This is a genomic window from Nocardia panacis (genome assembly GCF_003598715.1).
GTDB lineage: Bacteria > Actinomycetota > Actinomycetes > Mycobacteriales > Mycobacteriaceae > Nocardia > Nocardia panacis.
Genome location: NZ_QZFU01000014.1, coordinates 56,813 through 228,830 on the forward strand (window position 1 = coordinate 56,813; position 172,018 = coordinate 228,830).

154 protein-coding genes, 2 tRNA genes, 1 other RNA gene and 2 pseudogenes (1 of these 159 only partly in view) are annotated in these 172,018 nt (G+C 66.8%); 72 read left to right on the plus strand and 87 right to left on the minus strand.

All coding sequences use genetic code 11. From position 1 onward, the window contains the following. Nucleotides 1–1,733 carry the 3' portion of a DEAD/DEAH box helicase gene (locus D5S18_RS06410; RefSeq protein ID WP_120038894.1) on the plus strand. 661 nt of this gene lie to the left of the window's left edge, so the window shows 1,733 of its 2,394 coding nt (coding positions 662–2,394); the start codon falls outside the window, past its left edge; its stop codon occupies nucleotides 1,731–1,733. Nucleotides 1,734–1,938: 205 nt separating this feature from the next. On the opposite strand, the gene D5S18_RS06415 is transcribed toward D5S18_RS06410, so the two are convergent. From D5S18_RS06415 to D5S18_RS06430, 4 genes are all read right to left on the minus strand, one after another. After that, complete coding sequence (locus D5S18_RS06415) at nucleotides 1,939–2,310, minus strand: Rv3654c family TadE-like protein (protein ID WP_345789700.1); 372 nt, start codon at nucleotides 2,308–2,310, stop codon at nucleotides 1,939–1,941. Between the two features lie 448 nt (nucleotides 2,311–2,758). Then, on the minus strand, nucleotides 2,759–3,067 hold the full coding sequence (locus tag D5S18_RS06420; RefSeq protein WP_239003581.1) for a TadE family type IV pilus minor pilin: 309 nt from the start codon (nucleotides 3,065–3,067) through the stop codon (nucleotides 2,759–2,761). A 56-nt stretch (nucleotides 3,068–3,123) separates the two neighbouring features. Then, nucleotides 3,124–3,363 carry a DUF4244 domain-containing protein gene (locus tag D5S18_RS36075; RefSeq protein WP_120038895.1) on the minus strand — a complete coding sequence of 80 codons (240 nt, stop codon included), beginning with the start codon at nucleotides 3,361–3,363 and terminating at the stop codon, nucleotides 3,124–3,126. 243 nt (nucleotides 3,364–3,606) lie between these two features. Next, on the minus strand, nucleotides 3,607–4,209 hold the full coding sequence (locus D5S18_RS06430) for a type II secretion system F family protein (protein WP_120038896.1): 603 nt from the start codon (nucleotides 4,207–4,209) through the stop codon (nucleotides 3,607–3,609). Nucleotides 4,210–4,486: 277 nt separating this feature from the next. On the opposite strand from D5S18_RS06430, the gene D5S18_RS34365 reads away from it, so the two are divergent. Continuing rightward, nucleotides 4,487–4,942 (plus strand): hypothetical protein, encoded by a 456-nt coding sequence (locus D5S18_RS34365; RefSeq protein ID WP_147403864.1) that lies wholly within the window; start codon nucleotides 4,487–4,489, stop codon nucleotides 4,940–4,942. Nucleotides 4,943–5,580: 638 nt separating this feature from the next. On the opposite strand, the gene D5S18_RS06440 is transcribed toward D5S18_RS34365, so the two are convergent. The 3 genes from D5S18_RS06440 to ssd form a co-directional block, all read right to left on the minus strand. Then, nucleotides 5,581–6,372, minus strand: a complete 792-nt coding sequence (locus D5S18_RS06440) for a type II secretion system F family protein (protein WP_120038898.1) — start codon at nucleotides 6,370–6,372, stop codon at nucleotides 5,581–5,583. 256 nt (nucleotides 6,373–6,628) lie between these two features. Next, the gene (locus D5S18_RS06445) at nucleotides 6,629–7,816 is read right to left on the minus strand and encodes a TadA family conjugal transfer-associated ATPase (protein WP_120038899.1); all 1,188 of its coding nucleotides are present in this window, start codon (nucleotides 7,814–7,816) and stop codon (nucleotides 6,629–6,631) included. Nucleotides 7,817–7,994: 178 nt separating this feature from the next. Further along, a complete protein-coding gene (ssd, locus tag D5S18_RS06450) occupies nucleotides 7,995–9,101 on the minus strand; it encodes a septum site-determining protein Ssd (protein ID WP_120038900.1) in 1,107 nt (368 codons plus the stop codon). 527 nt (nucleotides 9,102–9,628) lie between these two features. Here ssd and D5S18_RS06455 point away from each other — a divergent pair. Further along, on the plus strand, nucleotides 9,629–10,468 hold the full coding sequence (locus D5S18_RS06455; protein ID WP_439651088.1) for an HAD family hydrolase: 840 nt from the start codon (nucleotides 9,629–9,631) through the stop codon (nucleotides 10,466–10,468). A 491-nt stretch (nucleotides 10,469–10,959) separates the two neighbouring features. On the opposite strand, the gene D5S18_RS06460 is transcribed toward D5S18_RS06455, so the two are convergent. The 5 genes from D5S18_RS06460 to D5S18_RS06480 all read right to left on the minus strand — a co-directional run bounded on the left by D5S18_RS06460 (nucleotide 10,960) and on the right by D5S18_RS06480 (nucleotide 16,950). Further along, entirely contained in the window at nucleotides 10,960–11,703 is a 744-nt protein-coding gene (locus tag D5S18_RS06460) for a Fic family protein (RefSeq protein ID WP_120038901.1), read from the minus strand. Nucleotides 11,704–11,796: 93 nt separating this feature from the next. Beyond that, on the minus strand, nucleotides 11,797–13,497 hold the full coding sequence (locus tag D5S18_RS06465; RefSeq protein ID WP_120038902.1) for a dipeptide ABC transporter ATP-binding protein: 1,701 nt from the start codon (nucleotides 13,495–13,497) through the stop codon (nucleotides 11,797–11,799). An 8-nt stretch (nucleotides 13,498–13,505) separates the two neighbouring features. After that, nucleotides 13,506–14,453: an ABC transporter permease gene (locus D5S18_RS06470; protein WP_120038903.1), complete on the minus strand. Its 948-nt coding sequence runs from the start codon at nucleotides 14,451–14,453 to the stop codon at nucleotides 13,506–13,508. Next, on the minus strand, nucleotides 14,446–15,372 hold the full coding sequence (locus tag D5S18_RS06475) for an ABC transporter permease (RefSeq protein WP_120038904.1): 927 nt from the start codon (nucleotides 15,370–15,372) through the stop codon (nucleotides 14,446–14,448). Before D5S18_RS06475 ends, D5S18_RS06470 begins: the two co-directional genes overlap by 8 nt. 24 nt (nucleotides 15,373–15,396) lie before the next feature. Further along, nucleotides 15,397–16,950, minus strand: coding sequence for a peptide ABC transporter substrate-binding protein (locus D5S18_RS06480; RefSeq protein WP_120039035.1), 1,554 nt, complete (start codon nucleotides 16,948–16,950; stop codon nucleotides 15,397–15,399). A 461-nt stretch (nucleotides 16,951–17,411) separates the two neighbouring features. Here D5S18_RS06480 and acs point away from each other — a divergent pair, with 461 nt between their 5' ends. From acs to D5S18_RS06500, 4 genes are all read left to right on the plus strand, one after another. Continuing rightward, nucleotides 17,412–19,358 carry an acetate--CoA ligase gene (gene acs, locus D5S18_RS06485; RefSeq protein ID WP_120038905.1) on the plus strand — a complete coding sequence of 649 codons (1,947 nt, stop codon included), beginning with the start codon at nucleotides 17,412–17,414 and terminating at the stop codon, nucleotides 19,356–19,358. Between the two features lie 191 nt (nucleotides 19,359–19,549). Then, nucleotides 19,550–20,830 carry a Na+/H+ antiporter NhaA gene (gene nhaA / locus D5S18_RS06490; protein WP_120039036.1) on the plus strand — a complete coding sequence of 427 codons (1,281 nt, stop codon included), beginning with the start codon at nucleotides 19,550–19,552 and terminating at the stop codon, nucleotides 20,828–20,830. After that, nucleotides 20,827–21,333: a phage holin family protein gene (locus tag D5S18_RS06495; RefSeq protein WP_120038906.1), complete on the plus strand. Its 507-nt coding sequence runs from the start codon at nucleotides 20,827–20,829 to the stop codon at nucleotides 21,331–21,333. The genes nhaA and D5S18_RS06495 overlap by 4 nt, the downstream gene beginning before the upstream one ends. A gap of 71 nt (nucleotides 21,334–21,404) precedes the next feature. Next, nucleotides 21,405–22,355 (plus strand): alpha/beta fold hydrolase, encoded by a 951-nt coding sequence (locus tag D5S18_RS06500; protein ID WP_120038907.1) that lies wholly within the window; start codon nucleotides 21,405–21,407, stop codon nucleotides 22,353–22,355. A gap of 83 nt (nucleotides 22,356–22,438) precedes the next feature. On the opposite strand, the gene D5S18_RS06505 is transcribed toward D5S18_RS06500, so the two are convergent. From D5S18_RS06505 to nth, 4 genes are all read right to left on the minus strand, one after another. After that, complete coding sequence (locus D5S18_RS06505) at nucleotides 22,439–23,626, minus strand: MarP family serine protease (RefSeq protein ID WP_120038908.1); 1,188 nt, start codon at nucleotides 23,624–23,626, stop codon at nucleotides 22,439–22,441. 70 nt (nucleotides 23,627–23,696) lie between these two features. After that, a complete protein-coding gene (locus tag D5S18_RS06510) occupies nucleotides 23,697–24,416 on the minus strand; it encodes an NUDIX hydrolase (protein ID WP_120038909.1) in 720 nt (239 codons plus the stop codon). 47 nt (nucleotides 24,417–24,463) lie between these two features. Next, nucleotides 24,464–25,114 (minus strand): TlpA disulfide reductase family protein, encoded by a 651-nt coding sequence (locus D5S18_RS06515; protein ID WP_439651089.1) that lies wholly within the window; start codon nucleotides 25,112–25,114, stop codon nucleotides 24,464–24,466. Then, entirely contained in the window at nucleotides 25,111–25,917 is an 807-nt protein-coding gene (gene nth, locus D5S18_RS06520; protein ID WP_439651090.1) for an endonuclease III, read from the minus strand. Before nth ends, D5S18_RS06515 begins: the two co-directional genes overlap by 4 nt. Before the next feature lie 133 nt (nucleotides 25,918–26,050). On the opposite strand from nth, the gene D5S18_RS06525 reads away from it, so the two are divergent. Both D5S18_RS06525 and D5S18_RS06530 read left to right on the plus strand, forming a co-directional pair. Then, nucleotides 26,051–26,287, plus strand: a complete 237-nt coding sequence (locus tag D5S18_RS06525) for a hypothetical protein (protein ID WP_120039039.1) — start codon at nucleotides 26,051–26,053, stop codon at nucleotides 26,285–26,287. A 193-nt stretch (nucleotides 26,288–26,480) separates the two neighbouring features. Continuing rightward, nucleotides 26,481–27,155: a Crp/Fnr family transcriptional regulator gene (locus D5S18_RS06530; protein WP_011206875.1), complete on the plus strand. Its 675-nt coding sequence runs from the start codon at nucleotides 26,481–26,483 to the stop codon at nucleotides 27,153–27,155. A gap of 95 nt (nucleotides 27,156–27,250) precedes the next feature. On the opposite strand, the gene D5S18_RS06535 is transcribed toward D5S18_RS06530, so the two are convergent. The 3 genes from D5S18_RS06535 to sp36 form a co-directional block, all read right to left on the minus strand. Beyond that, the gene (locus D5S18_RS06535; RefSeq protein ID WP_120038910.1) at nucleotides 27,251–28,048 is read right to left on the minus strand and encodes an MBL fold metallo-hydrolase; all 798 of its coding nucleotides are present in this window, start codon (nucleotides 28,046–28,048) and stop codon (nucleotides 27,251–27,253) included. A gap of 275 nt (nucleotides 28,049–28,323) precedes the next feature. Then, nucleotides 28,324–28,782, minus strand: coding sequence for a RidA family protein (locus D5S18_RS06540; RefSeq protein WP_120038911.1), 459 nt, complete (start codon nucleotides 28,780–28,782; stop codon nucleotides 28,324–28,326). A 12-nt stretch (nucleotides 28,783–28,794) separates the two neighbouring features. After that, the gene (gene sp36 / locus D5S18_RS06545) at nucleotides 28,795–28,956 is read right to left on the minus strand and encodes a Sp36 family protein (RefSeq protein ID WP_120038912.1); all 162 of its coding nucleotides are present in this window, start codon (nucleotides 28,954–28,956) and stop codon (nucleotides 28,795–28,797) included. Nucleotides 28,957–29,078: 122 nt separating this feature from the next. Between sp36 and bagA the strand changes: the two genes are divergently transcribed. Beyond that, complete coding sequence (gene bagA / locus D5S18_RS06550) at nucleotides 29,079–30,116, plus strand: ATPase BagA (protein ID WP_239003583.1); 1,038 nt, start codon at nucleotides 29,079–29,081, stop codon at nucleotides 30,114–30,116. Beyond that, a complete protein-coding gene (gene bagB, locus D5S18_RS06555; RefSeq protein ID WP_239003584.1) occupies nucleotides 30,113–31,324 on the plus strand; it encodes an ATPase BagB in 1,212 nt (403 codons plus the stop codon). The genes bagA and bagB overlap by 4 nt, the downstream gene beginning before the upstream one ends. A 33-nt stretch (nucleotides 31,325–31,357) precedes the next feature. On the opposite strand, the gene D5S18_RS06560 is transcribed toward bagB, so the two are convergent. Then, on the minus strand, nucleotides 31,358–31,681 hold the full coding sequence (locus D5S18_RS06560) for a WhiB family transcriptional regulator (protein WP_014981178.1): 324 nt from the start codon (nucleotides 31,679–31,681) through the stop codon (nucleotides 31,358–31,360). Nucleotides 31,682–32,049: 368 nt separating this feature from the next. Between D5S18_RS06560 and D5S18_RS06565 the strand changes: the two genes are divergently transcribed. Next, nucleotides 32,050–34,407: a penicillin-binding protein gene (locus tag D5S18_RS06565; protein WP_120038914.1), complete on the plus strand. Its 2,358-nt coding sequence runs from the start codon at nucleotides 32,050–32,052 to the stop codon at nucleotides 34,405–34,407. A gap of 61 nt (nucleotides 34,408–34,468) precedes the next feature. Here the strand turns inward: D5S18_RS06565 and D5S18_RS06570 are convergent, their stop codons facing one another. Continuing rightward, nucleotides 34,469–34,933: a GatB/YqeY domain-containing protein gene (locus D5S18_RS06570; protein WP_120039041.1), complete on the minus strand. Its 465-nt coding sequence runs from the start codon at nucleotides 34,931–34,933 to the stop codon at nucleotides 34,469–34,471. Nucleotides 34,934–35,152: 219 nt separating this feature from the next. On the opposite strand from D5S18_RS06570, the gene D5S18_RS06575 reads away from it, so the two are divergent. The 3 genes from D5S18_RS06575 to D5S18_RS06585 all read left to right on the plus strand — a co-directional run bounded on the left by D5S18_RS06575 (nucleotide 35,153) and on the right by D5S18_RS06585 (nucleotide 38,369). Beyond that, entirely contained in the window at nucleotides 35,153–36,115 is a 963-nt protein-coding gene (locus D5S18_RS06575) for a metallophosphoesterase (protein ID WP_120038915.1), read from the plus strand. Nucleotides 36,116–36,155: 40 nt separating this feature from the next. After that, nucleotides 36,156–38,234 carry a DUF8017 domain-containing protein gene (locus D5S18_RS06580; protein WP_120038916.1) on the plus strand — a complete coding sequence of 693 codons (2,079 nt, stop codon included), beginning with the start codon at nucleotides 36,156–36,158 and terminating at the stop codon, nucleotides 38,232–38,234. 61 nt (nucleotides 38,235–38,295) lie between these two features. Next, a tRNA-Pro gene (locus tag D5S18_RS06585) sits at nucleotides 38,296–38,369 on the plus strand. Nucleotides 38,370–38,455: 86 nt separating this feature from the next. Here the strand turns inward: D5S18_RS06585 and D5S18_RS34765 are convergent. Then, on the minus strand, nucleotides 38,456–38,617 hold the full coding sequence (locus D5S18_RS34765) for a hypothetical protein (RefSeq protein ID WP_158607809.1): 162 nt from the start codon (nucleotides 38,615–38,617) through the stop codon (nucleotides 38,456–38,458). A gap of 472 nt (nucleotides 38,618–39,089) precedes the next feature. Between D5S18_RS34765 and D5S18_RS06590 the strand changes: the two genes are divergently transcribed. Then, nucleotides 39,090–40,271 (plus strand): helix-turn-helix domain-containing protein, encoded by a 1,182-nt coding sequence (locus D5S18_RS06590; RefSeq protein ID WP_147403865.1) that lies wholly within the window; start codon nucleotides 39,090–39,092, stop codon nucleotides 40,269–40,271. Here the strand turns inward: D5S18_RS06590 and D5S18_RS06595 are convergent. Further along, nucleotides 40,228–40,893, minus strand: a complete 666-nt coding sequence (locus D5S18_RS06595; protein ID WP_120038918.1) for an HAD family hydrolase — start codon at nucleotides 40,891–40,893, stop codon at nucleotides 40,228–40,230. The two genes, D5S18_RS06590 and D5S18_RS06595, sit on opposite strands and share 44 nt — an antisense overlap. A 700-nt stretch (nucleotides 40,894–41,593) precedes the next feature. Between D5S18_RS06595 and D5S18_RS06600 the strand changes: the two genes are divergently transcribed. Further along, complete coding sequence (locus D5S18_RS06600) at nucleotides 41,594–42,202, plus strand: hypothetical protein (protein ID WP_147403866.1); 609 nt, start codon at nucleotides 41,594–41,596, stop codon at nucleotides 42,200–42,202. Between the two features lie 191 nt (nucleotides 42,203–42,393). Here D5S18_RS06600 and D5S18_RS06605 read toward each other — a convergent pair whose 3' ends face one another. Further along, nucleotides 42,394–43,554, minus strand: a complete 1,161-nt coding sequence (locus D5S18_RS06605; RefSeq protein ID WP_120038920.1) for an MFS transporter — start codon at nucleotides 43,552–43,554, stop codon at nucleotides 42,394–42,396. Between the two features lie 70 nt (nucleotides 43,555–43,624). Here D5S18_RS06605 and D5S18_RS06610 point away from each other — a divergent pair, with 70 nt between their 5' ends. The 5 genes from D5S18_RS06610 (at nucleotide 43,625) to D5S18_RS06630 (ending at nucleotide 47,577) form a co-directional block, all read left to right on the plus strand. Continuing rightward, nucleotides 43,625–43,963: a MerR family transcriptional regulator gene (locus D5S18_RS06610; protein ID WP_120039042.1), complete on the plus strand. Its 339-nt coding sequence runs from the start codon at nucleotides 43,625–43,627 to the stop codon at nucleotides 43,961–43,963. Nucleotides 43,964–44,043: 80 nt separating this feature from the next. Further along, nucleotides 44,044–45,186: a Fic family protein gene (locus tag D5S18_RS06615; RefSeq protein ID WP_120038921.1), complete on the plus strand. Its 1,143-nt coding sequence runs from the start codon at nucleotides 44,044–44,046 to the stop codon at nucleotides 45,184–45,186. A 185-nt stretch (nucleotides 45,187–45,371) separates the two neighbouring features. Then, nucleotides 45,372–46,061: an SDR family NAD(P)-dependent oxidoreductase gene (locus tag D5S18_RS06620; protein ID WP_147403867.1), complete on the plus strand. Its 690-nt coding sequence runs from the start codon at nucleotides 45,372–45,374 to the stop codon at nucleotides 46,059–46,061. A 170-nt stretch (nucleotides 46,062–46,231) separates the two neighbouring features. Continuing rightward, nucleotides 46,232–46,702 (plus strand): GNAT family N-acetyltransferase, encoded by a 471-nt coding sequence (locus D5S18_RS06625; RefSeq protein WP_158607810.1) that lies wholly within the window; start codon nucleotides 46,232–46,234, stop codon nucleotides 46,700–46,702. A 29-nt stretch (nucleotides 46,703–46,731) separates the two neighbouring features. Further along, complete coding sequence (locus D5S18_RS06630) at nucleotides 46,732–47,577, plus strand: hypothetical protein (protein ID WP_120038924.1); 846 nt, start codon at nucleotides 46,732–46,734, stop codon at nucleotides 47,575–47,577. 6 nt (nucleotides 47,578–47,583) lie between these two features. Here the strand turns inward: D5S18_RS06630 and D5S18_RS06635 are convergent, their stop codons facing one another. From D5S18_RS06635 to D5S18_RS06650, 4 genes are read right to left on the minus strand one after another with little or no spacing between them, the layout of a single operon-like run. Further along, nucleotides 47,584–48,564 carry an SCO2521 family protein gene (locus tag D5S18_RS06635; protein WP_120038925.1) on the minus strand — a complete coding sequence of 327 codons (981 nt, stop codon included), beginning with the start codon at nucleotides 48,562–48,564 and terminating at the stop codon, nucleotides 47,584–47,586. Nucleotides 48,565–48,566: 2 nt separating this feature from the next. Continuing rightward, the gene (locus tag D5S18_RS06640) at nucleotides 48,567–49,610 is read right to left on the minus strand and encodes an SCO2522 family protein (protein WP_120038926.1); all 1,044 of its coding nucleotides are present in this window, start codon (nucleotides 49,608–49,610) and stop codon (nucleotides 48,567–48,569) included. Then, nucleotides 49,595–50,512, minus strand: coding sequence for an SCO2523 family variant P-loop protein (locus D5S18_RS06645; protein WP_120038927.1), 918 nt, complete (start codon nucleotides 50,510–50,512; stop codon nucleotides 49,595–49,597). The genes D5S18_RS06640 and D5S18_RS06645 overlap by 16 nt, the downstream gene beginning before the upstream one ends. 3 nt (nucleotides 50,513–50,515) lie before the next feature. Beyond that, a complete protein-coding gene (locus D5S18_RS06650; RefSeq protein ID WP_120038928.1) occupies nucleotides 50,516–52,378 on the minus strand; it encodes an SCO2524 family protein in 1,863 nt (620 codons plus the stop codon). 203 nt (nucleotides 52,379–52,581) lie between these two features. Between D5S18_RS06650 and D5S18_RS06655 the strand changes: the two genes are divergently transcribed. From D5S18_RS06655 to D5S18_RS06665, 3 genes and pseudogenes are all read left to right on the plus strand, one after another. Continuing rightward, nucleotides 52,582–53,289 carry a GntR family transcriptional regulator gene (locus tag D5S18_RS06655; RefSeq protein WP_120038929.1) on the plus strand — a complete coding sequence of 236 codons (708 nt, stop codon included), beginning with the start codon at nucleotides 52,582–52,584 and terminating at the stop codon, nucleotides 53,287–53,289. A 57-nt stretch (nucleotides 53,290–53,346) separates the two neighbouring features. After that, nucleotides 53,347–53,682 (plus strand): annotated as a pseudogene (locus tag D5S18_RS06660) (biotin carboxylase N-terminal domain-containing protein); the annotation flags it as partial. Further along, nucleotides 53,646–54,401, plus strand: a pseudogene (locus tag D5S18_RS06665) (allophanate hydrolase-related protein); the annotation flags it as partial. The pseudogenes D5S18_RS06660 and D5S18_RS06665, both read left to right, overlap by 37 nt. Before the next feature lie 774 nt (nucleotides 54,402–55,175). Here D5S18_RS06665 and bla read toward each other — a convergent pair. The 4 genes from bla to D5S18_RS06685 form a co-directional block, all read right to left on the minus strand. Further along, a complete protein-coding gene (gene bla, locus D5S18_RS06670) occupies nucleotides 55,176–55,841 on the minus strand; it encodes a class A beta-lactamase (protein WP_345789702.1) in 666 nt (221 codons plus the stop codon). Between the two features lie 26 nt (nucleotides 55,842–55,867). Then, entirely contained in the window at nucleotides 55,868–57,334 is a 1,467-nt protein-coding gene (locus D5S18_RS06675; protein ID WP_120038932.1) for a catalase, read from the minus strand. Nucleotides 57,335–57,388: 54 nt separating this feature from the next. After that, complete coding sequence (locus D5S18_RS06680) at nucleotides 57,389–57,856, minus strand: Fur family transcriptional regulator (RefSeq protein ID WP_120038933.1); 468 nt, start codon at nucleotides 57,854–57,856, stop codon at nucleotides 57,389–57,391. An 86-nt stretch (nucleotides 57,857–57,942) separates the two neighbouring features. Then, on the minus strand, nucleotides 57,943–59,310 hold the full coding sequence (locus D5S18_RS06685; protein ID WP_120038934.1) for an ATP-binding protein: 1,368 nt from the start codon (nucleotides 59,308–59,310) through the stop codon (nucleotides 57,943–57,945). A gap of 344 nt (nucleotides 59,311–59,654) precedes the next feature. Here D5S18_RS06685 and D5S18_RS06690 point away from each other — a divergent pair, with 344 nt between their 5' ends. The 3 genes from D5S18_RS06690 (at nucleotide 59,655) to D5S18_RS06700 (ending at nucleotide 62,050) form a co-directional block, all read left to right on the plus strand. After that, on the plus strand, nucleotides 59,655–60,197 hold the full coding sequence (locus D5S18_RS06690; protein WP_120038935.1) for a GNAT family N-acetyltransferase: 543 nt from the start codon (nucleotides 59,655–59,657) through the stop codon (nucleotides 60,195–60,197). Between the two features lie 14 nt (nucleotides 60,198–60,211). After that, the gene (locus D5S18_RS06695; RefSeq protein WP_120038936.1) at nucleotides 60,212–60,433 is read left to right on the plus strand and encodes a cold-shock protein; all 222 of its coding nucleotides are present in this window, start codon (nucleotides 60,212–60,214) and stop codon (nucleotides 60,431–60,433) included. A gap of 273 nt (nucleotides 60,434–60,706) precedes the next feature. Further along, nucleotides 60,707–62,050, plus strand: coding sequence for a serine hydrolase domain-containing protein (locus D5S18_RS06700; RefSeq protein ID WP_239003585.1), 1,344 nt, complete (start codon nucleotides 60,707–60,709; stop codon nucleotides 62,048–62,050). A gap of 8 nt (nucleotides 62,051–62,058) precedes the next feature. Here D5S18_RS06700 and D5S18_RS06705 read toward each other — a convergent pair whose 3' ends face one another. From D5S18_RS06705 to D5S18_RS06715, 3 genes are all read right to left on the minus strand, one after another. Further along, the gene (locus tag D5S18_RS06705; protein WP_120038937.1) at nucleotides 62,059–62,301 is read right to left on the minus strand and encodes a hypothetical protein; all 243 of its coding nucleotides are present in this window, start codon (nucleotides 62,299–62,301) and stop codon (nucleotides 62,059–62,061) included. Nucleotides 62,302–62,428: 127 nt separating this feature from the next. Then, nucleotides 62,429–63,463 (minus strand): aspartate-semialdehyde dehydrogenase, encoded by a 1,035-nt coding sequence (locus D5S18_RS06710; RefSeq protein WP_120038938.1) that lies wholly within the window; start codon nucleotides 63,461–63,463, stop codon nucleotides 62,429–62,431. Between the two features lie 2 nt (nucleotides 63,464–63,465). Continuing rightward, nucleotides 63,466–64,731 carry an aspartate kinase gene (locus D5S18_RS06715; RefSeq protein ID WP_120038939.1) on the minus strand — a complete coding sequence of 422 codons (1,266 nt, stop codon included), beginning with the start codon at nucleotides 64,729–64,731 and terminating at the stop codon, nucleotides 63,466–63,468. Nucleotides 64,732–64,910: 179 nt separating this feature from the next. Here D5S18_RS06715 and D5S18_RS06720 point away from each other — a divergent pair, with 179 nt between their 5' ends. Further along, the gene (locus D5S18_RS06720) at nucleotides 64,911–65,093 is read left to right on the plus strand and encodes a DUF1918 domain-containing protein (protein ID WP_120038940.1); all 183 of its coding nucleotides are present in this window, start codon (nucleotides 64,911–64,913) and stop codon (nucleotides 65,091–65,093) included. Between the two features lie 51 nt (nucleotides 65,094–65,144). On the opposite strand, the gene D5S18_RS06725 is transcribed toward D5S18_RS06720, so the two are convergent. Beyond that, a complete protein-coding gene (locus D5S18_RS06725) occupies nucleotides 65,145–65,486 on the minus strand; it encodes a sporulation protein (RefSeq protein WP_147403868.1) in 342 nt (113 codons plus the stop codon). A 165-nt stretch (nucleotides 65,487–65,651) separates the two neighbouring features. On the opposite strand from D5S18_RS06725, the gene D5S18_RS06730 reads away from it, so the two are divergent. Then, nucleotides 65,652–66,152 carry an SRPBCC family protein gene (locus D5S18_RS06730; RefSeq protein ID WP_120038942.1) on the plus strand — a complete coding sequence of 167 codons (501 nt, stop codon included), beginning with the start codon at nucleotides 65,652–65,654 and terminating at the stop codon, nucleotides 66,150–66,152. 74 nt (nucleotides 66,153–66,226) lie between these two features. Further along, nucleotides 66,227–67,432, plus strand: a complete 1,206-nt coding sequence (locus D5S18_RS06735; protein ID WP_120039044.1) for a low temperature requirement protein A — start codon at nucleotides 66,227–66,229, stop codon at nucleotides 67,430–67,432. Here the strand turns inward: D5S18_RS06735 and D5S18_RS06740 are convergent. The 3 genes from D5S18_RS06740 to D5S18_RS06750 all read right to left on the minus strand — a co-directional run bounded on the left by D5S18_RS06740 (nucleotide 67,429) and on the right by D5S18_RS06750 (nucleotide 71,659). Further along, entirely contained in the window at nucleotides 67,429–68,286 is an 858-nt protein-coding gene (locus D5S18_RS06740) for an ion transporter (RefSeq protein ID WP_239003586.1), read from the minus strand. The two genes, D5S18_RS06735 and D5S18_RS06740, sit on opposite strands and share 4 nt — an antisense overlap. A gap of 74 nt (nucleotides 68,287–68,360) precedes the next feature. Further along, complete coding sequence (locus tag D5S18_RS06745) at nucleotides 68,361–69,995, minus strand: GMC oxidoreductase (protein ID WP_120038943.1); 1,635 nt, start codon at nucleotides 69,993–69,995, stop codon at nucleotides 68,361–68,363. A 98-nt stretch (nucleotides 69,996–70,093) separates the two neighbouring features. Beyond that, nucleotides 70,094–71,659 carry an alpha/beta hydrolase gene (locus D5S18_RS06750; RefSeq protein ID WP_239003587.1) on the minus strand — a complete coding sequence of 522 codons (1,566 nt, stop codon included), beginning with the start codon at nucleotides 71,657–71,659 and terminating at the stop codon, nucleotides 70,094–70,096. Nucleotides 71,660–72,018: 359 nt separating this feature from the next. Here D5S18_RS06750 and leuA point away from each other — a divergent pair, with 359 nt between their 5' ends. After that, a complete protein-coding gene (leuA, locus tag D5S18_RS06755) occupies nucleotides 72,019–73,818 on the plus strand; it encodes a 2-isopropylmalate synthase (protein WP_120038944.1) in 1,800 nt (599 codons plus the stop codon). Between the two features lie 188 nt (nucleotides 73,819–74,006). After that, nucleotides 74,007–75,671, plus strand: a complete 1,665-nt coding sequence (locus D5S18_RS06760) for a nucleotide-binding protein (protein ID WP_239003588.1) — start codon at nucleotides 74,007–74,009, stop codon at nucleotides 75,669–75,671. Between the two features lie 18 nt (nucleotides 75,672–75,689). On the opposite strand, the gene D5S18_RS06765 is transcribed toward D5S18_RS06760, so the two are convergent. The 5 genes from D5S18_RS06765 to D5S18_RS06785 all read right to left on the minus strand — a co-directional run bounded on the left by D5S18_RS06765 (nucleotide 75,690) and on the right by D5S18_RS06785 (nucleotide 81,319). Further along, nucleotides 75,690–76,325, minus strand: coding sequence for a DUF5753 domain-containing protein (locus tag D5S18_RS06765; RefSeq protein ID WP_120038945.1), 636 nt, complete (start codon nucleotides 76,323–76,325; stop codon nucleotides 75,690–75,692). A gap of 36 nt (nucleotides 76,326–76,361) precedes the next feature. Beyond that, nucleotides 76,362–77,072 carry a type 1 glutamine amidotransferase gene (locus D5S18_RS06770; RefSeq protein WP_120038946.1) on the minus strand — a complete coding sequence of 237 codons (711 nt, stop codon included), beginning with the start codon at nucleotides 77,070–77,072 and terminating at the stop codon, nucleotides 76,362–76,364. Further along, on the minus strand, nucleotides 77,069–78,307 hold the full coding sequence (locus tag D5S18_RS06775) for a MurT ligase domain-containing protein (protein ID WP_120038947.1): 1,239 nt from the start codon (nucleotides 78,305–78,307) through the stop codon (nucleotides 77,069–77,071). Before D5S18_RS06775 ends, D5S18_RS06770 begins: the two co-directional genes overlap by 4 nt. A 55-nt stretch (nucleotides 78,308–78,362) precedes the next feature. Next, the gene (locus D5S18_RS06780) at nucleotides 78,363–80,120 is read right to left on the minus strand and encodes a hydroxysqualene dehydroxylase (protein WP_120038948.1); all 1,758 of its coding nucleotides are present in this window, start codon (nucleotides 80,118–80,120) and stop codon (nucleotides 78,363–78,365) included. Nucleotides 80,121–80,377: 257 nt separating this feature from the next. Further along, the gene (locus D5S18_RS06785) at nucleotides 80,378–81,319 is read right to left on the minus strand and encodes an EamA family transporter (RefSeq protein WP_120038949.1); all 942 of its coding nucleotides are present in this window, start codon (nucleotides 81,317–81,319) and stop codon (nucleotides 80,378–80,380) included. A 90-nt stretch (nucleotides 81,320–81,409) separates the two neighbouring features. Here D5S18_RS06785 and D5S18_RS06790 point away from each other — a divergent pair, with 90 nt between their 5' ends. Continuing rightward, complete coding sequence (locus tag D5S18_RS06790; RefSeq protein ID WP_120039048.1) at nucleotides 81,410–82,306, plus strand: LysR family transcriptional regulator; 897 nt, start codon at nucleotides 81,410–81,412, stop codon at nucleotides 82,304–82,306. A 99-nt stretch (nucleotides 82,307–82,405) separates the two neighbouring features. On the opposite strand, the gene D5S18_RS06795 is transcribed toward D5S18_RS06790, so the two are convergent. Genes D5S18_RS06795 through D5S18_RS06805 form a run of 3 tightly spaced genes read right to left on the minus strand, consistent with a single transcriptional unit; the run spans nucleotide 82,406 to nucleotide 89,440 of the window. After that, nucleotides 82,406–83,314, minus strand: coding sequence for a transglutaminase family protein (locus tag D5S18_RS06795; RefSeq protein ID WP_120038950.1), 909 nt, complete (start codon nucleotides 83,312–83,314; stop codon nucleotides 82,406–82,408). Continuing rightward, on the minus strand, nucleotides 83,311–85,986 hold the full coding sequence (locus D5S18_RS06800; RefSeq protein WP_162500970.1) for a circularly permuted type 2 ATP-grasp protein: 2,676 nt from the start codon (nucleotides 85,984–85,986) through the stop codon (nucleotides 83,311–83,313). The genes D5S18_RS06795 and D5S18_RS06800 overlap by 4 nt, the downstream gene beginning before the upstream one ends. Continuing rightward, nucleotides 85,946–89,440, minus strand: coding sequence for a transglutaminase family protein (locus tag D5S18_RS06805; protein WP_120038951.1), 3,495 nt, complete (start codon nucleotides 89,438–89,440; stop codon nucleotides 85,946–85,948). Before D5S18_RS06805 ends, D5S18_RS06800 begins: the two co-directional genes overlap by 41 nt. A 122-nt stretch (nucleotides 89,441–89,562) precedes the next feature. Here D5S18_RS06805 and D5S18_RS06810 point away from each other — a divergent pair, with 122 nt between their 5' ends. Beyond that, nucleotides 89,563–89,769, plus strand: coding sequence for a hypothetical protein (locus tag D5S18_RS06810; protein ID WP_120038952.1), 207 nt, complete (start codon nucleotides 89,563–89,565; stop codon nucleotides 89,767–89,769). 72 nt (nucleotides 89,770–89,841) lie between these two features. Continuing rightward, complete coding sequence (locus D5S18_RS06815; RefSeq protein WP_120038953.1) at nucleotides 89,842–90,486, plus strand: hypothetical protein; 645 nt, start codon at nucleotides 89,842–89,844, stop codon at nucleotides 90,484–90,486. A 2-nt stretch (nucleotides 90,487–90,488) separates the two neighbouring features. Here the strand turns inward: D5S18_RS06815 and D5S18_RS06820 are convergent, their stop codons facing one another. From D5S18_RS06820 to D5S18_RS06830, 3 genes are read right to left on the minus strand one after another with little or no spacing between them, the layout of a single operon-like run. After that, complete coding sequence (locus D5S18_RS06820; RefSeq protein WP_120038954.1) at nucleotides 90,489–91,109, minus strand: LysE family translocator; 621 nt, start codon at nucleotides 91,107–91,109, stop codon at nucleotides 90,489–90,491. A 56-nt stretch (nucleotides 91,110–91,165) separates the two neighbouring features. Next, on the minus strand, nucleotides 91,166–92,482 hold the full coding sequence (locus D5S18_RS06825; RefSeq protein WP_120038955.1) for a class I SAM-dependent methyltransferase: 1,317 nt from the start codon (nucleotides 92,480–92,482) through the stop codon (nucleotides 91,166–91,168). Then, a complete protein-coding gene (locus tag D5S18_RS06830) occupies nucleotides 92,479–93,918 on the minus strand; it encodes an FAD-binding oxidoreductase (protein WP_120038956.1) in 1,440 nt (479 codons plus the stop codon). Before D5S18_RS06830 ends, D5S18_RS06825 begins: the two co-directional genes overlap by 4 nt. A gap of 214 nt (nucleotides 93,919–94,132) precedes the next feature. Here D5S18_RS06830 and D5S18_RS06835 point away from each other — a divergent pair, with 214 nt between their 5' ends. Beyond that, complete coding sequence (locus D5S18_RS06835; protein ID WP_120038957.1) at nucleotides 94,133–94,567, plus strand: SRPBCC family protein; 435 nt, start codon at nucleotides 94,133–94,135, stop codon at nucleotides 94,565–94,567. 51 nt (nucleotides 94,568–94,618) lie between these two features. Here D5S18_RS06835 and D5S18_RS06840 read toward each other — a convergent pair whose 3' ends face one another. From D5S18_RS06840 to D5S18_RS06850, 3 genes are read right to left on the minus strand one after another with little or no spacing between them, the layout of a single operon-like run. After that, nucleotides 94,619–94,969: a VOC family protein gene (locus tag D5S18_RS06840; RefSeq protein ID WP_120038958.1), complete on the minus strand. Its 351-nt coding sequence runs from the start codon at nucleotides 94,967–94,969 to the stop codon at nucleotides 94,619–94,621. 11 nt (nucleotides 94,970–94,980) lie between these two features. Next, entirely contained in the window at nucleotides 94,981–95,796 is an 816-nt protein-coding gene (locus D5S18_RS06845; RefSeq protein WP_120038959.1) for a MerR family transcriptional regulator, read from the minus strand. A gap of 54 nt (nucleotides 95,797–95,850) precedes the next feature. Then, nucleotides 95,851–96,435 (minus strand): hypothetical protein, encoded by a 585-nt coding sequence (locus tag D5S18_RS06850; RefSeq protein WP_239003590.1) that lies wholly within the window; start codon nucleotides 96,433–96,435, stop codon nucleotides 95,851–95,853. Between the two features lie 389 nt (nucleotides 96,436–96,824). Here D5S18_RS06850 and D5S18_RS06855 point away from each other — a divergent pair, with 389 nt between their 5' ends. Together D5S18_RS06855 and recR are read left to right on the plus strand one after the other, a co-directional pair. After that, entirely contained in the window at nucleotides 96,825–97,169 is a 345-nt protein-coding gene (locus D5S18_RS06855; protein ID WP_120038960.1) for a YbaB/EbfC family nucleoid-associated protein, read from the plus strand. 12 nt (nucleotides 97,170–97,181) lie between these two features. Beyond that, nucleotides 97,182–97,790 (plus strand): recombination mediator RecR, encoded by a 609-nt coding sequence (recR, locus tag D5S18_RS06860; protein WP_120038961.1) that lies wholly within the window; start codon nucleotides 97,182–97,184, stop codon nucleotides 97,788–97,790. A 15-nt stretch (nucleotides 97,791–97,805) separates the two neighbouring features. Here the strand turns inward: recR and D5S18_RS06865 are convergent, their stop codons facing one another. The 4 genes from D5S18_RS06865 to D5S18_RS06880 form a co-directional block, all read right to left on the minus strand. After that, complete coding sequence (locus tag D5S18_RS06865) at nucleotides 97,806–101,558, minus strand: serine/threonine-protein kinase (RefSeq protein WP_239003591.1); 3,753 nt, start codon at nucleotides 101,556–101,558, stop codon at nucleotides 97,806–97,808. A 511-nt stretch (nucleotides 101,559–102,069) separates the two neighbouring features. Further along, nucleotides 102,070–104,220: a 3-hydroxyacyl-CoA dehydrogenase NAD-binding domain-containing protein gene (locus D5S18_RS06870; protein WP_120038962.1), complete on the minus strand. Its 2,151-nt coding sequence runs from the start codon at nucleotides 104,218–104,220 to the stop codon at nucleotides 102,070–102,072. A gap of 31 nt (nucleotides 104,221–104,251) precedes the next feature. Next, nucleotides 104,252–105,463 carry an acetyl-CoA C-acetyltransferase gene (locus D5S18_RS06875; RefSeq protein ID WP_120038963.1) on the minus strand — a complete coding sequence of 404 codons (1,212 nt, stop codon included), beginning with the start codon at nucleotides 105,461–105,463 and terminating at the stop codon, nucleotides 104,252–104,254. Between the two features lie 264 nt (nucleotides 105,464–105,727). Beyond that, entirely contained in the window at nucleotides 105,728–108,262 is a 2,535-nt protein-coding gene (locus D5S18_RS06880) for a DNA polymerase III subunit gamma and tau (RefSeq protein ID WP_120038964.1), read from the minus strand. A 481-nt stretch (nucleotides 108,263–108,743) separates the two neighbouring features. Here D5S18_RS06880 and D5S18_RS06885 point away from each other — a divergent pair, with 481 nt between their 5' ends. Beyond that, nucleotides 108,744–109,565, plus strand: a complete 822-nt coding sequence (locus tag D5S18_RS06885; RefSeq protein WP_120038965.1) for a hypothetical protein — start codon at nucleotides 108,744–108,746, stop codon at nucleotides 109,563–109,565. Between the two features lie 127 nt (nucleotides 109,566–109,692). Continuing rightward, complete coding sequence (locus tag D5S18_RS06890) at nucleotides 109,693–110,991, plus strand: ammonium transporter (protein ID WP_120038966.1); 1,299 nt, start codon at nucleotides 109,693–109,695, stop codon at nucleotides 110,989–110,991. Nucleotides 110,992–111,000: 9 nt separating this feature from the next. On the opposite strand, the gene D5S18_RS06895 is transcribed toward D5S18_RS06890, so the two are convergent. Beyond that, nucleotides 111,001–112,170, minus strand: a complete 1,170-nt coding sequence (locus D5S18_RS06895; RefSeq protein ID WP_239003592.1) for a neutral zinc metallopeptidase — start codon at nucleotides 112,168–112,170, stop codon at nucleotides 111,001–111,003. Nucleotides 112,171–112,377: 207 nt separating this feature from the next. Between D5S18_RS06895 and D5S18_RS06900 the strand changes: the two genes are divergently transcribed. Next, on the plus strand, nucleotides 112,378–113,988 hold the full coding sequence (locus tag D5S18_RS06900) for a DUF2207 family protein (RefSeq protein WP_120038967.1): 1,611 nt from the start codon (nucleotides 112,378–112,380) through the stop codon (nucleotides 113,986–113,988). A 55-nt stretch (nucleotides 113,989–114,043) separates the two neighbouring features. Here the strand turns inward: D5S18_RS06900 and D5S18_RS06905 are convergent, their stop codons facing one another. Together D5S18_RS06905 and D5S18_RS06910 are read right to left on the minus strand one after the other, a co-directional pair. Continuing rightward, nucleotides 114,044–115,309 carry an ROK family transcriptional regulator gene (locus D5S18_RS06905; protein ID WP_120038968.1) on the minus strand — a complete coding sequence of 422 codons (1,266 nt, stop codon included), beginning with the start codon at nucleotides 115,307–115,309 and terminating at the stop codon, nucleotides 114,044–114,046. 326 nt (nucleotides 115,310–115,635) lie between these two features. Then, entirely contained in the window at nucleotides 115,636–116,223 is a 588-nt protein-coding gene (locus D5S18_RS06910) for an HhH-GPD-type base excision DNA repair protein (protein WP_120038969.1), read from the minus strand. Between the two features lie 144 nt (nucleotides 116,224–116,367). On the opposite strand from D5S18_RS06910, the gene D5S18_RS06915 reads away from it, so the two are divergent. Beyond that, on the plus strand, nucleotides 116,368–117,180 hold the full coding sequence (locus D5S18_RS06915) for a methyltransferase domain-containing protein (protein WP_120038970.1): 813 nt from the start codon (nucleotides 116,368–116,370) through the stop codon (nucleotides 117,178–117,180). Between the two features lie 39 nt (nucleotides 117,181–117,219). Here D5S18_RS06915 and D5S18_RS06920 read toward each other — a convergent pair whose 3' ends face one another. Both D5S18_RS06920 and ffs read right to left on the minus strand, forming a co-directional pair. Continuing rightward, nucleotides 117,220–118,509, minus strand: coding sequence for an aspartate aminotransferase type Ic (locus D5S18_RS06920; RefSeq protein WP_120038971.1), 1,290 nt, complete (start codon nucleotides 118,507–118,509; stop codon nucleotides 117,220–117,222). Nucleotides 118,510–118,642: 133 nt separating this feature from the next. Continuing rightward, nucleotides 118,643–118,737, minus strand: an RNA gene (ffs, locus tag D5S18_RS06925) — signal recognition particle sRNA small type. 85 nt (nucleotides 118,738–118,822) lie between these two features. On the opposite strand from ffs, the gene D5S18_RS06930 reads away from it, so the two are divergent. After that, nucleotides 118,823–118,907, plus strand: a tRNA-Ser gene (locus D5S18_RS06930). Between the two features lie 429 nt (nucleotides 118,908–119,336). Here D5S18_RS06930 and D5S18_RS06935 read toward each other — a convergent pair. From D5S18_RS06935 to D5S18_RS06955, 5 genes are all read right to left on the minus strand, one after another. Further along, nucleotides 119,337–119,645, minus strand: coding sequence for a hypothetical protein (locus tag D5S18_RS06935; RefSeq protein ID WP_147403869.1), 309 nt, complete (start codon nucleotides 119,643–119,645; stop codon nucleotides 119,337–119,339). 233 nt (nucleotides 119,646–119,878) lie between these two features. Continuing rightward, the gene (locus D5S18_RS06940; protein ID WP_120038973.1) at nucleotides 119,879–120,805 is read right to left on the minus strand and encodes an NAD-dependent epimerase/dehydratase family protein; all 927 of its coding nucleotides are present in this window, start codon (nucleotides 120,803–120,805) and stop codon (nucleotides 119,879–119,881) included. Further along, on the minus strand, nucleotides 120,802–122,949 hold the full coding sequence (locus D5S18_RS06945) for an SUMF1/EgtB/PvdO family nonheme iron enzyme (RefSeq protein ID WP_158607811.1): 2,148 nt from the start codon (nucleotides 122,947–122,949) through the stop codon (nucleotides 120,802–120,804). Before D5S18_RS06945 ends, D5S18_RS06940 begins: the two co-directional genes overlap by 4 nt. A 41-nt stretch (nucleotides 122,950–122,990) precedes the next feature. Further along, complete coding sequence (locus D5S18_RS06950) at nucleotides 122,991–124,277, minus strand: nucleotide sugar dehydrogenase (protein ID WP_120038975.1); 1,287 nt, start codon at nucleotides 124,275–124,277, stop codon at nucleotides 122,991–122,993. Between the two features lie 45 nt (nucleotides 124,278–124,322). Further along, on the minus strand, nucleotides 124,323–124,772 hold the full coding sequence (locus D5S18_RS06955) for a PIG-L deacetylase family protein (protein ID WP_120038976.1): 450 nt from the start codon (nucleotides 124,770–124,772) through the stop codon (nucleotides 124,323–124,325). Between D5S18_RS06955 and D5S18_RS06960 the strand changes: the two genes are divergently transcribed. From D5S18_RS06960 to D5S18_RS06975, 4 genes are all read left to right on the plus strand, one after another. Beyond that, nucleotides 124,771–125,088: a hypothetical protein gene (locus D5S18_RS06960; RefSeq protein WP_120038977.1), complete on the plus strand. Its 318-nt coding sequence runs from the start codon at nucleotides 124,771–124,773 to the stop codon at nucleotides 125,086–125,088. The genes D5S18_RS06955 and D5S18_RS06960 overlap by 2 nt on opposite strands. Before the next feature lie 7 nt (nucleotides 125,089–125,095). Next, the gene (locus D5S18_RS06965; protein WP_203236635.1) at nucleotides 125,096–125,575 is read left to right on the plus strand and encodes a hypothetical protein; all 480 of its coding nucleotides are present in this window, start codon (nucleotides 125,096–125,098) and stop codon (nucleotides 125,573–125,575) included. 247 nt (nucleotides 125,576–125,822) lie between these two features. Beyond that, a complete protein-coding gene (locus D5S18_RS06970) occupies nucleotides 125,823–126,107 on the plus strand; it encodes a hypothetical protein (protein ID WP_147403870.1) in 285 nt (94 codons plus the stop codon). Next, complete coding sequence (locus D5S18_RS06975; RefSeq protein WP_120038979.1) at nucleotides 126,074–126,553, plus strand: hypothetical protein; 480 nt, start codon at nucleotides 126,074–126,076, stop codon at nucleotides 126,551–126,553. The genes D5S18_RS06970 and D5S18_RS06975 overlap by 34 nt, the downstream gene beginning before the upstream one ends. 525 nt (nucleotides 126,554–127,078) lie before the next feature. On the opposite strand, the gene D5S18_RS06980 is transcribed toward D5S18_RS06975, so the two are convergent. From D5S18_RS06980 to D5S18_RS06995, 4 genes are all read right to left on the minus strand, one after another. After that, entirely contained in the window at nucleotides 127,079–127,735 is a 657-nt protein-coding gene (locus D5S18_RS06980) for a response regulator (RefSeq protein WP_120038980.1), read from the minus strand. Next, on the minus strand, nucleotides 127,723–128,820 hold the full coding sequence (locus tag D5S18_RS06985) for a sensor histidine kinase (protein ID WP_239003593.1): 1,098 nt from the start codon (nucleotides 128,818–128,820) through the stop codon (nucleotides 127,723–127,725). The genes D5S18_RS06980 and D5S18_RS06985 overlap by 13 nt, the downstream gene beginning before the upstream one ends. Then, on the minus strand, nucleotides 128,817–129,464 hold the full coding sequence (locus tag D5S18_RS06990; protein ID WP_120038981.1) for a DedA family protein: 648 nt from the start codon (nucleotides 129,462–129,464) through the stop codon (nucleotides 128,817–128,819). The genes D5S18_RS06985 and D5S18_RS06990 overlap by 4 nt, the downstream gene beginning before the upstream one ends. A gap of 75 nt (nucleotides 129,465–129,539) precedes the next feature. Beyond that, complete coding sequence (locus tag D5S18_RS06995) at nucleotides 129,540–130,619, minus strand: serine hydrolase domain-containing protein (RefSeq protein ID WP_120038982.1); 1,080 nt, start codon at nucleotides 130,617–130,619, stop codon at nucleotides 129,540–129,542. A 272-nt stretch (nucleotides 130,620–130,891) separates the two neighbouring features. Between D5S18_RS06995 and D5S18_RS07000 the strand changes: the two genes are divergently transcribed. The 4 genes from D5S18_RS07000 to D5S18_RS07015 all read left to right on the plus strand — a co-directional run bounded on the left by D5S18_RS07000 (nucleotide 130,892) and on the right by D5S18_RS07015 (nucleotide 133,615). Continuing rightward, entirely contained in the window at nucleotides 130,892–132,109 is a 1,218-nt protein-coding gene (locus D5S18_RS07000; protein ID WP_120039055.1) for an MFS transporter, read from the plus strand. 54 nt (nucleotides 132,110–132,163) lie between these two features. Continuing rightward, the gene (locus D5S18_RS07005) at nucleotides 132,164–132,793 is read left to right on the plus strand and encodes a TetR/AcrR family transcriptional regulator (protein ID WP_147403871.1); all 630 of its coding nucleotides are present in this window, start codon (nucleotides 132,164–132,166) and stop codon (nucleotides 132,791–132,793) included. A 164-nt stretch (nucleotides 132,794–132,957) separates the two neighbouring features. Then, nucleotides 132,958–133,209: a type II toxin-antitoxin system Phd/YefM family antitoxin gene (locus D5S18_RS07010; protein WP_120038984.1), complete on the plus strand. Its 252-nt coding sequence runs from the start codon at nucleotides 132,958–132,960 to the stop codon at nucleotides 133,207–133,209. Next, nucleotides 133,202–133,615, plus strand: coding sequence for a type II toxin-antitoxin system VapC family toxin (locus D5S18_RS07015; RefSeq protein ID WP_120038985.1), 414 nt, complete (start codon nucleotides 133,202–133,204; stop codon nucleotides 133,613–133,615). Before D5S18_RS07010 ends, D5S18_RS07015 begins: the two co-directional genes overlap by 8 nt. Nucleotides 133,616–133,907: 292 nt before the next feature. Here the strand turns inward: D5S18_RS07015 and D5S18_RS34770 are convergent, their stop codons facing one another. Further along, on the minus strand, nucleotides 133,908–134,177 hold the full coding sequence (locus D5S18_RS34770; protein WP_158607812.1) for a hypothetical protein: 270 nt from the start codon (nucleotides 134,175–134,177) through the stop codon (nucleotides 133,908–133,910). Between the two features lie 714 nt (nucleotides 134,178–134,891). On the opposite strand from D5S18_RS34770, the gene D5S18_RS07025 reads away from it, so the two are divergent. Then, nucleotides 134,892–136,772 (plus strand): TOMM precursor leader peptide-binding protein, encoded by a 1,881-nt coding sequence (locus D5S18_RS07025; RefSeq protein WP_203236636.1) that lies wholly within the window; start codon nucleotides 134,892–134,894, stop codon nucleotides 136,770–136,772. An 82-nt stretch (nucleotides 136,773–136,854) separates the two neighbouring features. Here the strand turns inward: D5S18_RS07025 and D5S18_RS07030 are convergent, their stop codons facing one another. Beyond that, the gene (locus D5S18_RS07030; protein WP_120038987.1) at nucleotides 136,855–138,111 is read right to left on the minus strand and encodes an MFS transporter; all 1,257 of its coding nucleotides are present in this window, start codon (nucleotides 138,109–138,111) and stop codon (nucleotides 136,855–136,857) included. A 61-nt stretch (nucleotides 138,112–138,172) separates the two neighbouring features. Between D5S18_RS07030 and D5S18_RS07035 the strand changes: the two genes are divergently transcribed. The 5 genes from D5S18_RS07035 (at nucleotide 138,173) to D5S18_RS07055 (ending at nucleotide 141,838) form a co-directional block, all read left to right on the plus strand. Then, nucleotides 138,173–138,754, plus strand: coding sequence for a CGNR zinc finger domain-containing protein (locus D5S18_RS07035; RefSeq protein ID WP_158607813.1), 582 nt, complete (start codon nucleotides 138,173–138,175; stop codon nucleotides 138,752–138,754). Between the two features lie 476 nt (nucleotides 138,755–139,230). Next, nucleotides 139,231–139,383, plus strand: coding sequence for a lasso RiPP family leader peptide-containing protein (locus D5S18_RS34775; RefSeq protein ID WP_158607814.1), 153 nt, complete (start codon nucleotides 139,231–139,233; stop codon nucleotides 139,381–139,383). A gap of 3 nt (nucleotides 139,384–139,386) precedes the next feature. Then, entirely contained in the window at nucleotides 139,387–141,165 is a 1,779-nt protein-coding gene (locus D5S18_RS07045; RefSeq protein ID WP_120038990.1) for an asparagine synthase-related protein, read from the plus strand. Between the two features lie 8 nt (nucleotides 141,166–141,173). Then, nucleotides 141,174–141,434, plus strand: coding sequence for a lasso peptide biosynthesis PqqD family chaperone (locus tag D5S18_RS07050; RefSeq protein WP_120039056.1), 261 nt, complete (start codon nucleotides 141,174–141,176; stop codon nucleotides 141,432–141,434). Beyond that, the gene (locus D5S18_RS07055; protein ID WP_203236637.1) at nucleotides 141,431–141,838 is read left to right on the plus strand and encodes a lasso peptide biosynthesis B2 protein; all 408 of its coding nucleotides are present in this window, start codon (nucleotides 141,431–141,433) and stop codon (nucleotides 141,836–141,838) included. Before D5S18_RS07050 ends, D5S18_RS07055 begins: the two co-directional genes overlap by 4 nt. Before the next feature lie 691 nt (nucleotides 141,839–142,529). Here D5S18_RS07055 and D5S18_RS07065 read toward each other — a convergent pair. Both D5S18_RS07065 and speE read right to left on the minus strand, forming a co-directional pair. Further along, on the minus strand, nucleotides 142,530–143,909 hold the full coding sequence (locus D5S18_RS07065; protein ID WP_203236638.1) for a serine hydrolase domain-containing protein: 1,380 nt from the start codon (nucleotides 143,907–143,909) through the stop codon (nucleotides 142,530–142,532). A gap of 52 nt (nucleotides 143,910–143,961) precedes the next feature. Beyond that, nucleotides 143,962–144,831 carry a polyamine aminopropyltransferase gene (gene speE, locus D5S18_RS07070; protein WP_203236639.1) on the minus strand — a complete coding sequence of 290 codons (870 nt, stop codon included), beginning with the start codon at nucleotides 144,829–144,831 and terminating at the stop codon, nucleotides 143,962–143,964. Between the two features lie 529 nt (nucleotides 144,832–145,360). Between speE and D5S18_RS07080 the strand changes: the two genes are divergently transcribed. After that, a complete protein-coding gene (locus D5S18_RS07080; RefSeq protein WP_120038993.1) occupies nucleotides 145,361–146,458 on the plus strand; it encodes a YeiH family protein in 1,098 nt (365 codons plus the stop codon). Here D5S18_RS07080 and D5S18_RS34370 read toward each other — a convergent pair. Further along, nucleotides 146,421–147,056, minus strand: a complete 636-nt coding sequence (locus D5S18_RS34370) for a hypothetical protein (RefSeq protein ID WP_158607815.1) — start codon at nucleotides 147,054–147,056, stop codon at nucleotides 146,421–146,423. The genes D5S18_RS07080 and D5S18_RS34370 overlap by 38 nt on opposite strands. Before the next feature lie 1,227 nt (nucleotides 147,057–148,283). Here D5S18_RS34370 and qcrB point away from each other — a divergent pair. Further along, nucleotides 148,284–149,906: a cytochrome bc1 complex cytochrome b subunit gene (gene qcrB / locus D5S18_RS07090; protein ID WP_120038995.1), complete on the plus strand. Its 1,623-nt coding sequence runs from the start codon at nucleotides 148,284–148,286 to the stop codon at nucleotides 149,904–149,906. 105 nt (nucleotides 149,907–150,011) lie between these two features. On the opposite strand, the gene D5S18_RS07095 is transcribed toward qcrB, so the two are convergent. After that, a complete protein-coding gene (locus D5S18_RS07095; RefSeq protein WP_239003594.1) occupies nucleotides 150,012–150,266 on the minus strand; it encodes a DUF397 domain-containing protein in 255 nt (84 codons plus the stop codon). Between the two features lie 399 nt (nucleotides 150,267–150,665). Here D5S18_RS07095 and D5S18_RS07100 point away from each other — a divergent pair, with 399 nt between their 5' ends. The 3 genes from D5S18_RS07100 to D5S18_RS07110 all read left to right on the plus strand — a co-directional run bounded on the left by D5S18_RS07100 (nucleotide 150,666) and on the right by D5S18_RS07110 (nucleotide 153,013). Then, nucleotides 150,666–151,163: a DUF309 domain-containing protein gene (locus tag D5S18_RS07100; RefSeq protein WP_120038997.1), complete on the plus strand. Its 498-nt coding sequence runs from the start codon at nucleotides 150,666–150,668 to the stop codon at nucleotides 151,161–151,163. A 61-nt stretch (nucleotides 151,164–151,224) separates the two neighbouring features. Continuing rightward, complete coding sequence (gene gluQRS, locus D5S18_RS07105; RefSeq protein ID WP_120038998.1) at nucleotides 151,225–152,232, plus strand: tRNA glutamyl-Q(34) synthetase GluQRS; 1,008 nt, start codon at nucleotides 151,225–151,227, stop codon at nucleotides 152,230–152,232. A 46-nt stretch (nucleotides 152,233–152,278) separates the two neighbouring features. Then, on the plus strand, nucleotides 152,279–153,013 hold the full coding sequence (locus D5S18_RS07110) for an RDD family protein (protein WP_120038999.1): 735 nt from the start codon (nucleotides 152,279–152,281) through the stop codon (nucleotides 153,011–153,013). A 61-nt stretch (nucleotides 153,014–153,074) separates the two neighbouring features. Here D5S18_RS07110 and D5S18_RS07115 read toward each other — a convergent pair whose 3' ends face one another. Next, entirely contained in the window at nucleotides 153,075–153,599 is a 525-nt protein-coding gene (locus tag D5S18_RS07115) for a DUF4190 domain-containing protein (RefSeq protein WP_120039000.1), read from the minus strand. A 187-nt stretch (nucleotides 153,600–153,786) separates the two neighbouring features. Here D5S18_RS07115 and D5S18_RS07120 point away from each other — a divergent pair, with 187 nt between their 5' ends. Then, nucleotides 153,787–154,560: a queuosine precursor transporter gene (locus D5S18_RS07120; RefSeq protein WP_239003595.1), complete on the plus strand. Its 774-nt coding sequence runs from the start codon at nucleotides 153,787–153,789 to the stop codon at nucleotides 154,558–154,560. An 82-nt stretch (nucleotides 154,561–154,642) separates the two neighbouring features. On the opposite strand, the gene tgt is transcribed toward D5S18_RS07120, so the two are convergent. The 5 genes from tgt to D5S18_RS07145 all read right to left on the minus strand — a co-directional run bounded on the left by tgt (nucleotide 154,643) and on the right by D5S18_RS07145 (nucleotide 160,810). After that, entirely contained in the window at nucleotides 154,643–155,893 is a 1,251-nt protein-coding gene (gene tgt / locus D5S18_RS07125) for a tRNA guanosine(34) transglycosylase Tgt (protein ID WP_439651091.1), read from the minus strand. Between the two features lie 53 nt (nucleotides 155,894–155,946). Beyond that, nucleotides 155,947–157,872 carry an ABC transporter ATP-binding protein gene (locus D5S18_RS07130; RefSeq protein ID WP_120039002.1) on the minus strand — a complete coding sequence of 642 codons (1,926 nt, stop codon included), beginning with the start codon at nucleotides 157,870–157,872 and terminating at the stop codon, nucleotides 155,947–155,949. Continuing rightward, nucleotides 157,869–159,602 carry an ABC transporter ATP-binding protein gene (locus tag D5S18_RS07135; protein WP_120039003.1) on the minus strand — a complete coding sequence of 578 codons (1,734 nt, stop codon included), beginning with the start codon at nucleotides 159,600–159,602 and terminating at the stop codon, nucleotides 157,869–157,871. The genes D5S18_RS07130 and D5S18_RS07135 overlap by 4 nt, the downstream gene beginning before the upstream one ends. Nucleotides 159,603–159,666: 64 nt before the next feature. Continuing rightward, entirely contained in the window at nucleotides 159,667–160,173 is a 507-nt protein-coding gene (locus D5S18_RS07140) for an RrF2 family transcriptional regulator (protein WP_120039004.1), read from the minus strand. A 43-nt stretch (nucleotides 160,174–160,216) separates the two neighbouring features. Next, the gene (locus D5S18_RS07145) at nucleotides 160,217–160,810 is read right to left on the minus strand and encodes a TetR/AcrR family transcriptional regulator (RefSeq protein ID WP_120039005.1); all 594 of its coding nucleotides are present in this window, start codon (nucleotides 160,808–160,810) and stop codon (nucleotides 160,217–160,219) included. 204 nt (nucleotides 160,811–161,014) lie between these two features. On the opposite strand from D5S18_RS07145, the gene D5S18_RS07150 reads away from it, so the two are divergent. Both D5S18_RS07150 and D5S18_RS07155 read left to right on the plus strand, forming a co-directional pair. Next, nucleotides 161,015–163,327: an MMPL family transporter gene (locus tag D5S18_RS07150; protein WP_120039006.1), complete on the plus strand. Its 2,313-nt coding sequence runs from the start codon at nucleotides 161,015–161,017 to the stop codon at nucleotides 163,325–163,327. A 154-nt stretch (nucleotides 163,328–163,481) separates the two neighbouring features. After that, entirely contained in the window at nucleotides 163,482–165,773 is a 2,292-nt protein-coding gene (locus D5S18_RS07155; RefSeq protein ID WP_120039007.1) for an MMPL family transporter, read from the plus strand. Here D5S18_RS07155 and D5S18_RS34780 read toward each other — a convergent pair. Beyond that, nucleotides 165,770–166,027 carry a hypothetical protein gene (locus D5S18_RS34780; RefSeq protein WP_158607816.1) on the minus strand — a complete coding sequence of 86 codons (258 nt, stop codon included), beginning with the start codon at nucleotides 166,025–166,027 and terminating at the stop codon, nucleotides 165,770–165,772. The two genes, D5S18_RS07155 and D5S18_RS34780, sit on opposite strands and share 4 nt — an antisense overlap. Nucleotides 166,028–166,150: 123 nt before the next feature. Between D5S18_RS34780 and D5S18_RS07160 the strand changes: the two genes are divergently transcribed. Then, nucleotides 166,151–167,431 (plus strand): acyltransferase family protein, encoded by a 1,281-nt coding sequence (locus D5S18_RS07160; protein WP_158607817.1) that lies wholly within the window; start codon nucleotides 166,151–166,153, stop codon nucleotides 167,429–167,431. Here D5S18_RS07160 and D5S18_RS07165 read toward each other — a convergent pair. After that, nucleotides 167,397–167,606, minus strand: coding sequence for a hypothetical protein (locus D5S18_RS07165; RefSeq protein WP_120039009.1), 210 nt, complete (start codon nucleotides 167,604–167,606; stop codon nucleotides 167,397–167,399). The genes D5S18_RS07160 and D5S18_RS07165 overlap by 35 nt on opposite strands. Before the next feature lie 171 nt (nucleotides 167,607–167,777). Between D5S18_RS07165 and D5S18_RS07170 the strand changes: the two genes are divergently transcribed. From D5S18_RS07170 to D5S18_RS07180, 3 genes are all read left to right on the plus strand, one after another. After that, nucleotides 167,778–167,978, plus strand: coding sequence for a hypothetical protein (locus D5S18_RS07170; RefSeq protein WP_120039010.1), 201 nt, complete (start codon nucleotides 167,778–167,780; stop codon nucleotides 167,976–167,978). Then, a complete protein-coding gene (locus D5S18_RS07175) occupies nucleotides 167,979–168,299 on the plus strand; it encodes a type II toxin-antitoxin system PemK/MazF family toxin (protein ID WP_120039011.1) in 321 nt (106 codons plus the stop codon). 294 nt (nucleotides 168,300–168,593) lie between these two features. Continuing rightward, entirely contained in the window at nucleotides 168,594–169,454 is an 861-nt protein-coding gene (locus D5S18_RS07180; RefSeq protein WP_120039060.1) for a class I SAM-dependent methyltransferase, read from the plus strand. Nucleotides 169,455–169,658: 204 nt separating this feature from the next. Here the strand turns inward: D5S18_RS07180 and D5S18_RS07185 are convergent, their stop codons facing one another. Both D5S18_RS07185 and D5S18_RS07190 read right to left on the minus strand, forming a co-directional pair. Beyond that, the gene (locus D5S18_RS07185; protein WP_120039012.1) at nucleotides 169,659–170,066 is read right to left on the minus strand and encodes a VOC family protein; all 408 of its coding nucleotides are present in this window, start codon (nucleotides 170,064–170,066) and stop codon (nucleotides 169,659–169,661) included. A gap of 44 nt (nucleotides 170,067–170,110) precedes the next feature. Continuing rightward, nucleotides 170,111–170,470, minus strand: coding sequence for a flavoprotein (locus D5S18_RS07190; protein WP_120039013.1), 360 nt, complete (start codon nucleotides 170,468–170,470; stop codon nucleotides 170,111–170,113). A 70-nt stretch (nucleotides 170,471–170,540) separates the two neighbouring features. Between D5S18_RS07190 and D5S18_RS07195 the strand changes: the two genes are divergently transcribed. Continuing rightward, entirely contained in the window at nucleotides 170,541–170,939 is a 399-nt protein-coding gene (locus D5S18_RS07195; RefSeq protein ID WP_120039014.1) for a hypothetical protein, read from the plus strand. 5 nt (nucleotides 170,940–170,944) lie between these two features. Beyond that, nucleotides 170,945–171,616, plus strand: coding sequence for a TetR/AcrR family transcriptional regulator (locus D5S18_RS07200; protein WP_120039015.1), 672 nt, complete (start codon nucleotides 170,945–170,947; stop codon nucleotides 171,614–171,616). The last annotated feature ends 402 nt before the right edge of the window (nucleotides 171,617–172,018 follow it).

Genomic DNA, 172,018 nt, shown 5'->3' on the forward strand with positions numbered 1-172,018 from the left:
TGCGCAGACTGCGCCGCCTGGCCGCCCACTACGGGGCGAGTCCGGTCTTCGTGCTCTGCTCGGCGACCACCGCCGAACCCGCCGCGGCCGCGAGCCGTTTGATCGGCGCGCCCTGCGTGGCCGTCACCGAGGACGGGTCACCGCAGGGGGCGCGCACGGTGGCTCTCTGGGAGCCGCCGCTGCTCACGGCGGTGACCGGGGAGAACGGCGCGCCGGTACGGCGAGCGGCGACGGCCGAGGCAGGCCGCATCATGGCCGACCTGGTCGCCGAGGGCGCGCGCACGCTCACCTTCGTGCGGTCCCGGCGCGGCGCGGAAGTCGTCGCCATGGAGACCCGCAGGCTGCTCGCGGAGGTCGATGCGACGCTGGTCGGACGGATCGCGGCCTATCGGGCCGGGTACCTCGCCGAGGATCGACGGGCGCTGGAGACCGCGCTCGCCGACGGGTCGCTGCTCGGGGCCGCGACCACGAACGCGCTGGAACTCGGCGTCGATATCGCCGGATTGGATGCCGTGGTGCTCGCGGGCTTTCCGGGGACTGTCGCCTCCTTCTGGCAGCAGGTGGGTCGGGCGGGGCGACGTACACAGGGAGCGCTCGCAGTGCTCGTGGCCAGGGATGATCCGCTCGACACCTACCTCGTGCACCACCCCGAGGCGCTGTTGGACAAGCCGGTCGAGGCCACCATCACCGATCCGCGCAACCCCTACGTGCTCGGTCCGCAACTGCTGTGCGCCGCACTGGAACTACCACTCACCGATATCGAAGTGACGGAATACGGCGCGGCAGGGGTGCTGCGCGAACTCGCCGCACAGGGGCACATTCGGCGACGCGAAACCAACGGTCGCGGCGCGCGCTGGTACGTCACCGCCGACGCGCAGCCGCACGACGCCGTCGATGTGCGCGGCGGTCTCGGTACGCCGATCGCGATCGTCGACGCCGAGACCGGCAGGCTGCTCGGGACCGCCGACGCCGGGCGGGCGGCGGCCACCCTGCACGACGGCGCGGTTCACCTGCACCAGGGCGAGACCTACCTGGTCGACGAACTCGACCTCGAGGGCGGCGTTGCCTTCGTACGGCACGGTGATCCGGGATGGATCACCAGTGCGCGTCAGCTCACCTCGATATCGATGGACGGCATTATCGAGCGCCGCGCACACGGTCCGGTGACCATGGGGTTGGCGCGGGTCCGGGTGACCAGTCAGGTCACCGGCTACCTGCGAAAACTGCCCACCGGGGAGGTGCTCGACCTCGTCGAGTTGGATCTGCCCGCGCAGACGCTGCCCACCCACGCCGTGTTCTATACCGTGACGCCGGATCTGCTCGCCCGGATCGGGATCGAATCGAGTCGGGCACCGGGTGCGCTGCACGCCGCCGAGCACGCCGCCATCGGCCTGTTACCGCTGGTCGCGACGTGCGACCGCTGGGATATCGGCGGTGTGTCGACGGCCGAGCATCCGGATACCGGGCTGCCGACGGTCTTCGTCTACGACGGGCAGCCCGGCGGCGCGGGATTCGCCGAACGGGGATTCGGCCGGGTAGGCGACTGGCTCGGCGCCACCCTCGCGGCCATCGACTCGTGCGGGTGCGCGGCCGGATGTCCCTCCTGCGTCCAGTCGCCCAAGTGCGGCAACGGGAACCATCCACTCGACAAGGCGGGGGCCGCGCGACTGCTCGCGGCCGTGCTCACCGAACTGGACCGGGCCGAAGATCAAGATCTCGCGTGCGAATCGTAATCCGATCGCGCCCGCAGCGTGACCTATCGATCATCGCGCTGCGAACTTCCGGCAGCGACGCACTGCGGCTCGAATAAAGAGGAATAAATTCATGTTAACTGACGTATTGCCAAGTGCGCACCTCACCCGATATGGATTACCCGGCGATTCAACTTTCACCGATAATGCGGACAATGATCTGTTCACAATTTGACACTTCGGGAATTCATGGAATTTCCGTGGCCGGATCAACCTCTTCGGCCGGCCCCGCCCGCGCGATCGCCCGTATCGTTCGCACTCCGAACAGACCCATTGGTATTTTCTCAGTGATCTTTAAGGTGACATCCCAACCACTCACCTCGCACCCTTCCAGGTGGAACTTCATCCGCCCCGCGATTTCCCCCGCCGCCGCGCACCCAGCCTCGACACCTCCCTCCAACGCGCCCGCCCCCGCCAATGCCCCGAGGTCAGCTGCCGCCTGCGCCCGATGCCTGGCGACCACCACGGCACCCACCTGCCCGATCAGCACCGTCACCGTGATGAGCCCCACCAAAGCCGAACAGGCCAACACCGTCGCCCCGCCCGTCACATCGCGCACAAAGATGACGAACCGCCCCCACGATCGAGCCGGGATAGCGGCTCTCGCTTGCAGGAGGCGCTGTATCCCCGAGCGCACAGGCGCTGTGACCCGCGCCACGTGACGGCCGAGCCGGACCACGAGCGATTCCCACGCTCCCGCCGAGGCGAGAGCACACGCCCACCGACGGGCAGCCTGTTGATTGGCCGCCACCATCGTGAAGAGCATCACGCCGACGAAGTGGACGGCCGCTGCGATCCGCCGGCAGGTACTCGCGGCTGTCGCTACCAGAGCGACGGAGTTGGCCGGATAGCGCCGCAGTGTTGGTGTGGTGGCTCGGGAAGAACCCTGCCGAGTTGCCCCCGTGTCGTCCTCAGCGGGATGGAGGCCACCACCCCCACAGTTGGTGGGGGCCGCGTACCCACCGCCGCCGGCGCGGCCACCGCGACAGGCCTTGTCGTGTGGTTGGTCATGGTGTGGGGTCCGGTTCGTTGGCGGCGATGGCTTCGGCGCGGAGGCGCAGGCCGGGGAGTAGGTGGGTGCGGGCCGTAACGACGGCGGTCCAATGGTCGGCGTCGGCACGGAGGGAGATCTCGGCGGCGGGCGGAGCGACACGGCGGGCGGCGTCGAGTGCGGTCGCGCGGTCGCCGCGCGCGGCCAGGCGGGCCGCTTCGCGGGCGGCGTCGACACAGCGCACCTGGGTCGACGCCGCCAGCAGGGCACCCAGGCACAGCACGACCGCCAGTACGACCGCGGTGAGAGCGATGGCCGCCTCCACCGTGACCGCACCTGCATCGCGGGCGAAACACGTTGCGCCACGGCGAATCTCCGGGTCTACACCTTGGTGTTCAGGGCACGGTCGATTATCTTGGTCAGCGCGTTGACGATGCTGTCGCCGGTCACCACTCCGTAAAGGATCGCGCCGAAGGCGGCTGCCGCCACGGTGCCCACCGCATACTCCGCGGTACTCATACCGTCCTCGGCGACGATGACTTCGGCCAGGCGTATGCGCAGTTCGCGCGCAGTGCTCGACAGCGCGGTGCGCGTGCGCGCCCGGATTGCTTTCAGAGGCATGTTCTTCCCCTTTCCTACGGTCCGAACGGCCGATCCGCCCGGATTGTCGGTTTGTTCGCGAGGGCCTGACGCTGAGGGCGGTACCGAACAGACTCGCGCGCGGCGCGGACAACACCCACATCACCGAATCGAGCGGCCTGGACGACACTCGCATCACCGGGTCGCGCGGCATGAACGACACCCACACCACCCGACTGAGCAGCCTGAACGACACCCGCATCACCGGGGTGAAGCGGGTCGGTGTCACAGCAGCCCACCATCGAGCACCCGGCCTGCCAGTCCGATCACCACGGGCACGATGCCGAGGCAGACGAAGGCGGGGAGGAAGCACAGGCCGAGCGGGCCGCCGATGAGCACACCCGCACGTTCCGCCCGCGCGGCGGCAGCATCCTCGACTACGGCTCGCCGCTGCTCGGCCAATTCGCCCACCGCGACCGCCAGCGATGCGCCGGACCGCGCCGAGCGGCGAGCCATCCGCGCCAGGGTCGTCACCTCGGCCGCGCCCGGCGCCTCGCGGGCCGCCAACTCCCATGCGGCGGTCGCGTCGGCACCCAGCGACAACAGGTCTGCCGCGCGCAGGAGCGCGGCGCCCAACGGCGCGGGCGCTCCCGAGGCGACCGCCCGCGCCGCCCCTGCCATGGGCAGCCCCGCCCGCAGACATGCCGCCAGCAGATCGAATGTGGAAGCCACCGCCAACGGATCTCCGCCGTCCTTCGCCACGACCCGCCGCGTCCGCTCCACCACCCGCACCCACCCCAACCCGCGCAACCGCCTGCGCACCGACACCCGCCCCGGCAGCAGCACGAGCGCCACCGCAATCAGCAGAACCGGCACCCCGCCCGTCATCCCGACCGCCCCCTCCGATACCACGAATTCCCCTAGCGGACCCCAACTTCCACCCGCCATGCGAGTTGTCCACAGTCGTCCACATCATCGGAACTCGCCTCCGCGCTCGCAGGCGACGGACCTGCGCAAGATCAGCGCTACTTGCCTCCGCAGCATCGAAACCTGCTGCCGCCGCACCGCATCGGGCATCCGCCTGCGTGGGCCGACACCGACGCAGGTCCTGCCGATGCTGCGTACGCCTCCAATGAACCGGTGCGGACGACGCACCCCAGCCCGGATGCGGATCGCGAAATCGTCCAACCGGTCGACGATGGCGCGAGACCTGCCGATGCGCATATCGGTACTCAACAAAGGAGTATTGGTGCCGAAAGCCGCATCGCGGACCAGACGAACAACCAAGCGAGCACACGGCGGCGCGAACCCCACCGGTGACCACATCGGCAACCAAAACGGCAGCACCGGCGCGAAGACCACATCGCGAATGGCAAGGACGCCTCCGCCGGCCGACGGTGACGCGGGTCCCACCGGTACCCACATCGGCAACAGGCGCGGCGGTCTTCGGTACCGCAGGATCCATGCGCACTACGAATCGCGGGCCAACCCATCTGGGCTGACACTGGTCCGGGTTCTGGCACCGATGCACGGGCAGCGGCGCGAGCCCTTCGCAGATCGCGAAAACGCCGAGGCCGACCGACGGTGCCACGGGGCCTGCCGGGTCCGCATCGACATCTGACACATCGATGTCGATGCCAGCGGGTTCATTTGCCTCGCAGATCGCGGGAACACCCGTCTGCGCATGCACCGGCGCAGACTCAGGTACCGACACATGCGCAACAGTTCGAACGCGGCACGCATCACGAGAACGCCGGGGCAAGTCAACGGTCAAGCAAGACCTGCCAACGCCCACACCTGAATCCGACACGGCGGTGGTCGGTCCAGAGCGTCGCGGCACATCGCGGATCGTGGGCACACTTGTCCGGGCATGCACCAACGCAGATTCGGGCACCGACACCTGCGCAACGACTCGAACGCGACACGCATCACAAGAACGCAGAGGCAAGTCAACGGCCGACCGAGACCAGCCAATACCCCCGTCTGAGTCCGACACGGCGAGGGTGGATCCAGCGAATCTCCGCACATCGCGGATCGGGAGAACAACTATGCGGGCAGGCACCGGTACCGGTACGTGTGCGGCGGCTCGAGCGCGGTGCCGGTGGTGTCCCCTCCAACGTTTCGCCACCGGCGGTGCGCCGAGCAGATCTTGGTGGATGAACATCTACGAGCCGATCGTTTCGGAGCGGTTGGCCAACGAGGCCGCTCGCATTGATGGGCCGTGCGGTGGGGTGGAGTGGTTGTGGTTGTGGTTGTGGTTCATATCAGTACCTTTCGGGTGATTACGTCTGTCCACAGGAGGCCGCAGCAGGCCAGGGCGGAGCCGAGTGGGAGGAGGATCGTTCCGGTAGGGGAGGCGAACAGGACGTGTAGTGGGGCGGCACCCATGAGTTGGCCGAGGGTCAGGCCCAGGAGGGGGAGACCGGCGAGGACGGTTGCGCTGGCTCGGGCGCCGGCGAGTGCGGCTGTGGTTCGGGCGCGGAAACGGATACGGGACAGCAGGTCGGTGCGGGCGGCGGCCAGTAGCTCGGCCAGGGCGAGGCCGTGCTGGTCGGCGACGCGCCATGCGCCGGCGATGCGGGACAGTTCCGGAGCCACTATCGAATTGGGGGAAAGCAGGCCATCGGCCGCTGAGCCGCCGAGTCTGCCGCGCGCGGCGCAGGTCGACAGCGCCCACGCCGCCTCTCCCGCCACCTCGGCCGATGCCAGTTCGGCGGCGGTGCTCGGGTGCGCACCGACGCGCAGTTCCGCGACCGTGGCCTCGAGTGCTTCCAACAGTCGGTCGCATTCGACCTCGCGTCGTCGTTGCGCGTCCGACCGCCGCAGCCGCATCGACAATGTGCCCGCGACGAGCGTCGCCGCCACCGCAGGCCCCATGCCCAGCCCGAGCGCACCGAGCACCACCAATGCGGCACCGCCTCGAATTACCCTGCTCTGCACGAATTTTCGAGTACCGGTTGTAGTCCGGAACAGCGCGGCGGACCGACGTCGCGCCCGCGACACCGGCAGCGTCAGCAGCGCGATCGCCGAACATGCGAGCGCCAGACTCATCGACGCATCCGATCGACGGGACCGCAATGACCACGCCATTCAAGCGGCGACCGATCGAACGGCTGACGCCGACAGCGACTCTGACATGCGAAGCACTCGCGCTGCCCGAACCTTCGAACGGATAGAGCACTCTGACGAGCCGAGCACCTACACACGCCGAGCCAACCTTCGTGGAGCGAGTACTCACCAGGGCAAGCGCATGGGGATCCCCTCCAGCGGAACCGTGGCGGCAGGAACGGAATAGGGAGGTGTTGGGTCATGGGTTGAGCCGTTCGGCGAGGAGGCGGGTGAGGGTGTCGGCGGCGGGGGTGGGGTGCGAGTCGGCGCGCCAGGCCGGGGTGATTTGGATGCGGCCCGAATCGGATTGATGGAGTAGGCCGATTTCGCGCAGGGCGCGGGTGCCATCGGGGCGGCGATGGACGTGCAGGACGACCTGGATTGCGGCGGCGAGTTGGCTGTGCAGGGCGGCGCGGTCCATACCGCCGAGGGCCGCCAGGGCTTCCAGGCGGGCCGGGACCTCCTGTGGGGAGTTGGCGTGGACGGTGCCCGCACCGCCGTCGTGGCCGGTGTTCAGAGCGGTGAGGAGGTCCACCACCTCGGCGCCGCGCACCTCGCCGACGACGATCCGGTCGGGGCGCATGCGCAGGGCTTGGCGGACCAGTTCCCGGACGGTGACGGCGCCGACACCCTCGACATTCGCGGTGCGGGCCACCATTCGGACCACGTGGGGGTGCGGTGGCGCGAGCTCGGCGGCGTCCTCGACGCAGATGATCCGTTCGGCCGGATCCACTTTGGCCAGCAGACTCGCGAGCAGCGTAGTTTTGCCCGCCCCCGTGCCGCCGACCACGAGGAAGGCCAGTCGAGCGCGAATTATCTGCTCCAGCAAGTGTTTTGCCGCGACCGGGAAGGCGCCTGCGGCGGCGAGCTCTTCCAGCCCCTGTGTCGCGGGGCGCAGAACCCGCAGCGACAGGCAGGTGCCGCCGTGGGCGATGGGCGCGAGTACCGCGTGCAGACGTACACCGAACGAATTCCCCAGTGCCACTTCCCAACCGGACAGGTGGCCGTCGACCCACGGTTGGGCGTCATCGAGACGACGGCCCGCCGACAGGGCCAGCCGCTGCGCCAAGCGACGCACCGCGGCCTCATCCGGGAAGGTCACCGCCGCCCGTCGCAGGCCGGCGCCGCGATCGACCCAGACCGAATCCGCGCCGGTGACCAGCACATCGGCGACGTGCGGATCGTGCAGCAGCGGTTCGAGTATTCCGGCGCCGGTCAGTTCGGTCTGGAGCAGCCGCAAGGCCCGCAGCAGATCCGTATCGCCGAGCACCCCACCGGCCTCGGCCCGAATCGCGGCGGCCACTCGCGCGGGATCCGGATCCGCCGCCTCCCCAGCCAGTCGTTCCCGAACTCGATCCAGTAGCTCCGGCGTCACCAACCCGCTCATCGCCCCACCACCGATGGCGTTTCGTAAAGCACTGCACAGCAGCCGAACACCAGGATCTGTTCGGCGAACACCTCTGCACTGGTTGGCGTCTCGGGCAGAGGTTCGCGAGGCACAGACCCGAGAGCGACCACAGAAGTTGTTGCGCCCGTGCGAATTCGGTGGCGGGACAAGTGGGTGCTCATGCTGGTCCTGTCAGAACGGCGAGGATGGCGTCGGCGGTGGTGCGGAGGGGACCGCGGCGCATGGGCAGCGAGCCGCGTTCCAAGTGGGTGGTGAGGCCGGGTTGCGGCCGGGTGGCAGCGACGAGTGGAAGATCGAGGATGTCGCAGATCTCGGGGATGTGGAGTCCGCCGGGAGAAGGACCTCGGATTACCAGTCCCTGGTTGGGATTTCGGGCGCGGAGCTGGGTGCGGACCGATTCGGCGGCAGCGAGCGCGCGCAGGCGGGCGGGAACCACGAGAACCACCAAATCGGCCGCGTCGATGACACAGTCGGCGTGCGGACCCCGCTCGGAGGACAGATCGCACACCACCAAATCGCCTGCGGCGCGGCCCGCTTCGAGAACGGCGCGCATGGCGGAGGCGCCGATGGCCGCGGGCAATTCTCCGGCGGTGACCCGGCCGCACGACAGGACGACCAAACCGGAGGCGGCCTGCGGGAGCGCCGCGTGCAGAGCCGCCGCCGATACCCGACCGTCCTCGACGACCAGGTCCGGCCAGCGCAGGCCCTGTGCCGATTCCAGCCCGAACAGCAGGTCGATACCGCCGCCGAAAGGGGCCGCGTCGATCAAGAGGGTGTCGCGCCGAAAGCGTTGGGCAGCACCGCGCAGCGCGGTGGCGGCGGCCAGAACGGAGGCTCCCGCGCCACCCACCGCGCCGACTATCGCGACGATTACACCGTCGCCCGAGTGCGGTTCGGCGTAGTCGGCAAACTTCTCGATAAGGCCGACCGCGGCATCGGGCAGTGCGATCACGGACTCCGCACCGACCGCCGACGCGGCGCGCCAATCGGCCAGTTCCGGTTCGCCATCGGTGACCAGCACGATGCCGAGCCGCCGCGGATACCCCGCCGACGAGCAGGCCAGCGCCGCCGCCGTGTCGAGAATCACCATCGCGGCGGCGGACCAAGGATGCCTGCCGACGGGGATGGCACGCTCGTCGATAACGCGCTCGGAGGCGGCGGCGATGCGCCGGACCTCCTCGCGCAGTGGGGTATCGCTCAGGAGTGCCAGCACCGGTGGCGCGGTGATACCGGGCGAGCAGCCCTGTGCGGCTTGGGAATCCATACCGATCAGCGTTGTCGCGACCGTCCATCGCGAGAAGACCCGACCGAGCGAGTGTGGACAACACGCGAGTTGTGGATAGGTCCCGGCGCGACGCGCGATGGCCGAAAGTGATGAACCTCCCCCGAAATAGAGGACGGCCCCAGCCGGGGGGGGAGGAGGCTGGGGCCGTCGGGTTCAGCCCCGGGGGGTCGGGCTGAACGCGCCTGGACCATGTCCAGGTGACAGCAATACTACACCCACTCCCCGGCGGCAACGCAAGTCCGTCTCGGCAGAATTTTCGGCCCGCCACCGGCCCGACTCGTGCCGAGCAAACCCCTGGAGAAGGGCCACTACGCCGCTCAAAAGGGCTCCGACTCCCCCACCCGACCACCACCGCGCGGGGCACCCGACGGGCATCTCCGACCCCGCCGGCGACCGACTCGAACACGCCACCGGAATGTGTTCCGCGACACTTCCACGAACCCGCGCGCGGGGCGAAGGTATGCCAATGGCGTCGACCCTCCGCAAGCCCCGCATAGTCTGTACCCGTGACGGCCGAAGGCGATGTGAGACAGTTCGCGGACCATCGAACCCCGCAGGGCGGCCGGATCGCGGCCTTCTTCGATCTGGACAAGACGGTGATCGCCAAGTCCAGCACCTTCGTGTTCAGCAAGCCGTTCTACGCGCAGGGTCTGATCAATCGGCGGGCGGTGCTCGAGAGCAGCTACGCGCACTTCCTGTTCCTGCTCTCGGGGGCGGACCACGATCAGATGGAGCGGATGCGGGCGCATCTGACCAGCATGTGCGCGGGCTGGGATGTGGAGCAGGTGAAATCCATCGTCGCCGAGACGCTGCACGAACTGGTCGATCCGCTGATCTACGCCGAGGCGGCGGATCTCATTGCCGACCACCGGATTCGGGGGCACGACGTGGTGATCGTGTCGGCGTCGGGTGAGGAGATCGTGGCGCCGATCGCACGGGCGCTGGGCGCGGCACATGTGGCGGCGACCCGCATGGTGGTCGAGGAGGGGCGCTACACCGGCGAGGTGGATTTCTACTGCTATGGCGAGGGGAAGGTGGCAGCGATCGAAAAGCTCGCCGCCACAGCGGGATACGATCTCTCGCGCTGCTACGCCTATTCGGATTCGATGACGGATCTGCCCATGCTGTCGGCGGTGGGTCATCCGACGGCGGTGAATCCGGATCGGAATCTGCGCCGGGAGGCGGTGGCGCGGGGCTGGCCGGTGCTGACGTTCTCGAATCCGGTGTCGCTGTGGACGCGGTTCCAGTCGCCCTCGTCGACCACCCTTGCCGCTACGGCGGCGGTGGGGTTGAGCGCGGTGCTGGCCGGGGCGATCAGTTATCGGCTGCTGCGCCGCCGCCGCTGATCCGTAACCGACTCGTCACCTTGGCACGACCGCGCTGTTCCGGCGCATTGCGGGAGGGTTGCCGACTCGGGTTCGGCTGGCACGAGACATGGGATTTAACCACGAAACGCCGATGGACACGCCGATAATTCAATGTTTTCCCAGCTCTTGATGTGAGTGCGATCACAGGGTAGAAAGGTAACTAAGGAAGGACGGAAGGCCAGGGCTAGGCCGGAAGAGAAGGCTCAGCCTCCCGACCGAACCTTCCCAGCACGGGCACCAGGCACCCACGCGGAGCGCGCCGCGACAAGGGCAGAAGCGTTGTGGGCCTGCGAGATTCGGATAATTGTCGGCGATGGCCTCGCACAGGTTGCGGGGATGAACCGGCGGAGTCCGCATCATCGCCGAGGCCGAAAGGACACAACCCACCCAGCACGCTTGGTAACCCGGTAGTCCGTGCTAGCGGGCGGTGAGGTCGAAAGACAACGCCGCCCGCTTTGATGTGTCCGCCCCTATTCGGCGGCCGACTCCGCGATCGAAGTCGCCTCCCGCGCACCGTCTTCGAGTGCGGCGCAGCAGAGGATCACCCAGTCGCCCACGGAGTCCGGATCGCCGTTCGCGAAGCCTTCCGCCGCGGCGAGGTACTCCTGTCGCCGCCGCAGCCAGAACACTTCCGGCACACCCAGGCTGTGCGGGTCGAGCCCACTCGACACGGTGACCAGCCGGGAGGCCGCACGCGCCACCACACCGTCGGCGGACCCGAAGGGCGCCAGCGCCAACAGTTCTCCGTGCACCACGGCCGCGAGGACGGGTGCGGGCGCGGGCGAGCCGAGGACGATTTGGCCGAGGATATCGAGCCGTTCGGCGACGTCGGGATCCGACGTCGGTCGCCCGAGTTGTTCGGGGTCGGTCAGGTCGGCGGCGGCCAGCAGGTGCAGCCGGGCCAGTGCCTGCAGCGGCGCGCGCTGCCAGATGCCGACCAGGTTGCGCAGGGCGTCGCCGTCGAGGGCCTGACCGACCCGCAGCGAGCCCGCCAGGACCGGGTCGGCGACGCGGCCGTCGGCGGGGATCTCGGTGCTCGCGCCTTCAATGGCCGCCGAGGAGCGGGACGCGCGGACGGCGGCCTCCGCGGCGGTGGTCGGCCAGCCGCGCCGGTTGGTGCGGTGCCGATGCACCTCGGCCAGGGCGTCGCGCGCCCGGTCGGCGGCGGCGCGCACGCCGGGCAGGTCGACGAGGGGCTGTAGCGGATCGGTCACGGTTCATGAGGCTACTTGCGCGATCGGGTGCGACCTGCGTCACCTGCCGACGCCGGTCGCACCCGATCGAATCCGCGTGCGCGAGTGGGTGTCTCAGGCCGAACCGGTGAGCAGGTCGCGGCCGGGGATGGCCTCGAGCAGGCGGCGGGTGTACTCCTCGCGCGGATTGTCGAAGACCTCGTCGGTGGTGGCCGATTCCACCACCTTGCCCTTCTGCATGACCAGGACGTCGTCGGCGATCTGGCGGACCACCGCGAGGTCGTGGGTGATGAACAGGTAGGACAGGCCGAGTTCGGCCTGCAGGTCGTTGAGCAGTTTGAGGATCTGCGCCTGGACCAGCACATCCAGGGCGGAGACCGCCTCGTCGCAGACGACCACTTCCGGATTCAGCGCCAGGGCGCGGGCGACGGCCACCCGCTGGCGCTGACCGCCCGACAACTCGTTCGGGTAGCGGCGCATGACCGTGGACGGCAGCGAAACCTTGTCCAGCAGCTCGCGCACCGTGTGCTCGCGCTCCTTCGGGGTGCCGATGCGGTGGGTGCGCAGCGGTTCCTCGATGGTGCGGTAGATCGAGTACATCGGGTCGAGGGAGCCGTACGGGTCCTGAAAGATCGGCTGCACGCGCCGCCGGAAGGCGAACGCGCCCTTGGCATCCAGCTTGGCGACCTCGTTGCCGTCAAAGGTCACCGATCCGCCGGTCGGGTCGAGCAGTCCGAGAACCATCCGCGCGACCGTCGACTTGCCGGAACCGGATTCGCCGACGATCGCGGTGGTGGTGCCGCGCGCCAGTTTGAACGACACATCGTCCACCGCGACGAAATCCGAGGATTTCCACGGCGCGCTGCCGCGAATCTTGAAGATCTTCGTCAGTTTCTCGGCGACCACCACATCGTCGGAGACGGCGACCTGTTCGGGTTCGGCGGCCGCGATCTCCTCGGCCACCTGGACGGCCTGTTCGCGGATCTTGGCCCGAGCCACGCCGGAGGACAACCGCTGCGAGGCCAGCGATGGCGCGGAGTTGACCAGTTTCTTGGTGTAGAGGTGTTGCGGATCGCGCAGGATCTGCAGTGCCGGACCGGATTCCACGACCCGGCCGCGGTACATGACGACCAGGTGTTCGGCGCGTTCGGCGGCCAGGCCGAGATCGTGGGTGATCAGCAGCACGGCGGTGCCCAGGTCATCGGTCAGACCATCGAGATGGTCCAGGATCTGCCGCTGTACCGTGACGTCGAGTGCCGAGGTCGGCTCATCGGCGATGAGCAGCTTTGGGCGGCACGCGAGTCCGATGGCGATGAGCGCGCGCTGGCGCATACCGCCGGAGAATTCGTGCGGATACTGGTTGACCCGACGCTCGGCGTCGGACATGCCCGCTTCCTCGAGCAGTTCGATGGCGCGCCGTGTGGCCTGCTTGCCCTTGGCGACGCCATTGGCCTCCAGTGTCTCCTTGATCTGGAAGCCGATCTTCCAGACCGGGTTCAGGTTCGACATCGGGTCCTGCGGGACCAACCCGATACCGCTGCCGCGCACCCCTATCACCTCTTTCTTGGAGGCGGAAGCGAGATCCTTTCCGTCGAAGAGGATCTCGCCGGAGGTGACCTTGCCGGTGCCGGGCAGCAGGTCGATGATGGCGTGCGCGGTGGTGGACTTGCCCGATCCGGATTCGCCGACGATGGCCACGGTCTGACCCGGATATACCGACAGGTTCACATCGCGGACGGCCGGGATCTGTTTGCCTTCGGAGCGGAAACAGACGTTCAGGTCGCGGATTTGGAGCAGGGGTTCCGGAGCTGTCATGGGGGCCGTCACCTCTTCCTGGCCCTCGGGTCGAACGCGTCGCGCACCGCATCGCCGAGCATGATGAAGCTGAGCACGGTCAACGCCAGGGCCGTCGCGGGATAGAACAGTATGGCCGAGGTGCGAATCTCGGTGCGGTCCATGGCGATATCGGAGCCCCAGGACACCATGGTGCGGGGCAGGCCGACACCGAGGAAGGACAGCGTCGCCTCGGTGACGATGAAGACGCCGAGCCAGATGGTGGTGACGACGATCAGCGGGCCTGCCGAGTTGGGGAGCACGTGCCGCAACAGGGTGCGCAAACGCGAGACGCCCAATGCTTTCGCCGCCATCACATAGTCGCTGTTCTTGGCCTCGATGACCGCGCTTCGGGCGATGCGCGCGGCCTGCGGCCAGGTGAAGGCGGCCAGGATCAGGATGACTGTCCAGATGGAGCGCTGACGCAGCAGCTGCATGATGACGATGGCCGCCAGCATGAGCGGGATGGCGTAGAAGATCTCCGCGACGCGCGAGACCAGCGAATCCAGCAGTCCGCCATAGAATCCGGCGAGCGCGCCGAGCGAGCCGCCCATCAGCACGAAGACGATGGTCGCGCCGATACCGCAGAACACCGAGGCGCGCGCGCCGTAGATGGTTCTGGCGTAGACGTCGCATCCCTGCTTGTCGAAGCCGAAGGGATGCCCGCTCTGGCTCGGCCCCATGCTGAACTCACCGTTGCAGTAGCGCGGGTCCTGGTCGGTGAACAGCTGCGGCCACACCACCACGACCGCGACGAACAGCAGCAGTAGTGCCGCCGCGATGAAGATGGGGTTGCGGCGCAGTTGTCGCCAGGCGTCGCGCCACAGGCTGGTGGGCGAGCCGGTCTCGGTGACCTGGTCGGTGGCGAGTACCTCCACCTCGTCGGCGGGCGCGACGAAATATCCCTGTTTGCCGCGCTGGCTTTTGACCTCAGGCATAGCGAATCCTTGGATCGAGTGCGGCATAGAGCAGATCGATGAGCAAATTGGACACCAGGAAGATCACGATCAAAATCGTGACAAATGAGACAACGGTGGGCGGTTCGCCGCGAGTGACCGCTTGATACAAAGTTCCACCGACGCCGGGGATGTTGAAAATTCCTTCTGTCACGATCGCGCCCGCCATGAGCGCGCCGAGATCGGCGCCCAGGAAGGTCACCACCGGAATCATGGAGTTGCGCAGAATATGGACGGTGACCACCCGCCGCCTACCCAACCCCTTGGCCGTCGCGGTCCGCACATAGTCGGCGGTCATGTTCTCCGCAACTGAATTTCGAGTGAGACGCAACACCGATGCGAACGACAGCGAGCCGAGGACGCAGGCAGGTATCAGCAACTCACCGAAGGTGGCCTTGCCCGTGACGGTCACCGGCGCGATCCCCCACTTGACACCGAGGAAGTACTGCGCCAGGTAACCGATGACGAAGATCGGCACCGCGATGATGAACAGGCTGAACACCAACATGGTCGAGTCGAACAGCTTGCCCTTGCGCAGCCCGGCGATCAGGCCGAACGTCACGCCGAAGATGCCTTCGACAGCCACCGCCATGACGGCCAGCCGCAGGGTGATCGGGAAGGCCCTGGCGAGTTCGTCGCGCACCGGCCGACCCGAGAACGAGGTGCCGAAATCGAAGGTGACGATCCCCTTCAGATATTCCAAATATTGGATCAGGAAGGGCTGATCCAGGTGATACCGGGCGCGCAATTGCGCCTCGACAATGGGCGACATGGGTTTGTCACCCGCCAACGCCTTGATCGGATCACCGGGTAGCAGAAATACCATCGCATAAATGAGCAGCGTCGCCCCGATAAAGACCGGGATCATCTGCAGCAGACGCCGCACGATATACCAAGCCATTGTTCCTCCGCTCGCGCCGCGGTCCTACTTCTCGATATTCTCGAAGTCGAAGAGACCACTCCAGGCGAGTTCGGCCTTTTTCACCTTTTCCGAACGGCCCGCACTGGCGATGTAATCGAACATCGGAATATCGACCATATCCTTGAACATCAGCGTCTGGGCCTGTCCGACGAGCTTCCACGATTCCTGCTCGGTGGGCGCGGCGAGCGCGGCATTGAGCTTGGCATCGAACTCGGGGCTCTTGTAGTCGACATTGTTGGTGTCGGAGAAGCTGAAGTACTGCGAGGTCAGGAACTGGAGCATGGTCGGGTAGTCACCCTGCCAGCCGTAGCGGAAGGCCGTGCCGATGGTGCGGGTGTTGACCTTGTCGCGGATGGTCTTGAAGGTCGGGTACGGCGTGGCGATCGCGTCGATGCCCAGGGTGTTCTTGATGCTGTTGGCCGTCGCCTCGATCCAGGGCTGATGGCCGCCGTCGGAGTTGTAGGCGATCTCGAACCGACCCGACCAGGGCGCGATGGCATCGGCCTCGGCCCAGAGCTTCTTGGCCTCGGCCGCGTTGTACTTGAGGTATTCCGAGCCGGGCAGATTGGCGTCGAAGCCGGGCAGGGTGCTCGCGGTGAAGTCGCGGGCCGGGAGCTTGGTGCCCTTCCAGATCTTGTCGCAGATCAGGTCGCGATCGATGGCCATGGAGATGGCCTTGCGGCGCAGCAGACCCTCGGGGCCGCCGAAGTGCGGCGCGTTCTGCTGGATGCCGATGTGCTGGTTCTGCGCCGTCGGCTTGGTGATGGCGCGGTCGCCCAGATCCTTCTTGTAGGTGGTCAGGGCGCTGTCCGGAATGTTGTCCAGCGCATCGAGATTGCCCGCCTGCAGGTCGGCGTAGGCGGTGTCGAAGGACTGGTACATGACGAAGCGCAGGCCCTTGTTCTTGGGCGCGCGGCCACCCTTGTACTCCGGGTTGGGCACCAGGTCGATCTTGACGTTGTGCTCCCACGCGCCGGTGCGGGCGAACTTGTAGGGACCGTTGCCGATCGGGTTCTCACCGAACGCCTTCATATCCTTGAACGCGGCGTCGGGCAGCGGGTAGAACGGCGCGTACCCCAGCGAGGTCTCGAAGTCGATCGACGGCTGCTTGAGCGCCACGGTGAAGGTCTTGTCGTCGACCACCTTCAGACCCGACATGGTCTGGGCCGTCGGGGTTTTCGAGTTGACGTCGTCGAAGCCGACAATGCCCTGGAAGACGTAGCTCTGCAGTTGGGCGTTGGTGCCGAGCGCACCGTAGTTCCAGGCGTCGACGAAGGACTTGGCGGTGACCGAGGAGCCGTCGCTGAACTTCCAGTCCGGCTTGATGGTGATCTTGTAGTTCTTGCGGTCCGAACTCTCGATGGACTGGGCCAACTCGTTGTGCGAGTTGCCGTTTCCGTCGTAGTACTTCAGCCCGGCGTAGAGCCGGTCGACCACGCGACCGCCGTAGTTCTCGTTGGTATTGGTGGGCACCAAGGGATTCTGCGGTTCGCCGCCGTTGACGGTGACGATATCGCTATCGGCTCCGCCCGAGGAGGAACAGGCACTCAGGCCCATGCCCGCGGCGGCGAGAACCGCCGCCGTGAGGGCGGTTGCAGTCTTGAATCTCAACGCATTCTCCCTTTTCGAGAAAGACGAGGAACATGCGATTCGCACACCGGATGTGTTCCGGGCGCGTCTCGACACGATCCGTTGTCGAATGCATCGGAGGTTAGCCACCCCGAACGGCGTCTGTCATCGGATTGAGCCAGGTTCGTGCCACTTGTTACCGCCGAGGCAACATCGCCGAAACATGAAAACGCCATTGGATTATCACCTTTCGGCCGGAAAAGCCGACCGACACGTCGGGAATCTACGCAACTGCGCTAGTTGCGGTGCGGTTGTCGCGGCTCGCGACGCGCGATCCGACGCCGGCCGCCCCCGACCGATCTGCGGGCGCGACGCGCGTCACAGTTGGCTACTGTCGAAGAGGTTGCCGGACCCCCTAGCTCCCAGGGTTACGTGAAAGAAGAGACGACATGACCGATACGACCGACTACCGGGACGCGTATCCGCCGAGCCCGCAGTTCGCCGCCGAGGCGAATGCCGATGCCTCGATCTACGATCGGGCCGCCGCGGATCGGGAGGGGTTCTGGGCCGAGCAGGCCGGTCGCCTGCACTGGCACGAGCCGTGGACGCGGACGCTCGACTGGAGCAACGCGCCCGTGGCCGAGTGGTTCGTCGACGGCAAGCTCAATGTCGCCTACAACTGCGTCGACCGGCACGTCCTCGATGGTCACGGCGACCAGGTCGCCATCCATTGGGAAGGCGAGCCCGGCGACTCCCGCGCCCTCACCTACTCCGATCTGCTCGCCGAAGTGTCCAGGGCGGCGAACTATTTCACCGAACTCGGCCTGCGCGCCGGCGACCGCGTCGCCATCTACATGCCGATGGTTCCGGAAGCCATCATCGCCATGCTCGCCTGCGCCCGGCTCGGCCTCACGCATTCGTTGGTGTTCGCCGGGTTCTCCCCCACCGCACTGCGCCAGCGCATCGATGACGCCGAGGCGCGCCTGGTCATCACCACCGACGGGCAGTGGCGGCGCGGCGCTCCCGCACCGCTCAAGACCGCGGTGGACGAGGCGCTCGGCACCGGATCGCACACCGTCGAGCATGTGCTCGTGGTGCGCCGCACCGGGATCGACACCCCTTGGACCGAAGGTCGGGACCTGTGGTGGGACGAGACCGTCGAACGGTCCGCACCGGAGCACGAGGCGCAGCCCTTCGATTCCGAGCATCCCCTGTTCATCCTCTACACCTCCGGCACCACCGGAAAGCCGAAAGGCATCCTGCACACCAGCGGTGGCTACCTCACCCAGGCCGCCTACACCCACCACACCGTCTTCGACCACCGGCCCGGACGCGACGTCTACTGGTGCACCGCCGATATCGGCTGGGTCACCGGGCACTCCTACATCGTCTACGGTCCACTGGCCAATCGCGCCACCCAGATCGTCTACGAGGGCACACCCAATTTCCCCGATCAGCATCGCCACTTCCAAATCATCGAGAAGTACGGCGTCACCATCTACTACACCGCGCCCACGCTGATCCGTACCTTCATGAAATGGGGGCGGGAGATCCCCGACGCCCACGACCTCACCAGCCTGCGCGTGCTGGGCTCGGTCGGCGAACCGATCAATCCCGAGGCCTGGCGCTGGTATCGCGAGGTCATCGGCGCGGGCAGCACACCCATCGTCGACACCTGGTGGCAGACCGAGACCGGAGCCATCATGATCTCCCCGCTGCCGGGCGTCACCGCCGCCAAACCCGGCGCGGCCATGACGCCGCTGCCCGGTATCTCCGCCGCCGTCGTCGACGAGGAGGGCAAACCGGTGCGGCTCGGCGAGACCGAGGCCAATGGCTACCTGGTGCTCGACCAGCCGTGGCCGTCGATGGCGCGCGGTATCTGGGGCGATATGGACCGGTTCCGCACCACCTATTGGGAGCGCTACGCCGCGCAGGGCTGGTATTTCGCCGGTGACGGCGCGAAGCTCGACGCCGACGGCGATCTGTGGGTGCTCGGCCGCGTGGACGATGTGATGAATGTGTCCGGCCACCGCATCTCCACCGCGGAGGTGGAATCGGCACTGGTCGGACACGCGGGTGTCGCGGAAGCCGCGGTGGTCGGCGCCGGCGACGCGACCACCGGGCAGGGCATCGTCGCCTTCGTCATCCTGACCGCCGAGGCGGCGGCGCGATCCGGTGCGGCACTGGTGGCGGAACTGAAGGCCGAGGTGTCGCGCGAGATCAGCCCGATCGCCAAACCGCGCGAGATCCACATCGTGCCCGAACTGCCGAAGACCCGCAGCGGCAAGATCATGCGCCGCCTGCTGCGCGATGTGGCCGAGGGCCGCGAACTCGGCGATACCTCGACGCTGGTGGATCCCGATGTGTTCGAGGCGATCCGGGCGAGTCGCGCGTGATTCTATAGAACGACGGCAGCGCATGCTACGGCCGGTGACGATATCCGTCACCGGCCGTAGCTGTTAAAATTCCGTAAGAAGTGAGGTGTGCCGGGAAGTCTGGTCGGCGCGCGGACAGGTGTATCGGACATTCCGACCGGTAGGCGATCGTTCGCGGTTCGTGCCCGTCCTGCCGAAAGGTCTTCCCCGTGATCACTCAGGTGCGCTCGGAACTATCCCGCTACCTACGCACCGAAACCGTCGGCGGCGCACTGCTGCTCATCGCGGCCGCCCTCGCGCTGCTCTGGGTCAACTCGCCGCTGCGCGACAGCTACACCGCCATGGCCGAGGCGGTCTTCGCGATACCCCCGTTGCACCTGGAGATGCCGCTGGCCCAATGGGTTTCGGATGGACTGCTGACCGTCTTCTTCTTCGTCGCCGGATTGGAACTCAAGCGGGAGTTGGTGATCGGCGAACTGGCCGATCGTAGAAGGGCCGCGCTGCCCATCCTCGCCGCCATCGGCGGCGTGGTCACCCCGGCGCTCATCGCCTTCGTGATCGGCTTCGGCCAACCCGGTATGGATCGCGGCTGGGCCATCCCTGTCGCCACCGATATCGCCTTCGCCCTCGCGGTGCTGGCCATGACCGGATCGCGAATCCCGGCAGGCGCCCGCGTCTTTCTGCTCAGCCTCGCGGTGGTCGACGATCTGATGGCGATCATCCTGATCGCGGTGCTGTTCACCGCGTCGGTCTCGATGCTGTGGCTGGTCACCGCCGCCGCGAGCCTGGCCGGGTGGGCGCTGGCGCAGCAGCGACGGGTCAGCACGCCGCTGGTCTACCTCCCCTTGGCGCTGCTGTCCTGGTATGCGTTGCACGAGGCGGGAATTCATCCCACCCTGGCCGGGGTGCTGCTCGGACTGCTGACCAGGGTGCGCACCGATCCCGGCGAGAACGAAGCGCCCGCCGCCCGGCTGGAACATCTGATCCAACCGATCTCGGCCGGATTGTGCGTACCCCTTTTCGCGCTGTTCGCCTCCGGAGTTCCCTTGGACGGCAAGGTCTTCGGACAGATGTTCAGCGACAGGTTGGCACTGGCCGTCATCGCGGGACTGCTCATCGGCAAAACCGTCGGCATCTTCGGTGTCAGCTGGCTCAGCGTTCGACTCGGACTCACCAAACGCCCAGCCGAACTCGGGCACCGGGATATGTTCGCCCTGTCGGTGCTCGGCGCGATCGGGTTCACCGTTAGCCTGCTCGTGGCGGAACTCGCACTCGCGGACGTAGCCGATGGCTCCCCCGCCGAATTGGCGAAGGCCGCTGTGTTGGTGACATCAATGGCGGCTTCCCTGGCCGGTTCGGCGCTACTGTTGCGGCGAGGGCGTGTCCACCAGGCGGCGCGCGACGCGCGTGCGCAGGAACGGGATGACCGGGAACACCGCACATCCGACGATGCCGAAGCAGTGCCGGGAAAGGGAGAAGGGTCGATCAAGTGAGTTTCAACCAGGGCGGTAACGGGAATGACGCCGGGCGCACGGTGACCTCCATCCCGCTCTCCGATGCCAACCCCGCGGGTTCGGCCAGTTTCGGCAGCTTGGTCCGCGACGCGACCGAACAGATGTCGACCCTGGTCCGGGCCGAGGTGGCGTTGGCGAAGGCGGAGGTCACCGCCGAGGTGAAGAAGGGCCTGCAGGGCAGCGTCTTCTTCATCGCCGCGCTCACCATTCTGCTGTTCAGCCTTTTCTTTTTCTTCTTCTTCCTGGCCGAGCTGCTCGATGTCTGGCTGTACCGGTGGGCGGCCTTCGGCATCGTCTTCCTGCTCATGCTGGTGGCCGCCGGTGTCTGCGGCTGGTTCGGCTATCTGAAGGTGCGCAAGCTGCGCGCACCGCAGAAGACGATCGACTCGCTCAAGGAAGCAGTCGGCGTCCTGCCGCACGGACTCGGCGCCGCCGCGCACGACGACACGAAGGTCGCGCTCGACAAGCCCACCGCTCAGTAAACGCATTTCGACGCCGCCGCGTACGGCGCGGGTTCGCTCGCGGGCACGCCGACCCACTACGCTCGGTCGGCGTGTCGGCGAACTTCCCCCCGGATCCGTCCAGCGTCCGTTACGACGGACCGTGGACCCATCGGGATGTGCGCGCCAATGGCATCCGCTTCCATGTCGTCGAGGCCGAATCCGGCTTGGGCGAGGCGGAATTGACGCAGGCGCGGCTGGTGGTGCTGCTGCACGGCTTCGCCGACCTGTGGTGGTCGTGGCGGCATCAACTGACCGGACTGGCCGCGCTCGGACATCGGGTGGTCGCGGTGGATCTGCGCGGCTACGGCGATACCGACAAGCCACCGCGCGGCTATGACGGGTGGACGCTGGCCGGGGATATCGCCGGACTGATTCGCGCGCTCGGCCATTCCGAGGCCACCCTCGTCGGCCATGCCGACGGCGGACTGGTCTGCTGGATCACGGCGGTGCTGCATCCGCGACTGGTGCGGTCGATCGCCGTGGTGGGCTCCCCGCATCCGGTGGCGCTCAAGCGCGCCGTCCTGCGCGACCGGTCCCAGCGCCGCGCCTGGCTGCCGAATTTCCTGCGCTACCAACTGCCCCGCTATCCGGAGCGGCTGCTGACCAGCGGCGCGGGTTTCGAGGTGGAGCGGCTGCTGCGCGCGCGGGTCGGCGCGTCGTGGTCGGATACGGCCGAATTCGTCGATACCGCACGCCGGATGCGTTCGGCCATCCGGATTCCGGGCGCCGCACATTGCGCGCTGGAGTATCAGCGCTGGGCCTTCCGCAGTCAGTGGCGACCGGATGGTCGACGCTTCATGGCCACCATGCGCGAACCGATCTCGATTCCGGTGCTCGCCATGCGCGGCGAGCTGGATCCGTATCTGCTGGCGCGCACCTTCCGACGCGGGCACGACCTCTCACCGCATCGCAGGCTGGTCACCATTGCCGAGGCGGCGCACTTCGCCCATCAGGAGAATCCGACGGCGGTCACGGCCGAGCTGGCGAAGCTGCTGGCCTGACCGCCGAGCCGGTCAGGCAGAGATACAAGCCTGGTCGGGCCGAGACGCTATAGACCCGGTCGGCCGAGACCGACCGGGTTCGTTCAGCTCAGGACGCAGGCTCCCGTGTCCACGGACGAAGTCGAGCCCGCGGCGGCGTCGAGTTGCTTGCGGACCTCGTTGAGGGTCAGGGCGTAGCCGGTGTCCTCGTCGGTCACGGCAGCACCGAACACCACCCCGAGCACCCGGCCCTCCGTATCCACCAGCGGCCCACCGGAGTTGCCCGCGCGGACCTGACCGCGAATGGTGTACACCTCGCGGTCCACGCTGCCGTTGCGGTAGATATTCGGCCCGCTCAGGTCCAACGTGTCGCGGACGCGGGCGATACTCGCCGAATACTGGCCGCCGCCCGGATAACCGAGCACGATCGCGCTGTCGCCCGCCCGCGCGTGATCGGGCGCGAGGGGGATCACCTCGGCGGTCAGGCCGGGGACGGAGAGCACCGCGACATCGGTCTGCGGATCGAACAGCACCACCGAGGCGTCGAGCTGCCGACCCAGATAGTCCACCCGGATGGTGGTGGTCCCGGCGACCACGTGGGCGTTGGTCATGATGCGCTCGGGCGCGACCACGAAGCCCGAACCCTCCAGCGCGCGCTGACAACTCGGCGCGACACCGTGGATGCGCAGCACCCGCAGTTGCAGATCCGCCGCGACCGGACTGCGGGCCAGGCTCGGATCCGGCGGGTCGACCGGTTTGATGGGCGCGCGACCGAACGGCCCGATGACCGTCGGCAGCCCGGAGGTGTCGAGCAGTTTGGAGAATTCGGTGGGCACCTGCCGCAACCAGTTCGGCGCGACGCTGTTGACATCGGAGAGCACCCGCGAGCCATTGATGGCCGTCGCGATCGCGGGCTGCGCCGATGTCGCCAACGGCAGCGCCAGTAACCAGGCCGCCACCAGCACGGCCACCCCCTGCAGCACCGCGCCGAGCACGCTGTCCACGGTCCGGGTGAAGGGATGACGCAGGCCGCCGCGCGCCGCCCGACCCAGCACCATGCCCGCGATCTCGCCGACGATGACCAGCGCCACGATCAGCAGGAACCCGATGAAGACGCGGCCCTTGTCGACATGCACCAGGATGTGCGGGGCGATCAGGATGCCCGCCACGGCGCCGAGAACCACGCCGAGGAACGACAGCGCCGAGGCGACCGCGCCGTGCCGCCATCCGGTGGAGGCGAAGGTCAGCGCCAGCAGGACGACACCGATATCGAGCCAGACCGACGAACTCATGGCCGCACCACCTCCCAACCGAGCCGAACCACTGTCCTGTACGCGATACCCGGCCTGCGGTCAGGCTGACTCACGGCACCATCCCCACTGCGGCGAGGGCGGATTCGAGATCGCGCACATCGGTGCGATCCCAATCCCGTTCCCAGCCTGCGCTTTTGAAAGTTTGAGCGAGAATACCGCCGGTCAGTCCCCAGACCAGCATGCCGTCCACTTGAAAGGCCGGACTCCGATAGCCGGTGCTGCCGCGCACTACGAAGCGATTGGCCGGATCGAGCAGGTCGGCCACCGGAATCGGGGTCACCCGCTCGGTTTCCTTGCGATCCACCACCCACACCCGACTCGGTGTGCGCCAGTAGGCGATGACCGGCGTGACATCGAAGTGCGACGGCGGCACGAACAGTTTGGGCAATACGGCGAGCGGTTCGACGCCCGTGCGATCCAGGCCGGTCTCCTCGTTGGCCTCGCGCAGGGCGGTGTCGATCGGGCCGTTGTCCTCGGGATCGACCGCGCCGCCGGGAAATGCGACCTGACCGCGATGCTGGCGCAGTGAGGCGGCGCGCTGGGTGAGCAGGACGGTGGCATCGGCGGGCAGTCCGCCGGGGGCGGTCGGATCGGCCTGCGCCGCACCGCCGAACAGCACCAGCACGGCGGCCTGGCGAGGCGCGCCGTTGACCATCATGACCCGGCGCAACGCTCGGGCCATGGTCAGCGAATCGTCGGGATCGGCGGCGCCGGGCGCGACGGCGGCGCGCAGCCACTGCGGAATATCTCGAGAGACCGGGATCGTCATGCCACTACCTCCGCCCGCGGGTCCGCTGTCGGACCTGCCCGCAGCCATCATGCCGCGACCCCGAGTTCGGCCGCGACGGTGGCCACGATGTCCTCGACGCCCGCGAAAGGACGCACCACGGTTTTGGCGATGGATCCGTCGGCCCGCAACAACACGGTGACCGGCAGCACGTTCGGTGCGCCGACGGCGGCGCGCACCTTGCCGTCCGCGTCCTCGACACCCGGAATCCGCACACTCCCGCCGTCCTGACGCAGCGCGGCGAGCAGTCCCAGTCCCTTGGTCGGGGCGGGATCGGCGTGCACGGTCAGCACCGTCACCGCCGTGCCCGCGCGGGCAGCATACGCCGACAGGTCGGGCAGTTCCTTGCGGCACGGACCGCACCAGTAGGCCCAGAGGTTCAGCACCGCCGGTTTGCCCGCCAGCGCGGCGGCCAGGTCGACCGGGGATCCATCGGCGAGGCAATCGAGCGTCAGCCCGGCCAGTGGGCCGCGCCCAACCGCATCGGGCGCGGGCCGCGGACACTGCGGCAAACCGGCCGCAGCCCGATCCGAAGACGTTGCGGCGCCGGCGGATTCAACCGTTCCGGCCGGACGGGCGGCGTCACGGGAACCCCCGCGCGGCCAGAGGGCCACCGCCAGCGCGACGAGAGCCACCGCGACCAGCAGCGCCCACCGCCACACCGCCGGGATCCGGGTCACCGACGCACCAGTTCCAACAGGTGCGGCGCCTCGGGTCCCTTGACCAGTTTGGCGGCGGCCTCGAATTCGATCGGACCCGTGCCGAAGGACGGGCAGTCGGCGGCCAGCAGGCAGGCGCCGCAGGCGGGTTTGCGGGCATGGCACACGCGGCGACCGTGGAAGATCACGCGGTGCGACAGCATCGTCCATTCCTTGCGTTCGATCAGCGCGCCGACGATGTGTTCGACCTTGACCGGATCCTCCTCGGCGGTCCAGCCCCAGCGGCGCACCAGCCGCCCGAAATGGGTGTCGACCGTGATGCCGGGCACGCCGAAGGCATTGCCGAGGATGACGTTGGCGGTCTTGCGGCCGATGCCCGGCAATTTCACCAATTCGTCCAGGGTGTGAGGCAATTCACCGTTGTGGCGCTCCAGCAGCGACTGTCCGAGACCGATGAGCGAGGTGGTCTTGTTGCGGAAGAATCCGGTCGGCCGGATGTATTCCTCCAGTTCGGCGCGGTTGGCCGCGGCGTAGGCACGCGCATCGCGATAGCGGGCGAACAGTGCGGGCGTGGTGAGGTTCACTCGCTCATCGGTGCATTGCGCGGAAAGTATTGTCGCGACCGCCAATTCGAGCGGATTGGTGAAATCCAACTCGCAATGCGCGTCCGGGAATTCGACGGTGAGGGTGCGGTACATCCGGCGGGCGCGGCGGGTGAGGCCCAGTGGTGTTTCGGCCTGTCGGGCGCGGGATTTGCCGCGGCGCGGTGCGGGTGCGGACGGCTGCGCGTCGACCGCCTCGGTGGGGGATGAAGACCCGTTCACGGCGTCTGAGGAAGGGGAGACACGCACCGGTCCACCATACGGAACCGGTTATCGACGTTGCCCGCTCAGTTCCACTCCCGTGTTCCATCTGAGACCTGAACCGTGTTTACTGCTCCCCATGCAAGGACTCGCTGTGGTGCTGTTCCCAGTGGTGTTGATGCTGTTCGCACTGGGCATGGAGCGGGTCGAGAATCGGCTCCGCAAACTTCTCGAACCCGATGAAGAGGTTCAGCAGTACCTGGACAAGGCAAGTAACGCCGAGGTGAAGGAGCTGACGAAGCTCGGACTGCCCGCAGCAGTGGCCAAGATGCGCCGCCGCAAGGGGGGCAGGCCCCGCAGTGAAGATTTGGACGTAGCTCGAGCGAGCTAATTCTCGGATAACGGGCTCCGCGCGGGACCCGCGAACGCCGCCTTCGGATGCTGCGGTACGGTTAAGCGCTGCGCCACGCAATCCACTCTTTACGTGGTGTCTGTCACTATGCGATCACCATGCCGCGTAGACTGCACTGTCGGCCGAACGCTTCGGTCCAGGACAGAGCCATATCCCCATAAGGAGCACATTCGTGGACGAGGCCCTCGCCAGAGCTGGCATCTTCCAAGGCGTAGAGCCCACCGCGGTGGCCGCTCTAGCCAAACAGCTACAGCCCGTGGATTTTCCGCGCGGGCATGTCATCTTCAATGAAGGTGAGCCCGGCGATCGGCTGTACATCATCACGTCGGGCAAGGTAAAGATCGGCAGGCGCTCACCCGATGGTCGGGAAAACCTGCTGACCATCATGGGTCCGTCGGATATGTTCGGCGAACTGTCGATCTTCGATCCGGGTCCGCGCACCTCCACCGCCACGACCGTCACCGAGGTGCGCGCCGTGACCATGGACCGCGACGCCCTCAAATCCTGGATCGACCAGCGTCCGGAGATCGCCGAGCAACTGCTGCGCGTACTGGCCCGCCGGCTGCGCCGCACCAACAACAACCTGGCCGACCTGATCTTCACCGACGTTCCCGGCCGGGTCGCCAAGGCGCTGCTGCAGTTGGCTCAGCGCTTCGGCACGCAGGAGGCGGGCGCGCTGCGCGTCACCCACGACCTCACCCAGGAGGAGATCGCCCAGCTGGTGGGCGCCTCCCGCGAGACCGTGAACAAGGCCCTGGCCGATTTCGCGCATCGTGGCTGGCTGCGGCTCGAGGGCAAGAGCGTGCTGATCTCCGACTCCGAGCGATTGGCTCGGCGCGCGCGGTAGTCCACTCGGGGCCGACGCGGCATCGGCCGACGCAGTGGTGCACGAACAACCTCGCCGGATCGAGGATGACCTCGATCCGGCGGGTTTTCGTGTTTTCAGTCCGAGATCTCCTGGCGCAGATACTCCAGTTGCGCGGTCACCGAGCTGAGCGCGGCGGGCCACAGGCTCGGATCGACATCGGCGTAAACCGTGCGCACCACATCCATCGCCGCGGCGTCCGGGCCGAGGCTCGCCAGCGCCGCCCGCACCTGCTGGAGGCGTTCGTGGCGGTGCTTGATGTAGTACCGCACCACCGGTTCCAGATCCGGATGATCCGGGCCGTGCGCGGGCAGCAGCGCCCGACCCGCCCCGACCGCGAGCAACCGATCCAGCGATGCGAGGTAGTCGGCGAGGGCGCCGTCGCTAGCGTCGAGCACGGTGGTGCCCGCACCCAGGACCGTATCGCCGGTGACGACCGCGTCATCGAGCAGGAAGCTCACCGAATCGGCGGTGTGGCCGGGGGTGTCCAACGCGATGATGCGCAGACCCGCCGCCTCGATGACCTCGCCGTCGGACAGTGTTCGAGTGCCACCCCGTAGGAACTCAGCGGTCTTCGCACGGACCCGTGTGTCGGTCCGCGCGACCAGATCGTCGATGCCGCCGGTGTGGTCGTGGTGTCGATGGGTGATCAGGGTGAGCGCGATCTCCCCGCCGGTGGCGCGGACGATATCGGCGCTGTGCTCGGCATCCTCCGGCCCCGGATCGATGACCACACAGTCGGTGCGCCCCGGCGCGCGCAGGATCCAGGTGTTGGTGCCGTCCAGGGTCATCTGGTTGGGATTGTTCGCCAACAACACCGCTGCCGTCGGCGTCACCTGCCGCAGTTGGCCGTAGGCGGGATGCTCGAGTGCCATGCGCCATACCTCCGTCAAAACCTGTTCTTGCACCTTCGGCCGAATCCGGCCGGCAGACAACCTTTCGTACGGCACCCGCCGGCCGGCTCCCACCTCATGTGAAAGCACACCCCGATTCAAGTCCCTGGTCAACCAGTTACCCAAAGTGACAACTGATTTCGCAAGATTCGGGTAACTCACCGGGAACGCCCAAAATCGGTGCCGCACCCAACCGCCGCCACGCGTACAAAACACCGACGGCTCCCGGCCGCGCGCTGAATACGCGCAGAGGCGGACTAGCCCACCTCGGCGATCAGCTCCACCTCGACCGGGGTGTTGCGCGGCAGTTCGGCCACGCCGACCGCCGAGCGGGCGTGCGCGCCGAATTCGCCGAACACCTCGCCCAGCAGTTCCGACGCGCCATTGATCACGATCGGCTGATCGGTGAAGCCGGGTGCGGAGGCCACGAATCCGACCACCTTCACAATGCGCACCACCGCGTCGAGTCCGACCGCCTCGTGCACGGCGGCCAGCGCGTTGAGCGCGCAGATGCGGGCGGCCGCCTTGGCCTGTTCCACCGAGACCTCGGCCCCCGCCTTGCCCACCGCGATCAGCTCGCCGTCGACGAACGGCAGTTGACCGGAGGTGTAGACGAACGAACCCGAACGCACGGCGGGCACATAGGCCGCGACAGGCACGGCCACCTTGGGCAGGGTGAGCCCGAGACGCTCGAGATTGCTTTTCCAGTCGGTCATCGGATCCCTCTCCTACTTCGCGCGCTTGAGGTAGGCGACAAGCTGTTCACCGGTCGGACCGGGCAGCACGGTCACCAGCTCCCAACCGTCGGCGCCCCACTGATCCAGAATCTGCTTGGTCGCATGCGTCAGCAGCGGAACGGTCGCGTACTCCCACTGGGTCACATCACTCATGGCGCTGAGCGTAGTTGGCGCGTTCGCGGACCCGCCGCGCGACGGGACTGTCTGATACACACGACATGCGACAACCCCGATCCCTCGGACGCGATCGGATATCGAGTTATAGGCTCGCGCACGTGGGAGTACCAACAGCAGCGCCCGGCGCGGACGCGCGGCACCCGGCCGCCGGATGGCCGCCGCGCGCGGAAAAAGCCCGCCTGCACTATGTTTCGGGCAAGGGCGGCACGGGCAAGTCCACCGTCGCCGCCGCGCTGGCGTTGGCGCTGGCCGCGGGTGGGCGCCGGGTGCTGCTGGTGGAGGTGGAGAGCAGGCAGTCGATTGCCCAAATGTTCGACCTGCCGCCCCTACCGCCCACCGAGACCAGAATCGCCACCGCCGACGGCGGCGGCGAGGTGGTGGCGCTGGCCCTCGATATCGAACACGCCTTCCTCGAATACCTCGACATGTTCTACAACCTCGGCTTCGCCGGGCGGGCCATGCGCCGGGTCGGGGCCATCGAATTCGTCACCACCATCGCACCCGGTCTGCGCGATGTCATCCTGACCGGCAAGATCAAGGAGTGCGCGGTCCGCGTCGACAAGGCGGGTGCGCTCGTCTACGACGAGATCGTGGTGGACGCCCCGCCCACCGGGCGCATCGCGAGCTTCCTCGACGTCACCCAGGCCATGGCCGAGATCGCCAAGAGCGGGCCGATCGCCGCACAGGCCGAAGGCGTTTCGACGCTGCTGCATTCGGACAAGACGATGATCCACCTGGTCACCCTGCTCGAGGCGCTGCCGGTGCAGGAGACCGCCGACGCCGTCGCCGAATTGACCGCGGCGGATCTGCGCATCGGCACCGTCATCGTGAACCGGGCCTCCGAGGGTCAACTACCCGTCGCGGTGCGCGACCGCGCCGCCGTGGGCGATATCGACGCCGACACGGTGCGATCAGGTTTGACCGAAGCGGGAATCACATTGCCCGACAGCGACTTCCAGGGTCTGCTCACCGAGACCGCGGAACATTCGGCCACCATGCGCGCCCAGGACGAGAGCGCCGCCGAACTGACCGCCGTGGATGTCGCGCGGCTGTACCTGCCCGCCCTACCCGACGGCATGGACCTCGGCGGACTCTACGAACTGGCCGAACACCTGAGCAACCAGGGGGTACGTTGAGCGCGCCGATCCCGATCACCGCGGCCCCGCTGGATATTTCGGCGATCCTCGCCGACCGCGCCGCGCGGGTGATCGTCTGCTGCGGCTCCGGCGGTGTCGGCAAGACGACCACCGCGGCGGCCATCGCCCTGCGCGCCGCCGAACAGGGCCGAAAAGTCGTGGTGCTCACCATCGACCCGGCCCGCCGACTGGCCCAGTCACTGGGTGTGGCGGATCTGGACAACACCCCGCAGCGGGTGGAACTCGGCCCAGAAGCCAAGGGCGAACTGTTCGCGATGATGCTGAATATGCGCCGCACCTTCGACGATATGGTGCTCGAGCACACCAGCGGCGATAAGGCCGAGCAGATCTTCGCCAACCCCTTCTATCAGACCGTGGCCTCCTCCTTCGGCGGGACGCAGGAATACATGGCGATGGAGAAGCTCGGGCAGTTGGCCGCGCGCCGCGAATGGGATCTCATCGTGGTGGACACCCCGCCATCGCGCAATGCCCTCGACTTCCTCGACGCCCCCAAGCGGCTCGGGAACTTCTTGAACGGCAAGATGATCCGCGTCATCATGGCGCCCGGACGCGGTGTGACCCGCATCCTCACCGGTGCCATGAGCCTGGCGGTGCGCGGGGTCTCCACCATCGTCGGCGGCCAAATGCTCAAGGACGCGTCGAATTTCCTGCAATCGGTGGAATCGCTGTTCGGCGGATTCCAGGACCGCGCCGACCGCACCTACGCCATGCTGTCCAAACCGGGCACGCACTTCCTGGTGGTCGCCGCGCCGGAACCGGACGCGCTACGTGAGGCGTCATTCTTCGTCGATCGGCTGGCGAGCGAGCGCATGCCACTGGCCGGACTCGTCCTCAACCGCACCCATCCGACGCTTAGCGCGCTGCCTGCCGAGAACGCGCTCACCGCGGCCGACCAACTCGCCGAGACCAATCCGCTCGCCGCGGCGGTGCTGCGCATCCACGCCCACCGCGCGAGCACCGATCGGCGCGAACAGCACCTGCTGCACCGGTTCACGGGCGCGCATCCGCGGGTGCCGATGGTGGCGGTCACCGCGCTGCCGTTCGAGGTCTCCGATCTGGCCGCGCTGCGGGTGGTGGGCGATCAACTGGCCCCTGCGGCCGAAGGCGATCGGATCACCACAGGGGCTGCGGGCGATCAGTTCGCCCACGGGGCCACGGGGGATCAATCGGCCCCCAAACGGAACTGAGCCCGCGACCGCGGGCTCAGTTCCATGCGATGTTTACATCGCCACCTGATGCTGACGCTGAGCCTGGAAGAAATCGGCCCAGGACGTGACCTCGGGATGCTGCTTGAGCAGCGCCCGCCGCTGCCGCTCCGTCATCCCACCCCAGACGCCGAACTCGACCCGGTTGTCGAGCGCGTCGGCGCCGCACTGCATCAGCACCGGGCAGTGCCTGCAGATGGTGGCCGCCTTGCGCTGCGCCGCGCCGCGCACGAACAGTTGATCGGGATCCACTTCCTTGCATCGCGCCTGGGCTACCCAGGCGATCCTTGCTTCGGCCTGCTCCACGTCCAATCGAGCGATGGGGGTTGTCATGTGCATTTGGTGTGCCCCTTTGCAGTCCGAACACCGGGTCATCGGCGCTCCAGAATCCCGTACCGTGTCGCAGCAACCCATTCCCCGCTGCGAACTGCACCACATTCCACTTTGAGTGTTAGCTCTATCACACTGGGTTCTCAATCTAGGTAAAGGTATGGCGCTCGCGCAAGACCGTCCCCGTATTTATTGGTACGACCGTCCCTCCAAAATCACGGGCGAACTGGGCGGTCCGGCCGACACACCGAACGACCGCCACGCGACACGCCAAACGTGGTTGCGCGACACGCCCATTCGAAACGCGAACCGCCAGTTCTCCACAAGCACCAAACGCACCGGAGAGCGCGCCCGCAGCACCCTTTAGGCTGGACGACGTGCCGATCACACATACGCTCGCGAAGCTGGCAGGCAGCTGTGCGCTGGCAGCCGTGCTCGTCGCCGGTCTGTTGTTCCCGTTGGCGGGTGGTTTCGGGTTCGTATCCAACCGCGCGGCCGATGCCGTCGACAATGTCTCCGCCGAGCTGGTCGAGGGCACCGTCCCCGCCGTGTCCACCATGGTCGACGCCGCGGGCACGCCGATCGCCTGGCTCTACGAGCAGCGCCGGTTCGAGGTGCCCAGCGACAAGATCTCCAATGACATGAAGTTGGCGATCATTTCGATCGAGGACCGCCGCTTCACCGAGCACGCGGGCGTCGACTGGCAGGGCACCCTGCGCGCCTTCCTGACCAACTCCGCCAGCGGCGAGGTGCAGCAGGGCGCGTCCACCCTGGACCAGCAGTACGTCAAAAACTACCAACTGCTCGTCGTGGCCAAGACCGACGCCGAACGCCGCGCCGCCATCGAGACCACCCCGGCCCGCAAGATCCGCGAGATCCGCATGGCGCTCACGCTGGACCGCGAGCTCTCCAAAGACGAAATCCTCACCAGATACCTGAATCTGGTGCCGTTCGGCAATTCCTCCTACGGCATCCAGGACGCGTCACAGACCTACTTCGGCGTCGACGCCGCCAACCTGAACATCACCCAGGCGGCCATGCTCGCCGGTATGGTGCAGAGCTCCTCCAAGCTGAACCCCTACACCAATCCCGAGGGTGTCACCATCCGACGGAACACGGTGCTGGACACCATGATCCAGAACATCCCCAGCCGGGCCGAGGAGTTCCGCAAGGCCAAGACCGATCCGCTCGGGGTGCTGCCGGAGCCGAAGGGGCTCCAGCACGGCTGTATCGCCGCCGAGGACCGCGGCTTCTTCTGCGACTACGCCCTGCAATACCTGGCCAACGCGGGGATCAGCCGCGAACAGATCGACCGGGGCGGCTACCTGATCCGCACCACGCTCGATCCGGCGGTGCAGGCCGCGGTGAAGCGCTCGGTCACCGATGCCGCCAACCCGAATCTGGACAATATCGCCGAGGTCATGTCGATCGTCGCGCCCGGACAGGATTCGCACGCGGTGGTCGCCATGGCCAGCAGTCGCACCTACGGACTCAACCGCGACGCCAACGAAACCGTGCAGCCGCAGCCGTATTCGATGGTCGGCGACGGCGCGGGCTCCATCTTCAAGATCTTCACCACGGCCGCCGCCATGGAGAAGGGTTTGGGCGTCAACGCCCAACTCGATGTACCGGGTCGCTTCGAGGCCAAGGGCATGGGCGACGGCGGTGCGCGCGGCTGTCCGCCCGCGACCTACTGCGTCACCAACGCGGGCAACTACAAATCCCCGATGTCGGTGACCGAGGCATTGGCCACCTCGCCGAATACCGCCTTCGTCAAGCTGATTCAGGCCGTCGGCGTCGCGCCAACAGTCGATATGGCGGTGCGACTGGGTATGCGCTCCTACACCGAGGCCGGTTCCTCAGGCCACGGCAACCAGAGCCTGGCCGACATGATCAAGGAGCAGAACCTCGGCTCGTTCACCCTCGGCCCTGTCGCCATCAACCCGCTGGAATTGTCGAATGTGTCCGCCACCCTCGCCTCCGGCGGCCGGTGGTGCCCGCCGTCGCCGATCAAAGAGGTGCTGGACCGCAGCGGTAAACCCGTCCCGCTGACCCAGCAGGCGTGCGAGCAGGTGGTGGATCCGGGCCTGGCCAATACGCTGGCCAACGCGCTCAGCCACGACACGCTCAGCGGCACCGCCGCGGGTTCGGCGGGGGCCACCGGCTGGAATATGCCGGTCTCGGCGAAGACCGGCACCACCGAATCGCACCGCTCCTCGGCCTTCCTCGGCTTCACCAACTCGCTGGCAGGCGCCGCCTACATCTACGGCGACAGCCGCACACCGGGCGAGATCTGCTCCTTCCCGCTGCGCAACTGCGGCGGCGGCGATCTGTTCGGCGGTAATGAGCCCGCACGCACCTGGCTCGGCGCGATCAAATCGGTGGCGCCACAATTCCCGCCGCCCGCACTGCCACCCATGGACGAGAAGTACGTGCGCGGATCCAATAACGCGCAGGTGCCCGATGTCACCGGCATGACGCAGGGCGAGGCCACCGCCGCGCTGGTCAACTCGGGCTTCCAGGTCTCCCCCGTGACCGGCGCGGGATCGCAGCCCAAGGGCCGGGTGATGGGCACCGCGCCCAATGGTTCGGCCATTCCCGGCTCGGTGATCACCGTCTACATCAGCGACGGCACCAAACACGACGCACCGCCGCCCCCGCCACCGGGCGCGCCACCACCGCCACCACCGCTGCTGCCCGGATTCCAGATACCCGGATTTCCCCCGATCCGCTGAATGAATAACACCGCCCGCCCGAGCAATTCGGGCGGGCGGTGTTATTTCGCTCGAACTAGAGCTAGAGGCGCGCCTTCACGGCGGCGGAGATGCGCGAACCGTCGGCCTTGCCCTGGGCCAGCCCGGTGGCGACCTTCATGACCTGGCCCATCTGCCGCATACCCGGCCGCTCGCCCAACTGCTCGGCCACCTGGGCGATGGCGGTATCGGCCAGATCGGCCACCTCCGCCTCGGTCAGTTGGGTGGGCAGGTATTCGTCGATGATGCGCGCCTCGGCGTGCTCATTGGCCGCCAACTCACCGCGCCCGGCCTGGGTGAAGACCTCGGCCGCCTCGCTGCGCTTCTTGGCCTCCTTCTGCAGGACCACAACGACCTCGGCGTCGGAGAGCTCGCGCGCCGCGGGTCCGGCGACCTCGGCGGTCTGGATGGCGGCGAGCATCATCCGCAGGGTGGACAGTCGCAGGGTGTCCTTGGCCTTCATCGCGGCGGTCATATCCGCCCGCAGCTGGGATTTGAGTTCCGGCATGTGCCACACCGTAGCCGCTGCGCCGACCACGACCCACCACATTTGCCGGGCGCGCGGCCCTTTTCACCGTCTGGCGTGCGAAAACAGTCCGATTCACCGTCGCGTCCGCAACCTCGGCGACCCTGCGGGCGGCTTGTAATGCGAAAACGCGACCTCCGTCAAGTGGTCTGTGCGTAAACCCACTCAGCATTCCGGTCCAAGGTCACCTATGCTGGGCAAATGCCCGTTCTCTCGACCGCCGCTGTACGAACAACCGCGTTGGGTGCCGCCGGGGCCGCAGCGGCCGGAATCGGTTACGCCGCACTGATCGAACGCAATGCCTTCGTGCTGCGGGAGACCACCATGCCGGTGCTGCCGCCGGGGTCGTCGAGCCTACGGGTACTGCACCTGAGCGATCTGCACATGATGCCCGGGCAGCAGCTCAAACAGCAGTGGTTGCGCGAGCTGGATCGGCTCGAACCGGATCTGGTCGTCAACACCGGGGACAATCTGTCCCATCAGCGGTCGGTGCCCGCAGTGGTCCAGGCCCTCGGCGGATTGCTTTCCCGCCCTGGGCTTTTTGTTTTCGGGAGCAATGACTACTTCGCGCCGGTCCCCAAGAATCCGCTCAAATACTTCAAGCGTGATCACCGCCGCGTCTACGGCGCGCCGCTGCCGTGGAAGGATCTGCGCGCCGCGTTCGCCGAACGCGGCTGGCTCGACCTGACCCATGTGCGCCGCGAACTCGAGGTGGCGGGCATCCGCATCGCCACCGCGGGCGTCGACGATCCGCACCTGCGCCGCGACCGGTACGACACCATCGCGGGCCTGCCGAATCCGCTGGCACAGTTGCGGATCGGCCTGACCCATTCGCCCGAGCCCAGAGTGCTCGACCGCTTCGCCGCCGACGGCTACGACCTGGTTCTCGCCGGGCACACCCACGGCGGTCAACTGGTGCTGCCCGGCTACGGCGCGCTCGTCACCAACTGCGGTATCGACCGGTCCCGTGTCAAGGGGCCTTCGCGCTGGGGCGCGCATACCCAACTGCATGTCTCCGCGGGTATCGGCACCTCCCCGTGGGCGCCGTACCGGTTCTGCTGCCGCCCGGAGGCCACGCTGCTCACCCTGGTCGCCGCGCCGCCCAAGCGCCCTGCCGCCGACAGCGGACAGGGTGTGTCTGCATCGGAGGCGATCGCCCGCTAGGGTGCCTGCCGAACCGTGTGTCAGGCAGGGGTTTACAACAGTGAGTAGTGGTTTCGACGAGCCGACCGTTCTCGGACAGACCGGTGCGCCGTCCCCAAATCCGCGGCAACCTACCGCGGCCGTACCGACCGGATCCGACGATCCGGCCTCCGGCGCTGAGTCGGCAATTGAACAGCAATCCGAATCCGGTGTCGGACAGGATGATTCCGGCACCGAATCGGTCACCGTCCGGGTCGACGCGCCGCGCCGCTCGCCGGTGCCGCCGCGGCGGCCCGGAGCCGAACTGACCGGCGGGAGCGATCCCTTCTCGCTGCCGAAATCGGGGGCGGGGGCGGCGGCGTTGTCCAGGGCAGCGGCCAAACAGTGGTCGCCCTTCGGGCGGCCGCCGGGGCGGTTTCGGCCGCATCTCGACGCTTCCGAGGGGTCCGAAACCCCGGAAGTCCCCGAGGTTGTCGAAACTGACTCGGAGACAACATCATCCGATCGGGAAATGGCCTTCTCGATCGAAAGCGCGCCCGTGCCGACGAAATCCGCGCCCGCATCGGATTCGCCCGATCGGGTCTTCGATCTCGGGGCAGGCGATTCCACGCCCACCGTGGGAGTTGAGCGGAGTCGGCCGTCTTCCACTGCCGGACAAGGCAATTCGAAGTCGAAGCAGACCTCCGCGATCGGATCGCCGGAGGCCGTCGCGCAGGAGACTCCCGCCCCGAACGATCAGCTCACCCGTCCGATCGGAATGCGCTCCCCCGCCGGAGAATCCGGGCGGGCCACGGGTAAGACGCCGTGGCAGTCGCTGCCTTCGTCGCAGCAGGGCGAAACGACGCGGCAGGGTTCGGAGTCTCGGCATGCGCTCGAGGGGCGGCACAGCGGCGATCAGAAGTCGATTCTCACGGGGCATCAGATGCCCGTCGCGGCCGAAGATCGCCTCGGGGCGGAAGGAGCTGTGCGGGCCGTCGAGGTGCCTGCGGCGCCGACAGGGATTCAGACGCCGCCCCAGCAGCCTTTTGTCGGGCAGCATGCCGCCGGTCCGGCGGCACAGCAGCCTGCGATGACTCAACAGCCTGTCGAGCCTTCGGACCGACCGGCGCAGGCTCCGACGGCGCAGCTCGGATCCTCGGCACTCGGCCCCCTCCCGCCTCAGGCGATCGGACCGGGGCTCACCGCGCAGGCGCCGGTGGGACAGCAGGTGTCCCCGCAGCCGCCACCGAATCCCGTCGCACCGCAGCAGATTCCCGCTGCCGCATCGCCCTGGCAGGCGAGTCCAGGTGCCGTACAGGGCAATTGGGGACAACCAACACCGGGGGCTTCGTGGCAGCCCGGCGGGCGCGCGCCCGGCGGAGCCCAGTTCGGCGGACAGCAGTTGACGCCGCAGGGCAAGAAGATCCTCGGGATCGGGATCGGGATCCTGCTGGTCATCGCCATCGTCCTGGGGATCGCGTTGGCCGCGAATTCCGGATCGGGTCGCGCGCCTGCCGAGCCGTCGAATGGCGCGCTCCCCTCCCTGGTCAGCGCGTTGACCACCAGTCCGGGCGCGCCACCGCGCAGCGCCAACCCCAAACCCGCACCCGCCCCCACCACCGGGACCGGGCCGGTGGTGGCCGGATTCCAGGTGGTCGACGCCCCCGACGTGGGGGCGACCTACGACGTGCCGACCAACTGGACCGTCGGTGATCGTGGCAATCTGGGTGGCCCGCCGAACGGCATCGTCGGCAAGGGTTACGCGACCGAGGGCAAGGATTACTGCCCCGGTTCGACCCGCACCATCGCCCTGCTCACCGGGTCCGATGACAAGGACAGCATCCGGGTGGCCACCGATTTGGGCAATCGGACCGCCAAAGCCGCCTATGCCGACGCCAGCGGCGGCAAGGCGGGTACACCGCAGCCGCTGGCCTCGCTGGACGGTTTGCAGCACGGCACCTTCGTCGAGACGCAGGGCACGCTCAGTCAGGCCAAACCGGGCTGCGCCACCAACTACTCGATCTACACCTTCGCCATGCCCAGCGATGAGGACGACGGCAATTTCGTCATGGTGATCGCCGCCGACACCGGCGTCCCCAACGCCCTCGACGCCGATACCGCCAAGCGCATCTTCTCCACCATCCGCCCCCACAAAACCTAGCCCAACCAGCCGGTTTAACGTCTGCCCCCACCCTGTTGTAAGCTTCTACAGGTTCGCTTCACGGGGTGTGGCGCAGCTTGGTAGCGCGCTTCGTTCGGGACGAAGAGGTCGCAGGTTCAAATCCTGTCACCCCGACTCGTGTGGTCGAGACACGAAACGGCTCCAGCCTGGTCTTCCAGGCCGGGGCCGTTCTTTGTTGTCCGACACCGGCCCGAGCCGCCCTACGCCGACCCCGAACGCCGCCTGCGCTCGGCCTCGATCCGTTCTCGAATTCCCTTGACCGACTTGTTCTTCGGGATACGGGGCGGCGAGAACACAGCGATCAGAAGGACGGTGGCCGGTATCGCGATGGCGACATAGAGTCCGAGATGCCAGCCGGTCATGCGGTGAACCGCCTCCCTTTCATAGCCCATTCCCCACGGCCGCGCACGGTGATCTGCCACCGCCCGCGCCCGCGTAGATCGACCACCAACCCCCGCGCCGCCAGCCGTGCGACCGCAGCCCGCGCCGACCACCCGGTCAGCCCAGCCTGCCGCTGCAACTGAGCCACCGATAAGAGTCCACCGGGAGCCAGAACTCCCAGGACTGCGAAATCGGCGACTCGGCCAATCTGCCTCAATTTCACGCCACCCCATTTCCTGCGTCGTGGATGAAATGCACCCGCCGCCGAGAGGGCTTGCGCCACCGACTCAACGGCGTCACGAGAGATGGCGTGCCCATTGGATCCAAGGACACCCACTCGGCGGCGGGCCTCTTACAGGATCGCGTGACCATTGGCTTCATTGGAGGGACGCGACCGCTACGGAACCCCTACGCTGCGCATACGCGAACCTATGAAACACGGGATGGCAGATCGTGATGATCGTGATCAGGTGGACAGGTGTCGAGGTACGTGCATTGCGCACGCAAGCGTTGCGGCGGACTCAGTCGGAGTTCGCCGACCTGATCGGCTACTCCGAGGCGGTCGTACGCAAATGGGAGGGCCGAGGTGAGACCATCACTCTCGCAGGACAATTCGCGGCGGCCATGGACACACTGCTGCGTCGCCTCGATGACGAACAAAGTGAACGATTCCGCCGCGCCCTACCTGCCGACTCGACTGTGTCAGCTCCGGTGACAGATCGGTCCGCCGCCGTCGTAGCGTCCCGATTGCCGGAACTGCGTCGAGTTCTCGATGCATATGACCTGGTCGATGACGGCCCCGTCCGTGCGATCGAACAGTTGCGCGACGCGGTGACCGCAGTCGTATCCGACCGCCTCAATTCGAACTACACCCGGCTTGCCTATGCGCTGCCGGACCTACTCTCGGAACTGCTACGCGCCAGATCAATTTGCTCTGGAAGCCAGCTCGCGGATATCGATCGTCTTCTCGTGCAGGGATATCGAGCAGCAGACGCGATCGCTGTCAAGTACGGCCACTACGACCTGTCGGCCCGCATCATTGGAATGATGCATGACTCCGCGATGAGCGCGTCGGATGAATTGGTCCTTGCCGCAACGGCATACGTGCGTACCGAGACTTTCTTTGTCAGCGGGGAGCTTACTGCGGGGCGCAAACTACTCGAACGCGCCGCCGAAGCGGTCGATCCGGCGAGTTCAACTCCGGCCGCGGCAACGTACGGGTCTCTGCACATGCGCGCAGGCGTTGCCGCCGCACGGGGATACTTCGCCGCAGACGCCCGCGCACATCTCAACGAGGCTGCACGAGTCGCCCGGTTGGTACCCGAGGGCGTCTATTTCGGTACGGCTTTCGGGCCATCGTCGGTCCGAATTCATCAGGTCTCGTTGGGAGTCGAGTTGGGCGATCCGGGGTCGGCGCTCGCGGCAGCACAGGACTGGGTGCCAACAGGTTCGATACCTGCCGAACGACGCTCCCACTACTTCATCGACATGGCGCGCGCCCACCTGCAAGCCAACCACCGAGACGATGCGCACGCTGCTCTGAAGTCGGCACAACTCGTCGCACCTGAGCACACGAACAGCCACCCTCAGGTCAAGGAAATGCTTGCCCGCTTGGCCGCTGATCAACCAGTGTGACCAAGTCAGCCAGTGAATCGACTACCCAGTCCGCATACCTTTGCTTCCGAACTTCATCAGCCCACAGATATCCCCAGGGACCTCGGCGAATGAGTGCGCATTTCAGTCCAGCGGCCCTGGCGGGGATCACGTCGTTGTCACGGTGATCGCCGACATACAGAATCTCGTCCCGCGTTCCCTGGGCGAACTGCGCGACTCGATCGAAGAAAGCACGATCAGGCTTGGCCACTCCCCACTCGCCCGACGTGGCGATGCTGTCACACGGGATGTCGAGTACCCGAAGCAGTTCCGCAGCCCGCGCCGTCTGATTACCGGCGATGCCGACCCAAATACCGCATTCGCGCAACGCGGAAAGGGCGGGGCGAACGTCCGGATAGAGGTCAGAGTCCTGGATGCTCTCGCCGCATCCGGCGGCTTCTCGAAGCTGTCGCTCATGACCTAGATCGAACCCGGGCTGGAAGTACTCGAACGTCTCCGCATTGTTGCGCCCCTCCGCTGTCACCACACCCAGGACGGCGGAGAAGGTGTGCCTTGGAACCCCGATCCAATCCGCCCAGGCCCCAAACTCGCGTGAGTCGTCCAACAACGTCTCGCCGACATCAAACACCACAGATCGGATCAAGAGTCCTTCACCTCAGCACTCGCCTTGCCCGCACCGGCTTCCCCCGACTGAAGTCTAGGGATACGGCGGCCCCGTAGCGGATCTCGTCCGCTCTCGAACGTCCAGCCGCTGTGATCGAAAGCCCGACTGCCGTTGGCGGCGAACACGTGGGACGAGTTGAATGCGGTTGAGGTGATGGCGCGGGGGTTTGTTCCGCGCCACCACCTCTAGTTCATCGCATCGCGCTGCTGGTACTCAGCCGTCGTGCTGAACCCTCGGATTTCACGCGAGGCCGGACACACCAGGCTGATGCGGTCGTAGTGATGCAACGCCCGAACCGTCGGTCTGCCTCGGTCGCGAGTTCACCGACCTTCCACACCTGCCCATTTCCCGACTCGTCCATCCGCTACCATCCCACTTCCGCCGACGCACCTTGCGTCGGCACCGCCGACGCTGCGTCAGGAGCACGCCGAGAACTCCTGCCCGAATTCGTGACAAGCGTGCTTGCGGGAACATCCCGTATTGCCACCCCGCACGCTGACCGAACCGGCCAACTTGTAACTGGTGCAGTGGGCGATTCGAATGAGGATGCGGAGTATCGCAATGGCCCGAAAGGGCGTTGGATTCCGCTTGGGCCTTCAGCCGAGCCGGCGGCGCGCGACCTGAGACTACGTGCCCGCCAACCTATCTCGGCTGAATTGGCAATCTATGATCACAAGCAGTGCGCGAACACCCGGTGCCGCACAATCCGCGACGGAGGGGAATGATGGCTGTTACAACACGCGAGAAGTCGCGCGGAGACGGTCTCGGCAACCAACGATGGCGACGCTACGCGGACGCGTTCGATCGGGTCGAGCGGTGCGCGAGCCAGGGCCATCACCTCGAAGCGATCGCGATTCTCGATTCGCTCATTGGGGATCGACTCGCGAGTCGTTTGGGCCACCTGCAAGGGATCGCTTCCGTCGAGGTCGCGGCGATCGGACCATTGTGTAAGCAGCTAGTCGGGAAAAGCGGCGATTCGGGGATTGAGCCTGATGCCGAGTTTCGCGCTGTGGTGGTCGAGATCAAGGATTGGGTCCGGCCGAGGAACGACGCGATGCACGGCATCGCTCGCGTCTTCAGGCCTGCGGACGCGACCACCGCGTTCGACGCAGCGATCGAGTCACACCGTCAGACGGTGGCGCACGGAATGGTGCTGCTACAGCGGTTCGATCGGCTCGACACTGCCGCCCGCCGGTTGGCGGGCAAGATTCCAGGGACGTGGCCGGCTGCGTTCTTCCCCGACGAGCGGCCCGCAAGGCCGCGCCCCGACGAGTCCGAAGTCAACTAGCCGAACGTTCTTCTCGCCGCGCCGGCGAGCTTGCCAGGCCGAAAGGCGAGATCTTCCAAATCGGCTTCGGCGACGGGATTTCCGCGCCTTCCGCATCGCCCATCGAGGGCTACGCCTGCGGAGCGGCTCCTGCGGACACTATGCGCGGCAGGAGCCGATCGGCGGGAGAAGCGTTGGGCGCGAAGGCCATTTCAGTGGGCGGCTACTTTCTCGGGTTCGGTTCGGGTCGCGGCGCTGAGGACGGTGAGGAGGACGCCGCAGGCGGTGAGGGCTGCCGCTATGAGGTAGATGGGGCGGGGGCCGGTGGCGGAGTCGGCGACGAGGCCGCCCGCGAGGCCGGCGCAGGCGGCGGCGACCTGGTAGGCGGAGGCGTTGACGGCCATGGACAGGGTTGGGGCCTCGGTGGCGGATCGCAGGACTCCGGCCTGCATGCCGGGGATGATGGCGAAACCGAGTATGCCGATGAGGATTACGGCCGCTGCGGCGGGGAGCGGGGTGCGGGCGAGCAGCCAGGCGGCGGCGAGGGTGAGGGCGAGCAGGGCGAGTAGGGCGGGTTGCCAGAGGCGGGGGTTCCTGTCGTAGAGGGTGCCGCCGAGGAGGTTGCCGAGGGTCGCGCCGATTCCGTAGCCGAGCATCAGGATGGGCAGGCGGTTCTGTGGGTGTCCTGCCAGGTCGGTGAGCAGGGGGGCGAGGTAGGTGAACACCATGAGGACACCGACATTGCCGATCGCGGTGAGAGCCAGGGCGAGCAGCACCGGGCGGCGCAGCAGCACACGGAGTTCGGCGATGGCCGAGCCGCGCTGCTCGTCGGGCGGGGTGGCGACCAGCATGGCGATCAGTGCGGTGCCGAGTAGACAGCCGAGGCCGACGGCCGCGAAGGTGGCGCGCCAACCCCATTGATGACCGATCGCGGTGCCGAGCGGCGCGCCCAGGATCATGGCCAGATTCATGCCGAACGCCAGCCGGGCCACCGTCGTGGCGGTACGGTCCGGTGGCGCCGAGCGGACCGCCACCACCACCGCCTGCGCGAAGAAGGTCGATGTCACCAGTGCGGTGACGACTCGTGCCGCGAGGAGCCAGCCGTATCCGGGGGCGCAGGCCGAGACCAGGTTTCCGATGCCGGCGAAGGCTAGTAGGGCCAGCATCAACCGTTTCCGGTTCAACGCCGCGGTGATCGCGGTGAGGACCGGCCCGCCGATGATCATTCCGATGGCGTAGGCGGTGACGAGCAGACCTGCGGCGCCGACCGGAATATCGAGGTCGCCCGCGACGTCGGGAAGGATCCCCGCGACCACGAACTCGCCGGTCGTGACGCTGAAAACGCAGAACATCAAGACTGCCAAGACGAACATGCCGGTACGCTAAAGTCTGACGTCAACGTGAGGGTCAAGTCTGTGAATCCACGACGGTATGGAGCCGGCGATGCAGATCGGTGAACTGTCCAACCGGACCGGTGTCAGCGTGCGCGCACTGCGCTACTACGAGGAAAAGGGTGCCCTGAGTCCGCACCGCACCCCGAGCGGGTACCGAGTCTTCGACGAAACCGCCGTCGAATCGGTCACCCACATTCAAACCCTGCTCGCGGCGGGCCTCGGCATGGACCTCATCGCCGACATCCTCGCCTGTGCCGCGGGCGATGCCCCGCTGCTCGCGGGCTGCCGCGCCCGCCTCATGCACGAGCGCCTGCGCATGACCGCCGATATCGACCGAATCAGCTCCGCCCGCACCATGCTCGACCAACTCCTGGATTCGACCACCTGACTGTCGCTATGTCGCTAAATTTTGGACAAATAATTACATTCTGTCCTAAACTTAGCGACATAGCGACACGGGAGGCTACTTTGCTGCATCGGACTCCGGAGCTGGACGAGACGGACCGCAAGGTACTCGCGGGGATCTACTCGCGCCGCGATGCCCTGGCCTCGGCGATGCGAGTGCCGAAGCGATGGCCGGGGCTGCTGCGCCGCAATCTCATGGCACGAGCGATTCGGGGATCGAACAGCATCGAAGGGTATGTGGTCGAGACCGATGACGCGGCCGCGGCGGTCGACTACGAGTCCGCGCTGACTGCCGACGAGCGAACCTTCGCCGAGATTCGCGGCTATCGGCAGGCGCTCGGCTACGTACTCACGATGGCGCAGAATGCCGCGCCGATCGATGAATCGAGCCTCAGGGCACTGCATTTCATGATGCTCGGCCACGATCTGACCAAGAGTCCCGGCCAATATCGCACCGGACCGATATACGTCCGCAACGATGGCAGCGGGGAAGCGGTTTACGAGGGGCCGGGCTCGGAGATGGTGCCGGAGCTGATGACGGAACTGGCGGGCGCTTTGGCGGCCGACGCGGATCCGATCGTGGCGGGCGCGATGGCGCATCTGAATCTGGTGATGATTCATCCATTCCGCGACGGCAACGGTCGTATGGCGCGGGCACTGCAAACCTTGGTGGTCTCGCGCGGCGGCATCGCCGAACCGACCTTTTGCAGTATCGAAGAATGGCTCGGGGCGAATACCGAGGACTACTACCGCGTGCTGGCGCGTGCGAGCACGGGCTGTTGGTCCCCCGACAGCGATGCGCGGCTGTGGCTCCGATTCAACCTGCGGGCGCACGATATTCAGGCGCAGACGGTGGCGGGCCGGCTTCGGCGGGCCGAGCGTGCGTGGTCGCGGCTCGATGAGGTGGTGGCCGAGTGCAAGCTGCCGGAACGCGTCACCGATCTCCTTTACGACGCGCTCATCGGGTTCCGGGTTCGGCGGCAGACCTATCTCGCGCGAGCGCGGATCGACCAGCGCACGGCGACTCGGGATATCAAGGCACTCATCGAACTCGAACTGCTCGAGTCGCGGGGCGAGACGCACCGGAGGCACTATCTCGCGGGTGCGCGACTGGTGGAGTTGAAAGGTGTTCTGCGCGAGGAGGTGCCGCGCCGCATATCGGATCCGTTTCCCGAATTGCGGATGGAGTTGGTGCGACCGCGATGATCGGCGGAATGCTTCTGATGATTGTTGTGAATTCTCGATGATCGGGTAGGTAGCGAATTGGCGACCGATAGGGGCGGGGTGGTCCGGAAAGGTCGCTGCTGGGATGCTGAGCCTGGTGGATTCGGCGGACGAGGGAAGGATACGGCGATGAGAGCCGACGGGCATTGGCGAGTGGGGGCGGGGTCGTGACCGAGGGACGAGTTGTCGTGGTGGTGAACGGATATACCGGCGTTGGGGCGGCGGTGGCGAAAACGCTCGGGGGGCAGGGTGATCGGGTGGTGATCGCGCATCCGCATGTGCCGGAGGCGGCGGCGGATGTGGTGAACGAGATTGTGGGGGCGGGCGGTTCGGCGCTGGAGTTGGCGGCCGATTTCCGCGATTCGGACGAGTTCGAAGAACTGGTGCAGGAGGTCCTCGCGACCTTCGGGCGTTGGGATGTGCTGGTGCACACCTGCGCCGCTACGGTGGTGCCCAAACCGTTTCGGGAGGTCAGCGCCGATGACTTCGAGCGGGATTTCAATACGAACGCGTTGGGCGCGTACTACGGATTGCAGTTGGCGCTGGCGCATTTGGCCGATGACGGGCGGATTGTCGCGGTGTCGGGCGGGGATTCACCGCTGCTGCCCACTCTCGGCCGACTGGTGACCTCGGCGGCGGCGGATTTCGCCGAGCGCGGTATCACCGTCAATGCCGTCGAACCGATTTCCGCGCAGGCCGAACCGAGCGCGGAGGTGCTCGCCGCGGCGGCGGATGCGGGGGCGTCGCCGGAGATCGCGGCGGTGGCCGCCTATCTGGCCGGGACGGGTTCGGCGTGGACGGGGCAGCGCGTGGTGGTCGACGACTCGGCCGGGAAATCCACTACAGCAATCGAATAGCTATGACAGCTTGCGCCGGGTGTCGCACACCGTTCCCGCCTCGAGGTCACGGGTCGGGCGCATAAACTACACCCGTTCGGCGGCAACGGGCTCCCCGCGGCGCTTGCTCCCCGCAGGGACGCTCTACGCTTGGGATTAGGGCTGGTTCGGGAGCACTGGGGAGCACACATTTGAACATCGCGACGGCGGCTACGACACCCGTGTATCGACGGGCACGACTGACTGACCTGGACCGGGTCTCCTCGATCGAGAACGAACGTTTCGGCGCGCATTCCTACCCCTATTTCGCGTTGCGCCAGCTATTCGATCTGCACGGCGCCAGTTGGCTCGTGGTGGAGGTGGAGGGTCGGTTGCTCGGCCATGTGCTGGTGGCGTTGGCGCCGCAGCGACGGGCCTGGCTGTTGAGTCTGGCGGTGGCGGCCGACTCCTGCGGCCGCGGTTACGGCACGGCGCTGGTCGAGCAGGCGCTGCGGCTGTGCGGTTCGCTGGATGTGGGCAGTGTGCTGATCACGGTCCGCCCGACCAATCAGTCGGCGATGAATATCTACAAGCGAGCCGGATTCGAATGGGCGGCGCACGATGAGCGCTATTTCGGTGAAGGGGAGCCGCGAGATGTGTTGGAGTGCAGACTCGGTCGGTAAAGTGGAACCGACTGCGGGGGAGTGTGGATATGCCCGATTCAACCGGAATCGAACCGGGTTCGGAGTTCGTGTCGTCGGTCGCCACCCGAATCCTCAGGCGTGCCGGGAAATACGCCGATGAGGTCAATGATTTCGTCGAGGGCGTCGGCGTCGAGTTGACGCTGCTCGATTCATTCAACGCACAGGTGGAATCGGTGGTCTACACCTTCGAGCCGCCGACGGCCCGCCGCCGCGGCGACAGTCTGGTGTTCGCCTCGATTTACCGTGCCGCCAAGGATTTTCCCACCCTCGAAGCGGATCGACACGTTCCGGCGGAGTTGATCGCGGCTTTGTTGGCCGCCGAGGTGGAGTTTCGCGGGCCGCTGCGGTTGAGTCGCACCCAGACCACGCTGCTGGCCGAGGTGTACGAGCGGTTGGGCGCGAGTTTCGTGGGGCTCGGCCTGCCGGGGCACGCGGTGCTGTCGTATCGGCGTGCGAGCTTTCTGCATCGGGCCAATGAGGACACCGATGCCGAGGATCGGTGTGGTCTGCGGTTGGCCAGGGCGCGCACTTCGGCACTGCCGCCAGGGTGGCGTAGGTGGGGGCCGCAACTGTCGGATCTGCTGTGCGGCTATGGATATCAACCATTCCGCCTGTTGGGTTTCATCGCGGTGCAGTTGGTGGTGTTCACGGCGATTCTGCTGTTGTTCGCGGCGCAGCCGGTGACCGAGACGGTGTATCTGAGTGTGACGTCCTATCTGAATCCGGCGGGTGTTGGCGATACCGTCAGTTCCGGACCGGGTGGGCGCACAATGCTGGCGGTGGAGTCATGGGCGGGCGCGGTGACGATGTCGGTGTTCTTCGCCCTGCTGGTGCGGAAGTGGTTCCGCATGTAGGCCCTTTCACCAGTCGGTGCGGCCGATTCTGGTGCGGCGCAGATCTTCCCACTGCGCGACCGAGATTCGGTCGCGCAATTGGCCGACGCGCGCGGTCCATTGGCGAGAGAATCCGGGATCGGCCTGCAGATCCTTCCATAGGCCGCGCAGCGCGGGCGGGGTGTGCGCGCCCGGCATCCACAGGTGCGCGAGATGTTCCAGGACCGGCGCGAGGATCTCCATCTGGTCGCGACTCGACGTGGGGAAGCGGTCGGCCTCCTCGATGGCGGCGTCGGTGATGGTGAGCAGCCAGTCGTGGGCGGCCAGATCCTCGCAGAAGCGCTGGGCCGCAGCCAGATCCGCCTCCTCGCGCACGATGAGCCGGGTCGAGCGGGTGGTCTCGTCGTCCAGGCGCAGCGCCAGGCGAGGACCGGCCGCGCCACCGATGCGCGCGGTCCAGCGCAGCCGGGTGGTGGCGGCTTGAATGGGCGCCTTCTGATCCAGTGACGGATCCGAGCGCAGGCGGCCGAGCAGCCGCTCACCGATCGAGGCCAGATCGAGGGTGTCGGGGGTCGGCGCGCCGTCGAGATAGCCGTCGGCCAGGTTGTCGGTCGCGGTCTCGCGCTCGCCGAGTTTGCTCACGGCCTCTGTGACTCCGACGCGACTCAGATAGTGCGACCAGGTCTGCCTGCGTCTTTCGGTCGCGCGCAGCACCCTCGTGACGGTCGACGCCTGCAAGATGCGGCCGCCGGTGACCACCGCGTACTCGGCCACCGTGCCGACCACCCTGGCGGGCTCCTGACCGGGCAGCACCAGTTCGCAGTCGACGCCCACCGCCGTGGTGGGCGAAATGGCAAGGGAGCTCGGGCGTTCCCGCCAGCGGACGCGTCGGCCGGGCACCAGGGCGAGCAGTTCGCTCGCTTCGGCGCGATGCAGTGCGGCGGAGGCGGGAACCAGGCAGGTGCGCACCTCGCCGAGGGCGATGAGGGGCGTGCGGGAGGCCGCCATGGCTAGGACCCGTCGAGCAGCAGGTGCGAGAGCCGTTCGGTGACCTTGCGCGGCACCGTGACCGGCACCTCGTCGGCGGCGCCGCGCGCGATGATCTGGCCGACCACATCGTCGTCGAGGTCGATGTGGTCCAGGATGAGCCGCACCGAATGTTCGATCCCCAGATAGCGTTTGGGCAGCATCGAAAGAGTGCGGTAGGCGGCGAACGGCGCGGCGTCCGGATTCAGCCGCACCACGGCGGGCACCTGCCGCCACTGACGCGGCCAAACCTCGCCGGGTGACCACGGCTGCGGGTCCACCACGGCCGCGCCCTCGTAGCGCAACATGCCCAGCCGCAGCAGATGCCACACCGAGGCCAGGAACGGGCAGGACCATTTGGTGCGAATAACGCTGTCCCCGTTGATGTTCTCAGTGTGCTTACTCCACAACTGCACATCGAGGAAGATGGAGTGTTCGCGGCGGCCGAACTCCTCGGGCGGGCGGTACTGCGGCACCCGCATGGCCTGGGCCGCATCGAAATCCGATGATCGACGACCGTTGCACAGCCAGCCGGATTCGACGGTGGGCGGACGGCGGCCGGTGGCGGGCGGGGCGGGCTCGGCGACGAGGCGGGCGGCGACCATCTCGGCCAGTTCGATCGGCTCCCCTACCGGAACGCCGTCGGCGAAGGGCGTCGCCTGCCAGCAGCCCGCCTCGCGCGCGAGATAGTCGATGCGCAGGCCGGTTTCGTCGGCGGCGGTGAGCAGTTTGCCGAGGATCTCGCGCGGATCGGTATCGGGTTGGAAGTAGTCGTCGATCAGGTAGCAGGTGCTGATCCTGGCCTGCGGACCGAATTCGACTCGAGCCGAGGCGATGAAGGCGTCCACCAGCGGCACGATGCGGCGAAACTCCTTGACCACCTGATCCATATCGTTGGTGATCTCATTGAGGTAGAAATGGCCGACTTCGATGGACAGGTGCGACAGCGGCACCTGTTCGATGCGAACGTGCTCGGTTTCCTCGCTGTATCCCACGGCGTCGCGCACCGGAATCAGAACCTTTCCCATGTGGCGTTATCCAGCAGTTTTCGCGCCAAATCCGTGTAGGCGGCGGCGGTTTCCTCGTTGGCGATCTTGGCGGAGACGTCCATATCGAGGATGACCTGCTCGCGCCACTGCAGCATCGGTTCGACGGGGGTTTCGCCGAGCAGGGTGCTGGCGCCGAGCTGGTTGACCGAGGCGAGCCTGCGCAATGCCGCGTTCTGCTCCAGGAGCCAGGCGGCCTGGGCCGGACGCTCGACGCTGCTGTGCAGGGTGGTGGAGGGGACGGCGGTGCGCACGAAACGCACCGATTCCAGTAGTTCGGCCGGGTCGTGACCGCATTCCTTACCGGCCTGCACGAGTCCGTGCGGGCCGTGCACCAGGCCGCTGGCGGCCAGGATGTGCTGGCGGGTCCAGCGGTGGAAGATCAGCCAGCGCGCGGTGAACGAACGCAGCTGCGGCAGCGCGGTGGCCTTGAGCGCCAACTCCAGCGCTACCGAGCGCCCCGCGCTCAGATCCACGATGACGACCTTGAATTCCTGTTCCAGCGCGAGCAGCAGCGCCGCGCAGCGGGTGACCACCGCATCGTCGGCGGTGAGGAATTCCGCACCGCCCTCGTCGCCGGGCAGCAGGACGAGTTTGCCCGCGCGCGGACCGAGTCGACGCAGGGCGTGCCGGTCCGAGTCGGCGCGCACGTCGACCCTGGCGGCCACGCCCGTCTCACCGAGCAGGTAGGAGTGCATGCCGTCGCCGCGCGGAGTGCCGCGCTCGACCTCGCTGATCTCGAAAAGCGCGCCTGCGGTGGGCGATCCGAAGTCGAAGTCGACATAGGCGACATTGCGACCGCTGACGCACAGGCGATAGGCCAGGTTGCAGCTGGTCACCGAGCGGCCGGTGCCGCCCTTGTCCGAGGTGGAGAATATGAGCATCGGTCAGGACCTCATCGCATCTCGGCGGGCATAGGCCAGTTCGTGTAGTTGCAGCAGGGCCTGTTCGGCCAGGCTGAAGGCGGTGGCGGGTTGTTCGGACAGTAGACGGCGGGCCTCGTCGAGTTGTTGTTCGATGCGTTCGAGCATGGTCTGCGAGACATCGGGATCGCCCACCTCGAGCATTTCCTGATTGAGCAGATGCTCTGCCTCGCTGCGCATTTCGATGGCGCGGCTGATCATCGACGTCATGGCCAGCGGTGGTTGGCGGTAGTTGCGGTCGGCGGCGACGAGGCATTCCACCACGCGTTCGGTGAGGTACCAGGAGGGTTGCAATACCTCCCCGGATGCCTCGTCGTTGTCGCCGACCTGCGCGACGCGGGCCGCGTCGTCCCAGAGTCCGCGCGCGGGACCCGAAGCGATGCGGCGCGCGTTCAAATGGTCCATGGTCGCTTCCGCCAACGACATCAGCCTGTCGCGGGTGGCCACATCGCCGGAGAGTCGCCATGCCGAGAGAGCCCGTTTCATGAGCAGCGTCGCGAAATCCGGGACGACCCATTGCAGCGGCGGACCGTCGCCGATGCCCGCGCTGCCCGGCATGGGGATGGACAGCCCAGGGAAGTGCATCGCCCCCGCGGAATCGCCCGGCGTCAGCCTGCTGATGATGCGGCCGCGCCGGGCCAGCTGATCCAATACCGCGACCACCTGCGGCAATTCATCGGTGGTCTGCCTATTGATGAAGTCCTGCAACACCATTGCCGAGATAGCGAGGCTGTAGTAGTCGGATTCCTCGCCGTCGGAGGTGCGCCAGGGGAAATCTTCCAGCGGCCAGCGGCCCGCGCCGTAGCGGGCGACGGCGGACCAGTAGCGCTGGGTCAGGTCCCAGCGCAGTTCCAGCGCGTCGGCCAGTTGGCGCTGTTCGTCGTTGAGCAGGTCCATCTCGCGGGTGCGGCGGGCGGTGAGGTCGTTGATGCCGTCGAGCGCGACGATGGTGAAATACAGGTCCGGCCGGGAGGCGGCGTAGCCGAGTTGGGTGCTGATGCCCTGGTCGACGAAGTCGATCGGGGTGGCCTTCTGGTCGATACCCCAGGTCCAACCGCATTGGAACAGCAGCAGGTCGTCAGCGAGGTCGATATCCGGGGTCTGACCCAGTTTCACGTCGTTGGCCATCTGCACGCGGACCCGGTCCAGGCGGCGCGCGATACCGGCGATAACCGAGTCCTCGGACGCGCCGGTCTGGTTGAGCATCCCCAGGATGGCCTGGCCTGCTTCGGATTTCGGTTCCGGTGTGTGCACGACGAAGCTGCGCACCAGACCCGTCATGGCGGCGGTCAGCCGAATACTGATCTGCGGCAGCAGTTCTCGGATGCGCACCGAGAGCTCCTTGGCTTCCCGCCGCACCTGCTTGTCCACGAAGCGTTGGAATACGCGCAGGAAGCGCAATGCGGCTATGCACAGGCTCAACGACATGGAGTAGGCGTCGACCACCTCGAGTTGATACTGCTCGCCGCTGGGCGTACCGGCGTCGGCGGAGCGCAGATAGCTGCCCGCCGCGAACCGCGGCGCACCACCGGGTGCGGTATTGCGGGTGAAGTACTCCTCGATCATGACGACCAGCGCGCCGCCGATCCTGGTCTCCTCGCCGAGCGGGGAGAGCACGGTGCGGATATCGTCGGCCATATCGTCGGGCTGGTCCAGGGCGAAGGCCGTGATCTCGGTGGCCGGGTACAGCAGGCACAGCAACTGTTCGGTATCACTGATCGAATTGGCGCCGTCGCGACCGCCCCATACCCATTTGCTGTCCCGGTAGCAGTTCGCGAGCAGCGCCTGCCACACCTGCAAAAGCTGCTGTCGCGGCTGGATCCGCATCAGTCCCCCGTTCTCACTCGAACACTGACATCTACGAGTGTGCGCCATATCGCGACATTCGCCAAGGACGGTGTCGGCCAACATGTTCGACGCGGATTCCGGCAAACAATGCGCGATCGACCCGCCGCGCGGTGAGCAGACGCTAACGGGTTGCTTACCTGATGTCATCCGGCGGAAACGCGCGGTCCATAGCGTATACACGCATGTCGACACGGGAGATCGAGCAGTACGACGGCGGTGGAAAACCACTGCGCGATCTGGTCTACACAACGTTGCGCGACGAATTGATGAACGGTGACATCAAATTCGGTGAACGTCTTACCGAGCCGAAACTCTCGGCGCGCTTCGGCATTTCGCGCACACCGGTGCGCGAGGCGCTCACCGTGCTGTGCTCGGACGGTCTGCTGCGGCGCGAGGAGTACGGCTTCGGACCGGTCCGGCCGAGCCTGCCGGTGGTTCGTGACCTCTACGAGCTACGAATCACCCTGGAACTGGCCAGAATTCAGCGGGCCATCGACAATCCGGCGGTGGTGCACGACCGCGCCCTGCTCGGCGCCGAGCGGGAGCGCTGGCTGCGGCTGCGGGCCGACCCGCCCGCACAGGAATCCGGTTTCGTGGTGCGCGACGAGGAATTCCATGTCGCCCTGCTGAGGGCGGCGGGCAATGCCGAGTCGGTCCGGACGCTGGTCGGCGTAAACTCCCGAATCCGATACATACGTATGTACGACTTCATGGTCAATAACCGGATCGAGACCACCATTGCCGAACACCTGGCGATCGTGGACGCCGTGCTGGACGGGAATCTTCGGCACGCCTATGCGCTGCTGCGCGCCCATATCGGCGAATCGCTGGAAGTAGTGCTGCAACGGGTCACCCGCGCCATGACCGCAATGGCCTTGGCAACCGAATAGCGGACAACTGATTGTCGGGCGATTCGCTTGTCCGGCAACCGAGTAGGGGGTGACGGCGTGAGTTTACGGTTCCATACGGTATTGGTGGCCAACCGGGGTGAAATCGCCTGCCGGATCCTGCGTTCGGCACGCACGTTCGGATTGAAGACGGTGGCGGTGTACTCGGCGGCCGATATCGGCGCGCCGCATGTCGAAATGGCCGATGCCGCCGTATATTTGGGTCCCGGTCCGGCGGCCGAATCCTATCTGTGCGCGGACCGGGTCGTCGAGGCCGCGTTGGCCTCGGGTGCGGGCGCGATCCATCCCGGATACGGATTCCTCTCCGAGAACGCCGAATTCGCGGCGGCGGCGGGTGCGCGATCATCCGCGCGGCGGGCGCGGCCTCCGGATCAGACCTCGCCGCGGACCTTTCGATGCGGGCCGCCGTCCGCACCGTGGCGAAGAGTCTGCTCGGCGGCTATGCCGCGCTGCTGCTGCCGACCACCACCGAACATCCGAGCATCGCCGGGGTGGCGGCGGAGCCCATTGCCGTCAACCGCCGGATGGGGACCTTCACCAACTTCTGCAATCTGCTGGATATGGCGGCCATCGCCATACCGGGCGCGCCCAGCGCGACGGGTGCGCCGTTCGGCGTCATGGTGGTGGCGCCCGCTTTCGCCGATCAGGTCGCCGTCGATATCGCGGCCCGACTCGTCGGGGTCGATGCTCCCGTATTCGTCTGCGGCGGACTGGATTTGGCGGTCTTCGGGGCGCATCTGCGCGGGCAGCCGCTGCATTGGCAGCTGGCGGAATTGGGAGCGCGTTTCGCGGGCGCGATCACCACCACCGACGCCTACCGACTCGTCGCCTTGGCGACTGAGCCACCGAAACCCGGTCTGGTGCACCATGGTTCGGGCCTCGGAGCGGAGATACGCGGCGAACTGTTCCGCGTGTCGGCGGCCGGGCTCGGCCGATTCCTGGCCGCGCTGCCCGCGCCGATGGCGCTGACCCGCGTCGAATTGTCCGACGGGCGGCAGGTCGTCGGCTTCACCTGCACCCACGCAGCGACACAGGCGGCCAAGGACATCACCAAATTCGGTTGTTGGACAGATTATTTGGAAACTCTCGAATAGAAGTCGACCGGACCGGATCACCCAGCACGATCCGGTCCGGCCGACATGTACACCGCGATGTGGGGACCTACGCACAGCACCGAATGGTTACCTTCGGCAGGCGCGAATGCGGACGCCGAGGCGAATTCGACTCCCGATGGACGGATGAGACCCCCGTATGCCGGAGCCCGTGTCGCCGCGGCCGTTTTGCTGCTCAGCTCCCGGAAGAGCCAGACGTGGTGTTGCCGTAAGAGCTGCCATCCCGGCCGGTCACCCCTCGTGGACCGGCCAGGGCGGCGTCACCCCCGAACCCGGTCTGCCACCCCTCGTAGACAGACCGCGTCCGGTTCCCCACCCCCGGTGGTTGGACTCAGTAGGCGCCACACCCCGTCGCGGTGACGGTGCGGGCGAGGTCGGTGTTCGGCATGCCGATCATCGGGTTTGCCTCCTTCCCTGGTCCTACGGACTTACCGGAGCGCGGCTTTCCGAGTGGATCGCCGCTCCTCATGGTTCAAACAATGCCGCCGGAGGCTTGCTACCCCCTTAAAAAGACCTTGTATAGACAAAGGCGCAGGCTAGCGGGGTTCAAGATCGAAAACTGGGGGTTGGCAACACGCGCGTCGAGGATTCGCGCGATGATGGTGGCAAGTGCGCCACGAAGATTGGGAGGCAGCGATGGAGACGGTGGTCGTCTGGGTGCTGGCCTGCCTGCTGTACTGGTGGGGCCTGCTCTGAGCCCCTTCTCGGCGGTAGCACGCGGCCGGGAACCCGCGCGTCGGGAGCGCGGGTCGAAGTTCAGCGCAGGCCGTCGAGAACGAGCCTGGTGACCTCGGGGAACAGCGTTTCGTCTGCCGCGCCGTTCTCACCGTTCCCGCACGCCTGAATGGCGATCACCAGCGGAGCGTGACCATTCGCGGGCCAGGTGATGGCCGCATCGTTCACGCAGCCGTAGTTGCCGCCCGTGCCGGTCTTATCGGCGGTGATCCAGTCCGAGGGCAATCCGGCCCGAATACGACTGTCTCCCGTCTTGGCCTCCCGCATCCACTGAATCAACTGAACGCGCTCCGGTGTGCCGAGCACGGCGCCCAGGGTGACGGCGCGATAGTCGGCGGCCAGACCGGCGGGGGTGGTGGTGTTGCGGTCGTCGCCGGGCCGAAAGGCACCGAGGGCGGGCTCGTTGTCGTCGAGCCGGGCCGCCTGATCGCCGAGCGAGCGCAGGAATGCGGTGAACCGCTGCGGGCCGCCCAGTTCGCGCAGCAGCAGATTGCCTGCCGCGTTGTCGCTACGGGTGACCGCGGCCGCCGCGATCTCCAACAGGGTCATGGTCTGGCCCACCTTGGCCTCGGTGATAGGCGATCCGCCGAGTATGGGACAACGCCGCGACGGTCGCGCGGCGGGCGAACCTCGAATAATCCACGGCCCCACAATGCCACGCAGGGAGGTGACTGCCGCCACAGTCACCTCCCTACCCGACCGGCGGCAGGAGCTCAGCCCTTGCCGTTGAGTCCGGCCCGGACACCCTCCTCGACTCGCTTGCCGAGTTCGGCATCCACGTTCTTCCAGTACTCGAAGACCCGGCTCAGCACCGGTTCGCGCACACCACCGAGCACATGCCCAACGATATTGCCCACCAGGCGATCCCGCTGCGCGGCGCTGAACACCTCGCGGACCAGGGTGCCCGCCTGGCCGAAATCGTCGTCCTCGGCGTGCTGCAGGTAGCCCGCGCGCACCATGGTGGGATCGAACTCCCAAATACCGCCGTCACCGGCCAATTCCGGATCGGCGTGCGGGCCGCCGAACGAATTGGGCGCGTACACCGGCACATTCGGATCGTTGTAGTCGTAGCGCATCGGCCCCTCCTTGGAATAGGAGTTCACCTCGGCCGCCTTGGCCCGATTGGGCGGCAGTTGCACGTAATTGGTGCCGATGCGGTAGCGATGCGCGTCGGCGTAGGCGAACACCCGGCCGAGCAGCATCTTGTCGGGCGAGAAACCAATGCCGGGAACAATATTCGACGGTTCGAAGGCGGCCTGCTCGATCTCGACGAAGTAGTTGCCCGGATTGCGGTTGAGCGTCCACTTGCCGACCTCGATCAGCGGGTAATCCCGATGCGACCACACCTTCGTCAGATCGAACGGGTTGAACCGGTAGCCCGCGGCCTCGGCGACCGGCATGATCTGCACGTACACGGTCCAGCTCGGGAATTCGCCGCGCTCGATGGCCTCCCACAGGTCGCGACGGTGATGGTCGCCATCGGCACCCGCCAGTCGATCGGCCTCGGCCTGAGTCAGGAAGTCATTGCCCTGATCGGTCTTGAAATGGTATTTGACCCAGAAGCGCTCACCCTCGGCATTGATCCACTGATAGGTGTGCGAACCGTAGCCGTTCATGTGGCGGTAGGTCTTCGGGATACCGCGATCACCCATCAACCAGGTGACCTGGTGCGCGGTCTCCGGGCGCAGGGTCCAGAAATCCCACTGCATATTGTTGTCGCGCAGACCGCTGCCCGGCAGCCGCTTCTGCGAGCGGATGAAGTCCGGGAATTTGATGGCGTCGCGAATGAAGAAGACGGGCGTGTTATTGCCCACCAGATCGTAATTGCCGTCCGGAGTGTAGAACTTCACCGCGAAACCGCGCGGATCGCGCCAGGTGTCCGGACTGCCCTGCTCACCGGCCACGGTGGAGAAGCGCACCAGCGATTCGGTGCGCGCGCCCGGCTGGAACAGCTTGGCCTTGGTGTAGGCGCTCACATCATGGGTGACCACCAGTTCGCCGAAGGCGCCCGCGCCCTTGGCGTGCACGATGCGCTCCGGCACCCGCTCCCGATTGAACTGGGCGAGCTTCTCGATGAGGTAGTGGTCGTGCAGCAGGACCGGGCCCTGCGTGCCCGCGGTGAGCGATTCGTCGTCACTGGGCACGGGGGTGCCGGTATTGGTGGTGGTCGGCTTGGTCATGCGCGAGCCTCCTTCGATAGGCAGCGATGCGCCGGGCTGGGCTGTGGCCCGGCGCTAGGGTGAATTGCTTTCCCGCGCAAGGACTTCGCGGTCCTCGTCGCGGGCGCGGCAATTCGGGCACAGACCCCAGAAGACGACCTCGGCCTCATCGATGACGTAGCCGTGATCGTCGACGGGATCCAGGCACGGGGCCGCGCCGACAGCGCAGTCGATATCCACGACCGCGTCGCAGCCGCGACACACCAGATGGTGGTGGTTGTCGCCGGTGCGGGTCTCATAGCGCGCCGGTGAGCCCGCGGGCTCGATACGACGCAGGATGCCCGCACGCACGCAGGCGTGCAGCACGTCGTAGACGGCCTGCGTGGAAACCGAACCCAGCGCCGCCCGCGCGGCCGCGGCCACGCTGTCGGCATCCGCGTGCGGAGTGCGCGCCACCGCGTCCAGCACCGCGAGCCGGGGTGCGGTGACCCGCAACCCGGCCGTCCGCAACCACTCGCGGGGATCGGCGCTTCCGGTGTGCATACCTAGACCCTGCCCGCTTATCTGGAATTAGTCAAGAAAATAATCTGGAACTTGTCCAGAGAAGGGCGGGCACCCTCCAGGGTGGGTCAGCGGGACTTCCTGGTGCGCAGGTACTTGGCCAACTCGTCATACGCACCATCGCCATTGGCGAATTCCACTACGTTGCGGGCGGATTCGAACCACGCACCCGCCGTCGGGCGGATCTCCGAGAGCGCCGACCCGATATCGGCCATCGTGATCGGTCGGACCGCGCCCGTGCGCAGCGCATCGGCCATGGCGAGTTGAGTCGCGGTGGTGCAGACATGGGCCAGGTCCGCACCGGAGAAGCCGTCGGTGCGCGCGACAATGACCGACAGGTCGATACCCGCGATCGGACGCTCACGCAGGTGATGGCGCAGGATCGCGGCCCGCGCCTCCGGATCGGGCAGGCCGACCAGAATCATGCGGTCGAAGCGACCGGGGCGGCGCAGCGCGACATCGAGATCCCAGGGATGGTTCGTCGCACCCAGAATGTAGACGCCGTCATTGCTGCGCGTCGCCGAATCCATCTCATGGAGCAGCTGATTGACCACGGTGCGCATCAACGAGTTACCCGCCATCTGACTGCGCTTGAAGCCGAGAGCGTCGACCTCGTCCAGGAACAGCACGCAGGGGGCGTTGCGGCGGGCCAGTTCGAAGATCTGGTGCACATTTCGCTCACTGGCGCCGTGATAGACATCGAGGACATCGGAGATCTCGATCGGATAGAAGTTCGCACCGATCTCCCCCGCCACCGCGCGAGCGACGAAGGTTTTCCCGCAGCCCGGCGGGCCGTACAGCAGCAGACCGCCGCGCGCCGAGGTGCCGAATGCCTTGGCCAGCTCCGGATTTCGCATCGGACCCAGCAGGGTCAGCGCCAACTGCCGCTTCACCTCGACCATGCCGCCCACCTGGGCCAGCGCGATATCGGGTCTGCTCACCACATCGACATCGTCCTCGGCGACAAAGTCCGCAGGCGCGCGATCGTCGACAAAGGCGGGAGCGATGATATCGCCGACCTGGTCTTCCGCGGCGGCCCAATCATATTCGGGTGCGGTCGATTTCGGCACATCGGACGAATCCGGTTGCCGCACCGGCTCGATCGGCCGACTCTGCGGCGCATCCCGCCGCACCGAGTCATCGGACACATTCGTGCCGGAAGCCGGCAGCGGCGCGCCACCATCTCCGCTGGACGAATCCGACCGCGCAACCCGATTCGTCGGCGCGGCCGCGAGCGCGGCGGTGCATTCCTGCAACAATTCGACCGCGCGCGGGTTGCCCGGATCCTGCGTGAGCACCGCCCCACAGTGCGACAGCGCATCGGCGTACCGGCCGCGTTCGGCGAGCAACTCGATCACCCGCACCCGCAGCGCCACCACCTCCGGGCTGCGCCCCAGCGCGGCGAGCATTTCGGTGAGAACCGGATCGTCGGACATCACGTCCCTCCCCTGAAATCGTGCCTGAGCGGGTCGAGTGTAGTAGCTCACGCCCGAATCCCCCGAATTGCCCAGATCACTTCTTCCCTCCGGAATACCTTCCCCCCGCGCCTCGTTGCACACCCTGTCGGCGTCCGGACAGCCCCGGGCCGCACCCTTTGTCGCTACGAGCGACCACCCGCCGAGAGGCGCTTGTGGGACGCCGACTCGCCTCGCGCACGCCGCCAGGTAACCCCATCTGGCGGCGCGCGCGTCGACATGCTTCGCCTGCGGCGTGCAACCGGAACATTCGGGTCGCGACACCGTTCATGTTCTCTTCATCGGCACTGCCATACGGTGAGGAAATGACAGTCACCGGACACGACACCGTGATCTACCGTGCGGCACGACCCGAGGACGCGGCGGCGATGAACGCCATCGACGACTCGTTCAGCACGAACATGGTGTTGACGGTGACCAGCACCGACAGTGGGTTCGTTCTCAGCGAGACACGGATAGATCCGCCGGTGCGCAAAAAATTCCCCGACGACGGGCAGTCCAGGGACGAGGATCCGGGCGACACGATGGTCGCGGTGGCGGACCGGCAGGTGTGCGGGTTCGTCACCACCGAATACGAGGCGTGGAATAGACGGCTGACCATCGTGGAAATCCGTGTGGCACCGACACATCGAGGTCGCGGCATCGGCCACGCGCTACTGGACCAGGTCATGCGACGCGCCCGCGAACTCGGAGCCGGACACGTCTGGCTGGAAGTCACCAACGTCAACGTCCCGGCCATTCGCCTGTATCGCAAGGCCGGATTCGCCTTCTGCGGACTCGACACCTCGCTCTACACGACCACGGAATCAGCCGGCGAGACAGCCCTGTTCATGAGCCGATCCTGCTGATCCCAGAACCAACGGTGGAAACCGGCACAGTGTGGCGTTGGAAGCCACGCAACGGCACCGGCGTGATCAAGCTCGATGACGCCGACGGCACGCTCGTGTGGTTCCACCTGTCGGACGCTCGCGGGGATCTCGACATCGTCACGATCGCCGAAGGGCTGCCGGTCGAAGTCGAAGTCGAGCCGATTCCGCGGGGGGAATGCACATGTCGCGCAAAGTCGGTGCACTGCAGAAGCTGATATGCGCCGCCATTGCGGCTGCCGCGGGTATCCTCGCCGCCGCAGGTTCGGCGAACGCCGTCCCCCGGTCACGCCGATTTCCAAATGGTGTTCACGATGCATTCGAGCTGAACACTCCGATGCTGCGCACACCCGCGAGGCGCCTGTGGGACTGCGAGGGCGAGCGCGAACGTCGTCACGCCGGCGACGCGCAGGCAGGCGGCACACCGGTGTGTGCTGGCAGACTGTGGAATCTGCGGGGTGTGGCGCCTGCATCGGGTTAGCCTGTGGCGCATGGGGAGCAGCATCCATCGGCTGATGGTCGGTGCGGCGGCGGTGGCCCTGGTGGCGGGCGGCGCGGTCGCGGCGGGCGCGCGGGCGGAGGACGACGTGCGCTGTCTGGTGTCCTCGGCGCGGGAGTTCGAGCGGGCGCGGCCCGAGGCGGTGGGTTTGGACACCGACCGGCTCAATGACGCGCTGCGTTTCGCCAAGGATCGAAATCGGTTGAATGTTCAGGTGTTTCGCAATGACTGCCTGGTCGGGGTCGGACCGGGCAATGAGCTGACCGGCGGGACGCCGTGGAATATCTGGAGTTCCACCAAGAGTGTGGTCTCCCTGCTGGCCGGAATCGCATGGGACCGCGGCGCACTCGATCTGCGCGCCCCTATCGACAAATATCTGCCGCCGGGGCTTGGCGATACCGGACATCGGTCGATCACGGTGCAGGATCTGCTGACCGAAGCCTCCGGGCTGCGCGTCTCCGCATTCACCGAGGGTATTACCGGCGTCTTCCCCATCGATCCGAACAGCGCGGTGCAGGCACTGGGTGTGCGACAGGATCATCCGCCGGGCACCCATTTCTCCTACAGCCAGCGCAGCGTCGACCTGCTCTCGTACGTCATCGAATTGGCGATAAACGAACCGCTGCAGGACTTCGCCCAGCGCGAACTGTTCGATCCGCTGGGTATCCGGCGATCCGACTACTACTGGGCGCGTGATCGGTCCGCGCACACCTACGGATACGCGCACCTGCTCATCCCGCCGGACGACTTCGCCAGGATCGGCCTGCTGGTTGCCAATGAAGGGCATTGGGGCACAATGCAAGTCGTATCGAGCGACTATATGGCGATGGCGCGCACGCCCTCGCGGACCAACGAATGCTACGGCTACCTGTTCTGGCTCGGCCCCGGCTGCGCGGAGATCCCGGACTTCCTCCCCCACGACACCTATGCGATTTCGGGTCTGGGCCTGCAGAACGTGTTCATCATCCCGAGCCTGCACCTGACCGTCATGTGGACGGGCATCTTCGGCAATATCAGCAGGCAAGGGCTGGCAGGCGCCGTTCAGAACCAGGCCGAACTGCCGTACGAATTCTTCCGGAAACTGCTCGCGGCCTTCCTGCACCCACCGATCCCGGACCCCGGCCCGTATATCGAACCGCCCGCCGAAGTCGACCCGCGCGGCCTGATCGACACCGATATGTTGCTCGCGGTATTCGGCATCGGCCCGGACGCCTATCCCGGCTGCAATGTGTTCAACTGCCTGAACGAGCCACTCGCCGCACCCTTCTCCGACACCCCGCCCGGCTGCGTGATCGTGGTCTGCCTCGGTTCGGAAGCGCCCGGAATCCGGGAATAGGGGCCTGTTCAGCCGGCGGTCACCACCACTCCCCAGCCCCGAGCCTCGAGTACCACCGCACCCCAGTCCTGCAGAACCAGGGCAACTTCGGTGAAGTCGTGGAATGGGCAGTACCCGTCGTAGCCGGCATCGAAAGCGGGTTTCAGTTCCGCGATCCGATCCCCGAACAGCGCCCGGTGGTCGGGGAGTTCGACGACCACCGGGGGCGAGCAGGCCGAGCACAACCGCACGTGTGCGGGCTGCGGCGGCATCCCCGAAGGGCCGATGAAATCAGCGTCCCGGTCGGGACCCCGCCACAGCAGGCGACCGAGGAACGCCTCGCCATGCGCGCGCAGGTCGGCCCGGACCAGCGCGCGCCATCAGGTGGGCGCGACTCGATCAGCGTTGTTCGAGCAGGACTTCGGCGATCTGGATGGTGTTGAGGGCCGCGCCCTTGCGCAGATTGTCACCCGACACGAACAGGGCCAGGCCGCGACCATCGGGCACACCCGGATCCTGACGAATCCGGCCGACCAGGGATTCGTCGATCCCGGCCGCCGCCAGCGGAGTGGGCACCTCGACCAGCCTGACACCCGGAGCCTTGGCCAGCAGCTCCTGTGCGCGCTCCACCGAGAGCGGTTCGGCGAATTCGGCGTTGATCGACAGCGAGTGGCCGGTGAAGACCGGGACGCGCACGCAGGTGCCGCTCACCAGCAGCTCCGGAATGCCGAGGATTTTGCGGCTCTCGTTGCGCAGCTTCTGGTCCTCGTCGGTCTCGCCGGAACCGTCGTCCACCAGCGATCCGGCCAGCGGCAGCACATTGAACGCGATGGGCGCGACGTATTTCTGCGGGGCCGGGAACTCCAAGGCCCGCCCGTCGTGCACCAGCGCCTCGGCCTCGTCGACCACGGCGCGGATCTGCGAGGCCAACTCCTGCACACCCGCCAAACCGCTGCCCGACACCGCCTGGTAGCTGGAGATGATCAGCCTGCGCAGACCCGCCACATCGTGCAGCGGTTTGAGCACCGGCATGGCCGCCATCGTGGTGCAGTTCGGGTTGGCGATGATGCCCTTGGGCAGGTTGCGAGTCTGCTCCGGGTTGACCTCGCTGACCACCAGCGGGACCTCGGGATCCTTGCGCCAGGCCGAGGAATTGTCGATCACCGTGACACCGGCGGCCGCGAAGCGCGGAGCCTGCACCCGAGACATGGTCGCGCCGGCCGAGAACAGCGCGATATCGAGTCCGGTGGGGTCCGCGGTCTGCGCGTCCTCGATCACGATCTCGCCGCCGCGCCACGGCAGCGTCTTACCCGCCGAACGCGCCGAGGCGAAGAACCGGATCTGCTCGACCGGGAAATCCCGCTCCTCGAGCAGTTTGCGCATGACCGCGCCGACCTGACCGGTCGCGCCGACGACGCCTACCCGCACACCCATGACTATCGCCCCGTTCCCGCGTGCACCACGGCTACCTCGTTGCCGCCCAGATCGAATGCCTTGTGCAGCACCTTGACCGCCTCGTCCAGTTCGGTGTCCCTGACCAGCACCGAGATCCGGATCTCCGAGGTGGAGATGAGGTCGATATTGACCCCGGCCTCGGCCAGCGCCTCGCAGAACTTGGCGGTGACACCGGGGTGGCTCTTCATCCCCGCGCCGACCAGCGACACCTTGCCGATGTGATTGTCGAAGATGACCTGCGCGAAACCGATCTCGCCCTGGCGCTTGGTGAGCGCCTCCACCGCGCGCGAGAGATCGGTCTTGGGCAGGGTGAAGGTGATATCGGTCTTGCCGGTCTCCACCTTCGAGATGTTCTGCAGCACCATATCGATATTGATCTCGGCGTCGGCGACCGCGCGGAACACCTTGGCGGCGTAGCCCGGCTCGTCCGGGAGACCGACCACTGTCACCTTGGCCTCGCTGCGGTCGTGCGCGACGCCCGTGAGGATTGCCTGCTCCAAGGGGATGTCCTCCATCGATCCGTAAACGTAGGTGCCTTGCTTGTCGGTGTAGGACGAGCGCACATGGACGGGCACGTTGTAGCGGCGCGCGTACTCCACGCACCGCAGCATGAGCACCTTGGCCCCGCAGGCCGCCAACTCCAGCATCTCCTCGTAGGAGACCTGTTCGAGGCGTTGCGCGTCGGGCACGATGCGCGGGTCGGCGGTGAAGACGCCGTCCACATCGGTGTAGATCTCGCACACGTCGGCGGCGAGCGCGGCGGCCAGCGCGACGGCGGTGGTGTCCGAACCGCCGCGGCCCAGCGTGGTGACGTCTTTGCTGTCCTGGCTGACGCCCTGGAAACCCGCGACCAGCACGATGGTGCCCTCGTCCAGCGCGTCGCGCAGCCTGCCCGGCGTGACATCGATGATCTTGGCGTTGCCGTGCGCGCCGGTGGTGATGACGCCCGCCTGCGAGCCGGTGAAGGAGCGGGCCTCCGCGCCCAGCGAGTGAATGGCCATGGCCACCAGCGCGTTCGAGATGCGCTCACCCGAGGTGAGCAGCATGTCCATTTCGCGCGGCGGCGGGGTGACCGCGACCTGCTGGGCCAGATCGAGCAGTTCGTCGGTGGTGTCGCCCATGGCCGAGCAGACGACCACCACGTCGTGGCCCTGCTTCTTGGTTTCGACGATCCGCTCAGCGACGCGCCGGATGCGCTCGGCGGTGGCGACCGAGGATCCTCCGTACTTCTGAACGACGAGAGCCACGGCGGCAGTCCTCCAAGATCGACGTGAAGCTGGATATCAGGACTAAAGACTACCGACCCCGGTCCAGGGGTTATCGGGCTACCTCCGGCATTCGAGGGAGGCGATCGTCACTGTGCGGACTTGCCGTGACGACCGGTCCGTTGTTGTGACCCGCATCACCGACCCGTGATAATGGTGCGATGCAGGCAAATGTCGGAGACCGACTACACGTGCACAGCCATGTGGTGGGTGAGATCGATCGCCAAGGCGAGATCATCGAGGTGCGCGGTCAGCAGGGCGCGCCGCCGTACGTGGTCCGCTTCAATGACGGCCACGAATCGCTGGTCTTTCCCGGCCCGGACGCCGTGGTCGAACCCGCGTAGGACGCGGCGGGCGAAGCCGTCCTCCGACCCGAGCGTGGCCGGAGGTACGCCTCAGCCGGCCGAGTTGTCGTGCGATCGCCGCAATTTCACCACGGCGATCGAGATGATGCCCGCCAGCAGCACCCAGCCCGCAGTCTGAATGATGGCATTCACATCGACGGCAGGCTTCCACTCGCAGCGCCCGTCGCGCAGCACGAAAGCGCCGACGGGTTGACCGCCGAATCCGAATCCCAGCCCCTCTCCGGCCCCGCTCTCCGCACCGCCGCCACCACCGCCGCCACCGACTCGCGCGGCCGCGATGATGATCGCACCGTCTTTCTCATAGGGCTCGCTGTAGACCAGGCGCGCGTCGACGCCTCCCCGCATGCGGTCGAGCAGTTCCTGATATCGCATGAGACCTCCCGTTTCCGCCTGATCGTAGGCGCTTCCCACCGGCGCTCACCCCCGAAATCAGCCGGGACGGACAGCCTACGCAACCGTAGGTGAGTGTTGACGAATCGAAGTGCGCATGGGAAGAATCGGCCTCGATGACCCTTCGGGGGGCGGAGGTTACGAAACATGCGCACCAAATCCGATATCCACATCGTGGTGGACTCCGAACCGGCGCGGGTGTTCGACGCACTGGCCGCGGTGGACCAACTGCCGCAATGGTCGCCGACGCACGACGACGCGCGCATAGCGACCAGGGACGAATCGGGCCGCCCGCGCCGCGTGTTCGTCAACACGAATATTCTGGGCAGCCTGGATATGCAAGTGCTGGAATACGATTGGGGCGAGAGCCGGGCCGCCTGGAAGATCGTCGACAGCTCGCGTGGCTGCAAAGGCAATGGCTGGTGCGAGGTTTCGACCGCGGAGAACGAGACTCGCCTCTGGTTCCGCACCGAAGTGTATGTGCCACTGCCTATTCCGGGTATTCTGCTCAAGCGGAATATGCGCAAGTACAGTGAACTCGCGGCGCAGAACTTCATCGGGTTCCTGGACGGCTTTCCCCGGCCGATCGATCCGTTCACACCCGCCGCGGATCCGCTGCCGCAGGATTCGCAGCCGGAATCGGTCTGATCGGCGTGTGACGCGATTGGTCGACGCGGCCCGGATTGCGCCGCTTCGTCGAATTCCGGTGCGACCATGTGCCCATGATCGGATCCAAGCGCGTACGACTGATTCCGGTGGCCGAGGATGCCTCGGTCACCCAGCTCGAACTGTTCTTCGACCTGGTGCTGGTCTTCGCTTTCACCATGGTGACCGACCTGGCCGCCGAGGATCCCAGCGCCGTGAATGTGCTGCGCGCTTTCCTGGTGTTGGCCGTGATGTGGTGGTTGTGGATCGCCTATTCCTGGCTCGGCAATGTGGTGCGCGCCGACGAGGGTTTCACCAGGGTGGCCATGTTCGCGGCGATGGGGGCGGCCTTCATCGCCGCGCTCGCCGTGCCGGAGGCCTTCCACGATCTGCCCGGCGGCTGGTACGGACCGCTGGTGTTCGCCATCGCCTATCTCGCGGTGCGACTGGTGCACCTGACAGTCTTCTGGCTGGCCAGCGCCGAGGACGCGCAACTGCGCGGTCAGGTGGCGCGGTGGGCGCTCGGCTCGATCTCCATCGGCACCACCCTGCTGGTGGTCGCGGCGCTGACCTCCGGTGCGGTGCAGATCGGGCTGTGGATCGCCGCCATCGCGGGCGATATGCTCTGGACCCTGCTTTCCGGCGACGACTGGCGGGTGAATTCCGCGGGCCATTTCGCCGAGCGGTACGGGTTGATCATCATTGTCGCGCTGGGCGAATCGATCGTGGCCACCGGCGTCGGCGTGGCCGGGTTGCCCATCTCCTGGCCCATCGCGCTGGGATCGCTACTGGGACTGGCTATTTCGGGCCTACTGTGGTGGGCCTACTTCGATATGGCCGCATTGGCGGTCGAACACGAATTCCGGCGGGCCACCGGTGAGCGGCAGATCCGGATCGCCCGGAATTCCTATACCTATTGGCATTTCCCGATGATCGTCGGAATCATCGCGCTCTCATTGGGTTTGAAGAAGGTGCTGTACTACGTCGGCGACGCCTCACATCACACGCTGCACGACGCGCTGACCGGAATCCCGCTCTACGCCCTGTACGGCGGTGTGGTGCTGTATCTGGTGGCGCTCATCGGATTCAAGCACTACGCGACGCGGCAGATATCCGCGACGCGACCGATCACGGCCGCGGCGCTGCTGGCGCTCATCCCACTGGCCGCCGCCCTACCCGCCCTGGCGGCGCTGGCGCTGCTGTGCGCCGTGCTGGTGGCCATGATCGCCTGGGAGACAGTGCGATTCGCCGAGAATCGGGATGCGATCCGACACGGGGCCTAACTCTGACGTTTGGCGAGGATGCTGCGGGCCGTCTCGTCGACCGGCGTCGGCCCGTACGCCGAGGGCGGCACCCTTACGCCCGCGTGCATCGCCTCCCGGATCTGATCGATGTTCTCCCGCAACAGATCCGCCACGAACTCGTCGGTGCGCGGATCGTCGAGCACCTGGAAGACGATGCGGAAGACGGTATCCGCGACGAGCCGAATGATCTCGTCGTGGAACGGCAGGTATTTGATCTTGCCCGCCTGCGGATCCTTCTTGATCAGATCGAGGATCATCGCGTCCATCTCGGCGCGATTCTCCTCGAGCGCCGCGGCGATATTGCGGGTGTAGTGGCCGATGCGCAGCACCTCGCCGACCTCGTCGAGCACCGCGACCGCCATGGGGCGCTTGATGATCTCCACGATCGTCCCGACGAAGCGGTTCATCAGGGCCGCGGTGATCCGGTCCCCGAACGCGCGATCGGCCACCCGCGCCAACCGCACCACGATCACCACGATCCGCAGCAGTCGGAAACCGCGGAAAATGGGGCTGGTCACCGGGATCATGCCCAGCACCTCGTACCAGTAGACGAACGGGTAGGTCCACGGCCAACCCGCCCGCCGCCAGCGCCACAGGAATTCCAGCGCGAACACCGCGCAGATCGAATAGTCGACCGCCACGATGGCGCGATAGGTGTGCGGGGCGACGTGGAAGAACGTCACCCACACCACCAGGCCGACCGAGACCGCGGCCAGCGCGAGCATCACGAAGTCGGTCCACAGCGCGGGCGGTTTGCGCGGTGTGTCCCCCTCCGGCGGCAACGGATCCTCCGAACCGTAGCCGCCGCCCCCATATATGCCGGGAGTTACCACGCCAGATCCCTTCCACGCCGAACAGTCCCGGCCGAGGGTAATCGGCGAAACCGTACTCGCACAGGGGATCTAGCTCAGTGGCCCGCTCGGAGGATCGCCTCGATATTGCGTTCGGCGATGGCCGCGATCGTCAGTGACGGATTGGCGGTGGCGGTGCTGCCCGGAATGCCCGCGCCATCGGTGACGTAGAGGCCCGGATGCCCGTGTACCCGACCGTAGGCGTCGGTGGCCCGACCGAGCACGGCGCCGCCCAGCGGATGCGCGGTGAATACGGCATTGGCGTCGTAGCCGAGCAGGCCGTACTCGGCCACCGCGCCCGCGCGCTCGGCGATCCGATGATCGACCGCCTTGGCTGCGGCGACCACGTCGTCGCGGTTGCGGGTCGACCAGGCTAAGCCGACACCATTGTTGCCGGGGTTGTAGCCGAAGCGGGCGCGTGCCGGATCCAGCACCATGCCCAGCGAGGCCAGTGCGCCCGTCTCGAACGGGATGCCGGGGATGTACCAACTCTCCAGGGTGAGCGCGACGCCGGAGTCGTCGAAGATGCGGCTCGCGCTCGGTACGCCCTGACCGTGTCCGGCCAGCGAACTCGCGCCGCGGGCCAGCACCACATCGCCGTTGGTGCCCCAGCCGTCGCCGACGTGCTCGTTGAGATTGGGGAGTGCGCCGGTGGCCTGGGCGCGGACCAGCAGTTCGGAGGTGCCGACCGAACCCGCGCCGAGGAACAGCCGGTCGCAGGTGAGGGTGCGGGTGGCCAGCACCATTCCGGTGGGATCGAGTTTGGTCACCTGCACGGTGAAGCGGCCGCCCGGCTCCTGGCCGATGGCGTCCACCCGATGCCCCGGATAGATGCGCGAATTGCCGGTGCCCTCCGCGTAGCGCAGGTAGTTCTGGTTCAGATCGAACTTCGCCCCGTTGGAATTGCCGAGGTTGCTGCGGGCGGCGATGGCCGAGGGCCGGGTCGCCCCGTTCAGCTCGCCGCGCACGATATCCCAGTTGAAGATGGAGTCGTTGGGCTGCGGGTCGTAGCCCGCCTTGCGCACCTGATCGTCCCAGGCCCGCGAATGTGCGAACGGGTGGGAGTTGTAGATATCCGGCGGCATCGGGCTCAGCCGTAGCATGTCCCGCACGCGCGGGTAGTAGACATTGGCCAGTTCGCCGTAGTCGACCACACCGCCGAAGACGCTGTCGAACAGGCCGCGTTCCGGGGCGACCATGGCGCCGGTGAAGATCACCGATCCGCCGCCGACCGCCGCCGCGCGCCACACATCGATGCCGGGATACTGCGTGCAGTCCAGGACGCCACCGAAATCGGAGAAGCCGACCGGCACCTTGGTCACACCGGTGAAGCTGGTGCGATGCCAGAAGCCGCGACCGTCGGGGATGTCGTCGCCGGTGAAAGGCTCCCGCCACGGATCATTCGGCCAGCGCGACCCGCGCTCGAGCACCGTATTGGCCATCCCGGCCTCGGCCAGGCGCAGCGCGGTGACCGCCGCGCCGAAGCCGGAGCCGATCACGATGGCGGGCGTGTGCTCCGGCGGGTCGGGCAGCGGCGCGAAGATCTCCGGCACCCAGACGCGATACAGCAGATCCCAGATGGGATCTCCCGCCGAGGCGGGCTTGGCCCGCATCACCTCTCCGACGGTTCCACCGGCTGCCCCGAGCAACGCGGCAATACCGGCGGCCTGAAAAAACGCGCGTCTGCGCACCAGCCACCTCCCTCATCACGCTATGGCCGAGCGCAGACTACCGGCACTGCCCGCGCGATGAACAGGTGCCGAAGGTCCGCACGTGATGTGCGCGACATTCATTCGGAAAACGGCTTGCGCTCCGGCGTGCACGTGAATCCCGCTGGGGGAACGCGCAAGTCGATCAGGTACTCATCGCGAATCCGCTGGTAGCAGGTGCCCGGCGGGGTGTGTCCCGCCCCCTCGGTGACCACCAGTCGGGCATTGCCCAACTGCTGTTCGGCGGCCTGCGCGAAGGCCAGACTAGTTATCGGATCGAAACGATTGTTGATCAGCAGAGCGGGGGTTTCGTTGTGGAACTTCCACGGTCCGGTGAACCGCTGCGGGTAGCCCTGCGCGGGAGATGGCCAGGACGCGCAGCTCTGGACCAGGTAGAACCAGTACGGCCCGTAGTTCGGTGCGTCCTTCGCGAATTCGCGCGCCTTCTCGGGCCAGATCCCCGGATCGCGGGGGACGGGCGCATCGGCGCAGGTGATCGCCGAGAACGCCGCCATGAAGTCGGGCTGGTACTCATTCGCGGGTCCCTCGATGAGGCCGGCGACCAGGGCCGGATCGCCCTCGGCGCCGCGCTCCAGATTGACCATCAGTTGGGCCAATTCATCCCAACCCTCGTAGGAGTTGTAGAGGAGTCCGGTATTGGCGGCCATGATCTTGGTGGCACTGAACGTGCGGGCCTGTTCACCGTGTCCGACGGTCACGCCGCCCTGCCGAACCTTGTCCAGCACAGCCTTGTTGCGCGCGGTGATGGCGGTCGGATCGGCGCCGGGCTCGGCACCGAAGGCACACCTGTCGCGACCCGCCAACGCGCACTGACGCAGGAATTCGGCGGCCGTCTGTTCGGTGCCCAGCGCGGAGTCGCGCTGGCGCGCTATCGAGTCGTTGGTGTAACCGTCCGGGTCGATCATGGCGGTGAGTTGCAGCGCCCGCACCCGCTCGCCGAACAGCGCGCCGTAGACCTCGCCCAAATAGCTTGCGTAGGAACCACCCTCGTAGGTGAGTTTCGCATCGCCGACCGCGCGCCGGAGCAGATCCATATCGCGGGCGGCGTCGGCGGTGGTCACGTGGGCGAGCAGTTCGCCCGCGTTGGCCCCGCACGCGGCGGCGAATTCGCGGCTGAGGGCCTCGGTGGCGCGCTCCTGCTCGGCATTCACCGGCGGGAGCGTGGCGCGCGACCAGAACTGTTGGGCCGCCTCATCATTCGGGAAGCAGCGAATCTTGCCGCTGCGACCGATGCCGCGCTGGTCGAAGGTGACGATATCGAATCGCTCGGCAAGCGGACCCGGCAGTATTTCGCCGCCTGCCGCATCCTCGAATCCGGAACCCCCTGGACCGCCGGAGGCCGTGAACAGGGTGCCGATCCGGTGGGCGGGATCCTTGGCGGGTTGTTTCAGGACGGCCAGCCCCAACTTGGGACCGTCCGGCTTGGCGTAGTCGATCGGCACCTGCGCGGTCGCGCAGACCTTCCCGACCAAAGGTGCCGCGCAAGGCTCCCACGCGAGGGTGGGGGTCGGCGCGGCATCGGCCTGCGCCACCAGATCGGCAATGGACGAACCGCGCGGCGGGTCTTTCGGCGCGGAACTCGAACACGCGGTCATCGCCGCGACCAGGCCGGCTATCCCGGCCATGGCGAGAATCCTCGAACCAGACATAACGGCCATGGTGACCAAGTCCCGCGCCCGCGTCGTCACCCTTTCGGACTAGTCGAACTCGACTAGGTCACCTGTCCAATCGAACTAGTGCCCGCCGCACCCGCATGCCGCTGATCGCACCGGGCACCCGGACGCTGGATCAGCGGACGCGACCTCCAACGATGGGACCGCACTTTCCGGGCCGGCGGGGGCACGGTAAACTTTCCGTCATCATGCAGCCGGCACTTCTTCTCAGCCGCCGCGACGGGGTCTGATCGGACCGGCTCCCGTCGCGGGGTTCTTCGCGCCGGTCGACCCAGTAACTCGGGAAAAACCACACCCCCTCGGAGAATCGCATGTCCCCTGCTGACGCCTTCGTATCCGGTTCGCGCACCATCACGCCCCCGGCCAAGCCCGCCCCCGCCGACCAGCCCGCCTGGAATACGCAGCTCGATTCGGCGATGCCCGCCTTCCGCTATCGGCCCTTCGCCGAGGAGGTCGAGCCGATCACCCTGCCCGACCGCACCTGGCCCGATCGGGTCATCACCACGGCCCCCGGCTGGTGCGCGGTCGACCTGCGCGACGGCAATCAGGCCCTGATCGATCCGATGAGCCCGGCCCGCAAGCGCCGCATGTTCGACCTGCTGGTGCGCATGGGCTACAAAGAGATCGAGGTCGGATTCCCGGCGGCCAGCCAGACCGATTTCGATTTCGTCCGGGAGATCATCGAGGACAACGCGATTCCCGACGATGTCACCATCCAGGTACTCACCCAGTGCCGTCCCGAACTGATCGAGCGCACCTTCGAGGCGTGCACGGGCGCGGCGAATGTGATCGTCCACTTCTACAATTCGACCTCGATCCTGCAGCGGCGCGTCGTCTTCCGCGCCGACCGCGCCGCGGTCAAGAAGATCGCCACCGACGCCGCCGCGCTGTGCCTGGAGATCGAGCGCCGCCACCCGGACACCAACTGGCGCTACGAGTACAGCCCGGAGTCCTACACCGGCACCGAACTGGAATACGCCAAGGAGGTGTGCGACGCGGTCTCGGAAATCATCGCGCCCACCCCTGGTAAACCGCTGATCATCAACCTGCCCGCCACCGTCGAGATGGCCACGCCGAATGTGTACGCCGACTCGATCGAGTGGATGAGCCGCAACCTGGCCCGCCGCGAGTCCATCGTGCTCTCGCTGCACCCGCACAACGATCGGGGCACCGCCGTGGCCGCCGCCGAACTCGGCTACCAGGCGGGCGCGGACCGCATCGAGGGCTGCCTGTTCGGCAATGGCGAGCGCACCGGCAATGTCTGCCTGGTGACCCTGGGCATGAACCTCTTCTCCCGAGGCGTCGACCCGCAGATCAACTTCTCCGATATCGACGAGATCCGCCGCACCGTCGAATACTGCAACCAGCTGCCGGTGCACGAGCGGCACCCGTACGGCGGCGACCTGGTCTACACCGCGTTCTCCGGCAGCCACCAGGACGCCATCAACAAGGGCTTGGACGCCATGAAGGCGGCCGCCGACGCGGCCGACTCCGATATCGACGACATCGTCTGGGAGGTGCCGTACCTGCCGATCGACCCCAAGGATGTCGGCCGCACCTACGAGGCCGTCATCCGGGTGAATTCGCAGTCCGGCAAGGGCGGCGTCGCCTACATCATGAAGACCGATCACGGGCTGGTCCTGCCGCGGCGACTGCAAATCGAATTCTCCCAAGCGATTCAGCGCATCACCGACGGCGAGGGCGGCGAGGTCACGCCCAAGGAGATGTGGGATGTCTTCCACGGGGAGTACCTCGCACCGATCCGGCCGCTCGAGCGGATCCGGCAGAAGGTCACCGCGTCCGAGACCGACGGCGGCACCGACGCGATCGTCGCCACGGTGAAGGTGGACGGTGTCGAGCAGGAGGTCACCGGCACCGGCAACGGTCCGCTCGCCGCCTTCGTCGACGCCATCGCCGCCGTGGGATTCGATGTGCGCGTACTGGACTACTCCGAGCACGCCATGTCCGCGGGCGACGATGCCCAGGCCGCCGCGTACGTGGAATGCGCCATCGGGGAGAAGGTGGTGTGGGGCGTCGGTATCGCCACCTCCATCACCACCGCCTCGCTGCGCGCGGTGGTTTCCGCCGTCAACCGCGCCGCCGCCAAGTGATTTCGCGCGGTGCGGGACGCGCACACCGTCCCGCACCGCGAATTAGGCCGTTCTCGTGCACAATTGCGTTTACCGCCCCGGAGAATGCGGTATGGCTGCCGCAAGCACTTCGGGGTGCTCACCGTGCTAGCGTTTAAGCGCATTAGCGCCGAGCTCTCCTGCTCGATTCCCGAGCAGATGGGGGAAACGTGACAACCAACGACCACACTCCGACCTCACCGCCCTGGCTGCAGACTCATTCGGTGGATACGGCCGCGGTCAACGCCGATTCCTCGGGTCCGCGCGCACTGCGCGAGGAGTCCGATCCGCCCGCCGAAGTCGCGGCCCACGAGGTCGCGGGAGATGTGCCCGCGCAGCAGAATTCGGACATTCCGCCGGAGTCGGGTCAGCATTCGCTGCCGGATCAGACGACGGTTTACCCGCAGGGTTTGGCACCGGGTGGCGCGTATTCCGGTCAGTACCCGCCGAATTCGTATCCGCAGCCGGGTCAATATCAACCGGGTCCCAATTCCAGCGGCAATCATGCGCTGGTCGATCCCGCGTTCCGGCAGGAGATCGGGCCGGACGGCTTGGTGCGCCGCATCCTCCCCGACGCACCACCCCAGGACAGCGACCAGGGCGCACCCATCTACAGCTGGGCGCCGCCGCCACTGCCCGTGCCACCGCAGCAACCCCCCATGTTCCAGCCGCCGCCACAGTCCGGGCAGTTGCAGGCCGGACCGCCGCCCGGTCAGCCGTGGCAGCAAGGGCCGCAGGGCTTTCCGGGGCCGCACGCCCCGAATCCGCACCACCCGCAGACACCGTTCCAACCACAGCATGTGCCCGCACCGGGTCAGCCGGGCCATTCCGTCAACGACCTGAACCTGCTCAAGCGCGCCCGCCGGGCGCCGCGCGGCGGGTGGCGGCGCGCAGTGCACAAGGCCTCGGGCGGATTCATCAATCCGGGCGAGTCCTCCGCCGATGTGGTGTACCGCGACCTGGTCGACAGGGTGAACGCGCCGGTGCGCGGCGACTATCGGATCGCCATCCTGTCGCTCAAGGGCGGCGTCGGCAAGACCACCACCACGGTCGGATTGGGCTCCACCTTCGCCTCGCTGCGCGGCGACCGCGTCATCGCCATCGATGCCAACCCCGACCTGGGCACACTGGCCCACCGGGTGCCCAGGCAGACCCGCTCCACCGTGCGCAACCTGCTCGAGGACGACCACATCACCCGGTACTCGGATGTGCGCGCCCACACCTCGCAGGCCCCGAGCCGCCTGGAAGTGCTCGCCTCCGAACAGGATCCGGCGGTGTCGGAGGCGTTCAGCGAGGCCGACTACCGCAAGGCCATCGGCATCCTGCAGTCGTTCTACAACATCATCCTCACCGACTGCGGCACCGGCCTGATGCATTCGGCCATGTCGGGTGTGCTGGATATGGCCAGCTCGCTGGTGCTGGTCACCTCACCGGCCATCGACGGCGCGCGCAGCGCCTCGGCCACCCTGGACTGGCTGGTGCACCACGGCTACAACAAGCTCGTCGAGCGAACAGTGGTGGTGGTCAACGCCTCCCGGCGCGGTGCGTCCACGGTGGATCTGGATCAGCTGCGCAAACTGTTCCTGGATCGCACGCGCGCGGTGCAGGTGGTTCCGTTCGACGATCATCTCGCCGAGGGCGCGGAGATCGACCTGGACCTGGTCAGCAAGCCCACCCGGCGGGCGCTGTTGGAGTTGGCGGCCATGGTCGCCGACGATTTCGCCTATGTCAGCGGGCAGGCGCAGCATCCGATGGGATATCCCGGTCCGATGGGTCAGCCGGGCCAAATGGGGCAGCCCGGTCAACCGGGCTATCCGGGAATTCCCGGTATGTGAAGGTGGCTCGGCGGGCGTTCAACGCGCCTGCTGAGCCTGCTCGATCAGTGCGCGCGCCCCATCCCCCGAGACGGCCCGCGCGGCCAACAGGTCGAAGGCGCGCTCGTACAGCGCCACCTCTTGCGCATCGGTCACCGACAGTGCCGCCGACACCGTTTCGATCTCGGCGATCGTGCGGTCGCGCAGTACGAATCCGGTGGCCGGACAGCAGAATTCGGCGGTGAGCGGAATGATTCCGACGGTGGTGCGCGGCGCGTGCAATGTCTCGAACAGATATTCCAGTTGCTGCAGCATGATCCGGTCGTCGCCGAGGGTGCGGTAGAGGGCCTGTTCGCCGACCAGGAAGTGGAACCGGTGCCCCTCGTCCAGCAGGACCGTCCTGCGGCGCATCCGCGCGTCCACCGCCGCCACCAGATCCGTTGGGCCGTCCAGGAATTCGATACAGGTGCGCAGGACGGCGGTGGCGTAGTCGCGGGTCTGGAGGATGCCGGGGACCAGATCCGGCGAATACCAGCGCAGGGATTGGGCCGCCGCCTCCTCGCCCTGTAGTCGACCCTGCACCGGGGCGAACCCGTTGGCGAGCAACCGCCGCCACGGGGTGTAGCCGCCGATCGCACCGTGGCCCAAGGACTTTCGCAACCAGCCGGGTTTCACGCCGATCTCCTCCAGGTGCGCGTGTGGGCGGATGAGTCAGGCGCGCAATCGTTCCCGGCGCAACTGCTCGACCTCGGGCAGGTCCAGCGGGGGCAGTTCGGTGACACCGAGAGCGCGGCACAGCAGAAAGTCGGCGAGTTCGGGATTGCGGGCCAGAGCCGGGCCGTGCAGGTAGGTGCCGAGCACCGAACCCTGCACCACACCCTCCAAACCGTCACCGACACCGTTACCGATCCCGCGGGTGACTCTGGCCAGCGGGGCCGCGTCACCGCCGAGTTTCGTTCCGCCCCGGTGATTCTCGAAACCGGTGAGCGGTGCGGTGAGCCCGTCGAGCACCGGTGTGGTCGTCACCTCGCCGATGGCGCGCTTGACCTGCGGCGCGGTGGTGACATCGAAGAGACCGACGCCGTCGACCCGCTCCCCCGCCGAGGTCTCGTACCACTGACCCAGCACCTGGATGGCCGCGCAGATGGCCAGCACCGGCACGCCCTTGGCGGCGGCCTCCTGTAGACCCGGATAGCGCTGCAGGTGGCGGGTGGCCAGGCGCTGCGCCGAATCCTCCGCACCGCCCAGGGTGTAGATATCCAGCGAATCGGGCACCGGATCGGACAGGGTGATCTCCACGATCTCGGCGTCGTAGCCGCGCAACCGCAGCCGCTGACGCAGCACCACGGCATTGCCGCCGTCGCCGTAGGTGCCCATCACATCGGGCAGCACCAAGCCGATCCGCACTGTCGACTCAGTCATGCGGTGCGCTCCTCGAGTTCGCGGTTGAGATCACGGAACGCGGTGTAGTTTGCCAGCACCTCGACCCGGCCCGCCGGGCAGGAGGCGATGGCGCGCAACGGATCCGCGACGGTGGTGTGCTCGACGCCCGCGTAGGTCAGGCGCACCGCGAGGTCGGTGGCGCGCTCGCCGGAGGCCACCACCCGCACCCCTTCGAAATGTTCGAAGCGGACATCCCACAGCCAGGACAGATCCTCGCCGTCGGGCACCTGGCCGTTGACGGCGATGACCAGACCGGCGGCGGCCGGTTCGATCATCGACAGCGCCTCCTGCCAGCCCGCCGGATTCTTGGCCAGCAGCAGTCGCGCGGCGCGCCCGCCGACCTGCACGGTGCGATAGCGACCCGCGATCTCGCGGACGGTGCCCACGGCCTCGGCGGCCCGCGCCGGGTCCGCCCCCATGGCCACGGCGGCGGCCACCGCCTGGGCCGCGTTGCCCCGGTTGGCGCGACCCGGCAGCGCCGGACGCAACGGCAGTCGCACATCGTTCGGACCGCACAGCTGCTCGCCGTCCAACCACCAATCGGGTTGCGGCCGTTGGAAATCCGCACCGGTGCTGCGCCAGTGCACGCCCTCCCAGATGATGGGCTCACCGCTGCGCGGGCAACTGGTGGCGTCCACCGCCCAGCCGCCGCCTGCGGCCACCCACACCACCTTCGGGTGGTCGTAGGCGATGGAGGTGACCAGGACGTCGTCGCAGTTCGCGATGACCACCGTATCGGGATGCGCGGCCAGTCCGGCCCGCAGCTTGCGCTCGATCATATTGATCTCGCCAACCCGGTCGAGCTGGTCGCGGCTGAGATTGAGCAGTACGACGGCGGCCGGACTCAGCGCGTCGGTGACGTGCGGCAGATGCAGTTCGTCGACCTCGATGGCGGCCAGCGGCGCGTCGCGGTGCGCGTTGAGCGCGGCGACGATGCCCGCGTCCATATTCGCCCCGTCGGCCTGCGTGGCGACCGGCCCGAGGGTGCCCAAGGCGGCGGTGGTCATCCTGGTGGTGGTGGATTTGCCATTGGTGCCGGTCACCAGCACGGTGCGTCGGCCGCGCCCGAGCTGCTCCATGATGCCCTTGTCGATCTGCAGGGCGATCAGCCCGCCGATCATCGACCCTTTGCCCCGGCCCGCCTTCTGCGAGGCCCGGGATGCCGCGGCCGCCGCGGCCAGCGCGATCCGCCCGCGCACCGAAATATTCGCCACCCGGCGAGTCTAGGCCCTGTGTCGGAGTCTCATCCGGCCGGAGAGCGACCTTCGATCAGGCGCGCAGCTCGAACATGTTGGGTTGACCGGCGGCGAAGCGGTCGGCGTCGATGCGGCGCAGCGGTTCCAGTTCGGGGGCGCGGTAGAGGGTGAACAGGCGGCAGCGCGGCGCGTCGGAGCCCGCGACGTCGAGCAGCGCGTTCACGGCGGCCCTGGCGGACTCGTTGGCGCCTTCCATGGTGGCCAGGTCGACATTGGTGCGTACGTAATCGCCCGCCAGGAACAGGTTTTCCAGGCCGCCGTGGGCTTGCGGGCGGCATTCCCACGACCCTGCGGTGTTGATGAGCAGCGGGTCGGCATTGTCGGTTCGGCGGGCCTCATCGTGCCAGGAGATGCCGGGATCGAGGAACCAGGAGTGCAGATCCGCCGCGCGCAGCAGTTCGCCGCGATCGTTGAGATGAGCACTCAACTGCGTCCACACCTCGCGGGCGATCTCCTCGGGCGTGCATTCCTTGGCCGGTTTGCCGTACAGCGGACCCGGTGTATTCCAATCGGAGATATCCACCGAGAGGCAGTCGCGGACCGCGCCGTCACCGAATTCGGTGAGTTTGGTCGTCCACATTTGATTCTGGCTGATCGAGGTGAGCGACCACGGCGCGTCGATATAGGCGGTGTGGCCGCGCGCGATATCCAGTGGCTCGCGCAGGTAGAACTGGATACCGTTCATCCAATCGAAGGTGAGCCGGTCCATCGCGGCCAATTCCGGCCGGGCCGAAAGGATTTCGGGCGTCCACAACGTGCGCGCCCGCTCTGCGGGCAGTGCGAGCACGAAATAGTCGGCCTCGACGGCGCTTTCGACACCGGACCGATCGGCGACGGTGGCGCCGGCGATCCGCCCGCCCGCGGCCCGCAATGCCCGCACCTCGGTGTCGAGGACGAAACGCACACCCAGTTCGCGCAATCGAGCCACCCACGGGTCGAGCCAGGCGCGGTTGGTCGGACCGTTCAGGACCCGGTCCAGGCCGCCGTCGTTACCGATCTCCAACGGGTTGCCCAGGAACTGTTCACCCATATTGCCGATGGTGCGGGTACTGGCCAACTCCTCCTTGGCCGCGACCATGATGCTGGTCAGCGTGCGCGAGAGCAGGGCGCGGAATTCGTGCGAACGCTCGTGTCCGGCCACGAAATCGCGCCACGAGGTGCGCTCCCACTGCGCGAAACGCCGTGCGTCACAACTGGAATTGAAGACCAGCAGCCGGTCGGCGAAGAACATGCCCTCGGTGGGCGGCATCCGCAGCGCCGTGGCGATCCCCGCGCCGACCGTCTCGCGGAAGGCCTCCGGTGTGGTGGTGAAACCGCCGGAGCGCAGCGGGATCCGGAAGTCGTCGGCGTCGCGGCGCGAGAAGCGGACCTCGGAGACCGGAACCAGGTTGTCCCACACGCCATTAGGATTGGCGCCGAAGGGAATTCGGCGCATCGTATCCGGAATGTGCCGATAGAAGCCGGGGAAGAAGCGGAAACCGTGCTCACCGGGCAACTCGGGGCGACCGGCCGCCGCGGTGCCCGGCACCGGGATACTGCGCGCCTTGCCGCCGAGGGCGCGTCGCTCGTAGACGGTGACCTGAAATCCGCGCTCGCTCAACTCATGTGCCGCGGTGAGACCGGCGACGCCACCGCCGAATACCGCGACCCGTTCTCGGTCCGCCGCCCGCGCCGGGCTGCGCGCACCCGCCGTCAACGCCCCCGCTACCCCCGCCGCGACGGTGCCCCGAAGTACGGCCCGCCGAGATACCGCCGATCGCTGTGTCGCCATGCGCCGCTCTGCCGCTTGAACCTAGACCTGCTACCTCGGGGCAATACTGTAGAGCCGCCGCCGCTCTCGCGCTCGCCGAGGTGGTGCCTGCTCGGCGATTCCGTACCGACACATCCGCGCGCATCAAGCGTCGAGCGGGCGAATCAGGTAGTGACAGGCTATCTTTCGCGGATCTGCGCCACGACCGGGCGAAGGCGCCGTGGTCGCGGTGGCGGTTTCGGGCACCGCGACTTCGCCAACGCCGAGCCCCTGGCCGATCAGGCGCGCACGAGCGTGGACTCCTCGGACGTCGTATCCTCGGATACCGGCTCGGCCGGAACCTTCCGACGCGACGATGTGACGAGGAACGCACCGCCGATCACGATGACACCGCCCACGATCGAGGCCGCCGTCGGCACCTCGTGCAGGTAGGCCCATGACGCCGCGATACCCACCACCGGGACCAGCAGCGAAAACGGCGCGACCAAACCCGCCGGGTAGCGACTCATGAGGTAGGTCCACAGTCCGCTGCCGACGACCGTGGCCAGGATCGCGGTGTAGGCGATCGCGACCAGTGCGGGCCAGCCGGTGGCGGAGAACGAATCACCGAGCGCGCGCAGACCGGTGGTCGGTCCCTCGACGAACAGCGAGATGACGAGCATCGGCAGTATCGGGACGACGGTGATCCACAGCGTCAGGTGCAACGGGTTGAGATCCGGCGATTCCGCGCCCGCCTGCCGCGCGCCGATATTGCCGATGGCCCAACCGAATCCGCCCGCCAGCGTGAGCAGCACCGGGACGAGACTGGCATGCTCGAGCCGATCCCATCCGATGACCGCCATCCCCGCGACCGCGATCGTGATGCCCGCCAACTGGATCGGCCGCAGCCGCTCGCGCAGGAACAGCGCGCCGAGCAGTACGGTGAACGGCGCGGAGGATTGCAGTACCAGCGAGGCCAGTCCGGTCGGCATGCCGATCCGCATCGCGGTGAAAAGGAACGCGAATTGCAATATGCCGAATCCGGTGCCGTACAGCAGGATCCAGCGCATACGCACTTTGGGGCGGGGTATGAAAAGCAGTGCGGGAATGCCGACGACCGCGAATCGCAGCACGGCGAAGAAGAATGGCTGGAAATGATCGAGGCCGATGCGGAGAGCGAGGAAGTTCAGCCCCCAGAGCAGTACGACGGTGAGGCCGAGCAGACGATCGCGGTTGGACATATGTCCATCGTGAGTTCGGCAAAAGATCAGCACAATCGAATTGATCTGCACTATTCCTGTAGCATTGCTTAAGTGTCGCAGCTTCTCCATATGGGCATTGATCGACTTCGCCTGCTCCGCGACCTCGCCGATCGCGGCACCATCGCCGCCGTGGCCGAAGCCCGCTCCATGACACCGTCGGCAATCTCACAGCAGCTCAAGGTCTTGGCGAGGGAGGCGGGCGTCACCCTGCTCGAACCCGACGGCCGCCGCATCCGCCTCACCGACGCGGGCCGGGCGCTGGTCGTGCGCGCCGACGAGGTGCTGGCCGCGATGGACCGGGCCGCCGCCGAGATGGCCCACTACCGCGCCTCACCGCGCGGCCAGGTGCGGGTGGCCTCCTTCCCCTCCGGCGCGGCGCTGCTGCTGCCGCATGTGCTGCCCGCGCTGGCCGACAGCGGCGTCGAGGTCATCGCCCGCGACGAGGAAGCCTCACCCGGCGACACACAGCGCCTGCTCGCCGACTACGACGTGGTGCTCACCCACCGCAACGAGTTCGCGGGCGCCATCGCAGGCCCGCGGGTGGCGGCCCAGCCGCTGATGCGCGAACCCATCGATGTGGTGGTCGCGCCGAACCATCCGCTGGCCGGTCGCACCGCCGTGAGCCCGCAGGAGTTGGCCGACGAGGACTGGATCGGCGTGCGCGGCGGCCTCCCGGTGGACGACATCCTCACCACCATCAGTGCCACCACCGGGGTGCATCCCCGAGTCGTCCAACGACTCAACGAGTTCCGCGTCATCGAAACCTTGGTCGCCTCCGGTTACGGCATCGCCCTGATGCCCCGCTTCGCCGTCGCCCACCCGGACCTGTCGGTCCTGCGCCTCACCGGCGTCCGCGCCGCCCGCGTCTACGAACTGGCCACCCGCCCGCACGCCGCCCGGCGTCCCGCCATCGCGGCCGTCCTCGCCGCCTTCCGCGCGGCCGCCGCCCACGTCACGGCGGAATAGTTCAACCGATTCCGAACGCGAACCTGTGCGGCCCGGTCGCGCCCTGTCGGTTCATTTTCTCGAAGTAGCAGGACCGCACCACATCACATCGATAGCGGGTTAGTGCACCGGTGCGACGTCGACGGAGACGGTGATCGTGCTTTCCTTGGCGTCGGTGTAGATGATGCCGCGCAAGGGGGGCACGTCGGCGTAGTCGCGACCCCAGGCCACGGTGACGTAGCGCTCGTCGACGAATTGGTCGTTGGTGGGGTCGAAGCCGAGCCAGTGGCCCGCGCGGTCGTTCGGGTCGGCGGCGGGCACCCAGACCGCCGACCAGGCGTGGGTGGCGTCCGCCCCGATCATGCGTTCGCGGCCGGGCGGTGGATCGGTGGCCAGATAGCCCGAGACGTAGCGGGCGGCCAATCCGTGCGCGCGCAGACAGGCAGCGCCGAGTCGGGCGAAGTCCTGGCAGACGCCCTCCCGTGCCGCGAAAACCTCGGCTACCACGGTGGATACCGTTGTCGACCCGGATTTGTAGGTGAAGTCGGTGCAGATGCGGGTGGTCAGTTCGGCTACCGCGTCGAGCAGTGCGCGACCGGGGGTGAGCGATCGCGCGGCGTATTCCCGAACCTCCGGGGTGATTTCCGGCGGATGCAGATCGAGTGCGAATTCCACGGCCAACGGGCCGGTCGCCGCGGTGGGTCTGGCCTGCTCCCAAGGCAATCGGGCGATCTCGGCCAGCGCCTCGTCGGCGCCGAGAACCTCGACCTCGGACGCGCCGGTCACCGCCAACCGTCGATGTTCGCTCGTGACATGGAAATACGAGGTGGTGTTGCCGTAGACGTCCGCGCCGACGGATCGGTCCGAGGGGGCCGGATCGATCGAGATCTCATGCGAGAGCAGGCGCTGGCCGGGAAATTCGCGCGGTGTGAGATAGGTGCGGCCGTAGGAGCTGCTCACCTCGTCGGAATACTCGTAGACGGTGCGATGCTCGACCCGGTAGCGCCTCGGCTCGCTGCGTTCGCTCATGCGACCACCCGCGTGCTACCCCACAGCGGCTGCATGCCGACCGGCGCGGAAAGCTTTGTGGTCTCGAAGGATTCCGAGATCTTGCGCAGCCGCAGCGCGACACCGTCGAGGAGTTCGGCGAATTCGCCGCGGTGGCCGGTGTCGTCGGTGATATCGAGTTCGGTCGGATCGATGCGGCCGAGCATCCGTCTGGCGTCGGCCAACACCCGCTGCGCGCGCGAGGTCCCGGTGTCACCGGGCAGTCGTTTGAAGTCGACGGCCATCCGATCCAATTGATACACAAGCGATCTCGGATTCTCGGCATCGAAGAGCAGCAGCGCGGCCACCGCCGAGGCGCGCACCGATTCGTGATATCTGCGCCGATAGCTGACCAGCGATTCGGCGGCGCGCAGCACCGCTTCGGTCACCACCTGCTCGACCTCCGGCGCGTAGGTCCGCGTCAAGGCCGAGAGCAGTTCGGTGAGCCCGATACCGCGTTCGATCCGCTTGCCGATATCCATGACGTACCAGCCCGCATCCCGCACCAGCGACTCACCGCCGATCCCGGACAGCGCGAGCAGCGCGGCCAGGGTGAGCGAATGCACCGATGTCAGCGCCGTCTCCTGCGCACCACCGGTCCCCCGGAATTCGGCGATGGCCCGATCCACCGCGCCGAGGATCATCCAGGTATCCGAGGACAGTTGGTCGCGCACCGCGCGCGCCGCGTTGCCGTACCGGTCGATCGCGAAGGCCAAGGAGCCGGGCAGATCGCGATCGATGGTCAGTGCGGCGAGGTAGTCGTATCCCGCCCGCGTCTCGGCAGCGGGTTGCGCCGCGACGGTATTCGAGTCCTCGACCGCCGGCGCGACGGTGCCGGTGGCTCGCGCCAGGGTCGCCATGAGCACCGGCATCGCCGCCGCGCCCTCCATCCAGGGCCGATAGCGGTAGTCCTGGTGGTAGTCGTGGATGGGGATCAGCAGGCGCACAGCCGATTCCGCGCGCTCACCGTAGCGACCCATCCAGAACAGGTCGTTGAGCACGCGCGGCGAGGTGACCTCCAGAACGGGTGCGCGCGGTCGTTCGCGTTCCTCGTGCGGGGCCTCGGCGGCGATCGGGGTGGGTGCGGCCGCGCGCACCCAAACATCCTTGGCCGCGATCTTTATCGCCGTGCGCTCCGGCTCGGTGCGTTCGCGCAACTGGCCGAGTCCACCCGTCATCGCGGTGTAGCCGCTGCGGCGGGCCATCGAGAACAGGCGCATCCCCACCGGCGCCGAGGCCAAACCGCCCGGACCGCGCACGGCGGGCGCCACGGAGAACTGCGCCGGTTCCTGGCCGACCCATTCCCATCCGCGATCCTCGACTCGTGCCCGCAACTGCTCACACTGCTCGGTGGTCAGTCCCGGCCCGTAGATGGTGCGCCCATCGACGGCGGACCGGATGATCAACTCATTGAGCCTGACCCGCAGGTGATTTCGCTCCGCATCCCGGCCACCCCAGTAGGTGGGCGCATTGGCCAGTTCCAGATCCTCGCTCAACAGCGCCCGCGACAGTTCCGGCAGGAACACCGCCAGCGCCGGATTCTCCAGCAGACCACTGCCGAGGGTGTTGACCACGGTGACCGCGCCGCGCCGCAGCACCTCCACCAACCCGACCACACCCAGTCGCGAATCCGGCCGCAGGTCCAGCGGATCGGAGAATTCCGCGTCCACGCGCCGCAGCACCACATCGACCCGCTCGAGGGTGCCCAGCGACCGCATCCACAGCGCACCGTCGCGCACCACCAGATCCGCGCTCTCGACCAGCGGGAAACCCAGTCGCGAGGCCAAATACGCCTGATCGAAGGCGGTTTCGGAATGCACGCCGGGACTGAGCACCACCACGACCGGATCCGCGTCGTCGGCGCGCGGCGCGGATTCGATGAGCATCAACCGCATGGCCCGCGCGAACGGGGTGAGCGGACGCGGATTGGAGTGTTCGAACGCCTCCGGGATGGCGGTGGACACCACCCGGCGGTCGGCCAGGGCATAACCCGCGCCGGAGGGCGCCTGCGCCCAGTCGGCGCTCACGTGGAACCGGCCGTCGCTCCAGCGGCTGATATCGCAGGCGTGCAGGAACAGTTGATGCCGCCCCGGAATGGTGATCCCGTGCGCGGCCCGCACATAGCCGTGGTGCCCGAAGACCACCTCGGGCGGCAGCAGCCCGGAGGTGAGGGTGCGGCGCGGGCCGTAGATATCGGTGAGCACCTCGTCGAGCACCCGCGACCGCTGCACCAATCCGGCCTCGAGCCTGGTCCAGTCATCGGCGGAGACGAGCAGCGGGATGGGATCGAGCCGCCACGGCACGGGCGGGGCGGGTTCGTCGCCGACCGCGGTGTAGGTGATGCCGTCGTCCTCGATGAGCCTGCGCACCCGACCGTCGAGTCGGCCGAGTCCGTCAACGCCGATCTCCACGAAATCGGCGGACAGTTCCGACCACATGCGCCGGACCCGACCGTCCGTGCCGACCAGTTCGTCGTAGAAGCCCTCGGTGGGCCGCCCGCATTCGTCGTAGGCGGCGCTGCGCCCGGCCTCGGCGCGATACTTCGCGAATTGTTCGGCGATACCGGCCCGCGTATCGGACCGCGCCCGATCGGATGTGGTCACCGCGCCGACCTCACTTCCGCTGCTCGAGTCGCTCGACGAACGCCGCATCATCGGCGGAGCCGACCTGACCAGCCGGGTCGGCTCCGCCGACTTGATCGGCACCGTCGGCGAAGCCGACTTGACCGGCACCATCGGCGAAGCCGACTTGACCGGCACAGTCGGCGAATTCGATTCGACCGGCACCGTCGGCGAATTCGATTCGACCGGCCCAGACGGTGCGGGCTCGGCGCAGATCGAGGATGCCGGGCGCGCCGACGTCGGTGGACTGCGCTGCCAGCTTCGCCCGCAGTTGGCGCGTGTCCACCCGGCCGACGGTATGTCCGGCCGGTTCGAACCGGCGGATGCGGCGCGACTGCGCTTCCACCGCGTTCACCGGCGACCTGTCGTAGGCGAGGCCGCCGGGATGCGAGACGTGGTAGGTGCAGCCGCCGCGCGAGAGTCCGGATTGCGGATCGAGCAGATCGAAGACGAGCGGCGCGTCCACGGTGATCGTGGGGTGCAGCGCGTTCGGTGGCCGCCAGGCCCGGTAGCGCACACCGGCCACTTGGACATCGGCCCGTTCGGTGGCCAGCAGCGGCACCGGCCAGCCATTGCAGGTGAGCAGGTAGCGGCCCGGATCCGCGCCGATCACCCGCACCTGCAACCGCTCGACCGAGGAGTCGACGTAGCGGGCGCTGCCGGTCGCGATGGTCTGCTCGCCCAGGGTGTTCCACGGCTCGATGGCGGCCCGCAGTTCGATCTCGACGGTTCCGTAGACGACGGCTCCGATGCGCGGAAACCGGAATTCGGTGAACGGATCGAGCCAATTCGGTTCGAAGTCGATCCCCGCGGCGCGCAGGTCGGTGAGGACCTCGGCGAGGTCGGCGAGCAGGAAGTGCGGTAGCAGGTAGCGTCCGTGCAGATTGGGTCCGTGGCGAATCAAGTTGGCCCGCAACGGATTGTGCCATAACATGGCGACGAGTCCGCGGACGAGCAGCGCCTGCGCGGCGGCCATGCGGTGATGCGGCGGCATCTCGAAACCGCGCAACTCCAGTAAACCCTGTCTGCCCCTTGCGGATTCGGGTCGGTAGAGCTTGTCGATGCAGAATTCGGCGCGGTGGGTGTTGCCGGTGACATCGGTGAGCAGATGGCGCAGCGCCCGGTCCACGTGCCACGGCCGACCCCGCCCCCCGGCGGTGAGCCGGTCGATCTCGGCGAAGGCGATCTCGAGTTCGTAGAGCGCCTCCTCCCGCCCTTCGTCCACCCTCGGGGCCTGCGAGGTGGCGCCGATGAAACGTCCCGCGAAGAAGTAGGACAGCGCGGGGTGGCGCTGCCAGTAGGTGAGCAGTGAGACGAGCAGGTCGGGGCGGCGCAGCAGCGGTGAGCGGGCGGGCGTGATCCCGCCGAGGGTGATGTGGTTGCCGCCGCCGGTGCCGCTGTGGGTGCCGTCGACCTCGAAGGTCTCGGTGGCCAACCGCGCCGATCGCGCCTGCTCGTACAGGGTTTCCAGTTGCGCGGTCTGTTCGGCGAAACTCGCGCATGGCTGCACATTCACCTCGATGACGCCCGGATCCGGGGTGATCGAGAAGGTGCGCAGACCCGTGTCGAGCGGCGGCGCATAGCCTTCGAGCGCCACCGGCGTGCCGAGCGTCGCCGCCGCCCGCTCGACCCGCGCCACCAGATCCAGGAAGTCGGACGGTTCGGTGAGCGGTGGCAGGAAGATATGCAATCGACCGTTTCGCACCTCGGTGACGAGCGCGGTCGGCGGGCGGCGCGGGGCGGGTTCCACGCGTGCGGGCGGCTCGTCGGGGTGCTCGGTCCGCGAGGCGGGGTCGAAGGGGTCGCGCTCCGGGAGCGGGGCGGGTCGACGCCAGGAGACCGCGTCCAACGGTAGGCGCAGACCGGCGGGAGAATCGCCCTCGCTCAACACGATTCGTCCCTCGGGTCGGTTCCGCGAGCGCCCGCGCCGCAGCCGCCAGTCGGCGCTGGCCCAACCGCGACCGTCGGCGCGGCGGTGCAGCGGCAGTACGTAGGCGGCCGGTGTGCGGGTCGGCGCGTCCAAGCGGGCGAGGAGTTCGGCCCGTGCCCGCTCGGAATCCTCCTCGAGTTCGTCGGGAGTCGGATCACCGTGGGGCAGACGAAGTTTCGCGGCCAGACGCAGCAGCGCATCCTCGTAGGCCGGGCGCACCTGCGTCGACGGGAGACCGAAATCGGCGGCCAGGCGCAGCGCGAACGCGCGCGCCGCGTCCGGATCCGTATCGCCCGCGCCGGACCACGGGTCGACGAGCAGTCGCCGATCCGACCACACCGGCGCGCCGTCGGCCCGCCAGAGGATGGCGATCTCCCAGCGCGGCAAGGGTTCTCCGGGGTACCACTTGCCCTGCCGATACTGGACGATGCCGTTCGGCGCGTATTCGCGGCGCAGTCGCTCGGCCAGATCCGCCGCGCGCGCCCGCTTGTGCGGGCCGTCGGCCTCGGTGGTCCATTCCGGACGGTCGCGCTCGTCGATGGCGACGAAGGTGGGTTCACCGCCGACGGTCAGGCCGATATCCGCGCGCGCCGCCAACGCGTCCACCGCCGCGCCGACCGCCTCGATCTGCGCCCACTGCGCGGCACTGTAGGGCAGCGTGACGCGCGGATCCTCGTGGATGCGCCGCACCACATTCGCGAAATCCAAAGTGGCGCAAGTAGGTTCGGTGGCACCCGCGATGGGGGCCGAGGACGCCGGATGCGGCGTCGCGGCCAGCGGGATATGCCCCTCCCCGGCGAACAGTCCCGAGGTGGGATCGAGCCCGACCCAGCCCGCGCCCGGCAGATACGCCTCGGCCCACGCGTGCAGATCGGTGAAGTCGGCGGCGGGTCCGGACGGACCGTCCAGGGATGGCACATCCTGGGCCAACTGCACCAGGTATCCGGAGACGAAGCGCGCCGCCACCCCGAAGGCGCGCAGCACCGCCACCAGCAGCCAGGCGGTATCCCGGCACGAGCCGAGGCCGGTCCGCAACGTGTGCTCCGGCGACTGCACACCCGGTTCCAAGCGAATCGTGTACTCCACCGCCGACCGCAGTGCCCGATTCAGTTCGACCAGCACGTCGATGGTCCGCGGCCGCCCGACCGGGGTGTTGACGCGCACCCAGTCGGCCACCAGCGCGCCCGCGCCCGACACCGGCCGCAGATACGCCTCCAGATCGGTGGCCAACCCCGGTGCGTACTCGAACGGGAACCGCTCGGCGTCCTCCTCGACGAAGAAGTCGAACGGGTTGACCGCCTCCAGGTCGGCGATCAGGCCGACGGTGATCGACACCTCCCGCGCCGACTCCGGGAAGACCAGTCGGGCAAGGAAATTCCCGAACGCGTCCTGCTGCCAGTTGATGAAGTGCCGCTCGGGCGCGACCCGCAGCGAATACCCCTCGATCTTGGTACGCGCGTGCGGGGCGGGCCGCAGCCGCACCACGTGCGGATGCACCCGCACCACCCGGTCGAAGGTGTAGGTGGTCCGGTGTTCGAGCGACACCTTGATACCCATGGGCCAAGTCCACCACATTCGATCGGCGATTTTCGGCCATCCGCCGACACGCGCCGCACCTCCCACCGCGCGCGCCGCCGCGGTGCTATCACCGAGGAACCATCTCCCGCACCGGAGGCCACATGTCCGAGCCCGCGTGCCCGTCCTGCCGCCGCGCCGCCGACCACTGCCACGGCGCCCTCGTCGAACACCTCGGCCGCCGCCCCGAATGCACCGAACCCGACTGCGCGGCCCCGTCGCACATCCGGCACGCGTTCGTCATCGACTGCGCCGATCTCGCGGGCGGCTGCCCGTGCGGCGAACGCGACCGGTCCGCCGGGACGGCCTGATAGCACGCTGTTCGCCGACGGCATGCGGTACGGGGCGGGAAGGGCCGCCCGAGCGGGTCGTACGCTGACCGAATGAGCTACGACCACGTGCTGTTGCCGTCCGGGGTTGTCTCGACACACGCGGAGGCCGATGCGTATCTGATGGGTCAGCAGGGGTTGCCGGAGACGGCCGCCGTGGCCGCGCTCGCCGCGCGGATCAACGAGGCCGACGCCGAAGCGGGCGCGGAGAACAGCTTCCTGAGCGTCGACTCCGTCGGTGGTGCGCCGACCGGCGCGGCACTGCACGTGCCGAGTCCCTACGACGCCATCGGCCATGTGCGCAGGTTGCTCTTCGATTTGGCCACACCCGCCGACTACGCGATCTACGATCCGCAACTGTCCTGGCTCATCGATCCGCTCGGACACGTACCGGTCACCGTGCAGCACGGCGGGGCGGGCGAATTCCCGTACCTCACCAAACCCCTTGCCGAACAATGGGTTTCCAGCCTCATGCCGCCCAACCCGTACCTGGTCGTCGAACGCGAGCCGCAGGACTACATCCAGACCTACCAGGACAAATCCGGGATCTTCACCCTCGAATACCGGGACGGCTCCCCCGACCGCCACTTCGGCCTCACCCTGCGCGATTCGGCGATGGTCTCGACGCTGATCTGGGAGTGGGCCACCGGCGATCGCACCCGACTGAACACCCTACCGTGGACGCGGGTCGACCTCTGAACCTATTGGTTCTGCACCGCGAGCCGACCCGCCAACGCCACGAACGACACCCCGAACACCCGCCGCAGCCAGGTGAGCACCACCGGCCGCGAGATGACGTGGTCGCGCACCGCCGCCGCACCCACCCCGTAGCCTGCGAAGACCACGAAGGTCGCCAGCATGAAAATCGCGCTGAGCTCGAGCATGCGCGCAGTCGCATCCGACGATCCGTTCGGCACGAACTGCGGTAGGAAGGCGAAGAAGAAAATGGTCAGCTTCGGATTGAGCACATTGACCAGGATCGCCGAACCGATCACCTGCCGCGCCGACGGTACGGGCCGATCATCGCGCTCCTGCGGCACCGTCAGCGCGCCCTTGTCCCGCAACGTATTCCACGCCATGTACAGCAGATAGGCGACACCGAGATACTTCAGCGTCTGAAAGGCGACAGCGCTGGCATTGAGCAGCGCCGCCAAACCGGTGATGGCCGCGACCATATGCGGCACCACCCCGAGCGTGCAGCCCAGTGCCGCGATCACACTGGCCCGCGCGCCCCGCGTGAGCCCCGCCGCCAGCGTGAGCAGCGCGCCGGTGCCGGGGGTGGCCACAATAATGAGCGTGGTCAATAGAAATTCGATGCTCATCACCGAGACACTAACCCGTGCCGGGTGATTCGCAACCCGTACGCGGCTGTACTAGCTCACGCCTGCCACCAAGGCCGCAGCGGCACCTGCCAGGCGCCGTCCGAAGCCAGCTTCACGCCCAGAACCTGATGCAGCTGAACGACATTGCGTTGGAAGCCGAGCCGCGAACCCGCCATGTACAAACCCCACACCTTGGCGGTGCCCTCGCCCGCTTCCTTCACGCAGGCATCCCAGTTGGCGACCAGGTTCTTGCACCATTCGGCCAGCGTCATCGCGTAGTGCTCGCGCAGGTTCTCCTCGTGCAGCACCTCGAGTCCGACATTCTGGATCTCGGAGATGATGCGCCCGGAGCCGATGAGCTCCCCGTCGGGGAAGACGTAGCGGTCGATGAAATCGCCCGCCTTGGTGGTGCGGGTGTTGTCGGGGCGGGTGATGCAGTGATTGAGGAACAGGCCGCCCGCGCGCAGCTTGGACTTGATGTACTCGAAGTAGAACGGGTAGTTGTGCACGCCGATGTGCTCGGTCAGGCCGATCGAGGACACCGCGTCGAATTCGCCCTCGGGCACATCGCGGTAGTCGGAGTGGCGCACCTCGGCCAGTTCGCTCAGCCCCTCCTCGGCGATCCGCTCGGTGGCCCACTCGGCCTGCTCGGCCGACAGCGTCGCACCGATGACCTTCACCCCACGCTTGGCGGCGTAGCGCACCATGCCGCCCCAACCGCAACCGATATCGAGCAGTCGATCGCCCGGCTTCAGTCGCAGCTTGTCGAAGACGAGGCGGTACTTGTTCTCCTCGGCCTGCTCCAGTGTCCAGTTCTCGTCCTCGTAGACGGCACAGGTGTAGGTCATCGACGGGCCGAGGACGTACTCGTAGAAGGTGTTCGAGACGTCGTAATGGTGGTGGATGGCTTCGGCATCGCGGGTCTTCGAGTGGCGCAGCCCCTCCAGCGCGATGCGCCGCCAGCGCGGCAGCGTCTCCTGCGGCGGCGGCGCGACCGGCTTGAGCCGCTCCCAGCCGAGCGAGCGCGCGATCGTCACCAGGGCGAGCGCGGAGGGTCGGCGGAACTTCAGGTCCGCCATGGCCTTGAGAATGTCGTACGGGTCGCCGGGGTGCACACCCTCGACGGTCATATCGCCCGCGATGTAGGCGCGGGCCATGCCCAGGTCGCCGGGGGCCGTTACCAGGTAGTTGATGCCGCGCGGCGTCTTCACGTCGAGTCGGTACTCGGAATCGACGGGTCCGGTCGCGCTGCCGTCGTAGGCGGTGAAGCGGATCGGCACCGCACCGTCGACCAGTGTCTCGAAGATCTCGGCAATGCTGAGCTTGGTCCCGAGATCGGCGAAGACTTCGGAACGGTCCTTGTACGTGGTCATTTGCGTTGCACCGCCTTCGAATACAGGTCCAGCAGCCGCTGGTCCGGGTCGTAGCGTTTCTTCAATTCGGTGTAGGCGTCCCCGCCGTAGAGCGCCGAGAACTCCGGCCGGTCGTAGAAGGACTCCGAGTACAGCGACTTGTGCCCGCCGAACCCGGTCACCGCCTGTTCGATGGCCTGGTTGGCCGCGCCCTCCGGCTGTCCGGCGACCTTCGGGACCGACGACCAGAACCCGGCGTTGACGTAGGTGCGGTTCGGCTCCAGCGGGTACAAGGGCCAGACGCGTCCGGTTGTTCCCGAAAGGGTGGTTTCGCGCAATCGCAGCGGGCACAACCAGATCGGCTCGATGGGGATCTCGCGCAGGAACCATTCGACGAAGTCGGCGGTGCGCTCCACCGGGACCTCGACGTCCTGCACCACGCGTTCGCGCGGCGGGAGCCCCTTGCGGGCCTCCAGCCTGTCGGCGATGTCGTACTTGCGGTCCAATGCCACCAGCTTCCAATAGAAGCTGCTGCGGCGGTAGCGTTTGGGCCACCACCGGCGGATACGCGGATTCTGGGTGCCGAAGGCGCGCGAGCACCAGAACCAGTCGGTATCCCAGCGCCACAGGTAGTCGTGGATGGTCAGCCTGTCGCGCTTGGGTTGCGCGGAGTCGTGCTGGATCGAGCGGTAGAAGACGTCCATCCCGGTGTAATCGCTGACCGGACCCGGCTCGTCGGTGCGGCGGCCCAGGGTCAGGTAGCTCTCCTCGGCGGTGAAGACGACGCCGTCCAGATAGTCGACCGGTTCGCCCTCATAGGACTTCTCCTCGACGATCGCCGTGAGCGCGGCCTCCATGGCGCGCAGATCGTGGAAGCGCACGTGCCGCAGCGCCACATAGGGCGGCACCTCCTCCAGTTCGATCTTGAGCCGCACCGTGTAACCCAGGGTGCCGTAGGAGTTGGGGAAGCCGCGGAACAGGTCGGCGTGCTCGCCCGTCGGTGCGACGGTGAGGATTTCGCCCGAGCCGGTGAGCACGTCCATCTCCAGCACCGACTCGTGCGGCAGACCGCTGCGGAACGAGGTGGACTCGATACCCAGGCCGGTGACCGCACCACCCAGGGTGATCGTCTTCAACTGCGGGACCACCAGCGGGGCCAACCCGTAGGGCAGGGTGGCGGCCACCAGATCCTCGTAGGTGGTCATGCCCGCGACATCGGCGGTCTTGGCCACCGGATCCACCGCGATGACCCGCGTCAGGCCCGAGACATCCAATCCCGGCGCGGGGTTCTTCGCCCGCGCTCGGAACAGGTTCGAGGTCTTTTTCGCCAAGCGCACATTCGCGTGCTCGGGTATGGCGCGATAGCTCGCCAGCAGCCGATCCACGCCCGCGCGGTGTGCGGCATACCCTGATTCGCGTGCGGCCGACGCGTGTCCGGCCTTCCCCAACAGACTCACTGCCACCCCTCGACGCTAATACTCACCGGTTCAGTGGGCTACCGGGAGGTCGGTCGGTAGCGGGAAATGTCACGGATATGTTGCACTGTGTTCGGATGCGGCCTGCCGGCAACTCCGGACCCGACGCCGCCCGCAAGCACCTGGCCGCCCGAGGGTTCGACGGACAGGGCAGGATAGGGGTTGGTCGATACCGCATCCGGGACAAGGAGTCATCGTGGGACAGGTCAGCGCCAGCAGTTCGATCGCCGTCGCGGCGGATCCGCAGCGGACACTGGAGGCCATCGCGGACTACGAGACGGTCCGCCCGCGCATCCTCTCCGCGCACTACCGCGACTACAAGGTGCTCGAGGGCGGCAAGGGCGCGGGCACCGTCGCCGAATGGCTGCTCCAGGCCACCGAGAAGCGCTCCCGCGCTGTGCACGCCGTGGTCACGGTCTCCGATTCCATTGTCACCGAGCGGGATTCGAATTCCTCGCTGGTCAACACCTGGAGCGTGACGCCGGATGGGGCCGGGTCGCAGGTCACCCTGCGCACCACCTGGAACGGCGCGGGCGGCGTCGCAGGCATCTTCGAGGGCATCTTCGCCCCCTTGGGGCTGAAGAAGATTCAGGCCGAGGTGCTGGCCAACCTGCAGAACGAACTTTCCTGACCAACGATTCGGCCCCGGCAAGTTGCCGGGGCCGAATATTTTAGGGGTTGCTCAGCCCGCCGCGATATCGAACAGGTTGCCCTCCGGATCGGCCAGGGTGATCCACTGCGAGCCCCACTCATCGAATTCGCCGATGCGCTCGGCGCCCAATTCGATCGCACGCCGCGCCTGTTCGCGCCAGTCGGGTGCGTGCAGATCCAGGTGGATGGCGTTCTTGCCCGGAGTGCGTTCTGGCACCTGAATGAACATCAGGATCGGTGCGAGGTCCGCGGTCCGGCCGACGGTGGCGAATTCCGGCCCGGCCTCGGAATCGACCGGCTGCCCGAGCAATTCGGCCCAGAATCCGGCCAGGGCGGCGGCGTCGCGGCAGTCGACGGTGATGTGGGCGATGGAAATGGTCATGGCATGTCCTTTCAGAGTCGGCCGATAGGCCAGCAGACCTCGGTGCGGTACTGGCTCGGATCGTCGTGATCGCCAGGGCCTACGAGGTAGTTCTCGCGCACGGGTTCGGCAAGCGCGCCGCCGTGTTCGGCGACGTAGCTGCCGAGCGCGCCGTAGGTCAGGTCGAAGCTGTCGAAATCACCCGCGTGCACGGCGATGACGAAGCGACGTGCGGGCAGTTCGATCAAGGCGGTCCCGGCAGGCGGTTCGAGACGCGCGCCCGCAGGCAGCGGGACAAAGGCCACCACCGCACCGATCTCGTCCTCGAAGAACTCCATCGCGTAGGTGCAACCGTCCGGGGCGGGCGCGGTGATATCCGCTGCCGCGAGGGCGGTATGCAGCCGGTAGAAGGCGTCCGGGCACCACTGATCTATCTCGGCCATCGCCACTCTGCCGGTGACCGCCAACGCCGGAAAGGCCGGTATCGCGCGGTATTCCACGGCGAGGGGCGCCGCAGGGGTGAGCAGCGAACGCAGCGAGGCCACCACGGCGCGAGTGCGGGCAAGCTCGGCCTCCATCCGTTCGAGGTGGGCGCGCAGGCTCGCATCACGGGCGGCCTCGTTCGGCGCGGTCAGCACCGCCTTGATCTGCGGCAGCGGCATATCGAGGGCGCGCAGCCGCCGGATCAGATGCGCGCGCGGCACCTGATCGACGCCGTAGCGGCGGTAACCGGAGCCCGCGTCGATCGACACCGGTTCGAGCAGATCGATGTCGTGGTAGTGCCGCAGCGTCTTCACGCTGAGGTGGGTGAGCCGCGCGAACTCCCCTATGGAGACGGTCGCTGTCATAACGCCAGCAAACACCCTCCAATAGGGGGAGAGTCAAACGGGCGGGAGAGTCGATCAGGCCAGCGCGAAAGTCAGCAGCAGGGTGGTCTGGTCGCCGCGCCACCACGAATACCCGAACCAGACGCCGGGCGTGACCTCCCTGACCTCGTCGTAGATCTGCGGCGTCGGCGAGGGCGCGTAGTTGAAGGCCCAGACGGGTTGCCCGTCGACCAGCGCGGGCGCGGTATAGACATCGGCGGGCCAGCCCTCGATACCCGCCCCGGTGAGCCGGTTCATCAGGCGTCCGCCGTCGGGACCGGTGTAGAAGGTCTTCCCGATCCAGAATGCGGGGGCGATCGCCTGCGTGGTGGGCGGCCGAGTGACCCAGCCGTCCTTCACGCCCATGGGCACATCCCCGCGCGTGGCGTCGCGGAAGATGGCGTCCTGCTGTTCGGCCGAACAGCGGAAACGCAATGAATCGATGGTCGCGGCCCTGTCACCTGGATACAGGGCGCAGCCGCCGCCGTAATCGGTGGTTCCCGGGTCGGCCGTCGCGGGACCCGCGAGGCCGAGATACGAGCCCGGCGCGAGCGCCAAGCCCAGACACAGGCCCGACGCGAGCGCGATGACGCCGAGGACACGAACTCCGAATGTGCTCATCGCAATCTCCAAGGACTCGCCGACCCCCTTCGAAGCCTAGGGCCGTCCCGATCGAGTCGCCGCCGATCGAAGCCAACCTGTTACCCGCGATGCGCACCGGCTATGGCGACAGGTCGGGCGCGGACACTGGCATCGCGTGCGGCACATTACCGGTCGGGGGCGATCCGCGGGGCGGCCACTACGGCTACGCGCACCTCCGCCTTCGCCGCGGCCATGCGCAGGTCTTCAGACGACTTCGTCGGCAGCGCCGATTAGGCGTACCTCCGCCTCAGCTCCGGCCATGCGCAGGTCTACGGGCGACTTCGTCGGCAGCGCCTATTAGGCTGGTCGTCGGCACTCCGCGCCGGACCCGGCCGGGGCGGCGACGATCGCACTCTGGAGGACATACCGTGCAACCCGGTGGTCAATTCGACATGCAGCAATTACTCGCGCAGGCGCAGCAGATGCAGCAGGCGGTCATGGCCGCCCAGGCCGAGATCGCGGCCGCCGAGGTGCGGGGTCAGGCGGGCAATGGCCTGGTCACGGCCACCATCAAGGCCACGGGCGAGGTCGTGGACCTCACCATCGACCCGAAGGTCGTCGATCCCGAGGATGTGGAGGGCCTGCAGGATCTGGTGATCGGCGCGATCAACGACGCCATGGCCAACGCCCAGCAACTCGCGGCCGATCGGCTCGGCCCGCTGGCGGGCGGTGGCGGCCTCGGCGGCGCACTGCCCGGTCTGCCCGGTTTCTGAGGGATCGCGGCATTGCACGAAGGTCCGGTTCAGGATCTCATCGACGAACTCGGCAAACTGCCCGGCGTCGGCCCGAAGAGTGCCCAGCGCATCGCCTTCCACCTGCTCCAGGTGGAGCCACCGGAGATCGATAGGTTGCAGGCCGCCCTGCAGAAGGTGCGCGACGGTGTGCAGTTCTGCGTGGTGTGCGGCACCGTCGCCGCCGGCGAGCGGTGCCGCATCTGCGCCGATCCGCGCCGCGACCGCACCATGATCTGCGTGGTAGAAGAGCCCAAGGATGTGCAGGCCATCGAGCGCACCCGCGAATTCCGCGGGCGCTACCACGTACTCGGCGGCGCGCTCGACCCGCTCAGCGGCATCGGACCGGACCAGTTGCGGATCCGGGAGCTGTTGGCGCGCATCGGCAATCAGGACGACGGCGTCGATGTCACCGAGGTGATCATCGCGACCGATCCGAATACCGAGGGCGAGGCCACCGCCACCTATCTGGTGCGGATGCTGCGCGACTTCCCCGGTTTGAGCGTCACACGATTGGCCTCCGGCCTGCCGATGGGCGGCGATCTGGAATTCGCCGACGAACTCACCCTCGGTCGGGCGCTGTCGGGGCGCCGCGTGCTCTAGGTTGACTGTTCGGCCCTAGCCCAGCAGGTTCTCCAGGAATAGCGACGGCAATTCGATCGTTCCGGATTGCATTGCCGTCGAAGGCATCTCCTCGCGCAGCACCCGCAGGATGGAAACCACGCCCGGTCCGGCGTCCAGCAGTGGGCGGGTCCACCCCAGACTCGCACAGATCGCGGCCGTCGGCAGCAGCAGACCGGTGGCCTCACCGACCCAGCCGGAGTCGGCGAGGCATTCGGCCAGCAGCAGTGCGGCATCCAATTGCGCTCGGGGCCGGTGCTGTTCGCTCATTCGGGCGTGCATCGCGCGCGCCCGGCGCACCGCCCTGTCATCCGCGCCGAGCCGATGTTCGGCCAGCAGGCCGCGAATGGCCGCGATCTCCTCGGCCTCGGCCGTCAAAGCCGCCGAACCCATCCGGTGCCGCCGCGAATGCAGGTGCGCCGGTTCGTATTCCGCGCCATTGACGGTGCCGCCGCCGGGCAGCCCGAGGCGTAGTCGCTCGGCCCGGATATGCGCGTCCAAGCGGGGCAACCTGTTATCGGCGGCCAGGCGCGCCCCCTCGTCCAAGCGGGCGGCGGCCGTGTAGAGATCGCCGCGCACCGCCTTGACCCGCGCACCGATCACGAAGGTGGAGATCAGGAAGTCCACCGGCCCGACCCTGGTGACCAACTGGTGGCTCTCGTCGAGCAACTCGTCGGCGACGTCGAGATCGCCCCTGCGGTAACTCAACTCGCCGACCAGCGCCGCGCCCACCCGCACCGCGTGCGAGCGCGGACCCGACCGGGTGCGCGCGGTCTGGAACGCCTCCTCGAAACAGGCCGTGGCCGTCACGATATCGAGCTGCTCGTAGGCGGCCGCGCCCATCGCCGCCGCACCGAAGACCGCGCCCAGCGGATCCTTCGACCGCGCATGGTATTCCGCCGCCCACTGCTGCGTCTCGCGCACACCGTCGAAATCGAATTCGCACAGCCGCACGAAGGAGGTCAGGTTGGCTGCGGTCGACACGGTCCAATCCGACTGCTCCTCGGGATGATCCAGGCAGTCCCCGATCCGATCCAGCACCCCCTCGGTGTGATCGCGCGCGATCTGATCCGAGGCGGCGAGCACCGCCGCCTCGCACCGCTGCTTGCGCACATCCACATCCCCCGCCGACCCCCGCGCCAGCAGATTCGACAACCGGCCGAGCGCGGTGCGCGCCGCACCGGACTGCTGCAGATTCACATTGGCCCGCGCCACCGCCATCAGCAGCTTCGACCGCGAAGCCACCTGCTGCATGGGCAGTTTCGACACGGTGCCGAGCAAGGTGGCAAGCCGGGACCGATCGATCAGGTCCATGCCACCGCTCTCCAGCAGGTCCAGCGCCATCTTCAGATCGGTGGCCGCCAATGCGTGATCCACCGACTTGCGCAGCGACTGATGCTCGGAATACCAGTGCGAAGCCTTGCGATGCAACACCTTCAACCGACCGGGATGGGCACGTTCCAGGCGGGCGCGCAGATGTTCGGCGAACAGTGGCTGCATCCGGAACCACTCCGGATCGTGTTCGATGCGGCGCACGAACAATTCGCGCTGTTCGGCCTGCTCCAGCAACTCCTCGGCGGCGTCGTCCTCGGACAGGGCGGCGGCCAGCGAACCGCACACCCGCTCGGTCACCGCGATGGACATGAGGAATTCCAGCATTCTGGGATCCAAAGTGTCCAAGACGTTCTCGGCGAGATACTCGCGAATGCCGTGGGTGCCCTCGGACAGGTTGGCGATCAACTGCGCCGGTTCGGTATCCCCGCGCAGCGTCAGCGCCACCAACTGGATCGCGGCGGGCCAGCCGTCGGTGGCCGCGTGGATCTGCTCGACCTGCGCCCCGGTCAGCGGGAAACCATTGTGCTCCACCAGAATCTGCCTGGTCTCGGCGGCGGTGAGGCGCAGCGCGACCGAACCGATCTCGACCAGTTCATCGTGCACCCGCAGTCTGCCGGTCGGCAGGCCGGACTGCTCGCGGCTGGTCACCACGAAACGCAAATGGTGGCATCCGTTGTCCAGCAGGGCGTCCATCGCCCGGTGCGCGCCCGCGTCGGTGACCCGGTGCCAGTCATCGATGACGACCACCACGGGCGTGCCCGCCGCGTGAATCTCATCGATCAGCGTGGGGATGACGAAGGCGGCCGCGTCGGCGGGCCGCTCCTCGAGCACCTGTTCGAGTCCGGCCCCGATATCCGGGCGGACCCGGCGAATGGCCTGAATGAGGTGGGCCAGGAACCAGATCTCGTTGTCGTCGTCGCGCGCCACCCCGATCCAGGCCACCGCGATCCCGCGGGCCGTCAGCTCCGTACGCCACTGCGCGGCCACCGTGCTCTTGCCGAAACCCGCGGGCGCGTGGATCACGGCCAGCCTGCGCCGACCGCCCGCGCGCAGGATATCGAGGAGCCGAGGTCGCGGCACCGGATCGCGCGCGGGGGTGGGCGGACGGAATTTGGTGGCGGCCGTCGGCGGCAGGGTGGTCGCGGTCACTGTCGTCGCGGCCGCTGCGGGCCGTGTCGTTGGGGGCGCCGTTGGCGGCAGTGTCGTTGGGGCCGCCGTCGGCGGCAGTGCCGGAGCCGCCGTTGGCGACCGTGTCGCCGGGGCCGCAGTTGGCGGCAGTGTGGTAGCTGAAGGCGCTGACGCACCGGCCTTTTGGGCGATGGCGTAGCGCAGGCTCAGTCCGGGGCTGCGGTAGGTCGACAGGGCGGGGCGGGTGAGCGTTGTCGGCTCACCGGATTCGACCTGTTCCAGTTCCTCCAGCGCGGCGACCGGATCGAGCAGGGCCATCTCGTCGGGCACCTGGTCGTGGGCGATCTGCGCGGTCCGCAGCAGCTCCCCGAATTCGAGGGCGGTGGCGGGCCGGTCCACGGGGTCCGGCGCCATGGCCTGCTCGATGGCGGCGGCGACATCGGCCGGAATATCCTGCTCGCGCAGATCCGGCAGCGGCTGGGTGGTGATGCGCAGGAATTGCGCCACCACCTTCTCCCCCGCCTGCCGCTCGAAGGCCGCGTGCCCGGTCAGCAGCGCGAACAGTGTCGCGCCGAGACCGTATATATCGGACTGGACAGTCGGATCCTCACCCTTGAGCACCTCGGGCGCGGTGAAGGCGGGCGACCCGGTGATCAGACTGTTCGAGGTGCGGAATCCGCCCGGAATCCGGGCGATGCCGAAATCGGTGAGCTGCGGCTCGCCGTATCCGGTGAGCAGGACATTGGCGGGCTTGACATCGCGATGCAGTATGCCCGCCCGGTGCGCGCTCTCGATCGCACCCGACAGCTTCACCCCGGCCCGCAAGGTATCCGACCAGGTGAACGGGCCGTGATCGCGAATGAGCCGCTCCAACGACCCGCGCCCGCAATAGGGCATGACGATGAACGGCGAACCCGTCGCCGTCACATCGACCTGCAGAATGTCCACGATATTCGGGTGACCGGAGACCCGACCCATCGCCTGCTCCTCGCGCAGGAACCGCTCCCGGCTCTCGGCCGCCAACTCCGAGGACAGCACCTTCACCGCGACCACCCGATCGAGTGCGCGTTGAATGCAGCGGTACACCACGCCGAACCCGCCGCGGCCGATCTCCCGCGCGCCGTGCAGGCCCATCGCCTCGAGTTCGTCGGTGATCTCGAAGTCGTCAGGGCGGTCGGCGGCGGTATCGTCGAGGCCGCCGGCGGCAGTGGGCACCTGACGCTGCGTATTCGATTCGGCCTGATCCGTTTCGGGACGCTGCTCGCCCGAACGCGGCTGTCGAGTCATGTGACCACCTCGAACTCACATCGAATCGGCGGCACCGGCGATCCATATGCGCGCCCACATCGGATATCCGCGACGAAACGGGTGATGTCCGATATGTCTGCGCATACTCCAACGTAGCGCGCCGGAGACCACGGGGTGCGACTTTCGGGGCAGGCACGCCGCGACCGGCCCGAACCCGGTAGCGACCGACGCGCGCGGCACGTCGAGCCGCCACCGGAGAGTATTGCGCCGGAACGATTTTCGATATCGAGGTATCGAATTCCCGTTTCGCGCACCGAACCGCCGCCCGCCACCGGCGCGACACGCCGGGATCGGACACGCTCGTCGGCTAATAATCCGCATCGTGCCCCACCCTTCACTACGGAACACCCAGTGCAACCCGGTCACAACCCGATTTTGTTCCCGAATCGCACAAAACGGGCGGTCCATGCACCGCGGTGCCCTCGGGTGCGAAACGCACAAGCCCGCCGGTGCGAAACGCACTGGCGGGCTTGTCTTTCAGCGATTCGGACTACTTGCGCAGCGAGTCCGGAACCTGGAACCGGGCGCCGTACTTGGCGGCCAACTCGTCGGCACGGGCCACGAATCCCTGCTGTCCACCCGGATATCCGACGATGAACTGGTGCACACCACCGGTCCAAGCCGGGTACCCGATACCGAAGATCGAACCGATATTCGCATCGGCCGTCGTGGTCAGCACATTCTCGTCGAAACACTTCTGCGTCTCGATGGCCTCGATGAACAGCATGCGGTCGATCAGATCCTGCAACGGCACATTGAATCCGGCGACCGACTTGAAGTGCTCGCGCAGACCCGGCCACAGACCGGTCCGCTTGCCCGCCTCGTCGTACTCGTAGAAGCCCGCCTTCTCCAACCGGCCCGGACGACCCTGCTCGACCATGTAGTCGATCACGTCCTGCGCCGGGTGGCGCTGCTTGCCCATGGCGGCATCGCCGTGCGCGGCCGCCTCGGCGGTCTCCTTGGCGATCTTCTGCATGAGCTTCATATTCAGCTCATCCGACAGCTGCAGCGGCGCGGCCGGGTAACCCGCCTGCGTACCGGCCTGCTCGATGGTCGACGGGTCGATGCCCTCGCCCAGCATGGCGACGGCCTCGTTGACGAAGGTGCCGATGACCCGCGAGGTGAAGAAGCCGCGGCTGTCGTTCACGACGATCGGGGTCTTCTTGATGGCCAGGGTGTAGTCGTACACCCGCGCCAGCGCCTCGTCGGAGGTCTTCTCGCCGCGAATGATCTCCACCAGCGGCATCTTGTCCACCGGGGAGAAGAAGTGGATGCCGATGAAATCCTCCTGGCGCTTCACACCGGCGGCCAGACCGGTGATCGGCAGGGTGGAGGTATTCGAGCCGAGCAGCGCGTCGGGGGTGACGATATCCTCGATCTCCTGGAACACCTTGTGCTTGAGCTCGGTGTTCTCGAAGACGGCCTCGATCACGAAATCCACGCCCGCCAGGTCGGCCGGATCGGCGGTCGGCGTGATCCGATCCAGCAGCGCCTTGGACTTCTCCTCGGTGGTCCTGCCACGCGAGAGGGCCTTGTCCTCGATCTTCTGCGAGTAGTTCTTGCCGCGCTCGGCCGCCTCGATGCTGACATCCTTCAGCACCACTTCGTAGCCCGCCTTGGCCGAGACATAGGCGATGCCGGCGCCCATCATGCCGGCGCCGAGCACGCCGACCTTGCCGATCGCCTTCTTGGGCACATCCTTCGGGCGGGAACCGCCATTGTTGATGTGCTGCAGGTCGAAGAAGAACGCCTGAATCATGTTCTTGGCGACCGGACCGGTGAGCAGATGCACGAAGTAGCGCGACTCGATCAGCGACGCGTTGTCGAAATCGACCTGCGAACCCTCGACCGCCGCCGACATGATCGCGCGCGGCGCGGGCATATTCGTGCCCTTGATCTGCTTGCGCAGATTGGCCGGGAAGGCGGGCAGGTTCGCGGCGAACGCCGGATTGGACGGGGTGCCGCCCGGAATCTTGAAGCCCTTCTTGTCCCAGGGCTGCACGCCGGCTTCGGGATTGGCCTTGATCCACGCCTTCGCGGCCGGGACCAGCTCCTCGACCGAGCCCACCAGTTCGTCGATCAGGCCGATCTCCTTGGCCTTGGCCGGCTTGTTGCGCTGACCCTGCAGCAGCACCTGCATCAGCGCGTTCTGCAGACCGAGCATCCGCACGGTGCGCACCACGCCGCCGCCGCCCGGCAGCAGGCCGAGGGTGGCCTCCGGCAGACCGATCTGCGAACCCGGCACATCGGCCGCGATGCGGTGATGGGTGGCCAGCGCGATCTCCAGACCGCCGCCGAGGGCCGCGCCATTGATGGCCGCCACGACCGGCTTGCCGAGCTGCTCGAGCCGACGCAGCGCCGCCTTGACCTCACCGAGTTCCGCCATCAGGCGGGCGGCGTCGTCCTTGGTGACCTGCATCATGTTCTTCAGGTCGCCGCCCGCGAAAAAGGTCTTCTTCGCGGAGGTGAGCACGACACCGGTGATGGCGTCCTTCTCGGCCTCGAGCCGATCGACGGTGGCCGTCATCGAGTTCTTGTACAGGTCGTTCATGGTGTTGGCGCCCTGGTTCGGGTCATCCATCGTCAGCACGACGATGCCGTCCGAATCCTGCTCCCAACCGATCATGTTGGTCTCGCTCACAGCTCTGTGTCTCCTTGTGAAGGGTTGGGAATTAGACGCGCTCGATAATGGTCGCGACGCCCATGCCGCCGCCGATGCACAGGGTGATCAACGCGTAGCGGGCCTGACGGCGCTCCAACTCGTCGACCATGGTGCCGGTGATCATCGCGCCGGTCGCGCCGAGCGGGTGACCCATGGCGATCGCGCCGCCGTTGACGTTCAGCTTCTCGTCCGGAATCCGCAAGTCGCGCTGGAACTTCAGCACCACCGAGGCGAAGGCCTCATTGATCTCGAACAGGTCGATGTCGTCGGTGCTCAGACCCGCCTTGGCCAGCGCCTTGCGCGCGGCCGGGGTCGGGCCGGTGAGCATGATCGTCGGATCCGCGCCGGAGGTGGCGGTGGCGACGATGCGGGCGCGCGGGGTCAGGCCGCTGGCCTTGCCCGCCTCCTCGGAGCCGAGCAGCAGCAGCGCCGCGCCGTCGACGATGCCGGAGCTGTTGCCGCCGTGATGAACGTGGTTGATCTTCTCCACGAAGTGGTACTTCTGCAGCGCGACCGCGTCGAAGCCGCCGAAATCGCCGATACCGGCGAAGGAGGGCTGCAATTTGCCCAGATCCGCCGCGGTGGTGCCGGGGCGGCGGTGCTCGTCGCGATCGAGCACGACCAAGCCGTTCTGGTCGCGCACCGCGACGATGGACTTGGCGAAAAAGCCGCCGTTGGTGGCCTTTTCGGCCAGATCCTGGGAGCGAACGGCGTAGGCGTCGACATCATCGCGGCTGAAGCCCTCGATGGTGGCGATGAGGTCGGCCGAGATGCCCTGCGGGACGAAATAGGTGTCGTAGGAGGTGGCCGGGTCCATGGCCCACGCACCGCCATCGGAGCCCATCGGCACCCGCGACATGGACTCCACGCCGCCCGCGAGCACCAGATCGTCGAAGCCGGAGCGCACCTTCTGGGCGGCCAGGTTCACGGCCTCGAGGCCGGAGGCGCAGAAGCGGTTGAGCTGGAATCCGCCGACGGTATCGGGCAGGCCCGCGGTGAGCACGGTGGTGCGGGCGATATCGGCGCCCTGGTCGCCGACCGGGGACACCACGCCCAGGATCAGATCCGAGATCCGGTCCTCATCCAGGTCGGGGAAGCGGTTCCGCAGCTCCTGGACCAGACCCGTGGTCAGGTCGATCGGCTTGACCGAGTGCAGCGACCCCTTCTTGTTGCGGCCGCGCGGGGTGCGGATGGCCTCGAAAATGTAGGCCTCTGTGGTCATATCGGAGTTTTCCTTCCTCGGATGCGGCGGGGCGGACGGTGCGTCCATCCCAGCGCGTCATGCGCCGTACCGCGTTGTGCGGCGCGGCCGCGGGTCACCTAACGCTGTACAAAACTCGGCAAGCACCGGCGGACGCACGTTCCATGGTTGCCCGTATGCCTGGGTCTACCATAGAACCTCGCCACACCGGAGCTCACGGCCACCCGCTCATACTACCCGCGCGTGCGAACTCCGGTTAACTTAACGATGTCGGGACCGTGATTGTCAACCGTCCAATCGTGTGGCGCCCAGCTCAGCGCTCAGCAATTCCAAGGCGATCTCATCCGGATCGCGACGCTCACCGACCGGGATCGGAGTCGCGGCCTCGGCCAGCATCTCCGCCTCCTCGGCGGCCGTCGTGGTGATCGGCCCCGACGGCTCGGCGTAGCCGTCGGAGAGGGCAGCCGGGTCGACGGGCACATAGTCGCCGGGACCCGGATCGTCGGGCAGATCCGGAAAGTCGGGCGGCGGGATATCGTCCTCGCGCAACGAACGCGGTTCCGACCGCGCCGCGCCCCGTTTGGCCCCGCCCTCGACCTGGCCCGCACCTCCCGACCTGGTCTGACTCGGCCGCGAGAAGCGCGGGGCCGTCTCGCTCTTCGCCCCCGCGCCGCGACTCTTGGTAGCCGCGGGCGCCTTGGTCGCCGTCGCGCGCGCCGGAGCCGAACCCGCCTCCCAGCGCACCTCGTGCGCCCCGCCGAGCACCGCCCGCACCGCCGCCCGCACCGCCTCCAGATTCTGCGGACTCGACAGCCGCTGCGCCAGCGGGGGACTCTGATGCGCGAAAACGATGACGCCCGCATCGACCCGCGCCACCGACGCGCCGGAGAGCAGCGCCTTCAATGTCGGGCCGAACTCCCCCATCTTGTTCCTGATCTCCGCCCAGGACCCCTCCACGGACCGCAGCAGATCCTCCGGACCCATTCCCGAAGGCGATTCCGCGTTCACCGTCTGCGCGGACTTTTCGGGCTCGGCAGCCAATTCCGCTGCGGCCGTTGATGATTCGACATCCTCCGGGCGCGGGGCGGCCGGGCGCCGCGAATCCAGGGCGGGCGCGGGCGCGAATTCGCTTGCGGCACGGGCTGGTTCACCGACGACGCTATCCATCGGCGCGGCCGGTCCGGCCGAATTCTCGCCGCGCGTCTGCGATGCGACGCCGGCGACAGGATTGCCATTGGCCGACTCGGGTCGAGCTGCCGTTGGCCTTTCCGCGTCATCCGCGGCGGCCGCACCATTGCCCTCCGAGGCGGCCGCACCGTTCGCGAAGGCCGCGTCCGCTCGACCACCGCCGGAAACCGCGGCATTGCCTGCCGACGAATCCGGTCCCGGCTCGGCAGTCGCCGCCGGATCCGCTGCCTCCGGCATGCTCGCGCCCGCGTTCGCCCCTGTCGCGACAGCGGAGCTGTCGGGAGCGGCGGGGCTCGACGCACCGGCCGCGGGAGCGCTCTCCGCAGTTGGGCCGTCGACCGGTTTGTCACGGCCCGCGCGGGTCTCGCGCAAAGCCGCCAAGACCTCCGCGCCGCGGCGGCGGGATGGGTCGGCGGCCTGCGCCGGGGATTGCGTCTGGTCTCGTGCGGATTCGGCGGCGGAGGTCGCGACAGCGCCGGTGGCGATTCCGCGTTCCAGACGCTCCAGGCGTTGCAAGGTGGCGGCGTCGCCGGTGTCGGCGGCGGGCAGCAGCATGCGGGCGCAGACGACCTCGAGCAGCAGCCGGGGGGCGGTCGCGCCGCGCATCTCGCCGAGACCGGCGTGCAGGAGTTCGGCGTAGCGGGTGAGGGCGGCGGAACCGAGGTGTTCGGCTTGTTCGCGCATGCGGTCCAGGACATCGCCGGGGCCGGAGACCAGGCCGCGGTCGATGGCGTCGGGGACGGCGCGCAGCAGGATCAGATCGCGCAGGCGTTCGAGCAGGTCGACGGCGAAGCGGCGCGGATCGTGCCCGGCCTCCATCACCGCGTCGATGGCGCCGAACAGCGCCGCGCCGTCACCGGTGGACAGCGCATCGATGGCCGCATCGATCAGGGCGATATCGGTGACGCCGAGCAGCGCTACCGCGCGCGGATAGGTGACACCCTGCGCGCCCGCACCGGCGAGCAGTTGGTCGAGCACGCTGAGGCTGTCGCGCGGGGAGCCGCCGCCCGCGCGGATCACCAGCGGATACACCGACTCCTCCACCGGCACCCGCTCCTGCTCGCAGATGCGGCCGAGCAGCCCGCGCATGGTGGCGGGCGGCAGCAGTCGGAACGGGTAGTGGTGGGTGCGCGAGCGGATGGTGGGCAGCACCTTGTCCGGCTCGGTGGTGGCGAAGATGAAGATGAGGTGCGCGGGCGGCTCCTCGACAATCTTGAGCAGCGCGTTGAAACCCGCGGTGGTGACCATGTGCGCCTCGTCGACGATGAACACCCGGTAGCGGGATTCGGCGGGGGCGTAGAAGGCGCGGTCGCGTAGTTCGCGGGTGTCGTCGACGCCGCCGTGGCTGGCCGCGTCGAGTTCGATGACATCCAGATTGCCGGAACCACCCGGCGCGAGGGCCACACAGGAGGCGCAGGTGCCGCAGGGGGTGGAGGTGGGACCCTGGACGCAGTTCAGCGAGCGCGCCAGGATGCGCGCGGAGGAGGTCTTGCCACATCCGCGCGGGCCGGAGAACAGATACGCATGACTGATCCGGCCGGTGTCGAGGGCGATGCTGAGCGGGTCGGTGACGTGTTCCTGACCCACCACCTCAGCGAATGTTGCCGGTCGGTATTTCCGGTACAGAGCCACGGGCAGAGGTTACCGGCGTACACCGACAAAAGACATTCGCGCCGCCCATCCCGCTCAACCGGTTCACACCCCCGCTAACTTGTGACTCAAATCACATGAAAACTGCGCCCCGTTAGAACGCGCGGTTCGGCGACCAGGGTGGCTATGGCGCGGCAATCACGGCGACATTCCGGCCGAACCGGGAAAACGACCGGTCGCCCGGCGACCAGTTCGGCCAAAACCCTGACCAGCGCCCCGTTTTCCTGGGATTTTATGGAGATAACGAAAGCGTCAACCGGGATGACATGCGCGCGAGCCGCCGGCTAACGTGACCCCTGGCAACTTCGGTAGCCAAACCTTCATCAGGTTGGTGACCCCGGCCGGTCCCTCATCCCGACCGGGGCACAACCCGGACCACCCGGTAAGCGCTCTTCCGGCATCGCCGCGCTCCGCCGGCCTCTCTGCCGATTCCCACACTTCCACACCGGAGGACCGTTCCACCGTGCCGTCGTGTGCCGACATCGCCGCCGCCTGGCTGTCCAGTACCGAATTCGCCGACGACCACGCCGCCGTCGGCCTGCTCAGCCGCGCCATCGGCCCGCAGGAATACGCCATCAAACGCGATTCGCTCCCGGTGGCCGCCGCCGCCGATCCGGATACGGCCGCGGCCATCCTGGAACTACTCGAACGCGGCCAGGTGCCGACCATCGCCGCCATCCGCACCCTCACCGCGCAGAACGAGATGCGCAGGGAGGCCGAGCGCATCGAGCGCCTGGGCCGCCGCGCCCAGCGCAGCATCGACGACTTCGGCCGGGTGCTGGCCCGCCTGGCCGACGCGCACTGGGCCGCGCACGGCATCGGCCCCACCCGCCGCTTCATCCAGTGCAGCCAAGAGGTGCGCGAACTGATCTGCGATCGGATCGGCCAGGTGCCGCCCGGCGCGGTGAAACATCTGTGGCTCATCGAGCGCGCCCAGCGCGCGGGCTGGATCGCCTCCAATGCGACGCCCGGATCCCTGTGCGCGGCCAGGCGTTTCCATGCCGCCAGATTCGGCAACCGGGTCTCGCTGCGCCCCATCAACACCATCGGCACGCTGGTGGCGAGCTATCTCGCCGACCGCATCGCCGAGGACGGTCAGCCGCCGCGCTGGTCGGCATTGGCGCACGAACTGCGCGACGACCGGGGCCGACGCCTATTCCACGACACCGCCGACGCCCGCACCCAGCAGCAGTGGCTCGCCACCGCCGAATGGCTCGCCGTCGAGGACGAACTGCCGGTTCCCGGCAAGCGCGGTCTGCGCGCGCTGCACCGGATGCGCCGCTGACCTACCGCCGATTAGTCCTTTTTGGGCGTTGATCGCTCGGCGATAACTAATGTCACAGACACATAACATCCCATGACTAGGGCATTCGGTAGCTTTCTCGCGACGCATCGCGCGCGGAAGGAGACCCGTGTCCACCACCCTCGATCCCGCGGCCACCGCATGGCTGCTCATCAGCACCGCCCTCGTGCTGCTGATGACGCCCGCACTGGCCATCTTCTACGGCGGGATGGTGCGCTCCACCGGCGTACTCAACATGCTGATGATGAACTTCAGCGCCATCCCGCTGGTCACGGTCGTCTGGCTGCTGGTCGGCTACAGCCTCGCCTTCAGCGCGGACGCGGGCGGCGGCATCATCGGCGATCTCGCGCATATCGGCATGCGCGGCATCGATCCGCACACCGTGCACGGGGCGGTGCCGGAACTGCTGTTCGCCACCTTCCAACTGACCTTCGCCATCCTGACCGCGGCCCTGGTCAGCGGGGCCATCGCGGACCGCGCGAAATTCTCGGGCTGGATGGTGTTCGTCCCGCTGTGGACGCTGGTGGTGTACGTGCCGATCGCGCACTGGGTTTGGGGTCCCGACGGTTGGCTGGCCAGTTTCGGCGCGCTCGACTACGCGGGCGGTCTGGTGGTGGAGATCGCCTCGGGATCATCGGCATTGGCGCTGGCCATCGTGCTCGGCCCCCGCATCGGCTTCAAAGTGGACGCGATGCGACCGCACAACCTGCCCTTCGTCCTGCTCGGCGCGGGTCTGCTGTGGTTCGGCTGGTTCGGGTTCAACGCCGGGTCGGCGCTGTCGGCCAATGGCATCGCGGCGGCCGTCTTTCTGAACACGCTGGTGGCGGGCTGCCTCGGCATGCTCGGCTGGCTCGCGGTCGAGCAGATCAGGGACGGGCATCCGACCACCTTCGGCGCGGCCTCCGGCGTGGTGGCCGGGCTGGTCGCGATCACACCGTCGTGCGGGTCGGTCAATACCCTCGGCGCACTCGTGGTCGGACTCCTGGCCGGCGTGGTGTGTTCTTTCGCGGTGGGCTGGAAATTCAAGGCCGGATACGACGATTCGCTCGACGTGGTCGGCGTGCACTTCGTCGGCGGCGTCGTCGGCACCCTGCTGATCGGATTACTGGCCAACAAGGTGATGACCGGCGGGGTCGAGGGTCTGTTCTACGGCGGCGGACTCGTTCAACTGGGCAAGCAGGCCCTCGGCGTGCTGACGGTGGCCGGGTACGCGTTCACCGTCACCTTCCTGCTCGGCAAGGCCATCGACAAGACGGTCGGATTCCGGGTCAGCCGCGAGCACGAGTCCACCGGAATCGATTTCGCGCTGCACGCCGAGACCGCCTACGCCGAAGGCGTGCACGGATATGCGCCGCGCACCTTCGGGCAGACCCACCTCGGTCACCACGGCGGCGACCGCGAAAGCTGAACCGGCGGCTCAGCTCACCTTCTCGGACGAAGCGCCGAACGTATTGCACTGCGCCGCACGGTTGTTGTCCAAGCCGATCTCGAACCAGTCGCCCATATGCTGCGAGGTGCCGTGGTCGCGCATATCGCCTGCCTGGTCGCCGCGGTGGTGCGCGTCGCGGCGGGTGAGGGTGATCTGCGACTGGGTCAGCGAACCGCCGCCCGAGGACGAGGACATGTACATGCCGTCGAAGCAGTTGGCCTGCAATTCGATTCGACGCGACAGTTCCAGTCCGCGCTGGGAGCGCGCGCCCGCGTCCACCCGGTCGCTGTTGGCGCGACGCAGAATGCCCGACACCGCCTGCACATGGTGGCCGTACTCGTGGGCGAACACCGACAGGTAGATCACCCAGTTCTCCTTGAACAGATCGGTCTGCAACTGGCTGATCGGCATATAGATGGTCTTGTTGGCCGGGCAGTAGAAGGCGGCGAAGTTACTGCTCGACCCGGTGCACGGCGTCGTTATGCCCGCCGTGGAGGCGCTGACCTGCAAGGTCGGCGGCTGGAACGGCAGTTTCCGCTTGTCCAGCACCGGCTTCCACGCAGACTCCAAACATTTCGCCGCCGTCTCGAAGAAGCGGCGAGCGGTCTCGACCTGGGTGCCCCACGGCGAGTAACCGCAGCGCGCGGGCAGCAACGTGGCCTCCGCATCGGCGACCAGCGGATTGTTCACCGTCTCCGCGGGGCCGACGGTCGTCTCCTGCATGGGCGTGACTTTGGGACCACCCGCGTTCGCGTCATGCGCGGCGGGCGAAATACCCGCCCGCACAAGCAGGCCGACCACCGCCAGCACGATCACCACGACAAATGCGGCCAGACCGCCCCTGGATTTGCGCGGCGGCCGGGAAGCCCGCCTACCCGGCGGACCATACGGCACGGGCGGCGGCCGATGTCCCTGCTGCATCGGATGCCCCTGCGGCATACCATAATTCGGCTGCGGCGCGTACTGTGGTTGCCGGTATGCGGGCTGCCCCTGCTGCGGATAGCCCTGCTGCGGCTGCCCATACTGTGGTTGCCCATGACCGGGCGGCGGCCCATACCCCGGCCGCCCTTGCGGCGGATACCCCGGCGGCACACCATGCCCCGGCGCGGGCCGCCCTCCCGGCGGCACCGCCCCATACCCATACGGTGGCTGTGTCACGACCCCACCCCCTCCATCTCCGTGGTCGTCGCCGCGCGGCGGAACCCTCCGCGCCGACCGGCAGCACAAGCCTGCCGCCGAGGAAGAATAGCAATCCCCACCGATATCCCCGTGCGGGCCGACACCGTGAAGTTCACACCGCATTCGGCTGTAGTGGGTTGGTTCTGTGGGTTTCGGATCTCGCAAACGTGTCTAGAGTAGGCAGCCATGCTGACTTTTCGGGGGGCCGCCGCGGGCGTGCTGATGCTCGCGGCTGGATTGTTGGGGACCGCGCCGGTGGCCGGAGCGCAGGCGGAGGGAATCGCGGTTGTCGCGGATCTGACTTTGGACCGCGCGGGTGTGCTGCGCGTCGTGGAAACGGTGAAAGTGCCCGAGGGCGGGGAATTTCGGATGTCGATCCCGCTGCGGTTGGCGCTGCCGGGCGATACCGAGCGGGTCTTCAAGGTCACCGATGTGGATACGAAGGGGTCCGGTACGGCGACGGTGCTGGCGGACCGGTTCAGCATCGAGGCCAAACCCGGCGAGTCCACTTTCACCTACGCGGTGCACAACACGGTGTCGGACGCGCCGGGCAGCCAGTTGTTCCACTATGTCGGGGTGATCGGCGAGGATCTCGCCTCGATCCAGGCCAGTGTGCTCAGCCCCGACTACCGGATCGCCATCCTGGACTGCAAACTCGGTCCGCCCGGAAACGGCAGGGACTGCGCCAATATCCACACCGAGGTCGACGGCACGGTCTACCTGGATCAATCGGATCTGCACAAGGGTGATGCGATCGATCTGACCCTGCAACTACCGCCCGGCACGGTCCCGGCCAACGCCGATGTCCGCGCGGCGGGCAATACGGGTGTCTTCGCGCTCACCGCCCCCGTCCTCGCCGCGTTCGGCGTACTGCTCGCGGTATTGGCCGGACTCGTGGGCTTCGTGCTGTGGTCGCGCCGCCAGAATGCCGCTGCCACAAGCGGATCCTCGACCCTCGATCCGTTGCGCGAACAGGGCGAGCGGGTCGAGTTCGCCTCGCCCGATGGGATTCTCCCCGGCGCGGCGGGTTTGGTGCTCGACGAGCAGGTCGATCCGGTCGATATCGCCGCCACCGTCGTCGATCTGGCGGTCCGCCGCTACCTGTGGATCGCGCCCCTCGGGGAACGCGACTGGCGAATCACCAGGGTGAACCAGGCCGACGAGCAGTTGCGCGACTACGAGCGCGCCGTCTACCTGGCGCTGCTGCCGGAGGGCACGGATTCGGTCACGCTGAGCGAACTGGGCGCGCCGGGGCGGGTGCGTTCGACGGAGATCCGCTCGGCCATGTTCGCCGACGGGGTCGCCGAAGGGGTCCTGGTCGATCGACGCAAGCCGGGACCGTGGATGTGGTTGGGCGGCGGGCTGATCGGCGTCGGCCTCATCGCCGCCGTCGCCTTGGCGCTCACCGCCGGATACGCGCTGGTCGGCGTGGCCATCGCGCTGGCGGGTGTCGCGGTGCTGTTGCTGCCGCGTTCCCTGCCCGCCCGCACCGCCAGGGGCCGCGAAGTCACCGACCGGGTGCGCGCACTCCAGCGCGGGCTGGAAGAGGTTCGGCCGGAAGCGATCCCGCCCGCCGACCGGGAGTTGGTGTTCTCCAGGGCGCTGCCGTTCACACTGCTCGGCGGGCGCGCGGACAACTGGATCCGCACCTTCCGCGACCTCGATCCCGCCGCCGCGCCGCAACCGGGTCTGTACTGGTTCGGCGGCCACGAACGCGACCGCACGCTGCAACGTTTCGGCGGTCAGTTCCCGTACTTCATCACCGCGCTGGAAGCGCTGTTCGCGGCCGACAAGTGAGACCGTCCTCCGGCCGCCGGGGTCGCGGCCGGAGGACGTCGCGCCGGTTGGTTCTTCAGGCCAGCTTGCGAATGGCGGCGAGCGGATCGGCGTAGAGGACGCTGAGCGAGGTCACCACCGCCGCGAACTCCTGCACCTTGCCGCCGAATCCGCTGATCCGGATATCGGTGGCGGGCAGGGTGGAACCCTGGTTGAACGCGCGGGCGACATGCGCGACGGCCGGGCGGTAGCCGGTGAAGGCCTGCCCGCCCAGGATGACCCGGTCCGGGTTGAGCATGTCGCGCACCATCGCCACGGTGTGACCGAGGATGGTCGCGCGCTCGGCGAGCAGTTCCCGCGCGGGCTCCGAACCGGCCGCCGCCGCGCGATACAGGTCGGCGATGGTCGAACCGGAGGTGCCGTGGTGGGCCGCGATGATGCCGCGTCCGACAGCCCGCGCGTGCAGCGCCCGATCACCGACGGTGACCTCGAGGCAGCCGCGCCGGCCGCAGAAGCATTCGACATCCGAACCGGTGGGCAGGTGCGCGATCGAACCGGGACCATTGCTCGGGGTGTGCACCCGGCCGTCGAGGGTGACCGCGATTCCGGCCGTCTCCCGCACGTAGAAGTACAGGCTGCTGCCGTGCTCGTGGTTGCGGTCGCGCGTCTCCCCGGTGGGGAGCAGCAGTTCGGAGCCCGCCATGGCCTCGACGTGCGGGGCCACCGAGATCGGCAGTTCCAATACCTCACCGAGCACCGCGCCGACCGGCGCGCCCTGCCATTGGAGTTTGGGATGGTCGACGACGCCGGTCAGCGGGTCGACGCGACCGCCGATGGCCACACCCGCCCACAGCGGCTTGCGGCGATGCCAGCGTTGCAGAAAGGCTTTCGCGCTGCGGGCCACGGTGTTGGTGGCGAAGTCCTGGCCGGTCTGCGGGGTGGCGATGGCCAGTCCGCCGAGGATGCGACCGCGCAGGTCGGCGGCGACGATTTTGGTGGAGACCGCGCCGATATGGATGCCGAGGGTCAGATATCCCTCGTGGTCGATCTCGAACGGGACGCGGGGACGGCCGACCGCACCTGCCGCCGTCAGGTCGGGACGCTCTCGCAGCAAACCTGCCGCGAGCAGCGCCGATACCTGACGATTGACCGTAGCGATACTCAAACCCGTTGCGCGAGCGGCATTGTCACGTGAAACCGGGCCGCCCGTCGCGGCGCGCAGCACGGATGCGGCCGGATTGTCGGCGATCCGCAACTCCGGGGCGATCACCGGGCGGGTGGGACGGACGCGAGTCGAACCGGAAGCCCTGGATGTGGTGCGCTCGAGGGTGGGGAGGGACATTGGGGAATCCTTGCTGTGATCCCGTACGGGACGGGATGTGCCTACACGGGCGGCGAGGCAGCAAACGAGGCGACGAAGCGACTCAGCTGCGGCAGCAAGAACGACACAGCACGCGCGCCAGCGGCAGCCGCAGGCCCAGCGCGGCGGTCACATAGGTGACGCGCGGGGCGGTGGCGAGGCTGGCAAACACAGGTATGAAACTAACATCGAAACGTGGGACGTTCCAAGCATTCGAGCGTTCCGGTGTGCGCGCTCACACTATTCCCGCTGGTCAATCGGGTGTGACTCGAGCAGGCCACCGTCACTTGGGCGACTACTTGGAGAACTCAGCCCTTGGTCGCCTCCGCCTTGGCCGCCGCCTTCTGCTGCTTCTTGAAAGCCCTTACCTCGAGCAAGGTTTCGCCGTCGACGATATCGGCGGCCGAACGTCGCGAATTCGGTTCGGAATACGCGCCCGCCGCCTGCTGCCACCCCTTCGGCGCGACACCCAACTGTTTGCCGAGCAACGCGAGCATGATTCGCGCCTTCTGGTCGCCGTAGCCGGGGAGATCCTTCAGCCGACGCAGCACTTCCTTGCCATCCGGGTCCCCCTGAGTCCAGATATTCGCGGCCTCGCCGCCGTAATGCTCGATGACGTAGCGCGCCAGATCCTGCGCCCGCCGCGCCATCGACCGCCCATAGCGGTGGATCGCGGGCGGCGTCGCCGCCAGCTCCTCGAATGCCGCCGGATCGGCCTCCGCGATCCGGTGGATATCGAATCCGCTCATCCGCTCCGCGATCTTGCGCGGCCCCCGAAACGCGTGTTCGAGTGGGTACTGCTGATCCAGCATCATCCCCAGGAGCAGGGCGAACGAATCCTCCGACAGCAGTTTGTCCGCCTCCGGCTCCTGAGCCAGGCACAGCGTGGGACGCATTGTCGAACCTCCTGTCGCGCCGAAAAAGGACGCTCCGATCATCCCATCCCGGGTATCGAACCCTCCATAGACAACCCTTTTCCCCAGTGACCCACTTCACAGACCGGCGGTGCGGACGGGGAACCCCGCGCGTAGGCTCACGCCATGCCTCAGACGACATATGGGCTGCGCCCGGATCGCTTCGACAGCGCGGGCCAGGATCAACTGGTCGACGTGCGCGATCTCCAGGCGGCGCTGCCCGGCATCCGACGACTGCGGACCTGGGCTCACGAGGCCCTGGCGCTGCGGCCGGGCGAATCGGCCGTGGATATCGGATCCGGCACCGGATCGGAGGTCATCGCCTTCGCCGACGCCGTCGGCCCCACCGGATCCGCGGTCGGCGTCGAACCCGACCCGAACCTGCTCGCCTCCGCCGAACGCCGCGCCACGCAACTGGATTCGACGGCTCGATTCCACACCGGCGACGCCTACGGTCTGCCCTTCGGGCCGGAAAGCTTCGACGCCGCGCTGTGCGAGCGAGTCTTCCAGCATCTGACCGCCCCCGCCCGCGCCGCCAATGAGATCGCCAGGGTACTGCGCCCCGGCGGCCGCGCCGTGGTGGTCGACGTCGACTGGGGCACCGCCATCGTGCACCCCGGTGACCGGTCGGTGGTGCGCGAGGTGATCGACACCTTGATCACGGCCACCACCAACCCGTTCTCCGGTCGGCGATTGCCCGGCCTGCTCACCGCCGCCGGGCTGGTCGTCGACGACATCGGCTCACACGCCCTGGTCCAAAATCACGGCGCGGGCGCGGGCTCGCTCGTCACCCGGATCGCGGATCTGGCGGTGGCGCGCGGCGCGGTTTCCGCGACCCAGCGCGATCACCTGCTCGCCGAACTGGCACGCGGGGCCGCGACCGGGGATATCCACCTGTCCGTCACGATGTTCGCCGTCCTGGCCCACAAACCGCACTGAGCCGAGTGCGCGGCCGACATCGGCCGCGCACTCTCCTTATTACTTGCCCAGCAGCTTCTCGGAGGCGGCCAGCAGGACGCAGGTGGCCAAACCGTCCATCGCCTGCTCCAACTCCGGCAGAGCCGGGAAGGTGGGGGCAATGCGAATGTTCTTGTCCTCCGGGTCATTTCCGAGCGGGAAGGTGGAACCCGCCGCAGTGAGCGCGATTCCGGCCGCCTTGGCCAAAGCGACCACGCGCTTGGCGGTGCCCTCCAGGACATCGAGGCTGATGAAATAGCCGCCCTTCGGCTCGGTCCAGGACGCGACCTTCGACGCGCCGAGACGGTCCTCCAGGATGCGCAGCACCAGTTGGAATTTCGGCTCCAGGATGGCGCGATGCTTCTGCATGTGGGCGCGCACACCCGCCGCATCGCCGAAGAAACGCAGATGCCGCAACTGATTCAGCTTGTCGGGGCCGATGCTCTTGCGGCCCGCGTGCCCCAGATACCAGTCCAGGTTCGCGGTGGAACCGCCGAGGAAGCTCACGCCCGCACCGGGGAAAGTGATCTTCGAGGTGGATGCGAAGACGATGGGGCGGTTGGGGTTTGCGGCCGCGGCGGCCATCCCCAGCACATCGGCGATCGGGGCCGCCGCATCGGTGAGCGGGTGCACCGCGTAGGCGTTGTCCCAGAACAGGCGGAAGTCCGGGGCGGCGGCGGGCAGGGAAACCAGTTCGCGCACAACCTCTTCCGAGAACACCACACCGGTGGGATTCGCGTAGTTCGGCACCGCCCACAGGCCCTTGATCTGCGGGTCGGCGGCCAGGAGTTCAGCGATGGCGTGCACATCCGGGCCGTCGTGACGGACCGGGATCGGGATCATCTCGAACCCGAGACCCTCGGTGATCGCGAAATGCCTGTCGTAACCGGGGCTCGGGCACAGGAATTTGAGCACCGGCTCGGCGGCCCAGCGGCGCGGCGAATCCGGCGTGCCGTAGAGCATGGCGAAGGAAATCACATCGTGCATCAGCTCGAGGCTGGAGTTATTGCCCGCCAGCAGGTTCGACGCGGGGATCCCCAGCAGCTCACCGAAGAGGGCGCGCAGCTCCGGCAGACCGTGCAGGCCACCGTAGTTGCGCAGATCGGCGCCGGAGGCGTCGCGGAAGTCATCGGCGCCCGGCAGCGACAGCAGGGCGGCGGACAGGTCGAGCTGCTCCGGGGAGGGTTTTCCGCGCGTCAGGTCCAGCGTGAGCTTCTCGGTGCCGAGCTTCGCGTAGTTCGCCTGCTGTGTCTCGTACTCGGACACGAGCTCCGCGGGGCTCATCAAACCGATCTGCGTTTGCCGGGGCATCGTGGACAGCCTTTCGAAGCGGCGTGGTCATGGGGTGTCCGGACCGAGGAGGACGGACCGGACCGGTTCCGGCCGGTGGCCGATGGACCGGTGCTCACGTTACCCGCCGATTGCTCCGAATTGGAGCCGATAAAAAAGGGGACCCAGCGCACCCGGCAGAGCCCGTTGACCCTTGCTGCCTTCCGGCCCTGGGGGAGTTCACAGGATGCGCGCCGCGCTGGATCCGTCGGCAAGTGTAGCCGCTCCCGCCGCCCCACCCCGCCCCCACCCCCCATTTGGCGATCACCGGGGGTCAACCGCTATGCTGCTCCACGGAGGATTCGCCTAGTGGCCTATGGCGCTCGCCTGGAACGCGGGTTGGGTTAACGCCCTCAGGGGTTCAAATCCCCTATCCTCCGCCGAGATGGACGCAGGTCACCGACAAGATTTCCAATCTTGCCGGTGCCTGGGTCCACATCTCCGGTCCACAAACCAGGAATCTGAGGGGATTCGGTGCCGTGACCTAGAAGGGCACGCGCATGGCCACTACCCCGCGCAATCGCACCCGCAAGGACGGCAGCACCTACAGGCAGGTGCACTACCGCGACGGCCGCACCGTCGAGAGTTTCGACGACCGGCGTCAGCGTGGTATCGGGCGACACACTGGGCATGTGGGCCAACGGCGGGACCTACGCCGCCTACATCGTCTTCTCCAGCGGCACATCGAACACCTATGGCCAGGTCAACGGCGTCTGACCGGCCAGGGAGAAAACAACTCGCCCGAGCCTTATCGGCTGCGGCGAGTTGCTCGTGCTCGAGCAAGATGGACTAAACAGGCCGACCGTGAACTACCCGAAGCTGCCGGTCGACGGTAGGCCACTCTGTCCGCTCCGGTGGTAGTCGACCTGGTAGCTGTCGCCCTGAAGTTGGAAACGATAGGCGGTGTAGCCGGCCTTCTGATAGGCGCGCGCAGTGTCCTGGCACGCCTGGTAACCGACAATGATGCCGGTGCGATCCGCTGCCGCGTTGCCCGCCGCGGCACCGATCCCGATTCCGCCCAAAACAATCAACAATCCGACTCGCGCAATGCGATTCATCCCGTAACCCTCATCTTCAATGCGTTCAGGCCATTCGGGGAGATGCCGCGAATGGGCCACGACAACCCCGGATCCTGCTGGGGTGCCATAAGCGCTGTGATCACGAAACCCCCTGCTGTAAAGATATATTCGCGGCAGCCTACCTGTGAAGTGAAGGGCATGTGCACCCTTCGCTGTACCGGCGATAAGGTGGCCGCGTCGCAGCCTCCGAGGCGGACAGGCGGGTCACGGTGCCGCTAGGCACCTTCAGGCCGCTCGCTCCGGGACCCTGGACGTCCAACCGACCATCCTGCCTATCGGGTTTCAGGGAGATTGTCGTACGTGCGCTGGATACCGGCGTCGATATCAACGGTTGGAGCCCAGCCGAGTTCGTCGCGAGCGCGGGTGGAATCGAGTGCGCCGTGGCGCCATTCGCCGTCGCGGGGCGGTGCATAGCGGGGGGTGATGGACTTTGCTGCGGCAGTGTTGACGGCGTCGAGGAGTTGGCGCACGGAGGTCCCGGTGCCGCTGCCCACATTGAATGTGTCGTGGTGGCCGGTGTAGCCGGCGGCGGCGGTGAATGCGTTGACGATGTCGGAGATGTAGACGTAGTCGCGGGTTTGGTGGCCGTCGCCGTAGATGGTGGGGGTTTCGTCGCGGGCGATGAGGCCGCAGAAGATCGCGACCACACCGGCTTCGCCGTGGGGGTCTTGGCGGGGGCCGTACACGTTGCCCAACCGGAGCGCGATATGTCGGGTGCCGTGGAGGCGGTTGTGCAGCGAAAGGTATTGCTCGGCGCAGTATTTGGACACTCCGTAGGGTGCTTGTGTTCGGGGGAGGACGGTTTCGGGGGTGGGCATGGGGACGTCGTCGCCGTACATGGCTCCGCCGGTGGAGGCCATGACGATGCGGGCTCCGACGCGGTGGGCGGCTTGCGCGAGGTGGAGGGTGCCGAGGATGTTGGTGTCGGCGTCGTTTCGCGGGTTGGTGACGGAATGGCGGACGCTGATCTGCGCGGCCAGGTGCAGGATGAGTTCGGGTTTCTCGGCCGCGACGACTTCGGCGACGTCAACGGCGTCGCGGATGTCGATGGTGTGCAGGGCGACGGTGGTGGGGACGCGGGTCTTGTCGCCGCTGCAGAGGTTGTCGATCACAGCGACCTGGTGGCCGGTCGTGAGGTAGTGGTCGAGCAGGTGCGAGCCGATGAATCCGGCGCCGCCGGTGATGAGGATTCGGGTCATAGAGTGTGCTCCTTCGTGGTTGGTGGTGTGAGTGCTTTCGTGGAATAGTTTGCGGCGCAGCGGAATCCGACATCGAACGAGGTGTAGTCGGGTAGGGCGGCGATGCGTTCGGTGGTGCGGGTCTGGTAGCGCAGGTGTTTCCAGGAGCCGCCGCGGATCACGCGGTAGCCGTGTCGCATGGCGGCGGTCAGCGCGGGGTCGTAGCGGCGGTGCGGGTCGTAGGGATGGTAGGTGGTGGCGGTCCATTCGGCGACGTTGCCGGCCATGTCAGCGATCTGGAATGGCGAGTCCCCTCCGGGTGAGTACGCGCCGACGTCGGTCGTGGCCGGAGCCGCACCCGATTCGTCGTAGCGGGTTCGCCACCAGTCTCGCCATTCACGCAGGTCGTGCAACGGTCCGGCCCAGAACTCGGCCGTGTTGGCCAGATCCCGATCCCAGTACGGTCCCCAAGGCCACGCCGTCCACACCGGTCCGTGAGCGGCATACTCCCACTCCGCTTCGGTGGGTAGCCGTTTGCCCGCCCAGCATGCGTAGACTTCGGCATCGCCCGAATCGACGTGCACCACGGGATGATTCGGTCGGTCGGCCACCGCGTCCAGACCCGAAACCGGGGTGTGCCAGCAGGCCCCGGCCAGCGCGACCCAATAGTCGGCCCCGTAGACCAGACTCTCCCCGCGTCGTTCGGCGGTGGTGCGGTAGCCGGTGGCGACCACGAAAGCCGCGTATTCGGCGTTGGTGACCGGGGTCCGGTCGAGCCGGAACGCGGACACGGTGTGTGTTCGTGCCGGTGCCTCGTCTGCGAACCAGGCACGCCCGTACGGTTGAGCGCGCGCGAGGTCGTCGAGGTGGGGTTCGGGTGCGCCGATGACGACCGTGCCGCCGGGGATGCGGATCGACTCGCCCATCGTCAGCCGCCCATCAGCGCGGGGATGAATGCCAGTTCGGTGTCCGCCTCCTCGAGGATCGGGGTGTTCAGGCCGTCGATGTCGTGGACGTCGATGTCGTTGGCGCACACCAGTGTCCACGACGCGAGAGCCCCGGAAGGGGTCAGGATACGTTCCCGCAGCATCGGGTACCGGGCGGCGAACCACGACAGGGCCGCGCCGACCGTGTCGGCGTCGCATTCGAGGTCGGACAGCTCGGCCAAGGACTTCCAGCTCGGCGGGACGACGAAACGCACGGTCACGACACGGCCTCCCGGTCGGCGGTGATGGGGGCCGCATCCATTCCAGGGTCGTGGTGATCCCTTCCCGCAGGGGTGTGCTCGCCTGCCAGCCGAGGACGTTGTGGGCGCGGGCGGTGTCCGGGCGGCGGCGGCCAACCTCACCGGCGCGGCCCGCGCCGACCTCCACATGCCCGGTCCCGGCAAGGTCCACGACCAGGCGGGCGAGGTCGGCGATCGTGACCTCGTCACTGCTGCCGAGGTTGATCGGACCGAACGTGGCGCTCTCGAGCAGCAGGGTCAGGACGGCGTCGGCGAAATCGTCGATGTAGCACAGGGATCGGGTCTGGGTGCCGCCTTCGATGCGGAGGGTTTCCCCGCGCAGCGCCGCCGCGCAGAACGACGCGACCACCCGCCCGTCGTCCGGGCGCATGCCGGGACCGTAGACATTGAACGGCCGCATCACCCCGACATTCACGCCGCGCCGGTGTGCCGCCGCCGCGATCGCCTCCGTAGCGCGTTTGCCCTCGGTGTAGGCCGAGAACGGGCCGACCGGATCGCAGTTGCCTCGGTAGTCCTCATGCTGCGGATGCACTTGCGGATCCCCGTACACCTCCGATGACGAGGCGACCACCGCCCGCGCTCCGGCCCGAGCGGCCAACTCGAGCGCGTTGATGGTGCCCAGCGTCGCGGCCCGCATCGTCTCTATCGGCATCGCCGCGTTCGCTTTCGGGCTGGCCGGACACGCCAGATGCAGTACGTGCGTGACCGCGGTCAGATCCGCCCAGGCGACCGAGCCGGCCACGTCGGCCTGCCGGAAAACGAAGCCGCGGTCACGGGTGAGGGAATTCAGATTGGACAGCGAGCCCGTCGACAGATTGTCTATCCCGGTGACCCGCGCGCCCCGCGTGAGCAACGCCCGACACATGTGGGATCCGATGAATCCGGCCGCGCCGGTGATGAGGACATGATCGTCGCTCATGACACACTCCTTCGGTTTCGATTGTTGAATTCTGTTGATAGTCAAAGACATTCGATGTTGGGAGCGCGGTCGAGGACTCCGCACGCGTCGAACACGTGAACCGCCTGGCCGAGGAGGCTGTAGTCGATCCCCGAGTGGGCGACCAGGACCGCCACCAGCGACGCGGACGCGACCATCTCGGCGGTCAGAACCGGCACGATGTCGGGGTCGTCGGGCAGCAGTGGATCGACCACCGCCACCTCGACGCCGATCCGGCGCAGCGCGGCAACGACTTTCAGTGCCGCTGATTCCCGCGTGTCGGGGACATCGCGTTTGTAGGTCGCGCCCAACACCACCACCCGCGCCCGATCGTGCTCGAGACGCGCCAAGATGGTGAGGATCCGCTGCGCGATGCGGGTCGGGGTGGCGTCGTTGATCTGCAACGCCGTCTCCACGAGCAGCGCCGGAGTGCCCGACGCCTCGCGCGCCGCCCACGCGAGATAGCGGGTGTCCACCGGCAGGCAGTGCCCGCCCGCGCCGACACCGGGCCGAAACGGCATGAACCCATAGGGTTTCGTCGCTGCGAGTTGCAGCGCGTCACCGATACCGACACCCCATGCGGGCGCTAGCCCTGCCAGCTCGTCGACCAGTGCCACGTTCACCAAGCGGAAGGTGTTCTCGATGAGCTTCGCCAGCTCGGCGGTGCGGATATTCGGGGCGGGAATCACGGTCTCGACCAAACTTGCGACGAAATCCTTTGTCGCGTCGAGCGAATCCGAGTCGATCCCGGCGACGATCCGGGGCACCGACATCCACTGCCGCAACGCCGATCCCGCGCCGGGGTCGATCCGTTCCGGGGCGTACCCGACCCGGAAGTCCCGCCCCACCTTCAATCCCGATTTCTCCAGGATCGGCACCAGCAGGTCTTCGGTCGTCCCCGGATACGTCGTCGAAGCGACGATGACCAGCGATCCCCGCCGGACATGCCGTGCCACCGTTGCACAGGCGCGCTCGAGAAGGCGCGGGTCCGGGCGGTCGGCGTCGACCGGGGTCGGGACCGCGATCACCGCGACATCGAATTCGGTCGGCGCCACCGGATCGCAACTGGCGGTGAACCGGCCCGAATCGAGCCCCGACCGCACCAGTGCAGCAGGCACATCCGGGATATAGGACTCGCCGCGACACAGCATTTCCACGCGGGTCCGGTCGAGGTCGAACCCGGTCACATGGTGACCGGCGACCACCGCGAGCATCGCCGTGGGCAGCCCGACATAGCCACATCCGACCACCACCACCCGCCTCGGGACCAGCACGGCCTCCATCGTCGAATTCGGTTCGCTGTCAATCATTTCCGTACTCTCCTGAAATCCGATTGCCGATGTCCGAGTGGGCGTTCAGACGCCCAGTCCCGGCCGCAGACGCACCACCCACCGAAGACAGCCGAACGCCTCCGCGCCGCGACATCCCGACTGCGCTCCCCGCAGCACAGCCAGTGCCCGCAGCGCCTCCGGTGACCGGGTGTGCGGATGCTCCCGGCATTGACTGGCGTGACGACTCATCGCCGCGACCTTGCCCTCGACATCGACATCGGACAGTTCGACGAACACAGTGCGGGACGAAACCTGGAGCGCCGCCCACGAATCGGCGACCTCCTCATAGGTCAACACCACATCCGGCTGCCACCGCGAACCAGGCGGGCCGGGCCGCAACGCCGTCAACAACGCCCGCGCGACCGCCGCGTGGTCTTGGTTGTAGCTGGTGATCTCAGGGCCGATCACCACCGTCGGCTCCACCTTCGACCTCGCGGAGCTCTCCGGCACGATCGGCGGCCGAGTACTGGACATGGCACGTCACGATCGATCACTGGCACCGGAGGCCGCCACCGAGATCGACCGTGCCATCGCACTACGCCAGCCGTACCGTCGCCGCAGTTCCGCGCTGGACAAGCTCGGCATTGTCGAGGCCCGCCTGATCGAGGGCGAACTCGACGAAGCTGCCCGCCTCGGACATCTGGCCATCGATTCAGTGGAAGCGACCGCATCGGACCGCGTCCGCAAAAAGCTGCTCACCGTCTACCAACGGACCGAGAAGGCCGCGAATATCGGCGTTGTCACTGACCTCAGGGACCGGATGCGACCTCTGCTCGCGACAGCGGTATAGAGACACCATGATTCGCATCGGCGTCACCGGGCACATGAATATCACCGCCGATACCGCAGCCGCGGTATACGACGCGATCACCAAGAGCATCGCGGTCCACAACAGCGTCGACCTGGTCGGCATCAGTTGCATTGCACGAGGCGCAGATTCGGTCTTTGCGCGGGCCGTGCTGGATGTGGGTGGGCGGTTGGAGGTCGTGCTGCCGTCCCGGAACTACCGGGATCGGAAGGTCAAGCCGGACCACATCGAATTATTCGACGCGTTGATCTCGCGGGCCGAGATTGTCCGGGTACTGGATTTCGCCGACGCCGGCCGTGATGCGTACGAGGCGGCGAACGAAGCCATGTTGAGTTCGTGCGACCGACTGATCGCGGTGTGGGATGGCGAGACCGGACAGCAGGGCGGCACCGGATCTGTCGTCGAACTGGCAAGAGAGCGGGGTTTACCCGTTGAGGTGATCTGGCCAGATGGTGCCGCACGTGCTTGAGCGGAGACCTGGCCGCAGCTAGCGACCGTCGAACGCTCGGGGCCGAGGCGGTGTCCGTTGCGGCAGAAGATCGGTGTAGGCCGCGCCCATCCTCCGTCGCGAGTGCGGTACAGCCGGTCGTCGGTGCTGCGGACGACGATGCCGTCGACTTCGAGGATCGGAGTCCACTCGCCCCGATTATCGAACATATGTTCGCACGATAGTGCAATGGCAGAGTGACACATTGTCGAATTGAGTTGGCCACAGGGTGGATTCGGGTGATGATGGTGGAGACCGGGTCGGCCACGACGATGGGAGAGGGGCAACGGCGATGGCAACAGGCACCGTGTGGCGCTGGAAGCCGCGCAACGGTACCGGCGTGATCAAGCTCGATGACGCCGATGGCACACTCGTGTGGTTCCACCTGTCGAACGCTCGCGGGGATCTCGATATCGCCACGATCGCGGAGGGGCTGTCGGTCGATGTCGATGTCGATGCGATTCCACAGGGGGAGTACACATGTCGCGCCAGATCGGTCCATCGAAGAAACTGATCCTCGCCGTCATCGCCGCCGCAGCGGCTATCGCTGCCGCGGCACCGGCCAATGCCGTTCCCGGCTATGCCGATTTCCGGCCCGGTGACCAAAGATACAGATACGACGGCGAGCACGGGACATTTACAGGGGATGCGGTGTATGCGAGCCAGCAGCCGGACGGAGGTAATCGGCTGATCTGGTCATTGCAGCTCTCGCCGTACGTGCAGGGGCTCATTGTCGGCGATACGATGGCCTGCGGAGCCTACGCCGAGGGCAAGACCGGATACTCGGACAACCATTCCGTGATACCCGCGAACTATCAATGGCATTCGGTGATACCGGATCTTCAACTCGACAAGCAGTACAAGCTGATCATGAAGTGCGCGTTCCAGGCCACCAACGGCCATGTCGTGTCGCCTGGCCACGCCGACTTCCAGATGGTCTTCACACTACATTCGAGCTAGTGCCGTGTGAGGCGATGTACCCCTCGGGTACGTCGAGTTCGGACACTTTGCAGGACTTCAGATGCCCTGGAATGCGTGTGGACGCGGTCCACAAAACCGGCTACTCTCGGCTCACACCATCCCAAGGAATCCCGAACCGTCCCAAGGAATCCCAAGGTCGCGGGCCGTGAGCAGGGCGGACACAGCAGTTCAAATCCCCTATCCTCCGCCACGGTGCGGCCCTGGTCAGAGACCTGTTTTCGACAGTTTCCGACCGGGGCCACATCAATCCCGGCCATCAGCACGTCCGGGTTCTCGGGACATCTGAGGGATGTCGGCGGCGGGCCAACCCCCAACCGAGATGAGCTCCTTCGCGTCGTCGCCCGCAAGGACGGCAGCAGATCCTCCTCCGCCACAAGGGCAAACAGACACCCGAGTCCTTCGGGAGCCACCCCGATGCGATCCGCCGGCGGAAGATCCTCGACAAGGTTGGCCCTGACATCAGCATTGTTGCCCCATAGGACCTGTGCGAGACGGCGGATTCGATTACGGCGCCATCGTGCTTTGTTCCAGGTAGATCAAGATGGCGCGGACGCGTTGGCTGTGCGCCGGGTCCTTGGTGAGGTGCAGTTTGGCGAAAATGGCGTTGACGTGTTTCTCCACGGCGCTGGTCGACAGTGACAGCCGGTCGGCGATGCCGGTGTTGGTGAGACCTTGAGCGAGGAGTCGAAGCACGTCGAGTTCGCGGACGGTGAGGGCATCCAGCGGGTCGGTCCGGTGTTGCTGCGCGAACAGTTGCCGTACGACCTCGGGATCGAACGCGGTGCCGCCGTTGGCAATCCGGTCGAGGTCGGCGAGAAAAGCGTCGACGTTGGCGACCCGATCCTTGAGCAGGTAGCCGACTCCGCCCATACCGGAGGTGAGCAACTCGATCGCGTTGTGCTGTTCGATGTACTGCGACAGTACGAGCACCCCGAGGGCGGGGAATCGGTCCTTGATCGACCGGGCCGCATCGAGTCCCTCGGTCGAATGGGTAGGCGGCATCCGCACGTCCACGATGACGAAGTCGGGTGCAACTCGGTCGATCTCGTGGAGCAGTTCGACCGCCGTCGCGACCGCCGCGACATCATGACCCTCGTCGGTCAGCAGGCGCATCAGACCCGCACGCAACAGCGCGGAATCCTCGGCGATCACGATGCGCACGGCAGCTCCGCTGTCACGGTCGTGGGGCCGCCCGCGGGGCTGGACACCCGCAGTACGCCGTCGAAGGCCGCCACCCGGCGGCGGAGCCCGGTCAGGCCGCCACCTCGAGGGTCGGCGCCGCCTACGCCGTCGTCGCGGACCGCGACGACGATCCGGTCCGGCAGGTATGCGACAGACACCGAGACCTGTTCCGCACCAGAGTGTTTGGCCGCATTGGTGACCGCCTCGGCAGCCACGAAGTACACAGCGGCCCCGACAGCGGTCGGAGGTTCGCGATCGATGCGCAGATCCAGTCGCACCGGCATGGTGGTGTGGGCGGACAGGCCGCGCAGCGCGGCCTCGATACCGCGCTCGTCGAGGATCGAGGGATAGATCCGCCAAGCCACCTCGCGCAGGTCGTCGAGCAATCGCGTCGACTCGTCGACGGCGCGGCCGAGCTCCTCCTCCAACGTCGTGGCGCCTTGGTGTCGCACGAGTCGACGCACGCGGCCCAATTGCAGTGCGAGAGCGACGGTTCGCTGCTGCACACCGTCGTGGAGGGTGCGCTCGATCCTGCGACGTTCGTCATCGACGGCGCGGATCACGTCCGCGCGTGTACGCTCGAGTTCCCGCAGCCGAATCTGGGTGGCATCATCGCCCAACCGCCGCATCGCGGTGGCGGCGTCACCGCGCCCGAGAGCGACCGCGAACTGGCGGCACAGATATAGCCCAACCCCACCGACGGCCAGCGACACCGCACTGTCGAGCAGCGGAATGCGGTGTCGCAGTGTCAGTTCCATCGCCCACCCGAAGTATTCCAGTGAGACGGCGAACACGCCCGTCAGCAGAACACCGCCGACGACGGCGTACAACGCGCGAACCAGCACATATCCGGCCGGATCGCGGTCCGGCAGTTCGGCGACGGTATCGGTGTGAAACCAGCGCACGAGTCGGCGCCGCTCCCGCCTGGCATGGCGACGCAAGCGGAGGGTGTCGTGACGCAGGAGAATCAGCAGACCCGACACCGCCGTGACAGTCCCGACCAGCGCGCCGATCAGTGGATAGCTCGACCGGCGCAGCAGCGAGCGGACCCGGACCACGATCACGACCTCAGACTAGACCGGGCGCGCATACGGCGAACCAGCCAGACGACCAGCACCACGGCGGCGGCGACTCCGACAACCAATTGATACCGTCCGGCGTACTCGCGCACCAGTTCCCAGTTCTCGCCCAGGTGATACCCGGCCAGCACGAATAATGTGTTCCAGATCGCGCTACCGACCGCGGTGAGGCCGATGAACTGGCCGACCGGCATCCGCTCGACACCGGCAGGCGCCGACACCAGACACCGCACCACCGGCACCATCCGGCCCAGCAGCACCGCCTTGCGGCCGTGCCGGGCGAACCACTGCTCGCTGCGTTCGAGGTCTTCGGTCCGAATAAGTGGTATCCGCGCCACAACGGCGTATAAACGCTCCCTCCCTACCGACATGCCGAGCAGATACAGGACTATCGCGCCGACCACCGAACCGATAGTGGTCCACACCAGCGCGCCGACAAGTGACATCTCGCCACGAGCGGCGGCGAAACCGGCCAGCGGAAGGATGATTTCGCTCGGGACAGCCGGGATCACACTGTCGACGGCATTGGCCACCGCCGCGCCCGGTCCGCCGAGAACGTGCATGATCGTCGTCGCCCATCCCGCGACTCCGCTGGATTCGGCGGCGTAAACGGCTATCTCATTGTTCATGCCCGCCACGTTAGGTGCTGAATTCTCGCAGATCAGTAGGGATTTCCGGACAGTGAGGTGTGGACTTCCACACCCCTAGCGCAGGCAGAACACCGCTGCCGCGGCAGCGGCGAACACCGCGAAGTTGTCCCCCTGCGCCGAGGCCAGGACCATGGTCATCACCCGCTCATCCGGGCCAACGAAGACGTAGGTGAGATAACCCAACAACTCGCCCCCATGTCCCCACAGCCGCACCCCGCAGGGCAGATCGAAACGCTGCACTCCCAACCCATAGTGGAAGCCGAGCCCCATCGGCACTGTCTGCTTCATTCCCGCGAGCATCGAAGCGGACAGCAGACGACCCGACATGAGTGCATCGAAGAATACGGCCAAATCACTTGTGCTAGAGATCATCTCGCCTGCCGACCAGTCCAGTGCGGGATTCTGTTCGGTGACGTCGACGGTGACGCCCGACGCGAGCTTGCTCCGTGCTGGCAGCAGCGGGGCCGGAATCGTCGGATCGTCGCCGGGAAACAGGGTGTCGCGCAGGCCGAGTGGCTCGAGGATGCGGGTGCGGATCGCATCGGCATACGGACGGCCCGTCACCTTCTCGATCACCGACCCGAGCACCACATAATTGGTGTTCGAGTATCGGAACCTGGTGCCGGGCGCGAAATATGGGGGATGAGCGAACGCGACCGACAGCAGTCGCGCCACGTCGAAATGCCGGAAGCGATCTTCGCCGCGCCATCGATTCGTCGACATGCCGGGCTCTTTCATGTAGTCGTACAAACCACTGGTGTGGTTGAGCAACTGTCGGATCGTGACGGACTCCCCGCGGGGGACGACACCGGGCAGGATCTGTTCGATCGGATCGTCCAGGGCAAGGAGTTTCTCGTCGATCATCTGCAGGACGACTGTCGCGACGAAGGTCTTCGTCACACTTCCGATCCGAAAACGCGTATCGGGAAGGACGGTTTCGCCCGCGTGCCAGACCCGCGTTCCCCGGCCATCCGACACCTGCAAGACCGCAGCCGTCACCGGCTCATCCGCGCTTCGATCCACGATGAATCCGATGACGCTGCCCCGAACCGTAACCAGCAGCAGCGTCACCAGCACCGCAGGCGCGACCACGATCACCAGCAAAACCGTCAGCAGACGTCGAATCCATCGCATTGGCCGAAGCTATGGCCGGGCCGTGCGCCGAACAATGCGGCCGACCGCAGACATCCGCTACTGGAAACCACAGACATCGCGGTATAGGAGGCCTGCTCGGGGGTGGTTGATCGCCGGATGGGCGATCGGGATTGACCTTGACGGTAACGATCGTTACCTTCATAACAGTAACGATCGTTACCATCTTGGGGGGCGGGCGCGCACGCCCGATGAGACCGCCGCCCCGAGCACGAGAGAGGAGTTCGCACATGGCCGAACGCGGCGAGAGAACAATGGATACAGCCCGAGGTCGGTCATCGGTACGGCATGATCCGAAAGGAATTGACGCGCAGGCGGATTCCCCGGATAAGGGCTGGCGCGCACGGATCGCGATCCTGGCGCTGGGTTCGTTCGCGGTCGGAACCGACGGCTACGTCATCGTCGGGCTGCTGCCGCAGATCGCGGGAACCCTGCACGTCGGCATCGCCGCATCCGGTCAATTGGTGAGCGTCTTCGCCCTGGTCTACGCGCTCATGGCACCCGTGCTGGCCGCGCTCACCGGACGGTGGTCGCGGCGGCGGGTGCTCGTCACCGCACTCGCGCTGCTCGGTGCGGGCAATGCGGTCACGGCGCTGGCAGGCGACTACGCGCTGGTGCTCGCCTCGCGCGTGGTGGCGGGCTGCGGTGCGGCGCTGTTCTCCGCGAGCGCGGTGGCCACCGCATCGCATCTGGCGCCGCAGCGGCGGCGGGGCAGCGCGATCGCGATGGTGACCACGGGCGCCACGCTGGCACTGGTGCTGGGCGCCCCGATGGGCACAGTCATCGGCGACGCCTGGGGCTGGCAGTCGGCGATCTGGTTCATCACCGTCCTCGCCGCCGTTGTCGCGGCCGCGATCGCCGTGCTGCTACCCGATATTCGGCTCGATCCGGCGGCTACCCTGCGGCAGCGGCTCGCCCCGCTGACCGATATGCGCGTGCTGCGCGTGTTGGTCGTGACGCTGCTGGGCTTCGTCGCCATCTTCCTGCCCTTCACCTATATGAGCGCGGTGTTCGCCCCCGCGATCGACGGCCGAGAATCCCGGCTCGCCCTGCTGCTCATGGTGTTCGGTATCGCGGCCACGGTGGGGAATCTGACCGCGGGCAGGCTCGCCGACCGCTACCGACCGCGGTTCGTGGTCGTCGGCGCGCTCGCGGGCATCGCGGTGGTGTTCGCGATCATGCCGCTGGTCCGGGACAGTTTCGTGCTCGCGGTGGCGGTGCAGGCGCTGGCCGGGCTGGTGTGTTTCTCGGTGATCGGGCCGCAGCAGCATCGGATCATCGCCCACGCACCGGCAGGCGGTGCTCCGGTGGTCACCTCGCTCAATCTGTCGACGGCGTATCTGGGCAATTTCTGCGCCGGTGCGCTCGGCGCGGTCCTGCTCTCCTCGGGCGCTGCGTACGTGCCTGCGGTGGCGGCGGCCTTTGCGCTGGTCGCCGGGCTGGTCGCCGCGTGGGGCCGGGATCGGCGATGATGGTGGGCATGGTGCTGCGCGAACCGGTCCCGGTGGTCGCCGCCCACGACGGAGGTGAGTGAAGCCATGCCGGTGCGGGCCGGATCGGCGCTGGATCCCGACGCGACGCGGGCGCGGGTGCTGGACGTGGCCGCCCGACTCTTCTACGAGCGCAGCCTCGCCGCGGTGGGTATGCGCGAGGTCGCCACCGAATCCAACGCTTCACAGCTGACGATCTACCGCTACTTCGGCTCCAAGGAGGGCCTGGCCGCCGCCGTGGTCCGCGAACGCAGCGACCGCACCCACGCCTGGCTGGCCGAGGGCCTGGCCGAGGTTCCCGCAGGACGCGCCAGGGTGCTCGCCCTGTTCGACATGCTGAACCGCTGGTTCACCGAAGGTGACTACCGCGGCTGCCCGGTCCTCAACTACGCGGCCGACTCCCGCGGCGGTACGACCGACCTCGCGGCCACCCGCCGCCACCTCGAGCGCTACCGGCAGCTACTGGAACAACTGCTGACCGAGACGGGAGTGCCGACCCCGCAGACGCTCGCCCGGCAACTGCTGCTATTGATCGAGGGCGCCACGGTCGTGAGCCAGGTCGACGGCCCCGGCCCGGCGGGCGTCGATGCCCGCGCCGCAGCCGAGACGCTGCTCGACGCGGCACCGACCCGCGCTTCGGGAACCCCCGCGCCGCAGGAGAAGTGACGCCCCGAAAATCGACCGAGACCTGCGGAACGGGCTCGGTTTCCGCCTTCGGACGGAGCTGGCATCTATCCGCATCGGCTATCCCCCTGGGGACTCTCGACTGAGCGGAAGAACGAACCTGTAGCATTCTGCACACCATGTAGCAGGATGGGTAGCCTAGAGGTATGAAAACGATTCAGCAGCGTGACCTCCGCAACTACAGCGGCAAGGTTCTCGCCGAAGTCGAAGCCGGCGAGAGCTTCACGATCACTCGCAATGGCAAACCTGTCGCCGAACTCAGGCCCTTGACCCAGCGCACCTTCGTTCCTGTCGCCGAACTCGCCCGCACCAGCGCGAACCTGCCACGCATCGACTACAACGAATGGCGTGCCGACATGGACGCGATGATCGACCAGGAAACCCACGGCCGTGAGTAAGCTTGCCGCCCCTCGGCACGTGCTGCTTGACACATCGGTCCTCATCGACTACACCGACGTGCGGTCAACACTGCCCGACGAAGCCGAAGCCGCTATCAGTGCGGTAAGTCTTGCCGAACTCGCCGCCGGACTGCACTCCACCAGAGACCCGATAAATCAAGCCCGACGTCAACTCCGGTTCCAGTGGGTAGCAAAATCCTTCAACCCGCTCGCCTTCGATGCTGAGACCGCCAACGTCTACGGATCGCTGGCTTTCCTTATCGACCAGATCGGGCGTAAACCTCGGGGGCGGATCGCCGACCTCCAGATAGCGGCAACAGCAGTCCAACACAGCCTGCCGCTATACACCCGCAATCCCCATGACTTCAAAGGGCTCGAACCGCTACTGAATGTCGTCGCTGTGTAGCAGTGTGGTTGATGGCGCCACCGTCGTCCACCCCGATATTCGCATCGCACCGTCGACACACCTTGCGACACAACGTTTCCGGCGAGCATGCCGCGTCGACCTCCCTGGCCTGACCGGAGCATTCATGGCGCAGTTTGCAAATAACGCTCATCACGCAACCGGCGCGTGTCATACAATCAGACCGCTTCGACCGCGAGTACCCGCCGTTCGAAGGAAATCGAGATACTTTATGCAACAATTCCAGACGGCATGGGCTCGCGCACATGTTGCTGGTCGACGCTATCGTCGGCGCTCAATGGTTTGACGCTGCCTGCACGCCGTATGTTTCGGTCGTGCCGGTCGACAGTGTCAAATGCCGGAAATTCCGTGTCTCCACAGTGAGGAGTGCGAAATGGATGAGTTGATACAACCGCCAGAACTCGGCGAGGTCGTCATCGAGGAGCTCACCGCAGCGGCGTCCCATTGCGGTGGTGGATGTGGTGGGTGCGGTGGCCCGTGCGGTGGGTGTGGTGGCCCGTGCGGCAACGCCTGCGGTGGTGGTTCCTGTGGTGGTGGCTGTCATGGTGGCGGCTGCGGGGCCTGCGGTTAGGAGCCCGTTGTCCTGACCGGCAGTTGGACTGTCCGGCTGTGGAATTCGTTGGATACTGCTCGGCCGGGCCATCCGTCGGCTACCGAAGCGGCAGGCGATGTTGTCCCGGACCGAATCGATTGGTACATGATTACGAGAGAGACCATTGCCGGGCAGTCCCACCCCTTCGTTGCTGTTCACGATCAATCGCTCCAATAGCAATTGCGGTGCGCGGCCCCTCCGATCGACTGGATCATGTGGGTCGCCTTTTATTGCCCTATCGGCACAGGTTGCGCCGATGCGGTCGGTTCGACAGTACAAGTGAGGCCGTCTCGAGGAGGACGTGTGGATTCAGTCGTTCGATTCAAACGCCATTTACGAGCCGAGTCTGTGCCGGGTGATGCCGTCTATCTCTTTTCCGAGAGTGCACGACAGATCAGACTCGACGGTGCGTTGATCGAGCGGCTCATGCCATTGTTGGACGGGGGCCGGAGCCGGTCCGACATCGTAGCCGCGCTGGCGGGCGAGTTCGGTGGCGACCGCGTCGGTTCGACGTTGACTCGGCTCGCCGAAGCGGGATTGGTTGTCGAGTGCGACCCGGGGGTGGATTCACGGGCAGGCGGTTATTGGGAACTGTGCGGCCTGGAAGGAGACGCCGCGGTCGCCGGTTTGGCGAGTCGGGTAGTCGATGTGAGGTGTGTCGGTGACGTGGATGGGGCAGGGTTCGATGCTGCCGCCGCAGCGCTCGGTATGCGGGTCGATGCGGGGGATCCCGATCTGCGGGTAGTTCTCACCGACGATTATCTGCGCGGGGATCTGGCCGAGATCAACCGCGGCAGGCTCGACGATGGCGGCGCGTGGATGCTGGTGAAACCGGTAGGGAGCGTGGTGTGGATCGGGCCGGTATTCGAGCCGGGTCGCACCGGGTGCTGGCAGTGCATGTCGACGTATCTCGAGACCCATCAGATTTTGCGAAGGTACCTGCGGCAACGGTCCGGCGCAGGCGAACCGCCTGTCGTATCCGTGGCGGATCTGCCCGCGACCCGCCGGATGGCTGCGGAGATGGCCGCGCTGCACGCCGCGAAGTGGCTCGCCGGGTTCAACCCCGGCGAGCCGGGTGCCGGCGAATCGGTTCCGGCGGGTCCCGAGATCTTCACCCTCAATACCGCGCGGTGGCACGGGCAGCGGCATGTACTGCACAAGCGTCCGCAGTGCCCGGCGTGCGGTGATCCGGAAATCCAGCAGCGTCTGCAGCGTGCTCCGGTGCGGCTGGGCAGCAGGCTCAAGGTGGTCACGTCCGATGGCGGGCATCGCGCATCGACTCCGGAGACGCTGCTATCCGACTACGAGTCGATGATCAGCCCGATCACCGGTCCGGTGCCGCACCTGACGCCTACTTCCCCCGCCGAGGGCCTGCACACCTATCTCGCGGGAGCCAATATGGCCGTCGCGATGGCCGATGTCGGCGCTCTGCGGGCGGGCCTGCGCCAATCCGCGGGCGGCAAGGGAATGACCGACGTGCAGGCCAAGGCCTCCGCGCTGGCCGAGGCGATCGAGCGCTACAGCGGTGTGTACCGGGGCGACGAGGCCACGATCTCCGCGACCATGTCGGAGTTGGGCGACGCGGCGATCCATCCGAACGCCTTGCAACTCTTCAGTGACCGGCAGTTCGCCGACCGTGCCGCCTGGAATGCGAAACAGTTGCGCAACCAGCATGTCTGCGATCCGTTCGACCCCGCGCGACGCACCGAGTGGACCCCGGTGTGGTCGCTGAGCCGCGATACCACCCGGCACCTGCCCACCGCGGCCCTGTTCTACGGTTACCCGCTACCGTGCGGCGGCTGGTTCGCCGCCGCCGATTCGAATGGCAATGCGGCGGGTAGCTGTGTGGAAGATGCTGTGTTACAAGGGTTCTTGGAGCTGGTCGAGCGCGACAGCGTGGCCGTGTGGTGGTACAACATGGTGCGCAGGCCGGGAATCGACCTGGCGAGCTTCGACGAACCGTACTTCCAGCGCTGGCAGCAGCGGTACCGGTCCATCGGCCGGGAGACCTGGGCGCTCGACGTCACCACCGATCTGGGAATCCCCACCGTGGTCGCGGTGTCCCGCCGCGTCGACCAGCCACAGGAGGACCTCGTCTTCGCGTTCGGCGCACACTTCGACGTCAAGATCGCGATCTCGCGCGCCCTCACCGAGATGAATCAATTCCTGAATCTGTACACGGCCGCGACCGGAGAGCTCCAGCATTGGTTGCGCAGCGCCACGGTCGGCAATCAGCCCTACCTGCTGTCCGCCGAAGACCAACCGCTGCGCGTTGCCGCCGATTACCGCGACCCCACCACCGACGACCTCGCCGAGGACATCGCGCTGGCACAGCGCATCGTCGAGAACGCGGGAATGGAACTGCTCGTCCTCGATCAGACCCGGCCCGATATCGGGCTTCCGGTGGTCAAAGTAATCGTTCCCGGCATGCGGCACTTCTGGACCCGCTACGCACCGGGCAGGCTCTACGATGTTCCGGTTCGGTTGGGATGGTTGTCCGAGCCGACGCCGGAGACCGAATTGAACCCCATCGGGATGTTCCTGTGAACCAATATCATTGCCGTGTAGCAATATTCGTCCACGACCTCCGCATTTCTCGAGACATCGACGAGCCGCCCGCTCATCCCACCTAGGTTCGGTCCTCGCTGAGCTGTTGGGCCGAACCGCCGCGCTCGGCCATCGACTGACGATGCGCGTCAATCGGATCGGCGGATCGCGGACGGGATCCGGCGCTGACGGCGAGCAGTACCAGGGCGATCAGTTCGAAGCCCGCGCCTGCGAAGGGAAGGGCGGCGAGCGCTCCCAGATCGGTGAGTAGACCGCCGACGACGGCCGCGATTGTCTGGCCGAGATATACGGCGCTGTTGTTGAGTGCCAACAACATATCCGCGTGTTTGCCGCCGATGCCGATCAGGCGGTGCTGAATCAGCGGGAAGCTCACCCAGTGCACCAGGCCCCACACCGCGACACCGATCGCGGCGCCGGGCGTCGACCGGAACGCGATGCCGAGCGCGGCCAGGACGAGGATCAGCAGACCGATCGAGCAGGCGAGTCCCGCAGTGGGATTCACCCGATCGGCCAGTCGGCCGCCACCGAGGACGCCGGCGAAACTGCCGATCCCGAACAGCAACAGCAGCCAGGGACGGTCGCCTAGGGCGACATGGGTGACGCTGTCGAATATCGAACCGAGGTAGGTGTAGGTCACGAAGGTGCCGACCACCCAGAGCATCGTGATCGTCAACGCCGTCGGCGCGCGGCGAATCCGTATGGCGGACACTCGTTCTCGCAGACCGATGCCTGTTGTTCCGGGAAGTGCGGGAAGGCTGACGACCAAGCCGATACCGGTGGCGACGGCCAGTGCGGCGACGAATCCGAAGGCCCACCGCCACGACAGTGCGTTGCCGATCGCGTCGCCGATCGGAACACCCAGCGCTATCGCGGAAGTCATGCCCGCGTACACGATCGCCAGTGCCCGGCCGCGCCGCTCGGGTGCGGTGATGCGCGCTGCCGTGCCCGAGGCGGTCACGGCGTACAGCGCCGCACCGAGACCCGCGACGAACCGGCTGACCAGCAGTATCGAATAGTCGGGGGCCACCGCTGAAAGCACGTTGCCCGCCGCGAATACCGCCAGCACCGCGCCCAGCAGTAGCCGCCGGTCCAGACGGGCCGTGAGGCCGGTGAGGATCGGTGATGCGACGGCATAGGTGATCGCGAAGACGGTCACCGTCTGGCCTGCCGCCGACATGGACAGCCCCAGATCGTGCCCGAGCGCGGGCAGCAGCCCGGACACGATGAACAGATCGGTGCCGATCGCGAACATGCCCAGGGCGAGCAGCCAGGTTCGGATGGTGGCCGAGCGCGCCTCGGCGGTCGTGTGCTGCGACATCTGCACTCTCCTCAAACTAACCAGTCATATGGTTACTCGGTCGGTAACCTATCATCTGGTTATGGACGCGGAAGAGGTGCGGGACTGGGTCTGGTACGGCGGTCGGGTGTCGGTCGACTTCGTCAACACCCGGCGCGATCGCTATGCGGGCGGCCGGGAGCTGCTGGAACACCCGTCGGACCTCGACGCGTGGTTCACAACTGCCCAATTGATCCCGTGCCGAGCCGAAGTAGCCGAGGAACTACTGCGCGAGGCACGACAGCTTCGCGAGGCCATCGACGCCGGAATACGTTCCGTCGTCGGCTCGGAACCGTTCGACGCCGGAGCTCGCGACGTGATCAACAACTGGCTTGCTCGAGCGAACCATCCACCACGACTGGAATTGTCCGATGGACTACCGATACTGCGGATGGACGACGCACCCACCGACGCGACCGGCGCGCTGTACCGAATCGCACTCGACGCCGCCCAACTCCTCGGCAGCGACACCCGCTCCCGAATCCGCATTTGCGCCGGAGCCGAATGCAGCGGCCGATTCGTCGACCTCTCGGTAGCGGGCCGCCGCCGCTGGTGCCGAATGTCGGTCTGCGGCAACCGGGCCAAGGCCGCACAGCACCGCAGGTCGGCCCGTTCCCAACATTGATCGCCGCATCGTCGCGAGGCAGGAAGAACAGCCAATCCGCGACGAGTGCCGCGAGAACAAAGACGACAAACGCAGCCGCGGTCGAAAGTCATTTCCTGGCACGGAGTTCGGTCGCCGGAGTTCTACATCATGCGACTTCGTGAACAGTTTGTGGCTGCTCGCAGGCCGGCCGGGTCGACTTCCACAAGAAACCCTCTTCAAAGTCGCGGCAGACCAACCCACACAGAGGCACAAGCCCCCACCTCGGCGGTCGGCCTCAAATCGCGAACTCCACCGAAGTCCCGTTGTGAACAGCGAAATATGCTGCGCCACAATATCCTCCATTTGCGACAGTAGCCGCCCCGGGCGCTTCCGGTGATTTGAAAAATACGTATCCAACCTGATCGGAACACATGCTAGGGTTGCCCACGTACACGCGGGGCACAGTTTGTTTCATCGGCGAAAAATTCCACTACCTGTATGGAAGAGGAAGAGTCATGGAGCAGAACAAGGTACGCACGAGCGACCGTCGCGCCGAGAATGTGGAATCGTACGAGCCGCCACTGCTGGTCGATGCGGGCGAATTCACCGAGCGGACTCGTGGCGGTACGGACAAGTACCGAGAAGCCTCCATCGGACGCTTCCTTTAACTCGTGTCGTGGTTCGCGGCACTTCCGGATAATGCGGCGGGTCGAGATATGGTGGCCCGCTTTCCCGACAGTGCGCGGCGGATCGCCGCGCACGGTTCCGGCCTGCCCTGGTTGATCGGCTCGCTGCCCCCGGAACAGTGCACGATCGTCGAATCCGGATCCGCGCGGCTGGCAGTGCTCGGATACTGCCCGAGCACCGCTGTCGCGCTCGCCGAGCAGTTGGTCCGGATCCGAGGGTTGGCCGATCTGGATGCGCTCGCGGGTGCGCTGCGGGGCAGTTGTCATCTGGTGCTGTCGCTGGATGGGAATACCAGGGTGCAGGGCACGGTATCGGGTTTGCGGCGGGTGTTCTACGCGCGGTGCGCGGGCCGTGTCGTCGCGGCCGATCGCGCGGACGTACTGGCCGGGGCGACCTCGGCGGAACCCGACGAACTGTGGCTCACCGCCGCGGTCCTCGGACCGGATCTTCCGCATCCGCTCGCCGACCGGACCGCATGGCGCGGGATCGAAGCGGTGCCCGCCGATTCCGCGCTGCACCTGGACGCCCGCGGGCAGGCGCGACTGCGGCGCTGGTGGACGCCGCCGGAGCCGACGCTGTCCTCGGCCGACGGCGCGCAGGCACTGCGCACGGAACTGCGGGATGCGGTGGCGGCCCGAACGCGGCGCGCATCCGCCCCGGTGGGATGCGATCTGTCCGGCGGTATGGACTCGACCGCGCTGTGTTTCCTCGCCTCGCGCGGCGATCCGGTGGCCGTCACCGTGCACTACCGCGATATCGCCAACGACGATGCCCACTGGGCCGATCTGGCCGCCACCGCGCTGCCCGACCTACAGCGTCTGATAGTCGAATCCGAATCTGTACCAAGACATTTCACCGGTATCGCCGGGGAGCATCCGCCCACCGACGCCCCATCACCGCTGGTGCGGGGTCGGGCTGTCCTCGGTATGAGCGCCGACCTGTACGCCCGGCGCGGCGTGCGAACGCATCTGGCCGGGCACGGTGGTGACGAGGTCGTCGGGGCGCCGGTCGGATACCTGCACGAACTCGTTCGCCGCAGTCCACGCACCGCGCTCGACCACCTGCGCGGCCATCGGGCGCGGCACCGTTGGACGCTGCCGCAGATCGTGCGCGGACTGTCGGACCGACGCTCCTACGCCCAATGGCTGCGCGACGAGGCCGACCTTTTGACCGCGCCGGAGCAGGCGAGTCGGCTGTTCGGTTGGGGTGTCCCACTGCGCCTGCCGCCTTGGGTCACCCTGCACGGAACACAATCGGTGGCCGCGATGCTGCGTGCCTGCGCCGACCACGCCGCACCCCTGGCATCGACTCGCGGCAACCACTGGGCACTGCACCGAATCCAGGCCGCCGGGCGGCTGTACCGGTTGATGCTCCAGGAGATCCAATACCCGATCACACATCTGCCATTTCTGGACGACCGCGTTCTCGAGGTCTGCCTCGCGGTGCGACCGGCCGACCGGGGAACACCGTGGCGCTACAAACCGCTGCTGGCCGAGGCGATGCGCGGCATCGTGCCCGATCCGATGCTGAACCGCACCACGAAAGCCGGCACGGACAGCGACTTCTACGAGGGTCTGCGCGCGAATCGAAGCGAAGTGATCGACCTCGTCGAGACCGCACCACTGGCCGGGCAGGGACTCATCGATCCCATTGCCCTGCGCAACGCCGTCCTCGCCCCCAATCACCGCTGGTCCCCGGCATTGGAGGACACCCTCATCTGCCTCGGTTGGCGACCACGAATCCCGATCACCACAACACCGTGAGGAGCACCGTGTCCTACCGACTGAACCCCCGCGTATGCGCGACCGACACCGACACCGGAATGGTGTTGCTGGACAAACGTTCCGGTCGCTATTTCGAACTCAATGCGGCAGGCAGGCTGGTGCTGCGGATCCTGCTCGACGGTCGAGGCCCACGACAGGCCGCGCAAGCTCTGGTCGCGGGGACGTCGGTGCCCGCGGCGGATGCCGACCGCGACGTCGTCGCCTTCCTGGACACCCTGCGCTCGCGCGGGCTGGTGATCCAGCCGTGAGCGTGCCGATGTCCGTCACCGCCGCACCCCCACTGCCCTGGTGGCAGCGACCACCCATCCTCCTCGCGGTCACTCTCGCCCAACTGCTCGCCCACCGGCCCCCGGAACGAATCCGCGCTACCCTGTCATCCCTGCGGCGCGGGGCGCGCCCCGCCACCTACGCCCAAGCCCAGCAGGCCCGCAATCAGGTGCTCGCCGCCAGCATCCACTGCGCCGGAGAAGGCTGCCTGCAACGCTCGGTGGCCACCGCACTGCTCTGCCGCTTGCGCGGCCACTGGCCCACCTGGTGCGTCGGCGTCCGCACCCAACCCTTCGGCGCCCACGCCTGGGTTGAAGCGGAAGGCCGCGCCGTCGATGAACCCCACCCCGACGACTACTATCGGCCGATAATCACCGTGCGGTGATCAGGTCGAAATCGCCTGCATAGCAACACTAATCGCCGATCCGGGAAGGTAGCCTCGGCCAACCATGATGGCTGGATGGCGAGATCACCAAGCCGGGCGCCATCGGCGGACCGGCGTGTAGGCAGGGCAGGTCGACTACCAGGCCGGCCGTTGATCGCGCTCAGCTTCCGGAGTCTGCTGGATCCGGTCACGGCCCGAGCCGTCGGTCCGTACCAGTACGCCGGGGTCGGGAGGGAATTCTTCGGTCAGTGGAGCCGGCATGTGGTACCGCCGCGTATGTGGAAGCGCGACTTCGACAAGCTTCCCGTCCTCGAACATCCACAGGCCGAAGCAATCGTCCTCCTCGTCGTGAATCAACACCTGGACGCTGTCCGGGCGGGGCCATGAGAGAGACTCGAGATGCGCGAAAAGCCCTGTTCGAGTCCGCATCCGGTCGAATTCGGTGGCCCATCCGATGCCGAAGGAACCAGGCCACTGGCTCTCGATCGGTACGAACCGGCCTCGTCAACTCCGGTTTTCATCGTCGCGGGTCAGCGGCTGCATGACCTCGTCCGCGTGCAACGCCAACACGATCACCTCTGCGATTCTGCTCATGACCGCGAATCAGAGCACGTGCCGATTTGCCGATCAACCGAATTCATAAGCGGCAACCAGACGGGCCGCAGGATGCGGATTCGCTTGTGGGAAAGGGTCAGCGGGTGTGCCAGCCTGCTGGGTCTACGCCACCGGGGATGGGGGCGGTGGGTGGGTAGGGTTCGCGGGTGAAGATGTAGCTGACGAGTTCGAGGTGGTCGGCGGAGCCGTTCGGGGTGCGGACGATGCGCAGGCGTTCGCCTGCGTAGTAGCCGTCGAGTCCGATCCAGGTGTCGGCCGATTCGGGGCGGAAGCGGGAGGTGCGGCCGCCGTGGGCGAGGGCTTTCAGTTCGAGGTTGCCGTCGGCGCGCAGGTGCAGGGCGATGGAGGCGGTGCCCCAGTACCAGGCGCCGGTGAGGGCGAGCAGGGACGGGTCGAATGCGGTGGCGGGCAACCATTCCTCGGGGAGGACGGGTTCGTGTTCGGCGAGGAGGTCGAGCATGCCGAGATCGAGTTGGCCTCGGATACCGCCGTAGGTGGTGTTGGACAGGAACAGCACGCCGGTGTTGTCGGCCGGGTCGGCCCAGACGGTGGCGATGAATCCGGGCATGGCGCCGCCGTGGCCGATCAGCTCGCGGCCGTTGTGGCGGCGCAGTTGAACGCCGAGACCGTGGCCGTCGGTCCAGGTCTCGTCGTCGACGACGGTGGCGGGTTGACGCATCTCCTCCCAGGTGTCCTTGGACAGCACCGGGTCGGTGTCGCCGCCGAGGAAGATCGCCCAGCGCGCCAAATCGTCCGCGGTGGACCAGAGTTGACCGGCCGCACCCATCGCGCCGTGATCGTGCGCAGGCTCGGGCAGGGTGACATCCGCCCACGGGTGCACCGCCCATCCGGTGGCGTGCGGGGCGACGGGGGCGGGGGTGGTGCGGTCCATGCCGAGCGGGGCGAGCACCTCGGCTCGCACCGCGTCGTACCAGTCGCGTCCGCGCAGCCTGGCGACCAGTTCGCCGAGCGCCGCGTAGCCGACATTGCTGTAGTGGTATCGGCGGCCCGCGGGCAGAACCGTGGCCGCGCCTTCGAGTTCGGTGTTCAACTCGGCCCAATCACCGCCCTCGGTGCGCTCCCACCAGTCGCCGGGTGATTCGGCGCGCACCCCTGCGGTATGCGAAAGCAGTTGCGCGATGGTGCGATTCCCCATCGCCGCACCGGGCACGTGCCGGTCGAGCGGGTCGGACAGATCCAGCTTGCCCTCGTCGCGCAACCGCAGCACGAGCACGCCCACCATGGTTTTGGTGATCGATCCGATGCGATATTGGGTGTCGGTGGTCGGCGCCGACCCGTCGACGCGGCCGCGCGCATCCCACCAGGCGGGTTTACCGGCACGGACCACGGCGGCGAGCAGTGAAGGCACCCGATAGTGCGACTGTTCCACCGCGAGTCGATGGGTCAATGCCCGCGCTGTCGTCGGCAGCAGCCCCTGGATCCACTGTGTCGCCATCACGCGAGCCTGGCACGCGGCGGCGGCGATGTCCATCGATTCGCGGGAAGGATCAGCGGGCCGCGCCGACTTCACTGTCCGGGCGGAGGAATTCGGGGAGGGCGAAGCAGGCGCGAAGGATGGTGTCGTTGAGATATTTCGTCGGCTTGTCGAATGGGTGCGCGGGGAGGGCCTGGTACCGCTTGGAGCCCAGCGCGAAGCTCCAGAAGCCACCCGGATAGGTGGGGACGGTGGCGAGGTATGGGCGGACGATCGGGAACAGATCGCGCAATTGATCGACGGTTTGCCGCATTACCGCACGATGAAACAGCGGTGATTGACTTTGACATACCACGAGGCCGTCTTCTTTCAATGCTGCCCGAATATCCCGATGGAATTCGTACTCGAACAGTCGGGTGGCAGGTCCGACGGGATCGGAGGAGTCGACGATAATGACGTCGTAGTAATTCTTCTTGGTCTTCATGAACTCGATGCCATCGTCGTAGACGAAATTGACACGTGGGTCGTCCAGATTCTCCGAGACGGCGGGCAGATACTCCTTGCAGACCTTGACCACCAACTCGTCGATCTCCACCATGTCGATCGCATCGACCCCGTGATATCTGGTCGACTCGCGGGCCGCCCCGCAGTCACCCCCGCCGACCACCAGGACACGCTGCGGATTCGGATGGATCGACAGCGGTACGTGGGTGATCATCTCGTTGTAGATGTGACCGTCCAGGGAGGTGGTCTGCACGACGCCGTCGAGCACCAGCATCCGTCCGAAATCGTGGGAATCCAGGATCATCACGTGCTGGAAATCCGAGGATTCGGCGAAGACGACTTCCTTGATGCGATAGGAGATCTTCATATTCTCCCGCTCGTCCTCCACGAGCCACAGTTCGCCATCGATGCGTTCTAGGAAATTTGGGGGTTCGTTCACGATGAGTTCCACGCTCCTTCGGTGATCCGACACCATCGATAGTATTCGGGGACCGGAATGGGCAATGGCGCTCGGCGTGGCGCGAACGGTGGTTGCCCACAGTTGACCGAGGATTGCGCCACACGCGCCCGAATCGGTGATCTTCGCGAAAGGCGAGCGGGGCGAGCAGGCAGAGGCCGAGGCACACATACCCGCGCGCCACCGGGTCGAAATGATTGCGGCACACCGATTGACCTGTCAGGTTGTACGGCGAGTCAATGGCCGCCGCCCGCTCGTAGGGGGTCCACCGCGGCACCGCCTCCGGCCCCGTCGCTCGGGAAGGAATCTGTCCGATTCGAATACTGGTCGGCGACCACCGAAAAGCCGCATAGTCCGTGCCGGAACTGCCGGAACTATCTGGAGGACGCGGTGAGTGAGGTGCAACCCGAGTCGACGCGGATCGGCGCGGACTGGTGGAGTGTGATCATCGGCGGCGTCGTGACCCTGCTGGCGATATTCGACGCGCTGCCGCGGATTCCGTGGTGACGCGATGAGTATCGCTGTAGCACAGGACAAGTCGCGAGTCGGCGGGGTCGCCGCCTATATTCCCGGAATACTGCTGCTGATCGCGGTCGGCGCACTCGGCAAGTACGCCCAGATCTGGTGGAACGCGCTGGCGAAACAGCAGCACTGGACCGTGCCCGATATCGAATACGTGCTGTGGGCCATCCTGATCGGCGTGGTCATCACCAATACCGTTGGGCTGCCTCCGATCTTCCGCCCCGGCGTCGGCACCTACGAGTTCTGGCTCAAGATCGGCATTGTCGCGCTGGGCTCGCGCTTCGTCCTCGGCGATGTGGCGAAACTGGGCGGCGCGAGCTTCGTGCAGATCCTGGTGGATATGACGGTGGCGGGCGCGATCATCCTGACGGTGGCGCGGGCGCTGGGACTTTCGGGCAAACTCGGATCGCTGCTGGCCATCGGCACCTCGATCTGCGGCGTCTCGGCCATTATCGCGGGCAAGGGCGCGATCAGGGCCCGCGACTCCGAGGTCGGCTACGCCATCGCCGCGATTCTCGCGCTCGGCGCGGTCGCGCTGTTCGCATTGCCGCCGCTCGGACACGCGATCGGGTTGAGCGATCACGAATTCGGGCTCTGGGCCGGACTCGCGGTGGACAATACGGCCGAGACCACCGCCACCGGATACCTGTTCTCCGATTCCGCCGGTAAGACAGCGGTTCTGGTGAAGTCGACCCGCAACGCGCTGATCGGCTTCGTGGTCCTCGGCTTCGCCGCCTACTGGGCCGCACGCGGCGAAGCCGATGCCATCGCCCCCGGACTGCGGGCCAAGGCAGGCTTCGTGTGGGCGAAATTCCCCAAGTTCGTGCTGGGCTTCCTCGCCGTGTCGGCCATCGCGACCTTCGGGTGGCTGACCAAACAGCAGACGGCCAATCTCGCCAATGTCTCCAAGTGGGCCTTCCTGCTCACCTTCGCCGGGGTCGGACTCAATACCGATCTGCGGGAGTTGGCGCGCACCGGGTGGCGACCGCTGGTGGTGGCGGTGATCGGGCTGGTGACCGTGGCGGTGGTATCGCTCGGATTGGTGCTGTTCACCTCGCGGGTGCTGCACTGGGGGGCACCGGGCTAGCGTTGTTCCGCAGTGCCGCAACAACTTCCGATGCGGCGGCGCGCAGCAGTTCGGCATAGTCGTCGAGATCCGGGATCGTCGCGGCATCGGCGTGCATCGAAAGGGTCACCGTCTCCCCCAGCCCGTGCACTCCGTGCGTCAACCGCATGACCGAGCCGATGGCCGGAAATCCCGCAGTGAACACCACCGCGCCCCCGCCGAAGGACAAATCCGCACCGCCTCGCCGGACGCTGGAGACAACCGTATGTCCCGCGATACTCTCCGGCACCGTATCGAGCCGATAGCGCGCGATCTCGCGAAAGCGCAGCGGCGCCGGGACCACGGCCACGACCCGATCCTGCGCGTCGAGCAGCGGATGCGCCGCCCGAATGCGCCGCAGCCGCACCTGTTCCGCGATCCGCGCCGCACGCACACCGATATCCGGCTCCGTTATGCACAGATCGATACCGAGGCTTCGATAGCTGTTGCGCTCCAATGACTTCGGCGGAAGCGCTATCGGCACATGTGCCCCCAGTCGCCGCACCGACTGCCCGCGCCGTTCGAGATAGTGCGACAGAGCGCCGGAAATCGCCGTCAATGCCACGACAGTCACCGTCATATCGGGTACCCGCAACTCCGATGCACGGAACACGATCATCCGCACCAGATGTCTCGTATCTCCAGGTGCGGAACCACCTTCGGTCGATGCCGCGGCGATCGAACCGCCCGCCGGCGCAGATTCGGAACACTCCGCCGGCGAGCCCGATTCCGACTCCACGCCTGTCTCGGCAATCGAATGCCCGGCCTCGAGTGAGTCTCGCACAGCGGGACGGTCCCGCTCCCCAACCGATGTGGCCGGTGCGTCTCCGCGGGCCGAACGCCCCGGTCGATTCAACACGCACGGGGGATACTCCGGCCCCGCCGCAGGAATTCCACCGGATGCCGTGAGCTCGGCCAACTTTCGCCGGGCGCGATACGCGGACACGCCGCGCACAAGTGTCTGCCCGATCCGAATCGGCATCGCGAATACGGCCAGGGCTGCGGCTACGAGATCGCGCGCACGATCGGTGGACGGAAACCGGTAGGCATCCCGGACACCTTTTCTCGGCGGATGCGACCAGAACCGATGAGTTCCGGTGCGGCAGTGGGGATCGGGTGCGATCAGTAGCCGGCCCCGACCGCGCGGGCGGGTCGGAAGCCGACCTCCCCCCATCATCGCAGCGGATTGCACCGAGTCCGTCCCGAACAACGCCCGCGCGATCCGCGCCGCCCGCCGCCCATCGGCCAACGCGTGCGATATCTGCAATACCACTATCAGAGCGGGATCCGACCCGCACTCCGGAACCCCCAGCACACCCCGAAAGACGTGTAATCTCCACGCGCACACCGCCGCATCCACCCCCGTCCCGACCAACTCCCCGAGATCGGCGCAGAGAGTCACCCAATCCCACTGCGGCCGTTCATATTCCACAAACTGATCCGACGTTGTCCCGCCGCGCACCCAACGTGGATATCCGAGTTCACCCGGCACCGGCCGCAACCGTAGACCCAGATCCGGAATCGAGGCGGAGCGCCTGGCGATGGTCGCGCGCAATTCCGCACCGGACGCACCGGCATCCCGGAAGCAGTACAGCAGGAATTGATCGTTGCGGATGCGTCGGGACAACCAGTACATGGTCGTGTCCGAGGCCGTCGCGGTCACCATGCCCAGACCCTAGTGGGCACTGTCGACGAGGCCTATCCGGCGCTACGACCGATGTTTCGGTCAAACCCATCGATTCCGCGACACTACCCTGCTACCGTCTGTAGTAGAGGAATATCGCAGTCTCGGGGACGGGGTGCTGCCATGGCAACTCGGTTCGGTCGCATCGCGACGGTGCAGGCCAATGAATTCGACGAGCGGTATCGCGCCGCCGCCTTCCTCAAACGGTCGATCAATAAGGTCTTCCCGACGCACTGGTCATTCCTGCTCGGCGAGATCGCCCTGTACAGCTTCATCATCCTGCTGCTCTCGGGTGTCTACCTGACGCTGTTCTTCGACCCGTCGATGGGCGAGGTGATCTACAACGGCGCGTACCAACCGCTGCGCGGGGTGAGCATGTCGCGCGCCTACGAATCCGCGCTGAACATCTCCTTCGAGGTGCGCGGCGGCCTGTTCGTCCGACAGATACATCATTGGGCCGCACTGCTTTTCGCGGGTTCGATCATCGTGCACCTGTTCCGGGTCTTCTTCACCGGCGCGTTCCGCAAACCCCGCGAGGCCAACTGGGTGATCGGCACGATCCTGCTCATACTGGCCATGTTCGAGGGATATTTCGGCTACTCGCTACCCGACGACCTGCTCTCCGGCACCGGGTTGCGCGCCGCGTTCTCCTCCATCACGCTGGGCGTGCCGATCATCGGCACCTGGGTGCACTGGTTGATCTTCGGTGGCGACTATCCGGGCACCATCATCATTCCGCGGCTGTTCATCGCGCACGTCCTGCTGATTCCCGGCATCATGCTGGCGCTGATCGCGGCGCATGTGGCGCTGGTCTGGTATCAAAAGCACACCCAGTTCCCCGATCCGGGCCGCAGCGAGCGGAATGTGATCGGCGCGCGCATCGTGCCGGTGTTCGCACTGGATCAGGGGGCGTACTTCGCGTTCACGCTCGGCATCGTCGCGATAATGAGCGGGCTGCTGCAGATCAATCCGATCTGGAATATGGGACCGTACAACCCTTCGCAGATCTCCGCGGGCTCCCAGCCGGATTTCTACATGATGTGGACCGACGGCATGATGCGCCTGATCCCGCCCTGGGAGCTGTATATCGGCGGGCATACCGTGCCCGGCCCGGTCTGGGGCGCGCTGACCATGGGCCTGATCTTCACGCTCCTGATCACCTACCCCTGGATCGAACGCAGACTGACCAGGGACTACGCCCGGCACAACCTCCTGCAACGCCCGCGCGACGTACCGGTCCGCACCGCCATCGGCGCGATGGTGCTCGCCTTCTACGGGGTGCTGACGCTGACCTGCGTCAACGACATCATCGCCTACCGGTTCAATGTGTCGCTGAATGCCACGACCTGGGTGGGGCGGATCGGCATTCTGCTGCTCCCGCCGCTGGCCTACTTCATCGCCTACCGGTTCTGCATCGGATTGCAGCGCGCCGATCGCGCGGTACTCGACCACGGTGTGGAAACCGGCCTGATTCGCCGACTGCCCGATGGCGAGTACATCGAGCTGCATCAGCCGCTGGGGCCGGTGGACGAACACCGACATCCGATCCCGCTGGCCTATCAGGGCGCTCCGGTGCCGAAGAAGATGAACAAGCTCGGCCTGGCCGGTAAGCCGGGCACCGGCGCCTTCTTCCGCGCCGATCCGGAGGCCGAGTCCCGGCGCAATCTGGCGCAGGACCACGAGGAGGAACGCAAGCAGTTGGCCGTGCTGCGCCGAGCCCAAGAGAACGGCCGACCCGAGCACTGAGCCGACACCGCCAACCGCGCCGACGCACCCGCCGAGGCAAAGCGAAGGCCCCGAGTCCACAGCGACCCGGGGCCCGCAATTGCCCATTCGGGCACTACCCATACATCAGGCGCGATTGAACTCCCCTGACGAGAATCCGTTTAGGAACGCGTCCCACGCGGCAGGCGCGACTTTCAGCACCGGGCCGAATCCGTTGTCCTTGGTATCGCGAACCGCTACTTTACCGTCGGCGAGAAATGCCACTTCCACGCAGTTCCCATCCGGGCCGGAGTGGCTGCTCTTGCGCCACCGGGCACCGGTCGAATCAATTTTCACGGCACTAGCTCCTTTGCCTGCGTCGAGAACGAGATTTGCTGACATTGTTCGAACTCGCACCGACATCCGGCGGGAACACCGAATGCCGCGTGCGCCTGAAGGTAGCGCGCGGCATTGCCGATGCGTTGTGATCGCTCTGCACTTCGAGATCGCCCTGCATTTCGAGCACTTCGAGAGGTACAACCCCTGCGGGGGGCTAACCCCACGCAGCAGACTAGCAGCTTCGACGAAAGTTTGCCCGACTCTTGTCTATTCAACCATCGAAACTGCCAACGTTGCGAAGACAAAATGTTGCGGAGACATTGCCGGCAACCCAAAGCCATTCCAGATGGCGGTAATTAGCCATGATATCTACCGGTGTGATTGATCCGTGATCCGTCACGGTGCCGGTAGGTTGCCCCGGATGCCGAGCAGCGACCGTCGCGGCGATGGAAGATGGCAGCCATGGTGGAACGTGATCGCGATGACGCAGGCCGCGCCCGAAATGCCCGCCCACGAGACAGATTGGGCCGTCCGCTGCCGCCCGGCAGCCCCGGCGTCACGCGCATACCTGACGATCTGGAACTGGAGCCGCAGCAAACCCTTGCCTTCGCTCAGCAACTACTGACGGATGGGTTGGCATTCAACGCGCACGAGGTATTGGAGGCGGCATGGAAGAGCGGCCCGTTCGCCGAAAGGATGCTGTGGCAGGGACTCGCCCAGTTCGCGGTGGGTATCACGCACATACAGCGCGGCAATCCCAAGGGTGCGCGGACACTACTGACACGTGCGGTCACCCGCTTGTCCGCATATATCCCCGAGGGTGATGTTCCATACCGAATCGATCGCTCGGGATTGATCGCACACGCCGAATCTCTGATCGCCGCACTGGATTCGGACAAAACGATCGATGCGACGGATTTGAGGCCCGTGCTCCGGCTTCCGGACGGGGCCGAACCGTAGCACCGAACCGCGCATACGATGGCCTGCGTGCGGATCATCATCACTCCCCCGGAACGACCCCGTGTCTGAGCGCGGCGCGGGCCGGTTCGCGCCGAGCCCATCCGGGGATCTGCACCTCGGCAACCTGCGCACCGCCATGCTCGCCTGGGCCTACGCCCGCAGCACCGGGCGGCGCTTCCTGCTGCGGGTAGAGGATCTGGACCGGGTCCGGCCCGGCGCCGCCGAACGTCAACTCGCCGATCTGGCCGACCTCGGACTGGACTGGGACGGCCCGGTGGTCCGTCAATCCGAGCGCATCCCGCGCTACGACGCGGCCATCGCCGAACTCACCGCCGCGGGCCGCACCTACGAGTGCTACTGCACGAGAAGAGAAATCCAGCAGGCCGCGACCGCTCCGCACGGACCGCTCGGCCACTACCCCGGCACCTGCCGCGAGCTGACCGAGACCGAACGCGCCGCCCGCCGCGCCGAAGGCCGACCGGCCGCGCTGCGCCTGCGCGTCACCGCCGACGAAGTCGGCCGATCCAACACCGCCGATGAATTCGGCCGATCCGGCACCGCCGACCATGTCGGCCGATCCAACACCGCCGACGAATTCGGCTACTTCACCATCATCGACGACCTGCACGGCCCCTACCGGGGTCCGGTCGACGACGTGGTGCTGCGCCGCGGCGACGGCATCCCCGCCTACAACCTCGCCGTGATCGTCGACGACGCCGCTCAGGGCATCGATCAGGTGGTGCGCGGTGACGATCTGCTCACCTCCACTCCGCGCCAGGCATATCTCGCTACTCTGCTCGGCCTGCCCGCGCCGCATTACGCACATGTGCCACTGGTGCTCAATACGCAGGGAAGACGCCTGGCCAAACGCGACGGCGCGGTAACTATGGCCGACCAGCGCGCACTCGGCGCGACCCCGCAGCGAATATTCGCCGCGCTCGCCGATTCGCTCGGATTTTCGGCAGGCACCCCCGGCGAACTCCTGGAAGAATTCGACTCGGCCCGCCTACCGAAGGATCCATGGATACTCGACGAGAATGGGTTGTTGCAACCGAGCCGATGTCCGTAACGTACGCAATCGACCGATCCACAGATTATTTGGACGAGGACTTGATATGACGAGCGGTGGGTACGACCCCAACCAGAATCCACAGGGCGGCCAGCCGTACGGGCAGCCTTACCCGCAGGGCGGCCAGCCGTATCCGCAGGGGGGCCAGCAGTTCCCGCAGGGTGGCCCGCAGTACGGCCAGCAACCCCAGTACGGCCAGCAACCCCAGTACGGGCAGGACCCCTACGGTCAGCAGCCGCCGCCGCAGTACGGTCAGCCGCAGGACTACGGCCAGCCGCAATACGGCCAGCAGGATCCGTACCAGCAGCCTTACCAGCCCTACAATCAGGGCGGTCCGGCTGCGGGCGGCCAGCCGGGCGACCTGCTGAACCGGTTCCTGGCCCGCCTCATCGACTACGTCATCGCGGGCATCCCCGGCGCGATCATCATGTGGGTGATCACCATGGTTCTCGGTAGCAATCTGGTCGGCAATATCATCGGGGCGATCGTCGTCAATGCCCTGATCACGGCCTACTTCGTGCTCATGGAGACCTCGCAGGGCGCCACGCTGGGCAAGAAGATCCTCGGCATGCGCGTACTGCCGCCCGAGGGCCAGGACAAGATCGACTACGTCACCTCGCTCAAGCGCAATATCTTCGTGGCGACCAACATCATCTACTGCCTGGGCGGGATCGCCTCGTTCGTGCTGATGATCTACGTCGCGGTCACCATCGAGCAGGACCCGAACAAGCAGGGCTGGCACGACAAGCTCGCGGGCGGCACCAGGGTCGTCAAGGGCTGACCCACCGCCGACAAGTAAGGGGCGCATCGAATTTCGATGCGCCCCTTAACTTTTAGGACCCTCAACTATTTGTGGCCGCGACGATGACCACGACGAAATACAGCAGACCGAGCACGATCGCGCCGACACCGATCCAAATGCCCGCCAGCGCCAGACCCCGCCCCTCCTGCCCGGACCGCTTGACCTGACCGAGCGCGATGACGCCGAGAATGATGCCGACGATCGCGCCGATACCGCAGGTGAACACGCCGACCAGGGAGGAGATCAGCGCGCCGATCGCCAGACCATTGGTGCCCAGCGGCTGCTGCGGATAGCCGCCGTAAGGCTGATACTGCGGCGGATAGGCGTAACCCTGCTGCTGCGCATAAGGATTCGGCTGCGCGTACGGATTCGGCTGCGACGGCGGATAACTCGGATAGGCCTGCGGCTGCGGCGGCGGGGTGAGCGGCGGCACGGGCTGTTGCGGATACTGCGGTGCCGACGGGTGGGGCTGCGGTTGCTGCTGCTGGGCGGCACCGGATTCCGGCGAGACTCCCTGTCCGCCGTACTGCTTCCACCACTCGTCGGAATCGCCGGGATTGGTCATTGGCCCAGACTATTCCACCGGACCCGCAGCCGAGCGACATGCGGCTGGAAGCGTGACCACGCAGGCCACCGGGACGGCGCGAATTGAACACTTCCCCGGTACCGCACGCGGGCCGCATCGGCGGGATCAGGCCGAAAACGACTGGTCAGTGCGTCTCGGCGGCCGCACTCCGGCAAGATTGACCCCCGTGAGCGATATAAAAACATCCGCAGAGGTCGACGGGTCTGGACGCCCCGCGGTCGAGCACGCGTCATTCGCGACTTCCGCGGGGGGTTACTACACGCCGGTCGTCGTGGTCTTCACCGCGACACTGATCATCTCGAACATCTGTGCCACCAAGGGCGTTCAGTTCTTCGCCGGGCATTCGATGGCGCTCGGACCCCTGCAAATCCTGCCGATCAACACCGACGGCGCGTTCTTCCTGTTCCCGCTGGCCTACGTGATCGGCGACGTCCTCAGCGAGGTGTACGGATTCCGCGCCACCCGCCGCGCCGTCTATTTCGGATTCGGCTCGCTGCTGCTGATGGTGCTGTGCTTCTGGATCGCCATCGCGCTGCCGCCCGCCGATTTCTACGAGAATCAGGCCGCGTTCCGCAGCGTCGTCGGCACCACCCCGCAACTGGTGCTTGCCGGGCTGGCGGGCTACTTCATCGGCCAATTCCTCAATTCGGTGACGCTGGTGCTGATCAAGGAGCGCACCAAGGAGAAGCACCTGTGGGCTCGGCTGCTCGGGTCGACCGTGGCCGGGGAATTCGGCGATACGCTGGTGTTCTGCTCGATCGCGGCCACGGCCATCGGTATCCACACCTGGCCGGACTTCTTCAACTACCTGATCGTCGGCTTCCTGTGGAAGACGCTGGTGGAGATGATGATCCTGCCCATCAGCTACCGGTGCATCGCCTTCCTCAAGAAGCGCGAGCCCACCTACGGGCCGCGACCCACCTCGGCGTTGCACAGCTGATCGCGCGGCGGTCGGATCAGGGTGTCTTGATCCGACCGTGCCCTAGGAGTCAGCTCGGTCCGGGCGTCTTGATTCGGCTGAGCTAAAGTCCGGGCGCCTTGATTCGTCCCTGCCAACGCCCCATGAACTCGCGCCGGAACTCCTCGAAGTACCCGCCTGCGATACTCTCCCGGATCCGGTCGACCAGCCGGATGGTGAAGCGCTCGTTGTGGATGGTGCACAGCGTGGCGGCCAGCATCTCCTTGGCCTTGAACAGGTGATGCAGATAGGCGCGGGTGTAGTTGGCGCAGGTGTAGCAGTCGCAGGTCTCGTCGATCGGGGTGAAGTCGCGCCGGAAGCGGGCGGTATTGATATTGAAGCGGCCTTCGTCCACGTAGAGGGCGGCGTTGCGGGCGACCCTGGACGGGTTGACGCAGTCGAAGGTGTCCGCGCCATTGGCCACGGCGACGAAAAGATCCTCCGGCTCGCTGATCCCGAGCAGGTGCCGCGGCTTCTCCTCGGGCAGTTCGGCCGAGCACCAGCCCACGATGGTGCCCAGGTTGTGCTTCTCCAGCGCGCCGCCGATACCGTATCCGTCGAATCCGGTGCCCGCCCGGCCCCGGATATCCTCGAGTTCGCGGCAGGCTTTGCGGCGCAGGTCCTCATATTGCGCGCCCTGGATCACCGCGAACAATGCCTGATACGGGCGGTGGCCGCGTTCGACGGTGAGCCGCTCGTGCTCATCGATGCAGCGCTGCGCCCACTCGTGCGTGCGACGCAGCGATCTCTCCTGGTAGCCGCGGGTATTCATGAGTGTGGTCAACTCGTCGAAGGCGAACATGACATCCGCGCCCAACCGGTGCTGAATGCCCATGGACACCTCAGGGGTGAAGCGATGCTTCGATCCGTCCAGGTGCGAACGAAAGGTGACGCCGTCGTCGTCGACGTGGGCCAGCCGCTCCTTACCCGCCGCGACCGCATTGTCGTCGGGGGTGTCGACCGCCTCCATGGCGATGACCTTCTTGAAACCGACCCCAAGCGACATCACCTGGAAGCCACCGCTGTCGGTGAAGGTGGGACCGGGCCAGTTCATGAAACGGCCCAGCCCGCCCGCCTCGTCCACGATGTCCGGGCCGGGTTGCAGGTAGAGGTGGTAGGCGTTGGCCAGCAGCGCCTGCGCCCCGATCTCGCGCATGGTCTCCGGCAGCACCGACTTGACCGTCGCCTTGGTGCCCACCGGGATGAAGGCGGGGGTGGCGATGGTCCCGTGCGGGGTGCGCAGCTCACCCGTGCGGCCGTACTGGCCGTCCAGGCGGGTACCGACGGAGAAAGAGAATTCAGCGGGATCGGACACGACTTCCATCTTCTCGAACGGGGCGAGGTGAGCTTCGCCGCACCCCTGCTCCCTCAGGCCTCGGCGGCGGCCGCGGCGAATTGGGCGTTGTAGAGGCGGTAGTACGCGCCGCGTTCGGCCAGCAAACGTTCGTGGTCGCCGTGCTCCACAATACGGCCGTGCTCCATGACAACGATCAGGTCGGCGTCGCGGATGGTGGACAGGCGGTGGGCGATGACGAAACTCGTCCTGTCGCGGCGCAGGGCGGCGGTGGCGTGTTGGACCAGCGATTCGGTGCGGGTGTCGACCGAACTGGTGGCCTCGTCCAGCACCAGGATGGACGGTTTGGCCAGGAAGGCTCGGGCGATGGTGATGAGCTGCTTCTCCCCCGCGCTGACGCCGGTGCCCTCCTCGTCGATGACCGTGTCGTAGCCCTCGGGCAGTGCGTGCACGAATCGGTCCACATAGGCGGCGCGGGCCGCGGCCAAGATCTCCGCCTCGGTGGCCAACGGATTGCCGTAGGAGATGTTCTCCCGGATGGTGCCCTTGAACAGCCAGGTGTCCTGCAGCACCATGCCGATGCGGGAGCGCAGGCTGTCGCGAGTCATCTCGGTGATATCGACGCCGTCGATGGTGATGGCGCCCGCGTCGAGTTCGTAGAAGCGCATGAGCAGGTTGACCAGGGTGGTTTTACCCGCGCCGGTCGGGCCGACGATGGCCACCACGTGGCCCGGTTCGGCCAGCAGCGAGAGTCGTTCGATGACAGGCGTTTGCGGTTCGTAGCGGAAGGAAACCGCCTCGAACTCCACCCGGCCCCGATCCACCGGGCGGGTGTCGGCCATGACCGCGTCGGGGGATTGTTCCTCGGCGTCGAGGATTTCGAAGATCCGCTCGGCCGAGGCGACACCGGACTGCAGCAGGTTGGCCATCGCGCCGATTTGGGTGAGCGGTTGGCTGAACTGGCGCGAGTACTGGATGAACGCCTGCACCTCGCCGAGCGAGAGGTTCCCGGTAGCCACCCGCAGGCCGCCGACCAGGGCCACCAGCACGAAATTGATGTTCCCGAGGAACATGATCGCGGGCATGATCAGGCCGGAGATGAACTGGGCGCGGAAACTGGCCTGGAAGAGCTCCTCGTTGCGGCGGTCGAATTCGGCGGCGACCTCGCGGTTGCGGCCGAAGGCGGTGACCACCTCGTGCCCGGTGTATGCCTCCTCCACCTGGGCGTTGACCTGGCCGGTGTACTTCCACTGGTTGACGAAGTGCGGTTTGGAGCGTTTGGCGATCTGCGTGGTGACGATGAGGGCGGCGGGCACCGTGAGCAGCGCGATCACCGCGAGCAGCGGCGAGATCCAGAACATCATGATCAGGATGCCGAGCACGGTGAACAGCGAGGTGAGCAGTTGGCTCATCGTCTGCTGCAGGGTCTGGGCGATATTGTCCACATCGTTGGTGACGCGGCTGAGCAGATCGCCGCGCGGCGTCGAATCGAAGTAGCGCAGCGGAAGTCGGTGGATCTTGTCCTCGATAGCGCCGCGCAGCCGCTTGACCGTGCGGTTGATGACGAAGTTGAGCAGATACGCCTGCAACCAGCCGAAGACGGCCGCGCCCAAGTAGAGGACGAGCACCAGGGCGAGCACCCGGCCGACGGCGGAGAAGTCCACGCCGACACCGGGGGTGACGTTCATGGCCCCGAGCATGTCGGCCTGGACATTGTCACCGTGTTGGCGGGCGAATTCGATCGCCTGCTCCTTGGTGGCGCCCGGCGGCAGATTTCGGCCGAGGAGTTGGCCCATCACACCATCGAAGACCAAGTTGGTGGCCTTGCCGAGGATGTAGGGGCCAAGGGTGTTGAGCACGACCGAGACGATGGCCAGCCCGACGATCACCGCCACATATCCGCGTTCGGGAGCGAGGCGGCGCAGGAGGCGTTTGAGGGAGGGGGTGAAGGATTTGGCCTTGGCGTCCGGGGAGCCGATATTCGGTGCGCCGGGTCTCATCGCACCTCCTCCGCGCTGAGTTGGGAGGCGACGATCTCCTGGTAGCAGGGGCAGTCCCGCATCAGTTGCTCGTGGGTGCCGAGTCCGACGATCGCTCCGTCCTCGAGGACGACGATCTGGTCCGCGCCGCGGATGGTGGTGATCCGTTGCGCCACGATGAGCACCGACGCCGCCGCCGTCTCGGGGCGCAGCGCCTCGCGCAGGCGCGCGTCGGTGGCCACATCGAGCGCGGAGAACGAGTCGTCGAACAGGTAGATCCGCGGTTTGCGCACCAGTGCCCGCGCTATCGCCAGGCGCTGCCGCTGCCCGCCGGAGACCGTGGTGCCCCCTTGGGCGACAGGGGTTTCCAAACCTTTGGGCATCTCGCGGACGAAATCGGCGGCCTGCGCGATCTCCAGGCAGCGCCACAGTTCCTCATCGGTGGCCTCGGGATTGCCGTAGCGCAGATTACTGGCGACGGTGCCGGAGAACAGGTACGCCTTCTGCGGGACCAGCCCGATGGTCGAGCGCAGCACCTCGAGGTCGACGTGACGCACATCGGTGCCGCCCACGTGGACGGCGCCGTCGGTGACATCGATCAGTCGCGGAATCAGGTTGAGCAGCGTGGTTTTCCCGGATCCGGTGGATCCGACCACGGCGGTGGTGGTGCCGGGCTCGACCCGGAACTCGATCGCTTTCAGCACCGGTTGTTCGGCGCCCGGATAGCTGAATTCGGCGAAACGGAAATCGACGACGGCCGGATCGGCGGTGAAGGGTTGGGGCAGCGCCGGTGGCCGAACCGAGGATTCGGTCTCGAGCACCTCGCCGATGCGATCGGCCGAGACCGCGGCGCGCGGGGCCATCATGGCCAGGAACGAGGCCATCATGACGGCCATCAGGATCTGCATGATGTAGGACAGCATGGCGGTGAGCGTGCCGATCTGCATCTCGCCGCTGTCGATGAGCTTGCCGCCGAACCAGATCACCGCCACCGATGTGACATTCGAGATCAGCATGACCAGCGGGAACATCACCGCCATCAGCCTGCCGACCCGCAGCGATGCCTCGGTGAGCTCGGTATTGGCCACGCCGAAGCGCCAGGTCTCCTGTCGCTCGCGCACGAAGGCGCGCACCACCCGGATACCGGTGATCTGTTCGCGCAGGACGCGATTGACCACATCGATGCGGCCCTGCATATCCCGGAAGCCGGGCACCATGCGCGCCACCAGCGTGCCCATGCCCAGCGCGAGCAGCGGCACCGCGATCAGCAGCAGCCAGGACAGGCTCAGATCCTGGCGCAGCGCCATGATGATGCCGCCGACGCACATGATCGGGGCCATGACCAGGATGGTCACCGACATGACGATGAGCAGTTGCACCTGCTGAATGTCGTTGGTGTTGCGGGTGATCAGCGAGGGCGCGCCGAAGCGGCCCAGCTCGCGCGCGGAGAACGACCCGACCCGGTGCAGCATCGCGCCGCGCATATCGCGGCCTGCGCCCATCGCCGCCTGCGCGCCGAAGTAGACCGAGGAGCCCGCGGCTACGATCTGCACCGCGCTCACCGCGAGCATCCACAGGCCGGTGGTCCAGATGTAGCCGAGATCGCCCTTGGTGACGCCGCGATCGATGAGGTCGGCGTTGAGACTCGGCAGGTAGAGCATGGCGATGACCGAGACCAATTGCAGCGCAACGACCCCCGCGAGCTGCGCTCGATAGGGGGCCAGGAAGGTGCGGAGCAGGCGGATCAGCATGATGAAAGGCAGGCTACCGGCAATCGAGAACCTGCGTCGGCCGGTTTCCCTACCAGCGAAGATGTCAGCTGGTCACCGGGATGTTCGGATCGGACTCGCGTCGTTCCCACGCACCGGGATCGGCGGTGAGCTCGGCGATGAATTCGGGTAGTCCACCGCCCGCGATATCGGCGATGGTGACGTTCTCCAGTACGGCGCGGATATTCACCCGCAGGGCGATCCACACCGCGCGCAGCGGCGCGGCCGAACCGGGATAGTTCACATCCTCGGGCCGCTGCCCGCGCACCGAGGCCAGCGGACCCTCGACGGCGCGGATGACGTCGGCGATGGAGATGCGTTCGGCCGGTCTGGCCAGCCAGTAGCCGCCGTCCGGGCCGCGTCTGCTGACCACCAGCTCGGCGCGGCGCAGCTCGGCGAGGACCGTCTCGAGCACTTTCGGGGGGATCGCCTGGGCGCAGGCAATGGCGTCGGCTTTGACGGTGGGGGCGGTCGCGCCGCCGCGCGATGGTGGCGCGCCCGCTATCTCGACCAGCGTCCGCACCGCGTAGTCGACCTTCGCGGTGATGTGCACTGCTACTCCCTGGACGATCCGGGATCTTCGATGATCATCGAATCTACGCGGACCGGCGACCTTCGAGCACGCTGACGGCGATATCGAGCAGGATGCGCTCAACCTCGTCGTCGCCCGCGTCGGGCACGACCTCGGCGGACACCAGGGCCAGGCCGAGCACGTCGAGCGCGGCGCCGGCCCGCAGCATGGCCTCGGTGTCCGGATTCGGCCCGGCCAACCAGTCGCGCAGGGCCTTGCTGGAGTCGACGAGTTCCGGATGCCGATCGGCCATGGCGTTGACGATCGTCACGGTGTCGCCGATGATCAGCGCCCCTGCGGCCCGGTGGGCGAGCATGCCGCGCAGGTGGCGGCCGAGCACCGCGCGGATCGCGGTGGCGTCGCGTGCGACCCGGTCCAGACCGTCGACGGTCGAGCGCAGGTGATCGATGATCGGGTCGATGATCGCGACCAACAGATCGAGCTTCGAGGCGTAGTGATAGTAGAGGGAGGCTTTTGTGATTCCCACCGCATCGGCGACCTCGCGCAGGCTGGTTTGTTCGAATCCTTTATTGGCGAATAATTTCACCGCCGCATCGCGTATCGCGTTTTTCGTGCCGCTACCTGCGACGACGCCATCGGACACGGTTCGGAAGACCATCAGGGAATCCTCTCATCACTGCCACGGCCGGTCTGCCGGACCGGCTAACTAGAGGTTGTGCCTCCGTTTAATCTCTCGGTAGTCTACCTACCGCACGGTAGGCAGAAGCGTCATGTGGAGGCGGGACCGCCCGAGGTCCCCGCGAGAGTGCTGTCTACGGGCTCAGATCCCGCACGTTCCAGTCATTTCGCTAGGAGAACCCTCGTGTCCGTATACCTCTACCGATGGGGAAAGTTCGCTTTCCGCCGGAAGTGGATCGTCTTACCCGCGTGGTTGCTGCTGGTCGTGGTGATGATCGCGGCCGGCTTCTCGCTGAAGAAGACCTCCACCGACGACTTCACCATGCCCAACCTGCCCTCCGAACGGGCCACCCAGATCCTCGACAAGCACTTCCCCGGCATGTCCGCCGGATTCAAGGCCGACGCCGTCACCGGCACCTATGTCATCGGCGCGCCTGAAGGCCAGAAACTCACCGACCCGGCCAACAAGGCCGCGATCGACGCACTCGTCGCCAAACTCGGCGAACTCGAGACCGTCGACCACAGCAAACCGGTCATGAGCCCGATCATGGTCGCCGAGGCCATGGGCTGCCTGGCCCCCGACCGGAATACCGACGAATTCCGCTCCCGCTGCAGCGCCGCCCCGCTCGACGTGCTGAGCAAGGACAAAACCGACGCCGTCGCCGTCCTGAGCGTGCCCTTCACCATCAAGAAGGTCACCGAGGTCACCGACGCCGCGCGCGAGGCCGCCTACAACGTCGCCAATGACGCCCGCAATGCCGGACTCACCGTCGAGATGTCGGGCAGTATCGCCATGAAGCCGGGCATGGAATCCAGCGGCAAGGCCGAACAGATCGGCTACGTCGTCGCCTTCATCGTCATGATGGTCGCCTTCGGCGCGCTCATCGCCGCGTTCGTCCCGATCCTCACCGGCATGATCGGCGTCGGCGCGGCACTGTCGCTGATCATGATGGGCACCTCGGTCATCAATATCCCGAGCTTCACCCTCATCCTCGGCTCGATGATCGGCATCGCGCTGTCCATCGACTACGCACTGTTCATCGTCTCCCGCTACAAACACGAACTCGCCGTACAGGATTCACCGGAGGAGGCGGCGGGCGTCGCCGTCGGCACCGCGGGTTCGGCCGTGGTCTTCGCCGGAATGACGGTGATCATCGCGCTGGTCGGACTGAGCATCGTCGGCGTCAGCTTCCTGACCTGGATGGGCCTGGGCGGCGCGATCGCGGCCTTCTTCGCCATCCTGGTCGCCACCACGCTGCTGCCCGCCGTCATGGGCGCGTTCGGTCGCTTCCTGTTCAAGCCGAAGCTGCCGCTGGTGGCGCGCCACGACACCGACGACGACAACGCCGTCTCCAACGGCAAGCGCTTCGCCCGACTCATCGGCCGCTTCCCGGCCCTGGCCCTGCTGCTCAGCGTGCTCGTCCTCGGCGGACTCGCCGCGCCCGCCGCGGGGATCAACCTCGGTCTGCCCGGTGAGGACAGCCAGCCCAAGACCTCCACCATCCGCAAGGCGTACGACCTGCGCACCAGCGGATTCGGCGAGGGCAGCAACGGCGTCCTTCAGGTCGCGGCCGACCTGTCCAAGGTCGCGCCGCAGCAGCGTGATGCCGCGCTCACCGAACTGCGCGACAAACTCGCCTCCTACGACGGCATGGACTACGTGACCGCGCCGAAGAAGAGCGAGGACGGCGAAGGCGCGCTCATGACCGGCATCCCCAAATCCGGTCCGAATCAGCAGGCCACCCAGGACCTGGTCAAGAGCGCGAGAGACGCCGAGGCCGGACTACAGCAGAAGTACGGCATCGAATACGGCATCACCGGAACCACCGCCATCTACGCCGACGTCTCCAATGTGCTGCTCAGCAAGATCGCCCCGTACATGGCGATCGTCGCGGGCGCGGCGTTCATCCTGCTGGTGCTGGTCTTCCGATCCATCCTGGTCCCGCTCACCGCCGCGTTGGGCTTCCTGCTGTCGATGGCGGCGACCTTCGGCGCGACCGTGCTCATCTTCCAGGAGGGCAAGCTCGGCCTGATTCATGATCCGCATCCGCTGATCAGCTTCCTGCCGATCATGCTGATCGGCTTGGTCTTCGGTCTGGCCATGGACTACCAGGTCTTCCTGGTCACTCGGATGCGCGAGGAATACGTGCACGGCAAATCGCCGAAGGAGGCCATGATCTCCGGCTACCACCACGGCGCGCGCGTGGTGACCTCGGCGGCCATCATCATGATGGCGGTCTTCGGCGGATTCATCCTGGAATCCGATGTCACCGCCAAGTCGATGGGCTTCGCGCTCGCGGCGGGCGTGCTGCTCGACGCGTTCGTGGTGCGCATGGTGCTCATTCCGGCGCTGCTGGTGCTCATGGGCAAGTGGGCCTGGTGGATGCCGAAGTGGTTGGACCGCATCCTGCCCGATATCGATGTCGAGGGCAGCAAACTGCGCGAACTGCAGCAGCAGTCGGCCGGGCGGGCACCCGAACCCGTCGCCGTAGGCTGATATCTCCTGATCACGGCCCCGCGTCCACTTCGGACGCGGGGCCGTCCCCGCTCCACACTTGATCTTGCAGCAATCTCGCAGCAGACTACATATCCACTGGCCACAGCTATACCGATGAGGCAAAACACGATCCCGGCTACCGCTAGGAGAAACCGTGTCCGTCTACCTGTATCGGTGGGGTGCGTTCGCCTTTCGGCGCAAGTGGATCGTGCTGCCGCTGTGGCTGCTCGGACTGAGCATCCTCGGCATCCTCGCCGGCGCACTGCGCGAACCGATGAGCAACGACTTCGGCATCCCGAATCTGCCCTCCGAGCGGGCCAACCAGATCCTGGACCAGCACTTCCCCGGCATGTCCGCGAGCTTCCAATTCGACGCGGTCACCGGCACCTACGTCATTGCCGCGCCCGACGGGCAGCGACTCACCGACCCGGCGAACCGGGCCGCCGTCACCGCGCTGATCGACAAACTGAACGGCCTGGACATCGTCGACCACGGCAAACCACTCGCCGATCCGATCACCACCGCCGAATCCATGAACTGCCTCGCGGGCGACCGCGCCGCGAGCGCCTACATCTCGCGCTGCAGCGGGGCGCCGCTCAACGTGCTCAACCGGACCGAACCCGATTCCGTCGCGGTGCTGACCGTCCCGTTCGCCATCAAAGAATTCACCGACGTCACCGCCGACGATCGCAAAGCCGCCTACGACGTGGCCGACGAAGCGCGCGGCGCGGGACTGCGCGTCGAACTCAGCGGCACCATCGCCATGGAACAGCAGCAGCCCTCCGGCAAAGCCGAGATGATCGGCATGGGTGTGGCGCTGGTGGTCATGATCGTCGCCTTCGGCGCGATCGTCGCGGCCTTCGTGCCGATCATCACCGCGATCGTCGGCCTGGGCGCGGCCATGTCGGTGATCTTCATCGGCACCTCGGTGCTGTCGATCCCGAGCTTCACCACCTTCCTGGCCTCCATGATCGGCATCGCGCTGTCCATCGACTACGCCCTGTTCATCGTCTCCCGCTACAAACACGAACTCGCCGTGCGGGATTCGGCCGAGGAAGCGGCGGGCACCGCGCTCGCCACCGCCGGATCCGCGGTGGTCTTCGCCGGGTTGACGGTGATCATCGCCTTGGTCGGGCTGAGTATCGTCGGCATCAGGTTCCTCACCTTCATGGGTCTCGGCGGCGCCGTCGCCGCCGCCTTCGCCGTACTCACCGCCGTCACCCTCATGCCCGCACTACTCGGCGCGTTCGGCCGAAATCTGTTCCGCCCCAAGCTGCCCGGCATCGCACAGCACGATCCCGAGGACGACACCAGCGTTACCAACGGAATGCGGTTCGCCCGGCTCATCGGCCGCGTGCCCGTGCTCACCCTCCTACTCAGCGTGGCGATACTGGCCCTGCTCGCCGCACCCGCCGCGGGCATGAATCTCGGTCTGCCGGGCGAGGATTCGATGCCGAAATCCACCACCGTGCGCAAAGCCTACGAACTGCGCACCGCCGGATTCGGCGAGGGCAGCAATGGCAAACTCATGGTGGCCGTTGACCTTTCGAAAGTCGCACCCGAACGCAGGACCGCCGCGCTCACCGCGCTGCGCGACAAGCTCACCGCCTACCAGGGCATGGACTACGTCACCGAACCCACCATGAGCCAGGACGGCGCGGGCGCGCTGCTCAACGGCGTCCCGAAAACCGGCCCGAACAACCAGGACACCAAGAACCTGGTGCGCGACGCCCGCGACGCCGAAAGCGCGCTGCGCGCGGAATACGGGATGGAATACGGAATCACCGGAACCACCGCCATCTACGCCGACGTCGACCACGCGCTGCTCAGCAAGATCGTGCCCTACCTGGCCATCGTCGCGGGCGCGGCGTTCATCCTGCTGATCCTCGTCTTCCGATCCATCCTGGTCCCGCTCACCGCCGCGTTGGGCTTCCTGCTGTCGATGGCGGCGACCTTCGGCGCGACCGTGCTCATCTTCCAGGACGGGAAATTCGGCATCATCGCCGAACCGCGACCCATCGTGAGCTTCCTGCCGATCATGCTGATCGGCTTGGTCTTCGGTCTGGCCATGGACTACCAGGTCTTCCTCGTCACCCGCATGCGCGAGGAATACGTGCACGGGCAATCACCGACCGACGCCATGATCAACGGCTACCATCACGGCGCGCGCGTGGTCACCTCGGCGGCCATCATCATGATCTCCGTCTTCGGCTCCTTCCTGCTGGAATCCGATGTGACCGCCAAATCGATGGGTTTCGCCCTCGCGGCAGGTGTCGCGTTCGACGCCTTCCTGGTGCGCATGGTGCTCATCCCCTCCCTACTGGTGCTGATGGGCAAACGCGCGTGGTGGATTCCACGCTGGTTGGATCGAGCGCTGCCCGATATCGACGTGGAGGGCGCGAAACTGCGTGAGCTGCGGGAGAAGTCGGCTACGCCGGTGCCCTAGCGGCTCACCGGTAGATCGCATCCGGAGAAGTGCGGGGAGAAACCGAGGTAGTTGAGGGGACCCGAGACGATCATCATGGCGACATCGCCGAAATCGGCGCAGGTGAGCGGGCCGCCCGCCGCCCGGAAATGCTGGAAGGCGGCGATGAATCCGATCACCATCCAGATGAACGGGAGTGCGCTGATGATCTTCCCGAGCCCCACCGCAGCCTCCCGCGCACGCACCGACCGAACGGCGGCGCGCTGCGAAACCATGGTGACGCGAGCCCCGTCGTTCGCACCGCCGCAACGATTCTCCCATGCGCCACAGATCGGCGAATCCTGTTTGCGCGCCGCGGATTAACCTGGCGTTCAGGACCGGAGGGTACATATCGATCTGTGGCCGCCGAGCGCAGCTCGACCGAGACCGCCGAGCGCAGGTGGAGTGTCGATCTGCTCCGGGTCGGCTCCCTCGCGGTGGTCGTTGTGGTGCATTGGATTTCGGTGCGGGTCACCCTCGTCGACGGATCGGTGCGCGGTGCGGCGGCCCTGCACGGCAAACCCATTTGGATGCTCACCTGGCTGCTTCAGGTGATGCCGCTGTTCTTCCTGGCGGGTGGATTCGCCAATACGCTCCTCGTCGACCGATGGCGCTGTGCGGGAACCGGATTCGGTGCTTACCTCGGGCCACGCGCGCGGCGGCTGGTGGCGCCCGCGGTGTTGCTGGTGGCGGTGCTCGGCCCGGTGGTTCGGATGTTGTCCGGCAACATCGAGCTGGCGCGGACGGCGGCGCACCTCATCGGGAGTCCGCTGTGGTTCCTCGCGGTGTATCTGGTGGCGGTCGCGTTGGCTCCCTTGGCTGTTCGCATCCACGATCATGCGGCATGGATCGCGCCTGTCGGGCTGCTCGGATGTTCGCTTTTGGTAGATGGTGTGCGATTCTCCGGACTTTCCTTCGTCGCCGGGTGGAATCTGCTGTTCGTATGGGTCTTCTGCCATCAGCTCGGAATCCTGCACGCACGCGGCACTTTTCGGGCTGTCTCCGACGGTCTTCTGCTGATACTCGTCGCGCTCGGCGTGGGCATTCTGATCGCGATGGTCGCCGGCCCCTATCCCGGTTCGATGTTCGGGCTCGCGGATGCGCCCGTCTCCAATCTCTCCCCGCCGACCTCTGCGGTATCTGTCTTGGCCACACTGCAATTCGCTGTGTTCACCATCATCGACCGACGGATCGGCGAGTGGCGGCCCGTGGAGCGGATGCGCCTGCTCATCTCCTACCTCACCACCCGGCTCATGACGATCTATCTGTGGCATGTTCCGGTGATCGCCGTCCTCACCGCCGCAGCCCTGCTCGCCCCCGATCCCCTACTCCCCGCCGATCCCCTGACCTGGTGGCTCACCCGCCCTGCGTGGATCATCCTCGGCGGCATCATCCTTTTCGGCGTCGTCCGCCTGGCTCTGGGCTGGGACCTGTTCTGCGCCCGCTACCTCCCGCGCACTTCCTCAGCCGCCGCCCTGGCCGGAACCCTCCTCGCCATCGGCGCCATCTATTTCCTCTGGCGCGACGGTCTATCCCCCACTCTCTCCCCTTTGCTCCTCCTAGCCGGTGCGGCCTTGCTCACCACCACCCACCGCGTCCCCACCCCTACGCCAACTCGACCTCATCGAATCGAACATTGAAACTGTGCCACCGCCCCCGCAATACCCCACCCTCCCGATGCACGATCCCCTCCCCGAAGCGGATCCGCAGCTTGCTGTTGCGCGCGTCGACCTCGCGGACCACTGCCGAAACCCCACAGAACGGACCCTCGGGAAAGAACACGACATCTCCGGGCGCGAACTTGCTAATCCTCACCCCACCAACATAATCCGCATTCCACCACCACTATCGGCACGCTCAGTGACCGTACGTGCCGATAGATCGTTTCCACCTTCTCCCAAATCGAGTCGGCGTCCATTCCCTCATGAACTATGAACACCATCATCATTCCTAGCGCACGTCTTACAATCGTCGTACACTTGTCGCATGGCCGCAACGATCACTTTTCGTCCCAACGTCGACGATGAGCGCATCATCGACCGCGCCCGCCACGACGACGAGACCACCACCGATGTCCTGCGCCGCGCCCTGCGCCTGCTGGATCGCCAGGAATGGATAGCGCAGGCGCAGGCCGACGCCGCCCGCCTGCGGGACGAGGACATCAACGACGAACCCGAGGCATGGTAAATGCTCATTCGCGGCGCGGTGTACAAAGTCGACCTCGGGGAAGCCAAGCGCGGGCACGAACAGCGCGGCCGACGTCTCGGCGTGCTGGTCAGTCCGTCGGATTGGCTCGGGTCAACGGTGACAATCATCCCCACCTCCACCTCGGCGGGAGGATCGGTGTTTCGGCCGCTCGTCGAGATCGACGGCCGAGAAGCCCGGCTGCTGGTCGATCAGATCCGCACCATAGACACGGACTACCTGAAAGGCCAGGTGGACAACCTCTCCCGCGACGCCATGGCCGACCTGGACGACGCCCTCGGCCGGTATCTCGGAATCCACTAGAGCGGCAACGCAAGTCGCTTCCACGCCAATCGGCGAATACCACCCGATCGGAATGTCCGGCGCCTGCTGCTATCGCTCCTGGTTGAGTTGGTAGGTCCGCATCTCGGCCAGCTGCCCGTCGGCGACGCGGATGAGCCAGATCAGGCGACTGTCGACCGGGCCGGGGCGGCTTTCGTAGCCGACACCGCCAACCGCAGCCAGGAGTTGGTATCGGCGGATCGAGTCCGCGACCAGCCGGATCTCCTGTGGCTGAACTCACGGTGCGCGCACCGCATCATGAGTAGGTTCTCGATCATGGAAGATGACGGACCCAGCCGGACAGCACTCGCGACCGCCTACGCCCGTGCCTATCATCAAATTGCCGACCGGCCAAGGATTCTCACCGATCCGCTGGGGGCACGCCTACTCGGTGTCACCGCCGATGAGCTCACCGAATCGGCCAGGGATCGGCCCGATAGCCACGCCGAGAAATACCGCCGCCTCTTCTTCGCCGCCCGTGCCCGCTTCGCCGAAGACCGTATAGCCGCCGACACACGCCAGGTCGTGATCCTCGGCGCGGGACTGGACACCTTCGCCTACCGCAACCCCCATCCGGACCTGCGGGTATTCGAGGTCGACCACCCCGCTACACAAGCATGGAAACAGCAGCGCCTCGCGGCCTCCGGCATCGACCGGCCCGAGCTATTGACCTTCGTACCGGTCGACTTCGAAACCGATTCACTGGCAACAGAATTGGATTCCGCAGGATTCAGCCGCACCGATCCGACCGTATTCGTGTGGCTCGGCGTCGTCTACTACCTGACCCCGGAAGCCGTCCGCACCACGCTCGAATACGTCGTCGGCCAATCCGCACCGGTCGAAGTCATCTTCGACTACATACAGCAGGCGGTCACCGACGAGGATCGCGCCTACCAGCAGGAACGCGCACGTAAAGTGGCGGCCCTCGGCGAACCCTTTTTCAGCTACTTCACACCCGACGATCTCGCCGCACAGTTGCACACGCTGGGCTTCACCCGCGTCGAAGACCATTCCGGCATAGACCTCATCACCGGGTACCTGGACGGATCCACGGAATTGGAGGGCAAGCCGCCCCAGGTGCTGCGCGCGAACCACATACTCCGGGCGAGCCGCGGACGGTCCCCCCAAGTTCGGTGAACCGTCCCGAATTTGGAACCGCTCCTGGTCCGACGAACGACCTGTCGAGCACATCCAGGACGCAGTACCGAACCGCCAAGCTGATGCTGCGACTCCGCACGGCCCAAATCCCTTGGTAGGCCAGCCTATTCAGATGCAGTCCGTGACGATTGGGACGTGCCTTCTTTTCTCGGCGCCACCTCCGCAGCGAGGAAAACGCGCCGGTCAGGCAGGCGCTGGATCCAGGGGACCGAGAAGGTCCCACCGATTTCCGGATATGTCGAGGAAGACAGCGACCTGACCGTAGGGTTCCGTGCGCGGCTCGGTTACGAACTCCACGCCCGCGGTGACCATCCGCCGATACATGCCCGCGAAGTCGGCGACCCGGAGGAAGAACCCGACTCGCCCGGCGACCTGATCACCCACTGCGCCGCGTTGCCTGTCCCCATCAGCCCTGGCGAGGAGAATTCCAGTAGTTGCGGCGGGCGGACGAACCACCACCCACCTTTTGGGACGTCCATCATTCGTGAGTGACGGCGTGTCCTCGACCAGATCGAATCCGAGGATCCTCACGAAGAACTCGATGGCGGCGTCGTACTCCTCGACCACGATCGCGACCAGCTCCAAATGCACTCATCGAGCGTAGGCGGCCTCCGAACATCCGATGCTGCCGCGCGCTACTGACCAATCGCGAGTCGCGGATGGTCGAGCAGTGCGCGCCAAGCCTGCTCCCAAGGAAACCGCTCGCGGGCCGTTCCCCCGGACTTCGGCGCGTGCGGTTGGTCTTCGGACAGCATGGTCACGCCCCACTGAGCGAGCTTGCCGACCGCCTCGGCGATGGGGAAGGCGAGCATCGCCCGATTGACGAACGGGACCGCGACCACCGGAAGTCCCAGACCGACACCTTCGACGAGCAGCCCGAGCGGCAGCGTGTCCGAGATTCCGGCGGCCCACTTCGCGAGCGAGTTCGAGGTGATGGGCGCGTTGCCGCCGTTGTGAGACCACCGACAGTCCCGGCGCGGTGTAGCAGCCGTCACACTTGAACGTGTTCAACAGACCGTCTAACCTCGCATTTGAACACGTTCAAATAACCAAGGAGCTGGGACAATGAACCTCATCGTCGCCACATACGCGACCTACGCGACCATCAGCCTGGTGCTCACGTTCTGGGTGGCACGTACTCTGCACCGCACCGGCGCGCGGTTTCTAGTGGACGTCATGAATGGCGACAGGGATCTCGCCGAAGTCGTGAATCACCTGCTGGTCATCGGGTTCTGGCTCGTCAATGCGGGCTTCGTGGCACTGGCCTTGCGCATCAGCGGCTCAGTCATCGACGCGCGCGCCGCGATCGAGGAACTCGCCATGAAACTCGGCATGGTCTTGCTGGTGCTCGGCGGCATGCACTTCGCAAACCTGATCGCCCTGAACAAGATCCGCCGCACCAGGCACCAGGAGAAGCAGGCCGGCTTCCCTCCCGTTCCGGTCGACGCGACCGCACTAGCCTGAGCCGCATGACCCGCCCCGAGCCCGCGACCGCGCGCGGCGAGGAAACTCGCCGGCAGATCATCGACGCCGCCCTGCGCCTGTTCGAGCAGAACGGCTACACGAAGACCACCATGCGCGCGATCGCGGGCGAAGCCGGCGTCAGCGTCGGCAACGCCTACTACTACTTCACCTCCAAGGAACACCTGGTTCAGGGCTTCTACCAACAGATCCAGGCCCTGCACGAACAGCAGGTCGAGCAGAGGACCCGCGGCGATTCTCTCGCCGCCCGATGGCAGACAATGGAACTGGCCTTCGTCGACGTAGCCGCCCCCTACCACGAGTTCGGCGGCAAGTTCTTCGCCAGCGCCGCCGACCCCACCAGCCCGCTCAGTCCATTCAGCGACGAAAGCAGGCCCGCCCGAGAGACATCCACCGCCATCATCCGCAACCTGGTCATCGGCGACGACGTCAAGGGTGACAAGCGGCTGATGGCCGAGCTACCGAATCTGCTGTGGCTGGCCCACATGGGCATCGTCCTGTTCTGGGTCCACGACCGCAGCCCCGACCAGCAACGCACCCGACTGCTGATCCGCCGAATCGCCCCACTCGTCGAACGGGTGGTGGTGCTGTCGAGACTGCGTCCGCTGCGCCCGATTCTGTACCCAGCGCTGGATCTCATCCAGGACCTCGGCAACTAGTGTCCGCACAGCCACACAGGTCATCTCGTATACCGATTGCAGTAAAAAGTCCCTCACCTGCCATAGCAGGTCAGGGACTGTTGCCGCTGGCGCTTCACCTGCGCACGTCTTCAGCCGAGGTACGGCGCGGACCGCCCTTCCAAGTAGTGAGCCAGCCTGAGCCGCTGCGTGTGATGCATATCGAGGCTGTTCAGCTCGGCGGGGGCTACGAATCGCAGTTCGGTGGACTCATCGGAGATCGCGAGCTCACATAGTCACGAAGTCCGGCTGGAGTACTAGGTCATGTCTCCCAATCGGGTTTTCTCGATCCTGCCCGGTAGGTCCTCGGGTCGGGGATCATGTTGGCCGTGGCGGCGACGGTCGGTGATCGGTATCGGGTTCTGACGGACAAGCAGTGGGAAT

Bases quoted from the DNA above. Each gene is read 5' to 3' on its own strand.
- D5S18_RS36075 (WP_120038895.1), bottom strand. From the start codon at position 3,363: ATGCCTCTGAAAGCAATCCGGGCGCGCACGCGCACCGCGCTGTCGAGC.
- D5S18_RS06430 (WP_120038896.1), bottom strand. From the start codon at position 4,209: ATGACGGGCGGGGTGCCGGTTCTGCTGATTGCGGTGGCGCTCGTGCTG.
- D5S18_RS34365 (WP_147403864.1), top strand. From the start codon at position 4,487: ATGCGGATCGCGAAATCGTCCAACCGGTCGACGATGGCGCGAGACCTG.
- D5S18_RS06440 (WP_120038898.1), bottom strand. From the start codon at position 6,372: ATGAGTCTGGCGCTCGCATGTTCGGCGATCGCGCTGCTGACGCTGCCG.
- D5S18_RS06445 (WP_120038899.1), bottom strand. From the start codon at position 7,816: ATGAGCGGGTTGGTGACGCCGGAGCTACTGGATCGAGTTCGGGAACGA.
- ssd (WP_120038900.1), bottom strand. From the start codon at position 9,101: ATGGATTCCCAAGCCGCACAGGGCTGCTCGCCCGGTATCACCGCGCCA.
- D5S18_RS06465 (WP_120038902.1), bottom strand. From the start codon at position 13,497: ATGACAGCTCCGGAACCCCTGCTCCAAATCCGCGACCTGAACGTCTGT.
- D5S18_RS06470 (WP_120038903.1), bottom strand. From the start codon at position 14,453: ATGCCTGAGGTCAAAAGCCAGCGCGGCAAACAGGGATATTTCGTCGCG.
- D5S18_RS06475 (WP_120038904.1), bottom strand. From the start codon at position 15,372: ATGGCTTGGTATATCGTGCGGCGTCTGCTGCAGATGATCCCGGTCTTT.
- D5S18_RS06480 (WP_120039035.1), bottom strand. From the start codon at position 16,950: ATGGGCCTGAGTGCCTGTTCCTCCTCGGGCGGAGCCGATAGCGATATC.
- acs (WP_120038905.1), top strand. From the start codon at position 17,412: ATGACCGATACGACCGACTACCGGGACGCGTATCCGCCGAGCCCGCAG.
- D5S18_RS06505 (WP_120038908.1), bottom strand. From the start codon at position 23,626: ATGAGTTCGTCGGTCTGGCTCGATATCGGTGTCGTCCTGCTGGCGCTG.
- D5S18_RS06510 (WP_120038909.1), bottom strand. From the start codon at position 24,416: ATGACGATCCCGGTCTCTCGAGATATTCCGCAGTGGCTGCGCGCCGCC.
- D5S18_RS06535 (WP_120038910.1), bottom strand. From the start codon at position 28,048: ATGGCACTCGAGCATCCCGCCTACGGCCAACTGCGGCAGGTGACGCCG.
- D5S18_RS06540 (WP_120038911.1), bottom strand. From the start codon at position 28,782: ATGACCGACTGGAAAAGCAATCTCGAGCGTCTCGGGCTCACCCTGCCC.
- sp36 (WP_120038912.1), bottom strand. From the start codon at position 28,956: ATGAGTGATGTGACCCAGTGGGAGTACGCGACCGTTCCGCTGCTGACG.
- D5S18_RS06560 (WP_014981178.1), bottom strand. From the start codon at position 31,681: ATGCACATGACAACCCCCATCGCTCGATTGGACGTGGAGCAGGCCGAA.
- D5S18_RS06570 (WP_120039041.1), bottom strand. From the start codon at position 34,933: ATGCCGGAACTCAAATCCCAGCTGCGGGCGGATATGACCGCCGCGATG.
- D5S18_RS06575 (WP_120038915.1), top strand. From the start codon at position 35,153: ATGCCCGTTCTCTCGACCGCCGCTGTACGAACAACCGCGTTGGGTGCC.
- D5S18_RS34765 (WP_158607809.1), bottom strand. From the start codon at position 38,617: ATGACCGGCTGGCATCTCGGACTCTATGTCGCCATCGCGATACCGGCC.
- D5S18_RS06605 (WP_120038920.1), bottom strand. From the start codon at position 43,554: ATGTTCGTCTTGGCAGTCTTGATGTTCTGCGTTTTCAGCGTCACGACC.
- D5S18_RS06610 (WP_120039042.1), top strand. From the start codon at position 43,625: ATGCAGATCGGTGAACTGTCCAACCGGACCGGTGTCAGCGTGCGCGCA.
- D5S18_RS06630 (WP_120038924.1), top strand. From the start codon at position 46,732: ATGCCCGATTCAACCGGAATCGAACCGGGTTCGGAGTTCGTGTCGTCG.
- D5S18_RS06635 (WP_120038925.1), bottom strand. From the start codon at position 48,564: ATGGCGGCCTCCCGCACGCCCCTCATCGCCCTCGGCGAGGTGCGCACC.
- D5S18_RS06640 (WP_120038926.1), bottom strand. From the start codon at position 49,610: ATGGGAAAGGTTCTGATTCCGGTGCGCGACGCCGTGGGATACAGCGAG.
- D5S18_RS06645 (WP_120038927.1), bottom strand. From the start codon at position 50,512: ATGCTCATATTCTCCACCTCGGACAAGGGCGGCACCGGCCGCTCGGTG.
- D5S18_RS06650 (WP_120038928.1), bottom strand. From the start codon at position 52,378: ATGCGGATCCAGCCGCGACAGCAGCTTTTGCAGGTGTGGCAGGCGCTG.
- D5S18_RS06655 (WP_120038929.1), top strand. From the start codon at position 52,582: ATGTCGACACGGGAGATCGAGCAGTACGACGGCGGTGGAAAACCACTG.
- D5S18_RS06675 (WP_120038932.1), bottom strand. From the start codon at position 57,334: ATGACCAAGCCGACCACCACCAATACCGGCACCCCCGTGCCCAGTGAC.
- D5S18_RS06680 (WP_120038933.1), bottom strand. From the start codon at position 57,856: ATGCACACCGGAAGCGCCGATCCCCGCGAGTGGTTGCGGACGGCCGGG.
- D5S18_RS06685 (WP_120038934.1), bottom strand. From the start codon at position 59,310: ATGTCCGACGATCCGGTTCTCACCGAAATGCTCGCCGCGCTGGGGCGC.
- D5S18_RS06690 (WP_120038935.1), top strand. From the start codon at position 59,655: ATGACAGTCACCGGACACGACACCGTGATCTACCGTGCGGCACGACCC.
- D5S18_RS06700 (WP_239003585.1), top strand. From the start codon at position 60,707: ATGGGGAGCAGCATCCATCGGCTGATGGTCGGTGCGGCGGCGGTGGCC.
- D5S18_RS06705 (WP_120038937.1), bottom strand. From the start codon at position 62,301: ATGCCGCCGCAGCCCGCACACGTGCGGTTGTGCTCGGCCTGCTCGCCC.
- D5S18_RS06710 (WP_120038938.1), bottom strand. From the start codon at position 63,463: ATGGGTGTGCGGGTAGGCGTCGTCGGCGCGACCGGTCAGGTCGGCGCG.
- D5S18_RS06720 (WP_120038940.1), top strand. From the start codon at position 64,911: ATGCAGGCAAATGTCGGAGACCGACTACACGTGCACAGCCATGTGGTG.
- D5S18_RS06725 (WP_147403868.1), bottom strand. From the start codon at position 65,486: ATGCGATATCAGGAACTGCTCGACCGCATGCGGGGAGGCGTCGACGCG.
- D5S18_RS06730 (WP_120038942.1), top strand. From the start codon at position 65,652: ATGCGCACCAAATCCGATATCCACATCGTGGTGGACTCCGAACCGGCG.
- D5S18_RS06735 (WP_120039044.1), top strand. From the start codon at position 66,227: ATGATCGGATCCAAGCGCGTACGACTGATTCCGGTGGCCGAGGATGCC.
- D5S18_RS06750 (WP_239003587.1), bottom strand. From the start codon at position 71,659: ATGGCCGGGATAGCCGGCCTGGTCGCGGCGATGACCGCGTGTTCGAGT.
- leuA (WP_120038944.1), top strand. From the start codon at position 72,019: ATGTCCCCTGCTGACGCCTTCGTATCCGGTTCGCGCACCATCACGCCC.
- D5S18_RS06770 (WP_120038946.1), bottom strand. From the start codon at position 77,072: ATGACTGAGTCGACAGTGCGGATCGGCTTGGTGCTGCCCGATGTGATG.
- D5S18_RS06780 (WP_120038948.1), bottom strand. From the start codon at position 80,120: ATGGCGACACAGCGATCGGCGGTATCTCGGCGGGCCGTACTTCGGGGC.
- D5S18_RS06785 (WP_120038949.1), bottom strand. From the start codon at position 81,319: ATGTCCAACCGCGATCGTCTGCTCGGCCTCACCGTCGTACTGCTCTGG.
- D5S18_RS06790 (WP_120039048.1), top strand. From the start codon at position 81,410: ATGGGCATTGATCGACTTCGCCTGCTCCGCGACCTCGCCGATCGCGGC.
- D5S18_RS06795 (WP_120038950.1), bottom strand. From the start codon at position 83,314: ATGAGCGAACGCAGCGAGCCGAGGCGCTACCGGGTCGAGCATCGCACC.
- D5S18_RS06800 (WP_162500970.1), bottom strand. From the start codon at position 85,986: ATGATGCGGCGTTCGTCGAGCGACTCGAGCAGCGGAAGTGAGGTCGGC.
- D5S18_RS06805 (WP_120038951.1), bottom strand. From the start codon at position 89,440: ATGGGTATCAAGGTGTCGCTCGAACACCGGACCACCTACACCTTCGAC.
- D5S18_RS06810 (WP_120038952.1), top strand. From the start codon at position 89,563: ATGTCCGAGCCCGCGTGCCCGTCCTGCCGCCGCGCCGCCGACCACTGC.
- D5S18_RS06815 (WP_120038953.1), top strand. From the start codon at position 89,842: ATGAGCTACGACCACGTGCTGTTGCCGTCCGGGGTTGTCTCGACACAC.
- D5S18_RS06820 (WP_120038954.1), bottom strand. From the start codon at position 91,109: ATGAGCATCGAATTTCTATTGACCACGCTCATTATTGTGGCCACCCCC.
- D5S18_RS06825 (WP_120038955.1), bottom strand. From the start codon at position 92,482: ATGACCACGTACAAGGACCGTTCCGAAGTCTTCGCCGATCTCGGGACC.
- D5S18_RS06840 (WP_120038958.1), bottom strand. From the start codon at position 94,969: ATGACCATTTCCATCGCCCACATCACCGTCGACTGCCGCGACGCCGCC.
- D5S18_RS06845 (WP_120038959.1), bottom strand. From the start codon at position 95,796: ATGACAGCGACCGTCTCCATAGGGGAGTTCGCGCGGCTCACCCACCTC.
- D5S18_RS06850 (WP_239003590.1), bottom strand. From the start codon at position 96,435: ATGAGCACATTCGGAGTTCGTGTCCTCGGCGTCATCGCGCTCGCGTCG.
- D5S18_RS06865 (WP_239003591.1), bottom strand. From the start codon at position 101,558: ATGACTCGACAGCCGCGTTCGGGCGAGCAGCGTCCCGAAACGGATCAG.
- D5S18_RS06875 (WP_120038963.1), bottom strand. From the start codon at position 105,463: ATGACCACAGAGGCCTACATTTTCGAGGCCATCCGCACCCCGCGCGGC.
- D5S18_RS06900 (WP_120038967.1), top strand. From the start codon at position 112,378: ATGCTGACTTTTCGGGGGGCCGCCGCGGGCGTGCTGATGCTCGCGGCT.
- D5S18_RS06905 (WP_120038968.1), bottom strand. From the start codon at position 115,309: ATGTCCCTCCCCACCCTCGAGCGCACCACATCCAGGGCTTCCGGTTCG.
- D5S18_RS06910 (WP_120038969.1), bottom strand. From the start codon at position 116,223: ATGCGTCCCACGCTGTGCCTGGCTCAGGAGCCGGAGGCGGACAAACTG.
- D5S18_RS06915 (WP_120038970.1), top strand. From the start codon at position 116,368: ATGCCTCAGACGACATATGGGCTGCGCCCGGATCGCTTCGACAGCGCG.
- D5S18_RS06920 (WP_120038971.1), bottom strand. From the start codon at position 118,509: ATGCCCCGGCAAACGCAGATCGGTTTGATGAGCCCCGCGGAGCTCGTG.
- D5S18_RS06940 (WP_120038973.1), bottom strand. From the start codon at position 120,805: ATGACCCGAATCCTCATCACCGGCGGCGCCGGATTCATCGGCTCGCAC.
- D5S18_RS06945 (WP_158607811.1), bottom strand. From the start codon at position 122,949: ATGAGCGACGATCATGTCCTCATCACCGGCGCGGCCGGATTCATCGGA.
- D5S18_RS06950 (WP_120038975.1), bottom strand. From the start codon at position 124,277: ATGATTGACAGCGAACCGAATTCGACGATGGAGGCCGTGCTGGTCCCG.
- D5S18_RS06960 (WP_120038977.1), top strand. From the start codon at position 124,771: ATGGCACGTCACGATCGATCACTGGCACCGGAGGCCGCCACCGAGATC.
- D5S18_RS06955 (WP_120038976.1), bottom strand. From the start codon at position 124,772: ATGTCCAGTACTCGGCCGCCGATCGTGCCGGAGAGCTCCGCGAGGTCG.
- D5S18_RS06965 (WP_203236635.1), top strand. From the start codon at position 125,096: ATGATTCGCATCGGCGTCACCGGGCACATGAATATCACCGCCGATACC.
- D5S18_RS06975 (WP_120038979.1), top strand. From the start codon at position 126,074: ATGTCGCGCCAGATCGGTCCATCGAAGAAACTGATCCTCGCCGTCATC.
- D5S18_RS06990 (WP_120038981.1), bottom strand. From the start codon at position 129,464: ATGAACAATGAGATAGCCGTTTACGCCGCCGAATCCAGCGGAGTCGCG.
- D5S18_RS06995 (WP_120038982.1), bottom strand. From the start codon at position 130,619: ATGCGATGGATTCGACGTCTGCTGACGGTTTTGCTGGTGATCGTGGTC.
- D5S18_RS07000 (WP_120039055.1), top strand. From the start codon at position 130,892: ATGGATACAGCCCGAGGTCGGTCATCGGTACGGCATGATCCGAAAGGA.
- D5S18_RS07010 (WP_120038984.1), top strand. From the start codon at position 132,958: ATGAAAACGATTCAGCAGCGTGACCTCCGCAACTACAGCGGCAAGGTT.
- D5S18_RS34770 (WP_158607812.1), bottom strand. From the start codon at position 134,177: ATGACAGCCACCACCACAGGAACCACCACCGCAGGCGTTGCCGCACGG.
- D5S18_RS07030 (WP_120038987.1), bottom strand. From the start codon at position 138,111: ATGTCGCAGCACACGACCGCCGAGGCGCGCTCGGCCACCATCCGAACC.
- D5S18_RS07035 (WP_158607813.1), top strand. From the start codon at position 138,173: ATGGACGCGGAAGAGGTGCGGGACTGGGTCTGGTACGGCGGTCGGGTG.
- D5S18_RS34775 (WP_158607814.1), top strand. From the start codon at position 139,231: ATGGAGCAGAACAAGGTACGCACGAGCGACCGTCGCGCCGAGAATGTG.
- D5S18_RS07065 (WP_203236638.1), bottom strand. From the start codon at position 143,909: ATGGCGACACAGTGGATCCAGGGGCTGCTGCCGACGACAGCGCGGGCA.
- D5S18_RS07080 (WP_120038993.1), top strand. From the start codon at position 145,361: ATGAGTATCGCTGTAGCACAGGACAAGTCGCGAGTCGGCGGGGTCGCC.
- D5S18_RS34370 (WP_158607815.1), bottom strand. From the start codon at position 147,056: ATGACGGTGACTGTCGTGGCATTGACGGCGATTTCCGGCGCTCTGTCG.
- qcrB (WP_120038995.1), top strand. From the start codon at position 148,284: ATGGCAACTCGGTTCGGTCGCATCGCGACGGTGCAGGCCAATGAATTC.
- D5S18_RS07095 (WP_239003594.1), bottom strand. From the start codon at position 150,266: ATGTCAGCAAATCTCGTTCTCGACGCAGGCAAAGGAGCTAGTGCCGTG.
- D5S18_RS07100 (WP_120038997.1), top strand. From the start codon at position 150,666: ATGGTGGAACGTGATCGCGATGACGCAGGCCGCGCCCGAAATGCCCGC.
- D5S18_RS07110 (WP_120038999.1), top strand. From the start codon at position 152,279: ATGACGAGCGGTGGGTACGACCCCAACCAGAATCCACAGGGCGGCCAG.
- D5S18_RS07115 (WP_120039000.1), bottom strand. From the start codon at position 153,599: ATGACCAATCCCGGCGATTCCGACGAGTGGTGGAAGCAGTACGGCGGA.
- D5S18_RS07130 (WP_120039002.1), bottom strand. From the start codon at position 157,872: ATGAGACCCGGCGCACCGAATATCGGCTCCCCGGACGCCAAGGCCAAA.
- D5S18_RS07135 (WP_120039003.1), bottom strand. From the start codon at position 159,602: ATGCTGATCCGCCTGCTCCGCACCTTCCTGGCCCCCTATCGAGCGCAG.
- D5S18_RS07145 (WP_120039005.1), bottom strand. From the start codon at position 160,810: ATGGTCTTCCGAACCGTGTCCGATGGCGTCGTCGCAGGTAGCGGCACG.
- D5S18_RS34780 (WP_158607816.1), bottom strand. From the start codon at position 166,027: ATGGTTTCGCAGCGCGCCGCCGTTCGGTCGGTGCGTGCGCGGGAGGCT.
- D5S18_RS07170 (WP_120039010.1), top strand. From the start codon at position 167,778: ATGGCCGCAACGATCACTTTTCGTCCCAACGTCGACGATGAGCGCATC.
- D5S18_RS07175 (WP_120039011.1), top strand. From the start codon at position 167,979: ATGCTCATTCGCGGCGCGGTGTACAAAGTCGACCTCGGGGAAGCCAAG.
- D5S18_RS07180 (WP_120039060.1), top strand. From the start codon at position 168,594: ATGGAAGATGACGGACCCAGCCGGACAGCACTCGCGACCGCCTACGCC.
- D5S18_RS07195 (WP_120039014.1), top strand. From the start codon at position 170,541: ATGAACCTCATCGTCGCCACATACGCGACCTACGCGACCATCAGCCTG.
- D5S18_RS07200 (WP_120039015.1), top strand. From the start codon at position 170,945: ATGACCCGCCCCGAGCCCGCGACCGCGCGCGGCGAGGAAACTCGCCGG.